210 protein-coding genes, 4 tRNA genes, 1 other RNA gene and 26 pseudogenes (2 of these 241 cut by a window edge) are annotated in these 226,995 nt (G+C 72.7%); 109 read left to right on the top strand and 132 right to left on the bottom strand.

Going from position 1 to position 226,995, the window contains the following annotated elements:
• The 3 genes and pseudogenes from QUE40_RS19655 to QUE40_RS09680 form a co-directional block, all read right to left on the bottom strand.
• A pseudogene (locus QUE40_RS19655) lies at positions 1-17 on the bottom strand (mannitol dehydrogenase family protein) (it extends 1,476 nt beyond the left edge of the window).
• Positions 14-877 carry a carbohydrate ABC transporter permease gene (locus QUE40_RS09675; RefSeq protein WP_289233058.1) on the bottom strand — a complete coding sequence of 288 codons (864 nt, stop codon included), beginning with the start codon at positions 875-877 and terminating at the stop codon, positions 14-16. Before QUE40_RS09675 ends, QUE40_RS19655 begins: the two are co-directional and overlap by 4 nt.
• Positions 877-1,812 (bottom strand): carbohydrate ABC transporter permease, encoded by a 936-nt coding sequence (locus QUE40_RS09680; RefSeq protein ID WP_142005461.1) that lies wholly within the window; start codon positions 1,810-1,812, stop codon positions 877-879. The genes QUE40_RS09675 and QUE40_RS09680 overlap by 1 nt, the downstream gene beginning before the upstream one ends.
• Before the next feature lie 287 nt (positions 1,813-2,099).
• On the opposite strand from QUE40_RS09680, the gene QUE40_RS19660 reads away from it, so the two are divergent.
• Positions 2,100-2,237: a hypothetical protein gene (locus tag QUE40_RS19660; protein ID WP_433997095.1), complete on the top strand. Its 138-nt coding sequence runs from the start codon at positions 2,100-2,102 to the stop codon at positions 2,235-2,237.
• Here the strand turns inward: QUE40_RS19660 and QUE40_RS09685 are convergent.
• Positions 2,204-3,133, bottom strand: a pseudogene (locus QUE40_RS09685) (ABC transporter substrate-binding protein); the annotation flags it as partial. The gene QUE40_RS19660 and the pseudogene QUE40_RS09685 sit on opposite strands and share 34 nt — an antisense overlap.
• A 206-nt stretch (positions 3,134-3,339) precedes the next feature.
• On the opposite strand from QUE40_RS09685, the gene QUE40_RS09690 reads away from it, so the two are divergent.
• From QUE40_RS09690 to QUE40_RS09710, 5 genes are read left to right on the top strand one after another with little or no spacing between them, the layout of a single operon-like run.
• Positions 3,340-3,744 (top strand): sugar-binding transcriptional regulator, encoded by a 405-nt coding sequence (locus QUE40_RS09690; RefSeq protein WP_289230822.1) that lies wholly within the window; start codon positions 3,340-3,342, stop codon positions 3,742-3,744.
• Positions 3,663-4,325: a sugar-binding domain-containing protein gene (locus QUE40_RS09695; protein ID WP_289230823.1), complete on the top strand. Its 663-nt coding sequence runs from the start codon at positions 3,663-3,665 to the stop codon at positions 4,323-4,325. The genes QUE40_RS09690 and QUE40_RS09695 overlap by 82 nt, the downstream gene beginning before the upstream one ends.
• Before the next feature lie 10 nt (positions 4,326-4,335).
• Positions 4,336-5,739 (top strand): dihydrolipoyl dehydrogenase, encoded by a 1,404-nt coding sequence (lpdA, locus tag QUE40_RS09700; protein WP_142005464.1) that lies wholly within the window; start codon positions 4,336-4,338, stop codon positions 5,737-5,739.
• A 21-nt stretch (positions 5,740-5,760) separates the two neighbouring features.
• Entirely contained in the window at positions 5,761-6,675 is a 915-nt protein-coding gene (locus tag QUE40_RS09705; RefSeq protein WP_289230824.1) for a patatin-like phospholipase family protein, read from the top strand.
• A complete protein-coding gene (locus tag QUE40_RS09710) occupies positions 6,672-7,712 on the top strand; it encodes a 1-acyl-sn-glycerol-3-phosphate acyltransferase (protein ID WP_289230825.1) in 1,041 nt (346 codons plus the stop codon). The genes QUE40_RS09705 and QUE40_RS09710 overlap by 4 nt, the downstream gene beginning before the upstream one ends.
• A 280-nt stretch (positions 7,713-7,992) precedes the next feature.
• On the opposite strand, the pseudogene QUE40_RS09715 reads toward QUE40_RS09710, so the two are convergent.
• From QUE40_RS09715 to QUE40_RS09790, 16 genes and pseudogenes are all read right to left on the bottom strand, one after another.
• Positions 7,993-10,291: pseudogene (locus QUE40_RS09715) on the bottom strand (heavy metal translocating P-type ATPase).
• The gene (locus tag QUE40_RS09720) at positions 10,288-10,584 is read right to left on the bottom strand and encodes a metal-sensitive transcriptional regulator (protein ID WP_142007506.1); all 297 of its coding nucleotides are present in this window, start codon (positions 10,582-10,584) and stop codon (positions 10,288-10,290) included. Before QUE40_RS09720 ends, QUE40_RS09715 begins: the two are co-directional and overlap by 4 nt.
• A 171-nt stretch (positions 10,585-10,755) precedes the next feature.
• Positions 10,756-11,457, bottom strand: coding sequence for an SseB family protein (locus tag QUE40_RS09725; RefSeq protein ID WP_289230826.1), 702 nt, complete (start codon positions 11,455-11,457; stop codon positions 10,756-10,758).
• Positions 11,454-12,186, bottom strand: a pseudogene (gene priA, locus QUE40_RS09730) (bifunctional 1-(5-phosphoribosyl)-5-((5-phosphoribosylamino)methylideneamino)imidazole-4-carboxamide isomerase/phosphoribosylanthranilate isomerase PriA). The gene QUE40_RS09725 and the pseudogene priA overlap by 4 nt, the downstream one beginning before the upstream one ends.
• A 26-nt stretch (positions 12,187-12,212) precedes the next feature.
• Positions 12,213-12,839, bottom strand: a complete 627-nt coding sequence (gene hisH / locus QUE40_RS09735; RefSeq protein WP_289230827.1) for an imidazole glycerol phosphate synthase subunit HisH — start codon at positions 12,837-12,839, stop codon at positions 12,213-12,215.
• On the bottom strand, positions 12,836-13,459 hold the full coding sequence (locus tag QUE40_RS09740; protein WP_289230828.1) for a hypothetical protein: 624 nt from the start codon (positions 13,457-13,459) through the stop codon (positions 12,836-12,838). The genes hisH and QUE40_RS09740 overlap by 4 nt, the downstream gene beginning before the upstream one ends.
• Before the next feature lie 2 nt (positions 13,460-13,461).
• Positions 13,462-14,060 (bottom strand): annotated as a pseudogene (gene hisB, locus QUE40_RS09745) (imidazoleglycerol-phosphate dehydratase HisB).
• The gene (locus tag QUE40_RS09750; RefSeq protein WP_142005472.1) at positions 14,057-15,178 is read right to left on the bottom strand and encodes a histidinol-phosphate transaminase; all 1,122 of its coding nucleotides are present in this window, start codon (positions 15,176-15,178) and stop codon (positions 14,057-14,059) included. Before QUE40_RS09750 ends, hisB begins: the two are co-directional and overlap by 4 nt.
• A complete protein-coding gene (gene hisD, locus QUE40_RS09755; RefSeq protein WP_142005473.1) occupies positions 15,171-16,514 on the bottom strand; it encodes a histidinol dehydrogenase in 1,344 nt (447 codons plus the stop codon). The genes QUE40_RS09750 and hisD overlap by 8 nt, the downstream gene beginning before the upstream one ends.
• A 72-nt stretch (positions 16,515-16,586) precedes the next feature.
• Positions 16,587-19,595 carry a bifunctional [glutamine synthetase] adenylyltransferase/[glutamine synthetase]-adenylyl-L-tyrosine phosphorylase gene (locus QUE40_RS09760; protein WP_289230829.1) on the bottom strand — a complete coding sequence of 1,003 codons (3,009 nt, stop codon included), beginning with the start codon at positions 19,593-19,595 and terminating at the stop codon, positions 16,587-16,589.
• Positions 19,592-20,932, bottom strand: a complete 1,341-nt coding sequence (locus QUE40_RS09765; protein ID WP_142005475.1) for a glutamine synthetase family protein — start codon at positions 20,930-20,932, stop codon at positions 19,592-19,594. The genes QUE40_RS09760 and QUE40_RS09765 overlap by 4 nt, the downstream gene beginning before the upstream one ends.
• 1 nt (position 20,933) lies before the next feature.
• On the bottom strand, positions 20,934-22,157 hold the full coding sequence (locus tag QUE40_RS09770; protein WP_433996988.1) for an MFS transporter: 1,224 nt from the start codon (positions 22,155-22,157) through the stop codon (positions 20,934-20,936).
• Between the two features lie 36 nt (positions 22,158-22,193).
• Entirely contained in the window at positions 22,194-23,066 is an 873-nt protein-coding gene (locus QUE40_RS09775) for a M48 family metallopeptidase (protein WP_211344554.1), read from the bottom strand.
• A 283-nt stretch (positions 23,067-23,349) separates the two neighbouring features.
• Positions 23,350-23,865 (bottom strand): annotated as a pseudogene (locus QUE40_RS09780) (glycosyltransferase family 2 protein); the annotation flags it as partial.
• A 110-nt stretch (positions 23,866-23,975) separates the two neighbouring features.
• On the bottom strand, positions 23,976-24,968 hold the full coding sequence (locus tag QUE40_RS09785) for a glycosyltransferase (protein WP_289230831.1): 993 nt from the start codon (positions 24,966-24,968) through the stop codon (positions 23,976-23,978).
• Positions 24,969-26,026: 1,058 nt separating this feature from the next.
• Positions 26,027-27,118, bottom strand: a complete 1,092-nt coding sequence (locus QUE40_RS09790; RefSeq protein WP_289230832.1) for a glycosyltransferase family 4 protein — start codon at positions 27,116-27,118, stop codon at positions 26,027-26,029.
• A 172-nt stretch (positions 27,119-27,290) separates the two neighbouring features.
• Here QUE40_RS09790 and QUE40_RS09795 point away from each other — a divergent pair, with 172 nt between their 5' ends.
• The 8 genes and pseudogenes from QUE40_RS09795 to ppgK all read left to right on the top strand — a co-directional run bounded on the left by QUE40_RS09795 (position 27,291) and on the right by ppgK (position 34,674).
• A complete protein-coding gene (locus QUE40_RS09795) occupies positions 27,291-27,992 on the top strand; it encodes a glycosyltransferase (protein WP_289230833.1) in 702 nt (233 codons plus the stop codon).
• Positions 27,944-28,291: a hypothetical protein gene (locus tag QUE40_RS09800; protein ID WP_289230834.1), complete on the top strand. Its 348-nt coding sequence runs from the start codon at positions 27,944-27,946 to the stop codon at positions 28,289-28,291. The genes QUE40_RS09795 and QUE40_RS09800 overlap by 49 nt, the downstream gene beginning before the upstream one ends.
• Positions 28,288-29,517, top strand: a complete 1,230-nt coding sequence (locus tag QUE40_RS09805; RefSeq protein WP_289230835.1) for a glycosyltransferase — start codon at positions 28,288-28,290, stop codon at positions 29,515-29,517. The genes QUE40_RS09800 and QUE40_RS09805 overlap by 4 nt, the downstream gene beginning before the upstream one ends.
• On the top strand, positions 29,511-30,581 hold the full coding sequence (locus QUE40_RS09810; protein WP_289230836.1) for an acyl-CoA dehydrogenase family protein: 1,071 nt from the start codon (positions 29,511-29,513) through the stop codon (positions 30,579-30,581). The genes QUE40_RS09805 and QUE40_RS09810 overlap by 7 nt, the downstream gene beginning before the upstream one ends.
• Positions 30,578-31,897: a bifunctional PIG-L family deacetylase/class I SAM-dependent methyltransferase gene (locus tag QUE40_RS09815; protein ID WP_289230837.1), complete on the top strand. Its 1,320-nt coding sequence runs from the start codon at positions 30,578-30,580 to the stop codon at positions 31,895-31,897. The genes QUE40_RS09810 and QUE40_RS09815 overlap by 4 nt, the downstream gene beginning before the upstream one ends.
• Positions 31,894-32,775: a glycosyltransferase family 2 protein gene (locus QUE40_RS19170; RefSeq protein WP_350226940.1), complete on the top strand. Its 882-nt coding sequence runs from the start codon at positions 31,894-31,896 to the stop codon at positions 32,773-32,775. Before QUE40_RS09815 ends, QUE40_RS19170 begins: the two co-directional genes overlap by 4 nt.
• A 183-nt stretch (positions 32,776-32,958) precedes the next feature.
• Positions 32,959-33,818: pseudogene (gene map / locus QUE40_RS09830) on the top strand (type I methionyl aminopeptidase).
• A 40-nt stretch (positions 33,819-33,858) separates the two neighbouring features.
• Positions 33,859-34,674, top strand: coding sequence for a polyphosphate--glucose phosphotransferase (ppgK, locus tag QUE40_RS09835; RefSeq protein ID WP_142005485.1), 816 nt, complete (start codon positions 33,859-33,861; stop codon positions 34,672-34,674).
• A 7-nt stretch (positions 34,675-34,681) separates the two neighbouring features.
• Here the strand turns inward: ppgK and QUE40_RS09840 are convergent, their stop codons facing one another.
• Complete coding sequence (locus tag QUE40_RS09840; RefSeq protein WP_289230839.1) at positions 34,682-35,785, bottom strand: lipid II:glycine glycyltransferase FemX; 1,104 nt, start codon at positions 35,783-35,785, stop codon at positions 34,682-34,684.
• A 58-nt stretch (positions 35,786-35,843) separates the two neighbouring features.
• A complete protein-coding gene (locus QUE40_RS09845; RefSeq protein WP_289230840.1) occupies positions 35,844-36,500 on the bottom strand; it encodes an MBL fold metallo-hydrolase in 657 nt (218 codons plus the stop codon).
• A gap of 134 nt (positions 36,501-36,634) precedes the next feature.
• Between QUE40_RS09845 and QUE40_RS09850 the strand changes: the two genes are divergently transcribed.
• The gene (locus tag QUE40_RS09850; protein WP_289230841.1) at positions 36,635-38,098 is read left to right on the top strand and encodes a GuaB1 family IMP dehydrogenase-related protein; all 1,464 of its coding nucleotides are present in this window, start codon (positions 36,635-36,637) and stop codon (positions 38,096-38,098) included.
• 18 nt (positions 38,099-38,116) lie between these two features.
• On the opposite strand, the gene QUE40_RS09855 is transcribed toward QUE40_RS09850, so the two are convergent.
• From QUE40_RS09855 to rnpB, 4 genes are all read right to left on the bottom strand, one after another.
• Positions 38,117-39,298 carry a class I SAM-dependent methyltransferase gene (locus QUE40_RS09855; RefSeq protein ID WP_289230842.1) on the bottom strand — a complete coding sequence of 394 codons (1,182 nt, stop codon included), beginning with the start codon at positions 39,296-39,298 and terminating at the stop codon, positions 38,117-38,119.
• A gap of 85 nt (positions 39,299-39,383) precedes the next feature.
• Positions 39,384-39,896: an RAD23 family protein gene (locus QUE40_RS09860; protein ID WP_289230843.1), complete on the bottom strand. Its 513-nt coding sequence runs from the start codon at positions 39,894-39,896 to the stop codon at positions 39,384-39,386.
• A gap of 171 nt (positions 39,897-40,067) precedes the next feature.
• The gene (locus QUE40_RS09865) at positions 40,068-40,568 is read right to left on the bottom strand and encodes a hypothetical protein (RefSeq protein ID WP_289230844.1); all 501 of its coding nucleotides are present in this window, start codon (positions 40,566-40,568) and stop codon (positions 40,068-40,070) included.
• A gap of 196 nt (positions 40,569-40,764) precedes the next feature.
• Positions 40,765-41,137: RNase P RNA component class A (rnpB, locus tag QUE40_RS09870), an RNA gene on the bottom strand.
• 26 nt (positions 41,138-41,163) lie between these two features.
• Here rnpB and QUE40_RS09875 point away from each other — a divergent pair.
• On the top strand, positions 41,164-42,255 hold the full coding sequence (locus QUE40_RS09875) for a PLP-dependent cysteine synthase family protein (protein ID WP_289230845.1): 1,092 nt from the start codon (positions 41,164-41,166) through the stop codon (positions 42,253-42,255).
• A gap of 10 nt (positions 42,256-42,265) precedes the next feature.
• On the opposite strand, the pseudogene QUE40_RS19665 reads toward QUE40_RS09875, so the two are convergent.
• Positions 42,266-43,710, bottom strand: a pseudogene (locus tag QUE40_RS19665) (RNB domain-containing ribonuclease).
• 95 nt (positions 43,711-43,805) lie between these two features.
• On the opposite strand from QUE40_RS19665, the gene QUE40_RS09885 reads away from it, so the two are divergent.
• Positions 43,806-44,561, top strand: coding sequence for a YaaA family protein (locus QUE40_RS09885; protein WP_289230846.1), 756 nt, complete (start codon positions 43,806-43,808; stop codon positions 44,559-44,561).
• A complete protein-coding gene (locus QUE40_RS09890) occupies positions 44,558-45,640 on the top strand; it encodes an SLC13 family permease (protein WP_289230847.1) in 1,083 nt (360 codons plus the stop codon). The genes QUE40_RS09885 and QUE40_RS09890 overlap by 4 nt, the downstream gene beginning before the upstream one ends.
• Positions 45,641-45,665: 25 nt before the next feature.
• Here the strand turns inward: QUE40_RS09890 and QUE40_RS09895 are convergent, their stop codons facing one another.
• The 9 genes and pseudogenes from QUE40_RS09895 to QUE40_RS09935 all read right to left on the bottom strand — a co-directional run bounded on the left by QUE40_RS09895 (position 45,666) and on the right by QUE40_RS09935 (position 51,460).
• Complete coding sequence (locus tag QUE40_RS09895) at positions 45,666-46,637, bottom strand: cation diffusion facilitator family transporter (protein WP_142005495.1); 972 nt, start codon at positions 46,635-46,637, stop codon at positions 45,666-45,668.
• On the bottom strand, positions 46,630-47,577 hold the full coding sequence (locus QUE40_RS09900) for a histidine phosphatase family protein (RefSeq protein ID WP_289230848.1): 948 nt from the start codon (positions 47,575-47,577) through the stop codon (positions 46,630-46,632). The genes QUE40_RS09895 and QUE40_RS09900 overlap by 8 nt, the downstream gene beginning before the upstream one ends.
• Positions 47,493-47,783 (bottom strand): annotated as a pseudogene (locus tag QUE40_RS09905) (reverse transcriptase-like protein); the annotation flags it as partial. The gene QUE40_RS09900 and the pseudogene QUE40_RS09905, both read right to left, overlap by 85 nt.
• Before the next feature lie 49 nt (positions 47,784-47,832).
• Positions 47,833-48,639, bottom strand: a complete 807-nt coding sequence (locus QUE40_RS09910) for a zinc ribbon domain-containing protein (RefSeq protein ID WP_350226943.1) — start codon at positions 48,637-48,639, stop codon at positions 47,833-47,835.
• The gene (locus tag QUE40_RS09915) at positions 48,570-49,412 is read right to left on the bottom strand and encodes a Nif3-like dinuclear metal center hexameric protein (protein WP_350226944.1); all 843 of its coding nucleotides are present in this window, start codon (positions 49,410-49,412) and stop codon (positions 48,570-48,572) included. Before QUE40_RS09915 ends, QUE40_RS09910 begins: the two co-directional genes overlap by 70 nt.
• A 40-nt stretch (positions 49,413-49,452) precedes the next feature.
• Positions 49,453-49,525, bottom strand: a tRNA-Val gene (locus QUE40_RS09920).
• A gap of 244 nt (positions 49,526-49,769) precedes the next feature.
• Entirely contained in the window at positions 49,770-50,471 is a 702-nt protein-coding gene (locus tag QUE40_RS09925; RefSeq protein ID WP_289230850.1) for a 4a-hydroxytetrahydrobiopterin dehydratase, read from the bottom strand.
• A 90-nt stretch (positions 50,472-50,561) separates the two neighbouring features.
• Positions 50,562-51,020, bottom strand: a complete 459-nt coding sequence (locus tag QUE40_RS09930; RefSeq protein WP_289230851.1) for a peroxiredoxin — start codon at positions 51,018-51,020, stop codon at positions 50,562-50,564.
• The gene (locus QUE40_RS09935; protein WP_142005501.1) at positions 51,017-51,460 is read right to left on the bottom strand and encodes a DUF3052 domain-containing protein; all 444 of its coding nucleotides are present in this window, start codon (positions 51,458-51,460) and stop codon (positions 51,017-51,019) included. The genes QUE40_RS09930 and QUE40_RS09935 overlap by 4 nt, the downstream gene beginning before the upstream one ends.
• Before the next feature lie 189 nt (positions 51,461-51,649).
• Here QUE40_RS09935 and aceE point away from each other — a divergent pair.
• Positions 51,650-54,402: pseudogene (gene aceE / locus QUE40_RS09940) on the top strand (pyruvate dehydrogenase (acetyl-transferring), homodimeric type).
• Complete coding sequence (locus QUE40_RS09945; protein WP_289230852.1) at positions 54,402-55,433, top strand: methyltransferase domain-containing protein; 1,032 nt, start codon at positions 54,402-54,404, stop codon at positions 55,431-55,433. The pseudogene aceE and the gene QUE40_RS09945 overlap by 1 nt, the downstream one beginning before the upstream one ends.
• Before the next feature lie 62 nt (positions 55,434-55,495).
• Here the strand turns inward: QUE40_RS09945 and QUE40_RS09950 are convergent, their stop codons facing one another.
• Both QUE40_RS09950 and QUE40_RS09955 read right to left on the bottom strand, forming a co-directional pair.
• On the bottom strand, positions 55,496-56,230 hold the full coding sequence (locus tag QUE40_RS09950) for a DUF1345 domain-containing protein (protein WP_211344558.1): 735 nt from the start codon (positions 56,228-56,230) through the stop codon (positions 55,496-55,498).
• Between the two features lie 6 nt (positions 56,231-56,236).
• Entirely contained in the window at positions 56,237-57,355 is a 1,119-nt protein-coding gene (locus QUE40_RS09955; protein WP_289230853.1) for a glycerophosphodiester phosphodiesterase, read from the bottom strand.
• Between the two features lie 138 nt (positions 57,356-57,493).
• Between QUE40_RS09955 and QUE40_RS09960 the strand changes: the two genes are divergently transcribed.
• Both QUE40_RS09960 and QUE40_RS09965 read left to right on the top strand, forming a co-directional pair.
• Complete coding sequence (locus tag QUE40_RS09960) at positions 57,494-58,678, top strand: PucR family transcriptional regulator (protein WP_289230854.1); 1,185 nt, start codon at positions 57,494-57,496, stop codon at positions 58,676-58,678.
• Positions 58,679-59,220: 542 nt separating this feature from the next.
• Complete coding sequence (locus tag QUE40_RS09965; RefSeq protein ID WP_289230855.1) at positions 59,221-60,150, top strand: ACP S-malonyltransferase; 930 nt, start codon at positions 59,221-59,223, stop codon at positions 60,148-60,150.
• A gap of 66 nt (positions 60,151-60,216) precedes the next feature.
• On the opposite strand, the gene QUE40_RS19670 is transcribed toward QUE40_RS09965, so the two are convergent.
• A complete protein-coding gene (locus tag QUE40_RS19670) occupies positions 60,217-60,462 on the bottom strand; it encodes a hypothetical protein (protein WP_433997096.1) in 246 nt (81 codons plus the stop codon).
• Between QUE40_RS19670 and QUE40_RS09970 the strand changes: the two genes are divergently transcribed.
• The 3 genes from QUE40_RS09970 (at position 60,442) to fabF (ending at position 62,899) form a co-directional block, all read left to right on the top strand.
• Positions 60,442-61,239: a beta-ketoacyl-ACP synthase 3 gene (locus tag QUE40_RS09970; RefSeq protein WP_433997079.1), complete on the top strand. Its 798-nt coding sequence runs from the start codon at positions 60,442-60,444 to the stop codon at positions 61,237-61,239. The genes QUE40_RS19670 and QUE40_RS09970 overlap by 21 nt on opposite strands.
• A 70-nt stretch (positions 61,240-61,309) precedes the next feature.
• Positions 61,310-61,558, top strand: a complete 249-nt coding sequence (locus QUE40_RS09975; RefSeq protein WP_142005508.1) for an acyl carrier protein — start codon at positions 61,310-61,312, stop codon at positions 61,556-61,558.
• Between the two features lie 96 nt (positions 61,559-61,654).
• Positions 61,655-62,899: a beta-ketoacyl-ACP synthase II gene (gene fabF, locus QUE40_RS09980; protein WP_142005509.1), complete on the top strand. Its 1,245-nt coding sequence runs from the start codon at positions 61,655-61,657 to the stop codon at positions 62,897-62,899.
• A 203-nt stretch (positions 62,900-63,102) separates the two neighbouring features.
• Here the strand turns inward: fabF and QUE40_RS09985 are convergent.
• The 3 genes and pseudogenes from QUE40_RS09985 to QUE40_RS09995 form a co-directional block, all read right to left on the bottom strand.
• Positions 63,103-63,617 (bottom strand): annotated as a pseudogene (locus QUE40_RS09985) (DUF3145 domain-containing protein).
• A gap of 199 nt (positions 63,618-63,816) precedes the next feature.
• Positions 63,817-65,304 carry a protein kinase domain-containing protein gene (locus tag QUE40_RS09990; RefSeq protein WP_289230856.1) on the bottom strand — a complete coding sequence of 496 codons (1,488 nt, stop codon included), beginning with the start codon at positions 65,302-65,304 and terminating at the stop codon, positions 63,817-63,819.
• A gap of 75 nt (positions 65,305-65,379) precedes the next feature.
• The gene (locus QUE40_RS09995; RefSeq protein WP_289230857.1) at positions 65,380-65,943 is read right to left on the bottom strand and encodes a protein-L-isoaspartate O-methyltransferase family protein; all 564 of its coding nucleotides are present in this window, start codon (positions 65,941-65,943) and stop codon (positions 65,380-65,382) included.
• A 57-nt stretch (positions 65,944-66,000) separates the two neighbouring features.
• On the opposite strand from QUE40_RS09995, the gene QUE40_RS10000 reads away from it, so the two are divergent.
• Together QUE40_RS10000 and QUE40_RS10005 are read left to right on the top strand one after the other, a co-directional pair.
• Complete coding sequence (locus tag QUE40_RS10000) at positions 66,001-67,032, top strand: GNAT family N-acetyltransferase (protein ID WP_289230858.1); 1,032 nt, start codon at positions 66,001-66,003, stop codon at positions 67,030-67,032.
• A 105-nt stretch (positions 67,033-67,137) separates the two neighbouring features.
• Positions 67,138-67,214, top strand: a tRNA-Ile gene (locus tag QUE40_RS10005).
• Positions 67,215-67,327: 113 nt separating this feature from the next.
• On the opposite strand, the gene QUE40_RS10010 is transcribed toward QUE40_RS10005, so the two are convergent.
• Positions 67,328-67,936, bottom strand: a complete 609-nt coding sequence (locus tag QUE40_RS10010; RefSeq protein WP_338070559.1) for a cation diffusion facilitator family transporter — start codon at positions 67,934-67,936, stop codon at positions 67,328-67,330.
• Positions 67,937-68,244: 308 nt separating this feature from the next.
• Here QUE40_RS10010 and QUE40_RS19185 point away from each other — a divergent pair.
• From QUE40_RS19185 to QUE40_RS10040, 6 genes and pseudogenes are all read left to right on the top strand, one after another.
• A pseudogene (locus QUE40_RS19185) lies at positions 68,245-68,721 on the top strand (glycosyltransferase); the annotation flags it as partial.
• A gap of 194 nt (positions 68,722-68,915) precedes the next feature.
• Entirely contained in the window at positions 68,916-69,371 is a 456-nt protein-coding gene (locus QUE40_RS10020; protein ID WP_433996989.1) for a glycosyltransferase family 4 protein, read from the top strand.
• Positions 69,372-69,397: 26 nt separating this feature from the next.
• Positions 69,398-70,195, top strand: coding sequence for an amino acid ABC transporter ATP-binding protein (locus QUE40_RS10025; protein WP_433996990.1), 798 nt, complete (start codon positions 69,398-69,400; stop codon positions 70,193-70,195).
• Positions 70,196-70,222: 27 nt separating this feature from the next.
• Entirely contained in the window at positions 70,223-71,056 is an 834-nt protein-coding gene (locus QUE40_RS10030; RefSeq protein ID WP_142005517.1) for a glutamate ABC transporter substrate-binding protein, read from the top strand.
• Between the two features lie 81 nt (positions 71,057-71,137).
• A complete protein-coding gene (locus QUE40_RS10035; RefSeq protein ID WP_142005518.1) occupies positions 71,138-71,803 on the top strand; it encodes an amino acid ABC transporter permease in 666 nt (221 codons plus the stop codon).
• A complete protein-coding gene (locus QUE40_RS10040) occupies positions 71,800-72,708 on the top strand; it encodes an amino acid ABC transporter permease (RefSeq protein ID WP_142005519.1) in 909 nt (302 codons plus the stop codon). Before QUE40_RS10035 ends, QUE40_RS10040 begins: the two co-directional genes overlap by 4 nt.
• A 13-nt stretch (positions 72,709-72,721) precedes the next feature.
• On the opposite strand, the gene phaZ is transcribed toward QUE40_RS10040, so the two are convergent.
• The 19 genes and pseudogenes from phaZ to QUE40_RS10140 all read right to left on the bottom strand — a co-directional run bounded on the left by phaZ (position 72,722) and on the right by QUE40_RS10140 (position 92,627).
• Positions 72,722-73,438, bottom strand: a complete 717-nt coding sequence (phaZ, locus tag QUE40_RS10045) for a poly(3-hydroxyalkanoate) depolymerase (RefSeq protein WP_289230860.1) — start codon at positions 73,436-73,438, stop codon at positions 72,722-72,724.
• Between the two features lie 91 nt (positions 73,439-73,529).
• On the bottom strand, positions 73,530-74,408 hold the full coding sequence (locus tag QUE40_RS10050; protein ID WP_289230861.1) for an acyl-CoA dehydrogenase family protein: 879 nt from the start codon (positions 74,406-74,408) through the stop codon (positions 73,530-73,532).
• A gap of 70 nt (positions 74,409-74,478) precedes the next feature.
• A complete protein-coding gene (locus tag QUE40_RS10055; RefSeq protein WP_289230862.1) occupies positions 74,479-74,712 on the bottom strand; it encodes a hypothetical protein in 234 nt (77 codons plus the stop codon).
• Positions 74,713-74,722: 10 nt separating this feature from the next.
• On the bottom strand, positions 74,723-76,441 hold the full coding sequence (locus QUE40_RS10060; protein ID WP_289230863.1) for a PHA/PHB synthase family protein: 1,719 nt from the start codon (positions 76,439-76,441) through the stop codon (positions 74,723-74,725).
• Positions 76,438-77,946, bottom strand: coding sequence for a long-chain-fatty-acid--CoA ligase (locus QUE40_RS10065; RefSeq protein ID WP_289230864.1), 1,509 nt, complete (start codon positions 77,944-77,946; stop codon positions 76,438-76,440). The genes QUE40_RS10060 and QUE40_RS10065 overlap by 4 nt, the downstream gene beginning before the upstream one ends.
• Before the next feature lie 177 nt (positions 77,947-78,123).
• Complete coding sequence (locus QUE40_RS10070) at positions 78,124-79,011, bottom strand: hypothetical protein (protein ID WP_289230865.1); 888 nt, start codon at positions 79,009-79,011, stop codon at positions 78,124-78,126.
• A gap of 216 nt (positions 79,012-79,227) precedes the next feature.
• Positions 79,228-79,300, bottom strand: a tRNA-Asn gene (locus QUE40_RS10075).
• A 105-nt stretch (positions 79,301-79,405) separates the two neighbouring features.
• On the bottom strand, positions 79,406-79,921 hold the full coding sequence (locus QUE40_RS10080; protein WP_142005524.1) for a hypothetical protein: 516 nt from the start codon (positions 79,919-79,921) through the stop codon (positions 79,406-79,408).
• A gap of 3 nt (positions 79,922-79,924) precedes the next feature.
• Complete coding sequence (locus QUE40_RS10085; RefSeq protein WP_289230866.1) at positions 79,925-80,209, bottom strand: hypothetical protein; 285 nt, start codon at positions 80,207-80,209, stop codon at positions 79,925-79,927.
• The gene (locus tag QUE40_RS10090) at positions 80,161-80,715 is read right to left on the bottom strand and encodes a class I SAM-dependent methyltransferase (RefSeq protein ID WP_289230867.1); all 555 of its coding nucleotides are present in this window, start codon (positions 80,713-80,715) and stop codon (positions 80,161-80,163) included. The genes QUE40_RS10085 and QUE40_RS10090 overlap by 49 nt, the downstream gene beginning before the upstream one ends.
• A gap of 18 nt (positions 80,716-80,733) precedes the next feature.
• Positions 80,734-82,317, bottom strand: coding sequence for a GMC family oxidoreductase (locus QUE40_RS10095; RefSeq protein WP_289230868.1), 1,584 nt, complete (start codon positions 82,315-82,317; stop codon positions 80,734-80,736).
• Between the two features lie 12 nt (positions 82,318-82,329).
• Positions 82,330-83,838 (bottom strand): aldehyde dehydrogenase family protein, encoded by a 1,509-nt coding sequence (locus tag QUE40_RS10100; protein ID WP_289230869.1) that lies wholly within the window; start codon positions 83,836-83,838, stop codon positions 82,330-82,332.
• Positions 83,835-85,897: pseudogene (gene betT, locus QUE40_RS10105) on the bottom strand (choline BCCT transporter BetT). The gene QUE40_RS10100 and the pseudogene betT overlap by 4 nt, the downstream one beginning before the upstream one ends.
• Before the next feature lie 22 nt (positions 85,898-85,919).
• Positions 85,920-87,818 carry a DNA primase gene (gene dnaG, locus QUE40_RS10115; RefSeq protein ID WP_289230871.1) on the bottom strand — a complete coding sequence of 633 codons (1,899 nt, stop codon included), beginning with the start codon at positions 87,816-87,818 and terminating at the stop codon, positions 85,920-85,922.
• Between the two features lie 47 nt (positions 87,819-87,865).
• Positions 87,866-88,903, bottom strand: a complete 1,038-nt coding sequence (locus tag QUE40_RS10120; protein WP_289230872.1) for an NAD(P)H-dependent flavin oxidoreductase — start codon at positions 88,901-88,903, stop codon at positions 87,866-87,868.
• Between the two features lie 1,312 nt (positions 88,904-90,215).
• On the bottom strand, positions 90,216-91,457 hold the full coding sequence (locus tag QUE40_RS10125) for a deoxyguanosinetriphosphate triphosphohydrolase (RefSeq protein WP_142005531.1): 1,242 nt from the start codon (positions 91,455-91,457) through the stop codon (positions 90,216-90,218).
• The gene (locus QUE40_RS10130; protein ID WP_142005532.1) at positions 91,454-91,918 is read right to left on the bottom strand and encodes a hypothetical protein; all 465 of its coding nucleotides are present in this window, start codon (positions 91,916-91,918) and stop codon (positions 91,454-91,456) included. Before QUE40_RS10130 ends, QUE40_RS10125 begins: the two co-directional genes overlap by 4 nt.
• Positions 91,919-91,932: 14 nt before the next feature.
• Entirely contained in the window at positions 91,933-92,349 is a 417-nt protein-coding gene (locus tag QUE40_RS10135; RefSeq protein WP_289230873.1) for a DUF3806 domain-containing protein, read from the bottom strand.
• 2 nt (positions 92,350-92,351) lie between these two features.
• Complete coding sequence (locus QUE40_RS10140; RefSeq protein WP_289230874.1) at positions 92,352-92,627, bottom strand: DUF2277 domain-containing protein; 276 nt, start codon at positions 92,625-92,627, stop codon at positions 92,352-92,354.
• A gap of 82 nt (positions 92,628-92,709) precedes the next feature.
• On the opposite strand from QUE40_RS10140, the gene QUE40_RS10145 reads away from it, so the two are divergent.
• Complete coding sequence (locus QUE40_RS10145) at positions 92,710-93,558, top strand: sulfurtransferase (RefSeq protein ID WP_289230875.1); 849 nt, start codon at positions 92,710-92,712, stop codon at positions 93,556-93,558.
• Positions 93,559-93,565: 7 nt separating this feature from the next.
• On the opposite strand, the gene dusB is transcribed toward QUE40_RS10145, so the two are convergent.
• Positions 93,566-94,771: a tRNA dihydrouridine synthase DusB gene (gene dusB / locus QUE40_RS10150; protein ID WP_142005536.1), complete on the bottom strand. Its 1,206-nt coding sequence runs from the start codon at positions 94,769-94,771 to the stop codon at positions 93,566-93,568.
• A 120-nt stretch (positions 94,772-94,891) separates the two neighbouring features.
• Between dusB and QUE40_RS10155 the strand changes: the two genes are divergently transcribed.
• The 9 genes and pseudogenes from QUE40_RS10155 to QUE40_RS10190 all read left to right on the top strand — a co-directional run bounded on the left by QUE40_RS10155 (position 94,892) and on the right by QUE40_RS10190 (position 99,893).
• On the top strand, positions 94,892-95,518 hold the full coding sequence (locus QUE40_RS10155) for a MerR family transcriptional regulator (protein ID WP_289230876.1): 627 nt from the start codon (positions 94,892-94,894) through the stop codon (positions 95,516-95,518).
• Entirely contained in the window at positions 95,515-95,991 is a 477-nt protein-coding gene (locus QUE40_RS10160; RefSeq protein WP_289230877.1) for an RES domain-containing protein, read from the top strand. Before QUE40_RS10155 ends, QUE40_RS10160 begins: the two co-directional genes overlap by 4 nt.
• A complete protein-coding gene (locus QUE40_RS10165) occupies positions 95,988-96,134 on the top strand; it encodes a hypothetical protein (RefSeq protein ID WP_289230878.1) in 147 nt (48 codons plus the stop codon). Before QUE40_RS10160 ends, QUE40_RS10165 begins: the two co-directional genes overlap by 4 nt.
• Before the next feature lie 239 nt (positions 96,135-96,373).
• Complete coding sequence (locus tag QUE40_RS10170; RefSeq protein ID WP_289230879.1) at positions 96,374-96,691, top strand: DUF6703 family protein; 318 nt, start codon at positions 96,374-96,376, stop codon at positions 96,689-96,691.
• A gap of 54 nt (positions 96,692-96,745) precedes the next feature.
• Positions 96,746-96,919: a hypothetical protein gene (locus QUE40_RS10175; RefSeq protein WP_289230880.1), complete on the top strand. Its 174-nt coding sequence runs from the start codon at positions 96,746-96,748 to the stop codon at positions 96,917-96,919.
• Positions 96,916-97,712: pseudogene (locus QUE40_RS19190) on the top strand (metal ABC transporter solute-binding protein, Zn/Mn family). The gene QUE40_RS10175 and the pseudogene QUE40_RS19190 overlap by 4 nt, the downstream one beginning before the upstream one ends.
• Before the next feature lie 85 nt (positions 97,713-97,797).
• The gene (locus QUE40_RS19195; protein ID WP_350227145.1) at positions 97,798-98,490 is read left to right on the top strand and encodes a metal ABC transporter ATP-binding protein; all 693 of its coding nucleotides are present in this window, start codon (positions 97,798-97,800) and stop codon (positions 98,488-98,490) included.
• A 15-nt stretch (positions 98,491-98,505) separates the two neighbouring features.
• Positions 98,506-99,498 carry a metal ABC transporter permease gene (locus tag QUE40_RS10185; RefSeq protein ID WP_289230882.1) on the top strand — a complete coding sequence of 331 codons (993 nt, stop codon included), beginning with the start codon at positions 98,506-98,508 and terminating at the stop codon, positions 99,496-99,498.
• A complete protein-coding gene (locus tag QUE40_RS10190) occupies positions 99,495-99,893 on the top strand; it encodes a Fur family transcriptional regulator (protein ID WP_289230883.1) in 399 nt (132 codons plus the stop codon). Before QUE40_RS10185 ends, QUE40_RS10190 begins: the two co-directional genes overlap by 4 nt.
• Positions 99,894-100,347: 454 nt before the next feature.
• Here the strand turns inward: QUE40_RS10190 and QUE40_RS10195 are convergent, their stop codons facing one another.
• Genes QUE40_RS10195 through recO form a run of 3 tightly spaced genes read right to left on the bottom strand, consistent with a single transcriptional unit; the run spans position 100,348 to position 102,450 of the window.
• On the bottom strand, positions 100,348-100,890 hold the full coding sequence (locus QUE40_RS10195; RefSeq protein WP_289230884.1) for an AAA family ATPase: 543 nt from the start codon (positions 100,888-100,890) through the stop codon (positions 100,348-100,350).
• Between the two features lie 7 nt (positions 100,891-100,897).
• Entirely contained in the window at positions 100,898-101,680 is a 783-nt protein-coding gene (locus QUE40_RS10200) for an isoprenyl transferase (protein WP_289230885.1), read from the bottom strand.
• On the bottom strand, positions 101,677-102,450 hold the full coding sequence (gene recO / locus QUE40_RS10205; RefSeq protein ID WP_142005545.1) for a DNA repair protein RecO: 774 nt from the start codon (positions 102,448-102,450) through the stop codon (positions 101,677-101,679). Before recO ends, QUE40_RS10200 begins: the two co-directional genes overlap by 4 nt.
• 123 nt (positions 102,451-102,573) lie before the next feature.
• Here recO and QUE40_RS10210 point away from each other — a divergent pair, with 123 nt between their 5' ends.
• The 8 genes and pseudogenes from QUE40_RS10210 to QUE40_RS10230 all read left to right on the top strand — a co-directional run bounded on the left by QUE40_RS10210 (position 102,574) and on the right by QUE40_RS10230 (position 108,131).
• Complete coding sequence (locus QUE40_RS10210; RefSeq protein WP_142005546.1) at positions 102,574-103,602, top strand: putative sugar O-methyltransferase; 1,029 nt, start codon at positions 102,574-102,576, stop codon at positions 103,600-103,602.
• Positions 103,603-103,614: 12 nt separating this feature from the next.
• Positions 103,615-104,769 (top strand): phytoene desaturase family protein, encoded by a 1,155-nt coding sequence (locus tag QUE40_RS10215; protein WP_433996991.1) that lies wholly within the window; start codon positions 103,615-103,617, stop codon positions 104,767-104,769.
• Positions 104,685-105,182 carry a phytoene desaturase family protein gene (locus QUE40_RS19675; RefSeq protein ID WP_433996992.1) on the top strand — a complete coding sequence of 166 codons (498 nt, stop codon included), beginning with the start codon at positions 104,685-104,687 and terminating at the stop codon, positions 105,180-105,182. Before QUE40_RS10215 ends, QUE40_RS19675 begins: the two co-directional genes overlap by 85 nt.
• A 48-nt stretch (positions 105,183-105,230) precedes the next feature.
• Complete coding sequence (locus tag QUE40_RS10220; protein ID WP_142005548.1) at positions 105,231-105,875, top strand: alpha-ketoglutarate-dependent dioxygenase AlkB; 645 nt, start codon at positions 105,231-105,233, stop codon at positions 105,873-105,875.
• 114 nt (positions 105,876-105,989) lie between these two features.
• Positions 105,990-106,298 (top strand): annotated as a pseudogene (locus QUE40_RS19200) (undecaprenyl diphosphate synthase family protein); the annotation flags it as partial.
• Positions 106,299-106,530: 232 nt separating this feature from the next.
• Positions 106,531-106,704: an undecaprenyl diphosphate synthase family protein gene (locus QUE40_RS19205; protein ID WP_350227146.1), complete on the top strand. Its 174-nt coding sequence runs from the start codon at positions 106,531-106,533 to the stop codon at positions 106,702-106,704.
• Positions 106,705-106,754: 50 nt separating this feature from the next.
• Positions 106,755-107,261 (top strand): DUF1697 domain-containing protein, encoded by a 507-nt coding sequence (locus QUE40_RS19210; protein WP_433997080.1) that lies wholly within the window; start codon positions 106,755-106,757, stop codon positions 107,259-107,261.
• A 63-nt stretch (positions 107,262-107,324) separates the two neighbouring features.
• Positions 107,325-108,131: a maleylpyruvate isomerase family mycothiol-dependent enzyme gene (locus QUE40_RS10230; RefSeq protein WP_289230887.1), complete on the top strand. Its 807-nt coding sequence runs from the start codon at positions 107,325-107,327 to the stop codon at positions 108,129-108,131.
• A gap of 49 nt (positions 108,132-108,180) precedes the next feature.
• On the opposite strand, the gene leuA is transcribed toward QUE40_RS10230, so the two are convergent.
• Positions 108,181-109,971 carry a 2-isopropylmalate synthase gene (gene leuA, locus QUE40_RS10235; RefSeq protein ID WP_142005551.1) on the bottom strand — a complete coding sequence of 597 codons (1,791 nt, stop codon included), beginning with the start codon at positions 109,969-109,971 and terminating at the stop codon, positions 108,181-108,183.
• A 285-nt stretch (positions 109,972-110,256) separates the two neighbouring features.
• On the bottom strand, positions 110,257-111,060 hold the full coding sequence (locus QUE40_RS10240) for an LLM class flavin-dependent oxidoreductase (RefSeq protein WP_289230888.1): 804 nt from the start codon (positions 111,058-111,060) through the stop codon (positions 110,257-110,259).
• A 67-nt stretch (positions 111,061-111,127) separates the two neighbouring features.
• Between QUE40_RS10240 and QUE40_RS10245 the strand changes: the two genes are divergently transcribed.
• The 6 genes from QUE40_RS10245 (at position 111,128) to QUE40_RS10270 (ending at position 115,719) form a co-directional block, all read left to right on the top strand.
• The gene (locus QUE40_RS10245; RefSeq protein ID WP_289230889.1) at positions 111,128-111,634 is read left to right on the top strand and encodes a hypothetical protein; all 507 of its coding nucleotides are present in this window, start codon (positions 111,128-111,130) and stop codon (positions 111,632-111,634) included.
• A gap of 274 nt (positions 111,635-111,908) precedes the next feature.
• Positions 111,909-112,547, top strand: a complete 639-nt coding sequence (locus QUE40_RS10250) for a hypothetical protein (protein WP_289230890.1) — start codon at positions 111,909-111,911, stop codon at positions 112,545-112,547.
• Positions 112,544-112,687 (top strand): hypothetical protein, encoded by a 144-nt coding sequence (locus tag QUE40_RS10255; protein ID WP_289230891.1) that lies wholly within the window; start codon positions 112,544-112,546, stop codon positions 112,685-112,687. The genes QUE40_RS10250 and QUE40_RS10255 overlap by 4 nt, the downstream gene beginning before the upstream one ends.
• 122 nt (positions 112,688-112,809) lie before the next feature.
• Positions 112,810-114,021, top strand: a complete 1,212-nt coding sequence (locus QUE40_RS10260) for an MFS transporter (RefSeq protein WP_289230892.1) — start codon at positions 112,810-112,812, stop codon at positions 114,019-114,021.
• A gap of 14 nt (positions 114,022-114,035) precedes the next feature.
• Complete coding sequence (locus tag QUE40_RS10265; RefSeq protein ID WP_289230893.1) at positions 114,036-114,497, top strand: MarR family winged helix-turn-helix transcriptional regulator; 462 nt, start codon at positions 114,036-114,038, stop codon at positions 114,495-114,497.
• Between the two features lie 52 nt (positions 114,498-114,549).
• Entirely contained in the window at positions 114,550-115,719 is a 1,170-nt protein-coding gene (locus tag QUE40_RS10270) for a M4 family metallopeptidase (protein ID WP_289230894.1), read from the top strand.
• A gap of 1 nt (position 115,720) precedes the next feature.
• On the opposite strand, the gene QUE40_RS10275 is transcribed toward QUE40_RS10270, so the two are convergent.
• The 9 genes and pseudogenes from QUE40_RS10275 to hrcA all read right to left on the bottom strand — a co-directional run bounded on the left by QUE40_RS10275 (position 115,721) and on the right by hrcA (position 124,353).
• A complete protein-coding gene (locus tag QUE40_RS10275) occupies positions 115,721-116,458 on the bottom strand; it encodes a class I SAM-dependent methyltransferase (protein ID WP_289230895.1) in 738 nt (245 codons plus the stop codon).
• 10 nt (positions 116,459-116,468) lie between these two features.
• A complete protein-coding gene (era, locus tag QUE40_RS10280; protein ID WP_142005559.1) occupies positions 116,469-117,416 on the bottom strand; it encodes a GTPase Era in 948 nt (315 codons plus the stop codon).
• A 170-nt stretch (positions 117,417-117,586) separates the two neighbouring features.
• Positions 117,587-118,906, bottom strand: coding sequence for a hemolysin family protein (locus QUE40_RS10285; protein ID WP_289230896.1), 1,320 nt, complete (start codon positions 118,904-118,906; stop codon positions 117,587-117,589).
• Positions 118,907-118,913: 7 nt separating this feature from the next.
• The gene (gene ybeY, locus QUE40_RS10290) at positions 118,914-119,405 is read right to left on the bottom strand and encodes an rRNA maturation RNase YbeY (RefSeq protein WP_142005561.1); all 492 of its coding nucleotides are present in this window, start codon (positions 119,403-119,405) and stop codon (positions 118,914-118,916) included.
• A 75-nt stretch (positions 119,406-119,480) separates the two neighbouring features.
• Positions 119,481-119,762: pseudogene (locus QUE40_RS10295) on the bottom strand (PhoH family protein); the annotation flags it as partial.
• 900 nt (positions 119,763-120,662) lie between these two features.
• Positions 120,663-121,412 (bottom strand): annotated as a pseudogene (locus QUE40_RS10300) (PhoH family protein); the annotation flags it as partial.
• 10 nt (positions 121,413-121,422) lie between these two features.
• Positions 121,423-122,202 carry a 16S rRNA (uracil(1498)-N(3))-methyltransferase gene (locus tag QUE40_RS10305; RefSeq protein ID WP_289230897.1) on the bottom strand — a complete coding sequence of 260 codons (780 nt, stop codon included), beginning with the start codon at positions 122,200-122,202 and terminating at the stop codon, positions 121,423-121,425.
• Positions 122,199-123,331 (bottom strand): annotated as a pseudogene (gene dnaJ / locus QUE40_RS10310) (molecular chaperone DnaJ). Before dnaJ ends, QUE40_RS10305 begins: the two are co-directional and overlap by 4 nt.
• Positions 123,328-124,353, bottom strand: a complete 1,026-nt coding sequence (gene hrcA / locus QUE40_RS10315; protein ID WP_289230898.1) for a heat-inducible transcriptional repressor HrcA — start codon at positions 124,351-124,353, stop codon at positions 123,328-123,330. The pseudogene dnaJ and the gene hrcA overlap by 4 nt, the downstream one beginning before the upstream one ends.
• Positions 124,354-124,537: 184 nt before the next feature.
• On the opposite strand from hrcA, the gene QUE40_RS10320 reads away from it, so the two are divergent.
• The 6 genes from QUE40_RS10320 to QUE40_RS10345 all read left to right on the top strand — a co-directional run bounded on the left by QUE40_RS10320 (position 124,538) and on the right by QUE40_RS10345 (position 131,577).
• Positions 124,538-125,407 carry a DUF3097 domain-containing protein gene (locus QUE40_RS10320; protein WP_289230899.1) on the top strand — a complete coding sequence of 290 codons (870 nt, stop codon included), beginning with the start codon at positions 124,538-124,540 and terminating at the stop codon, positions 125,405-125,407.
• On the top strand, positions 125,404-127,431 hold the full coding sequence (locus QUE40_RS10325; protein WP_289230900.1) for an NrtR DNA-binding winged helix domain-containing protein: 2,028 nt from the start codon (positions 125,404-125,406) through the stop codon (positions 127,429-127,431). Before QUE40_RS10320 ends, QUE40_RS10325 begins: the two co-directional genes overlap by 4 nt.
• A 212-nt stretch (positions 127,432-127,643) precedes the next feature.
• The gene (gene nadA / locus QUE40_RS10330) at positions 127,644-128,621 is read left to right on the top strand and encodes a quinolinate synthase NadA (protein ID WP_289230901.1); all 978 of its coding nucleotides are present in this window, start codon (positions 127,644-127,646) and stop codon (positions 128,619-128,621) included.
• Positions 128,621-130,039: an L-aspartate oxidase gene (locus QUE40_RS10335; RefSeq protein WP_289230902.1), complete on the top strand. Its 1,419-nt coding sequence runs from the start codon at positions 128,621-128,623 to the stop codon at positions 130,037-130,039. Before nadA ends, QUE40_RS10335 begins: the two co-directional genes overlap by 1 nt.
• Positions 130,036-130,929 (top strand): carboxylating nicotinate-nucleotide diphosphorylase, encoded by an 894-nt coding sequence (gene nadC, locus QUE40_RS10340; protein ID WP_289230903.1) that lies wholly within the window; start codon positions 130,036-130,038, stop codon positions 130,927-130,929. Before QUE40_RS10335 ends, nadC begins: the two co-directional genes overlap by 4 nt.
• Positions 130,930-131,073: 144 nt before the next feature.
• Entirely contained in the window at positions 131,074-131,577 is a 504-nt protein-coding gene (locus tag QUE40_RS10345) for a DUF4870 domain-containing protein (RefSeq protein WP_142005569.1), read from the top strand.
• On the opposite strand, the gene hemW is transcribed toward QUE40_RS10345, so the two are convergent.
• Positions 131,578-132,801, bottom strand: coding sequence for a radical SAM family heme chaperone HemW (hemW, locus tag QUE40_RS10350; protein WP_289230904.1), 1,224 nt, complete (start codon positions 132,799-132,801; stop codon positions 131,578-131,580). It abuts the gene before it with no gap.
• Positions 132,802-132,991: 190 nt separating this feature from the next.
• Between hemW and QUE40_RS10355 the strand changes: the two genes are divergently transcribed.
• Entirely contained in the window at positions 132,992-133,591 is a 600-nt protein-coding gene (locus tag QUE40_RS10355) for a ribonuclease FAU-1 family protein (RefSeq protein WP_170206821.1), read from the top strand.
• 402 nt (positions 133,592-133,993) lie between these two features.
• Positions 133,994-135,178 carry a GNAT family N-acetyltransferase gene (locus QUE40_RS10360; protein WP_289230905.1) on the top strand — a complete coding sequence of 395 codons (1,185 nt, stop codon included), beginning with the start codon at positions 133,994-133,996 and terminating at the stop codon, positions 135,176-135,178.
• Here QUE40_RS10360 and QUE40_RS10365 read toward each other — a convergent pair.
• Positions 135,141-136,250, bottom strand: a complete 1,110-nt coding sequence (locus QUE40_RS10365; protein WP_433996993.1) for a TDT family transporter — start codon at positions 136,248-136,250, stop codon at positions 135,141-135,143. The genes QUE40_RS10360 and QUE40_RS10365 overlap by 38 nt on opposite strands.
• Positions 136,244-137,353, bottom strand: a complete 1,110-nt coding sequence (locus QUE40_RS10370; RefSeq protein ID WP_289230907.1) for an SLAC1 family transporter — start codon at positions 137,351-137,353, stop codon at positions 136,244-136,246. Before QUE40_RS10370 ends, QUE40_RS10365 begins: the two co-directional genes overlap by 7 nt.
• A gap of 84 nt (positions 137,354-137,437) precedes the next feature.
• Here QUE40_RS10370 and QUE40_RS10375 point away from each other — a divergent pair, with 84 nt between their 5' ends.
• Complete coding sequence (locus QUE40_RS10375) at positions 137,438-137,560, top strand: hypothetical protein (protein WP_289230908.1); 123 nt, start codon at positions 137,438-137,440, stop codon at positions 137,558-137,560.
• A gap of 19 nt (positions 137,561-137,579) precedes the next feature.
• A complete protein-coding gene (locus QUE40_RS10380; protein WP_289230909.1) occupies positions 137,580-138,467 on the top strand; it encodes a LysR family transcriptional regulator in 888 nt (295 codons plus the stop codon).
• A 126-nt stretch (positions 138,468-138,593) separates the two neighbouring features.
• Here the strand turns inward: QUE40_RS10380 and QUE40_RS10385 are convergent.
• Both QUE40_RS10385 and QUE40_RS10390 read right to left on the bottom strand, forming a co-directional pair.
• Positions 138,594-139,117, bottom strand: a pseudogene (locus QUE40_RS10385) (hotdog fold domain-containing protein).
• A 52-nt stretch (positions 139,118-139,169) separates the two neighbouring features.
• A complete protein-coding gene (locus QUE40_RS10390) occupies positions 139,170-139,811 on the bottom strand; it encodes a LysE family translocator (protein WP_289230910.1) in 642 nt (213 codons plus the stop codon).
• Between the two features lie 102 nt (positions 139,812-139,913).
• On the opposite strand from QUE40_RS10390, the gene QUE40_RS10395 reads away from it, so the two are divergent.
• Positions 139,914-140,564: a HEAT repeat domain-containing protein gene (locus QUE40_RS10395; protein WP_433996994.1), complete on the top strand. Its 651-nt coding sequence runs from the start codon at positions 139,914-139,916 to the stop codon at positions 140,562-140,564.
• Here the strand turns inward: QUE40_RS10395 and QUE40_RS10400 are convergent.
• From QUE40_RS10400 to lepA, 3 genes are read right to left on the bottom strand one after another with little or no spacing between them, the layout of a single operon-like run.
• Positions 140,561-141,439 (bottom strand): alpha/beta fold hydrolase, encoded by an 879-nt coding sequence (locus QUE40_RS10400; protein ID WP_289230912.1) that lies wholly within the window; start codon positions 141,437-141,439, stop codon positions 140,561-140,563. The genes QUE40_RS10395 and QUE40_RS10400 overlap by 4 nt on opposite strands.
• Positions 141,440-141,478: 39 nt before the next feature.
• Positions 141,479-142,312 carry a tRNA (guanosine(46)-N7)-methyltransferase TrmB gene (gene trmB, locus QUE40_RS10405; protein WP_289230913.1) on the bottom strand — a complete coding sequence of 278 codons (834 nt, stop codon included), beginning with the start codon at positions 142,310-142,312 and terminating at the stop codon, positions 141,479-141,481.
• Positions 142,309-144,126 carry a translation elongation factor 4 gene (gene lepA / locus QUE40_RS10410; RefSeq protein ID WP_289233062.1) on the bottom strand — a complete coding sequence of 606 codons (1,818 nt, stop codon included), beginning with the start codon at positions 144,124-144,126 and terminating at the stop codon, positions 142,309-142,311. The genes trmB and lepA overlap by 4 nt, the downstream gene beginning before the upstream one ends.
• Positions 144,127-144,241: 115 nt before the next feature.
• Between lepA and QUE40_RS10415 the strand changes: the two genes are divergently transcribed.
• Positions 144,242-144,712, top strand: a complete 471-nt coding sequence (locus QUE40_RS10415) for an OsmC family protein (RefSeq protein ID WP_289230914.1) — start codon at positions 144,242-144,244, stop codon at positions 144,710-144,712.
• On the opposite strand, the gene QUE40_RS10420 is transcribed toward QUE40_RS10415, so the two are convergent.
• Positions 144,651-145,937 carry an MFS transporter gene (locus QUE40_RS10420; RefSeq protein ID WP_289230915.1) on the bottom strand — a complete coding sequence of 429 codons (1,287 nt, stop codon included), beginning with the start codon at positions 145,935-145,937 and terminating at the stop codon, positions 144,651-144,653. The two genes, QUE40_RS10415 and QUE40_RS10420, sit on opposite strands and share 62 nt — an antisense overlap.
• 238 nt (positions 145,938-146,175) lie before the next feature.
• Here QUE40_RS10420 and QUE40_RS10425 point away from each other — a divergent pair, with 238 nt between their 5' ends.
• The 18 genes and pseudogenes from QUE40_RS10425 (at position 146,176) to QUE40_RS10505 (ending at position 165,274) form a co-directional block, all read left to right on the top strand.
• The gene (locus QUE40_RS10425) at positions 146,176-147,075 is read left to right on the top strand and encodes a PDDEXK family nuclease (RefSeq protein WP_289230916.1); all 900 of its coding nucleotides are present in this window, start codon (positions 146,176-146,178) and stop codon (positions 147,073-147,075) included.
• Positions 147,076-147,299: 224 nt separating this feature from the next.
• Positions 147,300-148,892, top strand: a complete 1,593-nt coding sequence (aceB, locus tag QUE40_RS10430; RefSeq protein WP_142005585.1) for a malate synthase A — start codon at positions 147,300-147,302, stop codon at positions 148,890-148,892.
• A gap of 84 nt (positions 148,893-148,976) precedes the next feature.
• On the top strand, positions 148,977-150,533 hold the full coding sequence (locus QUE40_RS10435) for an FAD-linked oxidase C-terminal domain-containing protein (protein WP_289230917.1): 1,557 nt from the start codon (positions 148,977-148,979) through the stop codon (positions 150,531-150,533).
• Entirely contained in the window at positions 150,534-151,745 is a 1,212-nt protein-coding gene (locus QUE40_RS10440) for an FAD-binding oxidoreductase (RefSeq protein ID WP_289230918.1), read from the top strand.
• Positions 151,745-152,128, top strand: a complete 384-nt coding sequence (locus QUE40_RS10445; protein ID WP_289230919.1) for a 4Fe-4S dicluster domain-containing protein — start codon at positions 151,745-151,747, stop codon at positions 152,126-152,128. The genes QUE40_RS10440 and QUE40_RS10445 overlap by 1 nt, the downstream gene beginning before the upstream one ends.
• A gap of 29 nt (positions 152,129-152,157) precedes the next feature.
• A pseudogene (locus QUE40_RS19850) lies at positions 152,158-152,214 on the top strand (hypothetical protein); the annotation flags it as partial.
• Between the two features lie 48 nt (positions 152,215-152,262).
• Positions 152,263-153,114 carry a (Fe-S)-binding protein gene (locus tag QUE40_RS10450; protein ID WP_289230920.1) on the top strand — a complete coding sequence of 284 codons (852 nt, stop codon included), beginning with the start codon at positions 152,263-152,265 and terminating at the stop codon, positions 153,112-153,114.
• Positions 153,114-153,884, top strand: a complete 771-nt coding sequence (locus QUE40_RS10455) for an IclR family transcriptional regulator (protein ID WP_289230921.1) — start codon at positions 153,114-153,116, stop codon at positions 153,882-153,884. Before QUE40_RS10450 ends, QUE40_RS10455 begins: the two co-directional genes overlap by 1 nt.
• Before the next feature lie 14 nt (positions 153,885-153,898).
• Entirely contained in the window at positions 153,899-154,447 is a 549-nt protein-coding gene (locus tag QUE40_RS10460) for a type II toxin-antitoxin system PemK/MazF family toxin (RefSeq protein WP_289230922.1), read from the top strand.
• 515 nt (positions 154,448-154,962) lie between these two features.
• Positions 154,963-155,937, top strand: a pseudogene (locus tag QUE40_RS10465) (acyl-CoA dehydrogenase family protein); the annotation flags it as partial.
• A gap of 76 nt (positions 155,938-156,013) precedes the next feature.
• A complete protein-coding gene (locus QUE40_RS10470; protein ID WP_142005590.1) occupies positions 156,014-157,264 on the top strand; it encodes an acyl-CoA dehydrogenase family protein in 1,251 nt (416 codons plus the stop codon).
• Positions 157,265-157,492: 228 nt separating this feature from the next.
• Entirely contained in the window at positions 157,493-158,770 is a 1,278-nt protein-coding gene (locus tag QUE40_RS10475; protein ID WP_289230923.1) for a sugar ABC transporter substrate-binding protein, read from the top strand.
• A gap of 6 nt (positions 158,771-158,776) precedes the next feature.
• Complete coding sequence (locus tag QUE40_RS10480) at positions 158,777-159,673, top strand: carbohydrate ABC transporter permease (RefSeq protein WP_142005592.1); 897 nt, start codon at positions 158,777-158,779, stop codon at positions 159,671-159,673.
• The gene (locus QUE40_RS10485) at positions 159,670-160,491 is read left to right on the top strand and encodes a carbohydrate ABC transporter permease (RefSeq protein WP_142005593.1); all 822 of its coding nucleotides are present in this window, start codon (positions 159,670-159,672) and stop codon (positions 160,489-160,491) included. The genes QUE40_RS10480 and QUE40_RS10485 overlap by 4 nt, the downstream gene beginning before the upstream one ends.
• Positions 160,488-161,582 (top strand): glycoside hydrolase family 3 N-terminal domain-containing protein, encoded by a 1,095-nt coding sequence (locus tag QUE40_RS10490; protein ID WP_289230924.1) that lies wholly within the window; start codon positions 160,488-160,490, stop codon positions 161,580-161,582. Before QUE40_RS10485 ends, QUE40_RS10490 begins: the two co-directional genes overlap by 4 nt.
• Positions 161,579-162,220 (top strand): hypothetical protein, encoded by a 642-nt coding sequence (locus tag QUE40_RS10495; protein ID WP_289230925.1) that lies wholly within the window; start codon positions 161,579-161,581, stop codon positions 162,218-162,220. Before QUE40_RS10490 ends, QUE40_RS10495 begins: the two co-directional genes overlap by 4 nt.
• The gene (locus QUE40_RS10500; RefSeq protein WP_289230926.1) at positions 162,217-162,852 is read left to right on the top strand and encodes a TetR/AcrR family transcriptional regulator; all 636 of its coding nucleotides are present in this window, start codon (positions 162,217-162,219) and stop codon (positions 162,850-162,852) included. Before QUE40_RS10495 ends, QUE40_RS10500 begins: the two co-directional genes overlap by 4 nt.
• Before the next feature lie 106 nt (positions 162,853-162,958).
• Entirely contained in the window at positions 162,959-165,274 is a 2,316-nt protein-coding gene (locus tag QUE40_RS10505; protein ID WP_289233063.1) for an MMPL family transporter, read from the top strand.
• Positions 165,275-165,439: 165 nt separating this feature from the next.
• Here the strand turns inward: QUE40_RS10505 and QUE40_RS10510 are convergent, their stop codons facing one another.
• The 4 genes from QUE40_RS10510 to QUE40_RS10525 form a co-directional block, all read right to left on the bottom strand.
• Positions 165,440-166,012, bottom strand: a complete 573-nt coding sequence (locus QUE40_RS10510) for a methyltransferase domain-containing protein (protein WP_289230927.1) — start codon at positions 166,010-166,012, stop codon at positions 165,440-165,442.
• Complete coding sequence (locus QUE40_RS10515; protein WP_142005596.1) at positions 166,009-166,227, bottom strand: CDGSH iron-sulfur domain-containing protein; 219 nt, start codon at positions 166,225-166,227, stop codon at positions 166,009-166,011. Before QUE40_RS10515 ends, QUE40_RS10510 begins: the two co-directional genes overlap by 4 nt.
• Positions 166,224-167,210, bottom strand: coding sequence for an iron-containing redox enzyme family protein (locus QUE40_RS10520; RefSeq protein ID WP_289230928.1), 987 nt, complete (start codon positions 167,208-167,210; stop codon positions 166,224-166,226). The genes QUE40_RS10515 and QUE40_RS10520 overlap by 4 nt, the downstream gene beginning before the upstream one ends.
• A gap of 198 nt (positions 167,211-167,408) precedes the next feature.
• Positions 167,409-167,978 (bottom strand): isochorismatase family protein, encoded by a 570-nt coding sequence (locus tag QUE40_RS10525; RefSeq protein ID WP_350227147.1) that lies wholly within the window; start codon positions 167,976-167,978, stop codon positions 167,409-167,411.
• A gap of 164 nt (positions 167,979-168,142) precedes the next feature.
• Here QUE40_RS10525 and QUE40_RS10530 point away from each other — a divergent pair, with 164 nt between their 5' ends.
• Entirely contained in the window at positions 168,143-168,478 is a 336-nt protein-coding gene (locus QUE40_RS10530; RefSeq protein ID WP_142005599.1) for a YnfA family protein, read from the top strand.
• A 91-nt stretch (positions 168,479-168,569) separates the two neighbouring features.
• Positions 168,570-169,784 carry a formaldehyde dehydrogenase, glutathione-independent gene (gene fdhA / locus QUE40_RS10535; RefSeq protein WP_142005600.1) on the top strand — a complete coding sequence of 405 codons (1,215 nt, stop codon included), beginning with the start codon at positions 168,570-168,572 and terminating at the stop codon, positions 169,782-169,784.
• Positions 169,785-169,790: 6 nt separating this feature from the next.
• On the opposite strand, the gene QUE40_RS10540 is transcribed toward fdhA, so the two are convergent.
• Positions 169,791-171,056 carry a DUF2254 domain-containing protein gene (locus QUE40_RS10540; RefSeq protein ID WP_289230929.1) on the bottom strand — a complete coding sequence of 422 codons (1,266 nt, stop codon included), beginning with the start codon at positions 171,054-171,056 and terminating at the stop codon, positions 169,791-169,793.
• Between the two features lie 228 nt (positions 171,057-171,284).
• On the opposite strand from QUE40_RS10540, the gene QUE40_RS10545 reads away from it, so the two are divergent.
• Both QUE40_RS10545 and QUE40_RS10550 read left to right on the top strand, forming a co-directional pair.
• Positions 171,285-171,809: a mycothiol transferase gene (locus QUE40_RS10545; protein ID WP_289230930.1), complete on the top strand. Its 525-nt coding sequence runs from the start codon at positions 171,285-171,287 to the stop codon at positions 171,807-171,809.
• A 126-nt stretch (positions 171,810-171,935) separates the two neighbouring features.
• Positions 171,936-172,175 carry a TfoX/Sxy family protein gene (locus tag QUE40_RS10550; protein ID WP_289230931.1) on the top strand — a complete coding sequence of 80 codons (240 nt, stop codon included), beginning with the start codon at positions 171,936-171,938 and terminating at the stop codon, positions 172,173-172,175.
• A gap of 122 nt (positions 172,176-172,297) precedes the next feature.
• Here QUE40_RS10550 and QUE40_RS10555 read toward each other — a convergent pair whose 3' ends face one another.
• On the bottom strand, positions 172,298-172,858 hold the full coding sequence (locus QUE40_RS10555) for a TetR/AcrR family transcriptional regulator (protein ID WP_289230932.1): 561 nt from the start codon (positions 172,856-172,858) through the stop codon (positions 172,298-172,300).
• A gap of 103 nt (positions 172,859-172,961) precedes the next feature.
• Between QUE40_RS10555 and QUE40_RS10560 the strand changes: the two genes are divergently transcribed.
• The 4 genes from QUE40_RS10560 to QUE40_RS10575 all read left to right on the top strand — a co-directional run bounded on the left by QUE40_RS10560 (position 172,962) and on the right by QUE40_RS10575 (position 175,462).
• Positions 172,962-173,717, top strand: a complete 756-nt coding sequence (locus QUE40_RS10560; protein ID WP_142005605.1) for an SDR family oxidoreductase — start codon at positions 172,962-172,964, stop codon at positions 173,715-173,717.
• 52 nt (positions 173,718-173,769) lie between these two features.
• Positions 173,770-174,099 carry a nuclear transport factor 2 family protein gene (locus QUE40_RS10565; RefSeq protein WP_289230933.1) on the top strand — a complete coding sequence of 110 codons (330 nt, stop codon included), beginning with the start codon at positions 173,770-173,772 and terminating at the stop codon, positions 174,097-174,099.
• A gap of 275 nt (positions 174,100-174,374) precedes the next feature.
• Entirely contained in the window at positions 174,375-175,166 is a 792-nt protein-coding gene (locus QUE40_RS10570) for a hypothetical protein (protein ID WP_289230934.1), read from the top strand.
• Positions 175,166-175,462, top strand: a complete 297-nt coding sequence (locus QUE40_RS10575) for a hypothetical protein (RefSeq protein ID WP_289230935.1) — start codon at positions 175,166-175,168, stop codon at positions 175,460-175,462. The genes QUE40_RS10570 and QUE40_RS10575 overlap by 1 nt, the downstream gene beginning before the upstream one ends.
• Before the next feature lie 14 nt (positions 175,463-175,476).
• Here the strand turns inward: QUE40_RS10575 and QUE40_RS10580 are convergent, their stop codons facing one another.
• The 7 genes from QUE40_RS10580 to QUE40_RS10620 all read right to left on the bottom strand — a co-directional run bounded on the left by QUE40_RS10580 (position 175,477) and on the right by QUE40_RS10620 (position 180,428).
• Positions 175,477-175,971, bottom strand: a complete 495-nt coding sequence (locus QUE40_RS10580) for a hypothetical protein (RefSeq protein ID WP_289230936.1) — start codon at positions 175,969-175,971, stop codon at positions 175,477-175,479.
• A gap of 372 nt (positions 175,972-176,343) precedes the next feature.
• Positions 176,344-177,258 (bottom strand): DUF4062 domain-containing protein, encoded by a 915-nt coding sequence (locus tag QUE40_RS10585; RefSeq protein WP_289230937.1) that lies wholly within the window; start codon positions 177,256-177,258, stop codon positions 176,344-176,346.
• A gap of 546 nt (positions 177,259-177,804) precedes the next feature.
• A tRNA-Ala gene (locus tag QUE40_RS10590) sits at positions 177,805-177,877 on the bottom strand.
• Positions 177,878-177,931: 54 nt separating this feature from the next.
• Entirely contained in the window at positions 177,932-179,158 is a 1,227-nt protein-coding gene (locus QUE40_RS19680) for a histidine phosphatase family protein (protein ID WP_433996995.1), read from the bottom strand.
• Complete coding sequence (rsfS, locus tag QUE40_RS10610; RefSeq protein ID WP_142005609.1) at positions 179,155-179,517, bottom strand: ribosome silencing factor; 363 nt, start codon at positions 179,515-179,517, stop codon at positions 179,155-179,157. The genes QUE40_RS19680 and rsfS overlap by 4 nt, the downstream gene beginning before the upstream one ends.
• Positions 179,518-179,520: 3 nt before the next feature.
• A complete protein-coding gene (gene nadD, locus QUE40_RS10615; RefSeq protein WP_268885504.1) occupies positions 179,521-180,129 on the bottom strand; it encodes a nicotinate-nucleotide adenylyltransferase in 609 nt (202 codons plus the stop codon).
• On the bottom strand, positions 180,126-180,428 hold the full coding sequence (locus QUE40_RS10620; RefSeq protein ID WP_289230938.1) for a hypothetical protein: 303 nt from the start codon (positions 180,426-180,428) through the stop codon (positions 180,126-180,128). Before QUE40_RS10620 ends, nadD begins: the two co-directional genes overlap by 4 nt.
• 39 nt (positions 180,429-180,467) lie before the next feature.
• Between QUE40_RS10620 and QUE40_RS10625 the strand changes: the two genes are divergently transcribed.
• Positions 180,468-181,421 carry a glycosyltransferase family 2 protein gene (locus QUE40_RS10625; protein ID WP_289230939.1) on the top strand — a complete coding sequence of 318 codons (954 nt, stop codon included), beginning with the start codon at positions 180,468-180,470 and terminating at the stop codon, positions 181,419-181,421.
• Positions 181,422-181,470: 49 nt separating this feature from the next.
• Here QUE40_RS10625 and QUE40_RS10630 read toward each other — a convergent pair whose 3' ends face one another.
• The 3 genes and pseudogenes from QUE40_RS10630 to proB all read right to left on the bottom strand — a co-directional run bounded on the left by QUE40_RS10630 (position 181,471) and on the right by proB (position 184,805).
• Positions 181,471-182,742: a glutamate-5-semialdehyde dehydrogenase gene (locus tag QUE40_RS10630; protein WP_433996996.1), complete on the bottom strand. Its 1,272-nt coding sequence runs from the start codon at positions 182,740-182,742 to the stop codon at positions 181,471-181,473.
• Between the two features lie 79 nt (positions 182,743-182,821).
• Positions 182,822-183,664, bottom strand: a complete 843-nt coding sequence (locus QUE40_RS10635) for a DedA family protein (RefSeq protein ID WP_142005614.1) — start codon at positions 183,662-183,664, stop codon at positions 182,822-182,824.
• Positions 183,661-184,805, bottom strand: a pseudogene (gene proB, locus QUE40_RS10640) (glutamate 5-kinase). The gene QUE40_RS10635 and the pseudogene proB overlap by 4 nt, the downstream one beginning before the upstream one ends.
• A gap of 165 nt (positions 184,806-184,970) precedes the next feature.
• Between proB and QUE40_RS10645 the strand changes: the two are divergent.
• The gene (locus QUE40_RS10645) at positions 184,971-185,495 is read left to right on the top strand and encodes a C40 family peptidase (protein WP_289230941.1); all 525 of its coding nucleotides are present in this window, start codon (positions 184,971-184,973) and stop codon (positions 185,493-185,495) included.
• A 155-nt stretch (positions 185,496-185,650) separates the two neighbouring features.
• Here QUE40_RS10645 and obgE read toward each other — a convergent pair.
• From obgE to QUE40_RS10680, 7 genes and pseudogenes are all read right to left on the bottom strand, one after another.
• A pseudogene (obgE, locus tag QUE40_RS10650) lies at positions 185,651-187,179 on the bottom strand (GTPase ObgE).
• Positions 187,180-187,333: 154 nt separating this feature from the next.
• The gene (gene rpmA / locus QUE40_RS10655) at positions 187,334-187,615 is read right to left on the bottom strand and encodes a 50S ribosomal protein L27 (protein WP_142005617.1); all 282 of its coding nucleotides are present in this window, start codon (positions 187,613-187,615) and stop codon (positions 187,334-187,336) included.
• 12 nt (positions 187,616-187,627) lie between these two features.
• Positions 187,628-187,939, bottom strand: coding sequence for a 50S ribosomal protein L21 (gene rplU, locus QUE40_RS10660; protein ID WP_142007523.1), 312 nt, complete (start codon positions 187,937-187,939; stop codon positions 187,628-187,630).
• A 186-nt stretch (positions 187,940-188,125) separates the two neighbouring features.
• A complete protein-coding gene (locus QUE40_RS10665) occupies positions 188,126-190,072 on the bottom strand; it encodes an Rne/Rng family ribonuclease (RefSeq protein WP_289230942.1) in 1,947 nt (648 codons plus the stop codon).
• A 995-nt stretch (positions 190,073-191,067) separates the two neighbouring features.
• On the bottom strand, positions 191,068-191,784 hold the full coding sequence (locus QUE40_RS10670) for a TIGR03936 family radical SAM-associated protein (protein ID WP_289230943.1): 717 nt from the start codon (positions 191,782-191,784) through the stop codon (positions 191,068-191,070).
• A gap of 68 nt (positions 191,785-191,852) precedes the next feature.
• A complete protein-coding gene (locus QUE40_RS10675; protein ID WP_350227151.1) occupies positions 191,853-192,242 on the bottom strand; it encodes an alpha/beta hydrolase in 390 nt (129 codons plus the stop codon).
• Positions 192,239-192,550: an esterase/lipase family protein gene (locus QUE40_RS10680; protein WP_289230945.1), complete on the bottom strand. Its 312-nt coding sequence runs from the start codon at positions 192,548-192,550 to the stop codon at positions 192,239-192,241. Before QUE40_RS10680 ends, QUE40_RS10675 begins: the two co-directional genes overlap by 4 nt.
• A gap of 248 nt (positions 192,551-192,798) precedes the next feature.
• On the opposite strand from QUE40_RS10680, the gene QUE40_RS10685 reads away from it, so the two are divergent.
• Both QUE40_RS10685 and QUE40_RS10690 read left to right on the top strand, forming a co-directional pair.
• Complete coding sequence (locus QUE40_RS10685) at positions 192,799-193,287, top strand: nitroreductase family deazaflavin-dependent oxidoreductase (protein WP_289230946.1); 489 nt, start codon at positions 192,799-192,801, stop codon at positions 193,285-193,287.
• Between the two features lie 4 nt (positions 193,288-193,291).
• Positions 193,292-193,891: a TetR/AcrR family transcriptional regulator gene (locus QUE40_RS10690; RefSeq protein WP_289230947.1), complete on the top strand. Its 600-nt coding sequence runs from the start codon at positions 193,292-193,294 to the stop codon at positions 193,889-193,891.
• Between the two features lie 38 nt (positions 193,892-193,929).
• Here QUE40_RS10690 and QUE40_RS10695 read toward each other — a convergent pair whose 3' ends face one another.
• From QUE40_RS10695 to QUE40_RS10735, 10 genes and pseudogenes are all read right to left on the bottom strand, one after another.
• Positions 193,930-194,943, bottom strand: a complete 1,014-nt coding sequence (locus tag QUE40_RS10695) for a DUF418 domain-containing protein (RefSeq protein ID WP_289230948.1) — start codon at positions 194,941-194,943, stop codon at positions 193,930-193,932.
• Positions 194,944-194,964: 21 nt separating this feature from the next.
• Positions 194,965-196,926: a TIGR03960 family B12-binding radical SAM protein gene (locus tag QUE40_RS10700; RefSeq protein WP_289230949.1), complete on the bottom strand. Its 1,962-nt coding sequence runs from the start codon at positions 196,924-196,926 to the stop codon at positions 194,965-194,967.
• A gap of 58 nt (positions 196,927-196,984) precedes the next feature.
• Positions 196,985-197,602, bottom strand: a complete 618-nt coding sequence (locus QUE40_RS10705; RefSeq protein WP_142005625.1) for a LysE family translocator — start codon at positions 197,600-197,602, stop codon at positions 196,985-196,987.
• 23 nt (positions 197,603-197,625) lie between these two features.
• A complete protein-coding gene (locus QUE40_RS10710; RefSeq protein ID WP_289230950.1) occupies positions 197,626-199,467 on the bottom strand; it encodes an AMP-dependent synthetase/ligase in 1,842 nt (613 codons plus the stop codon).
• A gap of 87 nt (positions 199,468-199,554) precedes the next feature.
• On the bottom strand, positions 199,555-200,094 hold the full coding sequence (locus QUE40_RS19220) for an FtsW/RodA/SpoVE family cell cycle protein (RefSeq protein ID WP_350226945.1): 540 nt from the start codon (positions 200,092-200,094) through the stop codon (positions 199,555-199,557).
• Positions 200,095-200,216: 122 nt separating this feature from the next.
• A pseudogene (locus QUE40_RS19225) lies at positions 200,217-200,585 on the bottom strand (FtsW/RodA/SpoVE family cell cycle protein); the annotation flags it as partial.
• A gap of 109 nt (positions 200,586-200,694) precedes the next feature.
• Positions 200,695-201,648 (bottom strand): bifunctional riboflavin kinase/FAD synthetase, encoded by a 954-nt coding sequence (locus tag QUE40_RS10720; RefSeq protein ID WP_142005628.1) that lies wholly within the window; start codon positions 201,646-201,648, stop codon positions 200,695-200,697.
• A gap of 30 nt (positions 201,649-201,678) precedes the next feature.
• Entirely contained in the window at positions 201,679-202,626 is a 948-nt protein-coding gene (gene truB, locus QUE40_RS10725) for a tRNA pseudouridine(55) synthase TruB (protein WP_289230951.1), read from the bottom strand.
• Positions 202,623-203,066 (bottom strand): 30S ribosome-binding factor RbfA, encoded by a 444-nt coding sequence (rbfA, locus tag QUE40_RS10730; RefSeq protein ID WP_142005630.1) that lies wholly within the window; start codon positions 203,064-203,066, stop codon positions 202,623-202,625. Before rbfA ends, truB begins: the two co-directional genes overlap by 4 nt.
• Positions 203,067-203,156: 90 nt before the next feature.
• Positions 203,157-204,041 carry an ArgP/LysG family DNA-binding transcriptional regulator gene (locus QUE40_RS10735; RefSeq protein WP_289230952.1) on the bottom strand — a complete coding sequence of 295 codons (885 nt, stop codon included), beginning with the start codon at positions 204,039-204,041 and terminating at the stop codon, positions 203,157-203,159.
• A gap of 78 nt (positions 204,042-204,119) precedes the next feature.
• Here QUE40_RS10735 and QUE40_RS10740 point away from each other — a divergent pair, with 78 nt between their 5' ends.
• The gene (locus QUE40_RS10740) at positions 204,120-204,722 is read left to right on the top strand and encodes a LysE/ArgO family amino acid transporter (protein WP_142005632.1); all 603 of its coding nucleotides are present in this window, start codon (positions 204,120-204,122) and stop codon (positions 204,720-204,722) included.
• 13 nt (positions 204,723-204,735) lie between these two features.
• Here QUE40_RS10740 and QUE40_RS10745 read toward each other — a convergent pair whose 3' ends face one another.
• Together QUE40_RS10745 and QUE40_RS10750 are read right to left on the bottom strand one after the other, a co-directional pair.
• A complete protein-coding gene (locus QUE40_RS10745; RefSeq protein WP_289230953.1) occupies positions 204,736-205,764 on the bottom strand; it encodes a TRM11 family SAM-dependent methyltransferase in 1,029 nt (342 codons plus the stop codon).
• 47 nt (positions 205,765-205,811) lie between these two features.
• The gene (locus QUE40_RS10750) at positions 205,812-206,576 is read right to left on the bottom strand and encodes a TetR/AcrR family transcriptional regulator (protein WP_289230954.1); all 765 of its coding nucleotides are present in this window, start codon (positions 206,574-206,576) and stop codon (positions 205,812-205,814) included.
• Positions 206,577-206,671: 95 nt separating this feature from the next.
• On the opposite strand from QUE40_RS10750, the gene QUE40_RS10755 reads away from it, so the two are divergent.
• Entirely contained in the window at positions 206,672-207,109 is a 438-nt protein-coding gene (locus QUE40_RS10755) for a hypothetical protein (protein ID WP_289230955.1), read from the top strand.
• Between the two features lie 192 nt (positions 207,110-207,301).
• On the opposite strand, the gene infB is transcribed toward QUE40_RS10755, so the two are convergent.
• The 4 genes and pseudogenes from infB to rimP all read right to left on the bottom strand — a co-directional run bounded on the left by infB (position 207,302) and on the right by rimP (position 212,268).
• A complete protein-coding gene (gene infB, locus QUE40_RS10760) occupies positions 207,302-210,199 on the bottom strand; it encodes a translation initiation factor IF-2 (RefSeq protein ID WP_289230956.1) in 2,898 nt (965 codons plus the stop codon).
• Between the two features lie 103 nt (positions 210,200-210,302).
• On the bottom strand, positions 210,303-210,686 hold the full coding sequence (locus QUE40_RS10765; RefSeq protein ID WP_142005637.1) for a YlxR family protein: 384 nt from the start codon (positions 210,684-210,686) through the stop codon (positions 210,303-210,305).
• A 12-nt stretch (positions 210,687-210,698) separates the two neighbouring features.
• Positions 210,699-211,738, bottom strand: a pseudogene (gene nusA / locus QUE40_RS10770) (transcription termination factor NusA).
• On the bottom strand, positions 211,738-212,268 hold the full coding sequence (gene rimP / locus QUE40_RS10775) for a ribosome maturation factor RimP (RefSeq protein ID WP_142005639.1): 531 nt from the start codon (positions 212,266-212,268) through the stop codon (positions 211,738-211,740). The pseudogene nusA and the gene rimP overlap by 1 nt, the downstream one beginning before the upstream one ends.
• Positions 212,269-213,180: 912 nt before the next feature.
• Between rimP and QUE40_RS19685 the strand changes: the two genes are divergently transcribed.
• Both QUE40_RS19685 and QUE40_RS10785 read left to right on the top strand, forming a co-directional pair.
• Positions 213,181-213,426 (top strand): DUF4439 domain-containing protein, encoded by a 246-nt coding sequence (locus QUE40_RS19685; protein ID WP_433996997.1) that lies wholly within the window; start codon positions 213,181-213,183, stop codon positions 213,424-213,426.
• Positions 213,427-213,667: 241 nt separating this feature from the next.
• Positions 213,668-214,425, top strand: a pseudogene (locus QUE40_RS10785) (aminoglycoside phosphotransferase family protein).
• Positions 214,426-214,597: 172 nt separating this feature from the next.
• Here the strand turns inward: QUE40_RS10785 and QUE40_RS10790 are convergent.
• The 3 genes from QUE40_RS10790 to QUE40_RS10800 all read right to left on the bottom strand — a co-directional run bounded on the left by QUE40_RS10790 (position 214,598) and on the right by QUE40_RS10800 (position 216,017).
• A complete protein-coding gene (locus QUE40_RS10790) occupies positions 214,598-215,245 on the bottom strand; it encodes a dihydrofolate reductase family protein (protein WP_142005642.1) in 648 nt (215 codons plus the stop codon).
• Positions 215,246-215,529: 284 nt separating this feature from the next.
• A complete protein-coding gene (locus QUE40_RS10795; protein WP_289230958.1) occupies positions 215,530-215,784 on the bottom strand; it encodes a PIN domain-containing protein in 255 nt (84 codons plus the stop codon).
• Positions 215,785-215,786: 2 nt separating this feature from the next.
• Entirely contained in the window at positions 215,787-216,017 is a 231-nt protein-coding gene (locus QUE40_RS10800) for a condensation domain-containing protein (RefSeq protein ID WP_289230959.1), read from the bottom strand.
• Positions 216,018-216,120: 103 nt separating this feature from the next.
• Here QUE40_RS10800 and QUE40_RS10805 point away from each other — a divergent pair, with 103 nt between their 5' ends.
• From QUE40_RS10805 to QUE40_RS10815, 4 genes are all read left to right on the top strand, one after another.
• Positions 216,121-217,932 carry a thioredoxin domain-containing protein gene (locus tag QUE40_RS10805; protein WP_350226946.1) on the top strand — a complete coding sequence of 604 codons (1,812 nt, stop codon included), beginning with the start codon at positions 216,121-216,123 and terminating at the stop codon, positions 217,930-217,932.
• Positions 217,929-218,123 carry a hypothetical protein gene (locus tag QUE40_RS19230; RefSeq protein ID WP_350226947.1) on the top strand — a complete coding sequence of 65 codons (195 nt, stop codon included), beginning with the start codon at positions 217,929-217,931 and terminating at the stop codon, positions 218,121-218,123. The genes QUE40_RS10805 and QUE40_RS19230 overlap by 4 nt, the downstream gene beginning before the upstream one ends.
• Before the next feature lie 52 nt (positions 218,124-218,175).
• Positions 218,176-219,336 (top strand): CapA family protein, encoded by a 1,161-nt coding sequence (locus tag QUE40_RS10810; RefSeq protein ID WP_289230960.1) that lies wholly within the window; start codon positions 218,176-218,178, stop codon positions 219,334-219,336.
• Positions 219,337-219,574: 238 nt separating this feature from the next.
• Complete coding sequence (locus QUE40_RS10815; protein ID WP_289230961.1) at positions 219,575-220,597, top strand: CapA family protein; 1,023 nt, start codon at positions 219,575-219,577, stop codon at positions 220,595-220,597.
• Here the strand turns inward: QUE40_RS10815 and QUE40_RS10820 are convergent.
• Entirely contained in the window at positions 220,582-221,367 is a 786-nt protein-coding gene (locus QUE40_RS10820) for a TSUP family transporter (RefSeq protein ID WP_289230962.1), read from the bottom strand. The two genes, QUE40_RS10815 and QUE40_RS10820, sit on opposite strands and share 16 nt — an antisense overlap.
• A gap of 55 nt (positions 221,368-221,422) precedes the next feature.
• On the opposite strand from QUE40_RS10820, the gene QUE40_RS10825 reads away from it, so the two are divergent.
• On the top strand, positions 221,423-221,938 hold the full coding sequence (locus tag QUE40_RS10825) for a CGNR zinc finger domain-containing protein (protein WP_142005648.1): 516 nt from the start codon (positions 221,423-221,425) through the stop codon (positions 221,936-221,938).
• A 57-nt stretch (positions 221,939-221,995) separates the two neighbouring features.
• Here QUE40_RS10825 and QUE40_RS10830 read toward each other — a convergent pair whose 3' ends face one another.
• From QUE40_RS10830 to QUE40_RS10840, 3 genes are all read right to left on the bottom strand, one after another.
• Positions 221,996-223,753, bottom strand: coding sequence for a proline--tRNA ligase (locus tag QUE40_RS10830; RefSeq protein ID WP_289233067.1), 1,758 nt, complete (start codon positions 223,751-223,753; stop codon positions 221,996-221,998).
• A 109-nt stretch (positions 223,754-223,862) separates the two neighbouring features.
• Complete coding sequence (locus QUE40_RS10835; RefSeq protein ID WP_289230963.1) at positions 223,863-224,843, bottom strand: acyl-CoA dehydrogenase family protein; 981 nt, start codon at positions 224,841-224,843, stop codon at positions 223,863-223,865.
• Positions 224,840-225,508, bottom strand: coding sequence for a hypothetical protein (locus QUE40_RS10840; protein WP_289230964.1), 669 nt, complete (start codon positions 225,506-225,508; stop codon positions 224,840-224,842). Before QUE40_RS10840 ends, QUE40_RS10835 begins: the two co-directional genes overlap by 4 nt.
• Before the next feature lie 70 nt (positions 225,509-225,578).
• Here QUE40_RS10840 and QUE40_RS10845 point away from each other — a divergent pair, with 70 nt between their 5' ends.
• Positions 225,579-226,995, top strand: partial view of a glycosyltransferase family 61 protein gene (locus QUE40_RS10845; protein WP_289230965.1) — the 5' portion only. The gene runs 371 nt beyond the window's last position; 1,417 of the gene's 1,788 nt are visible here — the first part of the coding sequence; its start codon is at positions 225,579-225,581; its stop codon lies beyond the right edge, outside the window.

Here is a 226,995-nt window from a genome sequence, read left to right on the forward strand (position 1 = left end):
ATCGGGGCGTTGCTCATCGCACGGCTCCCATCGACAGACCCTGCACCAGCTTGTCCTGGGCGGCGAAGCCCGCGGCGAGCACCGGCAGCGACACCACGAGCGAGGCGGCGCAGACCTTGGCCAGGAACAGCCCCTGGCTGGTGACGAACCCGGTGAGGAAGACCGGCGCGGTCTGCGCCTGGGTGCCGGTGAGCACCCGGGCGAACAGCAGCTCGTTCCAGGAGAAGATGAAGCAGATCAGGGCCGCGGCCGCGACGCCCGGCATGATCACCGGCGCGATGATCTCGCGCAGCGTGCGCACCAGCCCGGCGCCGTCGACCTGGGCGGCCTCCAGCATCTCGTCGGGCACCTCGGCGAGGAACGAGCGCAGCATCCACACCGCGATCGGCAGGTTCATCGAGGTGTAGAGCACGACCAGCAGCCAGATGTTGTCGAGCAGGTTGACCTGCTGGGCGAACAGGTAGACCGGGAGCAGGCCCGCGACCACCGGCAGGAACTTGGTCGACAGGAAGAAGAAGAGCACGTCGCTCCACCGCTTCACCGGCTTGATCGACAGGGCGTACGCCGCCGGCAGCGCGAGCACGAGCACCAGGATCGTCGAGACGACGCTCGCGGTGAGCGAGTTCAGCAGCGGCGGCCACGGGCCGGCGTCGAAGAACGCGCGGTAGCCCTCGAGGCTGAGCGGTGCTGCGATCCGGGGCGGGTTGGACGCGGCGTCGGTCTCGCTGTGGAAGGAGGTGAGCACCATCCACGCCACGGGGAGCACGAACAGGATGCCGACCATCCAGGCGAGGCCGGTGAGCAGCAGGCCCGAGCGTGGCCTGCGGCCGGCGGCCCGGGAGTCGGGGCCCTTCTGGGCCTCGGCGACGGTGGTCATCACGACTCCTCTCGGAACAGGCTGAGCACCGTGCGCAGCGCGAAGGTCGCGATGACGATGGTGCCCAGGACGACCACGACGCCGGCGGCCGAGGCCCGGCCGTAGTCGTGGGCGGTGTAGAAGGTCTGGTAGATGAAGTACGGCAGGTTCGCGGTCCCGAGCCCGCCCGAGGTGATCGTGAAGACCGCGTCGAAGTTCTGCACCACGTAGATCGCGCCGAGCAGTCCGGACAGCTCGATGTAGGGCCGCAGGTGCGGCAGCGTCATGTGGGTGAAGATCTGCCACGGCGAGGCGCCGTCGATGCGGGCCGCCTCGACGACGTCCATCGGGCGGCTCTGCAGCCCCGCCAGCAGGATGAGCATCATGAACGGGGTCCACTGCCACACCAGCGAGGCGACGATCGCGATCAGCGGGTTGTTCGTGATCCAGTCCGGCTGCGGCGCGTCGTCGCCGAGGACCGTCCGCAGCAACCCGTTGAACAGGCCGTACTCGGGGTTGTAGAGCGCGTGCTTCCACAGCAGCGCGGCCGCGACGGGCACCACGAGGAACGGCGTGATCATCATGGTGCGCACCACTCCCCGACCGCGGAACCTGCGGTCCAGCAGCAGCGCGATGCCGAGGCCGAGCAGCAGCGAGAACAGCACGACCGACGCGGTGAGCACGATCGTCACGAGGATCGCCCGGCGTGCGCTCACGTCGGTCAGCACGGCCGCGAAGTTGCTGAAGCCGGCGAACCCGCGCTCGTCGGGGTAGTAGGCGTTCCAGTTCATGAACGACACGAACAGGGTGACCAGGAACGGCAGCTGGGTCACGACGATCAGGAACACCAGCGCCGGCAGCAGCGGGGCGCGCCTGGCCCAGCCGCCCGCCCGGGCCAGCGCGGGACTGGTCTGCGGACGCTCGGTGGTCGGACGCTCGTCGACGGCGGCGCTCATCCTCGCTCCCCTCTCGGTAGGGACGGGCCACGTCATCGGCCAGCTGCTGGCCGAGGTCGAGGGCGTCGCCCACGCTGGTCTTGCCGGCGATCGCCGAGCTGACCTCCTGGCTGACCTGGGTGCCGAGGTCGGGGAACTCGGGGATGCCGACGAACTGGATGCCCGGTGCGGGTCGTGGCTGCAGACCCGGGTTCGTGGGCATCGCCGTCTCGATGGCCTTCTTGGTGGCCGGGGCGAAGGCGCCGGCCGCCTGCAGGTAGCGCGGGTCGGCGTACGTCGAGGCGCGCTTGCCGGCCGGGACGCTGGACCAGCCGATGCGCTCGCCGACGAGCTGCTCGTACCGCTTGGAGCTGGCCCAGGAGACGAACTTCCAGGCCTGGTCCTTCTTGGTGCTGGCCTGCTCGATGGCCCACGCCCAGGTGTAGAGCCAGCCCGAGCTCTTGGTGCGCATGACCGGGGCGGGGGCATAGCCGATCTTGCCCTTGACCGGCGAACCCGCGGCCTCGAGCGAGCCGGCGCCGGAGGTGGCGTCGTACCACATCGCGACGTTGCCCTGGGTGAGGTTGTTGAGGCACTCGGTGAAGCCGGCCTGCGGCGCCCCGGACTGGCCGTGCTTGCGGACCAGGTCGACGTAGAAGGAGGTGGCCCGGGTGAACGCCGGCGCGTCGACCTGCGGTCGCCAGTCCTGGTCGAACCAGGTGCCGCCGAAGGTGTTGACGACGGTGGTGAGCGGGGCGAACAGCTGCCCCCAGCCGGGCTGCCCGCGCAGGCAGATGCCGCGCATGCCGGGCTGGGCACCGTCGACCTTGGCCGCGATGTCGGCGACCTGGGTCCAGGTCGGGTTGGCCGGCATCGTGATGCCCTTCGCCGCGAGCACGTCCTTGCGGTACATCAGGAAGGAGGACTCGCCGTAGAACGGCTGCCCGTAGACCTTCCCGTCGACGCTGAGCGCGGTGCGCATCGGCCCGAGGACATCCTGCTGGTCGAAGCCGGGGTCCTTCGCGAGGAAGGAGTCCATCGGGGCGACCCAGCCGCTCTTGGCGTAGATCGGGATCTCGAAGTTGCTCAGGGTCGCGACGTCGTACTGCCCCGACTGGCTGGAGAACTCCTGGCTGGCCTTGTCGCGCAGGTCGTTCTCGGGCAGCACGGTGAAGCGCACCCGGATGCCGGTCTCGCGGGTGAACTGCGGCGCCAGGCGCTGCAGGTCGACCATCTGCGGGTTGTTGACCATCAGCACGTTGATCGTGTCGGCGCCACCACCGCCGACCGACCCGCCCCAGCCGGCACACCCGGCCAGCGTCAGGACTGTCGCGCCGGTCATGGCCACCGCCCTGGTGGTGCGGCCCGCTGCGCTGCGTCCGCCCACTGCTCTGCGTCGCACGGAAAACCCTCGCTCTCCGACGTGCGGCTCATGTGCTCATTTGAGCACCTGGCTGCACATCTGAGGTAGTGTGGCAGACATCACTCGCGACCGGAAGGATTCGCGGGCAGGAGTTCTCGACCACCCGAGCGAAGACGAGGTGCCGCATGCCGCGGTCGGACCGCAGCCCCAGCGACCAGCGGCTGATCACGACCGTGGCGCGGCGCTACTACCTCGACGACGAGTCGAAGGTGCAGATCGCGAGCGACCTCGGCATCAGCCGGTTCAAGGTGGCGCGGCTGCTCGACGAGGCGCGGGCCACCGGGGTGGTGCGCATCGAGATCGCCCCCGAGGCCGGGTCCGACGAGGCGCGGGGCGACCGGCTGGCGAGCGCGCTGGGGCTGACCCGCGCCGTGGTCGTCGACCTGTCGCTCGTCGGGAGCAGGGCGAGACGCCCGACCCGCGCGCCCGGCGACGCGAGCTCGGCCGGGTGGCCGCGCACGTGCTGCACCAGGCCATCGGTCCGCAGGACGTGCTGGGGCTGCCGTCCTCACGCACCGTCGCGGCGATGACGCCCGAGCTGCGCGACCTGCCGCGCGTGCCGGTCGTGCAGCTCAGCGGCGCGCTGGCCCTGGACAGCGACGAGGTCACCTCGGTCGACGTGGTGCGCGACGCCGCCCGGGTCAGCGGCGGGCCCGCGCACCAGTTCTACGCGCCGCTGGTCGCGACCGACCGGGCCAGCGCCCGCATGCTGCGGCGCCAGCCGAGCATCGCCGACACCTTCGCGAAGATCCCCGAGGTGACGGTCGCGGTCGTCGGGGTGGGCGCCTGGGCGCCCGGCGAGTCCACGCTGTACGCCCTCGCCACCGACGCCGAGCACCGCGCCCTGAGCCGGGCCGGCGCGGTGGGCGAGATCAGCGGCGCGTTCTTCGACGCCGACGGCGCCGCGGTGCACGCCGGCATCGCCGACCGGGTCATCTCGGTCGGCACCGACCAGCTGCGCGCGATCCCCGACGTCATCGGCATCGCGCTCGGCCCGGCCCGCACCGAGGTGGTGCGCGCGGCCGCCGGCGCCGGCCTCGTCGACTCGCTGGTGTGCGACGTGGAGCTCGCCGACGCACTCCTTGACGGGGCGGGCGAACCCACGGGATAGGCTCGGCCTCGTGGCTGATCACTTTGACGTCGTCGTGCTCGGTGCCGGTCCTGGGGGTTACGTCGCGGCGATCCGCGCGTCCCAGCTGGGTCTGAAGACCGCGGTCATCGAGAAGAAGTACTGGGGCGGGGTGTGCCTCAACGTCGGTTGCATCCCCAGCAAGGCGCTGATCAAGAACGCCGAGATCGCGCACACGCTGCTGCACGAGAAGGACAAGTACGGCATCGAGGGCGACGCGACGATGTCGTACGCCCCGGCGCACAAGCGCAGCCGTCAGGTCAGCGAGGGCATCGTCAAGGGTGTCCACTTCCTCATGCGCAAGAACAAGATCACCGAGATCGACGGCTGGGGCACCTTCACCGACCCCAGGACGATCCAGGTCGAGCTCAACGACGGCGGCCAGCAGACGGTCACCGCCGACAACGTGATCATCGCGACCGGCGCGGTCACCCGGATGCTCCCCGGCGTCGAGGTGTCCGACAACGTCGTGACCTACGAGGAGCAGATCCTCGACCCCGAGCTGCCGAAGTCGATCATCATCGCCGGCTCCGGCGCGATCGGCGTCGAGTTCGCGTACGTCATGAGCAACTACGGCGTCGACGTCACCATCGTGGAGTTCCTCGACCGGATGGTGCCCACCGAGGACGCCGACGTGTCCAAGGAGCTGCTCAAGCAGTACAAGAAGCTCGGCATCAAGGTCATGCTCGGCACCAAGGTCGAGTCGGTCGAGGACACCGGCTCCGGGGTCAAGGTCAGCGTCTCCCCCGCCGACGGCAAGGGCGAGGGCCAGGTGCTCGAGGCCGACAAGCTGCTCTCAGCGATCGGCTTCGCGCCCCGCCTCGAGGGCTACGGCCTCGACAAGATCGGCGTCGCCACCACCGACCGCGGCGCCATCGAGATCGACGACTACCTGCGCACCAACGTCGACGGCGTCTACGCCATCGGCGACTGCACCGGCAAGCTGATGCTCGCGCACGTGGCCGAGGCCCAGGGCGTCGTCGCGGCCGAGACGATCGGCGGCGCCGAGACCATGCCGGTCGACTACGACATGGTGCCGCGGGCGACCTACTGCCACCCGCAGATCGCCTCGTTCGGCTACACCGAGCAGCAGGCCAAGGACAAGGGCTACGACGTCAAGACGGCTTCGTTCCCGTTCAGCGCCAACGGCAAGGCGATGGGGCTCGGCGACACCGTCGGGTTCGCCAAGGTCGTCGCCGACGCGACGCACAACGAGATCCTCGGCGCCCACCTCATCGGGCCCGACGTCACCGAGCTGCTGCCGGTGCTGACGACCGCGCAGAAGTGGGACCTCACGGCCGACGAGGTCGCGCGCAACGTCTTCGCGCACCCGACGCTGTCCGAGGCGGTCAAGGAGGCCGTCGAGGGCATCGCCGGCCACATGATCAACCTCTGATCCCCCGCCTCCGCACGCGTCGTGACCGCCCCGCGCACCGCCTTCGTGCTGGGTGGCGGCGGCATCCTCGGCGCCACCCAGATCGGGATGCTGCGCGCGCTCCTGGAGCGTGACCTGCGCCCCGACCTCGTGCTCGGCACGAGCATCGGCGCGGTCAACGGGGCGTTCCTCGCGGCCGACCCGACGCTCGCGGGGCTCACCCGGCTGAGCGGCGTCTGGGCCGACCTGGCCGGCGGCGCGCCGGCGCTCGCCGGACGCGAGCCCTCCGCCGCGCGGGGTCGCCGGCTCACCCGGCCGAGGACGTCGGCGAGCGACGGGGAGACTGCGGCGGACGTACGGCGGGAGCGGCGGGGTCGGTCGCGTCGCCCGGGACGGCGGGTGCCGATGCACCTGTATCCGCCGGGCCGGTTCCTGCGGATGCTGCGCCACCACCTGCCCGTCGAGGAGTTCGGTGAGCTCGCAGTGCCCTTCCAGTGCGTCGCGGCCAGCGTGGAGCGGTCGGTGGCCCACTGGTTCTCCGCCGGGCCGATCGCGCCCGCGGTGCTGGCCTCCTGCGCGGTGCCCGGCATCTTCCCGCCGATCCAGGTCGGCGACGAGCACTTCCTCGACGGCGGGCTCGTGCACTCGATCCCCGTGGGCCGCGCGGTGGCCCTGGGCGCCGAGCGCATCTTCGTGCTGCACGTCGGACGGGTCGAGCAGCCGCTGGAGGTGCCGCGCTGGCCGTGGGAGGTCGCGCAGGTGACGTTCGAGATCGCGCGGCGGCACCGCTACGTCGAGGAGATGGCCTCGCTGCCCGACGACGTCGAGGTGCATGCGCTGCCCAGCGGCGCCGACGACGCCCCGACCGTCTCGTTCCTGCACGCCAACGAGCGCTACGTCTCGCGCCGGGTCGAGGCGGCCTACGACGCGGCAGGTCGATACCTGGACCGGCGATGAGCGTGCCGGTCCCGCCCCTGGTCGTGCGCCGGGTGCTGCGGGACCCGCTGTGGCCGGTGCTCCTCGGGGCACTCGCGCTGCTGCTCGGGCTGCTGGCCCTGCCCCTGCTGGTGCTCGAGCCGTGGCGCCGGCGCAACCGGGCGCTGCGGCTGGTCCGGCTGGCGGTCGCCGGCATCGCGGCCGACCTCGGCATCCTGCTCGGCTGCTGGTGGCTGTGGCTGCGTCACCCGCCGTGGCGCCGCGACCCGGTCGCCTGGCGCGAGCAGCACACGGCGCTGCTGGACCGCCGGCTCACGACGGTGCTGCAGGTGGCCGAACGCACCGTCGGGCTGCAGCTGCGCACGGACATCCCGCCGGTGGTCGCGCGCACGCCGCACCCGCTGCTGGTGCTGTCGCGGCACATCGGCTCCGGCGACTCGCTGCTGGTCGCCTACCTGGTCGCGCACACCTTCGGCCGCACGCCCCGGGTGATGCTCAAGCGGTTCCTGCTGTGGGACGCCGCCGCCGACCTGCTGCTCAACCGGCTCGGGTCCTACTTCCTGCCGCCGCGCCGGGTCAACGTCGCCGAGCGCGACCGCCGGCTCGAGGCGTTCGCCCGCTCGCTGGACGCCCACGACGCGCTGATCCTGTTCCCCGAGGGCGGCAACTGGTCGCCCCGGCGGCACGCCGCGTCGATCGAGTGGGCCGAGCAGAACGGCAACCCGGCGCTGCAGGAGTGGATCCGCGACCACCCGCGGGTGCTGGTGCCGCGGGCCAAGGGCACCCAGCAGATGCTCGAGGACAGCCCCGACCTGGTGCCGGTGATCATCGCCCACCATGGCCTGGACCGCACCGGCAGCCTCGGCCAGATCTGGCGGGCGGTGCCGCTGGCGCACCCGGTCGACGTGGTCGTACGCGTCGTCGACCGGCCGCGCAGCAGCGACCTGGAGGTGGTCGACCTGTGGCTGCGCGAGCACTGGTCGCAGATCGACCGGTGGGCCGGCGAGCTCGCGGCCGCCGTGGGTGAGCAGCCGCCACCGCCGTCGCGCCTGGACTGACGTCTCGCCCGGGCTGACGTTTCCCTCGATATCGGCGCTTGACGACGGCCCCGCCCTGACCCACCGTCACAACCCCCGGTATCGGCGCTTGACGACGGCCCCAAGCCCCGACCCACCGTCACAACCCCCGGTATCGGCGCGTGATGACGACCTGCGCCCCGACCCACCGTCACAACCCCCGGTATCGGCGCTTGACGAGGGCCCCGCGCCCTGACCCACCGTCACAACCCCCGATATCGGGGTTTGTCGGCCCGGGGTACGCGCGTCCCGCGTGGCCGGGTCAGGCGCGGCGCAGGGCGCGGAAGCTGCGCAGCCGCAGGCTGTTCAGCACCACGAACACCGACGAGAACGCCATGGCGGCGCCGGCGAGCATCGGGTTGAGCAGACCCAGCGCGGCGACCGGGAGGGCGGCCACGTTGTAGGCGAACGCCCAGAACATGTTGCCCTTGATCGTCGACAGGGTGCGCCGCGACAGCCGGATGGCGTCGACCGCGGTCGCGAGGTCGCCGCTGACCAGGGTGAGGTCGCTGGCCTCGATCGCGACGTCGGTTCCGGTGCCCATCGCGAGGCCGAGGTCGGCCTGGGCGAGGGCGGCCGCGTCGTTGACGCCGTCCCCGACCATCGCGACGACGCGCCCCTGGTCCTGCAGCCGGCGCACGACGTCGACCTTGTCCTGCGGGAGCACCTCGGCGATCACCTCGTCGATGCCGACCTCGTCGGCGACCGACCGGGCGACGACCTCCTGGTCGCCGGTGAGCAGGATGGGCCGCAGCCCCAGCTGCTTGAGGTCGGCGACCGCCTGAGCCGAGGTCGGCTTGACCGCGTCGGCGACCGCGACCGCGCCCCGCGCCCGGCCGTCCCAGCCGACGAGCACGACGGTCTCGCCGCGCCGCTGGGCCTCGTCGACGTCGGCCGCCAGCGCCTCGGGGACCGTCATGCCCTGCTGCTCCAGCAGGCTGGGTCGGCCGACGAGAACCGTTGTGGCAGAGCCGGATTCGCTGTCGGAGCTGACGGCTCCGGCGACACCGAGCCCGGCGTGGTTGGTGAAGTCGTCGACCGGGGCAGCGCACCGTGGCGTGCGGCCGCCTTGGCGACGGCCTGCGCCACGGGGTGCTCCGAGGCGGACTCCACTGCCCCCGCGAGACGCAGCACCTGGTCGGGCGACTCGTCGGGAGCAGCCAGCACCTGGCGTACGGCCATCGCACCGGTGGTCACGGTGCCCGTCTTGTCGAGCACGACCGTGTCGACGGTGCGGGTGGCCTCGAGGGCCTCGGGGCCCTTGATGAGGATGCCCAGCTGCGCGCCGCGGCCGGTGCCGACCATGAGCGCGGTGGGCGTCGCGAGCCCGAGGGCGCACGGGCAGGCGATGATCAGCACCGCGACCGCCGCCGTGAACGCCGCGGACGCGCCGGCACCGATCAGCAGCCAGACGACCAGGGTGCCGAGCGCGAGCAGCAGCACCAGCGGCACGAAGACGGAGGAGATGCGGTCGGCGAGGCGCTGCACCGGGGCCTTGCCGGTCTGGGCGTCCTCGACGAGCTTGGCCATCTGGGCCAGCTGGGTGTCGGAGCCGACGCGGGTGGCGCGGACCACGAGTCGGCCGGAGGCGTTGACGGTCGCGCCGACGACGGTGTCGCCCGCGGCCACCTCGACCGGCACCGACTCGCCGGTGAGCATCGACAGGTCGACCGCGGAGCGGCCGCTGACCACCTCGCCGTCGGTGGCGATCTTCTCGCCCGGGCGCACGACGAAACGGTCGCCGACCGCGAGGTCGGCCACCGGGATGCGCTCCTCGCGCTCGGCGCCGGCCGGCCCGCGCAGCACCGCGACGTCCTTGGCGCCGAGGTCGAGCAGCGCCCGCAGCGCCGCCCCGGCCGCCCGCTTGGAGCGCGCCTCGATGTAGCGGCCGAGCAGGATGAACGTGGTGACGCCCGCGGCCGCCTCGAGGTAGATGTTGGACAGCCCCTCGCCGCGCTGCACGGTCAGCTCGAACGGGTGCTTCATGCCGGGCATTCCGGCGTGACCGAAGAACAGGGCGACGACCGACCAGGACAGGGCCGCGAGCGTACCGATCGACACCAGGGTGTCCATGGTGAAGGCGCCGTGCCGCAGGTTGGTCCACGCGGCCCGGTGGAACGGCCAGGCCCCCAGACCACGACGGGGGCGGCCAGGGTCAGCGACAGCCACTGCCAGTTGTCGAACTGCAGGGCCGGGACCATCGCCATGAGGATCACCGGGACGCTGAGCGCGGCGCTGACGAGCACCCGCTGGCGCAGCGTCTGCAGCTCGTGGTCGCGGGCGTCGGGCGCGGCGTCGTCACCCGCGTCGGCGCGCTCGGTGCGGGGCACGGCGGCCTGGTATCCCGCGGCCTCGACCGTGCGCAGCAGGTCGTCGGTGGAGACGTCGGCGGTGTGCTGGACGGAGGCCTTCTCGGTGGCGTAGTTGACCGTGGCGGTGACGCCGTCGAGCTTGTTGAGCTTGCGCTCGATGCGGTTCGCGCACGAGGCGCAGGTCATGCCGGTGATGTCGAGCTCGACGACGCCGTCGACGCGCGGCTGCTGACCGAGGTCGGTGCTCATGAGCGCACCAGCCGACCGATCGCGTCGCTCGCCTCGCGCAGCTTGCGCTGGGCCTCCTCGTCGTCACCGGCCTTCGCGGCGTCGACGACGCAGTGGCTCAGGTGCTCCTCGAGCAGCCCCAGCGAGACGGCCTGCAGCGCCTTGGTCATGGCGGACACCTGGGTGAGGATGTCGATGCAGTACTTCTCCTCCTCGACCATCCGCTGCAGACCACGCGCCTGCCCCTCGATGCGCCGCAGCCGCTTGAGGTAGTCGTCCTTGTTGCCGATGTAGCCGTGCGTGTGCTCGTCCATGCCCATGCCAACCAGCATACCCCCTTGGGGTATTTCACCCCGCATGAAACCCGGTCACGTGCATCTGACCTCAACGCATCAGGGTCAAACCCACGTAACCCGGTTTCATGCGGAGGTGCGGGGTGGGGCGTGGGTCGTACGGCCGGGGGCGGGGTGGGCGTACGACTCGGGTCAGGCGGGCTGGATGGAGAAGGTGATGCCGTCGATGCGGGCGCGCACCTCGCCGTCCGTGGCGAGGCGTTCGCCGATGCGGGTCGCGAGCTGCTGCAGCTGCTCGGCGGAGCGGCCGGGCGGCACCGACAGCACGATGCGCAGCAGACCCGGCTCGAGGTCGTCGCCGGACTCGCACACGGCGGCGCGCACGTCGTCGTCGTCACGCGCGGCCAGCGAGACCGCTTGCTGCACAACAGGATCGGTGTACGCCGGCAGCCACTGCCGATCCTGCGCCAGCGCCCACACCATGCTGGGCCGCAGGACGAACGGGTGCTCGTCGGCGACGTCGACGACCATCACGTCGCAGCGCTCGGACACGGCGGCCTGGGCGGCCCGGGCGGCGGTGACGGGCGTGGGCCGGGCGGCGGCGTCCCAGGCCGCGAGGGCCGCGACGCCGGTGAAGACCGGGAGGGCCTGCTGACCGTCGGGGGCGCGCAGGGTCACCGCGGCCATGTCGGTGCCGGTGCCGTCGCCCTCCCCCGGCGCAGCCACGATCGGCACCAGCAGCCGGGCGGCGGCGATGGCGCGCACGGCGGCCTGCTCGTCGCCGGAGCGCAGCGCCGCCAGCAGCCGCGGGTCGGTCTCGCCGCTGTCGCCGTCGAAGCCGGTGCCGGACAGGCTGCGCCCGTGCCAGCCCTGGCCGCCGGAGTCGACGGTCACGGCCGGCCGGCGACGTCGAGCGCGTCGGGCAGGGTGAACGCGTCGCGGTAGAGCGCCGACCCGATGATCGCGCCCTCGACCCCCTCGGGCGTCAGCTCGCGCAGCGCGCGCACGTCGTCGAGGGTGGACACGCCGCCGGAGGCGACGACCGGGCGGTCGGTGCGGGCGCAGACGTCGCGCAGCAGCTGCACGTTGGGGCCCTGCAGCATGCCGTCCTTCGCGACGTCGGTGACGACGTAGCGCGCGCACCCTCGCGGTCGAGGCGCTCCAGCGTCTCCCACAGGTCGCCGCCCTCGCGGGTCCAGCCGCGGGCGGCCAGGCGCGTGCCGCGCACGTCCAGACCCACCGCGACGCGGTCGCCGTGGTCGGCGATGATCGCGGCCGTCCACTCGGGGTTCTCCAGGGCCGCGGTGCCGAGGTTGACCCGGCGACAGCCGGTGGCCAGCGCGGCCCCGAGCGTGGCGCTGTCGCGGATGCCGCCGCTCAGCTCGACGTCGATGTCGAGCCGGCGCACGATGCCGGTCAGCAGCTCGGTGTTGTTGCCGCGGCCGAACGCCGCGTCCAGGTCGACGAGGTGGATCCACTCCGCCCCCTGGTCCTGCCAGGCCTTCGCGGCCTCCCAGGGGTCGCCGTACTGACCCCCGTGCCGGCCACGCCCTGCACCAGCTGGACGGCCTGACCGCCGGACACGTCGACGGCGGGCAACAGCTCGAGTCGCGGTGAGCTCATCGGATCTCCTTGTCGGACAACGGTTCTCACAACCGGTCGAGCCAGGAGCTCAGCAGCTGAGCACCGGCGTCGCCGGACTTCTCGGGGTGGAACTGGGTGGCGCTGACCGGCCCGTCCTCGACGGCGGCGACGAACCGGCCGCCGTGCTCGGCCCAGGTGACCGCCGGCGCACGACCGGCGCGGGTCGGCGTCTCGTCGGCGGCGTAGGAGTGCACGAAGTAGAACCGCTCCTGCTCCAGCCCGGCGAACAGGTCGGACCCCTCGGGCGGCGCGACCTGCGACCAGCCCATGTGCGGGACGACCGGGGCCTGCAGCCGGTGGACGGTGCCCGACCAGTGGCCGATGCCCTGCTCCTGCGGTCCGCTGCTCGGCTCGACCGAGCCCTGGAAGAGCACCTGCATGCCGACGCACACGCCCAGCACCGGCGCGCCCGCCGCGACCCGCTCGCGCACCAGGCGCAGCCCGTCGACGGCACGCAGGCCCTGCACGCAGGCGTGGAAGTTGCCGACACCGGGGACGTAGAGCCCGTCGGCGCGCAGCACCGCGTCGGGCTGCGACGTCAGGCTGACCTCGGCGCCCACGCGCTCGAGCATGCGCACGACCGAGCGCACGTTGCCGCTGCCGTAGTCGAGCACCGTCACCCGGCGCCTCACGACTCCTCCCCCAGCTCGACCCGCAGCTCCTGGTCCTCGCGGATGTCGCGGTCGAACCGCTGCACCGCGCGGGCGTGGGGCGTGACCAGCACGGCCTCCTCCTTGGTGGGTACGCCCGTGCCGGCCAGCAGGTCGCCGCCGGGCAGGGCGAGGGCGGACACGAGCGCGGCCAGCATCGACGGACAGCTGCCGCCGCGGCGGCGCAGCACGCCGAGCACGCCCTCGCGCTCGGAGTCGGCGAGGCCGGCGACGCCCATCAGGTCGCGCACGGTGGCGGGCTCGTGACCGGGCAGCACGAGCGACCCGTGCTCGGACTCCCAAGCGAGCCAACGGGATCCGGACCGCCCGCCCCGCGGGTGGACGACCAGCACGGCGCGCTCGCCCACGACGAAGAAGCCCATCGCAGACCGCAGCTGGCCCGGGACCGGGCGAGCCGCGAGGACCGAGGTGGCGCCGTCGTACGGCGGGGCGGCGGCGGACGGACCCGCAGGCACGACGGCGGTCCAGCCGCCGAGCGGGACGACGTATGCGGGCACGGTGCCGCGCCGCAGCCAGCTCCGCGCCTTCGCCGGCGCGGCCTGCAGCAGCAGGAGCCCGGGAAGCGTCGAGGAGGCGGACACCGTCAGAGGGACCCCTTGGCGCTGGGCACGCCCTGCACCCGGGGGTCGATCGCGACCGCCGCGCGCAGCGCGCGGGCGAGCGCCTTGAACTGGCACTCGACGATGTGGTGCGGGTCGCGGCCCGCCAGCAGGCGCACGTGCAGCGCCAGCCCCGCGTTGTGCGCGAGGGACTGGAAGACGTGCTGGGTCATCGAGCCGAAGTAGGTGCCGCCGATGACGGCGTACGCCTGCGCGTCGGGCTCGCCGCTGTGCGCGACGAACGGCCGCCCGGCGACGTCGACGACCGCCTGGGCGAGCGCCTCGTCGAGCGGCACCATCGCGTCGCCGAAGCGAGAGATGCCGGCCTTGTCGCCGAGCGCCTCGCGCAGCGCCTGCCCGAGCACGATCGCGGTGTCCTCGACCGTGTGGTGCCCGTCGACGTCGACGTCGCCGACGGCCTTGACCTGCAGGTCGATCAGGCTGTGCTTGCTGAAGCTCTCGAGCATGTGGTCGTAGAAGCGCACGCCCGTGGAGACGGAGTACTCCCCGACCCGTCGAGGTCGAGCGACAGCTCCACGGTGCTCTCCGACGTGCGTCGGGTGAGCGAGGCCGTCCGGTTCATGCGGTCTCCTGCTGTCGGTGGTCGGCGACCAGGTCGCCCAGCGCGGTGAGCACGGCGTCGGTCTCGGCGGGGGTGCCCGCCGTGATCCGCAGGTGGTGCGGGATGCCGACGTCGCGCACGAGCACGCCCCGGTCCAGCAGAGCCTGCCAGGTTCGCGCCGCGTCGGCGAACCCGCCGACCAGCACGAAGTTGGCGTCGCTCGGCACCGGGTCGAGCCCGAGGTCGCGGGTGCCGGTGACGAGACGGTCGCGCTCGGCCTTGATCGCCTCGACCATGCCGAGCAGCGCGCCGGTGTGCTCCAGCGCCGCGCGCGCGGTGGCCTGGGTGACGCTGCTGAGGTGGTACGGCAGCCGCACCAGGCGCAGCAGCTCGGTGAGCGCGGGGTCGGCGGCGAGGTATCCCAGCCGCACCCCGGCGAACGCGAACGCCTTGCTCATCGTGCGGGTGACGACCAGCCGCTCGCGCCCGGGCAGCAGGGTGAGCGCGCTCGGCGTGCCGGGCCGGGCGAACTCGGCATAGGCCTCGTCGACGATCACCACGGCGCCCTGCGCCGCGTCGTGCACGGCCTCGACCACGTCGAGCCCGAGCGCGGTGCCGGTCGGGTTGTTGGGCGAGGTCAGGAAGACCAGCGCCGGGTCGGCCGCGCGGACCTGCTCGACCGCGGTGGTGACGTCGAGGTCGTAGGCGCCCGAGGGCGTACCGCGCAGGCCGTCGACCCAGGTCGTGCCGACCGAGCGGGCGATGATCGGGTGCATGGAGTAGGACGGGGTGAAGCCGAGCGCGACCCGGCCGGGCCCGCCGAACGCCTGGACCAGGTGCGAGAGCACCTCGTTGCTGCCGTTGGCCGCCCACAGCTGCTCGGTGGCGAGCGGCTGACCGGTCGTGGCGGTCAGGTAGCCCGCGAGCGCCGCGCGCAGCGCGGTGAACTCACGGTCGGGGTAGCGGTTCAGGGTCGGGGCGACCTCGCCCACCGCCGCGACGATGGCCTCGACCACCTCGGCCGGCACGGGGTAGGAGCTCTCGTTGGTGTTGAGCGCGACGGGCACGTCGAGCTGCGGGGCGCCGTAGGGCTCCTGGCCCCGCAGGTCTTCGCGCAGCAGCGCGCGCAGGTCACTCATCGGCGAAACGCACGGTGACCGCCTGCCCGTGGGCCGGCAGGTCCTCGGCCTCGGCGAGCGTCACCACCGCGCGGGAGACCTCGCGCAGCGCGTCGCGGGAGTAGTCGACGACGTGGATGCCGCGCAGGAACGACTGCACCGACAGGCCCGAGCTGTGGCACGCGCAGCCACCGGTGGGCAGCACGTGGTTGGACCCGGCGCAGTAGTCGCCGAGGCTCACCGGGGCGTACGGCCCGACGAAGATCGCGCCGGCGTTGCGCACCCGCGCGGCGACCGCGGAGGCGTCGCGGGTCTGGATCTCGAGGTGCTCGGCGGCGTAGGCGTCGACCACCCGCAGCCCCGCCTCGACGTCGTCGACCAGCACGATCGCCGACTGCTCGCCCGCGAGGGAGACGCGGATGCGCTCGCTGTGCTTGGTGGCGGCGACCTGGGCGGTCAGCGCCTCCTCGACGGCGCCGGCGAGCGCGTCGCTGTCGGTGACCAGCACCGCGGCGGCGAGCTCGTCGTGCTCGGCCTGGCTGATCAGGTCGGCGGCGACGTGGCCGGGGTCGGCGCTGTCGTCGGCGAGGATCGCGATCTCGGTCGGGCCGGCCTCGGAGTCGATGCCGATCAGGCCCTTGAGCAGCCGCTTGGCCGCGACGACGTAGATGTTGCCGGGGCCGGTGACGAGGCTGACCGGCTCGCACACGGTGGTGCCGTCGGCCTCGCGGGCGCCGTAGGCGAACATCGCGATCGCCTGGGCGCCGCCGACGGCGTAGACCTCCTCGACGCCGAGCAGCGCGCAGGCCGCGAGCACGCCCGGGTCGGGGTAGCCCGCGAAGGCCCCGGTGTTGGTGCGCTGCGGCGGGCTGGCCACGGCGATCGAGGGGACCTGCGCCTCCTGGGCCGGCACGACGTTCATGACGACGCTGGACAGCAGCGGCGCCTTGCCGCCGGGGACGTAGAGCCCGACCCGGTCGACCGGCACCCAGCGCTCGGTCACCGTGCCGCCGTCGGCGAGCGTCGTGGTGACGTCGGTGCGGCGCTGGTCGGCGTGGACCGCCCGGGCGCGCTCGATGGAGGTCTCCAGCGCGGTGCGTACGTCGGGGTCGAGCTGCTCGAGCGCGCTCGCCAGGAGCTCGGCCGGCACCCGGAGCCGGGTGGGGCGCACGCCGTCGAACCGCTCGGACAGCTCGCGCAGCGCGTCGGCGCCGCGGTGATGCACCTCGTCGCAGATCGGTCGCACGGCGTCGAGGGCGGCCTCGACGTCGAAAGCGGCACGGGGCAACGCGTCGCGCAGGCCGCGGGCGTCGAGCGACGCCAGCGCGGGGCCGCGCAGGTCGGTACGGCTGATCACCCCTCCAGTCTAGGGAGGGGTGGGAAGTGGCCCGGGCCACGTCTGGTGCCTGGGACGGCGGACGGGGTGGGGTCAGTGGCGGGCGGTGCGCGCCCCGGGACCGGGCGGGGTGCCGTAGAACACGTCGTCGACGACCGAGCGGGCGTGGCGCGCGCGGCGGCGGTACTCGTCGTGCAGCTGCGGGCCGGAGGCGGGCGGGTAGCCGAGGATGCGGCCGATGCCGTCGCCGTCGCGCAGGTCGGACGGCAGCGCGTCGACCGCGCGGCCGCGCCAGAGCACCGAGGCGTTGCGCAGCCGGGTCGCGAACGTCCACGCCTCGCGCAGCGCCTCGGCCTGCTCGGCGTCGAGCAGCCCCGCTTCGGCCGCGGCGGCCAGCGGGGTCATGGTGCCGGGGTGACGAAGACCGGCCACCTCGCTCGCGTGCTGCAGCTGCAGCAGCTGCACGGTCCACTCGACGTCGGAGAGCCCGCCGTGCCCCAGCTTGAAGTGGGTCTTGCGGTCGCCGCCGCGCGGGATGCGCTCGGCCTCCATGCGCGCCTTGAGCGTGCGGATCTGGCGCACGGCCGAGGAGGAGATGCCGCCCTCGGGCCAGCGCAGCGGGTCGATGAGCTCGACCATCCGCGCACCCAGGTCGCGGTCGCCGGCCACCGGGGTCGCGCGCAGCAGCGCCTGGGCCTCCCACCCCTCGCTCCAGCGGGAGTAGTACGAGCGGTAGGACTCCAGGCTGCGCACCAGCGGGCCGGACTTGCCCTCGGGCCGCAGCGACGCGTCGATCTCGAACGCCGGGTCGGGGCCGTTCAGCTTGCCCAGCCGGCTCAGCTCGGTGACGACGGCGAGGGCGTGCTCCTGCGCGTCCTGGTCGTCGGCGCCGTCGTGCGGCTCGTGCACGAACATCACGTCGGCGTCGCTGCTGTAGCCCAGCTCGCGACCGCCGAACCGGCCCATGCCGATGACCGCGATCGCGCACGGGGCCGCGCCGTCGCGCTCGGCGGCGACCTGACGCTCCGCCAGGTCGAGCAGCACCTGCAGGGTGGCCGCGGTGATCTCGGTGAGCCCCTCCTCGACGGTGTCGAGGTCGATCTCGCCGAGCAGGTCGGCGACCGACACCCGCAGCAGCTCGGTGCGGCGCACCGCCCGGACGGCGTGCGCCGCGGCCTCGACGTCGTCGTGGCGGGCGGCAGCGCGCTGCATCTGCTCGGTGATCGCGGACCGGTCGCGCGGGCGCAGCGGCTCGGAGCTGCTGAGCAGGCTGACGGCCGACGGCGAGCGCTCGAGCATCGCCGCGGCGTAACGGCTGCGCGCCAGCACCCGGGCGAGCTGCTCGGCACCGCTGCCCTCGCGCAGCTGCTTGAGGAACCACGGGCTCGAGCCGAGCTCCTCGCTGATCTTGCGGAAGGCCAGCAGACCCGCGTCGGGGTCGGCCTCCTCGGCGAACCACTGCAGCATCACCGGCAGCAGCGTGCGCTGCATGACCGCGCGCCGGCTCACGCCGCTGGTGAGCGCCTCGACGTGCCGGATGGCACCGCCCGGGTCGCGAAAACCCAACGCTGCCAAGCGATCTCGTGCGTCGTCAAGGCTCAGGCGCGCGTCGTCGTCGTCGAGCCGCGCCACGGCGGACAGCAGCGGGCGGTAGAACAGCCGCTCGTGCATGCGGCGCACCTCACGGGCCTGCTCGCGCCACAGCCGGGTCACCGCCTCGGCGGAGTCGCTGCGCAGCCCGACCGACCGGCCCAGCCGCCGCAGGTCGGCCTCGGCCGTGGGCATCAGGTGGGTGCGGCGCATGCGATAGAGCTGGATCCGGTGCTCCAGCACCCGCAGCCGGCGGTAGGCGTCGTCGAGGTCGTGCGCGTCGGTGCGACCGACGTACCCCCGCTCGGAGAGGGCCTCCAGCGCGGCGAGGGTGCCCCGCATGCGGATGTGCTCGTCGGTGCGGCCGTGCACCAGCTGCAGCAGCTGCACGCTGAACTCGATGTCGCGCAGCCCGCCCGGGCCGAGCTTGAGCTGGCGCGCGGCCTCGGCGGGCGGCACGTGCTGCTCGACGCGCCGCCGCATCGCCTGCACGTCCTCGACGAAGTTGTCGCGCCGGGACGCCTGCCAGACCAGCGGACCCACGGCCTCGAGGTACGCCTGCCCCAGCTCGGCGTCGCCGGCCACCGGGCGGGCCTTGAGCAGCGCCTGGAACTCCCACGTCTTGGCCCAGCGGTCGTAGTAGGCGCGGTGGCTCGCGACGGTGCGCACCAGCGGCCCCTGGGCGCCCTCGGGCCGCAGGTTGGCGTCGACGGTCCACAGGCTCCCCTCCGTGGCCGCGGAGCAGGCGCGCATCGTGGCGGTCGCGAGCGCGGTGGCGACGGCGAGGGCGTCGTCCTCGTCAGCGCCCTCGGCGGGCTCGGCCACGAAGATGACGTCGACGTCGGAGATGTAGTTGAGCTCCCGGCCGCCGCACTTGCCCATCCCGATGATCGCGAGCCGGCAGCGGTCGGCGCCCTCGACCTCCTCGCGCGCGATGTGCAGCGCCGCCTCGAGCGCGGCGGCGGCCAGGTCGGCGAGCGCGGCCGCGACCTGGGGGAACTGCGCCTCGGGGTCGCCGGTGAGGTCGACCGCGGCGATGCGCACCAGCTGGCGGCGGTAGGCGATGCGCAGCGCGTCGTAGCGCGTGCGGTCGTCGGGCCGGGCGTCGATGTCGGCCTGCAGGGCGGCGGTGAGGGTCTCGGCGTCGTCGATGCGCGCGTCGAGCAGGTCGTGCCAGTGCTCGGGGTGGCGCACCAGGTGGTCGGTGAGCGCGGTCGACCCGCCGAGCACCTGGACCAGCCGTTCGCGGCCCGCCCCGTCGTGCAGCAGCAGCCGGCGCAGCTCCTCGACCTCGGACCGCGGCAGCACCTCGGCGAGCCGGACCAGGCCCAGCAGCGCCTGGTCGGGGTCGGCGACCCGGCCGAGCGCCTCGACCAGCTCGCGCGCGCTGGCGTCGGTGACGTCGCGCACGCCGAGCTCGTCCAGCAGGCCGACGGCCCGGGAGGTGTCGGTCAGCCCGGCCCGGGCGAGCGTGCTGGCCTGCCCGTCGTGCCGCTTGGCGCGATCGCTCACAGCCGCTTGAGGTACTGGTCGAGCTCGAACTGGGTGACCTGCTCGCGGTAGGCGCTCCACTCGGCCCGCTTGTTGCGCAGGAAGAAGTCGAAGACGTGCTCGCCGAGCGTCTCGGCGACCAGGTCGGAGTCCTCCATGATGCGGATCGCCTCGTCGAGCGAGGACGGCAGCGGGTCGATGCCCATGGCGCGCCGCTCGCGGTCGGTGAGCTGCCAGACGTCGTCCTCGGCCTCGGGCGGCAGCTCGTAGCTCTCCTCGATGCCCTTGAGCCCGGCCGCGAGCAGCACGGCGTAGGCGAGGTAGGGGTTGCACGCGGAGTCGATGGAGCGCACCTCGACGCGCACGCTCTGCTCCTTGCCGGGCTTGTGCATCGGCACGCGCACCATGGCGCTGCGGTTGTTGTGGCCCCAGCACACGTGCGCCGGCGCCTCGCCGCCGCTCCAGATGCGCTTGTAGGAGTTGACCCACTGGTTGGTCACGGCGCTGATCTCGTTGGCGTGGACCAGCAGGCCGGCGATGAACTGCCGGCCGGTCTTGGACAGCTGGTAGGGCGCGCCGGCCTCGTAGAACGCGTTGGAGTCGCCGTCGAACAGCGACAGGTGCGTGTGCATCGCCGAACCCGGTTGTCCCACCAGGGGTTTGGGCATGAACGAGGCGAAGACGCCGCGCTCCAGCGCGGTCTCCTTGACGATCGCGCGGAAGGTCATGACGTTGTCGGCGGTGGACAGGGCGTCGGCGTAGCGCAGGTCGATCTCGTTCTGTCCGGGGCCGCCCTCGTGGTGGCTGAACTCGACCGAGATGCCCATCTGCTCGAGCCGGGTGATCGCGGCGCGGCGGAAGTCGTGGGCGGTGCCGTAGGGCACGTGGTCGAAGAAGCCGGCCTCGTCGACGGGCTGCGGCGGGCGTCCGGGCTCGAGGTCGGGCTTGAACAGGTAGAACTCGATCTCGGGGTGGGTGTAGAAGGTGAACCCCTGCTCCCCCGCCTTGCTCATCGCCCGGCGCAGCACGGTGCGCGGGTCGGCCTGGCTCGGGGTGCCGTCGGGCAGCCGGATGTCGGCGAACATGCGCGCGGTCGTCGGCCCGCCCTCGCCGCGCCACGGCAGCACCTGGAAGGTCGCCGCGTCGGGGCGCAGCAGCATGTCCGCCTCGAACACGCGGGCCAGGCCCTCGATCACGCTGCCGTCGAACCCGATGCCCTCGGCGAAGGCCCCCTCGAGCTCGGCGGGCGCGATGGCCACCGACTTCAGGGTGCCGAGCACGTCGGTGAACCACACGCGCACGAACCGGATGTCGCGCTCCTCGATGGTGCGCAGGACGAACTCTTGCTGGCGGTCCATGTCACGATCCTGCCGCACGCGTCGGCCGCGGCGCAGGCGGGCGTCCGGTGACGGACGGCACGGACCGCCACAGCACCACCGCGGCCAGCAGCCCGATCACCCCCGACGCCGCGATCGCGGCCCCGAGCGAGAGCAGCGCGGTGAAGCCCGACAGCAGCGCCGGGCCGCCGGTGGCGCCGATGTCGGACAGCTCGCGCCAGATGCCGAGGAACTGCGCCCGGCCCACCGGGGGCGAGAAGTCGGCGCCGAGGGTCATGACCATCCCCGAGCCGATGCCGTTGCCGAAGCCGAGCACGCAGGAGACGACGGTGAACGCGACGAGGCCGCTGGTGAGCGGCATCGCGAGCAGCGCCAGGCCCATGACGAGCATCGAGGGCACGGTGACCCAGCGCCGGCCGCGCACGTCCATGACCTTGCCGGCGGGGTAGAACACGAGCATGTCGATGCCGCCCGCGACGCCGTAGACGATCGACGCGGTCTGCGGGGACAGGCCCAGGTTCTCGGCCCACAGCGGGATGACGACCTGGCGCGAGGCGCGCACCGCGGCGACGAGCATGATGCCGACGCCGACCGTGAGGAAGGTCCGCCGGTGCTCGCTCAGCACGCCGCGCACCGTGACGGGGGTCGCCGCGGATCCCGTGCTGCGCGAGGGCAGCTCGGGCAGCAGCGCACCCACGAGCCCGGCGACGACGAGCGCGAGGCCGCAGACGGCGTACGCACCCCGCAGGTCGGTGAGCTGGATCGCCGCCGCGCCGAGGAACGGCCCGACGAACACGCCCACGCGCATGACCCCGCCGAGGGTGGACAGCGCCCGCGCGCGGTAGTGCGCGGGGATCGCCTCGGTGAGGTAGCTCTGCCGGGCGAGCATGAAGACCGAGGCGCTGACCCCGAACAGCAGCACGCCGGAGGCGAAGACGGCCAGGCTCGGCGCGAGCGCGCACAGCACCGAGGCGACCACGCCGAGCGCCGCCGCGCCGACGATGGCCCACCGCTCGCCGAACCGGTGGGTGATGACCGACGCCGGCACGTTGAACAGCAGCGACCCGACGTTGATGAGCATGACCACGGCCGCCGCCATCGGCACGCTGGCACCGAGGTCGCGCGCGGACAGGGCGACCACCGGGAGGATCGCGCCCTCGCCGAGGCCGAACAGCAGGCTCGGGCCGTACGCCGGGATCGCCAGCCGGCGCAGGTCGACAGGGCGGTCGGTGGTCACCGTCGCCAACCTAGCCAGCGGCGACGGGTGCCGATCAGCGGGGCGTCACAGCATCCGGCCGTGCACGTCCCAGCCCTCGGTGGGCACCCGGCTGAGCGCCTTCATCCGGCGGAAGCCGACCGCGTGCCCGGACATCAGGTTGGCGAAGCTCAGCCAGAAGCCGTCCTTGTGCCGGTCGACGGAGCGCAGGTAGGCGGGGACGTCGACCTGCCGGGCGACGTTCTTGCCGGCGAACAGGGCGACCATGTCCATCGCGTGCTGCGGGGCGTAGTAGGCCCCGACCCGGTCGGCGGTGTACTCCTGCGCGCGGCTCAGGCTCGGGGCGAGCCGCAGCAGGGTGAGGACCGGCGTGATGCCCTGGCGCCACAGGTTCACGTGGCCGCACTTGATGTGCCCGAGCTCGTGGGCGAGCACGAAGCGCAGCGCGCCGGCGTTGCCGTGCACGTAGGCCAGGTCGGCGAGGTCGCTGTAGACCACGACGTAGCCGCGCTGCAGCTGGCACTTGGCGGCGAAGGCGTTCATCGTGCCGTTGCCGTTGACCATGTACAGCCGCGGGACCTGCGCCATCCGGCCCGGGCCCGCGCCGAAGCCCATCTGCCGGGCCAGGTCGGCGTAGATGGCCCACAGGTCGGGGAACTGCTCGTCGGTGACCTCGACCCCGTTGGCGATCTGCGTCCAGTACATCCACCGGATGTAGACGAGGCTGAGCACGGGCAGCGCGAGCCCGCCCAGCACGACGATCGACCACTGCGCGAGCTGCACGCCCGAGAGCAGCGCCCCGACCGCGCCGATCGCCACGACGGCGGTGAGCCCCACGCCGAGGGCGAGCATCGGCACCTCGGCCCGGTGCCGCAGCTGCGGCACGGTCGGGCCGGTCTCGACCGCCCGCGTCCGGTCGTCCTCGATGCGCACGGTCATGGCGCCCCCTCTCGTCGACGGCCGGCCCGGTCTGCGGCCGCACCTGTCGGCCGGCCGGCCGTGGGCCAACGCTAGCGAGGGTCTCGGCCAGCACCCACCGATTGCGCCCGGCATCGAGCCGGACGGCTCCGAGGCGCTGCATCTCCAGCAGCCAGCCGAGCATCGGGAACTCGCCCCAGCGCTCGTGGAAGAGGTTGGCGTTGCGCACGATCGACGCGGCGTGCTGCACCGGCGGGCGCCTCGTCGGGTGGTGCTGGTGGTAGGCGACCGCGCCCCCGACCCAGGTCATGCCGCCACCGAGCGCTCGCACCCGCCAGGCCAGGTCGGTGTCCTCGCCGCCGTAGCCGGTGTAGGCCTCGTCGAAGCCGCCGACCTGCTGCCAGGACCCGCGGTCGATCGCGAACGACAGCGACCAGAACAGCCGCAGGTCGGCGCCGTGCACGACCTGGCCGGGTGCCGGGGCCGGCCGGGCCGGGTGCGGCCGGGAGCGGGCCAGGTCGGAGTCGTCGTACGCCGTCTGCCCCTCGGCGAGCGGGTCCAGGTAGTGCACGACGCCCGACCACAGGTGCGCGCGCCGGGTGGGCCGGGCGACCTCGGCATAGCGCGCGAGCAGCTGCGGCGCGGGGAGGCAGTCGACGTCGAGCAGCACCACCACGTCGGCCCCGCGCTCGAGAACCGTTGCGGCGCCGAGGTTTCGGGCCGCCGCCAGCGGGAGCTCGCGGTCGGCGAGCGGCAGGTGCAAGGTGGTCGCCGAAGGGGCGCCCTCGGCGACCACCTGCTCGACCTCGGGATCGCCCATGGCGACGACGACGTGCGCGTCGGGCGGCTGCGCCTGCCGCCGCAGGTGCGCCAGCTGCGCGCGCAGGTGGCGGTGCCGGCCGTGCACCGTCGTCACGAGCCCGATGCGCGTCACGGCGCCGCCTCTCCGTGCGCGACCCGCTCGAGCACCTCGGCGGCCCGGGCCGCGCCGCGGCCGTCGTTCCACAGCAGCCACTTCTCGGCCGGGAGAGCCGTCGCGCGCGCCAGCAGGCCGGGCCAGTCGTGCGGCTGCGGCCAGTCGTCGAGGGCGACGGCGAGGTCGAGCGTGCGCAGCGCCGCCACCGTCGCCTGCTGCTCGTCGAACGGGCGGGGCTGGGCGATCACCACCGCGGGGCGCTGGGCGGCGGCCACCTCGGCCACGGCGTTCTGGCCCGCGTGGCAGACCACCACCGCGGCCTCCTGCAGCAGCCGCCACACCTCGTCGCCCGACCGCTCGTCGCGCGACCCGTCGGCGAACACCCACCGCCAGCCCGGCGTCGCCTCGCGCGCCGCGCTCAGCTGTGCCGACGGCACCGGCCCGCCGCCGCCCCACAGGCACAGCACCGTCCGGCTGCCCGGGTCGGCCGGCGCGACGGGCCGACCGTCGAAGCGGGACAGCGCCCCGACGTGCGCGGTGCGGGAGAGCACCTCGCGCGGCCACGGCTCGGGCGCGGCCGCGGGCCACGGGGCGACGAGCGCCTCGGCCACGTCGTAGGCCAGCCGGTGCGGCCGGTCGGACCGGTCGCCCCGCATGGCCACGACCACCACCGGCACACCCAGCAGGCGGCCGAGCGCTGCGACCTCTGCGGAGACGTCGACGACCAGGGCGCGCGGGCGTACGTCGGTGACCCAGGTGGCGATGCGCTGCATCCGGTCGCGAAAACCGTTGTGTCCCAACGGCGCCCAGTGAAGCGCGCCGTGCGCCGTCACGTCGCCGTCGGGGCGCGGCTGGTCGTCGCGCGGCAGCTGGAGCCAGGGCCCGGAGTGCTCCAGCGGGCGGGCCAGGCTGCTGATGCCGGTGACCGGCAGGTCGAGCGCGGCGGCGATGCTCAGCATCCGGTGCAGGTGCCCCGAGCCCTGGTGGTGCACGTAGTAGCCGATCACCACGCCACCCCTGGACCACCCTGCGGTAGCACCGCGCGTGCGACGCGGCGATGTCGCGCTGCTGGCTGCGGCGCTCACCCTCCGTGGCCTGCCGCCGCTCCTGCGAGCGCGCGAGCCCGACCGCCGTGACCAGCTCGTCGACGGCCCGGTCGTCGGTGCCCTCCGGCCAGTGCAGCAGCCGGTGCTGCTGGTGCCAGTAGCCCCGGTCGGAGGCCAGGACCGCGGTGCCGGTGTCGTACGCCGCCTCGACCCAGCCGGAGTGGCTGCCCCACGCGTAGGGCAGGGCCAGGGCGTCGGCGTCGTCGAGCCAGGCGCGCACCTGCTCCTCGGGCACCCGCCGCTGCAGCGCCTCCACCCGCCAGCCCGGCTGCTGCGACAGCCGGCAGACCTCCCGGGCGATCTGCCGGTCACGCTCGTCGCGGGGCGCCTGCACGACCGCGAGGTCGAGCACGACGGTGCGCACGAGCGGCCGGTCGGCCGGCCAGCGCTCGAGCAGCTCCAGCGCCTGCAGCACGTGCAGGTTGGCGCGAGCGGCCCGCACGGGCAGCAGGATCCGCGGGTCGGCGTCGTCGTCGCGGACGGGGTCGCGGGACGGGCCGACGAGGTGCAGCGGGAGCTGGTGCGGGTGCGGCACGACCGTGGCGTGCCGGCCCCACCGGCGCCGGATCTCGGTGGCGGCCCCGGGGGTCAGGGTCAGCACCTCCCCCGCCGCGTCGGTCACGTCGGCGAGCAGCGCGTGGTGCCGGCCCTGGGTGCGCAGGTGCGGGTTGTCGATGTCGTGGACGGTCACGACCAACGCGATGCCCGAGTCGGCCAACGCCCTGATCCAGCAACGCATCTCGGCGTCCGACAGATGCTCGTAACCGAAGTGCAGATGGATCACGTCGACGTCGTCGGCGTGCGCCCTGACCCACTCCGGCGACAGTGCCGGCGAGGGCGACCATCCCTGCGCCGGCCTCGGCTCGCGATCCGCGACGTGCTGCACCCCCACTCGCCGATGCCGGTCATCACGTGCCGGACGTACGGGTGGTCACCGGGGACGTGGCAGACCCGCAGGCTCACGCGACGCTCGGGGTGCGCTGACGCACGAGGTGGGCGTAGAGCTCGAGGTAGCGCGCGACCATCAGGTCCAGCGACAGGTGCTCCTCGGCGAACGCCCGCACCCGCGCCCGGGACAGTCGGGTGGCCTCGCGCAGCGCGCCGGAGAGCGCGTCGACGTCGCCGGGCCGCACGAGGCGCCCGACCGCGGGGTCGGTGAGGGTCTCGGCGATGCCGCCGCAGGCGTACGCCACGACCGGGGTGCCGCACGCCAGCGCCTCGGCGACGACCAGCCCGAACGGCTCCGGCCAGTGCGGCGTCACGAGGGCCACCGCGGACCGGCCGACGAGCTCGGCGAGCGCCGGCGCAGCCAGGTGCCCGACGTACGTCGTGCGCGGGCCGAGCAGCGGACGGATCCGCTCGGCGAAGTAGACCGGGTCGTCGACCGGGCCGGCGAGCCGGATGGCCAGGCCCGCGCGGGCGGCCGCGTGGATCGCGTCGTGCGGCGCCTTCTCGGGCGTGATGCGACCGGACCAGACGACGTCGTCACCGCCCGGGCCGGGGCGCCACAGCCGCAGGTCGACGCCGTTGGGCACCACGCTCGGCGCGCGGTCCAGGCACCAGCTGTCGGCGGTCGCCCGGCTGACCGCGGTGACCTCGCCGGCGCGCGCGCCGGCGACCTCGAACGCCGACTCCATCCACGCGATGGGCGGGGTGTGCAGCGTCGTGACCAGCGGGCAGGGCAGCGTCTCGGCGAGGCTGATCGGGAGGTGGTGCAGGGAGTGGTTGTGCACCACGTCGACGTCGGCGCGGGCCAGCGCGGTCATCGCCCGCAGGTAGGCGTGGTGCTCGCGCAGGAACCCGGCGGGCGGGGCGTAGCGGTCGGCCAGCGCCAGGTCGGACGGGCTCCACCCGCCCCCGTCCAGCTCCAGGCCCGGCGTGAGGAAGTCCGAGCCCTCGGGCGCGACCACGAGGGTCTGCACCCCTTCGGCCCGCAGTCCCCGGGCGAGGTTCCAGACCATCGCCTCCATGCCGCCGAGGAACGGCCGTCGCAGCGGGTGCCTCGACGGAGCTACCAGGGCTACCCGCAACGGACGACGCGTGATCGCCATCTGATCTTCGACTCCTTCGTCTCCTCCGCCGGCGCACACCCACGCACCGGCCCACCTCGGTCAACGTACGGTCGCGGGGGCCCCCTCCCCACACCCCCCGGAGGTTTCTGGGGGCCCGAAAGCACCCGTGCGGGGGTAGTGACGTCGCCCCGTCTCTCCTAGCGTCGGAGGCATGGCGCAGACACCGACGTATGTCGTCGTGGGCCCGCAGGAGCACGGCGTCACGCGCCACGCGCTGGCCCTGGCCGGCGCGGGCGACGCGGTCGTGCGCCGCCTGCCCGCCCACCCGAGGGTGGACGCGCTGCTCGCTGCCGCCGACGGGGCCGGCGCGGTGCACCTGCACCTGACCGACCACCTGCTCGCGGGCTCGCCCGCCGCCGCGGCCGACCTCGTCGAGGCCCTCGCCGACCGGTGCCGCACCACGCTGACCCTGCACGACGTCCCCCAGCCCGCGGAGGGCGCCGAGCGGTACGCCCGCCGGGCGCGGGCATACGGGCGGATGCGGCGGGCCGCCGCCGTCTGCGTCGTCGCCAGCGAGCACGAGAGCGAGGCGCTGGAGCGCTGCGGGGCCAGCGACACCCCGATCGAGGTCGTGCCGCTGCCGGTCGAGCGCAGCGTGCACCGGCCCGTCGGAGCGAGCGCCGAAACTCCTTCTGCCGTGGCGGTTCTCGGGTTCGTCTATCCCGGCAAGGGCCACCTCGACGTGCTCGCGGCGATGCGTGACCTGCCGGCCGAGGTCGGACTCGACGTGCTGGGCGCGCCCTCCCCGGCCACGACGGGCTGCTGGACGAGCTGGCCGCCGGGGCCGCCGAGCAGGGGCGCCGGTTGCGGGTCACCGGTTATGTCGACGACGCCGACCTCGCGGGCGAGCTGACCCGCCCCGTGGTGCCCGTCCTGGCCCACCGGCACGCGTCGGCGTCGGGCAGCGCCGCCACCTGGATCGGGCACGGCCGGCGGCCGGTGGCGCTCGACGGCGGCTACGCCCGCGAGCTCGCCGCGCGGTACCCCTGGGCGGTGACCGTCGTCGACGACCTCGCCGCGGGGATGGCCGCCGCGCTGAGCGGCGAGGTGAGCACCTGGATCGACCCGGGCGAGGGGCGTACGGCCGTCGTCGACACCGCCGAGGCGGCGCGCCTGGAGGCGCTGGCCGTCGGCGAACGGGCGCTGGCATGACCGGCCCCCGCGTGAGCGTCGTCGTCCCGCACTACGACGACCCCCAGCGCCTGCGGTGGGTGCTGCAGGCCCTGCAGCAGCAGCGCGGCGCACCTCCGATCGACGTCGTGGTCGCCGACGACGGCTCGCCCGAGCCGCCCGCGCTGCCCGACGTGCGCCTGCCGGTGCGCCTGGTGCGCCAGGACCGCCAGGGGTTCCGCGCCGCCGCCGCCCGCAACCTCGGGGCGGCGAACGCCTGCGGCGACCCGCTGATCTTCCTCGACGGCGACACGCTGCCCGCGCCCGGATTCGTGCGGGCGATGGTCGAGGCGATCGCCCGGCACGAGCGCGGGCACGGCGTGCTGGCCGTGGGGCGGCGTCGGCACGTGCGCCTCGAGGGGCTGGGCGACGCGCAGATCCTGCACCACCTGGTGCGCGAGCAGGTCCCGGCCGACCGTGACCTCGGCAGCCCCGCCTGGCTCACCGGGGGCTACGCCCGCACCCGCAACCTGACCGCGGCCGGTCCCGAGGACTTCCGGCTGGTGATCAGCGCGGTGCTGGCCACCACCCGGGGACTGTTCGAGCGGATCGGCGGGTTCGACGCGTCGATGGTGGGGTACGGCGGCGAGGACTGGGACCTGGCGTTCCGCGCGTGGGTGGCCGGCGCCGACCTGGTGCACGCCCCCGACGCGGTCGCCTGGCACGACGGGCCCGACCTGGCCGGTCGCGGCTTCGACATCCGCGACCGCAAGAACCTGGAGTCTCTCGCGCTCGCCGACCGGATCCCGCTGCGCTCGGCCCGCCCGCCGGGCGTGCACCACCCGGTGCCGCGGGTGCTGGTGACGCTGCGGCTCGGGCGCAGCGGAGCCGCCGCCGCGCTGACCTGCGTCGGGGAGCTGCTGCGCGGCGACGACGTCGGCGTCTGGCTCCTCGACCGCGACGAGGTGCCCGGCCCGCTCCGCCACGACCCGCGCGTGCACGCCGGCTCCCCGCCACCGGCGGCGCTGGCCCGATCGCCCCGACGGGTCGACCTGCGGCAGCCGCTGCTGCTCGGGCGCACCGTGGACCAGCTGACCGACCTGGAGGTGCCGAACCTGTTGTCCGCCAGGGACGCTCGCGATCTTGCCCGAGGAGTCACCCTGCCTCCCACTCCCCTGCCCGACGGCATGAGCGTGCTGCACGACGAGCCGTTCCTGGAGCGTCGCTGGGCCGTGGCGGAGGCCGAACGAGGAGCCGTGCCGTGCTGACCGACACCACCACCGACGGGGCCCTGCTCGACCCGTCCGACGATCTCGTCGGCAGGGTCACCCGCTGGGCCGGGGAGGTCACCGAGCTCGACGACCCGGTGGGCGCGACCCTCGGCCAGCTGCCGGGGCTCGGCCGGGAGGCCCCACGACCGGGCTCGGGCGACACCCTGCGGCTGTTCGACCTGCTCTCGCGGGTGGCGGCGGTCGACCTGGTCGTCGCGCGCACGGTCGAGCCGCACCTGGACGCGCTGTCGATCCTCGACCAGGCCCCCGAACCCCCGAACCTCGACGCCATCGGTGTCGGGCCGAGCGCGACCTGGGGCGTCTTCGCGGCCGAGGGCCCGGGCGTGCGCGTCACCGCGACCCGGCGCGGCGACGGCTGGACCGTCAGCGGGCACAAGCCGTGGAGCTCCCTCGGTCGCCGGCTCACCCACGCGCTGGTCACCGCCTGGACCGGCGAGCGCACCCGCCGGTTGTTCGCCGTGCCGCTGCGCCACGAGGGCGTCGCGGTCGAGTCGAGCGACCGGTGGATCGCGCGTGGCATGGCCCTGATCCCCTCGGTCGGCATCGACCTGACCGACGTTCCGGCCGTCCCCGTCGGCGAGGACGGGTGGTATCTCACGCGGCCCGGCTTCTGGTGGGGCGCGGTCGGGGTGGCGGCGTGCTGGTACGGCGGGGCCACCGCGGTCGCCGAGCTGCTGCACCCGCGCCCCGGCCGGGAGCCCGACCAGGTGGCGCTGATGCACCTCGGAGAGGCCGATACCGCGCTGTTCGCGGCGCGCACCGCCCTGCAGCACGCCGCGGCGCAGATCGACGCGAGCGGCCAGGACGCCGCCGGCCGGTCCACCGAGCTGCTCGCCCGGCGGGTGCGCGGCCTGGTCCGCCAGGTCGGCGACGACGTGCTCGCCCGCACCTCCCGCGCGACCGGGCCCGGGCCGCTGGTCTCCCAGGAGCGGCACGCCCGCCGGGTCGCCGACCTGCACCTCTACCTGCGCCAGGAGCACGCCGAGCGGGACGCGGCCGCACTCGGTCAGGCGCTGCAGCAGCAGGACGGTGCGACATGAGCTTCCACCACGCGATGCGCGGCACGCCGGAGGCCGACTGGCTGACGGCGCTCGAGGACCGTCCGCCACCCGCGTTCGAGCTGCAGCCGGGCACCCGGCTGCTCGTGGTCGTCGCGGCCCACCCCGACGACGAGACGCTCGGCGCGGGCGGGCTGATCGCGCACGCCCACGGCCGCGGCATCCCGGTCGAGGTGCTGGTGCTGTCCGACGGCGAGGCCTCGCACCCCGACTCCCCCACCCGCACCCCTGAGGAGCTCGCCGAGATCCGCCGGCGCGAGGTGGCGCACGCCGTGCACGCCCTCGCCCCCGACGTACGTCCTCGGCAGCCGGGCCTGCCCGACGGGCGCCTCGCCGAGCACGTCGACAGCGCGACCTCGCTGCTGCGCGAGATCGTCGGCGACGTCGGCGTGGGTGCCGTGCTGGCGGCCCCCTGGGAGGGCGACCGCCACCCCGACCACGAGGCGGCGGCGCAGGCGGCCGAACGGGTCGCGCGCGAGACCGGGGCGCTGCTGCTGGAGTACCCCGTCTGGGCGTGGCACTGGGGCCGGCCGCAGGACCTGCCGTGGGACCGGCTGGTCGCCCTGCCGCTGACGGAGGCCGACCACGCGGCCAAGCGCACCGCGCTCGCCCGGCACCGCAGCCAGGTCGAGCCGCTGTCGGACGAACCCGGCGACGAGCTGCTGCTGAGCGCCGACATGCTGGGCCACTTCGACCGCGGCACAGAGGTTTTCGTCGACCCGGCGGGAGACGCCACCCGGCCCGTGCTGGAGCGGCTGCACCGCCGCTCGGCCGACCCGTGGGCGGTCGGCGCGAGCGCCTACGAGCACGACAAGCGCGCGGCGACGCTGGACGCGCTGCCCGCCGGGCGCACCTTCGAGCACGTGCTCGACGCCGGGTGCTCGATCGGCGCGCTGACCGCCGAGCTGGCCGCCCGCGCGCACCGGGTCACCGCCCTGGACCTGAGCGAGACCGCCGTGGCTGCCGCGCAGCGGCGCCTGGCGGGGCTGGCCCACGTGGACGTACGCACCGCGCGGCTCCCGCAGGACTGGCCCGACGGGCGGTTCGACCTGGTGGTCGTCTCGGAGATCGCCTACTTCCTGTCGCCGGAGGAACTCGACGGGCTCGCCGACCGGGCCCGCGCGGCGCTGGCGCCCGGCGGACTCGTGCTGGTGTGCAGCTGGCGGCACGAGGTCGACGGCTGGCCCTGGCCCGACGGTCAGGCGGCGCACGCGCACCTGGTGGCGGCGCTCGGGCTGGAGCCGACCCTGGAGCGCGCCGAGCGCGACTACCGACTCACGGTCCTGGAGGAACGATGATCGAGCGACCCGTCATGGGTGTGGTCGTGCCGGCGCGCGACGAGGAGGCGCTGCTGCCCGAGTGCCTGGAGCATCTGCAGGTCGCCGTCGACGAGCTGCACCGGCGCACGCGCTGGCGCGCCCGCGCGGTGGTCGTGCTCGACTCGTGCACCGACGGCAGCGCCGGCGCCGTGGCCGCGGCGGCCGGCGTGGAGGCGCTGACGATCAGCGCCGGGAACGTCGGGCTCGCGCGGGCGGCCGGCGCCGACCACCTGCTGCGCACGGGCGTCGCGGTGTCGTGGCTCGCGTGCACCGACGCCGACTCGCGGGTGCCGCGCAGCTGGCTGTGCGACCAGGTCGAGGCGCACTCGCTCGGCATCGAGCTCGTGATGGGCAGCGTGCTGCCCGACGCGCGCTCGCTCACGCCGGCGCAGCTGGCCGCGTGGCTCGCGCGGCACGACCTGGGTGACGGCCACGAGCACGTGTTCGGGGCCAACCTCGGGATCAGCGCCCGCGCCTACGCCCACGTCGGCGGTTTCGCCCCGCTGCCGCTGCACGAGGACGTCGACCTGGTGCGGCGGGTGCGCGCGGCCGGCTTCGTCTGGCACGCGCGCGGCGGCGACCCGGTGATCACCAGCGCCCGCCGGGTCGGCCGGGCCGCCGGCGGCTTCGCGACCGACCTGCGGCTGCGCCTCGCCGAGCCGGTGCCGACGGACCGACCGGCGGCGCTGGGGGCCGATGCGCCGCCGGCGCCTGCTCCGGCGGGTGGGCCTCAGCCGTTGTCGGTGGTGCCCTCGGCGGAGCCGCCCTCCTCCCAGGCGCGGTCCTCCTCGTCCCAGGCCTCGGTGCGCCTGCGCGCGAGCTCCAGGGCCGACTCGGCCTCCTCGCGGGTCTCGTAGGGACCCATCAGCTCGCCCTTGGGCTCGGTCTGACCGTCCTGCTCGACCTGACCGGTCGAGACGTTGTACCAGTACGCCATCGTCGGCTCCTCCTGTGCGCGTCGTGCTGCGTGCGCTCACGCACGCCCTCTTTCGTCCACTCTATGGGTGGCCGGTGACAGCGCCCCTCATACACTCGGGCGCATGTCCCAGACCACGGCCGTGCGTCCCGGCCGCGTCGCACCGCGACGCCCTGTGCCCTCGGTCATCGCCCGCCCGGAGTACGTCGACCGCACCTCTCCCGCCCCGTGGACCGGGCCGGAGGTCAAGGACGCCGGCACCATCGAGCGGATGCGCGTCGCGGGGCGCATCGCCGCCCAGGCGCTGCAGGCCGCGGGCGCGGCCGTCGCGCCGGGCGTCACCACCGACGAGCTGGACCGGGTCGGCCACGAGTTCCTGCTCGACCACGGCGCCTACCCCTCGACCCTGGGCTACCGCGGGTTCCCCAAGTCGCTGTGCACCTCGGTCAACGAGGTCATCTGCCACGGCATCCCCGACGACCGCCCGCTGCAGGACGGCGACATCGTCAAGATCGACATCACCGCCTTCGTCGACGGCGTGCACGGCGACAACTGCGCCACCTTCCTCGTCGGTGACGTCGCCCCCGAGGTGCGCGACCTGGTCACCCGCACCGAGGAGGCGATGCACCGCGGCATCAAGGCCGCCCTCCCCGGCCGCGAGGTCAACGTCATCGGGCGGGTCATCGAGCGCTACGCCCGCCGGTTCGGCTACGGCGTGGTGCGCGACTACACCGGCCACGGCATCGGCGAGACGTTCCACTCCGGCCTGGTCATCCCGCACTACGACGCCGCCCCGGCGCACGCCGACGTCATCGAGCCGGGCATGACCTTCACCGTCGAGCCGATGCTCGACCTCGGCACCCCGACTGGATCATGTGGGACGACGAGTGGACCGTCGTCACCGCCGACGGCAGCTGGTCGGCACAGTTCGAGAACACCATCCTGATCACCGAGTCGGGCCCTGAGATCCTCACCCGGCCGTAGACGTACATCACCCGCAAGACCTGGAGCACGAGGAGAATCCATGGCCAAGGCCAAGCAGTACCCGCTCGGGATCGACATCGGCGGCTCGGGCATCAAGGGTGCGCCGGTCGACCTCGACAAGGGCGAGTTCGCGAAGGACCGGCTGCGCGTGCCGACGCCGGAGAAGTCCACGCCGGAGGCCGTCGCCGACTGCGTGGTGCAGATCGTCGAGCACTTCTCCGCCGAGATCGGTGACGAGGCCGTGGGGATCACGATCCCCGGCGTGGTCACCCACGGCGTCGTGCGCACCGCCGCCAACATCGACAAGTCGTGGACCGACTTCCCGATCGAGGAGGAGCTGGAGAAGCGCCTCGGCCGCAACATCACCGTGCTCAACGACGCCGACGCGGCGGGGCTCGGCGAGTGGCACTACGGCGCGGCGAAGAAGTGGACCGAGGGGCTCGTCGTCATGACGACGCTCGGCACCGGGATCGGCAGCGCGCTGCTGAACAACGGTGTGCTCGTGCCGAACTCGGAGTTCGGCCACCTCGAGATCGACGGGTTCGACGCCGAGAGCAAGGCCTCCTCGCGAGCGCGCACCGAGGAGGGGCTGACGTATCCGCAGTGGGCCGAGCGGCTGCAGCGCTACTACACCGTCGTCGAGAACCTCGTGTGGCCCGACCTGTTCGTCGTGGGCGGCGGGGTGTCCAAGGACGCCGACGAGTACCTCCCGCTGCTCGACCTGCGCACGCCGATCGTGCCGGCGAAGCTGAAGAACGCCGCGGGCATCGTCGGCGCGGCCCGCACCGCGCACGACCGGGCGGGCATGGCCAGCCGCACCGACAAGGGCGCCAAGAAGGGCGGCAAGAAGAAGTAGCCCCTGGCTACTGCTTCGCGCGCACCGCCCGGTCCCGCTCGCGCAGCTCGCGCACCGCGCCCCGGGGGTCGCGCGCGGCCTTCTTGACCGCGGGGAGCCCGCGCTTGAGCCCGGAGCGCACCAGCGGCAGGGCCGTGGCGAACGCGGGGTACAGCGGCGACAACGGCTTCTCCCAGGTGCCGACGAGCAGGTCCTCGTGCTTGGCGAACTGGCGCTTGAAGTCGGAGATGCCGTCGTTGAGCAGCCCGTTGAAGTCGTACCGCTCGACGCCCTGGGCCTTGACGTGCTTCATGGCGTGGAACTTCAGGCCGTAGTTGAGCCGCAGCTTCATGCCGCGCGGGTTGACCCCGCCGTAGAGCTCGAAGGCGGTCTCGGCCGACACGACCAGCCACACGAACGCGACGACCTCGTCGCCCTCCCAGGCCGCGAGCAGCTGCGACCGCTCGCCCATCAGGTCGCGGATGCCGCGGTGGTAGTCGTCGCTGTGCACCGCGAAGTCGGCGCGGCGGGCGGTCTCCCGGTTGATCGCGAGCACCTGCTCCAGGTCGGCGTCGGTGGTGACCTCGCCGAACCGGACGTTCTCCGCGCGGAACGACTTGCGCACGTTCTGCCGGGTCGAGGACGACAGCTCCTTGAGGATCGTGTCCTCGTCGCGGGTCAGGTCGACCACGAGCGTGCGCGGGATGAGGCCGGTGCTGGCGGAGCGGCGGAAGCCGGCCGCCTCGACCTGGGCGAGCCAGCCGGTCACCGGCTTGGCGAGCTCGGCCTCGGCGATGTCGTCGGCCTCGCCCTTGGGCATCGGCGAGAACGGCTCGGGCCAGTCGGGCTCGACGGTCAGCGCCACCGGCCTGTGCTCGCGGCGCACGTGGTCGGCGAGGGCGGACAGCACGGCGGCGCGGTCACCCTCGGCGGCCTGCGGCCCGCGCGGGACGTACGCCAGCGACCGGAACGGCGGCGGCAGTCGCCGCAGCAGGACCTGGGCCGAGCCGACCACCCGGTCGCCGTCGCGCACGACGTAGCGGTGGGCGGTCCACTCGTAGCGAGCCTTCAGCTCGCCCCAGCCCCACAGCTGCAGGGGTGGCCGCCGGCGTCGTCGACGATGGCGTCCCACTCGGTGCGGTCGAGGACGGGTTCGACGGCAAGGCTCATGGCCGAAAGGCTATCGACCCTCAGCCGAACAGCTCGCGGGGCTGGCGGTCGGCGCCGTCCAGCACCTCGACGCCGCCCTCGAGGCCGAAGTCGCCGAGGTGCTGGAGGTACATCGCGCGGCCCTGCTCGGCCAGCAGCGCGTCGTGGATCGGGACGATCGCGCGGGTGGGCTCGATCCGCCGGACGAAGTCGAGCGTCTCGCGGATCGCGCACCAGGGCGCGTTGACCGGCACGCCGAGGTAGTCGACCCGGCCCGGGTCGGCGTCGAGCGCGTCGCCGGGGTGGAACAGGCGTACGCCGTCGGCCTCGAGCAGCAGACCGACGTTGGGCACGCGGGGCACCCACTGGTGGTTGACGGCGTGCAGCTCGCCGACCGGGGTGACCTCGAGGTCGCCGACCGTGAACGGCTCCCCGGGCACGGTCACGGTCGCCTCGATGCCGTCGGCCTGCAGCTGCTCGGCCGAGCCGGGATCGGTGCGCAGCCGGGCGTCGGGGTTGGCATCGAGCAGCGCCCGGATGCGCTCGCGGTCGAGGTGGTCGGCGTGCTGGTGGGTGACGAGCACGGCGTCCAGGCCGGTGACGTCGTCGAAGTCGGAGAAGCTGCCCGGGTCGATCAGCACCGACGTGCCGCCGGTCTCGACGAGCAGGCAGGCGTGTCCCAGATGCGTGAACCTCATGCCTGCAACGTAGGCCAGCCAAGCACGCCGACCAATCCAACCCAGGCCACTCAAGGCTGTGTCGACGATGCCGGGTGGCCGGAGCGTGCGACGGTCACCCGGAGGAGGAGACGCAGCAGAACTAGAATTCGCCCGTGAGATTTCTGAAGGACGAGCTGCCGCCGTACGACCTGACCTACAACGACGTGTTCATGGTCCCGTCGCGCTCGTCGGTGACGAGCCGGATGGACGTCGACCTGTCCACGCCCGACGGCATCGGCACCACGATCCCGCTCGTCGTCGCCAACATGACCGCGATCTCGGGTCGCCGGATGGCCGAGACGGTCGCCCGGCGCGGCGGCATGGCGATCCTGCCGCAGGACATCCCGGTGCACGCGGTGCAGGAGACGATCGACTACGTCAAGGGCCGCCACCCGGTGTTCGAGACGCCCGTGACGATCGGCCCCGACGCCCCGGTCTCGCAGGTGCTGGCGCTGATCGGCAAGCGCGCCCACCGGCTCGTGGTGGTCGTGGACGACCAGCGCCGCCCGCTCGGCGTGGTCACCGAGAAGGCCTGCCAGGACGTCGACCGGTTCGCGACCGTCGCCGACGTGATGAGCACCGACCTCGTCATGGTCGACGCGTCGGCCGACCCGAGCGAGACCTTCGACCGGCTCGCCCACCAGCACATCGCGCTCGCGCCGGTCACCCAGGACGGGCGCCTCGTCGGCGTGCTGACCCGCAAGGGGATCCTGCGCTCGGCGATCTACTCCCCCGCGCTCGACGCCCGGGGCCGGCTGCGGCTCGGCGTCGCGATCGGCATCAACGGCGACGTGCAGGCCAAGGCCGAGACGATGCTGTCGGCCGGCGCCGACGTGCTCGTGGTGGACACCGCGCACGGCCACCAGGACAAGATGCTCGACGCGCTGAAGCTGGTGCGTCAGGCGCGCGACATCCACGCCGACGAGCACGGCGTGCGCGTGCCGATCGCCGCCGGCAACGTCGTCTCGGCCGACGGCGTGCGCGACCTGCTGTCCGGCGGCGCCGACATCGTCAAGGTCGGTGTGGGTCCGGGGGCCATGTGCACCACGCGGATGATGACCGGCGTCGGCCGGCCGCAGTTCTCCGCTGTGCTGGAGTGCGCGGCCGCCGCGGTCGACGAGGGCGCCCAGGTGTGGGCCGACGGTGGCGTGAAGTACCCGCGCGACGTCGCCCTGGCGCTCGCCGCGGGTGCGGGCAACGTGATGATCGGCTCGTGGTTCGCCGGCACCTGGGAGAGCCCGGGCGACCTGGCCCGCGACCCCGAGGGCCGGATGTTCAAGGAGTCCTTCGGCATGGCCTCCGCGCGGGCGGTGCGCCAGCGCACCCAGGCGCAGAGTGCGTACGACCGGGCCCGCTCGGCGCTGTTCGAGGAGGGCATCTCCTCGTCGCGGATGTATCTGGACCCGGAGCGGCCGGGCGTGGAGGACCTGATCGACTCGATCGTCGCGGGCGTGCGCTCCAGCTTCACCTATGCCGGCGTGCGCAGCATCGCGGAGTTCCGCGAGCGCGCCCTCGTCGGCGTGCAGAGTGCCAGTGGCTACGACGAGGGGCGCCCGCGGGAGACGTCCTGGAGCTGAGCGCTCGGGGCTAGCCGCTCAGGCGGAGGCCGCGGCACCGTCCGTGGCGTTCCCGGCGCCTGCCCGGTCCGCCCGCACGAAGCGGTAGGCCTGGTAGTCCTCCATCGCCGCCTCGTAGTGGTCGGTGATCGCCTCGACCATCGGGGTCGTCGACACGTGGACCATGCCGCGGTCGGTGAACTCCTTGACGATGTCGTGGGGGTACTGCCGGTGGCTGAGCCGGTTCTCCGGCTCGATCGCGAGGATGTTCGGGGCGACCCGGACCATCGCGTCGAACACCGGGGCGGCCTCGACCGGGTGCAGGTGCTCGATGACGGCCATCGTGTAGATCAGGTCGAACGAGTCGTCCTCGAACCCGGGCAGGATGTCGCCGGCCGGGCCGATGTGCACCTCGCGCCCCTCCAGCTGGGGGTACTTCTCGCGCAGCATCTTCACGGCGTGCGGGCTGATCTCGATGCCGGCAACCTCGGGGTAGCCGTTGTCGTGCAGGTAGGCGATGTTGCGGCCCACGTTGCAGCCGACCTCGAGGATCTTGCTGTCGCCGTCGAGGTCCTTGATCAGGCGGTGCAGCGCGCGGCTGCGGTGGACCGGGCCGAGGTAGGCCTGCGGGGTGTTGCCGTGCGGCAGCGGCTGGCGCCAGAAGTCGTGCAGCGTCGACTGCGCCTCCATGCGGCGCAGCACCGAGATCGTCTCCTTCTCGGCGCCCTCGACGGGGTGCTCGGAGCGACCGGTGAAGCCGGCCTGCTCGAGCAGGCTGGTGCTGACGGTGACCTGCTCCTGCGGCTGGACGAGGACGACGGTGCTCGCGACCCGGGCGACGTGCCCGAGCAGCTCGCGGTCGAAGTCGGCGTCGGGCCCGCGGGTGGCCACGACCACGCGGAACTGGTCGTCGCCGAACGTGGCCAGCGCGGACGCGTCGGTGGTGGTCGTGATGGTGGAGAACCCGCGGGTGCGCAGCTCGGAGGCCACCCGCTCGACCTCGTCACCGAGCACGAGGATGCTGCTGGTCTTGGGCAGCGTGAAGTCGAACTCGGCGGTGATCGCCTTGGCGATCGGGTCTGCGGGCGGGGGCGGGGGCGGGCTCGACGTGGCGGGGGCGGCTCCGACGCCGACCTTGCGGGCGCGCAGGGTGTCGCGCAAGGCCCGCGCCCCGGGGACCCGTCGAGCGACCTTCTTGAGGGTGTTCTTGGGTTCGGCCATCGCGCCAGTCAAGCATGCGGCCCTGTCCCGCGCTGAGGGCGCACTGGACTCGGGCTGAGTCCGCGCTCCTTCGGGGCCGCTGGTCTCAGGTGGTGGGCCGCGCGGGGATGCTCGCGCTGGGCGCTCCGATGCGCTGGAACGTCACCGAGACCCGGTCGCCGTCGACCGAGACGACGCGCGCCTCGTAGCTCACCCGCTCCCCGTCGACCGTCGCCGAGCAGCCGGAGTCGGCACCGACGTACCGCGGGATCGGGGTGCACCGCAGCGTGTCGGCCCGGCTGCCCGGGGCCGTCTTGCGCAGGTGCGCCTCCAGCTGCCGTGCGACCTGCGAGCCCGGCGCAGTCCCGGCCCGGCGAGGCGGCGTGGACGCGGACCCGGTGGCGTCGCTGGGGTCGCCCGTCTCGCTCGTCTCGCTGGGGTCGCCCGTCTCGCTCGTCTCGCTGGGGTCGCTGGTCTCGGACGGCTTGGTCGCCGAGGGCGACGTGCTGGACGGGGCCGGCGCGGACGTACTCCCGCCCGGCTCGCCTCCCCCGCCCCCGTTGCCGCACCCGGTCACGGTGAGCGCGACCAGCGCGCCCAGTGCTGCCGCCCTGCGCATGGCTCTCGCCCCTTCCGTCGCTGGTCCGACCGTACGCCGCCCGCCCGGGAGAAACCCTGCGCGGCGACTCTTCGTTGGGGCGCCTGGTGCACCAGTCCCAGGTGGTGCACGACCTGCCCCAACGAAGAGGGCGCGACGCGGAGTCCCCGGCATCGCATCCCGCGTCAGGCGTCAGCTCACCTGCCAGGTGATGGGGGTTGCTCCGATGGCGGTGTACGTCAGCTTGTCCGCAGCCGCGCCCTTGTCGATTCCCAAGTAGACCCAGCCTTGCCGGCACTGACCCGGCGGCACTGTGTTGAGTCCATCCGGGAAGAGCGGGCGCGGAAAGGGGTCGGTGAAGCTGGAGTCAGGCGTCTGGAAGGCGACCCCGTCGGCCGTCGACGCCTCCCAGCCGACCCACGACGCCTCCACGGGAACGCTCAGTGCACAGATCTTGGCCTGGATGCGAGCCCACTGCTGCCCTGCCTTAAGACCGAGGAACTCCTGGTCCTCGTACGTCACGGTCACGGACGGTTCGAACTTCAGCGCGGTGATACTGAACTCGTCCTCGACGGTCGCCTCGGTCCCTAACGGCAGCGCCTGTCCGTCGTACGAGGTCGTCGCTGCGTCCGGTGCCGGGGGCGTGTCGGCTGCGTCCGCGCCTGCGTTGGGCGGGGAGGCAGTGACGGTCACCGTGACGGTTGACGGACTGGAACTTCCTCCAGCGCACGACGCCAACATCATGACTGCGAGAACACTTGCGACTGCTACCGAACTCTTCATGGCCGCGCCCCTTATCGCCGTGGGGCTGACGGTATGACCGACAGCATGACCAGAACGGGTTCGCGACCCGAATTTCCTGACGAGGGCGTGCGCGCGTCGCCGGCAGTGGATGAGCCGGTCGATACGCCGGGTTCTGTCGCCGCGCACGGTTGCCCACGCGCGGCCGGCGACCATCCATCTAGGACGACTGTTGCCAGTCGCCTCCAGCGGTCTACCCGCATGCTCGGGCGGGCCGCCCTCGAACGCATGCTGTCCGACCTTGCTCCGGGTGGGGTTTACCTAGCCGCCCCAGTCGCCTGGGACGCTGGTGGTCTCTTACACCACCGTTTCACCCTTACCGGGCCGAAGCCCGGCGGTCTGCTCTCTGTGGCACTGTCCCGCGGGTCACCCCGGGTGGCCGTTAGCCACCACCCTGCCCTTCGGAGCCCGGACGTTCCTCGGCACGGACGGATCCGTGACGCGGCCGCCTGACCGGCTCATCCACCGGTGGGCCATCCTAGGTGCCGTGCAGCCCGTCCGCGATGTGACCGCCTCCGCCCCTGTCGACCGCAGCTGGACCCAGGAGGCCGTGCGCCGGCTGCTCGCCGACGCGAACCGCTCGGCGGACACGCACCTGCACAAGGTCAACCTGCCCGGCGGGTGGGACGTCGACCTCTACCTCAAGGACGAGTCCACCCACCCGACCGGCAGCCTGAAGCACCGGCTGGCGCGCTCGCTGTTCCTCTACGGCATCTGCAACGGCTGGATCGGCCCGGGCACCACGGTCACCGAGGCCTCCAGCGGCTCCACCGCCATCAGCGAGGCGCACATCGCGCGGCTGCTCGACCTGCCGTTCATCGCCGTCATGGCCCGCTCCACCAGCCCCGAGAAGGTCGCGCTGATCGAGGCCGAGGGCGGGCGCTGCCACCTGGTCGACGACCCCTCGGCGGTCTACGACGAGGCGCGGCGGCTCGCCGAGGAGACCGACGGGCACTACATGGACCAGTTCACCTACGCCGAGCGCGCCACCGACTGGCGGGGCAACAACAACATCGCCGAGTCGATCTTCGACCAGCTCGCCCTGGAGCAGCACCCGGTGCCGGAGTGGATCGTGGTCGGAGCCGGCACCGGCGGCACCAGCGCGACGATCGGGCGGTTCACCCGATACCGCGGCCTGGACACCCGGCTCGCCGTGGTCGACCCCGAGGGGTCGGCGTTCCTGAAGTCGTTCGCCGGCGAGGGCGGCACCGGTGCGGGCTCGCGCATCGAGGGCATCGGGCGGCCCCGCGTGGAGCCGTCGTTCGTCCCGCAGGTCGTCGACCGGATGCTCGGCGTGCCCGACGCCGCATCGGTCGCGGCGATGCGATTCCTGCAGAGCCGCACCGGGATCCGCGGCGGCGCCTCCACCGGCACGAACCTGTACGGCGCGCTGCTGCTCGCCTGCGAGATGCGGTCTGCGGGGCGCGCCGGCAGCATCGTGACGCTGGTCAACGACCACACCGAGCGGTACTGCCAGACGGCCGACGCCGACGCGTGGGTCGAGCAGCAGGGCCTGGACCTCGAGCCGTACGACCGGGTCCTGGCGCGCGCCTGGGACGACGGCGTCTGGGGCGGCTGAGCCGCGTCGCTCAGCCCTTCGCGAGCTCGAAGGTCACCGTGCGTGCCGCGATGTCCGCGGCGACGACCGTGACCTGCACGGTCGAGCCCAGCTCGGCCTGACCCTGGCAGGTCGCGACGACGGGGAGGTCGACCAGCTGCACCTGCAGCTTGCCCTTGTCGCGCTGCTCGACCACGACCGCGGCGAAGGTCTGCCCGACCTTGTCGCTGAGGATCGCGGCCTCGACGGCGTCGGCGCTGCCGCGCTCGACCTTGCCCGCGATCGTGTCGCTCGCCTTCATCAGCTCCGGCAGCGTCGGGAGCGCCTCGCGCACCCACCCCGGCACCTCACGACCGTTCGCCACCGACTCGCAGATCACCAGCCCGAACCGGTCGACCAGCCGCCGCAGCGGCGCGGTGACATGGGCGTACGCCGCGGCCACCGCCGCCTGCTCGACCTGCTCCGGCGTGCTGCCGTCGAACGGGGTGTATCCGGCGCCGCGGAACAGCGACGTCGCCGCATAGATCAGCGCCAGGTGCTGGCCGTCGGTGCGCTCGAGCGTGCGCAGGAACTCGCCGTACGGCACGCCCTCCTCCCACGGCACCCCCAGCGCCTTCGCCTGGCGCCGGAACCGGGCGATCGCCTGCTCGTCGGCGGGCGGCATGGTGCGCAGGATGCCGACCTTGGCCCGCAGCATCAGGTCGGCCGCGGCCATGCCGGTCATCAGCGAGATCTGGGCGTTCCAGTCCTCGCTCGCGACCGGGGGCGCAGGTGCATCCGGTAGGAGCCGTCGACGAGGGTGACCTCCTGCTCGGGCATCGGCAGCGACGCACCGCCACGGGCCCGCTCCAGCGCGATCCGCTTCTCGCCGATCTCCTTCAGCAGCGCGAAGCTCTCGCGTGGCGAGCCACCGTCGACCTCGGCCTGCACCTGCTCGTAGTCGAACCGCTCGGTGCTGCGCACCTGCGCGCGGTAGACCGTGGCGGAGGCGACCTCGCCCTGCGCGTCGAGCTCGAAGTCCCAGACGTACGCCGGGCGCACCTGGCCCGGCAGCAGGCTCCCCGCCTCCTCGCTGAGCACCGCCGGGTGCAGCGGGATGCGCATGTCGGGGAAGTACATCGTCTGGCCGCGGCGCCGCGTCTCGGCATCCAGCGGACCGCCCGGGGTGACGAACGCGGGGACGTCGGCGATGGCGTACCGCACCCGGTATCCCTGGCCCGCCCGCTCCAGGAACATCGCCTGGTCGAGGTCCCGCGCGCTCGGCGGGTCGATGGTGAAGAACGGCACCGCGGTCTCGTCGCGCTCGGGCAGCGCCAGCTCGGCGATCGCGCGCTCGGCGTCGGCCACCGCCTCGGGCGGATAGGTCTCGCTGAGCCCCAGCTCCTCGCGCAGCGCCTGGAACGACTGCTCCAGCGGTCCGCGCTGCTCCGGCGATCCGGGAGTGGCCTGCGGGGCGACGATCGGTCGTTTCGGCATGTCCCACACCCTAGGCACCGCGCCGCCCGCGTCGGCGCAAGCCCATGACCCGGCCCAGCCTGCGCCACCCATGACGTCCCCTCTAACCTCGCGACGTGCTCATCCTGCTCCCGCCCTCGGAGACCAAGCAGACCCGCCCGCGCGGCCGCCCGGTCGACCTGGAGCGGTTGTCCTTCCCCGAGCTCACCGACACCCGTCGCCGAGTCGCCGACGCGCTGGCTGCGACCAGCGAGAAGCCTGACGCCGCAACGAGACTCGGCGTCAGCGCAAACCTCGTGGAGGAGATCGCGCGCAACACGCGCCTGACCTCGGCTCCGGCGCTGCCCGCACAGGACCTCTACACCGGGGTGCTCTACGACGCGCTCGACGTCGGCTCGCTCGACGCCGCGGCACTGCGCCGCGCGCGGCGCTGGGTGGTCGTGGTCTCCGCGCTCTACGGCGCCGTCCGGCTGCGCGACCGGGTCGCGCCCTACCGCGCGTCGATGGCGGTCAACCTCGAGGGTGTCGGGCCGCTCGCGAGCGCCTGGCGCCCCGAGCTGGCGCGCGTCCTGCCCGAGGCCGCCGGCCGCGGGGTGGTCGTGGACTGCCGCTCCTCGACGTACGTCGCCGCCTGGGCTCCCGAGGAGGAGCTGGCTCGTCGCTGGGTCCAGATCCGCGTGCCGGGGGCGACCCACATGGCCAAGCACACCCGGGGGCTGGTCACCCGGGCGCTGTGCGAGGCCGGGGTCGACGCCCGCACCCCCGCGCGGCTGGCCGAGGTGCTCGAACCGGGCTTCGAGGTCGCACTGCACGCACCGGCTCGCGCCGGTCGCCCCTGGATCCTCGACACCACCGCGCGCACGACGCCGTGACCGCCCTGGCGACGGAGGCGGCCGGGCGGGTGCTCCCCGTCCTGCTCTTCCTGCTCGCCATCACCGTCGTGGCCGAGATCGCAACGCTCGCAGGCGTGTTCGATGTCGCCGCACACCGGGCAGCACGGGCCGGTCGCGGCCGGACCTGGCTGCTGTGGCTGCTCGTCGTCGTGCTGTCCACGGTCAGCACCGTCCTGCTCAGTCTCGACACGACCGCGGTGCTCCTCACCCCCGTCGTGATCGCCGTCGCCCGCCAGCTGCGCCTGCCGGCGCTGCCGTTCGCCATGACGACGGTGTGGCTGGCCAACACCGCCTCGCTGCTCCTCCCGGTCTCCAACCTCACGAACCTGCTGGCGCTGCACCGCTTCCAGGAGCTCGGGCTCGGCACCCACGAGTACCTCGCCCTGGCCCGGGCGCCGGCGCTGGCGGCGGTGGTCGCGACCGTGGTGGTGCTCGCGGTGCTCTTCCGCCACGAGCTGTCCGGGCGCTACGCCCTCGCCCCGCCCGCCGGGGAGCACGACCGGTGGCTCCTGGCCGGCAGCACCGGCGTGCTGGTCGCGCTCGCCGCCGCGGTGGTGGCCGGGGTGCCCCCGGCGGGGGCCGCCACGGCCGCCGCGGTCGCACTCGTGGTGCTGACGGCGTGGCGAGACGCTGCCCTGCTCCTCCAGGTGCAGCTGCCCTGGCGGATGATCGGGCTCACCGGCGTCCTGCTGCTCCTCGTCCTGGTCGTGGCGCAGACCGCTCCGGTGGAGACGCTCACCCGGCACCTGTCCGACGCGCCCCTGTGGCAGGTGCCTGCGGTCGCCGCGCTCCTCGCCAACGGGGTCAACAACCTTCCCGCCTACCTCGCGCTCGAGCCCGCGCTCGACCACGACCCGACCCGGCTGATGGCGCTGCTGATCGGCACCAACGTCGGCCCGCTGCTCACCCTGCACGCCTCGCTGGCGACGCTGCTGTGGCGCGACCGCTGCCGCCGCGCCGGCGTGGTGGTCGAGGCTCGCGCCTTCGCCGCCCGCTCGGCCCTGGTCGTGGTTCTCGCCGTCGCGAGCGCGACCGCCGCTCTGCTGTGGCGGACCTGAGGCGCCGCGGCCTGCGCGGGCAGCCTCAGGGTCGCGGCGGGCGCGGCAGCGCGGGCATCCCCGGCGTCGACAGCGTGAGCACCGCCTGATCGACGAACTGCACCGCGGTGAGCTCCTGCTCCACCCGGTTGACCACGGCCGCGACCTCGTCCTCCGACCGGTTGCCCGTGAGGTCGACCGCCGCGATGAGCAGCACCCGCGCCGGCCCGACGAACTCGGGGTGGACGAACGTGACCTTCTCGATCTCGGGGTTGTCGTACAGCGCGCGCAGCATGTTCTCGCGCACCGCCGGCAGCACCGGCTGGCCCACGAGGAAGTCGAGGTTGCGGCGGATCAGGAAGACCGCCATCACCCCGAGCAGCAGGCCGACCGCGATCGAGCCGAGCGCGTCGTAGACCGGGTCGCCGGTGATCTGGTGCAGCGCCAGTCCGGCACCGGCGAGCAGCAGACCGATCAGCGCCGAGGCGTCCTCGACGAACACCGCGCGCAGCGTGGGGTTGGAGGTGCGCTCGATGAACCGCAGCGGGCGCAGCCCCATCTTCGCCCCGTCGGTGCGCGCCTGCCGCACCGCCTGCCGGAACGAGGTGCCCTCGAGCACGAACGCGATGGCGAGCACGACGTACGCGACGAGGTAGTCGGTGTCGCCCGTCTCCGGTGCGTCCAGCGACGTGATGCCGTGCCACACCGACACGCCGGCACCGGCGACGAACAGGCCGAACGCCGCGAACATCGACCAGACGTACGCCGCCCGCCCGTAGCCGTACGGGTGCAGCTTGTCGCTCGGCCGCTGGGAGGTCCGCTCGGCGATGAGCAGGAAGACCTCGTTGCCGGTGTCGGCCCAGGAGTGCGCGGCCTCGGCGACCATCGAGGCCGACCCGGTGATCAGGGCGGCGACCGACTTGGCGACCGCGATCAGCGCGTTGGCGGCGAGCGCCACGAGCACCGTCAGCAGGCTGGCCGGCTTCGGTGCGGCGGCCGCCGCGGCCTGGTCAGGCATCCCCGTGGTGGTGCGTGTCGTTGGTGAACGCGACCGACATGACGCCGTCGGCCCAGACCTCGACGCCGGTCAGCGACGCCGGCGCCGCCGCCAGGCGCCAGGAGCGCTCGGTCGTGAGGCCGAGCACGTGCTGCAGCACGACCATGATGGGTTTGCGGTGCGTGGCGACCACGACGGTGCCGCCGGGCCCGGCGAGCTCGACCGCCCGCTCGAACGCCGCGACCACCCGCTCGGCCAGCTGCCCGTGCGACTCGCCGCCCTCGACCGAGAAGTCGTCCTCGACGCGCATCTGCTGCAGCTGCTCGGGGAAGGCCGTGACCAGGTCGCGCATGCTCATGCCGTCCCAGTGGCCGAACGCCTGCTCGTCCCAGTCGGCGTCGACGGTGGTGCGCACGCCGAGCGCGTCGGCGACGGCACCACCGGTCTCCTTGGCCCGCGCGAGCGAGGACGTCACGACGTGCACCCCGTCGACGCCCGCGACCCGCTCGGCCACGCCCTGCGCCGCCCGCTTCGCCTGCGCGACCCCGCGCTCGCTGAGGCTCGGGTCGGCGCCGCCGCGGCCGTCGAGGCGCCCTGCTCGGTGAACGCCGTGACGCCGTGCCGCACGAGCAGGATGCGCGCCGGCTTCCCGGCGTCCGGCGGGCTCGCCGGGCTCTCGTCGGTCGAGAGCACCACCTGCTCGGCGACCTCGACCACGGCCGGCTCGGCGGGCGGGGAGTCGCTCGAGTCCGCTTGCGCCCCCACCGATCCCGACGTACGCCAGTGGTCGCGTCGGACGGTCTCGCCGTCCATCCCGTCGTTGGACAGCGCGTCGGCCACCGCGTTGTCGGCGCGCGGGATCCAGGCGTAGTCCACGCTCCCGCCGGCCTGCTCGATCCGGGTCGCGAGCTCGCGCGCCTCGATCGCGAGCCGGCGCATGTCGGCGTGCTTGATCTTCCACCGGCCGGCCATCTGCTCCACGACCAGCTTGGAGTCCATCCGCACCTCGACGTCGGCGCCGGGCTCGATCTCCAGCACCGCCTCGAGGCCGGCGATCAGGCCGGAGTACTCCGCGACGTTGTTGCTCGCCTTCCCCAGCGGCGCCGCCCGCTCGGCGAGCAGGTCACCGGTCTGCAGGTCGCGCACAACCGCGCCGTAGCCGGCCACCCCCGGTTGCCCCGCGAGCCGCCGTCGGCCTCGACGCCCAGCCGGCGGCTCACAGCCCCGACTCGGCCGTGCGCACCAGGATGCGACCGCACTCCTCGTGCCGCAGCACCTCGTCCTCGGGCGCGTTGCGGATCGCCGTGAGGTCGGCCGGCGTGAGCTCCAGGTGGCAGCCGTCGCAGCGGCGCTGCAGCAGCGCGGCCGCCCCGACCCCGCCGTGCTGGGCCCGCACCCGCTCGTAGAGCCCCAGCAGGTCCTCGCCCAGACCCGGCGCCAGCTGCTCGCGGTCGCGCTGCACCTGCGAGCGCTCGCGCTCGATCTGCTGCAGCGCCTCGTCACGCTCGGCGCCGAGGTCGCGCACGTCGCCCTCGGCGTCGGACAGCGACGTCTCCTTCACGCCCAGGTCCGCGCGCAGCGACTCGGCGCGCTCCATGACCTCCAGCTCGACGTCCTCCAGCTCGGACTGCCGCCGGGCCAGCGCCTGCTGCTCGTGCTGCATCGCCTGCAGCTCCTTGGCGCTGCCCTGGCCGCTGTCGAGGCGCTGGGTGTTGCGCGCGGCGCGGTCACGCACCAGCTGCACGTCCTGGTCGGCCTTGCTGATCTCGCGGTCGACGTCGCCGACGGCGGTGCGCGCGAGCACGACCTCCTCCTCCAGCGACGAGCGACGCTTCTCGGCGTCGGCGAGCCGGGTCAGCACCGGCATGGTGCGCTCGCGGTGGGCGAGCTGGTCGAGCCGCGTGTCGAGCTTCTGCAGGTCGAGCAGACGCCACTGGCGGGTCAGGTCGGCTTTCAGCGGGGGCCTCCGGTCTGGTCGTCTCGGGTCGTCCGGGGATCGCCGCTCGGCACGAGGAAGTCCCACGGGTCGGTGCGGCGGTGCGACACCTCGATCTCCACGCTATCCGCCGCGGCGCCGAGCGCACCGGCGATCCGCTCACGGGCGCCCTCCAGCCACAGCCACTCGGTGGCCCAGTGGCCGGCGTCGATCAGGAACGGCGTCCCGCCCCGGGCCTCCTCCCGCGCCTCGAGCGCGGGGTGGTGGCGCAGGTCTGCGGTGACGTAGACGTCCGCCCCGCTCGCGCGTACGGCGTCGAAGGCACCGTCGCCCGCGCCCCCGTGCACCGCCACCCGCCGCACGGTCGCGTCGGGGTCGCCGGCAACGCGCAGACCCACCGGCGCGGCCGGGAGCCGTCCGGCGAGCTGCTCGGCAAAAGCCTTGAGGCTCAACGGTTCTCGCAAGTCACCCACGATGCCCAGCGGCTGGTCGTCCTCGTGCGTCAGCGGCTCGCCGGCCACGACGCCCGCGGCGTCGGCGAGGGCGTGGTTCACCCCCGGGTCGGCCACGTCGGCGTTGGTGTGCGCGACGTACAGCGCCAGGTCGGCCACCACGAGCGCCGTCACCGCCGCACCCTTGGCCGACGTCGTCGCCACCGAGTGCACGCCGCGCAGCAGCAGCGGGTGGTGGGTGATCAGCAGGTCGACGCCGGCCGCGCGGGCGTCCTCGATGACCGCCAGGGTCGGGTCGACCGCGAGCATGATGCGCTGCACCGGCTGCTCCGGGTCGCCGCTCACCAGACCCACCTGGTCCCACGACTGGGCGGTCTGCTGCGGGTAGAGCTGGTCCAGGACGGCCACGACGTCCGCGAGCCGAGGGTCAACGGGCGGGGTGTTCACGTGGGCCCGGCCGGGATCGAACCGACGACCTACGCGGTGTAAACGCGGCGCTCTACCAGCTGAGCTACAGGCCCGTGACGTTCTTGGTCGCATCTCCTCCTCCGCCCGGGCTCGCAGGCTCACCCGGTCGGCATCGTCGATGCGACGTTCGACCTTCGGTCGCGTCTGCCACCCAGGCTCACCCGGTCGGCATCGTCGATGCGACGTTCAGTCTCTGTCGCAGCTCCTCCTCCGCCCGGGCTCGCAGGCTCACCCGGTCGGCATCGTCGTTGCGACGCCGTGGATCCTACGCACTCGCCGGACCCAGGACGAACTTGCTCAGTCCGTCGGCACGGCGGACTGATCGACGCAGAGGACTCCCCGGTTGCCGTCCTGGTCGGCGATCACGGTGAGACCGTCGCTGTCGTCGACGACCGTGCCGCCCGCGGCGACGGCGGCGTCGATGCGCGACCGCGCGGTCTCGGGCGCGACGTAGACCTCGACGTGGAACCGCGCGTCCGCCGACCCGCCCTCCTCGAGGTCGCCGAACCACAGGTTGGGCACCCGCCCGGTGGCGTCGCGCACCTCCTCGCCCGGCGTCCCCCTCCCCTGGGCGTCGGCGTCGCCGGTCAGCAGCGCCGCCCAGACCGGGGCCACGGTCGCGGCGGCGGCCGTGTCGAGTCCGAGCTCGGCCTCGCTCACCGCGCCCGGATCGGGCACCAGCCCCTGGTCGGCGGCGAGCTGAGTGATGCGCCGGGCGAGGTCGACGTCCTGCTGGGTCACCCACTCGACGACGTGCTCGGTGCCGTCGTCCGCGCGGTAGACCGCGTCGTCGCTGACCAGCTCCAGGTCGACGTGCCCCGGACCCATCGCGACCTTCGGGTGGTGACCGACCGTGTCGCCGACCTTGCCCACCGCCGCGAGGAACCGGACACCGGTCCCGAAGTCGGCGACGAGATACCGCGCGTGCAGCCCCTGCGCCAGCTTGCGCCAGTCGGCGAGGCCGGCGGCCGCGATCTGTTCACCCCGAAGCAGGTCCATGGCCTCGACGCTAGCGGCGCCGACCGCCCCGGCGCGCCGGATTGGCGAGGCTCCCGGCGAGGCGCAAGAACGGCGCGGAGCCGCCGGGGCCTACTGCAGCGCCTGCTCGAACGAGGCGAGGTCGCGAGCCTCGCCCGGTCCGTTGACCAGCGACCACCGGACCGTGCCGTCGGTGCCGATCAGGAACGTGCCGCGGATGGCCATCCCGGCCGCCTCGTCGAACACGCCGTACGCCTGCGCCACCTGGCCGTGCGGCCAGAAGTCGGACAGCAGCGGGAAGTCGTACCCCTCCTGGTCGCCCCAGGCCTTGAGCGAGAACATCGGGTCGCAGGAGATCGCGACCGTCTGCACCCGGTCGTTGCTGAACCGGGTGAGGTCGTCGCGCACCGAGCACAGCTCGCCGGTGCAGATGCCGGAGAAGGCGAACGGGTAGAAGACCAGCAGCACGGCGCGCTCGGCGCGCAGGTCGCGCAGCGAGGTCTCCTGGCCGAACTGGTCCTTGAGCGTGAAGTCGGGCGCGCTCGCGCCCACGGTGACCGGCTCGCTCATCGCTGCTTCGCCGCCCCGCCCTGGACCAGCTTGGTGCCGATCCACTCCTCGCCCGCCTTGCTGGAGGAGGAGGCGTTGAGCCCGGCGGTCTGCGCGGCTTCCTGGATGTCGCTGGCGTCGACGTGGTCGGGGTGCCCCGCCCGCGGCACCAGCAGGGCGATGAACCCCTTGTCGGCCAGCCCGGCGAGCGCGTCGACGCAGTCGTCGATCAGGTCGCCGTCGCCGTCGCGCCACCACAGCAGCACGGCGTCGACGACGCCGTCGTAGTCCTCGTCCTCCAGCGGCGAGCCGACGGCGTCCTCGATCTCCTCGCGCAGCGCCTCGTCGACGTCCTCGTCCCAGCCGAGCTCCTGCACCACCTGGCCCTCGGCGAACCCCAGCCGTGCGGCCGTGGCTGTGCGGTTGCCGTCGCCGGCGGATCCGTTCCCTTCCTCGGTCATGGGTCAGTAGTCCACTAGGAACTCCGCGCCATTGCAACTAGCGGGCAGGGCGCGAGCGCGCGTCGGATGGTCGGACCATCGTGCGGACCGTCGTTCCGAGTACTGGTTAGTAACGGGACCCGATTTCACCAGCACCACGCCGGGGAGCAGACTGATCTTTCGTAGGAGCGTCAGAGAGGACGTACGACTGTGTCGAACAACCCCACCGGTGCAGGACCGATCCTGAACGGCATCCCGAGCCAGCTGCCCGACATCGATCCGGACGAGACGCAGGAGTGGGTCGACTCGCTCGACGCGGTCATCGAGCACGGCGGTCAGGCACGCGCGCGCTACGTCATGCTCAAGCTGCTCGAGCGCGCGCGCCAGCGGCAGATCGGCGTGCCGTCGCTCACCGCGACCGACTACATCAACACCATCGCGCCCGAGGCCGAGCCGTGGTTCCCCGGCGACGAGGAGATCGAGCGGCGATACCGCGCCTGGATCCGCTGGAACGCCGCGGTCATGGTGCACCGCGCGCAGCGCCCCGACGTGGGCGTCGGCGGCCACATCTCGACGTACGCCTCCGCGGCCACCCTCTACGAGGTCGGCTTCAACCACTTCTTCCGCGGCAAGGACCACCCCGGCGGCGGCGACCAGATCTACTTCCAGGGCCACGCCTCCCCGGCATGTACGCCCGCGCCTACCTCGAGGGGCGCCTCACCGAGACCCAGCTCGACGGGTTCCGCCAGGAGAAGTCGCACATCGTCGACGGCGAGCTGCAGGGGCTGCCCTCCTACCCGCACCCGCGGTCGATGCCCAGCTTCTGGGAGTTCCCGACGGTGTCGATGGGCCTCGGCCCGATGAACGCGATCTACCAGGCGCAGTTCAACAAGTACCTGCACAACCGCGGCCTGAAGGACACCAGCGACCAGCACGTCTGGGCCTTCCTCGGCGACGGCGAGATGGACGAGCCGGAGTCGCGCGGCCTGCTGCAGCTGGCGGCCAACGAGGAGCTGGACAACCTCACGTTCGTCATCAACTGCAACCTGCAGCGCCTCGACGGCCCGGTGCGCGGCAACGGCAAGATCATCCAGGAGCTGGAGAGCTTCTTCCGCGGCGCGGGCTGGAACGTCATCAAGGTCGTCTGGGGCCGCGGCTGGGACCCGCTGCTGGCCGCCGACCGCGACGGCGCGCTCGTGCACCTGATGAACTCCACCTCCGACGGTGACTACCAGACCTTCCGCGCCAACGACGGGGCGTACGTCCGCGAGCACTTCTTCGGCCGCGACCCGCGCACCGCGAAGATGGTCCAGGACTGGTCCGACGAGGACGTCTGGTGGAAGCTCAAGCGCGGCGGGCACGACTACCGCAAGGTCTACGCGGCGTACAAGGCAGCGACCGAGCACCACGGCCAGCCGACGGTGATCCTGGTCAAGACGATCAAGGGCTACAGCCTCGGCACGCACTTCGCCGGCCGCAACGCGACGCACCAGATGAAGAAGCTGGCGCTGGACGACCTCAAGCAGTTCCGCGACTCGCTGCAGATCCCGATCAGCGACGAGCAGCTCGAGGCCGACCCCTACCTGCCGCCGTACTACCACCCCGGCGACGACGACCCGGCGATCAAGTACATGCTCGACCGGCGCAAGCAGCTGGGCGGCGGGCTCCCCGACCGCCGGGTCTCCTCGGGCCCGCTGAAGCTGCCCGACGACAACGCCTACGCCGTGGCCAAGAAGGGCTCGGGCAAGCAGGAGGTCGCCACCACGATGGCCCTCGTGCGGGTCTTCAAGGAGCTCATGCGCGACAAGGACCTCGGTCCGCACATCGTGCCGGTCATCCCGGACGAGGCCCGCACGTTCGGCATGGACTCCTTCTTCCCGACGGCCAAGATCTACAACCCGCACGGGCAGAACTACACCTCCGTCGACGCCGAGCTGATGCTGGCGTACAAGGAGTCGACGCAGGGGCAGATCCTGCACCTGGGCATCAACGAGGCCGGCTCGATCGGCGCGTTCACCGCGGCGGGCACGTCCTACGCCACGCACGGGGTGCCGATGGTGCCGTTCTACATCTTCTACTCGATGTTCGGCTTCCAGCGCACCGGCGACTCGATCTGGGCCGCGGCCGACCAGATGGCCCGCGGCTTCCTGATCGGCGCCACCGCCGGGCGCACCACGCTGACCGGTGAGGGGCTGCAGCACGCCGACGGTCACGGGCTGCTGCTCGCGTCGTCGAATCCCGCTGTGGTTGCTTACGATCCGGCGTACGGCTACGAGATCGCGCACATCATGAAGGACGGCCTGCGCCGGATGTTCGGCGACAAGCCGGAGAACGTCATCTTCTACCTCACCGTCTACAACGAGCCGTACGTCCAGCCCCCGGAGCCGGAGAACGTCGACGTCGAGGGGATCCTGCGCGGGATCTACCGCCTGTCGGTCGGCGAGGGTGACGGGCCGAAGGCGCAGCTGCTCGCGTCGGGCGTCGGGGTGCCGTGGGCGCTGGAGGCCCAGCAGCTGCTCAAGGACGACTGGGGCGTCGTCGCCGACGTGTGGTCGGTGACCTCCTGGAACGAGCTGCGCCGCGACGGCCTGGCCGCCGACGAGCACAACTTCCTGCACCCCGACGAGGAGCCCCAGGTCCCCTACGTCACCGAGGTGCTGCGCGACGCGCAGGGTCCGGTCATCGCGACCTCCGACTCGATGCGCGCCGTGCAGGACCAGATCCGGCAGTGGGTGCCGCAGGACTTCGTCTCGCTCGGCGCCGACGGGTTCGGCTTCTCCGACACCCGCGCCGCGGCCCGCCGCTACTTCCACATCGACGGGCCGTCGATGGTCGTGCGCACCCTGCAGCTGCTCGCCGAGCGCGGCGAGATCGACGACGACATCCCGGCCAAGGCGGCCGAGAAGTACCAGCTGCTCGACGTCACCGCCGGCACGTCCGGCAACGTCGGCGGCGACGCGTGATGCGGGGCCGGCGTGAGGCCGGGGAGGACCTCACGCCGGAGGACCTGATCACGGTCGAGCTCGGCCGTGCCCGCAGAAGCGACCCCGGGTACGACGAGGGCGCGGTCGACGACCTGCTCGACGACGTCGTGGCCGCGATGCGCGAGGGCAGCCTCACCCCCGGGCAGCTCGCCCGGTGGCGGCAACGGCTGGAGCCGGTGACCCGGCGGCTTCGTCCCGGCTACGACCGGGGTCAGGTCGACGCGCTGCTCGACCGGCTGCACTCGCAGCTCGCCGCGCCGACCCCGCCCGCCGGCGCGCCGACGGCCCCGGGGCCGAGCGGTGCCGGCATCGGCAACGATCAGGAGGCGGTGGCGCAGCAGTACGCCCGCGAGGACCGCCTCGAGACGCGCCGCAGCGTCTGGCGCGGCACGGCCGACGGCACCGACCCGGTGGCGGTGGCGGTCGAGGCGCTCGCCGCGGCGGCGCCGCGCGACCTGCTCGAGATCGGTTGCGGCACCGGCGAGTTCGCTTCGCGCGTGGCCGCGCGCCTGCCTGGCGCACGGCTCGTCGCGACCGACCAGTCACCCCGCATGGTCGAGCTCGCCGCCCAGCGCGGGCTCGACGCGCGCCCGGTCGACGCGAGCGAGCTGCCGTTCGGCGACGACGCCTTCGACGCGGTCGCCGCGATGTGGATGCTCTACCACGTGCCCGACCTGGACCGGACGCTCGCGCAGGTGCGGCGGGTGCTGCGCCCGGACGGGGTGCTGATCGCCATGACGAACGGCGACGGGCACCTCGCCGACCTGCTGACCGCCGCCGGTGGTGAGCCGATCCGCACCCAGTTCAGCCGCGAGAACGGCGCCACCACGCTGCGGCGCCACTTCGCGCACGTCGAGCAGATCGACTTCGACACCCGCGCGGTCTTCCCCGACCACGGCGCCGCCCAGGCCTACCTCGCGACGTTCGACCCCGCCCTCGCCGAGCAGCTCCCGCCGTTCGCCGGCGAGGCCGAGTTCGCCGGCGCCGCAACGCTGTTCATCGCCACCTGACCCACGCTGGTCGAGTGCCGGCGAGGCGCTGGCCGAGCCGGTGTATCGAGACCCTCGGCGCCCTACGGCAGCAGCGCGCTGACCACCGCGGCGAGGATCACCGTGTTGAACACGAACGCGATGAGCCCGTGCACGGTGATGGTGCGGCGCATCTGCGTCGAGGTGACGTCGACGTCGGTGGTGCCGAACGTCGTACTCACCGCCACCGAGAAATAGATGTAGTCGCTCCAGTCGGTCGCCTGCGCGCTCGGCTTGTCGCCGGGGAAGTTCAGACCCTGGCCGTCGGTGAGCGCGTCGTCGGCGTGGTAGGCGACGGCGAACGCGATGAGGATCGCGACCCACGACACGACGATCATGCCGACGCCGATGGCGACCCGCGCCCAGGTGGGCAGCTCGGAGTGCCCGGCGCCCCGCGGCAGCCACAGCACCGCGACGAACAGCGCCGCCGCGCTGATGAAGATGGAGAATCCCGGGCCCGGCGCCGTGCCGAGCAGGTATCGCTGCACCCGGGTGCCGCGCCCGCTGCGCGTCGCCCAGTGGCGGACGGCAGCGGGCGTGGCCCGGGAGAACACGACCACGGAGACCGCGACGTAGACGAGCAGGTAGGCCAGCAGGATCAGGACCACCCGGTCCAGCACGGCCGCGAGGCGGGTGTCACCGGAGTCGATGAGGGCGACCGCGAGCACACCCACGACGAGCGCGACCGCGCCGGCCACCCCCGCCCGCCACGTCTCCTGGAGCCACTTCTCCCCGCCGAGGGTCTCCCGGTCGTCGGTCTTCCGGTCGTCGTCTGCCAACGCGGGTCAGCCGCGCCAGGTGTCGCGCGCGACGACGGCCACGTCGGGGTTGTCGCTGAAGATGCCGTCGATGCCGGCGTCGTAGAGGCGGTGCAGCAGGTCCATGACACGACCGTAGTCGTTCGGGTCGGCGCCGATGCGGTAGTCGGTCGGCAGGAACTGGTTCTCGGCGCGGACGGTGTAGGGGCACACCTCCAGACCGACGGCGTGGGCGTTCTTCACCAGGGTGGTCTCGGCGCCCAGCGTGCCGTCGCTGTTGCGGGCGATGACCTGCGACCAGTCGGGTCCGAGCCCGTCGATCTGGTCGGCGTACGTCCGCAGCCCGGCCGGCGACAGCAGCTCGGCGTAGGTGCGGTCGTCGGCGTACGGCGTGCCGCTGGCCGAGGTGAGGAACACCAGCGGCGCCTTCACCTTCATCTTCGAGCGCATCATCAGCAGGTTCGTCAGCTCGAACGACTGGATGCGGATGGCGGCGTTCTTGTTGTTCAGGCCGTAGCGCTGCACCAGCGGGACCAGGCGCTCCTCGAGCGGCAGCCCGATCTCGCGGAAGTACGTCGGGTGCTTGGTCTCGGGGTAGACACCGATCTCGCGGCCGAGGTCGAGGCTGAGCTGCTTGCGCAGCTTCAGCACCTCCTCGAACGTCGGCACCTGCCAGAGGCCGTCGTAGATGGTGTTCTCCTGGCGCACCTGCGGCAACCGCTCGACCGCGCGCAGGGTGCGCAGCTCGGCGAGGGTGAAGTCCTCGACGAACCAGCCGGTGGTCGCGACCCCGTCGAGGGTCTTGGTCGTGCGGCGCGCGGCGAAGTCGGGACGCTCGGACACGTCGGTCGTGCCGCTGATCTCCGGCTCGTGCCGGCACACGAGCACCCCGTCCTTGGTGATGACCAGGTCGGGCTCGATGAAGTCGGCACCCATGTGCGCGGCGAGGGTGTAGGAGGCGAGCGTGTGCTCCGGGCGATAGCCGGAGGCACCGCGGTGACCCACGACGTACGGCGTGGGGAGGCTGCGGCGACCGCGCCCGCGCGACCGCGAGGCGGCGGGGGCGGCGCTGCTGGCGCTGACGGGGAGGACGGTGGCGGCGGCTGCGGTGGCACCCACCAGTGCGGTGAAGGAACGACGATCCATGACGGTCATCACACCGCACCCGCGACCTCGCGCGGTGGACAGCGGGTGGACTTCCCGGGACGAGCGGATGGCCGCTCGGCGGCGCCCGCACTCCCGGGACTGTGCAGGTCCTACAAACGACGGACGTACGCTGGCGGCATGCCCGGCACCCGCCGCCCGCGCGGCACGACCGCGACCCGTCGTCGCCTCGAGCGCAACGCGGGGCAGCTGGCCACCTCGGCGGTGCAACGGATGGACGCGCAGCACGAGTGGTACCGCGAGCTCAGCGCCGAGGACCGCAGCTGGGTCGGGCTGGTCGCCCAGGCGGGCATCGCGTCGTTCATCGCGTGGTACCGCGACCCGACGTCGACCCCGGCCGACATCGTCGACGTGTTCGGCACCGCGCCGCGCGAGCTGACCCGCTCGATCAGCCTGCGCCGCACGCTGGACCTGGTGCGCACGGTGATCGAGGAGATGGAGTCACAGGTCGAGCGCATCGCCGCGCCCGGCGAGGGCGAGGAGCTGCGCACGGCGGTGCTGCACTACTCCCGCGAGATCGCGTTCGGGGCCGCCCAGGTCTATGCCCAGGCAGCCGAGACGCGCGGCGCCTGGGACGCGCGGCTGGAGTCGCTCGTGGTCGACGCGGTGCTGCGCGGCGAGGCCGACGACTCGCTGCAGTCACGGGTCGCGGCGCTCGGCTGGGACCGGGTGACCGCGGTGTCGGTGGCGGCCGGCGAGGCGCCGCAGGGCGGCAGCGCGGCGGTCGTCGACGCGCTGCGCTCGGCCGCCGCCGACCGGGGCATCGAGTGCCTCGTGGCCGTGCAGGGCCACCGCCTCGTCGCCGTGCTCGGGCAGGTCGAGGACCCGGTGCGCACCGTCACCGACCTCGCCGACCACTGGGGGCAGGGGCCGATCGTCGTCGGCCCACGCGTCCCGCACGTCTTCGCGGCCGGACGCTCGGCCCGTTCGGCGCTGTCCGGTCTCGACGCGGCCCGCGCCTGGCCCGAGGCGCCGCGGCCGTGCAGCGGGGCCGAGCTGCTCGGCGAACGGGCGCTGGCCGGTGACGAGCGCGCCCGGCGCGCCCTCGCCGAGCGCGTCCACCGTCCGCTCGCGAGCAGCGCGCAGCTGCTCGAGACGGCCAGGGCCTACCTCGCCTCCGGCAGCCTCGAGGCCACCGCCCGCACGCTGTACGTCCACCCCAACACCGTCCGCTACCGGCTCGGCCGGATCACCGACGAGACCGGGTACGACCTCACCGACGGCCACGACGCCTTCACCGTGCGCATCGCCCTGGCCGTGGCGCTGCTGGACGCCCCGCGGCAGTGGCGCCGCCGTACGACCTGACGCGGCACGCTCGGGCCGCACGCCCCGGCGGTCCTCCGCCGAAACGTGCGCCCCACCGCACCCGCCAGCGGTCCTCCGCCACCCCGTGCGCAACGCCACCGCACGCCTCAGCGGTCCTCCGCCACCCCGTGCGGCCCCGCCCCTCACGCCCTCGCGGTCCTCCGCCACCGCACCCTCAGCGGTCCTCCGCCGAAACGTGCGCTCCACCGCACCCACCAGCGGTCCTCCGCCACCTCGTGCGGCCCCGTCCCTCACGCCCTCGCGGTCCTCCGCTGCAGCGTGCGCTCCACCGCACCCCTCAGCGGTCCTCCGCCACCCCGTGCGCCCCCGTCCCTCACGCCCTCGCGGTCCTCCGCCACCCCGTGCGGCCCCGTCCCTCACGCCCTCGCGGTCCTCCGCCACCCCGTGCACGCCGCGGGGGGCGACCTACGCCGGCGTACGCTCTCGCCGGGTTCGCATTTGGAGGAAACCTCCAAATCTGGCGGGCGAGCGTCGTGGGAGAAGACCGCGCGCGGCGGGGCCCGCTGGGGCAGGGTGGAGGTGTGCTCGCGATCGTCAGCCCTGGACAGGGCTCCCAGTCCCCCGGCTTCCTCTCCCCCTGGCTCGAGCTGCCCGGGGTGGCCGACCGCCTGGCCGCGCTGAGCGACGCGGCGGGACTGGACCTGCAGGCGCACGGCACCACCTCCAACGCCGAGACCATCAAGGACACCGCGGTCGCCCAGCCGCTCATCGTCGCGGCCGGCCTGCTGGCGCTCCCCGAGCTCGACGCGATCGGCTCGTCCGGGGCCCTCGCCGGGCACTCGGTCGGCGAGATCACCGCCGCCGCCGCGGCGGGCGTGCTCGACGACGCGCAGGCGATGCGGTTCGTGAGCGTGCGCGGGCGCGCCATGGCCGAGGCGGCTGCGGCCACCCCCACGGGGATGGCGGCCGTCCTCGGCGGCGACCCCGACGACGTCGCGGCCACGCTCGAACGGCACGGCCTCACCCCGGCCAACATGAACGGCGCCGGCCAGGTCGTCGCCGCCGGCACGCTCGACCAGCTGCAGGCCCTGCAGGGCGACCCTCCGGCGAAGGCTCGGGTCATCCCGCTGCAGGTGGCGGGCGCGTTCCACACCGAGCACATGGCGCCGGCCGTGCAGACCCTGCGCGCCGAGGCCGACGCCATCCAGCCCGGCAGCCCCACGGTGACCCTGATCAGCAACGCCGACGGCGCGGTCGTGGCCGACGGGGCCGAGGTGCTGCGCCGCCTGGTCTCCCAGGTCAGCAACCCGGTGCGCTGGGACCTTTGTATGGAGCAGCTGCAGCAGCTCGGCGTCACGGGCCTCATCGAGCTGCCGCCGGCGGGCACCCTCGTCGGCCTGGCCAAGCGCGGCCTGCGCGGCGTCGAGACGCTCGCGCTCAAGACTCCCGACGACCTCGAGACCGCGCGGCGGATGGTCGCTGAGCACGGCTCGACCACCGAAGACCACTGAGGAACGGACCCCGAATGAGCCTCTCTCCCAAGGGAACCGGCACGATCACCTCCCCGCCGGCGCGCGTCACGCGCGCATCAGCGGCGTCGGCGGATACCGCCCCGAACGGGTGATCACCAACGAGGAGGTCTGCACCTGGATCGACTCCTCCGACCAGTGGATCCGCGAGCGCTCGGGCATCGTGACCCGCCGCTGGGCGCGCGAGGACGAGTCGGTCGTCGACATGGCCGAGGCGGCCGCCGGGCCGGCCCTGCAGATGGCCGGGATCTCCCCGAGCAGATCGGCGCGGTCATCTGCGCGACGGTCACCCACCCGTTCGCCACGCCGGCCGCCGCCCCGCTGCTGGCGACGCGCCTGGGTGCCAACGGCGTACCCGCCTTCGACATCTCGGCCGCGTGCGCGGGCTACTGCTACGCGATCTCGCTCGCGAGCGACATGGTGCGCGGCGGGTCGGCCGAGCACGTCCTGGTCGTCGGCGTCGAGAAGCTGTCCAGCGTCACCGACACCTCCGACCGCGGCACCGCGTTCATCTTCGGCGATGGCGCCGGTGCCACCGTGGTGAGCCCCTCCGACGAGCCGGGCATCGGCCCGACCGTGTGGGGCTCCGACGGCGAGAAGTGGTCGACGATCCAGCAGCGGCTCGGCTGGGACGAGATCCTGCGCCGCTGGGAGGCCGAGGACGCCGGTCAGACCGTCGACTGGTCCGACGCCCAGGCCCACGACGCCCGCTCCGCGAGCACCCTGGCGATGGCCGGCCAGTCGGTCTTCCGCTGGGCCGTGTGGGGCATGGCGCCGGTCGCCCAGCAGGCCATCGACAAGGCCGGCATCACCGCCGCCGACCTCGACGCGTTCATCCCGCACCAGGCGAACATGCGTATCGTCGACGCGATGGTGAAGCAGCTCGGCCTCCCCGAGGACATCCCGGTCGCGCGCGACATCGCCGAGACCGGCAACACCTCGGCCGCGTCTGTGCCGCTCGCGACCGAGCGGATGCTGCGCGAGGGCGAGGCGCCGCGCGGCGGGCTCGCCCTGCAGATCGGCTTCGGTGCCGGGCTGGTCTACGCAGCCCAGGTCGTACGCCTGCCCTAGCTCTCCCGTCGGCCCGGCGGGTTGAAAACCGGGTCAGCCCAAGGAAGTTCGAATCCAGGAGGTAACCCCCATGGCCATGAGCGACCAGGAGATCCAGGCCGGTCTCGCCGAGATCATCAACGAGGAGACCGGGCTCGACGCCGAGGCCGTCCAGCCGGACAAGTCGTTCACCGAGGACCTCGACATCGACTCGCTGTCGATGATGACGATCGTCGTGAACGCCGAGGAGAAGTTCGACGTGCGCATCCCCGACGACGAGGTCAAGAACCTCAGCACCGTCGGTGACGCCGTCGCCTTCATCAAGAACGCCCAGGGCTGACCGACGTCGGGCGGGCACCCAGGAGCCTCGGGTGCCCGCCCGCGCACGGCCCTCCCCAGCACGCCTGCCCGCACCACCTCACAGGAGCCCGCACCCATGACCGCTGAGAAGCGCATCGTCGTCACCGGCCTCGGCGCGACCACCCCGATCGGGGGCACCGCCACGGAGACCTGGGACGCGCTGCTCGCCGGCACCTCCGGCGCCCGCACGCTCGAACAGGACTGGGTGCAGCAGTACGACCTGCCCGTGCACTTCGCCGCGAGCATCAAGCAGGACCCGGCCGAGGTGCTCAAGCGCGTCGAAACCCGTCGGATGGACCCGTCGGCGCAGTACGCCATGATCGCCTCGCGCGAGGCGTGGGCCGACGCGGGCGCGCCCGAGGTCGAGCCGGAGCGCCTCGGCGTCGCCATCGGCACCGGCATCGGCGGGGTGCACACCCTGCTCGACCAGTACGACGTGCTCAAGGAGAAGGGCCCGCGCCGGGTCTATCCGCTGACCGTGCCGATGCTGATGCCCAACACCGCCTCCGGCAACGTCTCGCTGGAGCTCGGCGCCCGCGCGGGCGCGCACACCACCGTGTCGGCGTGCTCGTCCGGCGCCGAGGCCATGGGCTACGCCGCCGAGATGATCCGCCAGGGCCGCGCCGACGTCATGGTCACCGGCGGCACCGAGGCCGCGATCCACCCGCTGACCGTCGCGGGCTTCGCCGCCATGCAGGCGCTGTCGACCCGCAACGACGACCCGGCCGGGGCCTCGCGCCCCTACGCCGCCGACCGTGACGGGTTCGTCATGGGCGAGGGCGCGGGCGTGATCGTGCTGGAGAGCTACGAGCACGCCACGGCCCGCGGCGCCACGATCTATGCCGAGCTGGCGAGCATCGGGATGTCCTCGGACGCGTACCACATCACCGCGGGCGAGCCCGAGGGCGCGGGTGCCTCGCGCGCCATGCTCGAGGCGATCGAGCGCGCCGGTCTGCAGCCCGCCGACATCGCGCACATCAACGCCCACGCGACCTCCACCCCGGTCGGCGACATCGCGGAGACCAACGCGATCCGGCGCGCGTTCGGCGGCACCGCCGACGACATCGCGGTGACCGCGACCAAGTCGATGACCGGCCACCTGCTCGGTGCGGCCGGCGCGCTCGAGACGGTGCTGACGATCCAGACGGTGCAGCAGCGGCTCATCCCGGCGACGATCAATCTCGAGCAGCAGGACCCCGAGATCCCGCTCGACGTCGTCACCGGCGAGCACCGCCCGCTCCCCGACGGCGACGTGGCGGCGCTGAACAACTCCTTCGGCTTCGGCGGCCACAACGTCGCCCTGGTGATCAAGAGCGTCTGAGCTTCTCGGTCCAGGCCCCTTCTCCAGTCGCCGGGCATCGTCGCCGAGACGCGGGGCTGCTCTTCCGCATTTCGTTCACCGGGGAACGATCTGTACGGCCCGCGCCCCGGAATCCCGCGGGTCACCTCCGCATTTCGTTCACTCGAGAACGAAGTGCGGAGTCCTGGGGCCGCCTGGCCCGAGCCCGCGGCCCGGACGGGCGGTCAGCTCACGCGGTGCAACCAGCGGACGGTGGCGCCGTCGCCGGCGCACCGGAACGGCTCGAGCTCCTGGTCCCACGCGGTGCCCAGCAGGTCGGCCATCTCGACGCGGAACGCCTCGGGGTCGCCGGCGCTCGCCGCCAGCGCCGACCGCAGGCGGTCCTCGTTCACGACGGCGTCGCCGCTCGCCGAGGTCCAGGTGTGGTGGATGCCGAGGTCAGGGTGTGCGCCCACCGGCTGCCGTCACAGCCCGGGCTCGGTTCCTCGGTCACCTCGTAGCGCAGGTGCTCCCAGCCGCGCAGCGCACTCGCCAGCCGCGCGCCGGTGCCCGGCTCGGCGGTCCACGCCAGCTCCCCGCGCACCATCCCCGGTGCGATGGGTTGCTTGGTCCACTCCAGACGTACGGGCGTCTCGAGGATCGACTCCAGCGCCCACGTCAGGTGTGGGCACAGCGCGGTGGGGGTGGAGTGGATGTAGACCACCCCGCGCGTGACGGCACGCGGCATCGCGACAGACATCCTGACCTCCTTGGCTGCGAGGGACGTCTTCCCCAACGACCTCGCGTGGAGCCGGGATGCTGCTCGTGGCTGCTCATGCCTGTTGTGCCGCCCATTGTGCCCCATCCGTCACAGGCGTACCACCCCACGGTGTGCCCAGAGCCGCCCGCCGGGGAAGCGGCGCGCGAGCGTACGCCCGCGGCAGCTGCCGCCGCAGCGCCTAGCGACGCTTGATCGCGGCCGCGATCACCAGGCCGAGCGTGAGCGTGCCGAACAGCGGCACGAGGTAGAGGCCGATCGACCCGACGGCCGGGTTGGACACCTCGGAGTCGCCGGTGACCGTGCCGACCCCGGCGAGGTAGATCAGTGCCGACCACAGGCAGCCGGGGATCGCCACTAGTGGCCATGCCACGTGCGGGCGGCGCAGCGCGGCAGGCAGCCCCATCGCCGCCACGATCAGCATCGGGACGGCGAGGAGCCACCCCACGAAGTCGCCCGAGGCGTCGGCACCCTCGGTCAGCTCGTCGACCGAGGACAGCTGGAACAGGTTCCAGCTGTCGCCCTGGTAGCTCGCGAACGGCAGCAGGCACGCGAGCGCGGTGAGCACCGCCGCGACCACCCAGCCCTGGGCGATGTTCCGCGCGGTCGAGCCCTGCGGGGGCCTCGGCTGCGGGAATCCCGGGTAGCCGTGGAAGCCGCCGGGGGCGTACGGATTCGGTTGCGGCGCAGGCGAGCTCGGCCCGGGCATGCTCCACGGCTGCGGCTGCGGCTGCGGCTGCGGCCGGGGCGTCGGTGCCGGCGTCGTCGGAGCCGGAGCGGCCGGGCGGGGCGTCTGGTGCGCCGAGGGGCCGGGCGGCGGGGTGCCGGCCCCCTGGGGTCCCGAGGTCGCGGGCTGTCCGTCGGCAGCGGCGTGCAGCTCGCGGGCGAAGGCGACCGTGCCGCGGGGGCGGCGGTCGGGGTCCTTGGCGAGGCCGTGCAGCACCGCGGCCGCGACGCGGGGCGGGACCGAGGGCGGCAGCGGCGGTGGGGGTTCGTTGACGTGCAGGAGCGCGAGCGACACGGCGGAGTCGGCGTGGAACGGGCGACGCCCGGCGAGCAGCTCGTAGGCCACCACCGCCAGCGAGTAGACGTCGCTCTGCGGGTCGGCCTCCAGCCCCACGGCCGCCTCCGGCGACAGGTAGTGCACGGTGCCGAGCACCTCGCCGGTGCGCGTGACCTTGGCCTCGCCGAGCGCCCGCGCGATGCCGAAGTCAGTGAGCTTCACGACGCCCTTGCGGGTCAGCAGCATGTTGGCGGGCTTCACGTCGCGGTGGACCATGCCCTCGTCGTGGGCGGCCTCGAGCCCGGCCGCCGCCTGCGCCACGAGGTCGGCGACCTGCCGCGGCGGCAGCGCGCCCCGGGAGGTGAGATCGGCGACCGAGCTGCCCTGCACCAGCTCCATGACGATGTACGCCGTCTCGTCGCTCTCCCCGAAGTCGTAGACCTGCGCGATGTTCCCGTGGGTCAACCGCGCCGCGAGCCTGGCCTCGTTGCGGAACCGCGCGATGAAGCTCGCGTCGTCGGCCAGCGAGGGGCGGATGACCTTGACCGCGACCGCCCGGCCGAGCACCCCGTCCTGGGCGCGCCACACCTCCCCCATGCCACCACCGGCGATGCGCTCGGTCAGCTCGTAGCGTCCGCCGAGCACGGTCCCCACCGATGTGGCCATGAAGCCCCCACTCCCTCGTCCGTCGAGCCAGGCTCACCGTAGTGGTTCGGCCGAGCCCGCGCCCTGGCGTCGGTGCTAGCGCAGCGGCACGAACAGATAGGGGCCGTGCCCCTCGACACTCGCGTCGGTGACCCGCAGCAGCTCACCGCCGACCGGGATCACCAGCACCCCGTCGGGAGCGAGCTGGGCCACCAGGCTCGCAGGCAGCTCGCCCGCCATCGCGCTGACCAGGATCCGGTCCCACGGCGCTTCGTCAGGGGCGCCCAGCACGCCGGGCTCGGCCTGGCGGATGCTCGCCTGCAGCTGCTCGGTGGCCGCCAGGTTGCGCGACCCGAACGCGACCAGGTCCGGCTCCAGCTCCAGCCCCAGCACCTGACCCTCGTCACCGACCAGACTCGCGAGAAGCGCTGTGGTCCAACCGGATCCGCTGCCGACGTCGAGGACTCGCTGCCCCGGACGTACGTCCAGCAGGCGGAGCAGGTTGCGCACCGTCGTCGGCTGGGAGCAGGTCTGCCCGCGCATCAGCGGCAGGGCGCGGTCGAGGTCGGCGTTGGCCTGCTGGTCCGGCGTGAGGAACCGTGCTCGCGGGCTGCGCTGCATGGCCGCCTCGATGGCGGCGTCGGGTGTGCGCTGTGCCATCCCCTCAGTATGCGAGGCCGCCCCTCCCGCGTCGGTGCACCGTGCCACGATCGCCGGGTGACTGCCGTACGCACGACGCACCTGCTCCTGCGCCCGCTCACCGACGCCGACGTCACCGACCCGCGAATCCTGTTGTGGCACACCGACCCTGAGGGTTACGCACTCATGGCGGAGGAGCCGAGCAGTGACGCCGAGGCGGCGGACCGGTTGAGCGCGTGGCGGCGGCAGTGGGCCGAGGAGGGCCTGGGCTACTGGATCGCCGAGCGCGACGGGCAGCCGGTCGGGATCGGCGGGGTGCGGCCCATGGAGCACCAGGGGACGCGATATCTCAACCTCTACTACCGTCTCGCACCCGAGGGGCGCGGCCGAGGCCTGGCGGCCGAGATCGCCCAGGCCGCAGTCGCATTCGCGCTCGAGCACTATCCGCAGCTGCCGGTGGTCGCGAGGATCGCGGCCGGCAACGAGCCGTCGCTGCGCACTGTCCGCCGCTCGGGCATGGTCGGCCTCGGCCCGTTCCGGATGCCGCACGACCCGCCCGGGATGCCCGACAACTTGCTCTTCCAGAGCCCCGCGGTGCGCCTCGGCCTCGACGACACCTACGAGGAGGTGCTCGACCTGTGGCAGCGGGTCAACGCCGCGGGTGGCGCCGTGGGGTTCGAGGGCGACGCCCCGCGCGCCGACGTCGCCCGCGCGCTCGACCGGCACCTGGGCGCCGAGGGCTGCACGCTCTTGCGGCTGCACGCCCCGACCCTCGACACGTTCGACGACCCGGCCCGCGTCGGACCGCTGCTCGGCTTCGGGTTCGTGCAGCAGGGCACCTCCCCCGTCGTCGCGCACCGCGGCACCCTCTATCGCGTGATGACCGACCCCGACCGGCGCGGACAGCGTCTCGGCACGCTGCTCGTCGCGGCGCTGCACGGCACCGCCCGCCGGCAGGGCGTCGAGATCTGCGAGATCTCCTATCGCGGCGGCACCGGGCTCGACCGGTTCTACGCACCGCTCGGCTACGCCGAGACCGGTCGCGTCGCCGGCGGGCTGCGGTTCAGCTGGGGCGACGTCGACGACGTGACGATGGCGCGGCGGCTGTGATCCGAGGTCGTCGACGCCGTGCAGCGGCTCGGGCAGGGCGGGTAGCCGGTCTGCGACGACCACTCGATGTCCGAGTGGCGCACGCCGACTACCGTGCTCGCGCACGGGGCGGTAGCTCAGCCGGTCAGAGCAGCGGACTCATAATCCGTCGGTCCTGGGTTCAAGCCCCAGTCGCCCCACCAGCCCCGGCACGGCCTGGCGCCCGCACGTGACTGTGCAGGACACGCGGTACGTCCTCGCGCGCCAACCGCGTGTCCTGCACAGTCACGGCGCGTTGGCGGGAGTGGCCCGGCGCTCACCCGACCTCCTCGCCGGCCAGCGCCTTGGCGGCCAGCCGCTCCTCGCCCGCGACCTCCCACACCTCACCGGCGGCGTGCACGGCGAGCGCGATGATCACCAGCCCGAGCACGAGGTCGGGCCAGCCGGAACCGGTCCAGGCGGTCACCGCCGCCATCGCGATGATCGCGAGGTTGACCAGCACGTCGTTGCGCGCGGACAGGAACGCCGCGCGCCCGAGGCTCGACCCCGCCGTACGCACTCGCACCAGCAACCAGGCGCACAGCCCGTTGACGATCGCGGCCCCGGCCGCGGTCACCCACAGCGCGGTCGTCGCCGGCGCCACGGGGTCGCCCCACTTCGACCACGCCTGCCAGCCGGCGGCCGCGGCCGGCACCAGCAGGATGCCCGCCATGACGCGGCCGACCAGCGCCTGCCGGGCGACCGACCAGCCGAGCGCGATCGCGATCAGCAGGTTGATGGCGGTGTCCTCGAGGAAGTCGGCGCTGTCGGCGAACAGCGAGACCGACCCGATGGCCAGCGCCACGCTCGCCTCGACGAAGAAGTAGCCGAGGTTCAGCGCGGCGACGAGCAGGACGGTCCGCCGCAGCACCACCGATGAGGTCACGGCGACATTCTTTCGGATCGGGGGCGCATTCATACGCTCTGGGGAAAGCGGGCAGACGCTCGTTCACCGGCATGTACGGTGTTCTCGTGTCTTGCGGCGGGGCGCCGCGGGGCACGACCCGGCTCTGAGGGGGCCGGACCGACAGCGCCTCCGCCGGCGACCCTGGCCTCACCACCTGTGGTCGCGGCGGAGGCGCTGTTCTGGCTCTCCCGCCCTCCCTGCCGCCCCTCCCCCGCTCCCCTGTTGTTCGCCGCGCCCGACGGGTGTCGTTGGGGCGTCGTTCACCTGCCCCTGGGACATTCGCGCTCGTGCGCATCGTTCGGCTGGCCAACTTCGTCGGGCCGCGCACCGGCGGCATCCGCACCGCGCTGGAGCGCTGGGGACTGGCGTACGCCCGGCTCGGCCACGACCCCGTGCTCATCCATCCCGGTGACGAGTTCGCGCACCGGCGGGCCGAGTTCGGCGACGTCATCACCCTCGGCGGCACCGACCTGCCCGGCCGCACCGGATACCAGCTCGTGCTCAACCGGCGCCGCGTGACCAGCCTGCTCGAGCGGCTGCACCCCGACGCCGTCGAGGTGTCCGACCGCTCCAGCCTGCGCTGGGTCGCGAGCTGGGCGCGGCGGGCCGGCGTCCCGAGCGTGATGGTGTCGCACGAGTGCCTGACCGGGGTGCTGCAGGAGTTCGGCGCGCCGCCCGCGGTCGCCACCCGCGTCGCCGACCGGCTCAACACCGGCACCGCGCGGTCGTACGACGCCATCGCCTGCCCGAGCAGCTATGCAGCACAAGAGTTCTCGCGCATCGGCGCCGAGGCCCACGTGGTGCCGCTCGGCGTCGACCACGACGTCTTCACCCCTGCGCCCACCACAAGCAGCCCCGCACCCGCCGCACCTCTGCGGCTGCTGCACTGCGGCCGCCTCTCCCCGAGAAGGACCCGACCCTCCCCATCCGCACCCTCGCCGAGCTGCACCGCCGCGGGGTGCCGGCCCGGCTGGACGTGCTCGGCCACGGACCGATGGCGAGCCACCTGCGCGAGCTGGCCCGGCCGTACGACGTCGCGTTCCTGCCCTACACCCGCTCGCGGGCGCAGGTGGCCGGCCGGCTGCGCGCCGCCGACGTGGTCATCGCGCCCGGGCCGATCGAGACGTTCGGGCTCGCCGCGCTGGAGGCGCTGGCCTGCGGCACCCCCGTGGTGTGCCCGACCACCGGCGCCCTGCCGGAGGTGGTCGGCGCGGGCGGGCTCGCGGCGCCCTCGCACGCGGCGGACTTCGCCGACGCGGTGCTGCGCCTCGCGGCCGACCCGCTGGCGCCGGCCCGCGCGCGGCGCCGCGCCCGCGAGCTGACCTGGGACACCTCGGCGCGCGGCATGCTCCAGGTGCACCACGCGGCGGCGGCATCGATTGGGTCACGTACCCGCGATTCCGCGGGTGGCTGATCCGCCGGATCGCTACTGTCCCCCGCATGACAGAGCCGTCCGATGCTGCCTCCGCGCCGCGCGAGCAGTCGATCAACGTCGCCCGCGGTGAGCCCCTGGTCGTCCTGCAGGACGTGCAGAAGCACTTCGGGCCGCTGCACGTGCTCAAGGACATCGACCTGACCGTGCACCACGGTGAGGTCGTGGTCGTGATCGGCCCGTCCGGCTCCGGCAAGTCGACCCTGTGCCGCGCGATCAACCGGCTCGAGACCATCGAGTCCGGCAGCATCACCATCGACGGCAAGCCGCTGCCCGAGGAGGGCCAGGAGCTGGCCCGGCTGCGGGCCGACGTCGGCATGGTCTTCCAGTCGTTCAACCTGTTCGCGCACAAGACGATCCTCGAGAACGTCACCCTCGGCCCGATCAAGGTGCGCAAGCAGGGCAAGGCCACCGCAGAGAAGCGGGCGATGGAGCTGCTCGAGCGCGTCGGTGTCGCCCACCAGGCGAGCAAGTACCCCGCCCAGCTGTCCGGCGGCCAGCAGCAGCGCGTCGCGATCGCCCGCTCGCTCGCGATGGAGCCCAAGGTGATGCTCTTCGACGAGCCGACCTCGGCGCTCGACCCCGAGATGATCAACGAGGTCCTCGACGTGATGACCGCCCTCGCCAAGGAGGGCATGACGATGATCGTCGTCACCCACGAGATGGGCTTCGCGCGCCGCGCGGCCGACCGCGTGGTGTTCATGTCCGACGGTCAGATCCTCGAGGAGAACGTCCCCGAGGAGTTCTTCACCAACCCGCAGACCGATCGCGCCAAGGATTTCCTCGGCAAGATCCTCACCCACTGAGCAGGACACACCACAGAGGAGATCCACATGCAGCACACCCGACGCATGGCTGGGGTGGCGGTCGCCGCGGCGGCCGCCCTGACGCTCGCCGCGTGCGGCGACAGCGAGACCCCGGCGGCCGGCAGCGGATCCGGGAGCGGCGACGGCGTCACCGTCGGCATCAAGTTCGACCAGCCCGGTCTCGGCCTCAAGAGCGGCAACAGCTACAGCGGCCTCGACGTCGACGTGGCCAACTACGTCGCGAAGGACCTCGGGCTCGGCACGGTGACCTTCCGCGAGGCCCCGTCCAAGCAGCGCGAGCAGCTGATCAAGTCCGGCCAGGTCAACATGGTCATCGCGACCTACTCGATCACCGACGCCCGCAAGAACGAGGTCTCCTTCGCCGGGCCGTACTTCATCGCCCAGCAGGCGCTGCTGGTGCGCAAGGGCTCGGGCATCACCGGCACCGAGGGCCTCTCGGGCAAGAAGCTGTGCTCGGTCTCCGGCTCCACGTCGGCGACCAAGATCAAGGAGAAGGTGCCCGGGGTGAACCTCCAGGAGTTCGACACCTACTCCAAGTGCGCCGAGGCACTCGGCGCCGGTCGCATCGACGCGATGACCACCGACGACACGATCCTGTCCGGCTACGCCAACCAGAACCAGTACAAGGGCAAGTTCGAGGTCGTCCAGGGCGTCGGCGGCGACGAGATCTACGGCATCGGCATCAAGAAGGGCGACACCGGTCTGTGCAACCGGATCAACGGGGCCCTGAAGAAGATGGTCGACTCCGGCGAGTGGAAGAAGGCCGTCACCAAGAACCTCGGTGACGACTACAAGCTCGACTCCGCGAAGAACCCGCCCCAGGCAGCAGCCTGCTCCTGATCTGAGCACCGCAGCCCCGGTGGCTCGCCGCGCGCGAGCCGCCGGGGCCGCGTTCCGCCTCCCCACCCCGCAAGGACTCGCATGGCCTCGCTGTTCGACCAGTTCGACGTGCTCGGCGCGATGTGGATGACGATCAAGCTCACCGCGATCTCCGCGGTGCTGGCCCTGGTCCTCGGCACGATCGTCGCGATCATGCGCCTGTCGCCCGTCCCGGCGCTGCGCCTGCTCGGCACGTCGTACGTCAACCTCCTGCGCAACACGCCGCTCACCCTGATCGTGTTCTTCTGCCTGCTCGGCATGTGGCAGACGATGGGCATCGAGCTGTCGCCCGAGCTGAGCGTCAACGCGTTCCGCTACGCCATCATCGGGCTGACCGTCTATCACGCGGCGTTCGTGTGCGAGGCGCTGCGCTCCGGCGTCAACACCATCCCGCTGGGCCAGGCCGAGGCGGCCCGCTCGATCGGCCTCACCTTCGGGCAGAGCCTGCGCGAGGTCGTGCTCCCGCAGGCGTTCCGCGGCGCGATCACCCCGCTCGGCAACACCCTGATCGCGCTCGCCAAGAACACCACCGTGGTGGTCACCATCGGCGTCGCCGAGCTCGCCTACTTCATGGCCGACGTCAACGAGCAGGCCTCCGACCAGCTGACCAACGCGTTCATCATCGCGGCGGCCTTCTTCGTCCTGTTCACCATCCCGATGGGCCTCGGCACCGGCTGGCTCTCCAAGCGACTGGCGGTCAAGCGATGAGTCAGAACGCCTCCGTCCTCTTCGACGCGGCCGGCCCCAAGGCCCGCACGCGCTACCGCCTGTTCGGCGTGCTCGGGGCGCTGCTGATCGCCGCGATCCTGGCCGCGGTCGTCTGGAAGTTCAACGAGCAGGGGCAGTTCGAGGCCGCGAAGTGGAAGCCGATCGTCGGCGGCGAGCTGTGGACGGCGTACCTGCTTCCGGGGTTGTGGGGCACGCTCAGGGCGGCCGCCATCAGCATCGTGCTGGCCGGCGCCTTCGGCGGCATCTTCGCGCTGCTGCGCATGTCCTCGATCGGCCCGGTCCGCTGGGTCGCGGGCGCGATCGTGGAGTTCTTCCGCGCCGTCCCCGTGCTGCTGATGATGATCTTCAGCTGGGGCATGTACGTGAAGTACAACCTCGTGCCGAGCGAGTACTTCGCGCTGGCCGGCGTCGTCACCGCCCTGACGCTCTACAACGGGTCGGTGATCTGCGAGGTCATCCGCTCCGGGGTCGACCAGCTGCCCAAGGGACAACGCGAGGCGGGCCTGTCGGTCGGCCTGACCCAGCAGCAGACGCTGCGCACGATCCTGCTCCCCCAGGCCATCACCGCCATGCTGCCCAGCCTGGTCAGCCAGCTCGTGGTGATCCTCAAGGACACCGCGCTGGGTTACAACATCACCTACCTGGAGCTGCTCTACTCGGGCAACACCGCCGCCAGCAACTACGGCAACCTCGTGCCGCTGCTGCTGGTGATCGCCGCGATCTTCATCGTCATCAACTACTCGCTCACCAAGCTGGCCGAGTGGATCGAGCGACGGCTCGCCCAGCGCGGACGCTCGGTGGCCGACCCCGACGCGATGGCCGGCGGCGGCATCGCCGGCAGCACCGCCGGGCCCAGCCTGCAGCACAACCGCGACCTGGCCTGAGGCCGAACGGCGTTCAGCGACAGAGGAACTCGGCCACCACCGGCGCCAGCTCGTCGGCGCTGGTGATCAGGCCCAGGTGCCCGTCGTCGAAGACGTGCAGCGTCGAGTCGGGCAGCAGCCGGTGCATGATCCGGGCGTTGGCGAGCGGGATCAGCGGGTCGTCGTCACCGGCGAGGATGAGCGTCGGCTGGCGGATCAGCGGCAGCGCCGGGAGGCTGCTCCAGCCGGCCCCCGCCAACAGCTGGAAGGCATAGCCGCGCCCGGACCCCACGCGCGACCCGTCGTGCAGCAGGTGCGGCACGGCGCCCGGCCGGCGACGCATCGACCCGCCGTAGAGCTCGGCCCCCACCTGCGCGGCGTAGGCGGGGTCGCGGTAGCGCCGCGGCGTCAGCATCCTGCCCAGCACCGCGGGCCGCGCCGGCACCATGAGCGACCCGGTCGCGGTGCTGACCAGCACCAGGCGCCGCACCCGACGCCGGTGCTGGAAGGCCAGCTGCTGCGCGAGCCCGCCGCCCCAGGAGATGCCGAGCACGTCGAACCGCTCGTGCCCGAGCCGCTCCATCAACCGGGTGACGAACCAGGCCAGCCCGGCGAAGGTGTACGGCACCGGCGGGTCGGGAGTGCCGCCCACCCCGGGCACGTCGAACCGGACCACCGTGATGGCCGGGTCGAGCGCGTCGACGAACGGCTGCAGCAGCTCGAGGCTGGCCCCGATCCCATTGCACAGCAACAGGATCGGGCCCCCGGGCTGCCGTCTCGCACGGCCACCCGCACCGACTGCCCGAGCACCTCGACCGTGCGCAGCTCGTCGCTCAGGTCGCTCACGCGAACGCCCCGATGCCGGTGATGTCTCGGCCCACGATGAGCGTCTGGATCGTCTCGGTGCCCTCGTAGGTGTGCAGCGCCTCGATGTCGGCCATGTGCCGCATGACGTGGAAGTCGAGCAGGATCCCGTTGCCGCCCAACAGGTCTCGCGCCTCGGCCAGCACCTCGCGCGCACGCCTGGTGTTGTTCATCTTGGCGATCGCGGCGATGGTGTCGGTGAGCCGCTCCTGCTCGATCAGCCGCGCCAGCCGCAGGCAGTACAGCTGCATCGAGCACACCTCGGCGAGCATCCGCACCAGGCGCTCCTGCACGATCTGGAAGCTCGCGAGCGGCCGACCGAACTGGGTGCGCTCCCCGGCGTAGGTGATGGCGATGTCGTACGCCGCCGTCGCGTGCCCCAGCGCTCCCCACGCGACCGCGTTGCGCGTGCCGGCGAGCACCCGTGCGGTGTCCTTGAACGAGCCTGCCCCGGGCAGCCGGTTCGCCTCCGGCACGCGCACGCCGTCGAGCGTGATCTCGGCCTGCCAGACCGCCCGCAGCGAGCCCTTGCCGGTCATCTTCTCCGCGGTCCAGCCGGGGGTCGGCGGCTCCACGAGGAAGCCCTTGACCTGACCGTCGCCGGTGTCGCGCGCCCAGACCACCACCACGTCGGCGATGCTGCCGTTGCCGATCCACTTCTTGCGCCCGTCGAGCACCCACTCCTCGCCGTCGCGCCGCGCCGTGGTCTCCAGCGACACCGAGTCGGAGCCGTGCTCGGGCTCGGTGAGCGCGAACGCACCCAGCGCCTCGACCCGCGCCATCCGGGGCAGCCACTGCTCCTTCTGCTCCTGCGACCCGAGCATCGCGATCGACTGCATCGCGAGCCCGGCCTGCACCCCGAGGAAGGTGCCGAGGCTGCCGTCTCCCGGTTCAGCTCCATGTGCACCAGGCCGACCGCCATCGGACTCATCGGCGGGCAGCCGTAGCCCACGATCCCGTCGCCGACCAGGCCGAGCTCGCCCATCCGCTCGGCCAGCGCGCGGGGAACTCCGCCTGCTCCCACGCCTCGTTGATGACCGGCAGCACCTCGTCGTCGACGAAGTGGCGTGCGCGGTTCCAGTAGTCGCGCTCCTCGGCGGTGAGCTCCTCGCCGATGCCGAAGTAGTCGGTCCCTCGCGACCGGCCGATGTCGTCTGGCATGTCACTCACCTCACTTGTCGAAGACGTACGTGCCGGGCGCCTCGCCGAGCGGCGGGTGGAGGGCGGAGCCGGGCTCGGCCGGCGCCGCGACCTTCTTGCCGTTGTGCGCCGCGAGCCAGGTGTCGGCGTCGCGCCACCAGCTCCCCTGCTCCTTGGTGGCCGCGCGCAGCCAGTCCTGGGCGTCGGGCACGTTGTCGCCGCCGGCGAAGAAGCTCGCCTTCGGGTTGTCCGGCGGGTTCACCAGGGCCGCGATGTGGCCGCTCGTCGACAGCACGAACCGGGTGTCGCCGCCGAGCAGCTGGGTCGTGCGGTAGCAGTTCTCCCACGGAGTGATGTGGTCGGCGATGCCGGCGACGACGTACGCATCGACCGTCACCTGCCCGAGGTCGATGGGCTGGCCGAGCACCATGAGCGACCCCGGCCGGGTGAGCAGGTTGTCCATCGCCATGTCGACGAAGTCCGCGTGCAGCGCGGCGGACATGCGGGTGGTGTCGGCGTTCCAGAACAGGATGTCGAAGGCCGGCGGCGTCTTGCCGAGGAGGTAGTTGTTGACCCAGTAGTTCCAGATGAGGTCGCCCGGCCGCAGCCAGGCGAAGACCTCCGCGAGCGCCGTGCCCTCCAGGTATCCCTTGCGCGCCGACATCTGCTTGGCGCGTTCGGCGAGCGCCGGGTTGGTGAGCGCCGAGACGGTCCCCGCGTCGGCGTTGTCGAGCACGGTGACCGCGAGCAGCAGCCCGGCGAGGCGGTCGGGCTGTCCGGTGCCCGCAAGGTAGGCCGCGGTGATCGAGGCGAGGATGCCGCCGGAGCAGATGCCCCCGAGCATCACCTGGTCGCTGCCGGCGATCTCCTCGACCGCCTCCAGCGCCTCGAGGATGGATCGCACGTAGGTGTCGAACCCCCACGCGGCGTGCCGGGCGTCGGGGTTGCGCCAGGAGATGAGGAACATCTGCTGCCCCTGCTGCACCAGGTGCTCCACCAGGGAACGGCCGGGCGCGAGGTCGAGCGCGTAGTACTTGTTGATCGTCGGCGGCACGACCAGCACCGGGGTCTCGCGGACCTTCGCGGTCTGCGGGGTGTAGTGGATCAGCTCCAGCACCTCGGTGCGCAGCACCACCGTGCCCGGGGTCGCCGCGATGTTGCGGCCCACCTCGAAGCCGGACCGGTCGACCATCTCGGGGATGCGCGGCGCGGAGGCCACGTCGGTGAGCAGCCGCCGGCTGCCACGCACCAGGCTCATCCCGGCGGTGTCGATCGCGGTCTTCGCGGACGTCGGGTTGACCAGGGGCACGTTGCTCGGCGACGCGGCCTCGACCACGTTGTCGACGAGGAACTGCACGCGGGCGGCGTCGCGCGTGCCCAGGTCGGCGGCGGCCACCAGCTCCTCCAGCGTGCGCCCGGAGGCGAGATACAGCTGCACCACCCGGCGCAGCAGCGGGTTCTCGCTCCAGGCCGGGTCGGTGAACCGGCGGTCGCGCTGGTCCGGAGCCACCTCGGACGACCCGGTCGCGATGCGCCCGGCCTCGGCGGCCCACCCGAGCAGCCGCGAGCTCGTACGTCGGGGGTGCCTGACCATCGACGCCGCCCAGGCGGCGGTCGAGGAGTCCGGCGTGAAGCGGCGCATCGGACCGAGCGCGGCGTCGACCAGGAGCGAGTCGAGCGGGGCCGCGGCGTCGGCGACCGATGCGTCGGCCGTGTCGTCGTCGCGGGCCCTGGTGGTGTCGGGGCTCATCGCAGATCCTCCGTCAGCTGGGCGGGGACCTCGATGTCCCGCTTCTGGATCTTGCCCGTCGGGCCCTTCGGCAGGTCGTCCTCGACCCAGACCAGGCGGGGGTACTTGTAGGCGGCGACGCGCTGCTTGACGAAGTCGCGCAGCTCGTCGGCGGTGGTGCTCGCGCCAGTCTTCAGCACGACGGCCGCCCCGACCTCCTCCCCGAGGCTGGGATGCGGCACGCCCACGACGGCGGCCGCGGCCACGTCGGGGTGCTCGTACAGCACCTCCTCGATCTCTCGGGGATAGACGTTGTAGCCGCCCCGGATCACCAGGTCCTTCTTGCGGTCGACGATGTAGAAGTAGCCGTCCTCGTCACGCTTGCCGAGGTCGCCGGTGCGGAACCACCCGTCGTCGGAGAGCACCTCGGCGGTCTGCTCGGGGCGGTTCCAGTAGCCCTTCATGACGTTGGCGCCGCGCACCGCAATCTCCCCCACCTCCCCCGTCGCGACCTCCTGGCCCTGCGGGTCGAGCACCCGCATCTCGACGCCGCTCACCGGCACGCCGATGGAGCCGACGCGACGCTCCCGGTCGGGCAGGTTGAACGAGGCCACGGGCGAGGTCTCGGACAGGCCGTAGCCCTCGAGCACCGGGGCGTCGAACCGCTCCTCGAAGCGGCGCAGCACCTCCACGGGCATCGACGCGCCGCCGGAGACGCACACCCGCAGGTCCGGCAGTGCCGGCGCGTCGTCCAGACCCAGCAGCGCGGCATACATCGTCGGTACGCCCGCGAAGACCGTGGCGCGGTGGGTCGCCAGCAGCTCGGCGGCGACGCCCGCGTCGAAGCGGGGCAGCAGGAGCAGCGTCGCCCCGGCGGCCATCGCGGTGTTGAGGGCGCAGGTCTGACCGAAGACGTGGAACATCGGCAGCCCGCCGAACACCACGTCGTCCGCGGTGAGCTGCAGCAGGTCGTCCTGGGTGACGCGCACGTTGCTGGCCAGGTTGGCGTGGGTCAGCTCGGCGCCCTTCGGCTGCCCGGTGGTGCCGGAGGTGTAGAGCAGCACCGCGGTGTCGTCGTCCTCGCGGTCGGCCACCTCCGGGCGCGGCTCCTGGTCGCGCAGCGAGGACACGAAGCCAGCGGGCTCCCCGACGATCACCACCTCGGCGCCGGACTGCTCGGCCCCCGCCTGCGCCTCCGGCCCGAAGGCCTCGGCCGCGAACAGCATCCGGGCGCCGGAGTCACCGAGGTAGTAGGCGACCTCGCGCGACTTCAGCAGCGGGTTCATCGGCACGACGACGCCGCCCGCGCGCAGCACGCCGTAGTAGGCGATCACGAACTGGGGCGTGTTGGGCAGCATCACGCCGACCGCGTCGCCCGGGGCGATCCCCCGGTCGGTGAGCAGCGTGGCGACGCGGGCGCTGGCCTCGTCGATCTCGCCGTAGGTGAAGACCGTGTCGTCCAGCAGCAGCGCCCGGCGGTCGGGGTCGGAGGCGACGGTGTTGGTGAACAGGCGGGCGAGGTTCATCGGGTGCTCCCAGGTCGATGCCGGTGGTGTCCTCCACTCTCCGCCTGTGCGAGCCCCCGCGCCTGGGGTTCGCGTCACGAAGTCCCCCGTCGGCGGCATCGGCACGCCGCTGAGAGTGCACGACACGCCCACCCGCAGCGACGAGGAGGGGCCACTCGTGCACTCTCAGCGGGGCGATCAGTCGAGCAGGAGGCGAGTCAGCCGCCGGCGCAGGTCGTCGGCGCCCGGGCCGAGGTCGTACGACGTCATCACCACGAGCGTGCATCCCACGTCGGTGATCATCGCCTGCCGTCGGTAGTCCTCGCGCCACTGCCGCCCGTGATGCTCCCCGTGGTACTCACCGGCCACCCCGCGCGAGCGCCAGAGGAAGTCCAGGCAGGCGATCCAGCCGACAGGCCCGAACAGGTCGGCGTTGAGCTCCGGCTCCGGCAGCCCCCAGTCGTGGAACCGCAACCTGGCCAGACTCTCGCGCGGCGACGCGCTCCCGGGACGCACCAGCTCGACCGCCTCGTGCACCCTCGCCGCACCGCGCCTCGCCGCGAGCCGGTCCCACGCGGTGCGCAGGTCGTGCGCCGTGTAGCTCCCGGCATCGCCGTCGGGCGCGCGGTTGAGCACGGCGTCACCCGCCGCGACCAGGTCGTCACGCATGAGCAGCGCCGCCAGGTCGCACCAGGTGTCGAGCAGCGTGGTCACCGCCAGACCGCGCAGGGCGTCCGGCTCTCGATCGGCGCAATGACCCGTGACGGCGGCGCCGCGGGGTTGGGGCGCCCCGCTCGGGACGGTCACGTGGATCGGTGCGTCGTCGCGCGCGAGGCGCTGCGGCAGCGGCAGGCGCCACAGTCGTGCGGCGGTCGTGTGGCTGAACACGGCGTCGGCCCGCAGTCCGCGGCTCAGCGCGAGCAGCCGTTCCTCCCACGATTCGTGCCCGGGCAGCAGCCGGGCGCCTCGGAACGGGACGACCAGCGCCGGGCGGCGCAGCTGCTTGCGCGTGACTCCGACCGCCCGGGCCTCGGCCGTGCTGAACGCAGGACCCAGCTCGTCGGGGAGCTCGAGGCGGCGCGGCATGCCAGCACCCTGCCAAATCCGCGACGGCCGACCGGCGCGCTGTCCACAGGCCCCGCTGAGAGTGCGCGACACGCCCACCCGCAGCGACGAGAAGGGGCCACTCGTGCACTCTCAGCGCGGCCGGGCGCCCCGCGCCGGCGCCGAGCACCGGACGCGCGCCCGCGGCAGGAGAAAGGCCCCTGACCGAGGCGTGATGCCTGGTCAGGGGCCTTGTTGCTCCCCCGGTTGGACTCGAACCAACAACCCTCCGGTTAACAGCCGAATGCTCTGCCAGTTGAGCTACAGGGGATCGGCGCCAGCTCCCTGGCGCGACCGAAACCATAGCAAACGGGTCGCCTCGCACTCCAATCGGCCGAGGTCGCCATTCGGCTCGCCGGTCGCCCCGCCGCCCGGCTCACAACCCCGCCTGCTCCTGCAGGAACTCGCGCAGCTGGGCCACCCGCGCCCGCACCTCCGGGTCGTCGGCGGGGGTGCCCCGGCCGAGCACCTCCTGGACGAAGACCTCCTGCGCGGCCAGGTCCTTGCGCAGCACCACCCGGCCGGCGCGGCGCGGGCCGGGCAGCGCCAGCGGCTCGACGGCGACGACCGTGGCCTGCACCCGCTCGCGGAACGTCTCGGGCATCCGGTTCTCGCCCTCCTTGAACGTCCACTGTGCCGCGCGCGCACCGTCGACCCACGAGGCGGTCAGGGTCCAGGTGTCGGCGTCCCAGTGGCCGGCGTCGACCAGGTGCCACGGCCGGTCGGTCGTCACCGTGCCGTCCCCGCGGACGGCGACGATCCGGAAGGTGGTGGCGACGACGTACGCCTCGGTCGTGTCGTCGCGCGCCCAGGCGATGGCCTGCTCGCGGCGGCCGAGCCCGAGCGCGTCGCGCACGTCCTTGGGCAGGGTGTCCTTGCGGCGTCCGAGCACCGCTCAGCCCTCGACCTGGCCGCGGAAGCAGTCGGTGACGTGCGGCAGGGTCAGCGGCCCGCCGTCGGCCCGGCGCTCGCCCAGCACCCGCACGTCGGCGAGGATCTGCTCGCGCTCGGGGTGGATCGCGATGTGCGACCACGACGCCACCTGGGTCACCAGGTCGTCGGGGCTCAGCACCATGTCGTACGTCGTCTGCCGGTGCTCGAACCCGCCGAACCCGGGCACGCCGGTCAGGATCAGGCTGCCGCTGCTCTCCCCGTCGACGCGGCCTCGGGTCGCCGGCACGCGGCGTACAGCTCCCGCGTCCAGTCCTGGCTCGTGTCGAGCTGGTGCCAGGCGAGCCCGAACCAGCCGCCCGGCCGCAGCACCCGCGCGACCTGCGGGCCGCCGCGCTCGGCGTCGACCCAGTGCCAGGCCTGCAGGCACACGGCGCCGTCGATCGAGTCGTCGTCGAGCGGCAGGTTCTCGGCGTCGCCCAGCACCGGACGTACGTCACGCTCGCCCAGTCCGTCGCGCAGCACCGCGAGCATCCCCTCGGACGGCTCGACGGCGGTGACCCGGTGGCCGAGGTCGGCGAGCGTGCGGGTGCCCTTGCCGGTGCCCGCCCCGAGGTCGAGCACGTCGAGCGCGCGGGTCGGGTCGCCGAGCAGCCAGGTGAGCGTCGCGGCCGGCCACTCCGGGCGCACCCGGTCGTAGTCGGCGGCCCCGGCGCCGAACGACGTGCGCCGCGCCTCGTGGGTCTCCTGCGAGATCAGCGGCCCGGTGACCGGTTCCTCGGCGGTGCTGCTCATGCGCCCGACCCTATGCGCTCACTCCCGCCCGGTCGCCGCGGCTTCGCGCACCAGGTCGGCGCACTTCTCGCCGACCATCATCACCGTGATGTTGGGGTTGACCGTCGTGTGCTCGGGGAAGACCGACGCGTCGGCGACGCGCAGCCCCTCGACCCCCTTGACCCGCAGCTGCGGGTCGAGCGGCGACGCCGCGTCGCCGGCCGGGCCCATCCGCACGGTCCCGGCCGGGTGGTAGACGGTGTTGTGCGTCCGGCGTACGTAGTCGGCCAGCTGCTCGTCGGTCGTCGCCTCGACACCGGGGTAGAGCTCGCGGCCGGTCCACTCCGCGAGGGCCGGCTGACCGGCGATCTCGCGCGCGCGGCGCAGCCCCGCCACCATGACGCGCATGTCGTGGCCGTCCGCGTCGGTGAAGTAGCGCGGGTCGACCTTGGGCTTGTCGCGGAAGTCCCGCGAGCGCAGCCGCACCGTGCCGCGCGAGCGCGCGTGCGTGACGTTGGGCGTCAGGCAGAAGGCGTTCTCGCTGGTGGGGTATCCCTGCCGCACCGTGTGCATGTCGAACGGCACGGAGCCGTAGTGCATCATCAGGTCCGGCCGGTCCAGCCCGTCCTCGGTCATGTCGAAGACGCCGATCTCCCACCACTGGGTGGAGGTCTCGGTCATCGGCTGCCTGGCCTCCCACTGGATCACGCCCTCGGGGTGGTCCTGCAGGTTCTCCCCCACGCCCGCGCTGTCGACGCGCACGTCGACGCCCACCTCGCGCAGGTGCTCGGCCGGCCCGATGCCGGACAGCATCAACAGCTTGGGGCTGTCGATCGCACCGCAGGACACGATGACCTCACGGGTCGCGCTGATCGTGCGCGCGTGGCCGAAAGCGTTGTCCACCACCGAGACTCCGGTGCAGCGCGGGGTCTGGCCGCTGTCGTCGAAGACCAGCTCGCGCGCCCACGCGCCGGTGACCAGCGTGAGGTTGGGACGGTCGAGGATCGGGTGCAGATAGCTCACCGACGACGACGAGCGGGTGCCGTCGGCGCGGCGGTTGATCTGGAAGAAGCCGGCGCCGCGGCGCACCGTCTCGCCGGTGTTGAACCGCACCGTCGGGATGCCGGCCTGCTCGGCGGCCTCGAGCAGCGCGACGCCGCACGGGTCGTTCGGCGGGATGGTCATCAGGTGCACCGGGCCGTCGTGGCCGTGGTGCTCGCCGTCGTCGCCGTTGCTCTCGAGGCGCTGCACCAGCGGCAGCGTCTGCTCCGCGCCCCAGCCGGTGCAGCCGTGGTCGCGCTCCCAGGAGTCGAGGTCCTCGCGCGGCGGCCAGAAGGCGATGCACGAGTTGTGCGACGAGCAGCCGCCGAGCACCTTGGCCCGGGCGTGGCGCATGAAGCTGTTGCCGTTCTCCTGCGGCTCGATCGGGTAGTCCCAGTCGAACCCCGACTCCAGCAGCTCCATCCAGCGGTCGAGCCGCAGCACGACCTCCTGGTCGACGTCGGACGGTCCGGCCTCAAGCAGCGCGACACGCACCTGCGGGTCCTCGGACAGTCGCGCGGCGACGACGGCACCGGCCGAGCCACCGCCGACGATCACATAGTCAAAAGTGTTGTCGGACAACGGATCTCCTCCTCAGCGCTGCGCGAACCAGCCGGTCACGCCGGGTCGCAGGTTGGTGTAGACGTGCTTGGCCTCCTGATACTCCGCGAGGCCGGTGGGACCGAGCTCCCGGCCGAAGCCGGAGCGGCCGTAGCCACCCCACTCCGCCTGCGGGAGGTAGGCGCCGAAGTCGTTGACCCACACGGTGCCGTGCCGCAGCCGCGCGGCCACCCGCTGGGCCCGGCCGCCGTCCGCGCTCCAGACGGCGCCGGCGAGGCCGTACGTCGTGTCGTTGGCGATCTCGACGGCCTCGTCCTCGGTGGTGAAGGTCTCGACGGTCACCGTGGGCCCGAAGGCCTCGTCGTGCGCGCAGTCCATGTCGCGGGTCACCCCGTCGAGGACGGTCGGGAGGTAGAAGAAGCCGTCGTCGAGGTCGCCGCCGCCGAGGTCGCCCGTCGCGAACGCGCCGCCGGTGCGCAGCGTGGCGCCCTGCTCGACCGCGTGCTTGACGTAGGCGTCGACCTTGTCGCGGTGCTCGGCGGAGATGAGCGGCCCGGTCTCGGTCGCGGGGTCGAACGGCAGCCCGGGCACGATCGCCTCGGCCCGGCGCACCAGCTCGTCGACGAACCGCTCCTTGACCGACTCCTCGACGACGAGGCGTGCCCCGGCCGAGCAGACCTGGCCGGAGTGCAGGAACGCGGCGTTGAGCGCGTTGTCGACCGCTGCCGCGAGCCCCTCGTCGGTGTCGCAGGCGTCGGCGAAGATGACGTTGGGGTTCTTGCCGCCCAGCTCCAGGGCGACCTTCTTGACCGTGCCCATCGCCGTGGCGCCGAGGCGCCGGCCGGTCTCGAGCCCGCCGGTGAACGACACCAGGTCGACGTCGGGGTGCTCGGCCAGCGGGGCGCCGGCGCGGGCCCCGGCGCCCAGCACGAGGTTGGCGACGCCGTCGGGCAGCCCGACCTCCTGCAGCACCTGCATCAGCAGGATCGCGGTGTGCGGGGTCAGCTCGGCCGGCTTCAGCACGAACGTGTTGCCCGCGGCCAGCGCCGGCGCGACCTTCCACGCCGCCTGCAGCAGCGGGTAGTTCCACGGCGTGATGAGCCCGCACACGCCGACCGGTTCGTAGACGATCCGCGAGGACACGTCGGGGCTGCCGGCGTCGACCACGCGCCCGGCGTCCTGACCGGCGAGGCGGCCGAAGTAGTCGAAGCAGGCGGCGATGTCGTCCATGTCGATCTCGGACTCGTAGGGCCGCTTGCCGGTGTCGAGGGTCTCGGCCCGGACGAACTCGTCCTTGCGCCCGCGCAAGCGGTCGGCGACGGCGAGCAGCAGCGCGCCCCGCTCGCTCGCGGGCGTGCTGGACCACTCCCCGGCGTCGAAGGCGCGACGCGCAGCGGCGATCGCGCGCTCGGTGTCCTCGGACGTCGCCTCCGACACCACCCCGACCACGGATCCGTCTGCGGGGCAACGGATCTCGCGGGTCGCACCGTCCGACGACGGCACCCATGCACCGTCGACGAACAGCGTCTCGACGCTGGTCATGACTCCTCCTCCAGGTTGGGTTCACCGGCCGGGTGGGCCGCGTGGACGAACGACAGGTGGTGCTCGTAGTGATCGAGCACGTCACCGATGAGCTGCTCGGCGGTGTAGCCGTTGACGTGGTAACCCTGGCTGCCCTCGGCGAGGTAGACCTCGCTGCGGTAGTGGTGCTCCCCGCTCTCCCCGGCCCGCGACGCGGCGAACGAGGGCGTGCGGGCCGGCACCGCGCAGATGCGGTAGACGAAGTCGGGCACACCGAGCAGGCTCACCCGCAGCCGCGGCGAGCCGGGCTGCCCCGCCTCGCCGGGCAGCACGTCGACCTCGGCGTCGGTGCCGGCGGAGCGCAGCTCGGCAGCGACCGACTCCAGGGCCGGCCGGGCCCGCGTGGTCAGGAACCGTTCGGTCGCCTCCAGCCCGGGGAAGGTCGCGGTGCGTGCGAGGCGCTGCTTCCAGCTGACCGGGCGGGTCTCGCCGCGGCCCGACGCGAGGACCGTGTGCAGCGACGCCCGGGTCGTCGCGAGCTTCATCGACTCCTCGCGCAACGAGCGGTAGAGCCCGACCATGAGCAGGGCCAGCACGAACGAGAACGGCAGACCCATGATGATCGTGGCGTTCTGCAGGGTGACGATCGAGCCGCCCTCGCCGCCGGCGAACAGCATGCCGAGCGTCAGCACGCCGATGGCGACCGACCAGAAGATGCGCACCGGGCGGCCGCAGTCCTGCATCGGGTGCGACAGGCGCGAGGTGAAGTTGCCCATCACCAGCGCGCCGGAGTCGGCGCTGGTGACGTAGTAGAGCAGCCCGGTCAGGGTCGCGACGCCGACGACGAACGTCGCCCACGGGTAGGTCTGCAGCAGCGAGTAGAACCCGGCCTCGGGGGTGTCGTACGTCCGCTGGGCGAAGCCCTCGTCGCGGCGGGCCGCCGCGAGCGCGCTGTTCCCGAAGATCGACACCCACAGCAGGATGAACACGAACGGGATGGTCAGCACGCCGAGCACGAACTCGCGCACCGTGCGGCCGCGCGAGATGCGCGCGAGGAACAGGCCGACGAACGGCGCCCAGGCGATCCACCAGGCCCAGAAGAACAGGGTCCAGGCGTTGAGCCACTCCGCCGGGGCGCTCCAGGCCATGGTGTCCATCGTCTTGCCGAGGAAGCCGGAGAGGTAGTCGCCGGTGTTCATCACCAGGCCGTTGAGCAGGAAGCCGGAGCTGCCACCCACGAGCACCCACAGCAGGAGCAGCAGGGAGAGCACGACGTTGAGCTCGGACAGCCGGCGGATGCCGCGGTCGACGCCGGTGACCGCGGAAATGGTGCCGAGCACGACCGACAGCAGGATCAGGCCGATCTGGGCGGCCTTGCCCTGCGGGATCCCGAACAGCACGTCGAGGCCGTAGTTGAGCTGCACGATGCCGATGCCGAGCGAGGTCGCGATGCCGAAGATCGTGCCGAGAACCGCGGCCACGTCGACCACGTCGCCGAGCCGCCCCTCGGCCCGCCTGCCGAGCACCGGCACCAGCGCCGAGCGGATGGCCAGCGGCAACCGCCTGCGGAAGGCGAAGTAGCCGAGCGAGAGCCCCATGAGGGCGTACATCGACCAGCCGGTGATGCCGTAGTGGAACAGGGTCCACTCCACGGCCTCGCGCGCCGCGCCGTCGGTGCGGCCGCCGCCCTCCGGGGAGAGAGGTACTGCGCCACGGGCTCGGCGACGGAGAAGAACATCAGGTCGATGCCGATGCCCGCGGCGAACAGCATCGAGGTCCAGGTGAACAGGCTGTACTCCGGCCGTGACTCCTCCGGCCCGAGCCGGTAGGCGCCGAACTTCGACAGCGCGACGTAGAGCACGAACACGACGATCACCGTCGCGAGCAGGAAGTACCACCAGCCGAACCACGAGGAGATCCAGGTGACCGCGCCGCCGATCAGGTCCTCGGCCGTGCCGGGCGCGGCGAGGGTGAAGATCGCGAAGACGGCGACCAGCGACGCTGACGTCCCGAAGACGACCTTGCGGACCCGAGGCGGGTCGAGAGCAGGCTCTGGGGTGGTCTCTGCAGGAGCTGGCACGTAGATGCAGGCTAGCCCGTGCCTAGCCCCGAGCGGCCCGCACCCCGTGGATCTCTCGCTGCAGGCGCTGCAGCTCGACCGACAGCGCCCGCACCCGCTCGAGGTCGTCGCCCGCGCGCTGCAGGGCGCTCATGGCGTCGTTGATGCGCCGGGTGAGACCGGCCTCCTGCACCCGCAGCACGAGCGACTCGACGTAGCGCTGGGCCGGTCGTCCGGCGTCGTCGCGCTCGGCCGGGATGGTCGCCAGGGACAGCTCGCGCACCAGGCGCTCGAGCGGCTCGGGCGTCGCCTCGACGACCTCGCCGAGCCAGGTGGCGAGCGACCGCTCGCCGGGGCGGCCGACGTCGACCAGGGCCGCCATCACCGCGGCGTGGGCCGGCGCGGAGAACGCCTGCGGGTCGAGCAGGCCCCACTGCTCCTCGCCGATCTGCGCCGGGTGCTGGACGAGCACCATGAGCAGCTGGTGCTCGGCGTTGACGACCGGGTCGCGCAGGTCCAGCGGCGGGTACGCCGGCGCGGACCGAGCGAGATCGTCGCCCTCGTCCTGGGGCGGGGTCGGCCGGCTCGCCTCGGGCGGCTGCGGCACCCTCCCGGCGCGAGCGACCTCGGTGGACAGCTGTCCCACGTCGACGCCCAGCCAGCCCGCCACGGTCCGGGTGTACTCCGGGCGCAGCGAGCGGTCGCGGATGCTCTGGATGATCGGGGCGGCGGCGCGCATGGCCTGCACCCGGCCCTCGGCGTGGTCGAGGTCGAAGCGGGAGATGGTGGTGCGCACCGCGAACTCGAACATCGGCACCGCCGAGTCGACGAGGTCGCGCACGGCGGCGTCGCCGGAGCTGTGCCGCAGGTCGCACGGGTCCTGCCCGCCGGGGGCGACCGCGACGAACGACTGCGAGGCCCACCGCTGGTCGTCGCCGAACGCCTTCATGGCCGCCTTCTGGCCCGCGGCGTCGCCGTCGAAGGTGAAGATCACCCGGGCGGGGGCCTGCCCGGCCTCGTCGCGCAGGATGCGCCGCAGTGTCTTGATGTGCTCGGCGCCGAACGCGGTGCCGCACGTCGCGACGGCGTGGGTGACGCCCGCGAGGTGGGCGGCCATGACGTCGGTGTAGCCCTCGACGATCACGGCCCGGCGGTCGCCGGCGATGGACTTCTTGGCCAGGTCGAGGCCGTAGAGCACCTGGGTCTTCTTGTAGATCGGCGTCTCGGAGGTGTTGAGGTACTTCGCCTGGATGCGGTCGTCGTCGAACAGGATGCGCGCGCCGAACCCGATGGGGTCGCCGGTGATGTCGCGGATCGGCCAGATCAGTCGCCCGCGGAACCGGTCGTAGAGCCCGCCGCGCTGCCCGCGGCCGGCCAGCCCGCCGAGGACGATCTCCTCCTCGCTGAACCCCTTGTCGCGCAGGTGCCGGGCCAGGGTGTCCATGCCGCGCGGGGCGAACCCGACGCCGAAGTGGTCGGCCGCGGCGCCGTCGAACCCGCGCGAGCGCAGGAAGTCACGGGCGGTGCGCGCCTCGCCGGGTGCGCGCAGCTGGGCGGCGTAGAACTCGGCGGCGACACGGTGGGCCTCGACGAGCCGCGAGCGCCGCCCGATCGACTCCTCGCGGGGGCGCTGGCCGTCCTCGTAGCGCAGCTCGATGCCGGCCTTGGCCGCGAGCCGCTCGACCGCCTCGGTGAAGGACAGGTGGTCGACCTTCATCACGAACTCGAGCACGTCGCCGCCCTCGCCGCAGCCGAAGCAGTGGTAGGCGCCCACGGCGGGCCGCACGGTGAACGACGGTGTCTTCTCGTCGTGGAAGGGACACAGCCCCTTGAAGGAACCCGGGCCGGCCGGGCGCAGCGTGACGTGCTCGCGGACGACGTCGTCGATGGCGGTGCGCTCCTTGACGAGCGTGATGTCGTCGGCCCTGATCCGTCCGGCCATGGGGTCGCGTCCTCCTCTCGCTGCGACGAGTCTAGGTCCCGCCCCCGTCAGCGCCGGCGGTCGTCCACAGGGGCGAGCGCGGCCACCACCTCGGCGGCCGCGGCCGGTCGCAGCCCCTGCCAGCGGGTCCCCGCCCACAGGCTCACGAGCTGGTGGTCCTCGACCTTGGCGGCCGCGGCCCGGATCGGTTTGGTGAGCTGGTCGACGACCGGGAAGACCGGCACCGACCGGGCGTCGTGGTCGCGCACGAACTGGTTGCGCAGCCCCCGCGCCGGGCGGCCGGAGAAGGCCCGGGTGACGACCGTACGGTCCAGGGCCGGGTCCTGCAGGCCCGCCCGGTGGGCGGCGCTGGTGCCGGCCTCGTCGGCGAGCAGGAAGGCGGTGCCCGCCTGCACCGCGACCGCCCCGAGCGAGAGCGCGCGGGCGGCCTCGCGCCCGTCGGCGATACCGCCGGCGGCGACGAGCGGCAGCGCCGAGACGCTGCGCACCTCGCGCAGCAGGTCGACGTAGGACAGGTCGTTGGGGATGGCGTCGACCCGGTGGGTGCTGCGGTGGCCTCCGGCCTGGCTACCCTGCACGCACAGCGCGTCGGCGCCCTCGCGGGCGGCGGCGAGCGCCTCGTCGGCGTCGGTGACCGTCACCACGACGTCGCTGCCAGCGGACTGCAACCGGCGTACGACCTCGGCACCCGGGCAGCCGAACGTGAACGAGACGGTGTCGACCGGGTCGTCCACCAGCAGGTCGATCTTGTCGGCGAAGTGGTCGGTGTCGTCCCAGCGCGGCTGCGGCAGCTCGACCCCGAGCGCGTCGGCCAAGGCGAGCAGCTCGCCGCGGTAGGCCTCGACGTCGGCGCCCTGCCGCTGCTCGTCGAGCCGGGCCGGCACGAACACGTTGACCCCGAAGGGGCTGTCGGTGAGCGCGCGGGTGGCGGCGATCTTCTCGCGCAGCGCGTCGGGCGTGAGATAGCCGGCCGCGAGGTAGCCGAACCCGCCGGCCGCGCTCACCGCCGCCACCAGCTCGGGCGTCGACGGCCCGCCGGCCATCGGCGCGGCGATCACGGGGACGCGCAGCGCGGACAGGTCCATGCCTCGCAGCCTAGGTGCTGGCGAACGCGCGGCGGACGCGCGGCGGCGCCGTCGCCCGACTATGATTGTGCCGCGCGCTCAGCGTCCGCGGAGCTCACCGATGCAGGAGCGCCTGGAGAGAAGCTACTGACACGGCGAAAATCGCCATCGCTCAGCGAGCGGTACTGCCCCCAGAAGCAGATCGCGTATAGCCCAGATGCCTGCCTCGGGGAATAGTTGTGCTCAATCAGGTACAACAAGTACTTCGCCCCTTTGACGAACGGCGCAGTGGAGACCGCCCCGGCTATCAACTGCCCGCTGGGCTCCGTCGCTCGATCAGGCTGCACCACACGGATCACGGCGTTCATCGGCACAGACCCTTTGACGACCTTGGTGACCCGGATGCGCGCGACGGGCATCGTTGCCGGGTCAGATCTGCCCAACGGGTCCTTCGCGTAGGAAGTCGACCGAATCTCTAGGACCAAGCCTTCAACGACCAGTCGACTTTCCCTTGAGATCTCAGCCAGGCTCGTTGGTCCCACCGGCGCACCGTCGGGGACCCTTCCGGGATTAACTATGTCAACCGATACGCCAGGCGTGGTCGCAGACGGCTTGGCCGCAGCTGGGCCGGCGTCAGACCCGGTGCAGGAGGTAAGGGCGGTTGCGATAACAGCCCCAACCGCAACAACCCGCGCGATAGAGAGTGTGCTCATCATGGCCTCCACTACTTCCAGCCATAGATGCGCGCCACAGCCGCGATAAGAACGTTAGAACCGGAGAACGTCGTAACACGCCTGGCCCCCTGGGCACGATCAGTATCTCTCTCGTTGAGACGAGCATCCTCCCTGCGCGGATCGTTGTCATACGAATCAAGAGTTTTTTCTGAAACACAGGTTTCCCTGAAACACCTTCGCCGCCCCCCGTCCGCCTCTACCTGGCCCGACTTCGCGCCGACCACGCTGCTAGAACAGCCGAAGAGCCACGCTCCGGTGAACAGCGGTCGGACCCCATCGTCGGGGGTCTCGCAGAGTCAGCCGAGAGATGGTCGCGGAGGCTCAAGTAGGCGGGTCAGCCTTCCCCGGTCCACGGGACCCTTCTCCACCCCTGGGCGGCACGCCCGTGGGCACGCCCCTTCCCAAGGAAGGTCTCCAGGTGCTTCTGATCCCCATGAACCAGGCCCGCGTACCCCCGTTCATTGCCTTGGGCCGGACGGGGGAGTTGGTCGGTACCCGCCGGCTGTGGCGGAACGGTCACGACGGTCTGGGCGCCCGCCGGTAGTGGTGACGCGCCTTGCATGCCCGTCGTGGCTGAGTCCCAGCGTGCGGGCCGCAGCCTAGGTCCAGCGCTGGGCCAGGGCGATAGCTCGGGCGTCGGTGAGCGAGGCCAGCTGGTCGATGACCACTCGGGCGCGGTCGGCGTCGCCGTCGCCCGCCTCGAAGTCCTTGTGGTGCAACGGATCCAGCCGGTCGGGGTGCGCGCGATAGACCTCGTGCAGCGCGGCGAGCAGCTCGCGCTGCTCCTGCAGGGCGATCTTGCGCTCCTCGGACATCAGGATGTAGTGCGCGCTCACCGCCTTGAGCATGAGCACCTCGGCCAGCACCTCGTCGGGCACCACGACGTCGGCGGCGAACCGGGTGAGCCGGCCGGTGCCGTACCGCTCGCGGGTGGCCAGCTCGACGCTGTGCACGAAGTGCCCGATGAGCCGGCTGGTGGTGTCCTTCAGCGCCGCGAACCCGGCCCGGGTGGAGTCGTGACCGGTCGGCATCGCCCCCGCGGTGAGCGCCCGGTCGAGCGCCGCGGCGAGGGCGGCGTCGTCGAAGTCGGTGCCGTACCAGCTGCGCGCGGCGGCGGCCACGGCCGCGACGGTCTGCGGGTCGCGCAGCGCGCGCGGGTCGATGATGCCGGACGCGACGGCGTCCTCGACGTCGTGCACGGAGTAGGCCACGTCGTCGGACCAGTCCATGACCTGGGCCTCGAGGCAGCGCCGGTTCGGCTCGCCCGCGGGCGCCGGCAGCCGGATCCAGTCGAAGGCCTCGAGGTCGTCCGCGTAGGTCCCGAACTTCGTTGTGGGATAAGGGGATTCGTCACGTCGCCAGGGATACTTGATCGACGCGTCGAGCGTGGCGCGGGTCAGGTTGAGGCCTGCCGACCGGCCGTCGGGGTGCTCGCGCTTGGCCTCCAGACGGGTCAGCAGGCGCAGCGTCTGCGCGTTGCCCTCGAACCCGCCGATGTCGGCGGCGAGCACGTCGAGCGCGGCCTCGCCGTTGTGCCCGAACGGCGGGTGACCGAGGTCGTGCGCGAGGCACGCGGTGTCGACCACGTCGGCGTCGCAGCCGAGCGCCGCCCCGAACTCGCGCCCGATCTGCGCGACCTCCAGCGAGTGGGTCAGCCGGTTGCGCACGAAGTCGTCCATCGTGGGCCGGTGCATCTGGGTCTTCTGCGAGAGCCGGCGCAGCGCCGCCGAGTGCAGCAGGCGCGCCCGGTCGCGAGCGAAGTCGTCACGGTCCGCGCGCTTGAGCGCGGGGTCCTCGCGCACCCACCGCTCACGGGCGGCCGCGTCGTACCCGGCGGTCATGCGCCGACCGGTCGCCGGAGGCGAGCCCGCAGCGGCACCACCGGCGCGTCGAGGTAGCCCCCTGCCGCGAGCCCGGCGTCACGCTCGAAGACGTTGCGCGCGCCCTTGGTGCCGGTGCGCAGCACCGACCAGGCCATGGCGAGGACGTACAGCGGGACGAAGGGCAGACCGCCGCACACGGCGTACTGCCAGGCGTGCCGCTCCTCGTGCGCGAGCAGGCCGGGATAGACCTGCACCCGGGCCGGCCACTCGTCGGCGGTGAGCAGCACGTCGCCCACGGTGAACGCGCCGGCGCGGGGGAAGTCGAAGCGGTAGCGGTCGGCGAGCCAGAGCCCGCGCGGGCCGCGGCGCACCCGGCAGCGACCGAGCGCCGCCACCCCGAGCCCGAGCACGGTGGAGCCGTTGACCAGGTTGGCGAGGCGGCGCACCCGCTGGCCGCGGCTGAGGCGCTCGCTCGGCACGAGCGCCACCGGGGTCACTGCGCCTCGCCCTGCATCCCGGCCAGCAGGTTGGCGACCCACTCGTCCATCCAGCCCACCTCGGCGACCTCCCAGGCCGAGGCCACCGGGTCGACCGGGAAGAGGATGGCGTCCTCCTCCGGCGTCGCGACGGCCAGGTCGGTGCCCTCCTGGTCGGTCACCACCCGCCACTGCAGGCGGGTGCGCCGCACCAGGTGCTCACCCATCGCCATGCCGACCATCGTGCAGAACGGCGTGGGGTCCTCGCGGTCCTCCGGGTCGGTGTCGACCATGCGCTCGACGTAGGCGTCGTAGGCGCCGCCGATCGAGCTCACGTCGTCGACGTCGATGCCCTGCTGGGCGGCCTGCTCGAGCCAGCCGTCGAGGGCTCGTCGCTCCTGCGCGCCCACGGGCGCGATCTGGATGTCCTGCACGGTCAGCCCGCCGTGGCGTAGCGCTTGGCGGCGCGCGCCCGGGCCTTGGCCGCCTCGACCTCGCGGTCCTTCGGCGGCGCCGAGGTCACCAGGGCCTCGAGCAGGTCGCGGCTGGCCCGGGCGACGGCCTCGACCGCCGCGTCGAACGCCTCGGCGTTGGCCTGGGAGGGCTTGGTCGACCCGCTGATCTTGCGGACGTACTGCAGGGCCGCCGCGTGGACCTCGTCGTCGGTCGCCGGCGGGGCGAAGTTGTGAAGCTGTCGGATGTTGCGGCACATGGCCGAAGCGTTGCACATCCGCCTGTCCGGGGTGCCGCGCTCACCCTCCCGGGCCGGTCGCCGGCGCCCTACGCTCGGGGTCATGACGCGCCCGGACGGCCCCCTCGTGAGCGCCGAGCACCTACTGCGTGACCTCGACAGCGACCCGACGCTGGTGGTGCTCGACGTGAGCTGGCGGCTGGGCGAGGACTCCCTGCGCGGGGAGTACGACCGCGAGCACGTCCCCGGCGCCGCGTGGGTCGAGTTCGAGGAGGCGCTGTCCGGCGAGCCCGGCGAGGGCGGCCGGCACCCGATGCCCGACACCGAGACCTTCGCCGAGGCGATGCGGGTGGCCGGCGTCGACAACGACGAGCGCGTCGTCGTCTACGACCGCGACTCGGGGCTGTCCGCCGCGCGCCTGTGGTGGCTGCTGACGTACGCCGGGCACGAGGCGGTGCAGGTGCTCGACGGCGGCCTGCGCCGGTGGCGCGCCCTGGGTTACCCCGTGGACGACGAGCCGGTGACCCCCGAGCGCGGTGACTTCGTGGCCACCCCGCCGCACCGTGAGGTGCTCGACGCCGAGGGCGCCGCGGAGTACGCCGACCAGCACCTGCTCCTGGACGCGCGGCCGGGCGACCGGTTCCGCGGGCAGAACGAGACGATCGACCCGGTCGCCGGGCACATCCCCGGCGCGGTCAGCGCCCCGGCCCTGGCCAACCTCGACGACGACGGGCGCTTCCTCACCGCCGACGACCTGGCGATGCACCTGACCCGGCTCGGGGTGCGGCCCGGCACCAAGGTCGGGGTCTACTGCGGGTCGGGCGTGCAGGCGATGCACGCGGCGCTGGCGCTCGAGGCCTCGCAGATCGGCGTGCAGCCCGCGGTCTACGTCGGGTCGTGGTCGGAGTGGATCACCGACCCGGACCGGCCGGTCGAGAACCCTTCTGGCTGAACGGAACTCAGCCGCCGGAGACCGACAGCTCGGCGTCGCGCACCGCGTCGGCCGAGGCGCCGTCGAGGCAGCGCGACCCCAGCCAGCCCTCGGGGAGCACGACCCGCCGCTCGGACCCGGCGCGGCCGCGCGGACCGTCGGCGCCCTCGCTCGGCCACTCCTGGTCCAGGTCGAGGGTGGCCACCAGGTCGTCCAGCGTCGCGAGCGAGGTGACGGTGGCGAGGCTGGAGCGCACGTGCGAGCCGACCCGGAAGCCCTTGAGGTACCACGCGACGTGCTTGCGGATGTCGCGGCAGGCCTTGTCCTGCGAGCCGTGGAACTCCGCGAGGTACTCGGTGTGGCGACGCATCGTGGCGCACACCTCGCGCAGCGTCGGGCGCACCCGCTCGGCGGACCCGGCGAACGCCGCGGCCAGGTCGGTGAACAGCCACGGCCGACCGAGGCAGCCGCGCCCCACGACGACGCCATCGCACCCGGTCTCGCGCACCATGCGTACGGCGTCCTCGGCCGACCAGATGTCGCCGTTGCCGAGCACCGGCACCGAGGTGACCGCCTGCTTCAGGTCGGCGATGGCCGACCAGTCGGCCTGGCCCGAGTAGGCCTGGGCGACGGTGCGTCCGTGCAGCGCGACCGCGGCCGCCCCCTCGCCCTCGGCGATCCGGCCTGCCTCGAGGAAGGTCAGGTGGTCCTCGTCGATGCCCTTGCGCATCTTCACGGTGACCGGGATGTCGTACGGGCTCGCCTCGCGCACGGCCGCCGCGACGATCCCGCGGAACAGGTCGGTCTTCCACGGCAGCGCTCCCCCGCCGCCCTTGCGGGTGACCTTCGGCACGGGGCAGCCGAAGTTGAGATCGATGTGGTCACAACGGTTTTCGCTCGCCAGCAGGTGCACGGCACGGCCGACCGTGGTCGGGTCGACGCCGTAGAGCTGGATCGAGCGCGGGTCCTCGTCGGGGTCCTGCTCGATGAGCTGCATGGTGACCGGCGTGCGCTCGACGAGGGCGCGCGAGGTGATCATCTCGCTGACGTAGAGCGAGGTCGCGCCCGAGGCGCCGCCGGCCGCGGAGCCTTCGGCGCCGTACTGCCGGCACAGCCGCCGGAACGCCCGGTTGGTGATCCCGGCCATCGGGGCGAGCACCACGGGAGAGGAGATGACGTGCCGCCCGATCTGCAGCGGCGGCAGCACGGGAGCGGGGGCGAGCACCTCGGTCATAGCCCGGACATTCTCGCCCAGCCGGCCCCTGCGGACCGAATCGAGCGGAGGACAGCCCGGCCCACACGCATCCGTTCGCAGCGCGATGCGCTCCGGTGCACACGGGCGTACGATAGGGGCATGAGCACCGTGGACCGCGCGGCCGACCCGGCCGCCCTGCTTCGCCGGCTCGTCACCAACGCCTCGGTCGAGGAGCTGGAGGACCTGCATGCCATGACCGCGCCGGACGTCTCCCGCGCGCGGCCGCTCGGCGACCCGGCCGCGGCGCCGCTGCCTGCGGACGAGGCCGCCGCCCTCGTGGAGCACAGCGGCCTGCCGCAGGAGCGCTCCCAGCAGCTCGCCACGACGCTCGCCAGCCCCGCGCAGGTGCGCGCCACGGCGGCCGCCGCCCGCCTGGCCACGCTCGCGACGTTGCTGCGCCAGACCCTCGACGTGGGCGCCGCCGCGCGGCTGGTTGGCCGCCACCGCAGCACGATCACGCGCGCGATCCAGCAGCAACGCCTGCACGCGGTCCACACCGGGCACGGACTGCGCATCCCGTCGTGGCAGTTCGTCGACGGCGGCTTTCTTCCCGGGCTCGACCAGGTCGTGCGGGCCATCCCCTCGGAGGTGCACCCCTCGACCGTCGAGGCGCTGATGCGCACGAGCCTGGACGAGCTGGACGGGCTGACCCCGATCGCCTGGCTGGCGTCCGGGGGCGCACCCGACCCGGTTGCTGACCAGGTCGCTGCGCTCAGCGCCTGGTGAGCGCGAAGTACCCCGCGGCACCGACCCGGCCGCTGCAGCACTCGCCCGGCGATCTGGTCGAGCACACCGGGCCGGTCTTTCGCATCGCCCGCACCAGCGGGGATCACGTGCTCCCCTGGAACGCGCTGCGCGGTTTCGGGTGGCTGCCGTCGCTGCGCTGGGACCCGCACCCGGACAGGATGCGCGAGCAGCCCCAGCACGCGGTGATGTACGCCGCGACCACCGTCGGCACAGCCGCGGCGGAGGTCTGGCAGGACCTGCGGGTCATCGACACGATCAGCGGAGCGCCGGTGCTGATCGGTTGGACGCCGGCGCGCCCGCTCCGGCTGCTCGACCTGAGCGGCGACTGGCTCGTCCGGCAGGGGCTGCGCGCTCGCTGGCGCACGGACCCAAGGAGGTCTGCCGAGCCTGGGCGCGCACGATCCACGACACCTGGCCGGACCTGCACGGACTGCGCGTCGACTCGACGATGACGGGCACCAACCTCGTCCTGTTCGAGCCCGCCGCACGCTGCGTCCCGGCAGCGCCCGACCTGGTCCGCCCGCTGGCCGACCCGACCGTGATCGCGCTGCTCGCGGCGATCGCCACCGAGATCGGCTACGACCTGCTGGTCTGAGGGACGAACGGTCCGGGACGAGGTCACGGCGCACCTGGGGCGTCCCGTCGCACCCGGGGGAAGGAGACTCCGAGCGCGCCGCCTCAGCTGCGCCGTGACCGATGTCGCAAGGGATCGGAGGGGAGGGTGTCCTCGCGACAAGGCCACGGTAGGTCGGCGGGGGTGGGCGAGAGAACCACGGCACTTCCCGGTTTCCGTCAAGAGTTGGTCAAGTCCCGGGCGGTGGCTACCCTCGCCCCGTGCCGCCCGCAGACTCCCGCCCTTCCGTGCGTACGAACGCCTTCCGCAGCAAGGTCGAGCACGCGAGCAACGGCGTGCTGCAGAAGCTGGCGAAGCTCCCGCCCGCCGCGCTGCTCGTCGCGGCGCTGGCCATCGCGCTCGTCGGGGCGCTGGTGCGCGGCGTCGTCGGCGCGATCTGCTTCGGACTGCTGACGCTGTTCCTCGCCTGGCTGCTCTATCTCACCTGGCCCCGGCTCGCACCGCTCGACCGGCTGATGCGGCTGGCGGTGCTGCTGCTCACCGCCGTCGTCATGGTGGTGCTGGCCGTCCCGCGCTGACGCCGCGCGACTCGCAGTTGACAATCATTCTCACTTCTCCTGAGAATGATTCTCGTGAAGCTCACTGCTGCCCTCCCCGCCCTCGCCCTCGCGGCGACCGCCGCGCTCGCCGGTTGCGGCACCTCGGGCGCCGGTGGGCCCGGCGCCGGCGACGGTGACCGTCCCACGGTGGTGACGGCGGCGTACCCCTGGACCTGCTCGTCCGCTCCGTCGGCGGTGAGCACGTGACCACGCTCAACCTGGCCAAGCCCGGCGTGGAGCCGCACGACCTGGAGCTGACCGCCAAGAACGTCGCGGCGATCGACGACGCGTCGCTGGTGGTCTACAGCAAGGGGTTCTCCACCGCCGTCGACACCGCGGCGAAGGAGCAGGCCGGCGAGCGCGCGTTCGACGTGTCGGGCCCCGCGCGGCTGACCGCCACCCCGTCGGTGGAGCCGGTCGGCGAGGGCGACGCCGAGCAGCACCACGCCGACGACGGCCACGACCACGGGTCCGAGCCGGGCGCCGTCGACCAGCACTTCTGGCTCGACCCGCAGCGCTACGCCGCCGTCGCCACCGCCGTCGCCACGCGCCTCGGCCAGGTCGACCCGACCAACCGGGCCGACTACGAGCGCAACGCCCGCGCCTTCGGCGGCCGGCTCACCACGCTCGACCGCGAGCTCGTCACCGGCCTGCGCTCGTGCACGCGCACAGAGCTGGTCACGAGCCACGCCGCGTTCGGCTACCTCGCCCAGCGCACCGGCCTGTCGCAGGTGCCGATCGCGGTCTCCCCGGCCAGGAGCCCGACCCGGCCGCGCTGGGCCGGATCTCCACCTATGCCAAGGCGCACGGCGTCACCACGATCTACACCGAGCCGCTGGTCAGCCCCGACTTCGCCGACGCGATCGCCCGCAGCACCGGCGCGCGTACGGCCACGCTGGACCCGGTCGAGAGCATCACCGACCGTTCGTCCGGCGGCGACTACTTCGCGGTCATGCGCTCCAACCTCTCGACGCTGCGCACCGGACAGGGATGCTCATGACCGACACCCCCGCCCCGTGATCGAGCTGCGGCACGTCTCGTTCGGTTATGCCGACCGCGCCGTCGTGCGCTCGATCGACCTCGACGTGCGGCCCGGCGAGGTCGTCGCGCTGCTCGGGCCGAACGGCTCCGGCAAGTCCACGCTGGTGCGCGGGCTGCTCGGCCTCACCGACCAGCTGGGCGGCGAGGCGACCGTCCTCGGGCAGCCGCTGCGCGACCTGTCCGAGCGCTACCGCATCGGATACGTCCCCCAGCGGCACACCCTCTCGGGCTCGGTGCGCGCCACGGTCGAGGAGGTGGTCGCCGTCGGACGGCTGCCGCACCAGGGGTGGTTCGTCCGGCGTACTCCGCAGGACCGGCGCGCGATCACCGAGTCGCTGGAGCTGGTCGGCCTGGCCGAGCGGGCCGGCGACGACGTATCGACCCTGTCCGGCGGCCAGCAGCGCCGGGTGCTGATCGCCCGCGCGCTCGCCGCCGAGCCCGACCTGCTGATCATGGACGAGCCGACGGCCGGCGTCGACGAGGCGAGCCAGCGGGTGCTCGCCGAGGTGCTGCGCCGGCTGACGGCGAGCGGCCGCACGCTGCTGATCGTGACCCACGAGGTGGCCGCGCTGCGCGACGTCGTCACCCGCATCGTCGAGCTGACCGCCGGTCGGGTCAGCTTCGACGGCACGCCCGAGCGCTACGCCGAGCACCGGCGCGAGCAGATCGTCGGCAGCCACCCGTGCCCGCCGACCGACCCCCGCACGAGAGCCACCTGCCGAGCGCAGGCCCGCTGAGCACCGGAGCCGACCATGCTTGAGCTGCTGCAGTACGACTTCATGCAGCGGGCGCTGATCGCCGCGCTGCTCGTGGGCGTGGCCGCACCGATGGTCGGCATCTTCTTGGTGCAGCGCCGGCTGGCGCTGATCGGCGACGGCATGGGCCACGTCGCGCTCGCGGGCGTCGCCGTGGGTGTGGTCACCGGCCGGCAACCGGTCTTCACCGCGCTGGCGCTCGCGGTGGTGGCGGCCGTGCTCATCGAGCTGGTCCGGGCGCGCGGGCGCACCAGCGGCGACGTCGCGCTGGCGGTGATGTTCTACGGCGGGATCGCCGTCGGCATCGTGCTGCTGAGCCGCGCCGGCAGCGAGACCCCGGCCAACCTCGATTCCTTCCTCTTCGGCGCCATCACCACGACGAGCCCGACGGACGTGCGCGTCTTCGCGGTGCTGGCCGCGGTCATCCTGCTGGTCACTTGGATCATGCGACCGCGGCTGTTCGCCGTCGCCGGCGACGAGGAGTACGCCCGCGCCACCGGCATGAACGTGCTCGCCGTCAACCTGACGCTGGCGATCCTCACCGCGGTCACCGTCGTGGTGTCGATGCGCGTCGTCGGGCTGCTGCTGATCAGCGCGCTGATGATCGTGCCGAACGCCGCCTCGCAGCTGCTCACCCGCAGCTTCGCGAGCGCGCTGCGGCTGGCCGTGCTCATCGGGGTCCTGTGCAGCGTGGGCGGGGTCGTGGTCTCCTACCACGCCGAGACCCCGTCGGGCGGCACCATCGTGGTGCTCACCGTGCTGGTGTTCGTGCTGGCGTCGTTCGCCACCTGGGCCGTGGCTCGGGGGCGGGCGGCGCGCCACGCGGAGTCGTCGCACCACGCGCACGAGCACCGGCCCGGCTGCGGCCACCGTGCGGTGCCGCACGGCGACCACGTGGACTACCTGCACGATGGCGAGCGGCACGCGGCGCACGCCGACCACTGGGACCGGCACGACGAGCCGGCCCCCACCGCGAGGAGCGAATCGTGAGCGAGAGCACCGGACGGCGACCCACCCGGCAGCGGGCAGCGGTCACCGAGACGTTGTCGGAGATCGACGACTTCACCTCGGCGCAGAGCCTGCACGAGCGGCTGCGCACCAAGGGCGCCTCCGTCGGTCTCGCCACCGTCTATCGCACGCTGCAGGCGATGGCCTCCGACGGCGAGGTCGACGTGCTGCGCACCGACGAGGGCGAGGCGGTCTATCGCCGCTGCAGCACCGGGCACCACCACCACCTGGTGTGCCGCGACTGCGGACGTACGGTCGAGGTCGAGGGCCCCGCGGTGGAGCGCTGGGCCGCCCGGGTCGGCCAGGACCACGGCTTCACCGACGTGGAGCACACCGTCGAGCTGTTCGGTCGCTGCGCGGACTGCTCGCGGGGTTGAGCGCGGCTGAGGCGTGCGGGCACGGGCGCGCGTATCCCCCGATATCGGCCCTTGTGACCGGTCCCCCGCCCCGCCGCACGTCACAACCCCCGGAATCGGCGCGTACGACGGTCCGCGCGCCCCACGTGACGTCGACAACCCCCGAAATCGGCGCGTACGACGGTCCGCGCGCCCCACGTGACCTCAACAACCCCCGATATCGGCCCTTCTGACCGCGCCCCCGCCCCACGTCACGTCACAACCCCCGGAATCGGCCCGTACGCCTGGCGCCGCTGGGTCGATACCGACCCCATCTGCCCGCCCAGGCACCCTCAGGCGTGACGTTTCGGGTCGATATCGACCCCATCCGCCCGCCCAGACCCCTCCGACGTGACGTTTCGGGTCGATACCGACCCCGTCCGCCCGCCCGGGCATTTCGCGCGTGACGCGTCGTACGTCCGCGCCGGGCAGACGGTCAAAGGAACTTCCCCTGCGACGAACTCGTACGCTCGCGCACCGGGCCGACTGCCTGGATGACCCGGTCCACCACGCCGCCCACGTCGTACTCGCCGCCGAGGACAACCTCGCCGGGCACCCCGAGGACATCCGACTCCATGAACCACTCGCGCAGCTTGGTGGAGTCGACCTCTGACGCCAAGGGGCGCCCTGCGTGCCGACGCAGGGTCTCCTCCAGCGGGACGTCGAGGTAGAAGACGTGGGTCGGACCGTCGTGCCGGCCCATGAGCCTGCGCAGCATGCTCCCGTAGTGGCCGGAGTACAAGATCCCCTCGAGGATCACGTGATAGCCGATCTGCAGACAGTGCTGTGCCGTCTGCTCGATCAGGCCGATGTTGTCGCCGTCGGGGACGTCGTGCTCCCGAAGCACGACCCGTCTCAAGTGGTCCTGGCCGACGTTCGCGGTCCCGCGCCCCATGCGCCGCTGCAGCTCGGCCGCCACCGTCGACTTGCCGCATGCCGAGTTGCCCCTGATCACGATCAGGTGCTGGTCCACGAACATGCCGGGGCTACGGGGTGGGGGTGCGGTCGACGGCGCCGCCGTAGCGGCGGTCGCGGGCGGCGTACGTCTCGATCGCCTGCCACAGGTGGGTGCGGTCGAAGTCGGGCCAGAGGGTGTCGAGGAAGACCATCTCGGCGTAGGCGGACTGCCACAGCAGGAAGTTGCTGGTGCGCTGCTCGCCCGAGCTGCGCACGAACAGGTCGACGTCGGGGGTGTCGGGCCAGTCGAGGTTGCGGGCGATCGTGGCCTCGGTGATCTTGTCCGGCTTGAGCCGGCCGGCGGCGACCTGCTCGGCGATGCGGCGGGTGGCGGCGGCGATCTCGGCGCGGCCGCCGTAGTTGACGCACATCTGCAGCGTCATGACCGTGTTGTGCTTGGTGCGCTCCTGCGCGCTCTCCAGCTCCTTGACGACCGAGCGCCACAGCCGCGGCCGCTGCCCGGTCCAGCGGCAGCGCACGCCCCAGGAGTCGAGCAGGTCGACGCGGCGGCGGATCACGTCACGGTTGAAGCCCATCAGGAAGCGGACCTCGTCAGGTGAGCGCTTCCAGTTCTCGGTGGAGAACATGTAGGCCGACAGCGTCCCCACGCCCGCCTCGATCGCGCCCGCGACGACGTCGATCAGCTGCGCCTCACCGGCCTCGTGGCCCTTCGTGCGCGGCAGCCCGCGCGCGTTGGCCCACCGCCCGTTGCCGTCCATCACCAGCGCGACGTGCCGGGGCACGATCTCGGGCGGCAGCTGGGGCGCTCGGGCGCCGCTTCGGTGGGGCGGCGGCGGGACGGGCGTGCTCATCGGGCTCCTGCACGGTCGGCGGGCGGTGCCGGCAGAGCGGGGGTGCCCCGGTCGACCAGGCGCAGCGAGCGTACGCCCCGCTCCAGGTGCCAGTGCAGGTATGCCGTCACGAGTCCGCTGGCCTCGTTGCGCGTGCGCGGGTCCGCGGCCACGGCCGTCGCCCAGTCGCCCGCGACCAGCGCGCCGAGCAGCACGAACGTCTCGGGGCGCGGCGCCGCCGAGCCCGGCGGCCGGCACGACGGGCAGACCGCGCCGCCCGCCGCGAGGTTGACCGCCCGGTGCGGGCCGGGCGCGCCGCAGCCGGCGCAGTCGCGGAACGACGGGGCCCACCCGGCGGTCGCCATCGCGCGCAGCAGGTAGGAGTCGAGCACGAGCCCCGAGTCGTGGCGCCCGGCGGCCAGCGCCGCCAGACCGCCCGCCAGCAGCGTGAACTGCCGCTGCACCGGCTCGCGCTCCTCGGTGAGCCGGTCGGCCGTCTCGAGCATCGCCGCGGCCGCGGTCCACGCGGAGTAGTCGGCCGCGACCTGCTCGCCGTACGGCGCGAGCATCGCCGCCTGGGTGATCGTGTCGAGCGAACGCCCTTGGTAGCACTGCAGATCCACGACCATGCCCGGCTCGAGGCGCGCCCCGAACTTGGACTTCGTACGTCGCACGCCCTTGGCCACGGCGCGCACCTTGCCGGTGCCGCGGCACAGCATCGTGACGATGCGGTCTGCCTCACCCAGCTTGTGGGTGCGCAGCACGATCGCGGCGTCACGGTAGAGGGCCATCGGTCCATTCTCTCCCGAGGGCGCACCGCCTCCGACCACCCCGCCCGGCGGGTCGCCCGTCACGTGCGACCCGCCGGGCGGGCGTGTGAGGATGTCTGCGCCACCCCCGACCCTGGAGGATCGATGACCGACTGGGCCCAGCTGACCACCCGCTCGCTCGACGAGCTGCGCGGGGTCGACGAGACCTACCGCCCCACCAACTTCTGGGGCCCGGGTGTCGACAAGCTGCTGGACGACATGCGCACCCTCGGCCTCGACAGGTTCAAGTCCTGGCCGGCCGCCTCGATCTGGTTCTACCCGCTGTACGGCAACGGCTGGACCAACGCGACCCTCGGCGCGCTCCTGCCGAAGGCGCGCGAGGTCAAGGGCACGGCCGACGAGTCCTTCCTGCGCTCGGCGCTGACCGGGTGGCACGAGGCCCGTCGCGACTACGACGTCGCGGCCGTCGGCTGGGACCAGGAGCGGTGGCCGTTCGACCTGCGCACCCACGGCGAGAGCCGCGTCGGCACGCCGTGGCAGGCGTTCGGGCTCGACGTGGGCACCCACGCCACGTTCGGCCGGGCCTACGCCAACTACCTGCTGTGCCTGTCGGCGCTGTCCCACCACGTCGCCGGCCCGCCGCGCAGCTTCCTGGAGATCGGCGGCGGCTTCGGCGTGCTCGGCGAGATCGTCATGCAGCGCGACCCCAACGCCCGCTACGTCGACCTCGACATCCCGCCGCTGCTCACGGTCGCGTCCTACTACCTCACCGAGCTGTTCGGCTCGCGGGTCACGCTCTACGAGGGCGAGACCGCCGCGCCGGGGCCGATCACGGTGCCGGGCAGCGGGGTGCTCCCGAACTACCGGATCCAGGACCTCGACAGCGAGTTCGAGGTGTTCGTGAACTCCTTCTCCTTCCAGGAGATGGAGCCGCCGGTCGTCGACCACTACATCGACCAGGTCTGCTCCAAGGGCATCCGCTACGCCGTCTCGCTCAACTCGCGCAACGGCAAGCCCAAGGCGCAGAAGGCCGGCGACTGGGGCGCGCTCGACCCGGTCACGTCGGCCCAGATCATCGAGATGTTCGACCGTCGCGGGCTCGAGCTCGTCGGGCAGTACGACGCGCCGTACGTCCGCAGCGCCGGCCAGCTCAACGTGTTCCGCCGGCGCTGAGCGAGGGTCGTCGTGCCTGCCGGGACCGAGCGACGTGACGTCGTCGTCGTGGGCGGCGGGCACAACGCGCTGACGGCTGCCGCATACCTGGCCCAGGCCGGATCGTCGGTGCTGCTGCTCGAGCGGGACGACCACCTCGGTGGCGCCACCGTCTCGGCCGAGGCGTTCCCGGGCACGGGTGCGCGGCTGTCGCGCTACAGCTATCTCGTGAGCCTGCTCCCGCAGCGCATCATCGACGACCTCGGTCTGTCGATCACGTTGCGCCGCAGGCGTTTTGCGTCCTACACCCCACGGCCCGGCAGCGACGTGGGCCTGCTCGTCGACAACCACGACGCGGGCGCCACGCGGCGTTCGTTCGAGGCGATCGGGGCTGGCGGCGACCACGCCGGGTTCACCGACCTGTACGACCGCACCACCCGCCTCGCGCAGGCGGTCTGGCCGTCGGTCACCGCGCCGCTCCCCCGGCGCAGCGAGCTGCGGCGCGCGCTGGGCGACGACGCGACCTGGGACGCCTTCGTCGAACGCCCGCTGGGCGAGGTGATCGAACGCAGCGTGCGCGACGACCTGGTGCGCGGCGTCGTGCTCACCGACGGCCTGATCAGCACCTTCGCCCGCGCCCACCAGGCCGACCTGCAGCAGAACGTCTGCTTCCTCTACCACGTGATCGGTGGGGGCACGGGCGCCTGGGACGTGCCGGTCGGCGGCATGGGTCAGGTGTCGGGAGCGCTAGAGCAGGCCGCCCGCGCGGCCGGCGCGACCCTGGTCACCGGCGCCGAGGTGACCGGCGTCGACGGCGACGGCGTGGTGACCTATGTCGAGGGCGGGGAGCAGCGGCAGGTGCGGGGGCGTACGTGCTGTGGGGCGGCGCTCCCGGTCACCTCGCGCGGGTGCGCGGCACCGAGCCGCCGCCCGCCGAGGGCGCACAGATCAAGGTCAACCTGCTGCTGTCGCGCCTGCCGCGGCTGCGCGAGACCGGCGTCGCCCCCGAGGCCGCGTTCGGCGGCACCTTCCACGTGCACGAGTCGTACGCCCAGCTCGAGTCGGCGTACGCCCGCGCCACGTCGGGCGAGCTCCCCGAGCCGGTGCCCGCCGAGATCTACTGCCACTCCCTCACCGACCCGAGCATCCTGTCGCCGGGGCTGCGCGAGCAGGGCGCGCACACGCTGACGGTCTTCACCCTGCAGACGCCGCACCGGCTGATCGATCACGCCCGGCCCGACCAGCAGCGGGCGCGGTGGGAGCGCGCGGTGCTCGACTCGATCTCCTCGGTGCTCGCCGAGCCGCTCGACGACGTGGTGCTGCGCGACCCGAGCGGCCGTCCGTGCGTGGAGACCCGCACCACCCTGGACCTGGAGCGCTCCCCCGGCATGCCGGGCGGCAGCATCTTCCACGGTCCGCTCGACTGGCCGTTCGCCGACGACGACGAGCCGCTCGACACGCCTGCCGCACGGTGGGGCGTCGCGACGGATGACCCGCGAATCCTGTTGTGCGGTGCGGGATCTCGACGAGGTGGCGGCGTGAGCGGTCTCGGCGGGCTGCACGCGGCGCAGGCGGTGCTCGAGACGACACGCCGCGGCTGACCGCCCGCGACCGTTGCGCGCGTCGAACGCCTGTTCTAACCTGGCGCCATGTCCGAGCTCGCGCTGCAGGGGTCTCTGCTCGACCAGGTCGAGGAGGTCGGACTGCGCCCGCTCGGCGGGTCCGTGCGGCGCACGCCGCTCACCCGCGGCGCGTGGGTCGACCTTCGGCCGGGCTGGCTCACCGGAGCCGACGAGCTGTTCGCGCGGCTCATGCCCGGCGGCGCCGGCGGGGTCGACTGGCACGGCGAGCGCCGACAGATGTACGACCGCGAAGTCGACACCCCACGCCTGCTCCGGTTCTACTCCGAGACCGAGGCCTGGCCCGACCCGGTGCTGACCGAGGCCCGCGACCAGCTCTCCCGGCACTACGCGGCGGAGCTCGGCGAGCCGTTCCGCACCGCGGGCATGTGCCTCTATCGCGGCGGCCGCGACTCGGTCGCCTGGCACGGCGACCGCATCGGCCGCGGCAACACCCACGACACGATGGTCGCGATCGTCTCGGTCGGCGCGCCGCGCACCCTCGCCCTGCGCCCGCGCGGCGGCGGCGAGTCGCTGCGGTTCGTCCTCGGCCACGGCGACCTGATCGTCATGGGCGGCTCCTGCCAGCGCACGTGGGAGCACGCCGTGCCCAAGACCGCCAAGCCCGTCGGGCCGCGCATCAGCATCCAGTTCCGCCCGCGCGGCGTGCGGTAGCGGCCTGGCGCCTTCCGCCCAGTCCGTTCCGGCCTCCGCGCGCCTCCCCGGCGCCCGGCCGCACCGGTCGTACCGTTCTTGGCCATGAGTGTCGCGACCATGCTGCAGCGCCGGATGGGGCGTCGGCGCCTGCACGCGCTGCCGGTCCGCCCTCGGCACGTCGGCGTGGTCGTCGACGGCAACCGCCGCTGGTCCAAGGCCGCCGGATACACCGACTCCTCCGTCGGCCACAAGGTCGGCGCCGAGCGGGTCGGCGACCTGCTCGGCTGGGCCGAGACCGCCGGCATCGAGCACGTGACGGTCTATCTGCTCTCGGCCGACAACCTGCGCGAACGCCCGCCGCACGAGCTGGCCGGCCTGCACACGGTCCTGCGGCAGGTGCTTCCCCGGGCGATCGAGCGCGCGGGCAGCTGGCGGATCCACCTGTCCGGCGACCCGCGGCTGCTGCCCGAGGAGGTGGCGCACGACCTGCGCGCGGCGAGGAGCGTACGTCCTCGCGGCCGCGCCACGTCACGCTCGCCGTGGGCTACGACGGGCGGCAGGACATCGTCGACGGGGTGCGGGCCGCGCTGCTGCGCGCCCCGGCTCGGCCGACATCGCCGCGCTGGACGCCGACCAGATCACGGCCGCGCTGCCCGGCGGCCCGGTCAAGGACATCGACCTGGTCATCCGCTCCAGCGGCGAGCAGCGCCTGTCGGGCTTCTGCCCGTGGCAGACCCAGGGCGCCGAGATCTACCTCAGCCCCAAGCTGTGGCCGGCGTTCGCCCGCCGCGACTTCGCAGCCGCGCTGGCGCACTTCGCGGCGGCGCGCGGGCGTCAGGCCGGGTGAGCAGCCTCGCCGCGCTCCTGCTGCGCGGCGTCAACGTGGGCGGGGTGACGGTGCGGTCGGCCCCGCTGCGCGCGTGCCTGGAGTCGATCGAGGGCGTCGAGCAGGCCGCGACCGTGCTCGCCTCCGGCAACGCCGTGGTGCGCACCGGTCTCGACCCGGAGCCGCTGCGGGTCGCTGCCGAGGCCGCGGTGGAGCGCGACCTCGGAGCCCACGTCCCGCTCGTCGTCCAGACGTTGGCGCAGGTGGACGACCTGGTGGCCACGCTGCCGTACGCCCTCGACGACGAACGCACCCATGCCTACGTCACGTTCGCGCAGACCGAGGGCGGGCTCGACCCGTGGGTGCGGCTGGCCGTCGAGCTCGACCAGGAGCACACGCGCCTGAGCCCCACCGCACTCGCCTGGACCTGCCCGGTCGGTCGGTCGCTCGACACCCCGTTCGCCAGGGCGCAGGGCCGTGGACGGTTGCCCGGCTCGACCGGAGAGACGGCGCCGATCACGACGCGCAACGCCCGCACCCTCGCCCGGCTCCAGGCCGCCGCCGACAAGCTCGGCTGACCGCAGCTCGGCTGCCCGAAACCCGCGCGACACGCAGCACGGCGCGGCCCTACGTTCGGCCGCATGAGCACACTCGACTTCCTCGGTCACCTGCAGACCGAGTCCGCCATGTTCTTGGACGCCGCGCAGGCGGCGGACCCGGCCGCCCGCGTGCCGAGCTGCCCCGACTGGGACGCCGACGACCTGCTGTGGCACCTGGGCGAGGTCCAGTGGTTCTGGGCCACGATCGTCGCCGACGACCTGCGCACCGGTCAGCAGATCGAGGACCTGGTCGAGCCCGAGCGTCCGGCCGACCGTGCGGGCCTGCTCGCGTTCTACCGCGAGCAGAGCCCCCGGTTGCACAGCGTCGCCGCCGAGGCCGACCCGGCAGAACCCCGCTGGATGTGGGTCTCCGACGAGGCGTTGCACGACGTGGCGTACGTCCGGCGCCGGCAGGCCCACGAGGCGCTCGTCCACCGGGTCGACGCGGAGCTGACCGCCGGCCGGCCGATCAGTCCGATCGACGTCGGGCTCGCCGCCGACGGGGTCGACGAGGCGGTCGTCGTGATGTTCGGCAACCACCCGTCGTGGGGCACGTTCACCCCCGGCGACCAGCGCGTCCGCGTGCGGGCGACGGACGCCCAGCGCAGCTGGCTGGTGCGGCTCGGACGATTCGCGGGTACGTCCTCGCAGGGCGAGGCCGTCGACGTCCCCTCCTGGCAGGCGGTCGACGACGACGGCCGGGACGCCGACGCAACCGTCACCGGGTCCGCAGCCGACCTCGACCTGTGGCTGTGGGGCCGGCCGGTCGTCGGCAGCGAGCCGGTGCTCACGGGCGACCAGCAGGCGCTGGCGACCTTCCGCGCGGTGCGCGACGACGGCGTCGGCTGACCGCCCGCCGAGCAGACCGGCCGGCCCGGAGCATCCCGCCGGCCGCGGCTCAGACCGCGTTGCTCGGGTGCACCTGGGCGGGCTCCTCGACCGGCACCGGGGCGTCACGCAGCGCCCGGTTCACCGCCGAGAGCACCGCGGTGAGCGAGGCCTTCACGATCGAGCTGTGCAGGCCGACGCCCCACAGCACGCGCTCGCCGATGGCCGCCTCGACGTACGCCGCCGCCCGGGCGCCCTCACCGGCCGACATGGCGTGCTCGGCGTAGTCGAGCACCCGCACGTCGATGCCGAGCGTCGACAGGGCGTCGGTGAACGCGGCGATCGGGCCGTTGCCCTGCCCCTGGATGGTGATCTCGCGGCCGCCGTTGTCGCGGTCGGTCATCGTGGCGGTGATCCGGTCGCCGTCGGACGTGCTCTCGATGGAGTGCGTGATCGGGGCGAACCGGCCCCAGGCCGCCTCGCCCTCGCCCGCGCCGGGGACGTACTCGTCGGTGAAGACGTCCCACAGCTGCGCCGGGGTGACCTCGCCGCCCTGGGTGTCGGTGCGCTGCTGCACGACCCCGCTGAACTCCACCTGCAGCCGGCGCGGCAGGTCCAGCTGGTGCTCGCTCTTGAGGATGTAGGCCACGCCGCCCTTGCCGGACTGGCTGTTGACGCGCACGACCGCCTCGTAGGAACGGCCGATGTCGTGCGGGTCGATCGGCAGGTAGGGCACGCCCCAGACCAGCTCGTCGAGCTCGCGGCCGGACTCGCGCACCTGGCGGTCCATGTCCTCGAAGCCCTTCTTGATGGCGTCCTGGTGCGACCCGGAGAAGGCGGTGTAGACCAGGTCGCCGCCCCATGGGTGCCGCTCGTGCACCGGCAGCTGGTTGCAGTGCTCGACGGTGCGCCGGATCTCGTCCATGTCGGAGAAGTCGATCTGCGGGTCGACGCCCTGGCTGAACAGGTTCATGCCGAGCGTGACCAGGTCGACGTTGCCGGTGCGCTCGCCGTTGCCGAACAGGCAGCCCTCGATGCGGTCGGCGCCGGCGAGGTAGCCCAGCTCGGCCGCCGCCACGCCCTCCCCGCGGTCGTTGTGCGGGTGCAGCGACACGACGATCGACTCGCGGCGGTCGAGGTGGCGCACCATCCACTCGATGGAGTCGGCGTAGACGTTGGGCGTGGCCATCTCGACGGTCGCCGGCAGGTTGACGATCATCTTGTGGTCCGGCGTGGGGTCGATGACGTCGATGACCTCGTTGCAGATGCGCACCGCGAACTCCAGCTCGGTGCCGGTGTAGGACTCCGGGGAGTACTCGTAGTAGACGTCGGTCTCGGGGACGGTCTCCTCGAGCTTCTTGCACAGCCGGGCCGCCTGCAGCGCGATGTCGACGATGCCGTCCTGGTCGAGCCCGAAGACCACCCGCCGCTGCAGCGCCGAGGTCGAGTTGTAGAAGTGCACGATCGCCGACTTCGCGCCGCGGATCGCGTCGAAGGTGCGCTCGACCAGGTGGTCGCGGCTCTGCGTCAGGACCTGGATGGTCACGTCGTCGGGGATGTGGCCGCCGTCGATGAGCTGGCGGCAGAAGTCGTAGTCGGTCTGGCTGGCGCTGGGGAAGCCGACCTCGATCTCCTTGTAGCCCATGCGCACCAGGAGCTGGAACATGCGCATCTTGCGCTCGGCGTTCATCGGGTCGATGAGGGCCTGGTTGCCGTCGCGCAGGTCGACCGCGCACCAGCGCGGCGCCTTGGTGATCTGCTTGTCCGGCCAGGTGCGGTCGGGCAGGTCGACGGTGATCTGCTTGCTGAACGGTTCGTACTTGCCGATCGGCATCGACGTGGGCTGCTGGGGGTGGATCATCTCTCGCCTCGGGTTCGGGGCGGTGCGCTCGCCGGTGCCGCAGTGATGGCGCGGGGCTGACGGGTCCGCCAGTTCAGGTGTTGCTGAAGGGGATTCGGCCGCAGGAGGCGACTCCGCGGCGAGGAAGGCCGAAGATCAGGCCTCGCCGCGGCGACGAAGGAGAAGCAGCGAGTACGTCGTCCGCACGTCGTCACCATAGCCGCGCCCAGGTGCGTGGTGTCCACGGGTCGGTCTCGATTGCCCGGGATGCGGGACGCCCCCAACGCTGATCGAGTAGCCGAGCCGCTAGGCGAGGCGTATCGAGATCGCCCCCAGCCGGGCGGCGAAGTCGAGGATCGCCGGGCCGGACTCGGGGCCGCGGTCGCCGAGCGCGAGCACCGGCACGCGGGTGGCACCGGCGTCGGCGAGCTCGGACACCCGGTCGGTCAGCTGCTGCACCGACGCGTCGACGGGCAGGTCGGTGAAGACCACCACGTCGGGCTCGGCCACTCCCGCCGGACGGGCCTCGCGCAGCCGTGCGACGGCCTCGCGCACGGCCGCGGCGGACGTCCCGCCGGTGAGGATCAGCCCGTCGCCGAGCTCGCCGGCGAGCGCGATCGTCTTCGGCCCGACCGCCCCGACGAGCACCGGTGGCACCTGCTCGGGCGGCCAGCGCAGCTGCACGCCGTCGAGCCGGACGTAGCGCCCCTCGACCGTGACCGACTCCCCCGCGAGCAGCGCGCGCAGGGCCGTGGCGTGCTCGCGCAGCAGCGTCATGGGCGACTCGGCGCGCACCCCGGCCTGGCCCATCCACTCCAGCACCCCGTGGCCGATGCCGGGCAGCAGCCGGCCGGGAAACAGCCGCGCCAGGGTGGCCAGCTCCATCGCGGTCAGCGCGACGTTGCGCAGCGGCACCGGGAGCAGCCCGACGCCGACCCGGATGCGCTCGGTCCACGCCAGCGCGGCGGCGGCCGGGGCCAGCCCGCTCTCGGCGAAGCAGTCTTCCCAGAACCACACCTCGGGCAGACCGGCCCGCTCGGCGGCCAGCACCGCCTCGCGGTAGCGCTCGGGCGGTTGGTCGGGCGGCACGATGAGTCCGGTCTCAGCCATGCCCGGCACGCTAGAGGTGCCCGACGACATCCCCCGCCGATCGGCGCCGGCTCGCTAGCCTCCCGCCATGCGACGAGGACTCCCGGTGACCGCTGCGGCGGCAAGCGGTGCGCTCCTGCTCACCGGCTGCGGCGGCAGCGACGCCGCGGACGACGCACCGGCCAGCCCCGCCACCTGCGCGAGCCAGGCGCCGCGGGTGAGCCAGGCGTACGGCTGGGGGTCGAAGGTCGACGTCGACGACAGCGGCCGGCTGTACGCCCTCGCCACCGCCGTCGACGGGCCCACCGTGCGCGACGCGCGCGTCGAGGTCGGGGTGGTCGCCACCCGCCGCACCGGCGACGTGCTGGCCGAGACCAGCACCCTCACCCTCGGCGTCGTCACCAGCGACGGGAAGCTGTGCCGCGACCCGGTCGGGCTGCCGATGCTCGGTCTGAACCGGCAGACCTCGGTCGACGTCTCGGTGCGCACCGAGACCTCCGGCGAGAGCAAGGACGCGATCACGCTCGTGGTGCTCGACGAGGGCGGTGCGGTGCTCGCGGCGTGGCGCACCGGAGGCGCCACCGCCCCGAGCTGACGCGCACGACGACCCGCCGGCAGCCGCTCGAACCGCCACGCCCGGCGCGTGCGCTAGATAGCCTGCCGGCCATGCGAGCTCTCAGGGGACAGCCGCCGCCGGTGCGGCCATCGGTGCTTTGGTGCTGGCCGGGTGCGGCAGCGACAGCGGACCGGCAGCAGCGAGCTCCGCTGCGGGACAAGGCGATTCGCACGCGAGCGCATCAAGTGGTGACTCCCCCGACCGTAGCTCCGGACCGCGCAAGCCGTTCGGGTGCGAGGACTCCGCGCCCGAGGTGACGAAGACGTACGCCTGGGGTTCGCAGGCCGAGGTCTCCAGCGGCGGCGAGCGATACTCGCTCAACACCGCCAAGCAGGGCCCGGTCGTCAAGGGGTCGCGGATCACCGTGGCGCTCAACGCCGTGCGCACCAGCGGCGACCAGTTCCCCAGCCCCACCAAGCTGCGGTATGCCGTGGTCACCGGCGACGGGATGCTGTGCCAGGACCGCACGCCGTTCCAGATGCTTACCCGCGGCCGGGTAGAGCCGGTGAACGTGTCCGTGCAGGCCGACTCCCCCGGCGAGGACAAGAACCGGGTGACCCTCGTGGCGCTCGACACCGGCGGCCGGGTGCTCGCCGCGTGGCGGACCGGTGGCGAGGTGCGCACGATCGCGCCGCCGACCGGGTGCACCGCGAAGCTGAAGGAGCCGTTCGACCCCGACCGCACGACCTCGTTCGGCAAGGCGGCACCGTTGCGCAAGAAGCAGGTCGAGGGCACGACGCTGCGGGTCGCGAAGCCGAAGGTCACGAACGAACCGGGTGCGCTGTCCAGCACGGTCACCGTCGAGGTCACGCTCACCAGTCCGTTCTCCGCCATCGTGGGACCGCAGCAATTCGCCCTGGTCGACGGCAAGGAAACCTGTGCCCGCGCGTGAAGGACGTCGTCGACCTGCCGCTGGTCTCCTCGGGCGACCCCGAGACCCGTGAGCTGACGTTCGAGCTCCCACGCGGTGTGAAGCCGGAGGGCCTGAAGGTCTTCTGGTCCAGCTCCGAGGAGACCGTCGAGTTCCGCTGACCGTCCCCGGGCACAGCCGCGCCCGACCCGGCCGAGACCCCGGTCACAGTATTTGACAGAGTCAAGCATTCCGACATACTTGACGTTGTCAAACAACCCCGTGACCGAGGAGGCCGCCCCCGATGACCGATCTGGCGCACCGCAGGGCAGGCCTGCCACCCCTGCGACGGGTCCACCGCGAGCACCCGTGGCGGATGCCGATCCTGGTCGTCGCGGTCATCCTGTCCGGTCTCGCGGTGCGCTCGCCGATCACGGTGATGGGTCCGCTCGGCCAGCAGATCGGCGACGCGTACGGCTTGTCGGCCGCGGGCATCGGCGCCCTGACGACCGTGACGCTCGTGGTGTTCGTCGTCGCGTCACCGTTCGCGACCACCGTCGGACGCCGGCTCGGTATCGAGCTCGCGGTGGTGCTCGGCTTCCTGATCGTCGTGGCCGGGGCGGTGGTGCGCACGCTGCCCTCCACCGCCGCGCTCTACGCCGGCACCGTGCTCGTCGCGCTCGGGCTCTGCCTCCCGAACGTGCTGCTGCCCATGGTGATCCGCCGCGACTTCCCCCGCTCGATCGGGACGATGACCGCCCTGTTCACCTCGACGATGACCGTCAGCGGCGCCCTCGGCTCCTTCCTCGCCCTGCCGCTCACCTCGCAGTGGGGCTGGCACGTGGCGATCACCGTGATCCCGGCCGGCGCGCTGCTCGCCGCCGTGCTCTGGCTCCCCTTCGAGCGGGAGCACCACCAGCCCGACCGCACCGCCGGCGTGCCCGCCGGGTCGCTGTGGCGCTCACCCCTCGCGTGGCAGGTGACCGCCTTCTTCGGCATGCAGTCGCTGATGTTCTACACCGCGGTCGCGTGGCTGGTGCCGATGCTCACCGACCGGGGCATGTCCGCCGCGGCCGCCTCCGGCCTGCTGGGCATGCTGGCGCTGATCGGCATGGTGCCGAGCCTGCTGGTGCCGCCGATCGCGGCCCGCGGGCGCGACCAGGTCGTCGTGGCCGCCCTGATCGGGCTCGTGCAGCTGGTCGGCGGCGTGCTCGTCGCGACCACGACGGGCGCGGCGCTCGCGGTCGGCGTGCTGGTCGTCGGCGTCGGCAGCGGGGCCGGCATGTCGCTCGCGTACTCCTTCCTCGGGCTGCGCACCGGCACGAGCATGGCCGCCGGCCGGCTCGCCGGCATGTCGCAGTCCGGTGGCTACGCCATCGCCGCCCTCGGCCCGGTCCTGGTCGGGCTCGCGCACGAGTGGTCCGGCTCGTGGAGCGGCCCGCGGTGGACGTACGCCATCGTCGGGCTGGCTACCCTGACGCTCGGCATGCTGGCCGGTCGGGCCCGCCGCGTCTGATCAGGAGACCCCGCATGACGACTTCGAGCAAGCTGCCGCCCGAGCTGGCCGGTGGCCTCACGGGCCGGGAGCGAGAGACCTGGCGCGAGTTCGCGCGGGTCTCGCGGGCGATGGAGGCGCGTCTGGCCGCCGTGCTCGCCGACACCCCGGTGAGCACGGGCGAGTTCGGCGTCCTGATCGCCGTGGCCGAGCTCGGCGGGTCGCCCCAGATGTCCGTCGTGGCCGGTCACCTGTCCCTGTCCCCCAGCGACCTGTCCCACCGCGCCGCCCGGCTCGAGCGCAAGCAGCTGCTGCGACGCAGCAAGTCCCCCGACGACGCCCGCGCGACCACCGCTGAGCTGACCGACGAGGGACGGGCGCTGCTCGCGGAGGTGCTGCCGACGTACGCCGAGACGGTGCGCGGCGGGCTGCTGGCCCGGCTGAGCGCCACCCAGCAGCGCTCGCTCGTGGACTGGCTGCGCGACATCCGCCCCTGATCGGAGCACGCACAACGCCCCCGCTGTCGGACCCGCGTTGCACAGTAGGGGCATGACCACGACTCGCTGCCACATCGTCCCGCCCCACCTGCTGCGTCGGCTGGCTCGCGACGCCGACCCCCGGGTCGCGCAGATCGCCGAGCGCACGCTGCTGATGGGCAACGACATGGTGGCGCGCCGCGAGGTGCGCGCCGCGCGCAGCGGCCCGCGGCGCGACAACCTCGGCGGCACCGGTCTGCTGCCGCCCGACGTGCGCGACCGCGGGCGCGCGGCACGGCCGGCTCCCACCGACCCCACCGTCGTGCGCCCCGAGCCGACCGACGAGCTGCAGCCCGACTCCGGCGCCGTCTCGCCCAAGCGCAGCATCTACGACGCGCAGCGCAAGCAGGAGCTGCCCGGGGTCCTGGTGCGCTCCGAGGGCGAGCCGCCGGTCGCCGACGAGTCGGTGAACGAGGCCTACGACGGGCTCGGCCAGACGTTCGCGCTGTTCGCCGAGGCGTACGACCGCAACTCCCTCGACGACCAGGGCTTGCCGCTGACCGCGAGCGTCCACTACGGCGTCGAGTTCGACAACGCCTTCTGGGACGGCGAGCAGATGGTGTTCGGCGACGGCGACGGCGAGTTCTTCAACTCCTTCACCGACAGCGTCGACGTCATCGCGCACGAGCTGGTGCACGGCTTCATCCAGTTCACCGCTGCGTTCACCTACGTCGGCCAGTCCGGGGCGCTCAACGAGTCGGTGTCCGACGTGTTCGGGTCGCTGGTCAAGCAGCGGGTGCGCGGCGAGACCGCCGACCAGGCCGACTGGCTCATCGGCGAGTCGCTGTTCACCGACAAGGTGCAGGGCGTTGCGCTGCGCTCGCTGAAGGCGCCCGGCACGGCGTACGACGACCCCACCCTCGGCAAGGACCCGCAGCCGGCGACGATGGACGACTACGCCGAGATGCCGCACGACGAGCAGAACGACAACGGCGGCGTGCACATCAACTCCGGCATCCCCAACCACGCCTTCTACCTCGCGGCGACCGCGATCGGCGGCAACGCCTGGGAGCGGGCGGGGCAGGTCTGGTACGACGCGATGACCCGGGGCGGGCTGCCCAAGGACGCCGACTTCGCCGTGTTCGCGCAGGCGACCGTCACCCAGGCCGGCGAGCGGTTCGGTTCCGGCAGCCCCGAGCAGCAGGCGGTTGAGCGGGCTTGGCAGCAGGTGAAGGTGCTGTGACTCAGCGGCGGCGGCGCAGGTCGGGGTGGCGCCGCACCGCGAGGTAGCGGTCGTCGATCTCCTCGATGCCGAACGAGCCGACGGGGATCTCGTCGACGATGGTGTCCTCGCTCAGGCCGTAGGGCCGCACCCGCGTCGACACCTCGCGCACCACCTCGCCGTCGCGCAGGGTGAGGTAGTCGTTGGTGATCTCGACCCGGCCGTCGTCGAGCGGGGTCGCGGCGAACCAGCGCTGATACTCCTGGCGGCCCATGCTGGCCGAGGCCGACAGCTTGCGCTCGACGGGGCCGTCACCGGCGCCGTACGACCTGCTCATCAGCACCGGCGCCCCGGGCACGAGCACCCGCGCCATCCGCTGCCAGAAGGCTTCGCGCTGCCGCTCGCCGAGGAAGTAGATCACGTTGAACAGCAGCGCACCGCCGCACTGGTCGGGCAGCCAGGAGTCGAGGATCGACTCGGGCAGCACGGTGGTGCGCGGGCGCAGGTCGTCGCGCTCGGCGATGCGCAGCATCAGCAGCGAACGCATCACCCAGTCGGGCTCGACCGCGACGATCTCGGCCTCGGGGTAGCGCTCGGCGAGGGTGACCGTGGTCAGCCCGGACCCCGACCCGATGTCGATCAGCGGCAGCTCGGGCTTGAAATCCGCTGCCTCCCAAGGGATGTCGGTGACGAAGTCGGTGTCCTTCACCGGCAGTCGCAGGGCGTCGCCGAACTCGGCCCAGGCTTCGTACTCGCTCATCGTCTCCCGCTCAGAAGCCGAGCTTGCTCAGCTGGTTGGGGTCGCGCTGCCAGTCCTTGGCGACCTTGACGTGCAGATCGAGGAACACCCGCTGCCCGAGCATCGCCTCGATCTGGGTGCGCGCCTGGGTGCCGACCTCGCGCAGCCGCGAGCCACCGCGCCCGATGATGATGGCCTTCTGCGACGGCCGCTCGACGAACACGTTGACCCGCACGTCGAGCAGCGGGTTGTCCTCGGGGCGGTCCTCACGCGGCACCATCTCCTCGACGACGACCGCCAGGCTGTGCGGCAGCTCGTCGCGCACGCCCTCGAGCGCGGCCTCGCGCACCAGCTCGGCGATCATCACCGACTCCGGCTCGTCGGTGAGCATCCCGTCGGGATACAGCTGCGGCGACTCCGGCAGGTACGACATCAGCACCTCGGCGACCGTGTCGACCTGGTCCATGCGCGTCGCCGAGCACGGGACGATCGCGTCGTAGTCGCCGAGCTCGCTGATCGCCACGAGGTGCTCGGCCAACCGATCCTTGCTGACCGTGTCCGACTTGGTCGCGATGGCCACCACGGGCCGTCGGCGCCCCCGCCGCAGCTCGGCCAGCTCGGCGGCGATGAACGCATCCCCCGGACCGATGCGCTGATCGGCGGGCAGGCAGAAGCCGACCACGTCGACCTCGAGCAGGGTCTCGCGCACCAGGTCGTTCAGCCGCTGCCCCAGCAGGGTGCGCGGCTTGTGCAGCCCAGGGGTGTCGACCAGCACCAGCTGGGCCTGGTCGGTCGTGAGCACCCCGCGAATCGTGTGCCGCGTCGTCTGCGGCTTGCTGGAGGTGATCGCGACCTTCTGGCCGACCAGCGCGTTGGTCAGCGTCGACTTGCCGGCGTTGGGCCGCCCCACCAGGCAGGCGAACCCCGCGCGATAACCCTCGCCGCCCGCACCCTGCGCTGCGCGCTCCTCGCCGCTCACACCCTCTGTCGCGCTCGGTCGCACTCCGCTCCGGGCGCGTGCTCGTCCCTCGCCCGCACCCTGCGCTGCGCGCTCCTCGCCGCTCACACCCTCTGTCGCGCTCGGTCGCACTCCGCTCCGGGCGCGTGCTCGTCCCTCGCCCGCACCCTGCGCTACGCGCTCCTCGCCGCTCACAGCACTACCTCCTCGCCCGAGGACCGGGCATGCTCGCGGGGCTGCTCGTCGTCGGACGGCTCCCCCGGGTCGACGGGCTCCACCACCACGGTCGCCAGCTGGTGCCGACGACCCGACATCCGCTCGGCGACCAGCCGCAGCCCGGCGATGTCGCCGGTGGCGCCCGGGATCGGCACCCGGCCGACCAGCTTGGTGAGCAGGCCGCCGACCGTCTCGACGTCCTCCTCGTCGATCGTGACGTCGAACAGCTCGGCGAGGTCGTCGATGTCCATCCGCGCCGGCACCCGGGTGCGCCCGTCGGCGAGCTGCTCGACGCCGGGGGTGGCGCGGTCGTACTCGTCGTCGATCTCGCCCACGATCTCCTCGACGATGTCCTCCATCGTGACCAGGCCGGCGGTCCCGCCGTACTCGTCGATGACGACCGCGAAGTGACGCCGCTCGAGCTGCATCTCCTTGAGCAGGTCGTCGGCGGGCTTGCTGTCGGGCACGAACGCCACCGGCCGCATCACCTCGTGGACCGGCAGCTGCTCGGAGTCGTGGTCGGAGAACACGCGACGCGACACGTCCTTGAAGAACAGCAGGCCCTCGATGTCGTCGGGGCTGCCGTCGACCACGGGCAGGCGGGAGAAGCCGGAGCGGGAGAACAGGTACATCGCCTGCCGCAGCGTCTTCTCGCGGTCGATCGTGATCATGTCGGTGCGCGGCACCATGACCTCGCGCGCGAGGGTGTCGCCGAGGTCGAAGACCGAGTGCAGCATCTTGCGCTCGTCGTCCTCGATCAGCTGCGACGCCTGCGCGATGTCCACGAACTCGCGCAGCTCGGCCTCGGTCTCGAAGGGGCCGTCGCGGTAGCCGCGACCGGGGGTGACGGCGTTGCCGAGCAGGACCAGCAGGCGTACGACCGGGGCCAGCACGCGACGCAGCTGCACCACGAGCGGGGCGCTGACCAGCGCGACCGCCTCGGCGTGCTGGCGACCGAGCGTGCGCGGGGAGACGCCGACGAGCAGGAAGCTGACCAGCAGCATGACGCCGATCGCGGTGAGCAGCGCGGGCCAGAAGTCGTCGAAGAGCTCTTGCACGGCCAGCGTGACGAGCACGGCGGCGGTGGCCTCGGCGAGCACGCGCAGGAATGCCAGCACCATCGCCACGGCGCTGCGGTCGGCGACGACGGCCTGCAGCGCGGGCGCGCCGCGCTTGCCCTCCTCGGCGAGCTCGGCAGCCCGGCCTGCCCCCACCCGGCGGATGGCCGACTCCATGGCGGCGAAGGCGAACCCGAGCACGACGCTCGCGAGGGCGACGATCCACAGGGCGGTCATGGTGTGCTCACTCCTTGCCCGACGGCGGGGTGATGCGCGCGTCGGAGCCTCGGCGGGCGAGGAAGGTCAGCAGCAGGGTGCGCTGCAGGTCGAACATCTCTTGCCGCTCCCGCGGCTCGGCGTGGTCGAAGCCCAGCAGGTGCAGCACGCCGTGCACGGTGAGCAGCAGCAGCTCCTCCTGCGTCGTGTGGCCCGCCTCGGCCGCCTGCCGCGCCGCGACGGTCGGGCACAGCACGATGTCGCCGAGCACGCCCTCCTCGGACGGCTCGCCGGCTCGTCCGGGACGCAGCTCGTCCATCGGGAAGCTCATGACGTCGGTCGGGCCGGGCAGGTCCATCCACTGCACGTGGAGCACCTCCATGGCCGCCTCGTCGATGACCCGGATCGCGAGGTCGGCCTGCGGGTGCACGTGCATCTCGTCCATCGCGTAGCGAGCCACCTCGTGCAGCTCGTCGAGGTCGACCTCGACCTCGGTCTCGTTGAGCACGTCGATGCTCATCGATCCCCTGCGGGCGCCGACCGGACTGCCCCTGCGGGCCGCGCTGGCCGTGCTGGCCAGGGGCACCCTCTCCTGCTTGGCGTCCCACCGGCCGTAGGCCTCGACGATCTCGCTGACCAGGCGATGGCGTACGACGTCCTGGGCCTTGAGGTGGGCGAAGTGCACGTCCTCGACGTCGCCCAGGATCTGCTGCACCACCCGCAGCCCCGACGTGGTGCCGCTCGGCAGGTCGACCTGGGTGGTGTCACCGGTCACGACCATCCTGGAGCCGAAACCCAGCCGGGTGAGGAACATCTTCATCTGCTCGGCCGAGGTGTTCTGCGCCTCGTCGAGGATGATGAAGGAGTCGTTGAGGGTGTTGTGGGTGACCAGGAAGTCGTCGGTGACGTAGAGGGAGTCGGCCGCGGCCACCTGGATGCACACCGTCTCGGCCTCCCCGGCCGGCTCGATCGCGTGCACGAACCGCATCGGCCGCCCCGGCTCGCCCTGGGCGTACTTCACCCGCTTGCGCTCCAGCCGGAACGGTTCGAGCCCCGCCGGCAGCCGCAGGTCGACGACGTAGGCGTCGTGGTCACTCCCGGTGTCGGCGACGCCGCCCAACGACCGCACCAGCTCGACCACGTCGTCACGCAGCCCAGCCGAGCCGGACCGCACCTCGATCGAGGTCGTGCCTGCCTCGCCACGCACGTGGCCCGCCTCGCTGTCGAGCAGGCCCTGCAGCAACGCGTGCCGGACCGAGAGGCTGTTGAGCAGGTACGCCTGAGGAACCCGGTCCGGCGCGTCGCCTGGGGCCGGACTTGGATCGAGTGAGCCGCCGGCCGAAGCGTTGACCACCGCGGCCGCCGCGACCGGATTCGCCAGGGTCGCCCTCGACCCGTCACCGAGCAGCAGCCCCAGCACGTAGGGGTCCAGCGGGACGTCGGACTCGGGCAGGTTGACCGGTGCCACCACCGGCAGCTCGAACCGGTGGGCGTGGGCGGCGCGCTCGTGGCCGATCATGTCCTGGGTCTGGAGCGTGCGCTGGGTGCCGCGGCGCTTGTCGCTCGCGGTGCGCACGGTCCACAGGTGCTCCCCGCAGCACAGCGTGGAGCTGCCGTCCTGGGCGCTGACCCGGAAAATCGGCTTGCGACCCTGCGGGAAGACGCCGAGCACCGGAGTGGGCGACCCGTCGGAGCCGATCACCAGGTCACCGACGGCCAGCGAGCCGATCTCGCGGAAGCCCTCGGGGGTGAGCACCTTGGCGTCGAGCGGCTGCGCGCGGCCGCGCATGTAGGCCAGCGGCGCCACCTCGATCGTGCCGGCGGCCATCAGCCGCGGGATCGAGTCGGGGTCGATCATGTCGTGCAGCGCGTCGTAGAGCGGCCGCAGGTAGGGGTCGATCTTGTCGTTCAGCGTGCCGGGCAGGAAGCCCAGCCGCTCGCCCGCCTCGACCGCCGGCCGGGTCAGGATGATCCGGTTGACCTCCTTGGCCTGCAGCGCCGCGACGGCCTTGGCCATCGCGAGGTAGGTCTTGCCGGTGCCGGCCGGGCCGATGCCGAAGACGACGGTGTTGGAGTCGATGGCGTCGACGTACTGCTTCTGGCCGAGCGTCTTCGGCCGGATCGTGCGGCCGCGGCTGCTCACGATGTTCATCGTCAGCACGTCCGCCGGCCGCTCGCGGGTCTTGGCCTGCAGCATGCCGATGGAGCGCTCGACCGCGTCGCGGTTGAGCGGGTGGCCGGCGTCGATGATGGTCAGCAGCTCGCCGAGCAGCTCCTCGACGATCGCGACGTCGGCGCTCGGGCCCTGCGCGCGGAACTCGTTGCCGCGCACGTGCAGCTCGACGCGCGGGAAGGCGCGCTCCATCGTGCGCAGCAGCTCGTCGCGCGGACCGAGCAGCGTGACCATCTGGATGTCGGGCGGGATGGTGACGGTGCGGCTGATCGAGTCGCCGCCCTCGGGGCTGGGGGTGTCGTCTGCGGGGACCTCGGCCGTGCCGGGATGCTCGCTCGGATGGTCGTCTGTCATCGCGGCCAGTCTACGGAGCCCCGCCGACAGCGGCCTCATCCTTTGTGCCCGACCAGCGGCTGCGCGCGAGCAGCACCGCGAGCGCCGCCGGCCCGGCCGTCGACGAGCGCAGGACCGTCGACCCCAGCCGTACGTCCGTCGCACCTGCCGCACGCAGCGCGGCCAGCTCGGCCGGCGAGATCCCGCCCTCGGGCCCGACCACCACCAGCACCTCGCCCGCTGCGGGCAGCTCCACCGCGCCGATCGGCTGCTCGGCCTCCTCGTGCAGCACCAGCGTGGCCGCGGCGTCGCCCGCCACGGCGACCAGGCCGTCGAGCCCGACGACGTCACCGACCTCGGGCACGGTCGCCCGCCGCGACTGCTTGGCCGCCGCCACGGTCGCGCTGACCCACTTCGCGTGCGCCTTGGCCGCCCGGTCGCCGCGCCAGCGCACGATGCTGCGCTCGGCCTGCCAGGGCAGCACCCGGTCGACGCCGAGCTCGGTGGCGGCCTCGACCGCCTGCAGGTCGCGGCCGTCCTTGGCCAGGGCCTGCACGAGCACGAAAGTCGTTGCAGGAGAGGGCGATCGGTCGACCGACTCGACGAGCAGCACCAGCTCGTCGCGGCCGGTCTCGGCCACCGTCGTGGTCGCGACCGCACCGGTCCCGTCGGCCAGCAGCACCTGCTCCCCCACCCCGATGCGCCGTACGGTCGCGGCGTGCCGCCCCTCCGCCCCGTCGAGCACCACCCGGGTGCCGGGCTGCGCGTCGGCGAGCCGGGCGTACGGCAGGTGGAACAGCGGCGCGGTCACGCGCTACTTCCCCCGAAGGCGTCGCGGATGCGGCCGAACAGCCCCTGGCTGACCGGCTGGAAGGCGGCCTGCGGCCGCTCCTCGTCGCGCTCCTTGGCCAGCTGACGCAGCAGCTCCTGCTGCTGGTGGTCGAGCTTGGTGGGCGTGCGCACGTTGGCGTGCACCATCAGGTCGCCGCGCACGCTCGAGCGCAGGTGGGTGACGCCCAGCCCGCGCAGCGTGACGACGTCGCCGGGCTGCGTGCCGGGGCGCACCTCGACGTCGCGCGGCCCGTCGAAGGTGTCGAGCGCGACGGTGGTGCCGAGCGCGGCCGCGGTCATCGGCAGCTCGAGCGAGCAGTGCAGGTCGTCGCCCTGCCGCTGGAAGACGGGGTGCTTGCGCACCCGGACCTCGACGTACAGGTCGCCGTTCGGACCGCCGCCCGGACCGGCCTCGCTCTCACCGGCGAGCTGGATGCGAGTGCCGCTGTCGACGCCGGCGGGGACCTTGATGGTGATGGTGCGGCGGTCGCGCACGCGCCCTCGCCGGAGCAGTCGAAGCACGGGTCGGTGATGATCTCGCCGAAGCCGCGGCAGGCGCCGCACGGACGGGTGGTGCGCACCTGGCCGAGGAAGGAGTTCTGGATCTCCTGCACCTGGCCGGCGCCGTGGCACACGTCGCAGGTGCGGCGGCCGGTGCCCGGCCGCGCCCCGTCGCCGTGGCAGGTCGGGCAGACGACGGCGGTGTCGAACGTCAGGTCGGCCTCGCCGCCGAACACGGCCTCGCGCAGGTCGATCTCGAGCGGCACGAGGGCGTCCTGGCCGCGCTGCTGGCGGCTGCGCGGCCCGCGGGCGCCGCCCGCCGCACCGGCGCCGAAGAAGGCGTCCATGATGTCGGTGAAGGAGAAGCCCTGGCCGAACCCGGCGGCTCCGCCGGCCGCCATGGGGTCGACGCCGGCGTCGTACTGCCCCTTCTTCTGCGGGTCGGACAGCACCTCGTAGGCCACCGACAGCCGCTTGAACTCCTCGGCCGCCTCGGGGCTGGGGTTGACGTCGGGGTGCAGCCGGCGGGCCTGCTTGCGGTAGGCGCGCTTGATCTCCTCCGGGCTCGCGTCGCGCGAGACGCCGAGGGTGCCGTAGTAGTCATTCACTGGTCGAGGATCTCCGAGACGTAGCGGGCGACGGCGCGGACGGCCGCCATGGTCGAGGGGTAGTCCATCCGGGTCGGTCCGAGCACGCCGAGGCCGGCGACGCCGCCACTGCCGTACGTCGTCGTCACCACCGACGTGGACTGCAGCCCGGCGTGCGGGTTCTCGGCGCCGATGCGCACCGCGACGGCGTCGCGCTCGACGGGGTCGAGCGACTCCAGCAGGCGCAGCAGCACCACGTGCTGCTCGAGCGCCTCGAGCACGACACCGAGGTCTCCGGCGTCGACGCCCGTGCGCGCGAGGTTGGAGGTGCCGGCCAGCACCACCCGCTCCTCCCGCTGCTCGCGCAGCAGGTCGGTGAGCGAGGTGATGATCGCCTGCACGCTCGGCCGGTCGACGGCGGGGAACTCCTCCGGCAGGCTCGACAGCTGCGCGGTCGCCTCGCCGAGCACCTGGCCGTCGGTGACGGCGTTGATGCGGGCGCGCAGCTCGCCGAGCAGCTGCTGGCCGGCCGCGTCGGCCGGGTCCTGCGCCAGCTCGACGACGCGCTGCTCGACCCGGCCGCTGGACAGGATCAGCACCACCATCGCGCGGTCGATCCCGAGCGGCACCAGCTCGACATGGCGCACCGTCGAGCGGCTGAGCGAGGGGTACTGCATGACCGCGACCTGCTGGGTGAGCGAGGCGAGCAGCCGCGCGGTGCGGTCGACGACGTCGTCGAGGTCGACCGACTGGTCCAGGAAGGTCCGGATCGCGCTCTTCTCGGCGCGGCTCATCGGCTTGATCCCGCTGAGCCGGTCGACGAACAGCCGGTAGCCCGCATCGGTCGGGATGCGCCCGGCCGACGTGTGCGGCGCGGCGATCAGCCCGTCCTCCTCGAGCGCGGCCATGTCGTTGCGCACCGTCGCGGCCGAGACGCCCAGGCGGTGCCGCTCCAGCAGCGCCTTGGACCCCACCGGCTCGGAGGTCGCCACGTAGTCCTGCACGATCGCGCGCAGCACCTGCAGTCGCCTGTCGTCGGACATGGTCACCACCTTCGTCGGCATCGGGAGCGGCGGGCGCGCTCGCACCGGCCCGGGACCGCCCGAGCTGGCACTCTGCACACCCGAGTGCCAAGTCTACGTCCGGTGCGGCGCAGCGAGAAAACCACGCGCCGGCGTACGAGCGTGTCGCCCGGGCGGGTCTGCCACCCTTCCCTACCCTCACGGGGTGACTCCCGACCGCTACGGATCCGACGTGCTCGCTGGTGACTGGAAGGCGCCCCGGCGGGGCCGCTCGGCGCAGGTCGAGGCCGCGCGCGACCTGGTCGTCGAGGACGCCGACTCCGGCTGGGTCGGCGCCGTCGTGCGGGTCGAGAAGGCCGGCGGCATGCACGTGGTGCACCTGGAGGACCGGCGCGGCCGGGTCAAGGCGTTCCCACTCGGGCCCGGCTTCCTCATCGACGGCAAGCCGGTCGAGCTCACCGCGCCGCGCACCGACACGGCCGCGCTCGCCGCGCAGCGGGCCACGAAGAGCCGCACCGCCTCCGGGTCGGTGGCCGTGCCCGACGCCCCGGCCCGGGTCGCGTCGGCCTCGCGCATCCTGGTCGAGGGCCGGCACGACGCCGAGCTGGTCGAGAAGGTCTGGGGCGACGACCTGCGCGTCGAGGGCGTCGTGGTCGAGATGCTCGACGGCGTCGACGACCTGCAGGCGGTGATCCGCGACTTCCGGCCCGGTCCGCAGCGCCGCCTCGGGATCCTCGTCGACCACCTGGTGCCGGGCAGCAAGGAGACCCGCATCGTCGAGCAGGCCCGCGCCGCGGCCCCGTCGGAGCACGTGCTGATCGTGGGCCACCCCTACGTCGACGTCTGGCAGTCCGTGCGACCCGAGCGGCTCGGCTGGTCGCAGTGGCCGACCATCCCGCGCGGCACGTCGTGGAAGCACGGCATCCTCGCCGAGCTGGGCTGGCCGCACGCCTCGCAGGCCGACGTCGCGCACGGCTGGAAACGCATACTGGGCACCGTGCGCACCTACGCCGACCTCCAGCCCGAGCTGCTCGGCCGGGTGGAGGAGCTCATCGACTTCGTCACGGTGCCGTGAGCCGCAGGCCCGGCGCGGGTGCCGTCGCGCAGGACACCACCGAGCTGGTGGCGCTGGTCGTCACGGTCGACGACGGCATGCCCGCCGCGCTGGCCTCCGGCGACCCGCGCCGGCTGCCCGCCGGCCCGCTGCACCCGCAGCAGCGCTCGCTGCAGGCCGGGGTGCGCGCGTTCGTCGAGGAGCAGACCGGCCACTCGCTGGGCTTCGTCGAGCAGCTCTACACCTTCGCCGACCTCGGCCGCGGCGACAGCGAGGGCCGCGTGGTGTCGATCTCCTACCTCGGGCTCACCCGCGCCGCCACCGACGAGCAGGGCTGGCTGGGGCTGTACGACGCGCTCCCCTGGGAGGACCGGCGCGGCGCGGCCGCGGAGCCGGGGTCGGCCGACGGGTCGGCCGGGTCGCCCGGGTCGCCCGGGTCGGCCGAGCCGGTGGCGCGGCTGGACCGCTGGGTCGGGCGCGGGTCGGGCGCGCAGGTGCGGGCGCGGCGCGAGCGACGCGACCAGCTGTTCGGGCTGGGTGAGCATGCCTGGCGCCCGGAGCTGGCGCTGCAGCGCTACGAGCTGCTGTGGGAGGCCGGGCTCGTGGCGGAGTCGCCGCAGTTCGGTCCGCGGTCGGTGCAGGAGCCGCTCGGCGTGCCGATGCTGCACGACCACCGGCGCATCCTCGCCACCGGCCTGTCGCGGCTGCGCACCAAGCTGCAGTACCGCCCCGTCGTCTTCGAGCTGCTGCCCGAGGCGTTCACCCTCGGCCGGCTGCAGGAGGTCGTCGAGGCGCTGGCCGGGCAGACGCTGCACAAGCAGAACTTCCGCCGCGTCGTCGAGCAGCAGCATCAGCTGGTGGAGCCCACCGGCGAGACCACGCACGCGACGGGCGGCCGCCCGGCCCGGCTCTACCGCTTCCGCCGCGAGGTGTTCGCCGAGCGCGAGCAGGTCGGCACCAAGCTGCCCATCCCCGCTCCCGCTGAGGCGGGGCGAGCGCGGCGGCGCGAGGGCGTCGGGCGTACATCTGGACAGGAAGAACGCGTCCTCGGCACCGGAATGGCGCACCACTGCGGGAGGGGCGCGGGCTTTGTCCCGTCCATCTGCACGGCGCCGCGCAGATTGGCCCTGTGGACAACGGCACAGCCACCCGGCGCGCGCCAGGCTGGTGCGCATGTCCCGAGCCGTCGTCGACGCCCTGCGCGAGCGGGGCGGAGCCACGCGGCTGGGCGACCTCCTCGGACCCGTCACCCGGCGCGAGATCGCCGAGTCGGTGGGGTCGGCGGACATCTGCCGCCTCGCCCACGGCGTCTACTGCCTGCCCGAGCTGGAGCCCCAGCTGCGCCGGGCCGTGGAGCTGAGCGGCACCCTGTCGCACGTCTCGGCCGCGGTCCGTCACGGGTGGTCGGTGAAGGCCGAGCCCCGGCAGGCCTGGGTCACGATCCCCCGAACCGGCACCTGCGCGTGCCCCCGCCCCGCGACGTGCGGCTGGTCTGGCGGCCGGTCCCGCCCGAGGACGTCGTCGACGGGGTCACCGAGCCGCTGCGCACCACGCTCGACTGCGCGCGCGACCTCCCGTTCGACGAGGCACTGGCCGTGGCCGACTCCGCCCTGCGCAGCGGCACGGTCACCGCGCGCGAGCTGCGCTGGGCGGCCGACCGTCTGCGCGGGCCACGCTCTGCTGCGGCGCGCCGCGTCGCCACTCACGGCACCGGCGAGAGCGCAGGCCCCATGGAGTCGGTGCTGCGCGCCATCTGCCTGGACGTCCCGGGGCTGGCCGTGACCCCGCAGCTGATCATCAGCGACGACGGGTTCTGGGCGCGGGTCGACCTGGGCGACGAGGACCTGCGCATCGTGATCGAGGCGGAGGGGTTCGAGCACCACGGCACGCGCCAGGGGTTCGACAAGGACACCGAGCGCTACACCGAGCTGGTGAGCCGCGGCTGGCTCGTGCTCCGGTTCACCTGGACCCAGATCATGTTCCACCCCGAGTGGGTGCGCGAGCGGATCGTGGAGACGGTGCGCCTGCGCCGGGCCGCCGCCTGACCGGCCGCACGGACCCGGGAAAGCCGGGGAGCCGGCGCTGGCGTACATCTGGACAGGAAGAACCGATCGCGGCACCCCGATCGGCGCGGGTTTCGACACGGCCCGGGGACTTCGTCCCGTCGAGATGTCCGCACCCCAGCCTCGTGGGATATGCTCACTCCTAGCATTTGCTCAACATGAGCAGATCAAACACCCGAACGAGGGAGCAGACCATGAGCGTGACCGCCCGCCCCAGCGACCTGGCGTACGACCGTGTCCGCCACGTGGTGCCCGAGGTCGAGTGGGCGACGTTCGCCGACGACATCGACGCGATCCACGCGCTGAAGCGGGAGCACGACGCGGTGATCCTGGCGCACAACTACATGACGCCCGAGGTCTTCCACGGCGTCGCCGACATCGTGGGCGACTCCCTCGCACTGGCCCGGGAGGCGCAGACGGTCGAGGCCGGCACGATCGTCCTGGCCGGGGTGCACTTCATGGCCGAGACCGCCAAGCTGCTCAACCCCGGCAAGCGGGTGCTGCTGCCTGACCTGCGCTCGGGCTGCTCGCTCGCCGAGTCGATCACGCCCGAGCAGGTGCGCGAGCTGCGCGCGCAGCACCCGGGTGTGCCGGTCGTGACGTACGTCAACACCAGCGCGGCCATCAAGGCCGAGAGCGACATCTGCTGCACCAGCGGCAACGCGCTGGCCGTGCTGGAGTCGCTCGGCGTGCCCGAGGTGATCATGATCCCCGACCAGTACCTCGCCCGAAACATCGCTGCGCAGACCGGGATTCGCGTGATCACCCACCCCGGCGCGTGCGAGGTGCACGAGCGGTTCACGCCGCTCGACATCATCGGCATCCGGCAGGGCCACCCGGGCGTGCAGGTGCTCGCGCACCCCGAGTGCCCGCCCGACGTGGTCGCCGAGGCGGACTTCGCGGGTTCGACCGCGCAGATGCAGGCGTACGTCGAGCGCGAGCGACCCGAGCGTGTCGCCCTGATCACGGAGTGCTCGATGAGCGACAACGTGGCGGCCGCGAACCCTGACGTCGACTTCGTGCGCCCGTGCAACCTGTGCCCGCACATGAAGCGCAACACGCTGTCGGCGATCCGCGCCGCGCTGGAGCAGGGGCGCCACGAGATCACCCTCGACCCGGCCACGGCCCGCGACGCGCGCCGCGCCATCCAGCGGATGCTGGAGGTGGCCTGATGCGGGCCCGCCCGATCGTGGTCGGGTCCGGCCTCGCCGGGCTGGTGGCGGCGCTGGAGCTCGCGGCGCGCGGCGGTTGCGTGCTGGTGACCGCCGGCCGGCTCACCGAGGGCGCGGCCAGCGCGTGGGCGCAGGGCGGCATCGCTGCCGCGCTCGCTCCCGACGACTCCCCCGCCCAGCACGCCCACGACACCTGGCTCGCGGGGGCGCGGGCGGGTGACCGCGAGGTCATCGCCCGCATCACCGACCTGGCGCCCGGCGTCGTCGCCCGGCTCGCCCGCGACGGGGTGCCGTTCGACAGGGACGCGAGCGGGGCGTACGACCTCGCGCTGGAGGGCGGTCACTCGCGCCACCGCGTCGCGCACGCCGGCGACCGAAGCGGGGCGGTGATCACCGCGACCCTGGCGGCGCTGGTCGAGGGGCACCCCGACATCGAGCTGCTCGAGGGCCGCAGGGTCGACGACCTGCTGCTCGACGAATCGGGAGTGGTGCGCGGGATCCGTTGCGGCGCAACGACTCTCGAGAGCGATCGGGTCATCCTGGCGACCGGCGGGCTGGGCGGCTTGTTCCCGCACACCACCAACCCGGTCACCGCGACCGGCGCGGGGGTCGCGCTGGCCGCTCGGGCGGGGGCTCGCACCGACGACCTGCACCTGGTCCAGTTCCACCCCACCGCGCTCGACGTGGGCTCGCGTCCGGCGCCGCTGCTGACCGAGGCGCTGCGCGGCGCCGGCGCGGTGCTGCGGTCGGACGGCGAGCGGTTCGTCGACGAGCTGCAGCCGCGCGACGTGGTCGCCGCAGCGGTCTGGGCCCAGCTCCAGCAGGGGCGAACCGTGCATCTCGACGCACGACGCGTCGACGACGCTGAGCGCCGATTCCCAGCGGTGACAACGCTTCTCGCGGGCCACGGCCTGACGCTGCACGACCTGCTCCCCGTCCGGCCCGCCGCGCACTACTCCATGGGCGGCGTCACCGTCGACGCGCAGGCGCGCACCGGGGTGCCGGGCCTGTGGGCGGTCGGCGAGGTGAGTCGCACCGGGCTGCACGGGGCCAACCGGCTGGCGTCGAACTCGTTGCTCGAGGCGGTCGTGACCGGCCGCTCCGCCGCGGCGTCGGTCGGGGCGCACAGTGCCACCGACGCGTGGCGGGCCGACGTCCCGCCCGCGGACCCCGGCCTGGTCCGTCCGCGCGAGCAGGCTCCCGCCATCGCCACCGAGCAGGTGCGTGCGGAGCTGGGTCGCTCGTGCGGCGTGCTGCGCGAGGCGGGCGCGCTGCGCGACACGATCCGACAGCTCGAGCCGGCCACCGGGCAGGACGACGCCTACCTCGCCTGGCTGCTGGCGCGCTCCGCCCTGGCGCACCCGAGAAGCGTTGGGGCACACCGACGTACGGACACGACCGAGGCGGTGCCGGCATGACTTTCGACCCCCAGCTGGAGCAGGTGGTGCGCACGGCGCTCGCCGAGGACCTCGGCGCCGCCGGTGACCTCACGGCGGCGGCCGTCGTCCCCGAGGACGCGCACGCGCAGGCCCATATCGTGGCGCGCGAGGACGGGGTGCTGTCCGGCGTCGACGCGGTGACGACGACGTACGCCCTCGTCGACCCGCGCATCGAGGTCACCTGGCACGGCCAGGACGGCAGATCGGTGACGCCGGGGTCGGTGCTGGCGACGGTGCGCGGCCCCGCGCGCGGGGTGCTGACCGGTGAGCGGGTCGCGCTGAACCTGCTGGGCCGCCTGTCCGGCGTGGCGACCGCCACCGCCGAGCTCGTGCACCTGGTGGACGGCACCGGCGTCGGCATCGCCGACACGCGCAAGACCACCCCGGGCCTGCGTGCGCTGGAGAAGCGGGCGGTGCTGCACGGCGGCGGTGTGAACCACCGCTTCGGCCTGCACGACGCGATCATGGTGAAGGACAACCACATCGGGTTCGGCGGCGGGCTGGCCGCGGTGCTGCGGCGGCTCGCCGACCAGCCCCGGCACCTGGTCACCGTGGAGGTCGAGGTCGACACGCTGCAGCAGCAGCTGCAGGTGCTGCAGTTCGACGCCGACCGGATCGCCCGCGGGCTGCGGCCGGTGTGCCACGCGATCCTGCTCGACAACATGACTCCCGGCCAGGTCGCCGATGGTGTCCGGCGGGCGCGCGCGCATCCCGCGCCGCTGGTGGTCGAGGTGTCGGGTGCGGTGAACCGGAAGACCGTGCGCCCGCTCGCCGAGGCCGGGCCCGACCTGATCTCGGTGGGCGCCCTGACCCACAGCGCGCGCTGCCTCGACGTGGGGCTGGATCTGGCGGGGCCGGACCTGGCCTGATCGACCTCGCCCGCCCGACCGCGCGTGCGCCCAGGGTGATCCCTGAGACGTCCCGGATCCGACCCTGATCCGGCCTGTCTGCGGAACGCCGCGGCGGGTTCGCGTGTTGTCATGGATGAAGCACCCGCACAGGAGGAGTGACTCATGAGCCAGCCCGGCCCGCAGCAGGGTCCCGGACCGTTCCCGCCCGGCGGCCAGCCCCAGCAGGGCTATCCGCAGCAGGGCTATCCCCAGCAGGGCTATCCGCAGCAGCAGTACGGCCACCCGCAGCAGGGCTACGCCCCGCAGGTCCCCACGGCCGACCAGCGCACGGCGGCCGTGCTCGCGCACCTGTCGGCGCCGATCGCCGGTCTGCTCAGCCTCGGCACGCTGAGCATGCTCGGGCCGCTGATCGTGTGGCTGGTCTACAAGGACAAGTCACCGGCGGTCCGGCAGGCGGCCGCCGGAGCGTTCAACTTCAACCTGTCGTTCTGGCTGCTCTACCTGCTGAGCTGGCTGCTGATCGTCACCGTCATCGGTGCGATCGTCGGCATCCCGCTGATGATCGTGATCTTCCTGGTGGCGCTCTGGTGCCACGTCAAGGGCGCGATCCGCAGCGCGAACGGCGAGCCCTACCGCTACCCCTTCCAGATCCCGGTGCTGTCCTGATCACCAACCCAGCAACCGGCGTACGACGGTGTCGGCGAGCAGCCGGCCTCGCCGGGTGAGCACGAGTCGCCCGCGCAGGGCCGCCGGCCCGTCGAGCAGCCCGTCCGCGATCAGCCCCGCCACCGCACTGCGGCCGGCGGGGCTGATCGCGTCACGCGGCAGACCCTCGACGAGCCGGATCCCGAGCAGCACCTCCTCGTCGTGGCGCTGCTCGGCGGTCAGCTCCTCGCGCGCGTGCGCCGGAGAGTCACCGGCCGACATGCGCTGGGCAAAAGCGTTGGGGTGCTTGACGTTCCACCACCGCACGCCGCCGACGTGGCTGTGCGCTCCGGGGCCGACGCCCCACCAGTCACCGCCTCGCCAGTAGCCCTCGTTGTGGCGGCACCGCGTGGCCTCGTCGCGCGACCAGTTGCTGATCTCGTACCACCCGAGCCCGGTGCCGGTGAGCAGCTCGTCGGCGAGCTCGTACTTGTCGGCCTCGTCATCGTCATCGGGCATCGTGACCTCGCCGCGCCGCACCTGCGCCGCCAGCCGGGTGCCCTGCTCGACGACCAGGGCGTAGGCGCTCACGTGGTCGGGCTCGAGGGCGACGGCCGCCTCGAGGCTGGTGCGCCAGTCGTCGAGCGACTCCCCCGGCGTGCCGTAGATCAGGTCGACGCTCACTTGCATGCCCGCGGCGCGGACGCCGTCAACAGCGCGCGCGACGTTGGCCGGGTCGTGCGTGCGGTCGAGCGTGCGCAGCACGTGCGGGACGGCCGACTGCATGCCGAGGCTGACCCGGGTGAAGCCGCCGTCGGCCAGCTCGCGCAGCGACGCGGGCGTGACCGAGTCGGGGTTGGCCTCGGTCGTCACCTCGGCGTCGTCGGCGAGCCCGAACCGCTCGCGCAGCCGGTCGAGCATGCGCACCAGGTCGCCCGAGCGAAGCATCGTGGGCGTGCCGCCGCCGACGAACACGGTGTCGACGCGTGGACGGTCGTCGCCGAGAACCGTTGCGGCCAGGTCGATCTCGGCCATCGCGGCGTCGGCATAAGTGTCGAGGCTGGCGCCCTGCTGGCCCAGCTCGGGCAGCGTGTAGGTGTTGAAGTCGCAGTAGCCGCAGCGCACCGAGCAGAACGGCACGTGCAGGTAGACGCCGAACGGTCGCTCGCCCAGCCCGGCGAGGGCGTACGTCGGGAGGGCGCCGTCGCGCGGCGCGGGGTCTCCGTCGGGCAGGGCACTCGGCATGCGTGTCATTCTCGCCCGCCCGGCGCACAGGTGTGAGTCTGGGGCGGTGAGCTCATCCCTGCCCGGCACACCGACCCCGACCGACGTTCGGCCAGTGGGAGCACCGCCCTTCGCCGCTCCGGGGTCCGTCGTGCACTGGACCTATCGCGGGGCAGGGTGGGTCCACGGCGCTCCGCAGCACGTGAACCCGATGCGCGTCGTCCGCGACGACGAGCGCGGGCTGGTCGCGTGGCTGGCCGAGGGCACGGTACTGCTGCAACCCCGCTATCCCGACGGCGGAACTTTCCGGGAGCGCCCGCTCTCCGAGCGCTTCCTCCCGTCCACGCAGCGTGACCGCATCAGCGCTCGTGCTCGTTGGCGCGGACCAGGCATCCTGCGGATAGCCCCGACGGACCGGCCTTTCAGCGTGTGGCTCTTCTGGTCGACGCAGGGCCAGTTCGCGGGGTGGTACGCCAACCTCGAGAACCCGCTGCTGCGCGCCGGCGACCGCTGCTTCACGTCGGACCATGTGCTCGATGTCTGGATCACGGCCGACGGCCAGGTGCGCTGGAAGGACGAGGACGAGCTGGCTGAGGCCGTCGCTCAAGGCCGATACACCGAGGCGCAGGCGCAGGCGCTTCGCACCCACGGGGAACAGGCGATCGATGAGTTCCGTTCCGGCGCCTGGATGTTCGACGCGAGGTGGACCAGCTGGCGCGCACCGGCCGACTGGACCGTCCCCCACCTCCCCGACGACGCCCACTGGCAGCTGGATCTGCTCGACCGCGGTGGCCGGGGCAGTCCCGGGTGACCCTGGCGGCCCCACTGATAGTCGGGCGTACGTTCTCGCGGTGCTCCGCAGCATGGTGCGCCAGAGCGCACGGGTCGGCGGTGGACCGCCGGTGCGTGCGGTGCCGTACGCCCTCGCGGACCTCCGCCGAAGGGTGCGCCAGAGCGCACGGGTCGACGGTGGACCGCCGGTGGGTGCGGTGCCGTACGCCCTCGCGGTGCTCCGCCGAAGGGTGCGCCAGAGCGCACGGTTCGACGGTGGACCGCCGGTGGGTGCGGACCCGTACGCCCTCGCAGTCCTCCGCCGAAGGGTGCGCCAGAGCGCACGGGCCGGCGGTGGACCGCCGGTGGGTGAGCGGGCACGGCGCACCCCCGCACACCGGTCCTCCGCCGCAAGGTGCGCTCCCCGCGTTAGCGTCCGGGCGTGACCTACGACATCCGCCTCGCCACCACCGACGACGTCGACGCGCTCGCACGGCTGAGCAGCGAGTCGTTCGGCTACCCCGTCTCCGACCACCCGCACCCGGACCCGCAGGCGACCGGGCGCACGACGTACGTCGCCGCTCACCAAGGCCGGATCGTCGCCTGCGTGGTGCACCGGCGCTACGACTCCTGGTTCTGGGGGACGCGGGTGCCGACGGCCGGCATCGCCGGGGTGAAGGTCGCGACCGAGCATCGCGGGAAGGGCCTGCTCACACCGCTGTTCGAGCGCTGCCTGAGCGACGCCTCGTCCGAGGGGCGACCGGTCAGCACGCTGTACCCGACCGCGCCGGGCATCTACCGCCGGTTCGGCTACGAACTGTTCGCGAGCTACGACCACGAGACGGCGCTGCCCACCGCAGCCCTCGCCCAGGTGCGCCCGGGAGCCGGCTCGTTGCGCCGGGCCGAGCTCGCCGACGTCCCCCAGATCCGGCGGGTCTACGACGGGTGGGCGAGGGCGTACAACGGTCCGTTGACGCGTGACGGCGCGAGCTTCCCGGCCACGGACTCCGAGCTGCTCGAGGCGTTCTCGGGCGCGACCCTGGCGCTCGACGAGGCCGGCGGCGTCGTCGGGTACGCCCTGTGGGAGCGCACCGGCGGCTACGGCGCCGACGGGGTGCTCGACGTCCGCGACCTCGTCACCCTGACCGCCGACGCGACGCGCCTGCTGGCTCGCGCCCTCGGCTCGTCGGCCGGCGTGGCCCCCACCACGGTGCTCAGCACCAGCCCCTCCGACCTGCTCGACCTCGTGCTGCCGAGCAGCCCGCGCACGGTGCGGCGGGCATACCCCTACATGCTCGCGGTGCTCGACGTCGCCGGCGCCCTCACCTCTCGCGGTTTCGCCGAGATCCTCGACGGCACAACGACGTTCGCGGTCGAGGGTCTACCGCTCAGCGGCCAGGACGGCACCTACGCCCTGACCGTCGACGGCGGCCGGACGAGCGTCGAACGCACCGACGCCGCCCCGGCTGCGACCTTCACCGCCCGCGGCCTCGCCCTGCGCTTCGCCGGCACGCACTCCAACCTCGAGCTGCGCCGTGCAGGTCTGCTCACCGGCCCGACCGGCGACGACGCCCGCTGGGACGCCCTCTTCAGCGGGCGGACCCCGCAGGTGCGCGACTACTTCTGAGCAGCGCACGAGCGGTCGCGCCGGCGCACAGCGACCAGGTGCCGACCAGACCGACGCAGACCACGACGCCCAGCAGGCTCAGCGCACCCGACCCGGTGCCCGCCGCCAGCTGGTAGGCGCCGAGCGACAGCGTCCCCACGGGGAAGGTCATGGCCCACCAGCCGGGGGTGAACGGCATCCGCGCCGCGAACCCGCGCAGCGTCTGCCACACCGCCCAGGCCACCAGCCCGGCTCCCACGACGAGCAGCACCAGGCCGTACGCGTTCACGATCCCGCGCAGTGCCGTCGCCGCTCCCCGGGTCAGCTCGGGCGTGGCGGCGGTGACGAGCACCTGCGCGGCGGCCGTCGACTGGCCCACGATCCCGAGCGGGATCCACGCGCTCGGCGCCATGACCGGCGTGAGCGGCCGCACCCGCCAGTGGTGGTGGTAGGCCACCGCGAAGATCACCACGCCGAGCAGCAGCGCCACGACGAAGCACAGCGACGACGCCAGCACGAGCCCCGTGCGCCACGGGTCGCCCAGCCGGTGCGCGATGCCGGCGCCGACGGTCGCCGAGACCATCGGCGACACCACGGCCAGCCCCCACGTCATCGCCGGCTCGCCGATGTCGCGCCGCAGCAGCACGAGCAGGAAGCCGATCGCCGTCCCGACGCCGAGCAGCGTGCCGAGCACCCAGGTGACCTCGTCGACCCGCCAGGACAGGTCGGTGAGCCGGGGCACCCACGCGGGAAGCACTGTCGCTGTTGCGGATCCGGCCGACAGCACCCCCATCGACACCATGCCCCAGGTGACCAGGACCTTCGGGTCGCGCAGCGTGCTCGCCAGGGTTCCGGGCGTCGTCAGGCACCGTCGCGCGAAGCCGATCGACAGTCCGAGGCACACGACCCAGCCGACGAGCAGCAGGGTGCGCGCGGCGTACGTCGCCCCCGGCAGCCGGTCGTGGTGCAGCTGCAGCAGCGTCGCGAGGATGGACGTCCCCATGACCGAGCCGAACCACTGCGGCCCCGGCTTCGGGAGAGCAGGAGCCGGTGCAGCACCGGTCTGCGGACGCGCCGTGGTCACCGTCAGCATGCTTCCACGGCCGCTCCCCGAGCGATGCCACGGCCACCGCGCAGCAGCGCGTGCCCGGTCGCGAGCGCGCACAGCGTCCAGGTCCCGACGAGCGCCACGCAGACGACGACGGCGAGCCCGCGCAGCACCTCCAGCCCGGTGCCACCGGCCAGCGTGTAGGCGCCCAGCGACAGCGTCCCGAACGGGAAGACCAGCCCCCACCAGCTCGGCGAGAAAGCCATGCCCGCGCGGAAGCCGCGCACCGTGTGCAGCGCGGCCCACCCGACGAGCAGGGCGCCGAACGCCACCAGCGCCAGCCCGTACGCATTCGCCACCATCCGCAGCGTCTCGCCCGTCCACGGGCCGAGTCCGCCGCCCGCGGCCGTGACGAGTCCCTGGGCCGCGGCCGTCGACTGGCCCACGACGCCGAGCGGGATCCACGCCGTGGTGGCGGCAGCCGGCAGCAGCGGCGCCACCCGCCAGTGGTGGTGGTAGCCGACGGCGAAGATCACCCCGGCCAGCAGCAGGCCGATCGTGAAGCACAGGGCGGCCGCGACGAGGAGCCCGGCCCGCCAGGCGCCGTCCGTCCGCAGCGCGAGCGCGGCCCCGCTGGTGGCCGAGACCACCGGCGGCACGACCGCGAGACCCCAGGTCAGGGTCGGGGCGCCGATGTCGTGGCGCACGAGCACCGACAGGAACCCCACGGCCGTCACGAGCCCGAGCGTGGTGCCCACGACCCACAGCACCAGGTCGACGCCCCACGCGAACCCGGTCAGCCCCGGCACCCACGCCGGCAGCACGACCGCCGTGGCCGACCCGACGCCGAGCACCCCCATGGCGACCAGGCCCCAGGTGACCGCGACGCCCACGTCGCGCACGGTGGCGCCGAACGCGCCGGGGACGGTGCGGCAGCGGCGCGCGAACGCCGCGCTCAGTCCGATCAGCAGCGCCGCGGCGACGACGAGCAGCACCCGCGAGGCGATCTCGGCGCCGGGCAGCATCTCCCGGTGCAGGTGCAGCAGCGTCGCGAGGATGCCGGTGCCCATGACCGAGCCGAACCACTGCGGACCCGCCTGGGGCAGGTCGGGCGCGGTGGCGGCGCGGGCGAGGGTCGTGGGCTGCATGCTCCAAGGCTGCCGGGCCGCGGGTCGGCGCAGTAGCCCCCGGAACGGCATCACGACATATCCCCTGGATATGTCACGGTGGCCATGTCGAACTCCACGAGCCGGCTCCGACGTACGGTGACGGCCTATCGCGAGGCGGCTCGGCTCACCGCGAGCGCCCCCGAGCAGCGATACCTCAACCGGCGCCTCGCCGCGCTCACCGGGTGAGGAGCCATACGCTTCGGGCATGACCGACTGGCCCGACCTCAGCGCCCTCGAGCTGTTGGTCGCCGTCGCCGACCACGGCAGCCTCAGCGCGGGTGCGCGAGCGGTCGGCACGGCGCAGCCCAACGCCAGCCGCTCCCTCGCCCGCCTGGAGCGCCGGCTCGGTCTCGGGCTGCTGCAGCGGTCCACGCGCGGCTCCACCCTCACCCCGGCCGGGCTCATGGTCGTCGAGTGGGCGCGTCAGGTGCTCACCGCGGCCACCGAGCTGCGCGAGGGCGCGAGCACGCTGCGCGACGAGGGCACCGCGCGGCTCACCGTCGCCGCGAGCCAGACCATCGCCGAGCACCTGCTGCCCGGTTGGCTGTCGCACCTGCGCGAGACCGAGCCGTCGGTCTCGGTGGTCGCGCGCGTCGAGAACACCCAGCAGGTCGTCGACGACGTGCGCCGCGGCCGCGCCGACGTGGGGTTCGTCGAGGGGCCGCAGGCACCGTCGGGCCTGCACCACGCCACCGTCGCGACCGACGAGCTGGTGCTCGTCGTCGCGCCCGACCACCCGTGGGCGCGGCGCCGCAAGCCGGTCGGGCCCGACGAGCTGGCGGCCACTCCCCTGGTCTCCCGCGAGGCGGGGTCGGGCACCCGCATCGCCCTGGCCGCGGCCCTGGCACCGCGCGAGCTCGCGCCGCCCGAGCTGGAGTTCGCGAGCAACGCGGCCGTGCGGGTCAGCTGCGAGGGCGGCTACGCCCCCGCAGTGCTGAGCCGCCTCGCGGTCGCCGACGCCCTCGCCTCCGGCGCGCTGCGCGAGGTCCCGCTCGCCGGGGTCTCGCTGCACCGCCGGCTGCGCGCGGTCTGGGGCGGGCCGCGGCGGCTGCGCGGCCCGGCGGCGAGCCTGGTCGCGATCGCCCGCGCCTGAGCCGCGCCCGCGCGGGCAGAACGGGTCGATACCAGCCCCGAAACACACGCAAAGGGCCGTCCAGCCGGGCAGAACGGGTCGATACCGACCCCACAACACACGCCCCCGACGTACGCCCTCCGCGGCTCAGGCGGTCGCCGGCACCTTCTCCTGGGCGGACGAGGCGGTCGGCGACGCACCCTTCGACGACGACTTCGCCGTCACCCAGATCGGGATCGTGCCGCGCACGACCTCGCTGCCGTCGTCGATGATCCCGGTGCACCGCACCTGCACCTCGAACGGCGGCTCCTGGTCCCAGTCGGCCGGGTCGGTCTCGGCGACGCAGCGCACGTCAGTGGTCACTTTCGCGAGGTAGTCGAGCCGAATTCCTTGGGGATCCAGCGCATCCCGCGCGGCGTGGTGGCCTCGGCCAGCAGCCCCATCGCCGCCTCCATGCCGTTGGCGACCGCGATCGCGTGCACGGTGCCGATGTGGTTCTGCACGCCACGGCGCTTGCGGATCTTCACCTCGCCGCGGTGCGGGCGCATGTCGAGCACCCACGGCCGGACGGTGGCGAAGTAGGGCGCCTTGAGCATGAAGCCGACGCTGAACGCCTGCTTGCCGAGCGGGCGACGGTCGAGCTTGCGAAAGAGGTCGTACGACGAGGTCATGCCCCGATGTTACCCGTCGGTAGTCCTCGATTCGCGTGCTTGCGACGACGCGTCAGCGCTGCACGGCGAGCTTGCCGGCCAGGCCGACCATGGCGATCCCGCCACCGGCCTTCAGCCGTTGCATCCGGCGGGGCCTGCGCTGGAACCAGCCGCGCAGCGTCCCGGCCGCGCAGATCCACAGGGTCTCGATGAGGACCTGGGCGACGCCGCCGGTGATGCCGATGATGAGCATCTGCAGGGTCGGGCTCCCGAGGCTGTGGTCGACGAACTGCGGCAGGATCGCCATGAGCGAGACGATGCTCTTGGGGTTGGCGACGCCGACGGTGAACCCCTGGCGGATCTCTGCTGTCCTGGTCGCCGGAGCTCCGATCATCGGTTCGGTGTGGTGGTCGGGCTCGGCGTGGCGCGCCGCGAGCAAGGACTGCACACCGAGGAACAGCAGGTAGCACGCGCCGGCGATCTTCACCACCAGGAAGAGCTTCGCCGACGTGGCGACGATGGCCCCCAGGCCCGCGAGCACCAGCGCGAGCAGGACCATTCCGCCCATGGCGTTGCCGAACATGATCCACATCGCCGACCGTCGTCCTCGGGTGATGGCGCGGCTGGTCTCCAGCAGCACCGACGGGCCGGGGATCGCCGACAGCAGTGCTGACAGGACGAGGAATCCGACGACCAGGCTGGGGTTCACGGGCACGGCTGCGACGCTACCGGGTCGCGCGGGGTCCGCTGGTCATGACGAGACGAGCGCCGGAGTCCGAGGCAAATCAGTTGCCTCCGACGACGCATCCGTCGTGCGATGGTGCGCGTGAACCAGCACCCGACCGACGCGACCCTGATCGCCGCGCTGAGCGCCGGCGACTCCTCGACGCGCCTGCGTGCCGCCCTCGCGGCCGGCACCGACGCGCGCGCGACCCTGCTCGAGGTGCTGGTCGAGCGCTGCGCGGACGAGCCGGACTTCTTCGTGCGCGACATGCTCACCTGGGCGCTCACCCGTCTGCCGGTCGCCGAGACCGTGCCCCGACTGGTTGCCGAGCTCGACGCCGCGCAGGCGCAGGCGCGCAGCCAGGCGCTGCACACGCTGTCCAAGATCGGCGATCCGCAGCCCTACCCCGAGATCTTGCGGTTCCTGCGCGACCCCGACGACGAGACGGCACGGACCGCCTGGCGAGCAGCGCAGGCGCTCTCCCCGGAGAGCGAGAAGCCCGCTCTGGCAACGCAGCTGGCGACCCAGCTCGGTCGGGGTGAGCACGACCTGCAGCGCTCGCTCAGCCGGGCGCTCGTCGCGCTCGGGGACGCGGCAGAGCCGGCACTGCGCGACGCTGCTGCGAGCGGTGAGGAGGGCGTACGTCTGCACGCGGAGGCGACTCGGCGCCTCGCAGACGACCCCGACCTGGGGTTCGCGGCGGCGCTCGACGAGGCGACGAAAGCCTCGATCCTCGGGAGCTAGCGCGGGGTGTCCGCCGTCGAGGTGCCGAGCAGCGAGCGCACGAGCAGGTCGGGGGTCTCGAACGGCGTCATGTGGCCGACGCCCTCGAGCACCTCGGGCTCGGCGCCCGGGATCGCGGCAGCGAGGCGTTCGCCGAGCTTGCGGGGCGTGAGCCCGTCGCGGCGCCCGACGACGACGGTGACCGGCACCTGGGCGAGCGTGCTCATCGCGGCGGACTCGTCGTGGCGCATCAGCGCGCCGTAGTAGGAGCCCCAGGTGCTCACCCGGGTGCCGCCGAGCATGGCGCGGGTGGCGGCGACGTCGGCCCGGTCGGCGACGGTGCCGAACTGCTGACGCGCGATCTTGTTGCTCACCAGGCGACCCGGCCGCCCCGGCGCCTTGGCCGCGAACGCCATGACCTGCTGCTCCAGCGGCAGGCCGGTCCCGCGCAGCTCGCCCATCGCGGTCGAGGCGAGCAGCACGCGCTGCACCCGCTCGGCGAAGACGTCGGGGTGGGCGCCGGCGAAGGCCATCACCGTCATGCCGCCCATCGAGTGGCCGCCTAGGTGCACCGGCGATCCCTCCGGCACCAGCGCGTCGATGACCGCCGCGAGGTCGGAGCCGAGCCGGCGCACCGACTCCTGCTGCGGCCGGCGCGACCCGGCGGCGAAGGTCGAGTCGCCGTGGCCGCGCTGGTCCCAGGCCACGACGCGCACGTCGCCACGCTCGGCCAGCCGCTCGGCCACCGGCAGCCAGGCGCGGTGCGACAGCAGCCAGCCGTGCGCGAGCACGACCGTGGGGGCGTCTGCCGGGAGGTCGGCGGGTTCGTGGCGGTAGGCGGCGAGCCGGGCGCCGTCGGGCGTCGCCACGGTGTGCCGCTGGAGGGAGAGGGTCATGCTCCCACCCTCCCACGAGGGGTTACTGGCTCGTAACCGCTATCGCCGCACGACCGCCAGGTCGCGCACGACCCGCCCGGCCCGCGCGCCCTTCAGCTCGAACCGGGTGAGCACCCGGCCGGCGAACCGCGGCGCGAAGCCGCCCCGGTCGCCCTGCGGGTCGACCGCGGGGTCGCCGGCGTCGGCCAGCCGCCCGGCGTGCGGGTTGTCGAACGCCTCGCAGCCCTCGACCACGTCGCGCATCTGCCAGGCGTAGTCGGCCCAGTCGGTCGCGAGCCGCCACGTGCCGCCCGGCCGCAGCACCGTCGCGACGGTCTCGGCGAAGTCCGGCGTGACCAGCCGGCGCTTGTGGTGCTTCTTCTTCGGCCACGGGTCGGGGAAGAAGATCCACAGCTCCTCGAGCGACCCGGGCGCGAACAGCTCGGCCAGCGCCTGCCCGGCGTCGACCTGCGCGACCCGCAGGTTGCGCACGTCGGCGTGCGCCGCCTTGGCGAGCGTCTGGGCGACGCCCGGCCGCCACACCTCGAGGGCGACATAGTCACGATCGGTGTCCGAACCCGCAGCAGCGACAACGCAATCGCCCGACCCGGACCCGATCTCGGCGACGACCGAGGACGTACGTCCGAAGACCGTGGGCAGGTCGAGACGGCTCCTGCCGGGCTGCACCATGCTGCCGGCCTCCTGCCGCGGTAGGTCGAGCAGGTATGCCGGTCCGTGCTCGGCGAGGGCGCGGTGGTGCCGCTGCGGCATGCGCCCGCCGCGGCGGGTGAACGAGCGGATGCGCGCGGGGTGGGTGACGCCTTCGCGCCCGGCGCCCTCGCGCCCGACCACCTCGTGCTCGACGGCCTGCTCCTGGCTCGTCGGGACGGTCACTTCTTCGCCTTCTCGGCCGCGCCGGAGGAGTCCTGCGACAGCGCGGCGATGAAGGCCTCCTGCGGCACCTCGACGGACCCGACCATCTTCATCCGCTTCTTGCCTTCCTTCTGCTTCTCGAGCAGCTTGCGCTTGCGGCTGATGTCACCGCCGTAGCACTTGGCCAGCACGTCCTTGCGGATGGCGCGGATGTTCTCGCGGGCGATGACGCGAGCGCCGATCGCGGCCTGGATGGGCACCTCGAACTGCTGCCGCGGGATGAGCTCCTTGAGCTTCGCGGCCATCATCGTGCCGTAGGGGTAGGCCTTGTCGCGGTGCACGATCGCGCTGAACGCGTCGACCTTGTCGCCCTGCAGCAGGATGTCGACCTTGACCAGGTCGGCGGTCTGCTCGCCGTCGGGTTCGTAGTCGAGAGAGGCGTATCCGCGGGTGCGCGACTTCAGCGCGTCGAAGAAGTCGAAGACGATCTCGGCCAGCGGCAGGGTGTAGCGCATCTCGACGCGGTCCTCGGACAGGTAGTCCATCCCGCGCAGCGTGCCGCGCCGCGACTGGCACAGCTCCATGATCGCCCCGACGTACTCGCTCGGCGCCAGCAGCGTCGCGCGCACCACCGGCTCGGTGATCGAGGCGATCTTGCCCTCGGGGAACTCGCTGGGGTTGGTCACCTCGACCTCGGTGCCGTCATCGAGCTCGACGTCGTAGACCACGTTGGGCAGCGTCGAGATCAGGTCGAGGTCGAACTCGCGCTCCAGCCGCTCGCGCACGATCTCCAGGTGCAGCATCCCGAGGAAGCCGACGCGGAACCCGAACCCGAGCGCGGCCGAGGTCTCCGGCTCGTAGACCAGCGCGGCGTCGTTGAGCTTCAGCTTGTCGAGCGCGTCACGCAGGATCGGGTAGTCCGACCCGTCGATCGGGTAGAGCCCGGAGAAGACCATCGGCTTGGGGTCGCGATAGCCGCCCAGCGGCTGCTCGGCCGGCTTCGCGGCCGAGGTGACGGTGTCACCGACCCGGCTCTGGCGTACGTCCTTCACACCGGTGATGAGATAGCCGACCTCGCCCACGCCGAGCCCCTTGCTGGGCGCGGGTTCCGGTGAGATCACACCGATCTCGAGCAGCTCGTGGGTCGCCTTGGTCGACATCATCGCGATCTTCTCGCGCGGCGAGAGGGCCCCGTCGACGACGCGGACGTAGGTCACGACGCCGCGGTAGGTGTCGTAGACCGAGTCGAAGATCATCGCCCGCGCGGGAGCGTCGGCGTCGCCCTCGGGCGGCGGGAGCTGCGCGACGATCTCGTCGAGCAGCGCCTCCACGCCCTCGCCGGTCTTGCCCGACACCTTCAGCACGTCGGTCGGCTCGCAACCGATGAGGCCGGCGAGCTCCTCGGCGTACTTCTCCGGCTGCGCCGCCGGCAGGTCGATCTTGTTGAGCACCGGGATGATCGCCAGGTCGTTCTCCATCGCGAGATAGAGGTTGGCCAGGGTCTGCGCCTCGATGCCCTGCGCGGCGTCGACCAGCAGGATCGCTCCCTCGCACGCGGCCAGCGAGCGCGACACCTCGTAGGTGAAGTCGACGTGACCGGGGGTGTCGATCATGTTGAGGCAGAACGTCTCCTGCCCGTCGCCGAGGTCGGCCGCCCACGGCATGCGCACGGCCTGGCTCTTGATCGTGATGCCGCGCTCGCGCTCGATATCCATCCGGTCGAGGTACTGCGCGCGCATCGCCCGCTCCTCGACGACGCCGGTGATCTGCAGCATCCGGTCGGCGAGCGTCGACTTGCCGTGGTCGATATGGGCGATGATGCAGAAGTTGCGGATCTGCTCCGGTGGCGTGGCTGCGGGGGCAGCCCCTCAGGGGCCATCGGTGACACAGGGTTTCCTCGATGGGTCGACGAACGGGATCGACCCAGTGTCCCACGCGCAAGGAGCACTCATGACCGAGCACGACTACGCCGTCAGCGTGGCCTGGACGGGCAACCGCGGCACCGGCACCAGCGACTACCGGGGGTACGGCCGCGACCACCTGGTCTCGGCGTCCGGCCTGCCCGACATCGCCGGCAGCGCCGACCGCACCTTCCACGGCGATCGCGACCGGTGGAACCCCGAGCAGCTGCTGCTCGCCGCGCTCGCGCAGTGCCACATGCTGTCCTACCTGCACATGGCGGTGCGGGCGGGCGTGGTCGTCACGGCGTACGCCGACGCGGCCGAGGGCACGCTCGAGCTGAACCCCGACGGGTCGGGTCAGTTCACCGTGGCGACCCTGCGCCCGCGCGTGACGATCGACGCCGGGTCAGACCGCGACGCCGCTCTCGAGGCGCACCACCCCGCGCACGAGGCCTGCTTCATCGCCCGGTCGGTGAGCTTTCCGGTGCGGGTCGAGCCGACGGTCGAGGTCGAGAGCTGAGGTCCCTGCGCTGGAGCCAGGCCGACAGGCCCGCCACCAGCAGCCCCGCGACGGCCAGCACCGCGCCCACCCGGCTCGGCCACTCGTAGCCGTAGCCGGCGTCGAGCACCACGCTGCCCAGCCAGGCGCCGAGCGCGTTGGCGATGTTGAGCGTGGAGTGGTTGAGCGCGGCCGCGAGCGACTGGCCCTCGTGCGCGACGTCCATCAGCCGCGTCTGCAGCATCGGGACGAGGATGGTCGGGACGAGGCCGAGCAGGAACACGGCCGGCACCGCGCTCCACTTCTGCTGCGCCGCGAACCCGAAGCCGGCGAGCAGCACGGCGATCGCCATGAGGCAGAAGAAGATTCCGCGCATGAGGCCCCGGCTGGCGACACGGCCGGCGAGGAAGGCGCCGCACGTCATGCCGACGCCGTAGACCACGAGGATGAACGGCACCGCGCGCTCGCCGAAGCCGGTGAGCTCGGTCATGGTCGGCGCGATGTAGCTGAACGTCGCGAACATGCCGCCGAACCCGACGGTGCCGATCGCGAGCGCCAGCCACACCTGCAGGCGGGTGAGGCTGCGCAGCTCGGAGCCGATCGAGGCGGTGTCGTCGCTGCGCTGCCAGGGCACCCAGCGCCAGATCGCGAGCACGGTGACGGCGGAGATGGCGGCGACGAGGGCGTACGGCCACTGCCAGCCGAGGTGCTGCCCCAGCAGCGTCGCGGCGGGCACCCCGACGATGTTGGCGACGGTGAGGCCGGCCAGCATCATCGCGACGGCCCAGGTGCGTCGCTCCTTCGGCACGAGCGAGGCCGCGACGACCGACCCGATGCCGAAGTAGGCGCCGTGCGGCAGGCCGGAGACGAAACGCGCGAGCAGCAGCGGCAGGTACGCCGTCGCGAGCGCGGACGCGAGGTTGCCGATCCCGAAGGCCACCATCAGCCACAGCAGCACCCGCTTGCGCGGCGCCCGGGCCGCGAGCGCCGCGATGGTGGGGGCACCGACGACGACGCCGAGGGCGTACGCCGAGACGACGTAGCCCGCCGCCGGGATGCTGATCCGCACGCCCTCGGCGATCTGCGGCAGCAGCCCCATCGTCACGAACTCGGTGGTGCCGATCCCGAAGCCGCCGAGCGCCAGGGCCAGCAGCGCGAGGTTGACGTGGGCAGCGCGCGGAGCGGGGCCGGCACGGCCTCCTCGTCGCAGATGTCGCGCAGCGCGGCAGGTTCGGTCACTCGTCAACGGTGGGGCACCCGCTCCCCACCCGGCAAACCGGGGCGCCGAGACGCTGGTCACAGGAGCGGCACCGGTGAGTCGCATCGGTGAGCAAGCGTGCGGCTGAGCGCACGGTTGCTCACCGATCCCCCTCACCGATGCCCACGGCCGGAGGCTTTCCACAGCGCGGCCCGCGCCGGGTCGTACGTCCACAGCGCCTCGTCCGCCCCTCGCCCCCAGACCTGGGTCGCCGCAGGCTGCCCGGGTGGAGATCGACGAGGAGACCGTAGCGGCGCAGGGCGACGTGGCATCCCGCGCCCAGCTGCGGGGCTGGGGCGTCACCAGATGGCAGCTGCGCAACCAGGTGGCGGCGCGGCGGTGGCGCCTGCACGGCCTGCACACAGTGGCGCTGCACACCGGGGAGCTGTCCGCGACGGCCCGGTGGTGGCGCGCGTGCTGGGAGTCCGGGAGCCGCGCGGCGCTCGACGGCGTCAGCGCGCTGCTGTGCGCCGGGCTGACCGGTTTCTGCGCACCCGCGGTGACGGTGTCCCTGCCCTCCGGCCGCAGCCGCCCGGCCGTTCCCGGCGTGCGGGTGCACTACGTCGAGCGCCGGATCCCCGGCGAGCTGATCACCGCGGGGGCGCCGCGGACCCGCCCGGAGGTCGCTGCCCTGCGCGCGGCCTGCTGGGCCGACAGCGACCGCCAGGCTGCACTGCTGCTCGTCATGCCGGCGCAGCAGCGGCTGGTGTCGCCGGCCCGGCTGGCCGAGGCGTGCGACCAGGTGGCGCTGCACTGGCGACCGCGGCTGGTGCGGGCGGTCGTCGCCGACGTGGCGTCGGGCGCGCAGGCGCTGGGCGAGCTGGACTTCGGGCTGCTGTGCCAGCGGTACGACCTGCCCCGGCCGGACCGCCAGGTCGTGCGGCAGGGGCCGAACGGACGCCTCTACCTCGACGCAGGTTGGGAGGCGCTGCGGCTGTTCGTCGAGATCGACGGCATCCACCACCATCTCGGGCTGGGGCCGGTCGACGACGCCCTGCGGCAGAACGAGCTGCACCTCGGCGGAGACACGATCCTGCGCATCCCGCTGCTGGGGCTGCGCACGCACGAGGCGGAGCTGATGGGCCAGGTGGTGCGGGCGTACCGCCTGCGCGTGGCTGCAGCCTGACCGCGCAGGCCGACCGGCCGCATCGGTGAGTCGCATCGGTGAGCAAGCGTGCGGCTGAGCGCACGGTTGCTCACCGGGGCGCCGAGACGCTGGTCACAGGAGCCGCATCGCCGGCAACCTCACCCCTGGGGGCGCTGTCGGTCGGACCAATGCCTGCTACGGTTTCCGCGTAGTGATCAGTCCTTTCCGCATCTCGGAAACGAACCGCAATCATGGAGGTCTGCATGCCCGCGCTCACGACGCCCGACGGGGTCGAGGTCACCGGTCCGCTCGAGGAGCGATACGAGGAGATCCTCACGCCCCAGGCGCTGGAGCTCATCGCCAAGCTGCACCGCGAGCTGAACCCGCGGCGCCTGGAGCTGCTCGAGGCGCGCACGCAGCGGGTGGCCGACGTCTCCGCCGGCAAGGACCTGCACTTCCTCGACGAGACCAAGAGCGTCCGCGAGGACGACAGCTGGCAGGTCGCGCCGCTGGCCCCGGGCCTGGAGGACCGCCGCGTCGAGATGACCGGCCCGACCGACCGCAAGATGACGATCAACGCCCTCAACTCCGGCGCCAAGGCGTGGCTCGCCGACCAGGAGGACGCCAACACCCCGCTGTGGGGCAACGTCGTCGCCGGTCCGCTGAACCTGATGGACTCCCTCGACGGGAAGCTGGAGTTCACCAGCCCCGAGGGCAAGGAGTACAAGCCGGTCCCGTTCGAGGAGCGGCCGACGATCATCGTGCGCCCCCGCGGCTGGCACCTGCCCGAGAAGCACATCACCGTCGACGGCGAGGAGACCTCCGGCTCGCTGGTCGACTTCGCGCTCTACCTCACCGCCTGCGGCCAGAAGCAGATCGACGCCGGCAAGGGCCCCTACTTCTACCTGCCCAAGATGGAGTCGCACCTGGAGGCGCGGCTGTGGAACGAGGCCTTCGTGATCGGCCAGGACCACCTGGGCATCCCGCAGGGCACCATCCGGGCCACCTGCCTCATCGAGACCTTCCCCGCGGCGTTCGAGATGGAGGAGATCCTCTACGAGCTGCGTGACCACTCCTCGGGTCTGAACGCCGGCCGCTGGGACTACATCTTCAGCGCGATCAAGACCTACCGCACCCGCGGTGAGGACTACGTGCTGCCCGACCGCGCCGCGGTGACCATGACGGTGCCGTTCATGCGCGCGTACACCGAGCTGCTGGTGCGCACCTGCCACAAGCGCGGCGCCTCGGCCATCGGCGGCATGGCCGCGTTCATCCCCAGCAAGGACGAGCAGGTCAACAAGAACGCCTTCGAGAAGCTCGACGCCGACAAGACCCGCGAGGCCGGCGACGGCTTCGACGGCTCGTGGGTGGCCCACCCGGGCATGGTCGAGGCGTGCGCCGAGGCGTTCACCAAGGTGCTCGGCGACAACCCCAACCAGATCGACAAGAAGCGTGAGGACGTCGACGTCACCGCCGAGCAGCTGCTCGACATCAAGAGCACGCCCGGCGAGGTCACCGAGGCGGGTCTGCGCAACAACATCGACGTCGCGCTGCAGTACCTCAAGGCGTGGCTCGAGGGTCGCGGCGCGGTCGGCATCCACAACCTCATGGAGGACGCCGCGACCGCCGAGATCTCCCGCTCGCAGATCTGGCAGTGGATCAAGCTCGGCATCAAGACCGACTCCGGCGAGCCGGTCACCCGCGAGCGCGTGCTGCAGCTGGTCGACGAGGTCATCGCCGACCTCCCGGGCGAGCCGTCCGACTACGACGACGCCAAGGCCACCTTCCTGGAGGTCGCCGTCGCCGACGACTACGCCGACTTCCTCACCCTGCCGGCCTACCGCCGGATGCCCTGATCCGTCGCTGCTGCCGCGCGTCCCTCCACGCGCGGCAGCAGCGCCGCGGGGCCCCTCGCCAGAAGGTATTTCAGGAGCCAGACCATGACGACGATCACGCCCCAAGACCCCGAGCTCGGCCCCACGACCGACAACTCCCCCGCGCCGCAGGAGAACTCCCAGGTCACTCCTGAGGTCGGTCTCGGCTCGGTCGAGCGGGTACGCCAGCGGCTGGCCCGCGAGCTCCCGCCCGAGGCGCTCATCACCGACCGCACCCGGCTGCGCACGTACGAGTGCGACGGGCTCCTGCACTACCGCGTCACCCCCGCGCTGGTCGTCCTGGCGCACGACACCGCGATGATCCAGGCCGCGGTGCGCGCGTGCGCCGACGAGCGGGTGCCGTTCGTCGCTCGCGGCTCCGGCACCGGCCTGTCCGGCGGCGCGCTCCCGCACGCCGACGGCGTGCTGATCGTGACGTCGCAGCTGCGCACCATCCACGAGGTCTCCCCCGACGACCAGCGCGCCGTGGTCGACCCCGGCGTCATCAACCTCAAGGTCTCCGAGGCCAGCCGGCCGCACGGCTACTACTTCGCGCCCGACCCCTCCAGCCAGCAGATCTGCTCGGTCGGCGGCAACGTCGCCGAGAACTCCGGCGGCGCGCACTGCCTGAAGTACGGCTTCACGACCACCCACGTGCTGTCGGTCGACCTCGTGGCCCCCGACGGCGAGACGGTGACCCTCGGCACCCGCGCGCCCGACGCCCCCGGCTACGACCTGCTCGGCACGGTCGTCGGCTCCGAGGGCACCCTCGGCGTCGCGACGAGCGTGACGGTGCGCCTGGTGCGCACGCCCGAGACGGTCAAGACGCTGCTCGCCGGCTTCCGCAGCACCGACGATGCGGGTGCGGCGACCTCGGCGATCATCGGCGCCGGCATCGTGCCCGCCGCGATCGAGATGATGGACGCCCTGGCCATCGAGGCCGCCGAGGCGGCCGTCTCCTGCGGCTATCCCGCGGGCGCCGGCGCGGTGCTGGTGGTCGAGCTCGACGGCCCCGTCGCCGAGGTCGACCACGAGTTCGCCCAGGTCGAGCGGATGTGCGAGGAGAACGGCTCGTTCGAGCGCCGGGTCGCCGTCGACGACGCCGACCGCGCGGCGATCTGGCGGGGTCGCAAGTCGGCGTTCGCGGCCGTGGGGCGGATCAGCCCCGACTACATCGTCCAGGACGGCGTCATCCCGCGCACCGCCCTCGCCGAGGTCCTGCACGAGATGGGCGAGCTCGCCCGCGAGCGCGGCGTCCGGGTCGCCAACGTCTTCCACGCCGGCGACGGAAACCTGCACCCGCTGGTGCTTTTCGACGAGTCGGTGCCCGGCCAGGGCGAGCAGGCCGAGGAGGTCAGCGGCGCCATCCTCGACCTGTGCCTCCAGCACGGCGGGTCGATCACCGGCGAGCACGGCGTGGGCTCCGACAAGGCCAAGCACATGCCCAAGATGTTCACCGAGGACGACCTCGACACGATGCAGCTCGTGCGCTGCGCGTTCGACCCGGCGGGCATCGCCAACCCCGGCAAGATCTATCCGACGCCGCGGCTGTGCGGCGAGCGGCCCGGCCGGCGCACCGAGGCCCACCCGGCGCAGCAGGCCGGACTGGCGGAGGTGTTCTGAGTGAGCACGCTCGCCCGCGTCCCCGACGTCGACGTCCAGGACGCCACCGAGACCGACTCCGTCGGCGGTGTACGCCCGCGCCTGGTCGCGCGACCCACCTCCACCGAGCAGGTGTCGCAGCTGCTGAGCGCCGCGGCCGAGGACGACCTCGTCGTCGTCCCCCGCGGCCGCGGGACGAAGCTGCGCTGGGGCGTCCCGCCACGGTCGGTCGACGTCCTGCTCGACCTGTCGGGCATGGACCGGGTGCTGGAGCACCAGGCCGGTGACCTCATCGTCGCGGCCGAGGCCGGCACCCCGCTCGCGGCGATGCAGGACACCTGCGCCCGCGCCGACCAGCGCCTCGCGATCGACGAGCTGGTGCCCGGCACGACCATCGGCGGCCTGATCGCCACCAACCTCAGCGGCCCGCGCCGCATGGCCTACGGCACGATGCGCGACCTGCTCATCGGCGTCACCGTGGTGCGGCCCGACGGGGTCGTGGCCAAGGCCGGCGGCAAGGTGGTCAAGAACGTCGCGGGCTACGACCTCGGCAAGCTGATGACCGGCTCCTTCGGCACCCTCGCCGTCGTCACCTCCGCCTTCTTCCGCCTGCACCCCGTTCCCGAGACCTCCACCTGGGTCTCGGTCGAGGCCGAATCCCCTTCTGCCGCAACCGAAACCGTCCGCCAGGCGGTCCACTCGCAGATGGTCCCGGCCGCCGTCGAGATCGACGCGCAGCCGGGCCGGCCGACGCTCGTCTCGGCCCTGCTCGAGGGCACCGAGGTCGGTGTCGCGGGCCGGGGCGACCAGCTGCTTCGGCTGTGGGGCGACACGGCTGCCGTCGACACCCAGGAGCGGCCGCGCGGGTTCCCCCGCGAGAGCGAGTCGCAGGCTCTGCTGAAGCTCACCTGCGCGATCTCCGCCGTGCCCGAGATCGCCCAGGCCGCAGTCGATCTCGGGCTGCACGTGCGAGGCAGCGCCGGCACCGGCGTGCTGTTCGCGGCGCTGCCCGACGGCACCCCGCCCGAGACCGTGGCGAGCGCGCTCGAGCGGTTGCGCGAGCGTACGACCGCGGCGGGTGGGGCGGCCGTGCTGCTCGACGCACCCCCGGAGATCTCCACCGCCGTCGACGCCTGGGGCCCGGTCCCCGGCATCGAGCTCATGCGGCGCGTGAAGGAGCGCTTCGACCCCGAGAACCTTTTGTCCCCAGGCCGATTCGTGGGAGGAATCTGATGACCACGCACGCCGACCGCCCCCAGACCGACCTCGGCATGCCCAGCGTGCGCGGAGCCTTCGACGACCACCGGCCGCCGAGCAAGGAGCTCATCAGCGACTGCGTGCACTGCGGCTTCTGCCTCACCACCTGCCCCACGTACACGCTGTGGGGCGAGGAGATGGACTCCCCGCGCGGCCGCATCCACCTGATGAAGACCGGGCTCGAGGGCGAGCCGCTGTCCGACGAGATGGTCAGCCACTTCGACGCCTGCCTCGGCTGCATGGCCTGCGTGACCTCCTGCCCCTCGGGCGTGCAGTACGACCGGCTCCTGGAGCAGACCCGCGCGCAGGTCGAGCGCAACCACCGCCGCTCCCCGCCGACCGCGCGCTGCGCACGCTGATCTTCAGCCTGTTCCCCTACCCCGCCCGGCTGCGCGCCGCGCGCGGACCGCTGCGCCTGGCCCAGCGGCTCGGCGTCGAGGACCGGCTGCGTCACTCGGCGCTGCTGCAGCGCCTCGCGCCGCGCCTGTCGGCGATGCAGAGCCTGACCCCCGCGCTGGCCGACCGCGAGGAGCTGCCCGAGCGCATCCCCGCCGAGGGCACCCGGCGCGCGACCGTCGCGATGCTCACTGGCTGCGTGCAGCGGGAGTTCTTCCCCGGCGTCAACGCCGCCACCGCGCGGGTGCTCGCCGCCGAGGGGTGCGAGGTGCTGGTCCCGCGCAGCCAGGGGTGCTGCGGCGCGCTGTCCGGCCACAGCGGACGCGAGGAGGAGGCCCAGCGGTTCGCCCGGGCCACCATCGAGGCGTTCGAGGAGGCCGAGGTCGACTACATCGTCGTCAACGCGGCGGGCTGCGGGTCGGCCATGAAGGAGTACGACTTCCTCCTCGAGGACGATGCCGAGACGCCGGACGGCCTTGCGCCCGAACGGGTTCGGGCGTTCACCAGCAAGGTCCGCGACCTGTCCGAGGTGCTGGTCGAGCTCGGGCCGCAGGCGACGTACCACCCGCTCCCGACCACCGCCGCCTACCACGACGCGTGCCACCTCGGGCACGCCCAAGGGGTGCGCGACCAGCCGCGCGCGCTGCTCGCCGGCGTGCCGGAGCTGACCGTCAAGGAGATCCCCGAGGCAGCGATCTGCTGCGGCTCCGCGGGCGTCTACAACATCCTCAACCCCGAGCCCGCGCGCGAGCTCGGCGACAGCAAGGCGCGCAACGTCATGTCCACCGGCGCCGAGCTGCTCGTCACCGCCAACCCGGGCTGCCTCATGCAGATCGCCGCCTCGGTCGAGCGGCTCGGCGGCCGCATCGCGCTGGCGCACACCGCGGTCGTGCTCGACGCGTCGCAGCGGGGCCTGCCGGTCAGCGCGCTGCTCGACGAGGGCAGCTGATGAGCGCACCGGGGTCCACCCAGCGCCGCGGCAGCGTGCAGTCGGTCGAGCGCGCGCTCGACCTGCTCGAGGCCCTCGGCCAGGGCACGCCGATGGGCGTCAGCGAGCTGGTGCGCGCCACCGGGCTCCCGCTCGGCACCGTGCACCGGCTGCTCGCGACGCTCGGCGAGCGGTCCTACGTGCGCCAGGACGGCGAGCGCAAGTACGCCGTCGGCCCCGCCGCGCTCCACCTCGCCGACGCCGGGGAGCAGTCGCTCGCGTCGGCGGGTCGGCCGTTCACCGCGCGGCTCACCGCCCTCACCGGCGAGACCTGCAACCTCGCGGTGCAGCAGGGCAGCGAGATGGTCTACATCTCCCAGAGCCCGTCGCCGCACTCGCTGCGCATCTTCGCCGAGGTCGGGCGCCGGGTGCCGATGCACAGCACCGCGGTGGGCAAGGCCGTGCTCGCCTCGCTGCCGTGGACCGAGGCCGAGAGCCTGCTGCGCGCGGCCGGACTGACCCAGGCGACCCCGCACACGATCACCTCGCTGGGCCGCCTGCGCGAGGAGCTGGAGCGGGTCCGCCGCATGGGGTACGCCATCGACGAGCAGGAGCGCGAGCTCGGCGTGCGCTGCGTCGCCGCGGCCGTCCCCGGCGCGGGCACTCTGCACGCCGCGCTGTCGGTGTCCGGCCCGGCCGAGCGTTTCCCGCTGCCGGCCGTGCGCCAGGCGGCCCCGGCGCTGCGCGAGGCCGCGGCCGAGCTCGCCGCCGAGCTGCGCCGCAGCGGCTGAGCAACACTGGACCCGTGCCCGACACCACGTCCTCGCCGTCCTCGCCCCGCCCCGTCCTGCGCCGGCTGGTGGCGCGCGTGCGCCGGGCGGTCGCGCCCTCCACCGCGGCGGACCGCACCCGGCCGAGGCCGCCGGCCGGCGGCTACCCGGGAGACTTCACCGGCGTACCGCCCTTCGACTACGCCCCCGAGCCCGACGGGCAGCCCGACGCCGGCGAGATCGTGTGGGCCTGGGTGCCGTTCGAGGAGGACCACACGCGCGGGAAGGACCGGCCCGTCCTGCTGGTCGGGTCTGACCCCACTGCGTCTCTGGCCCGCGGCTGGCTGCTCGCGCTCCAGCTGACCAGCAAGGACCACGACCGCGACGCCGAGCAGGAGCGGCGCGCCGGCCGGCTCTGGATGGACATCGGCAGCGGCGCCTGGGACGTGCGTGGCCGGCCGAGCGAGGTGCGGCTGAACCGGGTCATCCGGGTCGACCCGGAGGCCGTACGCCGGGAGGGCGCGGCCCTGGACCGGCAGGTCTTCGAGGCGGTCGCCGCAGCCGCCCGAGCCGCCCTGGCCTGAGGCGCTCGCCAGCCCTCGCCCTCGCCCCGCCCGCCACCCCGACGCTGAAACGCAGTTTCAGCGCTCTGACTCCGCTGCAGCGCGGTCAGAGAGCTGGAACGCGGTTTCAGCGGCCCGAATCCCCGGAACGGCGCGGGTTCGCCAGGCTCCCGCTAAGTATCCGGTACCGAAAGTACCGTTTTCCTGTACGCTCTCCGAAACGACATCCGGCGACCACCGGCTGACTCAGGAAGGGCCAGATGAGCGACCTCACCGGCAAGCCCTCCCTCCTTGACCGAGGGCAGGCCCTGGGCCTGCGCTTCATCACCAAGGCGGGCGGGCTCGAAGCGATGAAGAACCCCAAGCTGCGAGGCCGGGTCGAGAAGGCCCTCTACCGCGGGGCCAAGGAAGGCTTCCGGGTGCAGACCGCCGCTGGGCGGCAGTTCGCCAAGAAGCCCAGCTCCGACTCCCCCACCCGCACGTCTCCCACCAAGCCGCGGCGCGAGTTCGACCTCACGCCGACCGAGGACCAGGAGATGATCCGCGGGGTCGCGCGCGAGCTCGCCGAGGAGCTGCTGCGCCCCGCTGGCGCGCAGGCCGACACCGACCGCCAGATCCCCGACGAGATCCGCGCCCAGGCCGGCGAGCTCGGGCTCGCGACCCTCGGGGTGCCGAGCGACCTGGGCGGCATCGCCGACGAGCGCAGCGCCGTGACCGGCGTGCTCGTGCTGGAGGAGCTGGCCCGGGGCGACATGGGCATCGCGGTCGGGCTGCTCGCCAGCGGCGCGGTGGCCACCGCCATCGCGAGCTACGGCGACGCCACCCAGCAGCAGACGTACCTGCCGGGCTTCACCGACGAGAACGCGCCGGCCACCGGCGTGCTGGCGCTCATGGAGCCGCAGCCGCTGTTCGACCCGTTCCGGCTGCAGACGACCGCGCGCAGCGAGGGCGAGGACCTGGTGCTCAACGGCATCAAGGCGCTGGCCCCGGGTGCCGACTCGGCCGACCTGTTCGTGGTGTCGGCGATGGTCGACGACGAGCCGCGCCTGGTCATCGTCGAGGCCGGCGCGCAGGGCCTGGAGGTCGAGCCCGACCCGGCCATGGGCGTGCGCGCCGCGCGCACCGGCCGCATCCACCTCATCGACGTGCGGGTGCCCCGGGCCAACCTGCTCGGCACCGCCGAGGACCACCGTGACGCCGTGCGCCGCGGGCGCCTCGCCTGGGCCGCGGCGGCCGTCGGCACCGCGCAGGCGGTGCTCGACCACGTCACGCAGTACACCGTCGAGCGCAAGGCGTTCGGCGAGCCCATCGGCTACCGCCAGGCGGTCGCCTTCACCGTGGCCGACATCGGCATCGAGCTGGCCGCGCTGCGGCTGGTCGTGTGGCGGGCCGCGTCGCTGCTCGACGCCGACCGCGACGCCTCCGCCCAGATCGCGCACGCCCGCCAGCTGGCGGCCAAGCACGGTGCGGTCATCGGCTCCAACGCCGTGCAGCTGCTCGGCGGCCACGGCTTCGTCAAGGAATTCGACAACGAACGCTGGTACCGCGACCTCCGCGCGACCGGCATGCTCGAGGAGGGCTGTTGGTGTGATCGATCTCGAGGTCCCCAAGAAGTTCGTTCCGCTGGTCCGTCAGGCCGGCTCGCTCGCCGACGAGGTCTTCCGGCCGATCAGCCGCAAGTACGACCTCGCCGAGCACGAGTACCCGCGCGAGCTCGACCTGACGTCGGCGCTGATCGACGGGCTCAGCGACTCCGGCGCCAGCCAGGGCGCGGGCGCGCGCGGCTCGACCAACGCCGGGGCGTCCGAGAAGCCCGCCGGGGTGGGCGCCGGTCGCCGCGAGAAGAAGGAGCAGGGCAACAAGAACGGCGCCAACCTCTCCTCGGTGCTGTCGGTCATGCAGACCTGTCGCGGCGACGTCGGCCTCACGCTGAGCATCCCGCGCCAGGGCCTCGGCAACGCCGCGATCGCCGCCGTCGCCAACGACGAGCAGAAGGAGCGCTACGGCAACCGGTGGGCCGCCATGGCCATCACCGAGCCCGACATGGGCTCCGACTCCGGCGCCATCCGCACCACGGCGGTCAAGGACGGCGACGAGTACGTCCTCAACGGCGAGAAGATCTTCGTCACCGCCGGTGAGCGGGCCGAGCTCGTCGTGGTCTGGGCGACGCTCGACCGCGACCTCGGCAAGAAGGCGATCAAGTCGTTCGTCGTCGAGCGCAGCAACCCGGGCCTGAAGCTCGCCCGGCTCGAGCACAAGCTCGGCATCCGCGCCAGCGACACCGCGGCGTTCAGCCTGCAGGACTGCCGGGTGCCCGCGCAGGACCTGCTCGGCGACCCGGAGATCCGCACCGAGGGCGGCTTCGGCGGCGCGATGCAGACGTTCGACAACACCCGGCCGCTGGTGGCCGCGATGGCGTGCGGTCTGGCCCGCGGCTGCCTGGACCTGATCACCGAGAAGCTCGCCGAGGTGGGCGTCGAGCCCGACCACGACGCCCCGCTGCACCGCCAGCCCGCGGCCGCGGCCCGGCTGGTCGAGCTGGAGGCGGAGTTCGAGGCGGCCTACCTGCTCACCCTGCGGGCGGCGTGGATGGCCGACAACGGCCACCCGAACTCGATGGAGGCCTCCATGGCCAAGGCCAAGGCGGGGCGCACCTGCGTCGAGATCTCGCTGGCCTGCGTCGAGCTCGCCGGCGCCTCGGGATACGCCGAGACCGAGCTGTTCGAGAAGTGGGCACGTGACTCCAAGATCCTGGACATCTTCGAGGGCACCCAGCAGATCCAGCTGCTGGTAGTCGCCCGCCGCCTGCTCGGCCTCACCTCCGCCCAGCTGAAGTGACGCCGTCGAGCTAGCCGCGCTTCCCCTCAGAGCAGCGCCGACCCGGCCGGACCTCCACCCTCCTGGTGGGTCCGGCCGGGTTTTCTCGTGCCAATCCGCCCCGCCGGCGCCCCGAACCGTGGAAACTATTTTCCTGAACCTCCTCACCTATGTGAGGAACCGATCATCCCGAGGGGTCCCCGCGGGCGGCGAAGGAGAGAGCGGATGCGTTGGTCACGGTCGTCAGGGGTGGCTGCGGTCGCAGCGTTCGGTCTCCTGCTCGCCGGGTGCGGCGACGACGGCAGCAGCGGCACGGGCGCGACGGGTGAGGGCAGCGGGTCCGGTGGCGCGCGCACCATCACCTGGTGGGTCATGAAGGGCACCAACCCCGACTCCACCGCCTTCTACAACGAGGTCAAGGCCGCCTTCAAGAAGGCCACCGGCGCCACGCTGGTCGTGCAGGAGGTGGAGTGGGCCGACGCGCACGACCGGCTGGTGCGCGCGTTCGCCGGCGGCGGCGGACCCGACGTCGCCGAGATCGGCTCGACCTGGACCCCGGAGTTCGCGGCCGCGGGCGGCCTGGTCGACCTGACCGGTCGGATCACCTCCAGCGGGCTCAACAAGGACCTGCTCCCGGCGCTGAAGGACTCGGCCACCTACGACGGCAAGCAGTGGGGCGTCGGCTGGTACGCCGGCACCCGCGGCATCGTCTATCGCAAGGACATCTTCGCCAAGCACAACCTCAAGGTGCCGACGACCTGGGCCGAGCTGCAGCAGGTCGTGAAGACCCTCAAGACCAAGGAGCCGGGGCTGCTGCCGATCGCCGGCGGCAGCTCCTACGCCGCCGCCCCGTTCGTCTGGGGCGCGGGCGGCGACTTCGCCAAGCAGGAGAACGGCAAGTGGGTCGGCACGCTCGACAGCCCGCAGGCGCGCGAGGGCCTGTCGTTCTACACCGGCCTCGCGACCAAGGACGGCTCCTCCAGCCCGGGCGCGGCGACCTGGAAGGAGACCCAGCTGCTGGACTCCTTCTCGCAGGGCAAGTCGGCGATGGTCATCCAGGGCAACTGGACGCCCAAGACCGCGGTGGAGAAGAACCCCGACCTGAAGAACAAGATGGGCGCGTTCGCGATCCCCGGCAAGAACGGCGGGATGGCCCCGACCTTCCTCGGCGGCTCCAACCTCGCGGTGCTGAAGACCACGAAGAACGCCGACCTGTCGTGGCGCCTCGTGCAGCTGCTGACCACCGGTGACCTCGCGACCAAGTGGGCGACCCAGACCGGCTTCTTCCCCAGCACGACCACGGGCATGAAGACGTTCACCCAGAGCAACGACCCGCTGGTGCAGCCGTTCGCCAAGGCGATGACCGAGGCGGGCAAGAACGTCCCGAACGCGCCCCAGTGGGGCACCGTCGAGGGCGACAAGACGCTCACCCAGATGCTGCAGTCGATCCTCACCGGCACGCCGGTCGACGCCGCCACCAAGAAGGCGTCCGACGCGATCGGCAAGACGCTGAACAGCGGAGGCTGATCCGCGTTGCCGGTCTCCCGCTGGCGGCCGTGGCTCCTGCTGGCCGCGCCGCTCACGGTCATCGGTGTCCTGCTGCTGTGGCCGATCGTGCGCGTCACGATCCTGTCCTTCCAGCAGTACGGCCTGCGCGAGGTCATCGCGGGCCGGCCCACCTTCGTCGGGCTGGACAACTTCCGCGAGGTGCTGACCGGCGACTATCTGTGGTCGACGGTCCTGCCCAACACGCTGATCTTCGCCTTCGTCGCCGTCGTCGGCACGATCGTGCTCGGCACCCTGGTGGCGCTGCTGCTCCAGCAGCTCGGCACCTGGGGCCGGGTCGTCGTCATCGGCTCCGCGCTCGTGGCGTGGGCCCTGCCCGCGGTGACGGGGACGTACATCTGGGTCTGGATCTTCGAGCCCGACACCGGGATCGCCCGGAAGGTGTTCGAGGGCCTCGGCCTGATCGGCCCGGAGGGGTTCAACTGGTTCACCGAACGCTGGTCGTTCTACTCCATCGCCGCGATCAACGTGATCCACCACAGCTACCCGTTCGTCGCGATCACGATCTTCGCGGGCCTGTCGACCGTGCCCGAGGAGCTGCACGAGGCGGCCAAGCTCGACGGCGCCTCGGCCTGGCGCCGGTTCTGGTCGATCACCGTGCCGATCATGCGGCCGGTCTTCGCCGTCGTCACGATCCTGTCGACCATCTGGGACTTCAAGGTGTTCGCGCAGATCTACCTGATGCCCGGCGGTGACGGCGGCAACGAGGAGATCTTCAACCTCGGCGTCTGGTCCTACATCACCGCCATGACCAAGACCGACTACGGCCTCGGCTCGGCCATCGCCGTGCTGCTCACCGCGGTGCTGCTGGTGATCACCGTGCTCTACATCCGTGCGCTCTTCCGGGAGGACGACCTGCAATGAACCGCTCTCCGGCCGCCCGGCTGGGTCTGGGGGTCGCGGCCACCGTGCTGGTCGCGTTCACCCTGTTCCCCGTCTACTTCATGCTCACCACGGCGTTCAACGCGCGCGCCACCTCGGGCACCGACTCGTTGCTGCCGTCGAACCTCACGCTGGACAACTTCGGCCGCGCGCTCGGCGAGGGCAAGTTCACCGACTTCATGGTCAACTCGGCCATCGTCACGGTCGCCACGGTGCTGTTCGCCTGCTCCATCGCGCTGCTCGGCGCGGTGGCGATGGCCCGCTTCCACTTCCGCTTCCGCACCACGATGCTCGTGCTGATCCTCGTGGTGCAGATGCTGCCCGCCGAGGCGCTGGTCATCCCGCTGTTCCTGCAGATGAAGGACCTGCGGATGCTCAACTCGCTCGCCGGGCTGGTGCTGGTCTACGTCGCGTTCTCGCTGCCGTTCGCGATCTGGAACCTGCGCGGCTTCGTGGCCGCCGTGCCGCGCGAGCTGGAGGAGGCGGCCTATCTCGACGGCTGCGGCTGGTGGCAGATGTTCCGCTACGTGCTGCTGCCGCTCGTGGTGCCCGGGCTGGTCGCCACCAGCGCCTTCTCGTTCGTGATGGCCTGGGAGGAGTTCACCTTCGCGCGCACCTTCCTCACCAACGAGGACCGGATGACCGTCGGCATCGGCCTGCAGCGCTTCTTCGGCCAGAACACCGACGACTGGGGCGGGCTGATGGCCGCCTCGACGCTCGTCACGCTGCCGGTGATGATCGTGTTCGTCCTGGCCCAGCGCCGGCTCGGCTCCGGCCTGGTGCAGGGGGCGGTCAAGTGAGTGACGCGGCCGAGCTGCGCCGGCTCGCCCACCGGGTGGTCATGCCCGGCTTCGACGGTACGTCCGCGCCGGCCTGGGTGCGCACGGCGGCGGCCGAGGGGCTGGGCGGGGTGTGCCTGTTCGGCCACAACGTGCAGACGCCCGAGCAGCTGCGGGCACTGACCGACGAGCTGCACGCCGCCGGGCCGCTGCTCGTGGCCGTCGACGAGGAGGGCGGCATCGTGTCGCGGCTCGGCGCCATCGGCGGCTCGCAGCACGTCGGGGCCGCGGCCCTCGGCATGGCCGGCGACCCCGACCTGACCCGCCAGGTCGCGGCCGCGATCGGGGCAGACCTGGCCGCCGCCGGGATCGACCTCGACCTCGCCCCGGTCGTCGACGTCAGCAGCGACCCCGACAACCCGGTGATCGGGGTGCGGGCCTTCGGCACCGAGCCGAGCGTCGTCGCGGAGCACGCGAGGGCGTACGTCGAGGGGTTGCGCGAAGCGCGAATCCTCAGCTGTGCCAAGCACTTTCCCGGTCACGGCGACACTCGGGTCGACTCGCACGTCGGGCTCCCCCGCATCGACGTCGACCTCGAGACGCTGCGGGCGCGCGACCTCGTGCCGTTCGTGGCGGCGGTCGAGGCGGGGGTCGACGTGGTGATGACCGCGCACATCGTCTTCCCCGCGCTCGACGAGCGCCCCGCCACGCTCAGCCGCACCGTGCTGCGGTTGCTGCGCGAGGACCTCGGCTTCACCGGGCTGATCACGTCCGACGCGATGGACATGCGCGCGATCGTCGACTCGGTCGGGCTCGCCCCGGGCTGCATCGCGGCGCTCGATGCCGGGGTCGACCTGGTGGGTCTCGGCAACCCGGTGCTCGGCACGCCCGAGGGCGACGACGAGACGACGTTCCGGTCGGTGGTCGACGCGATCGTCGCGGCGGTCGGGTCCGGAGAGCTGGCGCCGGAGCGGCTGCGGGAGGCGGCCGGGCGGGTCGACGCCCTGGCCGCTCGCAGGGCGGCTCGCGGCACGGCCGAGGACGGGGCAGCGGTGCGCGCCCCCGGTCCAGCCCCGCCGACGAGGAGGCCGCGGCCCGTTCGCTCCGGGTGACGCCCGGCGTCGAGGCGGTGCGCGGCTCGCTGCGCGGGTCCCCGTCGATCGTCGACGTGCGGCGGCACCGCAACGTCGCCGGCGGACGCAACGCCGGGCTCGTCGGCGACGAGCTGCTACGCCGCCTGCCCGGCGCCACCCTCACCCGCGCGTTCGAGGCCACCGGCGTCGTCGGCGGTCAGGCCACGGGCGAGGTCTCCGAGGGCGAGCTGCCCGACCGTGCCGACGCGATCCTCACCGGCTCACCCTGGCTCGACGAGCGCGAATCTGCAGCGCTCGCAACGCTTCTCGCGCACAACCCCGACGCGGTGGTCATCTGCACCGGCTGGGCGCCCGAGGTGACGGCGCTCTCCCCGCCCGCAAGGTCGTACGCACCTTCGGCGACAGTGCGCCGACGGCCCGGGCCGTGGCCGACCTGCTGGTGCGCTAGCCAGCGCCAACCCCGCCCGCCCCGAACACGGCTGCTGAAACGCAGTTCGAGCGCTCTGACCGTGCTGCAGCGGAGTCAGAGCGCTGCAACCGCGTTTCAGCGCGGCGATGCGCGGCGGCAGCCTCCCACCCACCCGCCTGTGGTCGACGCCACATCCGCCCCGTTTGCACTCATCGCGCCTGGAGTGCAAAACTGCACTTTGTGTTGAAGAGTGCAAACCCGAACCTGACGGCCGCGGACCAGCGACGACTGGCCCGCCGCCTGCAGATCCAGGACGCCGCGCTGGAGCTGGTCATGCAGCACGGCTACGACGGCTTCACCATGGACGACCTCGCCGAGGCCGCCGGCGTCAGCCGGCGCACGCTGTTCAACCACGTCGCCGACAAGGAGTCCTCCGTCCTCGGGCCGATGGAGGAGGACGAGGACATCCCCGTCGTCGCGGAGTTCCGCGCGGGCGGCCCGACCGGCGACCTGATGCAGGACCTGGTCATCACCGCGCAGCGGATCATGGACGAGGCGCAGGAGGAAGACACCTGCGCCGTCGAGCGGCACCTGCGCGTCGAGGACGCCATGCGTCGCGACCCGAAGCTGACGGCGCTGGTGGACGCCCGGTTCGCCCGGTTCACCGCGCTCGCCGCCGAGGCCATCTGTGCGCGGCAGCAGTGGCCGGACGACGATCTGCGCGCCCGCGCCATCGCCACCGCCCTGCTCGCGCTGATCCGGCTCAGCCTGGAGGAGCTGCGCGACCGCCCCGACAACCCCGGGCTCGGCGACGCCTTCCGCGAGGTGATCGCCGCCTTCAACGACTGCGCCGACATCGCTCACCCGCCGCCCGCCTGACCCGGCGCGCCGATCCGGCCGCGCCGATCCGGCCGCGCCGACCCGAACGCTCGAACCCGAAACCCCTTAGCCCACAGACCTTTTCGAGGAGATCCCCGTGGCCACCATGCTCTACCGACTCGGGCGGACGGCCTACCGCCGTTGGCCGCTCGTGCTCGTCGGATGGCTCGTCGCGCTGCTCGCCGTCGGCGGTTTCGCCGCGACGCAGTCGAAGCCGATGACCAACGAGTTCACCATCCCCGGCATCCCGTCGCTGCAGGCGGCCGAGACCCAGCAGGAGCTGTTCCCCGGCAGCAAGAGCGCCGACGAGCAGGTCGACGGCCAGGTCGTCGTGCAGGCGCCGGCCGGGAGCACCCTGGCCGAGCAGCCGTACAAGGGCCAGGTGGACCGGCTGGTCGCCGAGCTGCGCGGCACGCCCCAGCTGGCGCCGGGCGCGCAGGAGCAGATCGTCAGCCCGGTCGTCGCCGGGCCGGCACAGCGGCAGCAGATGGTGAGCGCCGCGACGAAGCAGGGTGTGCCGCAGGCCGTCGCCGAGCAGAACGCCCAGACGGTGTCGCCGCTGTCCCAGGACCGGCGTACGGGCGTCATCACCTTCTCGTTCGACACCGACGACCCGATGTCGGTCGAGCCGGCGACCCAGGCGTACGTCGAGCGCGCGGTGGAGCGCGCCGACGCGGGCGGCCTGACCGTCGCGGCCGGCGGTCGCGGCATGGAGAAGCCCATCAAGCCCGGGGCGACCTCGGAGATGATCGGCGTCGGCATCGCCCTGATCGTGCTCGTGCTGACCTTCGGGTCGCTCGTCGCCGCTGGGCTGCCGATCCTGACGGCCATCACCGGCGTCGGTCTCGGCCTGCTCGGGATCACCGCTGCCACGGCGTTCTTCGAGCTCGCCGACACGACGATCACCCTCGCCTCGATGATCGGACTCGCGGTCGGGATCGACTACGCGCTGTTCATCCTGTCGCGATACCGCACCGAGCTGCGGCACACCGACGACCGGGCGCACGCGATGGGCCGCGCCCTCGGCACCGCCGGGTCGGCCGTGGTCTTCGCCGGGCTCACCGTCGTCATCGCCCTGTCCGGGCTGTCGCTGCTCGGCATCTCCATGCTGACCTCGATGGGGCTCGCGGCCGCGGCCACCGTCGTCATCGCGGTGCTCGTCGCGCTGACCCTGCTCCCGGCGATCATGGGGCTGCTGAAGCACCGGGCGTTCGCCGGCCGCATCCGCCGCGACCCGGCCGCGTCCGACAGCGACCACCACTCGGTGAACGGGTCGGTGCGCCTCGGCCGCACCATCCGCCGCGCGCCGTGGCTCGCGGCCCTGCTGGTCATCGTCGGTCTGGGCGCCCTGGCGCTGCCGGCGCAGAACATGTACCTCGGGCTGCCCTCCGACGCGACCGCCGAGGTCGGCACCAGCGCCCGCACCTCGGCCGACCTCGTCGCCGACGGGTTCGGCGCCGGCCGCAACGCCCCGATGGTCGCCGTGGTCGACGCGCGCGAGCGCAGCGACGACCCGCAGTCGCGCGCGATGTCGTTCAACGCCGTCGCCCAGTGGGCGGCGAACGACCCGGGCGTCGCCAACGCCCAGGTGGTCCAGGTCAACGAGTCCAGCGACGGCGGGATCGTGCTGATCACCCCGAAGACCGGCCCCGCCGACCAGGCCACCGACGACCTGCTGCAGCGGCTGCGCGACGGGCAGGGCACCATCGAGCGCTCCAGCGGCACCGACATCGGCATCACCGGCATGACCGCCATCCAGGCGGACATCTCCGAGAAGCTCAACGACGCCCTGCCGGCCTACCTCGCCATCGTCGTCGGCCTCGCGCTGCTGCTGCTGGTCGTGGTCTTCCGCTCGATCCTGGTGCCGCTGCTGGCCACCGGCGGGTTCCTGCTGTCGGTGCTGGCCACGCTCGGCGTGACCGTGAAGATCGTGCAGGACGGCCTGTTCGGCATCTTCGACCCGCAGCCGATCATGAGCTTCATGCCGACGATCCTCATCGGCATCGTGTTCGGGCTGGCGATGGACTACCAGGTCTTCCTGACCACCCGGATGCGCGAGGCGTACGTGCACGGCATGGACGCGCGCGACGCGGTGATCGACGGCTTCCGGCACAGCGGCCGGGTCGTGACCGCGGCGGCGCTGATCATGATCTCGGTGTTCGCGGCGTTCGCCTTCCAGGACAACGCGCTGATCTCCTCGATCGGCGTGGCCCTCGCGACCGCGGTCTTCCTCGACGCGTTCCTGGTGCGCATGGTGCTGCTGCCCTCGCTGCTGCTGATGCTGGGCGACAAGGCCTGGTGGATGCCGCGCTGGCTGGACCGGATCCTGCCGTCGGTCGACGTGGAGGGTGAGGCACTGACGAAGTCGCCGCCGCGCCACCTCGCCGCCGAGGATCGGGACGGCGAGCCGAGCCTGGTCTGAGTCGGGCCCAGGTCTGAGTCGGGCCCGGTCCGGCTCGGGCCCCGTCCGGCTCGGGCCCGGTCCGCGTCAGCCGGCCGAGGACGCCCCGGCGCGGTCCGGGTCAGTCCGGCAGGCGTACCAGGTCGACCAGCACACCGCGCGGGAACTCGCGCGTGGCCACCACGCTCAGCAGCGGAGGGGTCGCGAGCTGGTCGACCTGGTCGCGCGTCCCGAGCTGGAGCACCCCGTGCCCGCCGGGGAGCAGGTGGTCGGCCATGGCGCGCAGGCAGGTGCGGGCGACGTCCAGGCCCTGCGCTCCCCGTCGATCGCGACGGGTGGGTCCTGCGGGAAGCGGGTGATCTGCGCGTGCGGGACCCACGGCGGATCGGCGAGGACGATCGCGAACCGGTCGTCGGGGTCGAGCACCTCGTCGATCCGGCCGCGGCGGGTCTGGACCTGGCCGTCGAGCCCGGCCGCGCGGGCGTTGGCCTCCGTCTGGCGCACCGCGATCGGGTCCTGGTCGACCGCGAGAAGCGGCCGACCGGTGAGCCGGGCCGCGAGCAGGCCGATCTGGCCGGCGCCGCAGCACAGCTCCAGCAGGGCCCCGTCGGGTGCGTCGGCCGCGAGCTCGGCGGCCCACTCGGCCTGAGCGACGGTCCACTCCCGGGGCTGCAGCAACCGGTCGTCGGCGACGATGCGCAGCCCGCCGAACGCCGTGACCGAGGCGCCGGCCGCGGCGTCGACCTCGCGGTCGCTCACCGCGGCTTGCGGATCGGTGCGGAGCTGCCGGTCGACCGCAGCAGCTTGTGGGTGCCGTCGCACCAGGGCGCGCTGCCCGAACGGCCGCAGACGCACAGCGCGACGACCGGGCGCGACACCTGGTGCTCGTTGCCCTCGGCGTCGGTGACCGTCGACGCCCCGCGCACGAGCAGCGGGCCGTCCGGGCACGGCTGCACCGAGATGTCGCCGCTCATGCGCTGGCCGCCTGCGGTGCGGCGCCCCACTGCTCGAGCTGCTCGGCGCCGGCGCGCGCGTCGAGCTCGAGGCAGGCGGCCGCTCCGAGGAGCACGTCCGCGCGCAGCGCGGGGTCCTCGGCGACGAGCGATCCGCAGATGTTGCGCAGGGCGAGCTGCTCGTGCACCGCGTCGGCCTCGACGTGCTCGTCGTAGTAGCCGGCGAGCTCCTCGGGCAGCCCCAGCCGGCGTACGCCCGCCGCGATCTTGCGCGACGGCAGCGAGCTGGTGGCCTCGAACACCGCGAGGTGGCCCACCGCGGCACCCCGCAACCGCCGGTTGAGGCCGAAGAGCGACATCAGGTTGTTCACCGCCAACGTGGTCGCGTCGGCGTCGTCGAGATAGGCGCCGTACGTCCGGTCCAGCCCGCATGCCTCCAGGGCGTCGCCGAACAGCGTGGCGTGCAGGGCGGGCACGCGGCCGCCGCCGAACTCGTCGTACTGCAGCTCGGCCAGCGCCACCTTCGCGGCACCGTCGATCCGCGGCACGACGAAGGCGTGCGGGTCGGACTCCTTGAGGTGGTAGATGCTGCGCTGGCGCAGGAACGCCAGCACCTGGTCGGCGGTGGCGTAGCGGCGCACGAACGCGGCCAGCGACGGGCTGTCGTCGGCGTCGATGAGCGCCGTGACCTGATCGGCCACGTCGGCCTCGTCGTCGTCCGCGACCGCGTCCAGCCGGTCCTGCACGGCGCGGCGGACGTCGCGCTCGAACGCGGCCTCGAGCCGGTTGCGGGTCGCGATGACGCGCGGGTCCCACTCCAGCTCGGGAGCCACGTCGTCGAACGCGCGGTAGTGCAGCTCGTAGAGGCACCACAGGGCCAGCTGGACGTCGGCGTCGGCGAGGACGTCGGGCTCGCCGGGGCGTCGCGGGTCCACCTCGACCGTGATGTCGTCGACCTGGTCACTGCCCTGCCCGCGCAGCAGGGCGAGCACCTGTTCGCTCACCGGCCCCCGGGACCGCGGTAGACGCACCTGCTCCACTCCTTCGCATGCCGGTCGCTGCCGCAGCAGCGACGAGGGTCGACCACGAGACTCGTGCGAACGACATTGCAGCACGGCGACCCGGGTGGCCGGTTCACCCCCAGGCGGGGTCGCGGGCGCGGGCGGAACGCGCCGGGGGCCGCCGCAGCCCTCGGCCTCGCCTCAGCCCTCGGCCTCGTCCAGCTTCTGCTTCTCGGGGAAGTAGGCGTTCATGACCTCGCGCAGGTTGTCGGCGTCGTCGCGCGCCCAGTTGCGCATGAGCTCCGAGCCGAACGAGATCGCGGTGATCGGGTGGGCGCCGGCCTGGATCACCCGCTCGAGGGCGTAGCGGTGCGACTCGGGGCTGATGCCGCCGACGGCGTCGACGACCGGGTAGACCTCGAACCCCTCGGCGAGCATGTCCAGGGTCGGGAAGGTCATGCAGACCTCGGTCCACAGCCCCGCGATGACGACCTTGCGACGCCCCGTGGAGGTGATCGCCTCGCGGAAGTCGGCGTCCTCCCAGGCGTTCACGCCGGAGCGGTCGATCTCCTCGACGCCCGGCAGCTCGTCCTTGATGACCTGGGCGGTCCCCTCGTTCTTGCCGAGGTCGACGCCGACGGTCGAGAGCACGACGGGGACGTCGTACTTCATCGCGAGACGGCACAGCGCGACGACGTTGAGGTCGATGCGCTCGCGGGTGCTGGAGGTGACCGTGCCGTACTGCTCGGGCTGGTAGTCGATGAGCGTCAGGACGCAGTTCTGGGGGTGAGCAGGTGGTCGGAGCGGGGGTCGCGGACCGGCTCGGGCTGGGTCTTGGCCATGGGCTCAGGCTACGGCGCCACGCCGCCGCCGGGGCCCGGACCTGCGGACCCGGCGACGGCGGCGGGCCGCTCCCGCTGCGGCAGCATGGCGGCATGGATGTCGCCCGCTCGCTGGTCCTGTTCGTCGCCGCCGCGCTCGCCGAGATCGGCGGCGCCTGGCTGGTGTGGCAGGGCGTGCGCGAGCATCGCGGCTGGGCGTGGATCGGCGCCGGCGTGATCGCGCTCGGCCTCTACGGCTTCGTCGCCACCCTGCAGCCGGACGCCCACTTCGGGCGGATCCTCGCGGCGTACGGCGGGGTGTTCGTGGCCGGTTCGCTCGCCTGGGGCATGGTCGTCGACGGGTTCCGGCCGGACCGGTACGACGTCGCCGGCGCCCTCATCTGCCTCGCCGGGGTGGCGGTGATCATGTACGCCCCGCGCCCCGCCTGATCCTGTCCGTCCGGACAGGAAATCGCCCGTCCGGTTGCCCGGGCGTCCCCGGCGGGGGACGGTGGAAGCCCGAGGACAAGGAGGTCCCGAGATGAGCGACTCCAACCGTGTCGTGGTGTACAAGGGCCCGGGCGAGGTGGCCGTCGAGTCGATCGACTACCCCAAGCTGGAGATCCCCCAGGAGGTCGCCTCGCACTTCGGCATCGCGCAGAAGGCACCGCACGCGGCGATCCTGAAGCTGGTGACCACGAACATCTGCGGCTCCGACCAGCACATGGTGCGCGGACGCACGACCGCCCCCGTCGGGCAGACGCTCGGCCACGAGATCACCGGTGAGGTGGTGGAGGCCGGCGAGGACGTGCTGTTCGTGAAGGAGGGCGACATCTGCTCGACCCCGTTCAACATCGCGTGCGGTCGCTGCCGGATGTGCAACGAGGGCAAGACCGGAATCTGCCTGAACGTCAACCCCGCTCGGCCGGGCGCGGCGTACGGCTATGTCGACATGGGCGGCTGGATCGGCGGGCAGGCCGACTACGTCATGGTCCCCTACGCCGACTTCAACCTGCTGCGGTTCCCCGACCGCGACCAGGCGCTGGAGAAGATCCTCGACCTGACGATGCTGTCGGACATCTTCCCCACCGGTTATCACGGCGCCTACACCGCCGGCACGACGACCGGATCGACGGTGTACGTCGCCGGCGCCGGCCCGGTCGGGCTCGCCGCCGCGCACTCGGCCCAGCTGCTGGGCGCCTCCGTCGTGCTCGTCGGCGACATGAACCCCGAGCGGCTGCGCCAGGCCGAGTCGTTCGGCTGCGTCGGCATCGACCTCACGACCGAGGGTGACCTCGCCGACAAGATCGCCGAGGTGACCGGCGACCCGGTGGTCGACGCCGCGGTCGACGCGGTCGGGTTCGAGGCGCGCGGGCACGGCAAGGACGCCGACGAGGCGCCGGCGACCGTGCTGAACGACGCCATGACCGTCGCGCGGGCGGGGGCCGGCATCGGCATCCCGGGGCTCTACGTCACCGGCGACCCCGGCGCGGCCGACGACGCCGCGAAGGAAGGGACCCTGGGGGTGCGCCTCGGCCTCGGGTGGTCCAAGTCGAACTACTTCATCACCGGTCAGTGCCCGGTCAAGCAGTACAACCGGCAGCTGATGAACATGATCCTGGCCGACCGGACGCAGATCGCGAAGGCCGTCAACGCCACCACGATCTCGCTGGACGACGCCCCGCGCGGCTACGCCGACTTCGACCAGGGTGCCGCGCGCAAGTACGTCATCGACCCGCACGGCATGGTCGCCTGAGTCGGTCTAGGGGTCGGTGCGGGTGAGCTCGTCGGCCGACCCGATGCCCGAGCGGTCGGGCACCTTGACCGCCTCGGCGTCGAAGCCGGTCTGCGCGTCGCGCTGACTCAGCTGGTCCAGCAGCTCCAGCTGCTGGACCAGCGGAGGCCGACGGTCCTCGGGCGCGATCGCGAGCAGGTCGTCCAGGGCAGCCCGGAGCCGGCGTACGACCTGGGGCGAGGCGGCGCCGGCCTGGCGCAGCTCGTCGAAGGCGATGCGGACGTACCCCGGCCACTGGATGGTCGGGACGACGAGGCGCACCTCGCCGTCGTCGTCGAGGTATCGCCCGTCGTGCAGCGGCCGCTGCACGATGCGCCGCAGCACCTCGTGGATGCGGTCGATCGCCTGCACGGCGGTGGTCGGGTCCTCGAACGGACCCGCCGACAGCGTGCGGGCGCCGATGTCGACGAGCATGCGCAGGCCGTACGCCACGTCCTGGTTGAGCGTGCGCTCGGGCCCGACGTTGATGCACCGGGCGACGGCCGAGCGCGCGACGCCCGCCGGGTCGCCGTGGATCCGCACGAGGTCCCCGCCCTCGGGCACGTAGTCACCGGTGGACCAGAGCAGCTCGAGGCGAACGCCGGCCCGCCGGGCCAGCTGCACCAGGCGATCGTGGTCGATGGCGAAGATGACCCCGCCTCGCGGGGCGGGGATCACCTGCGGGTCGTCGGTCTCGGCATCGGGGTCCGGCGGGTAGTTGCGGTCGAGCGAGCGGATGGTGTCCTTCGCCACCCAGCCGACGAGCGCGGCGGCACGCAACGACTGCCCGATGTAGTTGATGTACCAGACCAGCGTGATCATGCACGCCATCCCCAGGCCGATCGTGACCAGCACCGCCAGCCCGGGCACGACGGGGCCGCGGTCGCTCCGCACGACGCGCATGGTCAGGATCGCGTGGATGAACGTGCCGGCGAACAGGCCGACGGCGCACTGGCTCGGGCGGTCCTGCAGGATCTGGCGCACGATGCGCGGGGAGAAGCTGCCCATCGCCAGCTGCACGACGACGACCACCAGCGACAGCACCAGACCGGTGAGCGTGAGCATCGAGAACGCGATGAGGTAGAGCATCTGGCTCGCCGCCGACGCGTCGCCGCTGATCGACTGCGGCACCAGCTCGCCGCGCGGGTCGAGCTGGACGGTCAGCAGGTTCAGGCCCGCCGCCGCCACCATGAACAGGAGCGGCACGACCCACAGACTCGTCTTCAGGTCGTGCTTGAGGTGGAACCAGCTCATCGACTCTCCCGCCCGTCCGATCGCTCCGGCGCGCTCCCGCCGGCTGGGGCAGGCGCCGACCGACCACCTTAGGTATCAGGTCTGCGCTTCCAGCTCACCCGAAAGCGCTCAAAGGTGGTCGAGCAACGCTCCCACGCTGGTCGAGCAGCGCGACGAAGGAGCGCGGGTACAGCGAGCACCGGTCCGCATCCCTGACGGTGCGCCCCGACGATCGGTCATCCTGGAGCCATGAGCGACGACATCGACCTCACCCGCGACCTCCTGCGCGACGGTTTCGGCCGCGTGGCCGAAGGCGTACCCGCCGTCGTCGACGGCCTCTCCCCCGACCAGCTGCTCTGGCGCCCCGACGCCGACGCCAACCACATCGCCTGGCTGGTGTGGCACCTCGGGCGACAGCAGGACGGGCAGGTCAGCCACCTCGCCGGACGACGGTCGCTGTGGACCGGCGACGACTGGGTGGGCCGGTTCGCGCTGCCGTACGACCGCTCCGCCTCGGGATACGGGATGCCCAGCGACGACGTCGGCCGGTTCACGCTCGACGAGCCGCAGCTGCTCGTCGACTACTACGCCGCGGTGCACGCCATGACGACCGACGTGCTCGAGCAGCTGACGCCCGACGACCTCCGGGAGGTCATCGACACCAGCTGGGACCCGCCGGTCACCGCCATGGCGCGCCTGGTCTCGATCCTCGAGGACGCGACGAAGCACCTCGGGCAGGCGGAGTACGTCCGCGGCCTGGCCGATCGCCGCTGACCCGACCGAACGCACCAGGGGGACCCCGATGGACCCGGACCAGGAAGCACTCGTCGAGGAGCTGCGCGCGCGACTGGCGGGCGAGTCACCGCTGCGCGAGGTGGCGATGTTCGGGGGCGGTCGTTCATGGTGCGCGAGAAGCTCGCGGTCTGCGCCCTGAAGCACGGCGACCTGCTGGTGCGGGTCAGCCCCGACCGCGACGCCGACCTGGCCGCCCAGCCCGACGCCTCCCGCGCCGAGATGGGTGCCGGCCGCTCGATGGGCACCGGGTGGATCCAGGTCTCCGCGAGCGCCCTCGCCGATGAGCAGCGCCTGGACTTCTGGCTCGACGCGGCCCTGGAGCACAACCGCGCCGTGACGACGTAGCCCGCCGCGGGCGACGCCGGCTCAGGCGTCGCCCGCGCCGTCGTCCAGCCGCCGCGCCCACTCGATGAACAGCCTGGTCTCGCTGGCCCCCAGGACCTCCGGGTGCGAGGCCGCGCGCTCAATCAGCGAACGCGTCGCCTCCGAGGCCGACTCCTCCCCGACGACGCGCCCGTGATCGCGGCGATCGTCCCGTCGCGCACGCTGGCGGACAGCTCGGGGTCGGCCTGGTCGAGAACGATCTGCCGCAGCGTCACGCCGATGTTGGCGACCAGCACGTGCGCTGCCGCCTGGTCTGGGTCCACCACGAGCCGGCCCTGCTCGGCGGCCTGGCGGGTGATGGAGCGCAGGATCTCGCTAGGCCGCCCCTGCGCCGGCGGGGAGTAGCCGGGCTGCACCTTGCCGTACATCAGCGTGTAGAAGCCCGGGTTCTCCAGCCCGAAGGCGACGTGCGCGTCCCACCCCGCCCGCAGGTCCTGGATCGGGTCGCCGGAAGAGCCGACCGAGCCCTTGGCCTCGAGGTACATGTCGAACCCGCGCTCCACGACGGCCTCGATCAGCCCCTGCTTGCTGCCGAAGAAGTGGTACAGCGTCGGCATCTTCACCCCGGCCGCGTCGCACACCGCGCGCAGCGAGACCTCTTCGCCCGGAGCGGACGCGATCAGGTCCGCGGCGGCGTTGAGCAACCGCGTCCGTGTATCACTGTTCCGCTCCTCCGGCATGGTGCTACATTACCAGTGTGTAGCGCTGCTATAGCGATACATCACACCGATACAAGAGGAGCTGGACATGACGGAGCACACCCTCAACGGCAAGAACGTCCTCATCGCCGGGGGTGCCAAGAACCTCGGCGGCCTCATCGCCCGCCAGGTCGCCGATCAGGGCGCGAACGTCGCCATCCACTACAACTCGGAGTCCAGCCGCTCGGACGCCGAGCAGACGCTCGCCGCCGTCGAGGCGGCCGGTGGCCGGGGCGTGGTCCTCTCCGGCGACCTGACCAAGCCGCAGAACGTGACGAAGCTGTTCGACGACGCCACCGAGGCGCTGGGGCAGCTCGACGTCGCGGTCAACACCGTCGGCAAGGTGCTGCGCAAGCCGATCACCGAGACGTCCGAGGAGGAGTACGACGAGATGTTCGACGTCAACTCCAAGGCGGCGTACTTCTTCATCAAGGAGGCCGGCACCCACCTCGCGGACGGCGGCAAGGTCATCACCATCGTCACCTCGCTGCTGGCGGCGTTCACCGACGGCTACTCGACGTACGCCGGTGGCAAGAGCCCCGTCGAGCACTTCACCCGGGCGGCGGCCAAGGAGTTCGCCGAGCGCGGCATCTCCGTCACCGCGATCGCGCCCGGCCCGATGGACACCCCGTTCTTCTACGGTCAGGAGACGCCCGAGCGGGTCGAGTTCCACAAGTCGCAGGCGATGGGCAACCAGCTCACCAAGATCGAGGACATCGCGCCGATCGTGCGGTTCCTGTCGACCGAGGGCTGGTGGATCACCGGGCAGACCATCCTGGCCAACGGCGGCTACACCACCCGCTGAGCCGCACCGCCGCTCGCCAGCCCGAGCCACCACCAGCCACCAGGAGGCAGACATGAGCAGCACCGACATCCCCGAGCCCGTCGGCTCGTTCGTGGAGACCGTCAACCGGCACGACGGCGCCGGGTTCCTCCAGGCGTTCACCGCCGACGGCGCCGTCGACGACTGGGGCCGCACCTTCACCGGGCGCGAGGAGATCAAGGCCTGGAGCGACAAGGAGTTCATCGGCTCCGAGGGCACCCTGACGCCCGAGGAGGTCTTCACCGACGGCGACGAGCTCGTGGTCGTCGGCGACTGGCGCAGCAACCACGCCAACGGCCGCAGCCGGTTCGCCTTCCGCACCGAGGGCGACAAGATCGCGGAGATGACCATCCGCGAGGGCTGACCGACCCAAGGACCGGCACCGAGCCGGCGGGCCGGCGTTCCATCACCCGGCTCGGTGCCCACCGTCGTACGGCGCGCCTGCCGCACGACGCGAGAAGGCCCGGATCCGCGACGGATCCGGGCCTTCTCGTGCGTCGTCCTTGCGGACGAACCGGGTGGACCTGGCGGGAGGTTTGTCGAAACTTCCCCGCCGCCGACGCGGACGGTCGTGGAGCCACAGAGTTATTTCGGAGACGCGTGTGTCCACTAGGCGCACCGAGGCGGGAGACTAGGAGCATGCATCTTCCAATCCGGGCACAGGGCACCACGCTGACCAATGAGCAGGCGAAAACCATCGACGACGAGTTCTTCCTCTCCAACCCGCTCAGCCACTTCTCGTCGCGAATCTCGATGCTCCTCGAGACCGCTCGATCAAAATATGAGGCGAACCCCGAGAACGAACGGGAGTTCTTCGAGGCACTTGGTCTCCACAACGCAGGTACGGCGCTCAAGTTCGATACTCAACACCGCAGCGTCCAAGTTGCGATCGACGCGCTGTCTCTTCGCCACCAAGCCGCCGAAGCACTGACCCGGTTCATCTATGCACGAGTCGCCGCGACGCCGCGCGATAGAGACGCGAAGTCTAACTGGCTGGCTATCGCCGACAGCCCAACTCGCATGATCGAAGTAATCGAAGCCAACAAGACAGCGCTCGATGCCGACCCGCACCGATTCCTCCAGTTACTCTTCCCGCCTGACGCTGTCGTTGAGGGGCCAATCGAGGGCGCCGCTGGGACGGCGGCAGCATGGGCAGATCACGCCGCCTGGTTACTGACAACCGATGAACTCTCCATCAATGCAGCACACAACAAGCTCAAGCACGGCCTCGCGACATCGGCGCGGGGAGACGTTCGCATTGAGTTGATCACGACGCCACCGAACGAGGACGGCACTATCCCCACCAGCGCGTTCGGAGAAGGCAAGTCAATACCGCTCTTTGACCGCCCGATGCTCACGTATCTCAGCCGACCGCCCAGAGAGTTGCGACAAGGCCTGGAAGCAGTCTCCTCCGCATCGACCTTCCCGTAGTGCTGGCCGAGACCTGGATGATGGCGAATGTCTACGCCGCGATGTTCCACATCGCTGCCCGCGAACACTATGGCGAGAATCTCCCAGAGGCCGTCGCCCCGTACCCCACGCTCGTCGTTGGACGTTTGCCTGAGAACGTCATCGGCGACCGCCTCCTTGGGTACCGGTCCGCGGTCACGTTACCACCCGATGGGACAACCTCGCCACGTCCGTCCGGGATCTTCTTCTTCAAGAAATTCTGGCCGATGACGGTTGACTTTGAAAGCAAGACCGAAGGCGTCGTCGTTGACGGGTAGCGGAGCGGCTCGGATCAGTTGAAATGGAACGTCCTGTACGAGCTCCGCACGTTGAAACGCCGGCCTTCCTTGCGCCGTTGCAATATACCGGCGATGGTGTCGACGTCATCCGACCGCATCCCAAGCGCCCGGCACTTCGTTCGAACCTGCTCAACAGTGATCGGCACCCAGCGGTCCGCCCGGTTCATCATGTCCGCCTTGAGCTTGTCTTCCTCGTTCCACTTCAGCCCCGACGAGTAGCCAGCCGCCATCGCCGCGATGTGCTCGAGAATTCCGTCTACCCCGTTCGGCAAGGGCTCCTGCCGATCTGCAGGCTCCGCGACAGGCTGAGGCTCGACGGTGCGCCCATGAAACAGTTGGATAGGTTTGGCGTCCGCAATCCACTCCGCCGTCTCGCCCTCATTCCACTCAATGACCGCGAGCGCTTCCGCATCGACGCCCCACAGTCTGTTCAGGTGGTTGCGGTCCGGCCAGGCGTAGAGCACTCGTCGCCCAGAGAGCGATCCCACTGATAGTCCTCGCCAACTGAGATGCAGCACTCGGGGCTGAGCCACCAGGCGCTTCAGACACTCGCCGTGGAACTGCTTCCGCGGAGTCACCACTACGACTGACCGGCCGGGCTGGTCGAGCAACCACCTGATCGCGCGCATGGCCTGGGGTTCGCGCGAAGTCTCGCCTTCGGTGAGCCGAGAGATCGCGACAGGGAACGTATACGCCTCGGATGTAATATCTTCCTCCAAGCTTCGGCACCTGAGCCGACAATACGGCTGACCTCCGAATGAAGCACCCCAGGTTCTCTGCCGTTCTCATACGGGTTGCGGCTCTTAGTTGAGGGTCGCGCAGTGGGCGGCCCCGAGTTCGGTCGGGGTGATTTATCGAGGTTACTGTGCAGCGGCCCCTGGTTGTACTAGTCGACCCACCCGTCGGTGGCGAACTGGGTCAGCCGACATGGAATTTGCGTTCCCTGGTATCGCTGTTCTCGGTCCAGCGGATGCGCAGGATGTCTGGATCACCGCCCCCATCGCATTTTCGACGTTCACCCGGCGGGTCTGCCCGGCGTGGATGGTCGTGGGCGTGGCACCGCGGAGGATGAACATGCTGGGGTTCTCGCCGACGGCGTCGAAGGTGACATCATGCGCATCCTGGTCGCCGGTGTTCGTCACTTCGATCCAGTGGCGGGTTTTATAACGAGGCTTGCCCTTCTTGTCATAGTCCCAGATCTCGCGCTCTTGCTGCGGCTGTACATGGAAGCGGACTCCGCTGGCGGGCCGATTCAGCGCCGGTACCCCCAAGTCGAAGTTCGCGATGTCGAACTCGATGGCCTTCCAGACCTCATGTTCGAGCTGGGACGCGTTGCTGAACTCGCCGAGCAGGCCCCGGTCCTGAATCTGCTGCTTGAACGCCCGCAGCCCCTCCAACTGCTTCGTGTCGACGTCGGTGGGCAACGGCGCCGTCGAGAAGTAGAGGTGAACGGGCTTGCCCCGTTCGACGGCGCGCCCGATCTCCTCGACCGTCCCGGAGACCGCGCCCGGCGTGGGAGAGCCGAGCCGACTGCCGAACAGCGCGAAGACGACATCAGAGTCGTCCACGCTCTGAGCGTTGATGAGCGACTGCGGATGGTCACCCAACTGAGGCACCGCTGACGTCTCCCACCGCCAAGGCTGCAGGATGACCTGCTTGTTGCGGGCGTTCGCGTCGTTCCACCCGTAGATCGCAGCCTCGACCGCGTCCCGAGCTTCAGCGGTATCAGACGGAGACGCGATCATCACGTGCAGAACATTCGCAACATAGGCCATAGCAAGAACGGTACGGCCAAGCACTGACACTGCTGCCGAGACGCCGCTGCCGGGCAGCCCTAGACACACCCCGTCTGAGGAGGCCCCTGGCCGATCAATACCGATCCTTCCGCGACGCCACCGAGGCATCCGAAGCGCTACGCGGCGGCCTCGCAGACGGCAGCCGCGCCGTGGAGCACTCCGCCGGCACGTACCCGATCCCGGGAGAGCTGTTGGCCGGTGTGCGGTCGGTGTGGCACTCAACTCTCATCACGCGACAAGCCAGGCTTGTGCCCCGGCATCGACCTCGAACTGATCCATCCACCGCCGCAGACAAGACTCGCCGATTCCCAAGATCCTTCGCGATCTGTCCGATCGGCTTCTCCCGTTGCCGCGCCGCCGGGGGCCTGGGGCGCGCAGTACGCGACGATGCGCCAGATCGTCACCCACGGACGCATGGCGCCCAGAACGCGAAGAGGCGCGCCGTGGCGCGCCTCTCGACAGAACGAACGTCCCTCCTTCTCGCCCGGTCACGCCGTGACGCGGGTGTGAAAGAGGGACGTCCGGTGGAGCTGAGGGGATTCGAACCCCTGACCCCTTCCATGCCATGGAAGTGCGCTACCAACTGCGCCACAGCCCCGGGTGTCTCCGCTCTCGCGGTGACTGCCTCCGCTCTCGCGGCGACCGCCTTACTCTAGCGGGCGGATTCGGCCCCCTCCAAATCGGGTCGCGAAGCCCCTCGCTTGAGCCGGACGTAGACCTGCCGGCGCGCGTGCGCGACCACCGTCCCGTCCTTCAGCGTGAGGTCGGTGTCGAACCAGCGCAGCACCTTCTCGCCCGACGCCGCCTCCCGGCGCACGTCCTCGGCCTCCTCGGGCGTGACCCGGAACGTGGCGTAGACGGTGCCCGCCCCGGGGCTGACGTAGCGGACCTGCGCCTCGGTGTCCCAGACGAGGTAGTCAGGCCCGAGCTGACCGATGAGCAGCAGCGCGTTGAACGCGTCGCTCATCGCGCCGATCGACCCGCCGAACGCGGTGCCGTGGTTGTTGCGGTTGAACGGCGTCAGCAGCAGCTTGACCCGCACCTCGGTCCAGTCGTCGGTCCAGCCGTAGATCCGCAGCCCGATGCCGAGGAACGGCGGGTAGAGGTTCATCACGCGCCACTGCTGCTTGGGCGTCATGCTCAGCGAGCGCTCCCGCCCGACGTGCGCGCGCGAGCGCACCACCCGGTTCAGCATCGAGGCCACACTCATCGCGCCACTCCCTGGTTCCACCGGTCGATCCGCCAGCCGAACCGGTGCTCGACGAGCTCGGCCCAGCAGCAGTTGTGCAGTCCGCCGAGCGCCATCCAGGCCGTACGCTGGTCGATCCCGACCAGGTCGGCCGCCAGCGCCCGCCCGGTCACCCCGTGCGTGGTCACCACCGCGGTCTCCCCCGGCGAGCTGCTCGGCCACCTCGCGCAGCGCGGGGCGACCCCGCTCGACCACCTGGCCGACGGTCTCACCGGTCACGCCGCGCGCCGGGTCCTCGCCGCGCATGACCTGGTCCTGCAGGTCGGGGTATCGCTCGGCGACGTCACCGGCGGTGAGCCCCTGCCACTCCCCCACGTGGATCTCGCGCAGCCTCGGGTCGACACGCGCCTGCAGCCCCGTCACCTGCGCCAGCGCGTCGGCCGTGGCGGCCGCGCGCAGCAGGTCGGAGGTGACCAGCAGCGTCGGGCGGTACGTCGCCAGCACCTCGGCCGCGGCCCTCGCCTGCTCGCGCCCCACCTCGGACAGCTCGGTGTCGAGCTGCCCCTGCCAGACGCCGGAGGCGTTCTGGTTGGTCTGCCCGTGCCGCCACACGACGATGCGGCGCTGGCCGGAGCCGGCGCGCATGAGCCGTTCGGACGGGCCCGGGACCGGCTGCGTCTCGCCGCTCATCCCGCCAGGTCGAGGTCGAGGACCGGGCAGTCGCGCCAGAGCCGCTCGAGGGCGTAGAACTCACGGTCCTCGTCGTGCTGCACGTGCACGACCAGCTCGCCGAAGTCGAGCAGCACCCAGCGCCCGTCGCGCCGGCCCTCGCGCCGGATCGGCTTGGCGCCCAGCTCCAGGAGACGCTCCTCGACACCGTCGACGATCGCGTTGACCTGGGTCTCGCTGCTGCCGGAGGCGATGACGAACACGTCGGTGAGGGCCAGCTGGTCGCTGACGTCGATCGCGGTGATCGACGTCGCCTTCTTCTCGTCGGCGGCGGCCGCGGCGGCCTGCGCCAGCTCGGTCGCGCGCTCGGTGGCGGCCACGATCTAGACCTCCTGCAGTTCTCCGGCACCGGGCCGGTAGAGGTTGTACTTCCCGATGTACTGCACGACGCCGTCGGGCACGAGGTACCAGACCGGTTCGCCGTTGGCGACCCGCTCGCGGCAGTCGGTGGAGCTGATCGCCATGGCGGGCACCTCCTGCAGCTCGACCTCGTCCTCGGGCAGCCCCTCGTCGGTGAGCTCGTGCCCCGGGCGCGTCACGCCGATGAACTTGGCGAGGTCCCAGAGCTGGTCGACGCCCTTCCAGGACAGGATCTGCGCCAGCGCGTCGGCGCCGGTGATGAAGAACAGCTCGGCGTCGGGCCGCTGCCGCTTCAGGTCACGCAGGGTGTCCAGGGTGTACGTCGGTCCCGGCCGGTCGATGTCGACCCGGCTGACCGTGAAGCGCGGGTTGGACGCGGTCGCGATGACCGTCATCAGATAGCGGTGCTCGGCCTCGGTGACCCGCTTGCCCGCCTTCTGCCACGGCTGACCGGTGGGCACGAAGACGACCTCGTCGAGGTCGAACAGGGACTGCACCTCGCTCGCGGCGACGAGGTGGCCGTGGTGGATCGGGTCGAACGTCCCGCCCATCACGCCGACGCGCGAGCTCAGTGTGAACCCGCGCTGCTCTGCCGGTCGGCGCCCTGCCGGTCGGCACGGTGCCCGTCACCGGTCCGCCGGTCGCCCGCCTGCTCGTCGGCGGTGCGGTGCGCGTGCGAGTCCCGGGTGTGCTGGGCGTTGAGCTGCTGCTCCAGGCGGGGCGCACTGTTGCGGAAGGCCCACAGCAGCGCGAGCAGGGCGAGGAACATGCCGAGGGTGACCAAGCCGTAGGCGATGGGCGGCCAGGGCAGCGACTCCTCGCCGCCGGCCGCCTCGGTCTGTCCCGCGAGCGAGAGGAGCGAAGCCGTCATGCGGCCCAGCGTAACGGGTGGCCATACGATGCTCGCATCATGAGTCTGGAGCTGTCCGTCGTCGTACCGATGTACAACGAGCAAGAGGTGCTCCCCCTGTTCGTCGAGCGGCTCCGACCGGTGCTCGACGCCACCGGCGCCGACTACGAGGTGCTCGCCGTCGACGACGGCTCCCGCGACCAGACCCCCGTGCTGCTGCAGCGCTTCCTGCGCGACTGGCCGCAGCTGCGGGTGGTGCGGCTGCGCGCCAACGCCGGCCACCAGGCGGCGATCTCGGCCGGCCTCGCCGCCGCCCGGGGCGACTGGGTCGCGACGATCGACGCCGACCTGCAGGACCCGCCCGAGGTCATCGCCGAGATGCTCGAGGTCGGCCGCCGCGACGAGGTCGACGTCGTCTACGGCGTGCGCGGCGACCGCACCAGCGACTCGCCGTTCAAGCGGCGCACGGCCCGCGGCTTCTACCGGGTGATGCGCACCCTCGGCGACGTCGACGCCCCGGTCGACGCCGGCGACTTCCGGCTCATGTCGCGCGCGACCGTCGACGCCGTGAACGCCCTGCCCGAGCAGGGCCGCGTGCTGCGGCTGATCGTGCCGACGCTGGGCTTCCCCTCGACCTCGGTCAGCTATCGCCGCGACGAGCGCGCGGCCGGCGAGTCGAAGTACCCGCTGTCCAAGATGCTCAAGCTCACCCTCGACAGCGTCACCGGCTTCTCGCACGCCCCGCTGCGGCTGGCCACCTGGTTCGGGCTCGCGGGCTTCGTCGTCGCCACCGGGCTGCTCGTCTACGCCCTCGCCGCGAAGCTGCTCGACGTCACGGTGGCGGGCTGGACCTCGACCGTGGTCATCGTCGCGGGCTTCGCGGCGGTGCAGCTGCTGTGCCTGGGCATCCTGGGTGAGTACGTCGGGCGCATGTACACCGCGCAGCAGGCGCGCCCGACCTACTACGTCGCCTACGACTCGCTGGAGCCCCGGCAGGGCGAGCAGGGCGGGTAGCCCCGCGACGGCGGCGTGCGCCGGTGAAGGCGTGCGCCGGGCGCACGTCCTACGCGCGCACCTGCCCGTCGCCCTGCACGACCCACTTGGTGCTGGTCAGCTCCTGCAGCGCCATCGGGCCGCGCGCGTGCAGCTTCTGCGTGGAGATCCCGATCTCGGCCCCGAAGCCGAACTCGCCGCCGTCGGTGAACCGGGTGGAGGCGTTGACCATCACCACCGCGGCGTCGATCTCGGCGACGAATCGCCTTGCCGCAGAACGGTCTTCGGTGACGATCGACTCGGTGTGCTGACTGCCGTACGTCGTGATGTGCTCGATCGCCGCGTCCAGGCTCGGGACCACGCCCACGCTCATCTCGAGCGCGAGGTGCTCGGCCGCCCAGTCCTCGTCGGTGACGGCGTCGTACGCCGCCCCCGCCTGCTCCGCGAACGTCGCCGTGCGCTCGTCGCCGTGCACCAGCACCCCGGCGCCGCCGAGCTCGGCGAGCACCTTGGGCAGGAACTCCTCGGCGACCGCCTCGTGCACCAGCAGCGACTCGGCCGCGTTGCACACGCTCGGCCGGTGGGTCTTGGAGTTGACCGCGATGGCGCGCGCCATGTCGAGGTCGGCGGCGGCGTCGACGTAGACGTGCACGTTGCCGATCCCGGTCTCGATCACGGGCACCGTGGCCGTCGTGACGACCGTCTGGATCAGGTCCGCCCCGCCGCGCGGGATGACCAGGTCGACCAGGCCGCGGGCGGTGACCAGCGCCCGCACGTCGTCGCGGCCGCCCTCGAGCAGCTGCACCGCGTCGGCGGGCAGCCCGCGCTCGGCGAGCGTCCCGCGCAGCACGTCGACCAGCGCCGCGTTGGTGCTCGCGGCCGCGCTGCCGCCGCGCAGGATCATCGCGTTGCCCGACTTCAGGCCGAGCCCCGCCGCGTCGACGGTGACGTTGGGCCGGGCCTCGTAGATCATGCCGACGACACCCATCGGCACCCGCACCTGCGTGATCTGCAGGCCGTTCGCCAGGGTCGAGCCGCGCACCACCTCACCGATCGGGTCGGGCAGCGCCGCGAGGTCACGCAGGGCCTGCGCCACCGCGCTCACCCGCTCCGGCGTGAGCCGCAGCCGGTCCAGCAGGTTGGCCCGGGTGCCGGCCTCCTCGCCGCGGCGGACGTCGTCGGCGTTGGCCGCGACGACGCGCTCGCTCGCCGCCTCGACCGCGTCGGCCATCGCGAGCAGCGCGGCGTCCTTCTCGGCGCGCGGCAGCAGCGCCAGGCGACGGGAGGCGACCCGCGCCGCCTCGGCGGCGACCCGCACCCGCTCGACGGACTCTTCGCTCATGCCTCCAGCGTACGAGCCGCCCGACTCCCGCGCCCGAGGCAGCCGAGTCCTGGGCACACCGCGTCGGGGGCAGCCCGGCCTACGCCTGCGCCGGGGTCTCCTTGCGGCTGTTGCGCATGCTCTTGATCATGATCACCACGACGATCGCGATGGTGATGTAGGTGCTGTAGCGCGCGATCAGCGAGACGGCGTCCTTGGCCGGCTCACCGATGCGGTAGCCGAGGTAGAAGTAGAACAGCCGGTTGGTGAGCGCCCCGAGGAAGTCGATGAGCAGGAAGGTGCGCAGCCGCATCCGGGCCGCGCCGACGAACGCGAAGACGACCGCGCTCGGCAGGAACGGCACCAGCCAGACCAGGTAGGTGGCGATGCCGCCGAACCGCTCGGCCAGGCGCTCGGCGTGGTGCGCGGTGCGCGCCGCCCAGCGCGAGCGGCCGGCGATGATCTCGATCATGCCGCGGCCCCACAGCCGGCCGGCCCACCAGAAGATCCAGTCGAACTTCATCACCGACAGCGCGGCGATGGTCACCCACATCCACCACTGCGGCTCGCCGCCGAGGCGCAGCCCGGCCCCGATGTCGACCATCGCGATCGTCGATCCGGTGATGATGGCGAGGGCATAGGTGCTCATGCCGAGGATCAGCGGCCGCAGCGGCAGCATGACCAGGCCGTAGACCCCGAGCAGGGCGAAGGCGATCCAGCAGCGCTTGTCGGCCGCGGTGGGCTCGCCCTTCCACGGCAGGCGGGGGTCGTCCCACCACTCCTTGCGCTCCGCGGCGACGCTCTGCTCGACCTGCTCCTGGTCGCTGAGCGCGTCCTCGGAGCGGGTCGCGCCCGTACGTCGGGGAGCCTGGCCCGGCTCGCCGCCCGCGGGCGTCTCGCTCGCCGGCTCCTCGCTCACGGGCTTGTCGGCCTCGTCGGTCACGGAGCTCCCCCTCGTCGCAGCACTACCAGATCATCGCGGTGCACCAGCTCGCGCTCGTAGGCGGGTCCCAGCTCGCGGGCCAGCTCCTTGGTGCTGCGGCCGAGCAGCGCGGGCACCTCGGCGCTGGCGTAGTTGACCAGGCCGCGGGCCACCGGCCGCCGCTGCTGGTCGACCAGGTCGACCGCGTCGCCCTCGCCGAACCGGCCGGTCACCTCGACCACCCCGGCCGGCAGCAGCGACTTGCCCCGCCGCGTCACGGCCTCGACCGCACCGTCGTCGAGCACCAGCGAACCGCGCGCGGTGGTCGCGTGCGCCAGCCACAGCCGGCGCGCCCGGCCGCGGCGCCCGGTCGGCACGAAGATCGTCCCCACGTCGTCCCCGTCGAGCGCCGCGCCGGCCAGCGGGGTCGCGGTGAGCACCGTCGGCACCCCCGCCGAGGTCGCGATGGTCGCGGCCTCGACCTTGGTCTGCATGCCGCCGGTCCCCACCCCGCTGCCGGACCCGGCGATCTCCAGCTCGGCGAGCTCCTCGCTGCCGGCGACCCGCGGGATGCGGTGCGTGCCCTCGCGGGCGGGCGGGCCGTCGTACAGCGCGTCGACGTCGGACAGCAGCACCAGGGCGTCGGCGTCGATCAGGTGCGCGACCAGCGCGGCCAACCGGTCGTTGTCGCCGAACCGGATCTCGTGCGTCGCGACGGTGTCGTTCTCGTTGACCACCGGCACGATGCCGAGGTCGAGCAGCCGCTCCATGGTGCGCCGGGCGTTGGTGTAGTGCGTGCGCCGCGTGACGTCGTCGGCGGTCAGCAGCACCTGGCCGACGGTCAGCCCGTGCCGCCCGAACGCGAGGTTGTACGCCGCGAGCAGCGCCCCTGCCCCACGCTGGCGGCGGCCTGCTGGGTCGCGAGGTCGCGCGGCCGACGCTCGATCCCGAGCGGCTGCATGCCCGCCGCGATGGCACCGCTGGAGACCAGCACCACCTGCGAACCGGCCAGCCGGCGCCGGGCCAGCACGTCGACCAGCGACCCCAGCCGGTCGGTCGAGAGCCCGCCCTCCTCGGCGGTCAGCGAGCTCGACCCGACCTTGACCACGACGCGCCGCGCGGCCCGGATCTGCGGCCGCTGCGGGGCCTCGGATTCGCTCACGGGACGAGGGTACGCACCGCTCCCGCCGGTGCGCCCGCTCGTCCGGGGGCTGTAACAGGGCCTTCGCCGCGACCGATGTCCTCGAAGGTTGCCTTTTTCGTGGCCGCCTCTCGGCTGCGCCGCGACATCGGCGACCTGGACCTGTCCCCGAGCCGAAAGCTCCACATGACACGCCCCCTCGACCAGACCCTCCCCACCGACGACGCGAGCCCGGCGCCCAGCCGGCGACGCTTCCTCGGTGCGGCCCTGGCCGGAACGGCCGCCGTCGCCCTGCCCGTCGTCACCGCCGGGCCCGCCCGGGCGGCGACGCACATCACCGCCGAGGACGCCTACAGCGCGTACTGGACCGCCCGCTACCGCTACGCCGGCAAGGTGCCGTACGTCTACGGCGGCATGGACCCCGACACCGGGTTCGACTGCTCGGGCATGACCAAGTGGCTCTACTCCCGCTTCGGCGTCTACCTCCCGCGCAGCGCCGACGAGCAGTACCGCTACGTGCGGACCATCGACAAGGGCTCCGCCCGCCCCGGCGACCTGGTGTTCTACGTCAACAGCTCCGGCCGCGCCTTCCACAACGGCCTGTACGCCGGTGGCGACATGCTGGTCGACGCCGGCAACCCCGAGGTCGACATCTCCTACCGCCGCATCTATTACGGCAGCAAGGTCGTCTTCGGAACCCAGCGGTACTGACGCCTTTGGCCTCGGCTCCTCCTCCGGCCGTCCGTCGCACGCTCCGGCCGGCCGGCATCGTCACCGAGGCGCTGGGTCCGCTCCGGCTGGCCGGCATCGTCGCCGAGGCGCTGGGTCCGCCTCGGTGACGGTGCGAATCTGCTTGCGGCGCAGCCCTACTCGTCGTCCTCGTCGAGGTCGCGGTCGGTCCAGATGCCGGAGCGGCGCTCGGTGTCCAGCTCCTCGCGGGCCTCGCGCTGGGCGTCCTTGCGCGCGTGGAACTCCTCGCGCTTCTCGGCGCGCGTGGGGCGGTGGTGGTCCTCCAGGCGCAGGTCGGTGCCGCGGCGGCCGAGCAGCTCGGGGCCGGTGCTGAGGGTGGGCTCCCAGTCGAAGACCACCGCGTCGTCGGCGGGGCCGATGAGCACGGTCGACCCGGCGACCGCGCCGGCCTTGAACAGTTCCTCCTCGACGCCGAGGCGGTTGAGCCGGTCGGCGAGGTAGCCGACGGCCTCGTCGTTGCCGAAGTCGGTCTGGCGCACCCAGCGGGTGGGGCGCTCGCCCACGACCCGGAAGACCTCGCCGTCGGAGGTGTTCTCGCGGCGCACCTCGAACCCGGAGTCGTCGACCGCCTTCGGGCGCAGCACGGTGCGCTGCGGGACGACCTCGGCCTCGATCTCGGCGCGGGCCTGCGCGACGTGCCGGGCGAGCGAGAAGCTGAGCTCCTTCAGCCCCAGGTGGGCCACGGCCGAGACGATGTGCACCTCGAGCCCGCGCGCCTCCAGGTCGGGCCTGACCATCTCGGCGAGCTCGCGGGCGTCGGGCACGTCGGCCTTGTTGAGCACCACGACACGGGTGCGCTCGGAGAGGGCACCCCGCCGAGCGAGGCGTCGGGGACGTACGCCGCGAGCTCCTCCTCGATGACCTCCAGGTCGGTCATCGGGTCGCGACCGGGCTCGAGGGTGGCGCAGTCGATGACGTGGACCAGCACCTCGCAGCGCTCGACGTGGCGCAGGAACTCCAGGCCCAGCCCCTTGCCCTGGCTCGCGCCCGGGATCAGGCCCGGGACGTCGGCGACGGTGAACCGCTCCTCGCCGGCGGTGACGACGCCGAGGTTGGGCACCAGGGTGGTGAACGGGTAGTCGGCGATCTTGGGCCGCGCCGACGACAGCACCGACACCAGGCTGGACTTGCCGGCCGACGGGAAGCCGATCAGCGCGACGTCGGCGAGCGTCTTCAGCTCGAGCACGATGTCGCGCGTCTCCCCCGGCTCGCCGAGCAGCGCGAACCCGGGCGCCTTGCGCCGGGGCGAGGCCAGCGCCTTGTTGCCGAGGCCGCCGCGGCCGCCGCGCGCGACGACGAACCGCGTGCCGAACCCGACCAGGTCGGCGAGCACCTCGCCGCCGCGGGTCTTCACGACGGTGCCCTGCGGCACGGGCAGCACGAGGTCGTCGCCGTCGGCGCCGTTCTTCTCGTCGCCGGCGCCGGGACGGCCGTTGGTGGCCTTGCGGTAGGGGTTGCGGTGGTAGTCCAGCAGCGTGGTGCTCTGCGGGTCGACCTCGAGCACGACGTCACCGCCGTGCCCGCCGTTGCCCCCGTCGGGGCCGCCGAGCGGCTTGAACTTCTCGCGGTGCACCGAGGCGACGCCGTGGCCGCCGTTGCCGGCCGCCACCTGCAGGACCACGCGGTCGACGAACTGCGTCGCCATGACGCTCCTTCTGCTCGGGCCTTCTCCGGCCTCTTCGCGGGCGCCGTCCCCCGAGGGGCGGGGCCGGGCCAGGCCGCTGCTGTCGTACGGACGACGCGAGGGGGCGGGCCGTTCGGCCTGCCCCCTCGCGAGAGTGTCTAGCTGGTGCGCAGTCTCAGACGGCGCTGGCCTCGACGTCGGCGGTGCGGGTCGAGACGATGTTGACGACCTTGCGGCCGCGCTTGGTGCCGAACTGCACCTGGCCGGCCTCGAGGGCGAACAGCGTGTCGTCGCCGCCACGGCCGACGTTCTCGCCGGGGTGGAAGTGCGTGCCGCGCTGGCGGACGATGATCTCGCCCGCGTTGACGAGCTGACCGCCGAAGCGCTTCACGCCGAGTCGCTGTGCGTTGGAGTCACGACCGTTGCGGGTCGAGGACGCACCCTTCTTGTGTGCCATGAGCTGATCTCCTCAGATGCCGTCGATCGACGTGACCTTGACCCGGGTCAGCGGCTGGCGGTGACCCTGGCGCTTGCGGTAGCCGGTCTTGTTCTTGTACTTCATGATCGTGATCTTCGGGCCCTTGGCGGCCTCGACGACCTCGGCCTTGACGGTCACCTTGGCGAGCTTGTCGGCATCGCTGGTGACGGTCTCACCGTCGACGAGCAGGAGCGGCGTGAGGTCGATGCTGTCGCCGGCCTCACCCTTGACCTTGTCAATGACGAGCACGTCGCCGACGGAGACCTTCTCCTGGCGGCCGCCAGCGCGAACGATCGCGTACACGTTGCGTCTCACTTCTCTTAGTCGTTCAGGGTGGTCGTTCGCTAGGGAACGTCAGGTGCGTCTCGCGTCGAGGTCATCGCCGTGCGGGAGGACACCCCCGCTGCAGAACCCGGACGAACCCAGGCCGACCGCCGCGACGGCGCACCGAGGATCAAAGATACCGGTCGGCCACCGGCATCTCCAAACTCAGCCGCCGGCGGGGTCCTGGTCGGCGTCGGTCGAACCGCCCTCGGCGGTCTTCGCGGCACCGGGCGGACCGGCCGGGGCGACGACCCGGCCACGCCGACGGCGCGGACGGCGTACGGGCTCGGCCGGCTCCCCGGCGTCGGCCTGGCTCTGCCCCGCGGCCGGCGCCTCGGACCGGTCCTGCTGCTCGGACCGACCCTGCGCGGCCGGCGCCTCGGACCGGTCCTGCTGCTCGGACCGACCCTGCGCGGCCGGCGTCTCCGGCTGGGCGGGGGCGTCGTCGCGCGCCTGCTCGTCCTTGGCCTGCTCCAGCTTGCCGACCGCCGCGGCGTGGGCGGCGGCGGCAATCTGGGCGGGCGTGCGCCCGTTGGAGTCGACCCGCTCGTGCTGGCCGTTCTGGCCGTTCTGCCCGGACTGGCCGTCCTTGCCCTCGCGGCCGGAGTCCTGCTGGCCGGACTTGCCGCCACGGCCCCGCCGGCTCTTGCCGCCGCCCCCGCCGCCGTTGCCGCCACCGCCGTTGCCGTTGCCGCCGCCCTGCTTCTCGACCGGGTGGTCGTGCACGACGACGCCACGGCCCTGGCAGGTCTCGCACGGCTCGGAGAAGATCTCCAGCAGCCCGCTGCCGACCCGCTTGCGGGTCATCTGCACCAGGCCCAGCGAGGTGACCTCGGCGACCTGGTGCTTGGTGCGGTCGCGGCCGAGGCACTCCAGCAGCCGGCGCACGACCAGGTCGCGGTTGGCCTCCAGGACCATGTCGATGAAGTCGACGACGATGATCCCGCCGATGTCGCGCAGCCGCATCTGGCGCACGATCTCCTCGGCGGCCTCGATGTTGTTCTTGGTGACGGTCTCCTCGAGGTTGCCCCCGGAGCCGACGAACTTGCCGGTGTTGACGTCGATGACGGTCATCGCCTCGGTGCGGTCGATGATCAGCGACCCGCCGGAGGGCAGCCAGACCTTGCGGTCGAGAGCCTTGGCGAGCTGCTCGTCGACGCGGTGGACGGTGAACACGTCCTTCTCGCCGGTCCACTTCTCCAGCCGCGGCGCCAGGTCGGGCGCGACCGACTCGACGTAGTCGCTGATCTGCGACCAGGCGCCGTCGCCGGAGACGACCAGCGAGGAGAAGTCCTCGTTGAACACGTCCCGGATGACCCGCACCGTCAGCTCGGACTCCCCGTGCAGCAGCGACGGTGCGCTCGTGCCGGAGGAGGAGGCCTTCTTCTGGATCTTCTCCCAGGCCTTGGTGAGCCGCTCGACGTCGGCGCGCAGCTCCTCCTCGCTCGCGCCCTCGGCGGCGGTGCGCACGATGACGCCGGCGTCCTCGGGCACGACCTCCTTGAGGATCTTCTTCAGCCGGGCCCGCTCGGTGTCGGGCAGCTTGCGGGAGATGCCGGTCATCGAGTTGCCGGGGACGTAGACCAGGTAGCGGCCCGGCAGCGAGATCTGCGAGGTGAGCCGGGCGCCCTTGTGGCCGATCGGGTCCTTGGTGACCTGCACCAGCACCGTCTCGCCCGACTTCAGCGCGTTCTCGATGCGCTTGGGCTGGCCCTCCATGCCGGCGGCGTCCCAGTTGACCTCACCGGCGTACAGCACCGCGTTGCGGCCCCGGCCGATGTCGACGAACGCCGCCTCCATGCTCGGCAGCACGTTCTGCACGCGCCCCAGGTAGACGTTGCCGGCCATGCTGCCCGAGCGGGTGTCGCTGCTGACGTAGTGCTCGACGAGGACGCCGTCCTCCAGCACCCCGATCTGGGTGCGCCCCTCGCGCTCGCGCACGACCATCGAGCGCTCGACGCTCTCGCGGCGGGCGAGGAACTCTGCCTCGGTGATGACCGTACGGCGGCGGCCGGCCTCGCGCCCCTCTCGGCGGCGCTGCTTCTTGGCCTCCAGCCGGGTCGAGCCCTTGATGGCGGTGACCTCGTCGCGGCCCTTGCGCGGCTCGCGCACCTTGGTCACGGTGCCGGGCGGGTCGTCGCCCTCGGCCGAGCCGGACCCGGAGCGGCGACGGCGGCGCCGGCGGCGGCTGCCGGTCCCGCCGGTCTCGTCCTCGCCCTGCTCGTCGGCCCCGTCGGTCTGCTGGTCCTCGTCGGAGTCCGTCGCTTCGGCGTCGGACTGCTCGCCGTCGCCCTGCTCCTTCTTGCCCTTGCCGCCGCGACCCTTGGCCTGGCCCTTGCCCTTGCCCCGGGCGGGCTTGTCGTCGCCGGCCGCGTCGGAGCGGTCGTCCTCGGAGCCGGACTCCTGACCCCCGTCGGCCTCGCCCTCGCCGTCCTTGGCGCGCCGGCCGCGGCCACCGCGCCGGCGGCGGCCCTTGCCCTCGCCGGAGTCCTGCTCGTCCTGGTCGCCCTGCGCGTCCTCGCGCCCCCGCGGCTGCCGCCGCGCTGGTCGGCGTCCTCGCCCGATCGGTCGTTGCGGTCGTCGCGCTCGTTGCGGTCGTCGCGTTCCGGCGTGCGGGCCGGGGCCCGGGTCTCGGGGTCGGGCGCCTGGAAGATCAGCCCGAACGCAGCGGCCGGGGGCTGCTGCTGCGGGGCCCCTGCTCGGCGCCCTGCGCGGTCTTCGCCGATTCGTCGTCGGCGGTCTTGCCCTGGTCTGAAAAGTCGAGGCTCATCTGCTCGATCCCTCCGTCGCGCGCGAGCGGCCACAGCCCGGACCGGGTGGTCCGCCACGCCCGCGCGTTGCGGTGGTGCGCCGCCGGTCGCGGGGTTCGCGACGGCGGAAGTCGTCTGCTACGCCAGGGCGAGCTTCGCGGCAGTGCGCGGCAGCTCCGGTGCCGTTGGCGCCGATCGTCCCGGTCGGCGGCTTCGCAGGTCAGCGTCGGCCACCCGCGCTCGGCCTGGGCGCGCGATCAGGCGGCTGCAACAGGCTGGCGGTCGGGGCTCGGTCGGGGCGTATCGGTGCTGTGGTGCTCCGGTACGACCGCTGAGCAGTATCGCACAGAGTGCGGCTCAGTCCGGGACGAGCGGGTCGGCCACCGAGCCGTCGGCGGCCAGCGGGCCCTGGGCCAGCCGGGTGATCAGCGGCGGCCGGCCCGGCGCGAGCCCCGCCACGACGCCCAACCCGGTGAGCACGTCGTCGGGGCGCACGGCCGGTGTCGTGTGCTCCAGCACCAGCAGCAGCTGCTGCCCGTCCTCGGCGAGTCGCGCCGAGTGGACCGCGGCGCGCACGTCGAACGTGCGCGGCCCGCGCTTCATCATCCGGGTCACCTCGACCGACTCGGCGGCGAGGAGGGCCGCGAGCGCCGGCCCCAGCGCGGGCGCGTCGTCGGGGGCGAACCGCACCGACCAGCTCGAGGCCTGCAGCCGGTCGGCGAGCGCCCCGGGCTCGGCCTCGACCACCTCGAGCACGTCGAGACCGGGCGGGAGCGCCTCGTCCAGCCGCCGGCGTACGTCGTCGGGCTCGAGCCGCGCGCGCAGCTGCAGCTCGAAGTACTCCGCCTCGCTCGCGGTGCCGGTGGCCGCCGCGTTGGCGTAGCTGATCTTGGGGTGGGGGTGGAAGCCGGCCGAGAACGCCATCGGCACCTGCGCCCGGCGCAGCGCCCGCTCCAGCGCGCGCTGGAAGTCGCGGGTGGAGGTGAACCGCAGCCGGCCGCGCTTGGCGTAGCGCACCCGCAGCTTCTGCACGGGCGGGTCGGGTGCCGGACCCTCGGGGACGCGCTTGGCCATGCGCGCACGATAGGACAGCGCGACGGGCGGGGTCGCCTCGGCCGCGACCCCGCCCCTGGACCCACCGGTCAGGCGTCGGCGACCTCCTGGGCGGCCTTGTCGATGAGGTCGCAGATCGCGGCCGGCTGCGAGGCGAGCGAGGCGTGGCTGGCGTCCAGCTCGACGATCTCGCGCGGCTGCATGCGCTGGGCCATCTGCCGCTCGTTGTCCGGGTCGATCATCCGGTCCTGGGTCGACACCTGGTACCAGGACGGCTTGCTCTTCCACGCCGGGTCGGTGATCTCGTCGCCGAACGTGGAGGCCTTGGGCGCTTTCTGGGTGACGGCCATGACCAGCGCCTCGTCCTCGGGCAGGTCCTGGCAGAAGCTCTCGCGGAAGTCCTCCTGCTTGACCCACAGGTAGCCGTTGTCGTCCTCGGCGATGGTGGAGAACGCGGCCGGCGGACGGGCCTGGCTCAGGCCGCCGGGGCTCTCCCCGCGTCGGGCGCGAACGCCGCGACGTAGACCAGCGCCTGCACCTTGTCGTGGCCGCCGGCCTCGGTGATGACCGCGCCGCCGTAGGAGTGACCGACCAGCACGATCGGGCCCTCGACCGAGTCGAGCATCTCTCGGGTGCGACCCGCGTCGTCGGCCAGCGAGGTGAGCGGCACCTCGACCGCGTTGAGCTTGTCGTAGCCGCGCTTGCGCAGCTCGACGATCACCTTGCCCCAGTGGGCGGCGCCGCCCCAGAAACCGTGGACGAGTACGACGGTGGGCTTGTCTGCCATCGGGATTCACTCCTCATGGGTGGATGAGCGTTCAACCATGTCGATCCTGCCTCCTGGCAGCCGGCCACGGGAGGTTCCGGACCCAAGATTCAGCGCGGCGAGAACCCCAGCAGGTCGAGCAGCGGTGAGGCGCTGGCCGAGCCGCGCATCGAGGCCCTCCTCGGGCTCGGCCACCCGGTGAGCGAGGTAGCCGGCTAAAGGCATTAGCCATATGCTGGCTAACACCATTAGCCAACCGAGGAGGAGTCATGGCCGACGGACCGCAGACGCAGGACGTCCACTACCGCCGCCCGGGGTGGTTCACCCGCAACGTGCTCAACCGAGCGATCAGCGCGCTGGCCCGTCGCGGCTGGTCGTTCTGGGGGTCCCGGGTGCTCGAGACGCGCGGCCGGCGCACCGGCGAGCCCCGGCGTACGCCGGTGAACGTGCTCGAGCTGGACGGCCGCTCCTACCTCGTGGCAGCGCGCGGGACCACCGAGTGGGTGCGCAACGTGCGCGCCGACGACGGGCGGTTGGCGCTGCTGCTCGGCCGGCGCCGGCAGACCTACCGCGCGCACGAGCTGGGCCCGAGCGAGCAGGTGCCGGTGCTGCGGGCGTACCTGAAGCGGTGGAAGGCCGAGGTCGGCGCGTTCTTCGACGGGGTCGGCCCCGACTCCACCGACGCCGAGCTCGCCGCCGTCGCGCACCGGCACCCGGCGTTCCGGCTGGAGCCGGCGTCAGGGGTTGGACGAGACTGACCGGGTGACCCAGCCCACGGCGCTCCCCCACCCGCCGGCCCTGCCCCGCGTCGCTGCGCGGCCCGACCCGCAGGAGCGCACCCCGCGCGTGCGCGAGGTCGTGGCGGCCGCCGCCCGGGTGCTCGAGGCCGAGGGCCAGGAGGCGCTGACCATGCAGCGGCTGGGGTCCGAGCTCGGCATCCGGGCGCCGTCGCTCTACAAGCACGTGGCGGGCAAGGCCGCTGTCGAGGGTCTGCTGGTCACCGACACGTTCTTCGCGCTCGGCGACCTCGGGCACCGTGCGGTGGAGCGGCCCGGCCGCTCCGGTCCGGTCGCGGCGCTGCTGCGGGCATACCGCCGGTTCGCGCTGGAGCGGCCGCACACGTATCGGCTCGCGAGCCGGCCCGGGGTGCGCGAGCACGTGCAGCCCGGCGTCGAGGTGTGGACCGGTGAGGTGTTCTGGCGGGCCATGGGCGAGCCCTACCTCGCGCAGGCGCTGTGGGCGTTCGCGCACGGCACGGCGACCCTCGAGATCGACGGGCGGTTCCTGCCGGGGTCGGACCTGGACCGCACCTGGCGGGCGGGCGCGCAGGCCTTCGCCGGGCAGCGCAGCCGGACCGGCTGACCGCGGCGACCGGACGGGCCGGTGGCCGGTCAGACGGGTCAGGCCGGGGGCCGGATCTTGCGCGCGGCCAGGTCGATGAACCCCTCGAACGGTCCGCGCGCGAACGGCCCGCTGCGCACGATCCGCGGCCAGACCGCCGCGACGAGGAACGACACCAGGGTGAGCAGCGCCAGGGTGAGCCAGGAGTCGTCCGGCTCGCCGGGCTTGGTGCGGGCGACCAGGGCCAGCCAGCCGACCTGCAGCACGTAGAGCGACAGGGTCATCCGCCCCAGCTGGGCCGTGGTCTCCTGCCCCGGCCACACCCGGCGCCCGACGAGCAGCGCGAGCGCGATCACGGCGGTGGCGAGGGCGGCGTCCAGCAGCACCTCGGGCACCTCGCCGCTGTACGGGCGCACGCTGCTGCGCGCCACGACCAGCACGACCCCGGCGACGCCGAGTCCGACCGCCGCCGTGCCGGCCAGCTCGGCCGTCGAGGGCTCGCGGTCCTCACGCACCCAGCGCCGCACGAGCAGCGCCCCGAGGCAGCCCCACACCAGCAGCGTGACGAGGCGGTAGGCGTCGCCGGCACCGAAGATCTCCAGCGCACGCGAGACCGGCGTGCCGATCTCGTCCTGGCCGCTCACGAGCCGCTGGACCCAGACCTCACGGGTCAGGTCTCGCACGGTGGGGCCGGCGAGGAGCAGGACGACCGCGAGCGCCCCCAGCGCCCAGCTCGGCAGGCGCGTGAGCACGCTCATGACCAGGGTGAGCACGCCCAGGTAGATCAGGATGATGACCACCTGGGCGTCCCACTGCTCCAGCATGATCCCGACCAGGACCAGCGCCAGGCCGCGCGCGACGGCCACGGCGTGCACCTGCCACCACGGCGCGTCCCCGCGCCGGTCGGCCGACAGCTGCGCCCCGACCCCGACGAGCGTCGCGAACAGGGCTGCGGTGAGGTACTCCGAGACCTCGAGCAGGCCGAGCGGGCCGGTCGAGGGTGCGACGTGGGCGACGTACATCGAGACGACGGCGCCCGCCCTGGCCAGGTCGATGCCGACCGCACGGCCCACGCGTTGGTCCACGGGCGGCCGTCAGGAGCGCACGACGGTCAGCGGCAGCAGCGTCTTGCCGGTGGGGCCGATCTGGATGTCGGTGCCCATCTGCGGGCACACGCCGCAGTCGAAGCACGGGGTCCAGCGGCAGTCGTCGACCTCGGTCTCGTCGAGGGCGTCCTGCCAGTCGTCCCACAGCCAGTCCTTGTCGAGACCGCTGTCGAGGTGGTCCCAGGGCAGCACCTCGGACTCGTCGCGCTCGCGCGTGGTGAACCAGTCGACGTCGACCGGCTGGCCCTCGAAAACCTCTGCGGCGCAACGCATCCAGGTGTCGTAGGAGAAGTGCTCGCTCCAGCCGTCGAAGCGGGCGCCGGCGCGCCACACCGCCTCGATGACCTCGCCCACCCGGCGGTCGCCGCGGGACAGGAGCCCTTCGACCAGCCCGGGCTCGCCGTCGTGGTAGCGCAGGCCGATGGCCGAGCCGTAGCGCTTGTCGCTGCGCAGCGCCTCGCGCAGCTTGCGCAGCCGTTCGTCGGTCTCTTCGACCCCGAGCTGGCCGCACCACTGGAACGGGGTGTGCGGCTTCGGCACGAACCCGCCGATGGAGACCGTGCAGCGGATGTCCCTGCGGCCGCTGACCTGCCGGCCGGTGTCGATGACCCGTTTGGCGAGGTCGGCGATCTGCAGCACGTCCTCGTCGGTCTCGGTGGGCAGGCCGCACATGAAGTAGAGCTTGACCTGCCGCCAGCCCGCGCCGTAGGCCGCGGCGACCGTGCTGATCAGGTCGTCCTCGGAGACCATCTTGTTGATCACCTTGCGGATCCGCTCGCTGCCGCCCTCGGGGGCGAAGGTCAGACCCGACCGGCGGCCGTTGCGGGTGAGCTCGTTGGCCAGGTCGATGTTGAACGCGTCGACCCGGGTCGACGGCAGCGACAGGCCGGTCTGGGTGCCTTCGTAGCGGTCGGCGAGGCCCTTGGTGACCTCGGCGATCTCGCTGTGGTCGGCGGAGCTCAGCGACAGCAGGCCGACCTCCTCGAAACCCGTTGCGGCCAGGCCCTTCTCGACCATCTCGCCGATGCCGGTGATGGAGCGCTCGCGCACCGGCCGGGTGATCATGCCGGCCTGGCAGAAGCGGCAGCCTCGGGTGCAGCCGCGGAAGATCTCGACCGACATCCGCTCGTGCACGGACTCGGCGAGCGGCACCAGCGGCTGCTTCGGATAGGGCCACTCGTCGAGGTCCATGACGGTGTGCTTGGAGACCCGCCACGGGACGCCCGCGAGGCCGGGGCGAGGAGCGACCCGCTGGATGCGTCCGTCGGGGAGGTAGGACACGTCGTACAGGCTCGGGACGTAGACCCCGCCGGTGCGCGCCAGGCGCAGCAGCAGCTCGGCGCGCCCGCCGGGCCGGCCCTCGGCCTTCCAGGCCTGCACGATGTCGGTGATCGCGAGCACGGCCTGCTCGCCGTCGCCGACGACCGCGGCGTCGACGAACCCGGCGATGGGCTCGGGATTGAACGCGGCGTGCCCGCCGGCGACCACCAGCGGGTCGTCGTCGGAGCGCTGCTCCGCGCGCAGCGGGATGCCGGCGAGGTCGAGGGCGGTGAGCAGGTTGGTGTAGCCCAGCTCGGTGGAGAAGGAGACCCCGAGCACGTCGAAGTCGCGCACCGGGCGGTGCCCGTCGACGGTGAACTGGGCCACCCCGGCCTCGCGCATGGCCTGCTCCATGTCGGGCCAGACGGCGTACGTCCGCTCGCACAGGGCGTCGGGCCGCTCGTTGAGCACCTCGTAGAGGATCATCACGCCCTGGTTGGGGAGGCCGACCTCGTAGGCGTCGGGGTACATCAGCGCCCAGCGGGTGGTGAGCTCCTCGCCCTGCGGCGAGTGGCCCCCGCAGTTCCAGTCCTTGACCTGGGAGTTCAGCTCGCCCCCGACGTACTGGATGGGCTTGCTGACCCGCTCCAGCAGCGGCTCCAGGGCAGCGAAGATCGACTCACCGGACATGGGTTCCAGGGTACGTGCGCGGCGGCGATCGACCGAACGCCGCGACCGCTCGATCGGCTCAGGCCTCGGCGGCCAGCGCCCCGGCGAAGCCGAGCATCACCACGCCGGTCGAGCCCTCGACGGCGCGCCGGACGCGCTGCCGGCGCAGCACCGACGAGGCGGCGTCGGCGGCCCAGACGATGGCCAGCAGGACGACGCAGCCGAGCACGGCCAGGGTCAGGGCGTACGCCAGCAGCACCGGGACGCCGGCGCCGGGGCCGACGAACTGGGGCAGCAGCGCCAGGTTGAACGCCAGCACCTTGGGGTTGGTGATGTTGCACAGGAAGCCCTGCCAGACCGGCAGCCAGCCGCGCCGCGCGGGCGTCGGCCCGGCGTCCCACCCGGCGGCGTCACGACGCAGCGCGGCGCGCAGCGTGGTGATGCCGAGGTAGAGCAGGTAGGCCACGCCGGCCCAGCGGATCACCGTGAACACGGTCTCCGACCGGGCCAGCACCGCGCCCAGGCCGCAGGCGACCAGGGTGCCCTGCACGACGTTGGCGGCGAAGATGCCGCCGGAGGTCAGCAGGCCGCGCCGGCGGCCGCCCGCCACCGTGCTGCGCAGGGTGAGGAAGGTGTCGGGTCCGGGTGCGATCGCGAGCATCGCGGCGAACGCGACGAAGGCGAGGTACTGGCTCATGGAGCCAGGTTAGGACCGCCGGCCTAGTCGACGTACAGCTCGTCCAGCTCGTCCTTGTACTTGGTCGCGACGACCTTGCGCTTGAGCTTCAGGCTCGGGGTGATCTCGCCCTCCTCGACGGTCAGGTCGCGCGGCAGGATGATGAACCGCTTGATCTGCTCCCACCGGTTGAGCTTGCCGTTGAGCTGGTCGACGTAGCCCTGCACCATGTCGCGGCACTCCTGGGAGGTCACGATCGTGCGGTAGTCGGCGTCGGCCATGCCGTTCTGCTCGGCCCAGCCCTTGATGCCCTCCTCGTCGAGGGTGATCAGCGCGGAGACGAACTTGCGCCCGTCGCCCTCGATGACCAGCTGCGAGGCGTAGGGGCAGATGCCCTTGAACATCGACTCGATGGTGCTCGGCGCGACGTACTTGCCGTTGGAGGTCTTGAACAGGTCCTTCTTGCGGTCGGTGATGCGGATGTGCCCGGTGGGCAGCTGCTCGCCGATGTCGCCGGTGCGGAACCAGCCGTCGACGAGCGAGTCGGCGGTGGCCTCGTCGAGGTTGCGGTAGCCCTGCATGACGCCGGGGCCCTTGACGAGGATCTCGCCGTCCTCGGCGACCTTCATCTCGGTGCCGGGAAGCGGCCAGCCGACGGTGCCGGTGACGTTGGCCCCGGGGTAGGGGCGGTTGACGCAGGTGGCGCCGCTGGTCTCGGTGAGGCCGTAGCCCTCGAGGATCGGCAGCCCCATCGCGTCGAACCAGCGGGCCACGTCGGGGTTGAGCGCGGCGGACCCGGAGATGAAGAACCGGACGTTTCCCCCGAACCGCTCGCGGATCTTGTGCAGCACGAGCTTGTCAGCGACGCCGCGCTTGACGCCGAGCAGGCCGCCCGCGCTGCCGCCCTCGGCGCGCTTGTCGGCCGCCTGCCCGCCGACCCCGCTCGCCCAGCCGAACAGCTTGGCCTTCACGCCGCCCTCGTCGGCCATCATCGTGGTGATCCGGCCGTAGACCTTCTCGAAGATGCGCGGCGCGGCACCCATCCAGGTCGGCTTCACGATCGGCAGGTTCTCGACGATCTTGTCGACCCGGCCGTCGATGGCCGTCGGGAAGCCGATCTGCAGCGGCAGGGTGAGCAGCACCTTGCCGAACACGTGCGCGAGCGGCAGCCACAGGAACTGCAGGTCGTCCTTGCCGAGCAGACCGACCGAGTCGACGGCAGCGGCCTCGTACGTCCAGGCCGAGTGCGGCAGGCGCACGCCCTTGGGCCGGCCGGTGGTCCCCGAGGTGTAGATGAGGGTGGCGAGGTGCTCGGGCCGGATGCCGGCGATGCGCTGCTCCAGCACGTCGGGCTGCTCGGCGAGCAGCGCCGCGCCCGCCTCCTCGAGCTGCTCGAGGGTGATGACCTGGTCGCCGTCGGCGGCGCCGTCGATGGTGACGACCTTGACGACCTCGCCCGCGTCGGGCGCCACCTCGCGGAACTTCGCCAGCTGGGAGTCGTCCTCGGCGATCAGCACCTTGCTGCCGGAGTCGCTGAGGATGTGCAGCACGTCGTCGGTCGTGGTCGTGGGATAGATCGTGGTGGTCGCCGCGCCGGCGAGCATGATCCCGAGGTCGACCAGGGCCCACTCCAGGCGGGTGCTGGACTCGATGGCGACCCGGTCCTCCGGCTCGACGCCGAGCGAGACCAGCCCGGCCGCGATCGCGCGCACCCGCTGGTCGACCTGCTTCCAGGTGAGCCACTCGACCTGCTCGCCCACCGGCCGCCCGAACGCCCGGTCACCGCCGCTCTGCTCCACCCGCGAGACGAACAGGTGCGCGACCGAGGCCGGGCGGTTCTCGATGATCGACAGGTCGGGCTGCTCGTCGGTGAGCGACATGGCCATGAGTGATCTCCTGGTCTCGCGGCGAGGTGTCCGCAAAGCATGCCAGCCGGGAGTGACCCCCACCACAGGAACGCGGGGAGCCCACGCTCAGAAGAGTTTTCGCAGGTTCACCAGGTGCACGTTGCCGAGCAGCCCGACGGCGACCCAGCAGGCGAACATGCTTGACCCGCCGTACGACACGAAGGGCAGCGGCAGGCCCGTCACCGGCAGCATCCCCAGGTTCATCCCGACGTTCTGCACGGTCTGGAACAGCAACCAGCAGCCCACGCCGGTCGCGACCAGCCGGCCGAAGGAGTCCTGGGCGTCGCGGGCGATGAGGAACGCCCGCAGCACCACGAAGCCGCTGACCAGCAGCAGCCCCGCGGCGCCGGCGAACCCCAGCTCCTCCCCCGCGACCGAGAAGACGAAGTCGGTCTGCTGGAAGGGGATGAAGCCGCCCTGGGTCTGGGTGCCCTCGCCGACACCCTGCCCCCACCAGCCGCCGGAGCCGATGGCCAGGCGCACCTGGCTGACCTGGTAGCCGATGCCCTGGGGGTCGATGGTGGGGTCGGCGAAGGCGAGCAGCCGGTCGCGCTGGTAGTCCGAGAGCAGCGGCGTGGTCCAGGCCGCCACCACCGCGGCCACCATGCCGACGGCGGCGCCGACCAGCCACCAGCGCGAGGCCCCGGAGACCGCGACGACGCCGAGGAGATCATCACGAGCACGACCGCCGAGCCCAGGTCGGGCTGGGCGAGCACGAGCAGGATCGGCACCGCCGCGAGGCCGACGGCGAGGGCCACGTCGCGCTGCGGCGGCGGGTGGTCGCGCTCGCCGCGCTCGGCGAGGATCATCGCGAGGCCGATGCACAGCGCGACCTTGGCCAGCTCGGCCGGCTGGATGGAGAAGCCGGGCAGCTGCACCCACGAGCGGGACCCGTTGATCGTGGAGCCGAGCGGGCTGAGCACCGCGACCAGGCCGAGGAGCGAGGCGAGGTAGACCCACGGCGCCCAGGCCCGGATGGTGCGGAAGTCGATGCGCATCACCGCGAGCCCGAGCCCCACCCCGACCGCGGTGTTGAGCAGGTGGCGCACCAGGTAGCTGTTGCCGCTGGTGCCGCGGGTGGCCGACCAGACCAGCATGGCCCCGACCAGCGACAGGCCGAGCGCGGCGACGACCAGGCCCCAGTCGGTGCGGGTCCAGGACAGCTGCCGGCGCGCCTCGGTGCCGGTGCGCGCGAGCGTCACCGTGCTAGCCCTCCTGCGCCAGGATCTCCCGCGTCTGGTCGACGTCGCGGCCGATCTGCTCGATCAGCGCCTCGATCGAGTCGAAGCGGTCGTTGCCGCGCAGCCGGCGCACGAACTCCACGCTCACGTGCTCGTCGTACAGGTCGAGGTCGGTGCGGTCCAGGACGTACGCCTCGACGGTGCGCTCGACGTTGTCGAACGTCGGGTTGGTGCCGACCGAGACGGCCGCCGGCATCCGGTGCTCGGGGTCGTCGTGGGCGAGGTCGTGGCGGACCAGCCAGCCGGCGTACACGCCGTCGGCGGGCACCAGCCCGCGCGCGTCCTGGGCGAGGTTGGCGGTCGGGAAGCCCAGCTCGCGGCCGCGCTGCAGCCCCTGCACGACGACGCCGCGCACGCGGTGGCGGCGGCCGAGGATCTCGGTGACCTCCTCGACCCGGCCCTCGGCGAGCAGCCGGCGCACCTGGGTGGAGGACCAGCGCACGCCCGGGCCGACGTCGTCGAGGGTGAGCACCTCGAAGGCGTACTTGTCGCCGAGCTCGCGCAGGGTGTCGATGTCGCCGGAGTTGTTGACGCCGAAGCGGGTGTCCTTGCCGACGATGACCGCGCGGGCGCGCAGCCCGTCGACGAAGCACTCCTTGACGAACTGCTCGGGGGTCTGGGCCGCGAGCTCGCGGTCGAAGCGCAGCACCAGGACGACGTCGACGCCGGTCTGCTCCAGCAGCGCGACGCGGTCGTCGAGCGCGGTGATCTGCGCCGGCGCGCGGTCGGGGTGCAGCACCTCGAGCGGGTGCGGGTCGAAGGTGACCGCCACGGCCTTGGCGTCGCGCGCGCGGGCCTGCTCGACGACGCTGCGCAGCACGCTGGCATGGCCGCGGTGCACCCCGTCGAAGTTGCCGAGGGTGACCACGGTCGGCCCGAGGTCGGCGGGGACCTGCGAGAGGTCGGTCAGGCGGAGCACGGCGGCAACCTTACTGAGCGAAGGTTCGGGTCAGGACGCCGGCAGGGCGGCCGGCAGGACCACGTGGGTGCGCACGGTCGGCCCGCTCTCGTCGATCACGGCCACCAGGTCGCCGCCCGGGCCGACGGCCGCGACGCGGGCGGCTCCGTCGGTCCGCGAGCGCAACCGCCGGCCGTGCCGCAGGTGGTCGGCCTCGTCGGCGTCGACCTCGCGCACCGGCAGGTGCGCCGCCGCGGCCTCCGCGAGCGGCACGAGCGGCAGCGGCTCGTCGCCCTCGACCAGAGCCTCCAGCTCGGTGAGCGGGACCGCGCGGTCGAGACCGAAACCGCCCACCCGGGTGCGACGCAGGGCGGTGAGGTGGCCGCCGACGCCGAGGGCGGCGCCGAGGTCGCGGGCGAGCGCGCGCACGTAGGTGCCCGAGCTGACCTCGACCTCCACGTCGAGGTCGACGACGGCCTGCCCGGCCACGGACGTACGCCGCCGGTCGCCGACGTCGAACCGGTGCACCGTGACCGGGCGGGCCGGCAGCTCGACCTGCTCGCCGGACCGGACGCGGGCGTAGGAGCGCACGCCCTTGATCTTGATCGCGCTGACCGCGCTCGGCACCTGCTGGATGTCGCCGGTGAGGTCGCGCACGGCGGCGTCGATCGCCTCGTCGGTCACGCCGGAGGCGTCGTGGGTCGCGGTGACCTCGCCCTCGGCGTCGTCGGTGATCGTGGTCTGCCCGAGCCGCACGGTGGCGGTGTAGGTCTTGTCGCTGCCGACGAGGAAGGTCAGCAGCTTGGTGCCCTGGTTGACGCCGAGCACGAGCACGCCCGTCGCCATCGGGTCGAGCGTGCCCGCGTGCCCGACGCGGCGGGTGCGGGCCAGGCGCCGACCGCGCGCGACGACGTCGTGGCTGGTCCAGCCGGCGGGCTTGTCGACCACGAGCAGACCGGCCGTGGGCTGACCGGTCGCGGGCTGACCGGCCTGGGTCATGCGTCCTCGCGGTCGTCCTCGTCGCCGGGCTTGCGATAGGGGTCGGCCTCGCCGGCGTACGTCGCGGCCGAGGCCGAGCGCGCCAGCTCGGCGTCGCGCTCGCGCGCCTTGCGCAGGGCGTCCTCGAGGTGGGCCGCACCCTCGGGCAGCGCGTCGGGGATGAACTCCAGCGAGGGCGTGAGCCGGATGCCGAGGCCCTTGCCGACGGCGGAGCGGATGCGGCCGCGGTTCTCCTCGAGCACCTCGGCCGTGGCCTCGCGCGAGGCGTCGTCGCCGAAGACGGTGTAGAAGACCGAGGCCTGCTGCAGGTCGCCGGTGACCCGGACGTCGGTCACGGTGACGAAGCCGAGCCGCTCGTCCTTGAGCCGGAACTCCAGATACTCGGCGACCAGCGACTTGATGCGGTCGGCCACCTTGCGGGCGCGTGCGGGGTCAGCCATAGGCCCCAACGTACCCGCCCGCACCGGGTGGTCCCGACGGTGCCGGGCGGCTCGCGGACGCGGTCAGGGCGAGCGGCACGACGGGCGCGGTCAGCGCGGGCGGCGCAGCACGCGCGCCGCGTCGGTCACCAGGTCGGTCAGCCGGTCCAGCGGCGTCGACCGGATCCGCCAGCGCTGCCAGAAGAGGGGTACGTCCACGGGGCCGGCGCCGGGCAGACGCACCAGCGACCCGTCGTCGAGCGCGGTGCCGAGCTGGGCCTCGGGCAGCACGCCCCACCCGAGTCCGGCGCGGACCGCGTGCGCGAACGCCTCGGACGAGGGGACGTGGTGGGTGGGCACCGCGTGGTGGCCGGGGACGCCGTGGGCGCGCAGCACCTGCGCCTGCAGGTCGTCGACGTCGTCGAAGCGCAGCACCGGCATCTGCGACCAGCGGGCGCTGCGGCCGGCCCGGTGATCGGCGAGCAGATCGGGGGTGGCGACGGGGACGTACCGCATGGTGCCGAGCGGGGTGACCGAGCAGCCTTGCACCGCAACGAGATCCGCGGTCACTGCCGCCATCACCGACCCCGCGCGGAGCATGTCGGCCGACGTCGCCTGGTCGGCGACCTCGAGACGCAGGGTCGGGCCGCGCCACGCGGCGACCGCGGCCAGCACGTCCGCGAACCAGGTCGCGAGCGAGTCGGCGTTGACCTCGACCGTGAGCACGGCCGCCGAGGCTGCTCCCGTCACGGCCGCGGCGGCCTCCTCGTCGAGCAGCAGCAGCTGCCTGCCGATCCGCACCAGCTCGGCGCCCGCGGGCGTCGGCTGGGCGGGGGCGCTGCGCACGAGCAGCACCTGGCCGGCCCGCGACTCCAGCGCCTTGATGCGCTGACTGACGGCCGACTGGGTGACGCCCAGCGCCGTCGCCGCCGCCGCGAAGGTCCCCTCGTCGACGACGGCGACGAGGGCTTCGAGATGGTCGGGCGGGAAGCGCACGCCCCACCATAAGCAGATCTGATCTCTGAGCAGAAAAATTCGCTTCTCGGATGGGAGCCGGGTGCCTAGCGTTGTCCCGTGCTCCCCTTCTTCCCCGGGCTCCTCACCGGCCTGTCGCTCATCGTCGCCATCGGCGCGCAGAACGCGTTCGTGCTGCGTCAGGGGCTGACCGGACGACACGTGCCGCCCGTCATCCTGACCTGCATCGCCGTCGACGTGACGCTGATCCTGGTCGGCGTCGCCGGCATCGGGACCATCGCCGAGCGTGCGCCGCTCGTGCTCGACCTGCTGCGCTGGGGTGGCGTCGCCTATCTCACCTGGTTCGCGGTCCGGTCGTTCCGGGCGGCCGCGTCGCCCACCGGGCTCGACGCCGGCCGGGCCTCGTCGGCGGGGCGCCGGTCGGTGATCTCGGCCACCCTGGCGGTGTCGCTGCTCAACCCGCACGTCTATCTCGACACGATGGTGATGCTCGGCACGATCGCGAACCAGCACGGCCCCGTAGGCCGTTGGGCGTTCGCCGCCGGCGCCTGCGTAGCGAGCGTCAGCTGGTTCACCGCGCTCGGGCTCGGCGCCCGCAAGCTCTCCGGCCGGTTGTCGCGGCCGTCGACCTGGCGCTGGATCGACGCGAGCATCGGCGTGGTGATGCTCGGCCTGGCAGCGATGCTGGCGCTGGGCGGCTGAGCCGCGGCGTCGGTCAGGCGCGCCGCGCCACGATCAGGTCGCGGTCGATCGAGGCGTCCACCCGGTGACGGTACGTGTCGTCCGTCGGGTCCCCCACCGGCTCCAGGCCGTGCCGCCCGAACAGCTCCACCAGCTCCTCCGGCGGCGCCACGTGCCGGTTGTACGTCAGCCCCAGCGCTCCCCCGCGGCGCAGCACCCGCAACCAGCCCGGCAGCGCGACGTCCAGCAGCTGCAACGGGTTTCGCGCGATGCGGTCGCCGTGCGAGCCGTGCTCGACGCCGTACGGCGTGTCGGTGACGACGACGTCGAACTGGCCGCCCTTGAGCAGCCCGTCGAGGTCGGTGGTGTCGGTCCCGAGGTAGGTCAGCCGCTGCACCTGCCCCGCCTTGAACTCCTCCTTGGTGGGGGCGACGGTGACGTCGAGCCGGCGTCCGCGGACGCGCCCGTGCGTGCGCAGCTGGCCGACGTCGGCGGTGTGCTTGTAGCGGTGCTGGCGCAGCCAGGTCTTGATGAACCGCTCGTACTCCTCGAAGTCGCGCTTGTCGACGTCGACGCCCGTCACGTCCAGCCCGTACGTCAGCGCCACGTTGAGCGTCGTCCCACGCCCGCACATGGGGTCCAGCACCTGCAGGGTGCCGTCGAGAAGCCGCTCCGGGTGATCGGTCGCCGCGGCGGTGACGTCGAGCAGCAGGCGGGTGAGCTGCTCGTTGGTCTTGCCCGGGTACTTCTGGATCGTGACGAGGTCGGACGGGTATCGCTCTGGCCGGCGCAGCGGAACGGGTCGCAGCAGCTCGCCCTCCCGGGCGAAGATCGCGTGCGCGGCAGAGACCACCGACAGCACGCGTACGGCCTCGTCATCGACCGCTCCTGCGAGCCGCACGGCGAGGTAGTCGACACCGGCCACCTGGACCGGCTCGACCGAATCGAGCGGAAGCCCGAACCCCGTTGCCAACGCTTGGATCTCGGCCGCGACGAGCCGGGGCGCCTCCGAGGCGTACACCCGGTTCGCCGACGGGGACAACAGGATCAACAGCTCCACCACGCCGGACAGGCTAGTGCGACGCTTCCCCCGGGCGGCATTCCGGCGGATCACTGCGCGAGCGACCCAACCTTGGTGCGCAGGCTCGCGGCCCAGTCGGCCGGGAGGTCACGGTCGGGGTCGGGCGCCAGGTGGATCGACACCAGCGCGGGCATCGCGGCTCGGACGTCCGCAGCCGCCCGGGCGGCACCCTCGCGCGGGGCCACCCGCCACGCCTGCGTCACGGAGCCGCGGATCAGGCTGGTGGCGGTGCGCACCAACGTGTCGAGGCCGACGGACCCCACCACCTGCAGCGCCAGCTCCTCGGCGAGGAGGCGATAAGCAGCGATCAGCCGCTCGCGGCGCCGAGCCTCCGAGTCGACCAGGACCTCGGCGATGACCTCCCGCGTCCCGGCGTCCGGCAGCGCGTCGACCGCGGCGACGAGCAGCAGGTAGGTGCGCCACTCCGGCGAGGAGAACAGCAGCTCGACCTCTACCGCCGCAGCCTCGCCGAGCATCGACCCGGCGAGCGCAACCCGGTCGCCACGGTCGCTGCGGCGACGGGCTGCTCGAGTCACCACGTCGGCCAGCACCTCGGGTCCGACCGTCGGCGGCTCGACCACGGTCGCGACGTGGCGCAGCACGTCGACCGCGAGGGCATCCCGGCTGGGCCAACGTCGATAGACAGCGGCGCGGGCGACCCCCGCGTGCTCGATGACCTCCTCCATCCGGAGTCGCAGGTCCAGGACGAGGCCGTCTCGCTGCACGAGTCTGGTCGCGGCGTCCAGGACGCGCTGGGTGGTCTCGGCCTCGCTCAGGCGCTTCTTCGGGGGCACCAGGGCATCGTGCCACGACACCAACCCCTCTTGCGACATCATGTCTCTTGCTTGATACTCGATGTATCAATATGAAACGCGACCCCAGGAGTGACATGAGCACCACCCCGTCCGCACCGAGAAGCGCCACCGTCCTGTGGGCCGGAGCGCTCGCCTGCGCGCTGTCCGTCGTCGTCACGATCGCCACCCAAGGGGCCCTGCGAGACGGCCTCGCAGCGGCGTACACCTACACCGCGGACCGCACTCTGGAGGCGGCCCAGTCGGCAACGCTGACCTACCTGTTCACGATCGCCGGGCTCGGCCTGGTCTTCTACACCGCCTACGCCCTGGCCGGCCGGCGGGCGGGCCGCAGCGGGATCGCAGCCTGGCTCTCGGTCGGGCTGCTGGTCCTCGCCTCGGCGCTCGCGATCTACAACCTCACCCAGCCCTTCCCGCTCGCGGTCCGGCTGGTCGGGCTGCTGCCGCCGGCCGTCGGGGTGCTGGCGGTCGGCACGCTCCGCGCCGAGCGCCGCGCCACCGCCGCCGCAGCCTGACGCCCGCCCGGCATCGTCGACGGCGGCACAGGCCACGTTCTCGGCCGCAGCTCCTCCTCCGGCCGCGCTCGCAGGCTCGCCCGCCCGGCATCGTCGACGGCGGCACAGATACGACGACGGCGGCACAGAAGTTATCTGTGCCGCCGTCGTACTTCGTGGGCCGCCGTCGTCGGGCGGCCGTTCGCCGTGGGACTACGCCCGCGGCTTCTCGCGCATCTCGTACGTCGCGATCAGGTCGCCCTCCTGGAGGTCGTTGTAGGACCCCAGGTTGATGCCGCACTCGAAGCCCTCGCGGACCTCGGTGACGTCGTCCTTGAAGCGACGCAGACCGGCGATCTCGACGTCCTCGGCCACGACCACCCCGTCGCGGGTGATGCGGGCCTTGGCGCCGCGCCGGATCTCGCCCGAGCGCACGATCGAACCGGCGATGTTGCCGAACTTGGAGCTGCGGAAGATCTCGCGGATCTCCGCCGTCCCGAGCTCGTGCTCCTCGTACTCCGGCTTGAGCATGCCCTTGAGCGCCTGCTCGATCTCCTCGATGGCCTGGTAGATCACCGAGTAGTAGCGGATCTCCACGCCTTCCTTCTCGGCGTACTCGGCGTTCTGGCCCTCGGCACGGACGTTGAAGCCGATGATCACCGCGTTGGAGGCCACCGCGAGGTTGATGTTGTTCATCGTGATCGCGCCGACGCCACGGTCGATGATCCGCAGGTCCACGTCGTCGCCGACGTCGATCTGCAGCAGCGCGTCCTCGAGCGCCTCGACCGAACCGGACACGTCGCCCTTGAGGATGAGGTTGAGCGTCTCGACCTTGCCGGCCGCGAGCTGCTCGTTGAGGTCCTCGAGGCTGATCCGCTTGCGGGCCTTGGCCAGCGACGCCTGCCGGTCGGCGGCCTCACGCTTCTCGGCGATCTGCCGAGCCGTGCGGTCGTCGGGCGCGACGATGAACGTGTCACCGGCGCGCGGCACCGACGCCAGACCGGTCACCTGCACCGGACGCGACGGACCCGCCTCCTCGACGTTCTGGCCGTGCTCGTCGAGCATCGCCCGGACGCGGCCGTGGGCCGTGCCGGCGACGATGCCGTCACCGACACGCAGCGTGCCGGACTGCACCAGCACCGTCGCGACCGCGCCGCGACCACGGTCGAGGTTGGCCTCGATCGCGACACCACGGGCGTCCTTGTCGGGGTTGGCGCGCAGGTCCAGCGCCGCGTCTGCGGTGAGCAGCACGGCCTCCAGCAGCGAGTCGATGTTCTGACCCTGCTTGGCGGAGACGTCGACGAACATCGTGTCGCCGCCGTACTCCTCGGCGATGAGGTTGTACTCGGTCAGCTGACCGCGGATCTTCGCCGGGTCGGCGCCCTCGACGTCGATCTTGTTGACCGCGACCACGATCGGCACGTCGGCCGCCTGGGCGTGGTTCAGCGCCTCGATCGTCTGCGGCATCACCCCGTCGTCGGCCGCCACCACGAGGATCGCGATGTCGGTGACCTTGGCACCACGGGCACGCATGGCGGTGAACGCCTCGTGACCCGGGGTGTCGATGAAGGTGATCGGCCGGTCCTCGCCCTCGTGCTCCTTGTGCACCTGGTAGGCACCGATGTGCTGGGTGATGCCACCAGCCTCGGAGGCCTGGACGTCGGCGTTGCGGATTGCGTCGAGCAGTCGGGTCTTTCCGTGGTCGACGTGACCCATCACGGTGACGACCGGCGGCCGCGGCAGCAGGTCCTCGTCGTCCTCGGCCTCCTCCTCGGCCTCGAGGTCGATGTTGAACGAGCTGAACAGCTCCTTCTCCTCGTCCTCGGGCGAGACGATCTGCACGTCGTAGCCCAGCTCGGTGCCGAGCAGCGCGAACGTGTCCTCGTCCAGCGACTGGGTCGCGGTGGCCATCTCACCGAGGTGGAACAGCACCGTCACCAGGCTGGCGGGGTTGGCGTCGATCTTGTCGGCGAAGTCGGTGAGCGAGGCACCGCGACGCAGCCGTACCACCGTGCTGCCGTCACCGCGGGGAACGGTGACGCCACCGACGGACGGCGCCTGCATCTCCTCGAACTCGCGACGCTTGGCCCGCTTCGACTTGCGGCCGCGGACCTTGCCGCCGCCACGACCGAACGCACCCTGGGTGCCGCCGCGGCCACCGGGGCCACGACCGCCACCGGGACGCCCGCCGAAGCCGCCGCGGTAGCCACCGCCACCGGGGCCGCCGCCGGGACCGCCACCGCGGCCGCCGGGGCCACCGCCGCGCGCCGGGCGCTCACCCGGACGGGGGACAGCGGTCTTGCCCGGCATCATGTTCGGGCTCGGGCGCGGGCCCCCGGGACGGGGAGCGCCGCCACCCGGGCGCGGACCGGCCTGGCCGGGCGCGCCCTGACGGTTCGCGGGGCCACCGGCGCCGGCACCCTGACGGTTGCCCGGGCGCGGCATGCCCTGCTTGTCGGCGAACGGGTTGTTGCCCGGACGCGGCCCCGGCGAGGGGCGCATGCCCTGCGAGGACGAGAACGGGTTGTTGCCCGGACGCGGTCCCGGCGTGCCCGGACGGGGCCCGGGACGCGAGGTGCCGCTCGGGCGCTGGCCCGGGGTCGGAGCCCCCGACGGCTTCGGCGCCGCCGGACCCGGCTTGCTCTCGGTCGCCGGCTTGCTCTCGGTCGCCGGCTTGCTCTCGGCCGCCGGGGCGCTGGGCGCGCTCGGCGTCGGCTTCTCGGCGGGCGCGGCCTGCTCGACCGGCTCGCTCGTGGTGGGGGCTGCCGGGGTCGGCTCGGCCGCAGCCGGAGCCTCGGCCGGAGTCGGCTCGGCCGCAGGCTTCGCGGGGCCCGGCTTCGGACCGGGCTTGGCAGCAGCGCCCGGCTTGGGGGCAGCCTTCTTGGCGGGCGCCGTCTTGGCGGCGTCCTTGGTGGTGCTCTTGGCGGTGTCGTCGCCGTCGGCCTTCTTGGCCGCCGCGGGAGGGTTCTCCCGGATCTTGCGCACGACGGGAGCCTCGATGGTCGAGCTCGCAGACTTCACGAACTCGCCCTGCTCCTTCAGGTGGGCCAGGAGCTCCTTGCTCTCGACCCCGAGCTCCTTGGCGAGCTCGTGGACCCGGACCTTTGCCACGTTTCTCCTTGCTGGTCGTGACGGCCCGGGTCGTGCCGGCGCTGGCCGGCAGCACGGACCGTCAGGGGTGGGTGCTCATCGGTGAGTACTCATCGGGTGCTCATCAGCGTTGAACCCGCTTCCTACGGTCAGCCGCGACGACGGTCGCCTCGGCATCCTTGCTGTTCTCGCCCTGCAGCGCCTCGACCGTGGCCACGACCTCGTCGAGGTCGAGCTGGTCGGCGGTGCGCAACGCCCGGCCGAAGGCCCGCCGCGCGACCGCCTTGTCGAGGCAGTCGGCATCGGGATGAAGCCAGGCACCGCGGCCCGGCAGCCGCTTCCGCAGGTCGGGGACCACCCGGGATGTCCCGGGCCGGGCCTCGTCCGCGACGGCGACGACACGCAGCAGTGCGGACCGCTCGCCGCGCCGACGGCACCCCACACACGTGCGCCTTCCGGCGTGCGAACGAGGGCTGCGACCGTCGGACGGGAGATCGGTCACCACCATTCTAGCGCCAGCTCAGTCAGAACCCGATTCGGGTGGCGCCGCCGACGCGGCCGCGCCCTGCCCCGCGCCCGTGGGCGTGTCGGGTCGGATGTCGATGCGCCAGCCGGTGAGCTTCGCGGCGAGCCGGGCGTTCTGCCCCTCCTTGCCGATCGCGAGGCTGAGCTGGAAGTCGGGTACGACCACGCGGGCCGAGCGCGCGCGCTCGTCGACGATCTCGACGGACTGCACCCGGGCCGGCGACAGCGCCGCGGCGACGAACTCGGCCGGGTCCTCGGAGTAGTCGACGATGTCGATCTTCTCGCCCTGCAGCTCGGTCATGACCGCGCGCACCCGGCTGCCCATCGGGCCGATGCAGGCGCCCTTGGCGTTGACTCCGGGCACCGTCGCCTTGACCGCGATCTTGGTGCGGTGACCCGACTCGCGGGCGAGCGCGGCGATCTGCACGGTGCCGTCCGCGATCTCGGGCACCTCGAGGGCGAACAGCTTGCGCACCAGGTTGGGGTGCGTGCGCGACAGCGTGATCTGCGGGCCCTTCAGCCCGCGCTTGACGCTCACGACGAAGCAGCGCAGCCGGTCGCCGTGGGCGTAGGACTCCCCGGCACCTGCTCGGCCGAGGGCAGGATGCCCTCGACGGTGCCGAAGTCGACGCGCACGACCCGCGGGTCGCTCGACTGCTGGATCACGCCGGCGACGACGTCACCCTCGCGGCCCCGGAAGTCGCCGAGGATGGCCTCGTCCTCCAGGTCGCGCATGCGCTGGACGATGACCTGACGCGCGGTGGCCGCCGCGACCCGGCCGAACCCGCTCGGGGTGTCGTCGAACTCGGGCCCGGGCTCGCCGCGGTTGCCCTCCTCGTCGACGGGGGCCTCCTCGCGGGCCCACACCACGACGTGGCCGGTCTTGCGGTCGAGCTCGACGCGCGCGTCGCGCAGCGAGCCGTCCTCGCGGTGGTACGCCGTGAGCAGCGCCTGCTCGATCGCCGGGACGATGACGTCCATCGGGATGTCGCGCTCGCGCTCCAGCAGGCGCAGGGCCGCCATGTCGATGTCCATCAGCTCTCCTCGTCGTCGGCGTCGGAACGGTTGAACTCCAGCTGCACCTTGGCCCGGTCGACGTCGGGCAGCGCGAACCGCTGCTCCTCGCCCTGCTCGGGCTGCACGGTGAACCCGTCAGCGTCGGCGGCCACCAGCCGGCCGGTGACCTCCTGCTCGCCGGCGCGCACCTCGACCAGCCGTCCGACGTTGCGCCGGAAGTGGCGCGGCTCGGTGAGCGGCCGGTCGGTGCCGGGCGAGGAGACCTCGAGGACGTAGGGCTGCTCGCCCATCACGTCGGAGGCGTCGAGCGCGTCGCTCACCGCGCGCGTCGCGTCGGCGACGGCGTCGAGGCTGAGCGGCGGGACCGCCGACGTGGTGTCGGCGTCGTCGAGGTCGGCCAGGTCGTGGTCGAGCAGCACGCGCACCAGGCGGCGCTTGCCGGCGGGGGTGACGGCGACGTCCTCGACCACGAGACCGAGCGGGCGGACGGCCGCGGTGACCTCGTCGAGCACCGCCTGCGCGCGTGCGGACCGGTCGCCTGTGCTCATCACGTGCTCCTGCCTCTGTTCTCGAGTGGGCGCCGGACGGTGTCCGGCGCCAGGGGTCGTCAACCCGCAAAGGGTAACGGAGACCTGGGGTCCCTCCGGGCGCGTGACATGATCGCCCGGTGAGTCAGCAGGGGTCAGGTGGGGTGTCCCGGCGCGCCCTCGTGGCCTCGCTGTCCGCCGGAGCGACGCTCTCGCTGGTCGGTTGCGGCGTCCGTCTCGAGCGCGAAGCGCCGCAGGTCCCGGGTCTGCGCACGCAGGACCCGCCCGCCGACCAGGACACGCTGCTCGCGACGCTCGGCGCCCTCCAGCGGCTGGTGCGCACCGCCGAGTCCACCGACCCGGCCCTGTCCCCGTGGGTCGGACCGCTGCTCACCATGCACCGCTCGCAGGTCTCGCGGCTGGTCGACGTCATGGCCGGTCTGGGCATCGACGTGCCGTCGGTCGCCGGGAGCAGCTCGCGCCCGCCGGCGCCCGCCCCGTCCACGACACCGTCCGGGTCCGGCACCTCTCCGGCGCCACCCTCCGGCGCGCAGGAGACACCTCCGCCGACCACCACCACGCGCTCCCCGGGTCCACCAGCCTGGCCCCCGACGTGGCCGCGCTCGCCCGGGCCGAGCAGGACGTGCCCGCCTCCGCCGGGCTCGGCGCCGCCTGGTCGGCCGAGCCGACCAACCGCGCGATGCTGCTGGCGCTCGGCGTCACCCGCCACGCCGCGGTCCGGGTGCTGGGCGCCTCGCCGGCGATGGCGTACGGCTCGGTGCCGGCCGCGGCCAGCGCCACGCCGCTCGCCCAGGCGGTCCGGCCGGCGGTCTACGGCTTCGAGGTCATCGCAGCGCGCACGCCCACCGACCAGCGCGCGCTCGTCACCTCCACGCTCGGCTGGCTCTACGGCGCGCGCAGCGCCTCGACGCGGTGCTGGAGGAGCCGGCACGCCCGAGTTATCGGCTGCCGGGGCAGGTCACCGACCAGGCGTCGGCGCGGCGGCTGGCCCAGGCGCTGCTCGGCTCGGTCGCCCGCGCCGCCGCGAGCCAGGTCACGCCGACGGCCGCCCAGGGGCAGGCTCGGCGCGACTGGCTGGTGCGCGTGTGGTCGCTCGCGGCGGCCGACGGCTGGCAGTGGGGCACCCCGCCCGAGCCGTTCCCCGGACTCACGCTCTGACCGCTGCCCCAGGAGGAGACGCATGGGAACCCTCGCCGACCGCATCGGCACGCCGGACGGGAGCGTGCCCGACCTGGGCGCCTTCGGGCCGTCGGTGCCGCCGTCGTTCGTCAGCCTCGTCAGCGGGCACGAGCCCGAGGGCGGGGTCGAGGGGAGCGACTGGTTGCGCACCCTGCCGCGGCTGGTGCGCGAGTGCGCCGAGCGGTGGCAGCTGCGGGCCACTGGGCCGGTGCGGCACGGGATGGCCGCGGTGGTGGTCCCGTGCACGTCCGCCGAGCACGGCCCCGCCATGCTCAAGGTCACCTGGCCGCACCCCGAGGCCGAGCACGAGCATCTCGCGCTGCGGGCGTGGGCCGGCGAAGGAGCCGTACGTCTGCTCGCGGCCGACCCGAGCCGCTGGGCCATGCTCCTGGAGCCGGCGCACGACGACCGACCGCTCACCACCGTCGACGTCGACACCTCCTGCGAGGTCGTCGGCGGGCTGCTGCGTCGACTCGACCGCCCGGCGCTGCCGGGCACGACACCGCTGTCGCAGGAGTGCGAGCGCTGGGCCGAGCGGATCCGGCACGAGGGCCCGCGGTGCTGCCGCGACGGCTCGTCGACCGGGCCGCCGCGATCTTCACCGAGCTCGGCGGTGAGGCCGGCGTCGACGACCGGCTGGTGCACACCGACCTGCACGACGGCAACGTGCTGGCCGCCGACCGCGAGCCGTGGCTCGCGATCGACCCGAAGCCGATGGCTGCGGTGCCGGAGTTCGCGGTGGCCTGCCTGGTGTGGAACCGCGAGGAGGAGGCGACGTCCGCGCCCTCGCTGCGCGAGCACGTACGGCGAAAGGTCGAGATCACTTGCGCCGCAGGCGATCTCGACGTCGATCAGGCGATGATGTGGACCCTCGCCCGGTGCGCTCTCAACGCCGTCTGGGAGGCCGAGCGCCCGGACGCCGCCGACGCCGACTTCGTCACCTGGCAGGTGTCGGTCGCCAAGGCGATGGACGGCTGAGCCAGGCCCCGGAGCCGCCTCCCACCCGCGAACCGTCGTGACTGTGCAAGACACGCGGGCCCGGTGCGAGTGCGTACCCGCGTGTCCTGCACAGTCACGGACTGCCGATTCCTCACCGGGAACCGGACCGGCGCTCCGCACGGTCGGACAGACCCCGAACCACCGGCCGGTCCTAGGAGACGACGGTGTCCTTGCCGTCGACCACCTCGTGGTTGGCGGACTGGAACGCGGTGGGGCGCAGCGACATCGCGATCGCGCCGGGGCCCGTCTGGCGCACGTCGGCCACCTCGAACGAGGCGGGCGGGGTGCCCTCGCCGAACAGCCGCTTGCCGCTGCCCACCACCGTCGGGAACTGGATCACCCGGTACTCGTCGACCAGTCCGTTGGCCGTCAGCCCCTGGATCAGCTCCCAGCTGCCGTGCACCTGCAGCTCGCCGTCGCCGCCGGACGCCTTCAGCTCGCGCACCCGTTCGACCAGGTCGTCGCCGAAGACGCCTTGGGTGTTGTTCCAGGTGGCGTCCGCCGGCGCGAGCGTCCGGGAGGCGACGAACTTCGGCACGGCGTTCAGCCGCTGCGCCACCGGGTTGTCCGGGTCGGTCACCTGCGGCCAGTACGCCGCCATGATCTGGTAGGTGTTCCGGCCGAACAGCAGGGCGTCGGTGCGCGCGAACCAGCCGTCGACGACCTCGCCGAAGACCTCGTCGGCGAACGGCGCCATCCAACCGCCCTGCGCGAATCCGCCCGAGGTGTCCTCCTCAGGGCCGCCCGGGCCCTGCATGACCCCGTCGGCGGTGACGAAGGTGTGGGTCGTCAGACGCATCTTCCAGCTCCTGCCCGTACGCCGACGGCGGCTCGTGCTCCCGAGCGGGGCGCCTCGACGGACGGGAACAACCTGACACACCCCGGACGCCCGCGCAGCCGGGCCCGTAGAACTCGTCGGAGAGTGCCGGGTGGAGGGGTATGGCCAACCGACTCGCCGCCAGCCTGTCGTTACCTCGCAACAGGTGGGCGGCACGTGTTGGGTCAGCTGACACCTTCCGCTGCCGTGTTAGACCTTTCGAGATTTCTTAACACGTACCGCGGATGCGGGTCTTGGCGGATCTGCTACACACTCTGGCCGACCAGGACGATCCTGTCGGGCACCTCTTGGGCCAGGCCGCGATCGAAGGTTGCCAGCACTCCGTCATGAGCGGCCGCCAGGCCCGCCAGATAGGCGTCCGCGACCTGCCGGTGGCCGCGCATGCGCACGAGGTCTGCATCGGCGTACGACAGCGAGTCCGGCCAGAACTCGCAGCGGGGCATCGCGCGGACCGCTCGCAGCGTCAACGCGATCAGCACGTTGGCGTCGAGCAGGTGCACCGTCACTCGTCGTCCAGCACGTCAGCCACGTCCGCCGACGTGACGCGCTTGCCGAGGCTGACCACCGGGAAGCCGGAGCGCTCGTCGGTGCGGATGTGCAGCGGCTCGTGCAGCTGTCCCAGCCCCCGCACGGTGAGCTCGGACACGACGGACGACAAGGAGACCCCGCGCTCACGGGCCAGCTCGACGGCCCGCCGGTGCACGGCGGGTGGCAGGTCGACGGTGGTGCGCATGGCTGCATCATCATCACATCACCTTTGATGCATTCGGGGTCTGCGACGTCGCGGCTGGGGGTGGGGACGGGGGACACCAAGCCGTCGGGTGGAGACTCGGGGTATGGCCAACCGACTCGCCGCCAGCCTGTCGCCCTACCTGCGCCAGCACGCCGACAACCCGGTCGACTGGCACGAGTGGGGCGAGGAAGCCTTCGCCGAGGCGCGCCGCCGCGACGTGCCGATCTTCCTGTCCGTGGGCTACGCCGCGTGCCACTGGTGCCACGTCATGGCCCACGAGTCGTTCGAGGACGAGCAGGTCGCCCAGGCGCTCAACGCCGGCTTCGTGCCGGTGAAGGTCGACCGCGAGGAGCGGCCCGACATCGACGCGGTCTACATGCAGGCCACCCAGGCGCTCACCGGGCACGGCGGGTGGCCGATGACCTGCCTGCTCACGACCGACGGCCGCCCGTTCTTCGCCGGCACGTACTACCCCAAGCCCCAGCTGCTCGCGCTGCTCGAGGGCGCCGGGCAGGCGTGGACCACGCGCCGGGCCGAGGTGGAGGACACCAGCGGCAAGGTCGTCGAGGCCCTCGACCACCTGAGCAGCCCGCCATCCAGCGGCCCGATCAGCGACACCGACCTCGAGGCCGCCGTCAGTCGACTCGTCCGCGAGTTCGACTCTGCCCGTGGGGGATTCGGCGGTGCGCCGAAGTTTCCGCCGAGCATGGTGCTGGAGTTCCTGCTGCGCCACCACGCGCGCACCGGCTCCGAACCCGCCCTCGAGATGGCCGCACGCACCAGCGAGGCGATGGCCCGCGGCGGCATCTACGACCAGCTCGACGGGGGCTTCGCGCGCTACAGCGTCGACGCCGACTGGGTGGTGCCGCACTTCGAGAAGATGCTGTACGACAACGCCCAGCTGCTGCGTGACTACCTGCACCTGTGGCGGATCACGGGTGAGCCGCTCCCCCGCCGGGTCGCGGACGAGACGGCCGACTTCCTGGTGCGCCGGCTCGGCACCCCCGAGGGCGGGTTCGCCTCCGCGCTCGACGCCGACACCGACGGGGTGGAGGGACTGACCTACGCCTGGACGCCCGACCAGCTCGTCGAGGTGCTCGGCCCCGACGACGGGGCGTGGGCCGCCGATCTGCTGTCGGTCACCGAGCGCGGCACCTTCGAGCACGGCACCTCGACCCTGCAGCTGCGCTCCGACCCCGACGACCCGCAGCGCTGGGCGCAGGTCCGCGAGCGGCTTGCCGCCGCCCGCGACCAGCGTCCCCAGCCGGCTCGCGACGACAAGGTCGTCACGTCCTGGAACGGCCTGGCGATCGCCGCCCTCGCCGAGGCCGGGGTGCTGCTGCAGCGGCCCGACCTGCTCGAGGCCGCGCGCCGCTGCGCGCAGTTCGTCGTCGACCAGCACCTCGTCGACGGGCGGCTGCGGCGCGTCTCGCTCGACGGCGCCGTGGGCGCGGCGCAGGGGGTGGCCGACGACTACGGCAACCTCGCCGAGGGCCTGCTCGTGCTGCACCAGGCCACCGGCGAGCGACGCTGGCTCGACGTCGCGCTCGACCTGCTCGCCACCGCCCGCGCGCTGTTCACCGCCGACGACGGCGGCTTCTACGACACCCCGAGCGACGGCGAGGCGCTGGTCAGCCGGCCGAGGGCGTACGGCGACAACGCGGAGCCCTCGGGGCAGAGCGCCCTCGCCCACGCGCTCGTCACCGCCTCCGCCCTCACCGCCGACGACGACCTGCGCTCGGCCGCCGAGCAGGCCGTGGCGGCGAGCAGCGCTGTGGCACAACGTGATCCGCGGTTCGGTGGGTGGTTGTTGGCGACCGCCGAGGCGCTGACCGCGGGTCCGCTCGAGGTCGTCGTGGTCACTCCCCGGCGGCCGCCGACGAGCGCGAGCCGCTCGCCCGGCTCGCCTGGTTGAGCCCGCTCCCAGGCCTCGTCCGGGTCTCCGGCACCCTCGGCAGCGACCAGTCGCCGCTCATGGTCGAGCGGCCGCTGCTCGAGGGCCGGCCGACGGCGTACGTCTGCGAGCACCACGTCTGCCAGGCCCCGACCACCGACGCCGACACGCTGGCCGTGTCGCTGGGAGTGCAGGTCGCCCGGCTAGATTGAGCGGCATGACACGGGGAAACCGCTGCTCGTCGCTGCCGCCACGACGCTGCTCGTGGCCGGTTGCTCGCTGCCGTTCAGCGATCACGAGGGCCAGGGCGCCGCGAGCACCACGGGTGCCGACGGTCGCGTCACGGCCGTGCCGAGCACCGGCGACGAGGGCGACGACAAGAAGCCGGTGAGCGTCACCGTGACCGGGACGGGCGACATCCTCGTGCACGTGCCCGTCACCCGCAGCGCCAAGTCGTTCGCGCAGGAGTCGGGCAGCCAGGACGAGTTCGACTTCGACCCGATGTTCGCGGGCGTGAAGCCGGCCCTGTCGGACGCCGACGTGTCGATCTGCCACCAGGAGACGCCGATCTCGGCTACCAACGACGACCTCAGCAAGCCCGGCTCGCTGGTCTACAACGTGCCGCGCGAGATCGCCCCCGCCCTCAAGACCGCCGGCTTCGACGGGTGCGACACCGCCTCCAACCACGTGTGGGACCGCGGCGCCAAGGGCATCGACACCACCCGCGAGCAGCTGACCAAGGCCGGCCTCAAGGTCGCCGGCCCCACGACCGACCCGGCCGACCCGGGCATGCCCGCGGTCTACGAGGCCAAGGGCGTCAAGGTCGCCAACCTGTCCTACACGTACACGATCCTCAACCAGTCGGGCCCCAACACGAACACGCCGCCGGGCGCGGACCACCTCGGCCGCTACCTCTACCCCAAGATCGGCGCGGCCGGGATCATCGCCGACGCGAAGAAGGCCAAGGAGGCCGGCGCCGACCTGGTCGTCGTGTCGGTGCACTGGGGCAGCGAGTACGTCAAGGAGCCGACCAAGGAGCAGCAGAGCATCGCCAAGCAGCTGCTGGCCTCGCCGTACGTCGACGGCATCTTCGGCGCGCACGCCCACCTGATCCAGCCGTGCCAGACCTTCGGCGGCAAGACGGTGTTCTACGGCCTCGGCAACTTCCTCTCCAACCAGGGGCCGGGCACGGTCGGCACCCTCGACGAGAACAACGCCGACGGCGCGATCGCGAAGTACACCTTCACCCGCGGCGAGGACGGCACCTGGAGCCAGAAGGCCAGCTATCAGCCGACCATGGTCGACGTGAAGGGCAAGCACAAGATCACCCTGTCGACACCCGAGAGCAACCCCGGCTCGTTCAACCGCACCAAGTCCGCGATGAACGAGCTCGGCAGCTGCAGTGCCACCGCCGATGGCGGCTGAGCGCAGGGCAGCCGCGGCCGCGCTGCTCGCGGTCGTACTGGCCGCATGCTCGACCGGCGGCGGTGGCACCGCCGAATCATCAGGCGCCGCAACGGGATCCGCGCCCTTGCGTACGCCATCGCCACCCACGACGGGTTCCTCACCGCCGGCGTCGGTCGGCACCCGGACCTCCGCCGGCGCCTCCACCACGGGCGCCTCACCCGGCCCCGGCTCCTCCTCCCCCGCAGCCCCCGCACCGGTGCGCGGCAAGCCCGCCACGATCACCCTCTCGGCCATCGGCGACGTGCTGCCGCACAGCGTCGTCAACCGCGACGCCAGCACCGGCTCCGGATACGACTACACCCGCCAGCTGGAGTCGATCAGGCCGATCGTCAGCGGCTCCACCATCGGCATCTGCCAGCTGGAGACCGCGCTGTCGGCCGACAACACCCGCCTGACGCAGAAGAACACGTTCAACTCCCCGCGCGAGCTCGCCCGCGACCTGCGCAAGATCGGCTTCGACGGCTGCTCCACGGCCAACAACCACACCTGGGACGCCGGAGCACGCGGCCTGCGCGAGACACGAAAGGTGCTGTCCGACAACGGGATCGCCGCCGCAGGACCCGCAGACTCGGCGGCCGCGTCGGGCCGGCCGGCGACGTACGACGCGCCGATCAAGGTCGCCCAGCTCTCCTACAGCTACTCGCTGATGAACTCCATCGAGCAGGACACGACGGTCACGCCGAGCGGCTTCCCGTGGCTGCGCGACAACCTCTATGCCGCCAAGGGCGCGGCGGGCATCATCGCCGACGCACGCCGGGCCAAGGCCGCCGGCGCCGAGGTGGTCGTCGTCTCGATGCACTGGGGCGGGCAGTTCCAGCCCACGATCTCCGCCGACCAGAAGCGGCTGGGCGACGAGCTGCTGCGCTCGGGCGCGGTCGACGTCATCCTCGGCGCGCACCCGCACCTGGTGCAGCCGTGCGCGAAGATCAACGGCCGCTACGTGCTCTACAGCCTCGGCAACCTCATCTCCACGCAGGGGACCGCCGTCGGGTCGCCGGTCGGCGCGCAGGACGGGGTGGTCGCCACGGTGCGGCTCAGCCGCGACGGCGAGGGCCGGATCAGCCAGTCGCTCACCTATCAGCCCACCTGGGTCGACCGCGGCGACCGGCACAAGGTCGTGCTGGCCACCCCCGACCGGCAGCCGGAGTCCTACCGCCGCACGGTGGCCGCGATGTCGGCTGGCGGCTGCGACGCGAAGCCGGCTCAGCCGACCAGCTGATTCACCACGTCGTAGCCGATGCGCAGGATGAACGCGCTCACCACGACGACGAACACCACGCGGATGAAGCCCGCGCCCTTGGCGACCGCCGTGCGGGCCCCGACGTAGCCGCCGACCAGGTTGGCCGCCCCCATCGCCAGGCCGATCCCCCACAGGACCGCGCCCTGCGGCACGAAGATCACCAGCGAGGCCAGGTTGGTCGCGAAGTTGGCGAGCTTGGCCTTGGCGCTGGCCTCGAGGAAGCCGTAGCCGAGCAGCCCCACCAGCGCGAAGACGAAGAACGACCCGGTGCCCGGCCCCAGGGCGCCGTCGTAGAGGCCGATGCTGAAGCCGGTGAGCCCGGCGATCGCGTAGTGCCGGCGGCCGTCCCACTTCAGCTGCGTCACCTCGCCGAGGCCGGGGCGGGCGAGCGTGTAGGCGCCGACGGCGACCAGCACGAACAGGATGATCGGGTTGAACGCCGACCGCGGGATCTGCGAGGCGATCAGCGCGCCGAGCAGCGACCCGGCAAAAGCCAGTAGCGCCAACGGGATCGCCGTGCGCATGTCGGGGCGCACCCGTCTGATCAGCGTCACCGAGCTCGTCGAGGTGCCGCAGATCGACGCCAGCTTGTTCGTGGCGAGCAGCTGCACCGGGGCGGCCCCGGGGAAGGCGACCATCAGCGAGGGCAGCTGCACCAGCCCGCCACCCCCGACGACGGCGTCGATCCACCCGGCCGCGAAGCCGGCGACGACGAGGAGTGCGACGGTGACCAGCGAGACGTCGTCCACGAGGGCCCTTCGGATGTCGGTAACGGTGCGGCTGTCAGCCTGCTGTAATGGCCTTATGCATATCAACCCTTACGGCGAGGAGCCGGTGCGGCTCGCCTGCGAGCTGGCCAACGACCCGCCGAACTCGTTGGCACAGCTGCGATCTCGCTGCGCCGAGGCCGACCTCGTGGTCGAGGGTCGGCCGTCCCGAGCGGACCTCGAGACGACTCTTCGCTTCCTGGACGCATGGCTCGAGGTCGTCGATGCGCCGAGCGACGCAGCCCGGGCCGGGCGGCTCAACGCGTTGCTGGCCGAGCACAGCGAGCACCCCCGGCTGACCAATCACGCCGGCGACGGCTGGCACGTCCACTACCGCGGGCGACGTTCGCTCGGCAGCATGCTCGCGGTCGTCGTCAGTGTCGGCACTGCCATGCACCTGACCGCGCGCGGCATGCACCGGCTCGGGAGGTGCGGTGCCGCCGACTGCGACCGGGTGTATGCCGACACGTCACGCAACGGGCAGCAGGCGTACTGCTCACCTCGTTGTGGCAGCCGGTCGGCCGTGCGTCGCCACCGCGCCCGCGCGAGCTGACGGCGGGCGCTGTGCAGCTGCGCTCGGTTGCTCATCGACTGGCGGGAGGCGCGCCGGTCAGCCGCGCACCTCGCGCAGCACCTCGGCCACCGCGTCCTCGACCGGCACCTCGCGCCGGTCGCCGCTGCGGCGGTCCTTGATCTCGATCTTGCCGTCGGCCAGGCCCTTGCCGACCACGACGATCGTCGGGACCCCGATGAGCTCGGCGTCCTTGAACTTCACCCCCGGCGACACCTTGCGCCGGTCGTCGTAGAGCACGGTGAGGTCCTGCGCCTCGAGGCCGCTCACGATCTCCTCGGCCGCGACGAACACCGCCTCGTCCTTGCCGGTGGCGACCAGGTGCACGTCGGCGGGGGCGAACGCGCGCGGCCACACCAGACCGGCCTCGTCGCGGTTGCCCTCGGCGACCGCCGCGACCGAGCGCGAGACGCCGACGCCGTACGACCCCATCGTCACCGTGACGAGCTTGCCGTTCTCGTCGAGCACCTTCAGCCCGAGCGCCTCGGCGTACTTCGTCCCGAGCTGGAAGATGTGGCCCATCTCCATGCCGCGGGCCAGGGTCAGCGAGCCGTGCCCGTCGGGGCTGGGGTCGCCCTCGCGGATCTGCGCGGCCTGGATGGTGCCGTCGGCGGTGAAGTCGCGACCGTGCACCAGGTGCAGCACGTGCTTGCCGCGCTCGTCGGCGCCGGTCACCCACTCCGACCCGACCGCGATCGAGGGGTCGAGCAGGTAGCGGATGCCGGCCGGCTTGTCCTCGCCGAGCGCGCCGGGCCCGATGTAGCCCTTGGCGAGCGCCGGGAACGCCGCGAAGTCCTCGTCGGTGAACGGCTCCGGCTCGGCCGGAGCCACCTGGGCCTCGAGCCGCTTCGGGTCGACCTCGCGGTCACCGGGCACGCCGACGGCCAGCGGCTCGCGGGTGCCGTCGGGCTGGTGCAGCATGACCAGGACGTTCTTCAGCGTGTCGGCCGCGGTCCAGGCCCGGCCGTCCTCGCGCGGGTGGGCCTCGTTGAGCCGGGCCACCAGGGTGTCGATGGTGGGGGTGCCGGGGGTGTCGTGCACCTGCGCGGCCGGCACCGCGGACGCGTCGACCTCGGCGGCCTGGGGCACCTGCACGGCCTCGACGTTGGCGGCGTAGCCGTGCTCGTCGCGCACGAAGGTGTCCTCGCCGAACTCGCTGACCGCGAGGAACTCCTCCGACGCCGAGCCGCCCATGGCGCCGGAGTCGGCGTGGACGATGACGTACTCGAACCCGAGCCGGTCGAAGATGCGCACGTAGGCCTCGCGGTGCGCGTCGTAGGACTTCTGCAGGCCCGCCTGGTCGACGTCGAAGGAGTAGGAGTCCTTCATGATGAACTCGCGCCCGCGCAGCAGGCCCGCGCGTGGCCGCGCCTCGTCGCGGTACTTCGTCTGGATCTGGTAGAGCGAGAGCGGCAGGTCCTTGTAGGAGGAGTACATGTCCTTGACCGTGAGGCAGAAGATCTCCTCGTGGGTCGGGCCGAGCAGCATGTCCGAGCCCTTGCGGTCCTGCAGCCGGAACAGCGCCTCGCCGTACTCCGTCCAGCGGCCCGTCGCCTCGTAGGGCTCGCGCGGCAGCAGCGCCGGCAGCCGCACCTCCTGGGCGCCGATGCGGTTCATCTCCTCGCGCACGACGCCCTCGACCTTCTGCAGCACGCGCAGCCCGAGCGGCAGCCAGGTGTAGACGCCCGGCGCGACGCGGCGGATGTAGCCGGCGCGCACCAGCAGCTTGTGGCCCGGCAGCTCGGCATCGGCCGGGTCCTCGCGAAGCGTTCGCAGGAACAGGGTCGACATGCGCATGGCCACGGGACAGCACTCCTCGGTGTGGGGTGCGGACGCGATGCGCGCCCGCGCCGTGAGGATATCCGTCGCCGCCCGGGCGGCTCATCCGCGTTTGCGCCGGCCCCGGTCAGCAGGTGACCGACGCGCGCTCCACCACGGCCCGTACGTCGGTGGTCGCCGGCAGCATGCCCAGCACCCCGGTCGGTTCACCGGTCACCCGGGTGGCGACGAACGCGTCGGCCACCGCCGGGTCGCTGTGCCGCACCAGCAGCGACGCCTGCAGCAGCACCGCGACCCGCGAGGCGAGCCAGCGCGCCTGCGCGGCCGCGGCGTCGGGGTCGCCCAGCCCGGCGATCGCCTTGAGCACCTCGTCGGTCGGGGCGAGCAGCCGCTCGTCGCCGGCCGCGTCGACCTCGTCGCGCCAGGCGTCGAGGCTCTCGGGCGTGCGCATCAGCGCGCGCAGCAGGTCGAGGGCGTTGACGTTGCCGCTGCCCTCCCAGATCGAGTTCAGCGGCGACTCGCGGAACAGCAGCGGCATGCCGGACTCCTCGACGTAACCGTTGCCGCCGAGCACCTCCAGCGCCTCGGCGACGTGCGTGGGCGTGCGCTTGCACACCCAGAACTTCGCGGCGGGCAGCGCGATGCGGCGCAGCGCCGCCTCGGCCGGGTCGTCGGCGTGCTCGACCGCGGCGGCCAGCCGCAGCGCGAGCATCGTCGCGGCCTCGGACTCCACGGCCAGGTCGGCGAGCACGGCCGTCATCGCGGGCTGGTCGACCAGGGTTCGGCCGAAGGCCGACCGGTGCGCGGCGTGCCAGGTGGCCTCGGCGACACCGCGGCGCATGAGCGAGGCGGAGCCGAGCACGCAGTCGAGCCGGGTCGCGGCGACCATCTCGATGATGGTGCGCACGCCCGCACCCTCGTCGCCGAGCCGCCAGCCCACCGCGTCGTGCAGCTCCAGCTCGCTGGAGGCGTTGGAGCGGTTGCCGAGCTTGTCCTTCAGCCGCACCAGGGTGACCCGGTTGCGCTCTCCGCCGGGCAGCACCCGCGGCAGCAGGAAGCAGGTGAGCCCGCCCGGTGCCTGCGCCAGCACGAGGAACACGTCGTTCATCGGCGCGCTGGTGAACCACTTGTGCCCGCGCAGCAGGTAGTGCTCCCCGACGGCGTCGCCCGGGTCACGTTGGAGCGCACGTCGGAGCCGCCCTGCTTCTCGGTCATGCCCATGCCGGCGAGCGCCGACCCCTTGACCTCCGGGTCGCCGAGCGCCGGCTCGTACGTCCCCGCCGTCAGCCGCGGGGTCCAGGTCGCCGCGAGCGCGGGGTCGGCCCGCAGCGCGGGCACGGCGGCGTACGTCATCGTCATCGGGCACCCGTGGCCCGGCTCCACGTGCGCCCAGGCGACGTAGCCGGCGGCGCGGCGCAAGTGCGGCAGCGGCTCGTCGGAGACCCAGGGCGCGGCGTGCAGACCGGCGCGCACGGACCGGTCCATCAGCCAGTGGTAGCTGGGGTGGAAGTCGACCTCGTCGACCCGGTTGCCGAACCGGTCCACCGGCCGCAGCCGCGGCGGGTTGGCGTTGGCCGCCATGCCGTGCTCGCGCGCCTCGGCCGACCCCGCGAGCTCACCCAGGTCGGACAGCGAGGCGAGCACGCCCGCGGCCCGGTCACCGGCGTACGCCTGCACCGCGTCGCGCAGCGCCCGGTCGGACTCCACGGTCGAGACGCCCTCCAGCGGCGGCGACTGGTTGGTGGGCCGGTGGGCGAACTCGTCGGTAGCCATGCGGCGACGGTACCCAGCAGCGGGCCCGGGGCTGCTAGAACGACGTGGCTCGGTGAGGCAGGATGCCTGCATGGGGGACACGACGCCCGCACCCGACGAGGAGCCGCGCCCTGCCCAGGAGGGGCCGGAGCTGCCGGCCACCAGCCTGGCCGCGCTCGACCTGGCCCGGGCCGAGCTCGACCTCGCCGAGCGGTTCGTGGTGATCGTCGGGGACACCGAGGACGCCGTCGACCTGGCGCCCGCCCTCGCGGAGGTGTGGCCGACCGCGCACCTGCGGCTGATGACCAAGAACCAGCCGCCCCGCGAGCGCCGCCCCGACGACCTGCGCCTCACGCCGGTGGCGAGCGTGCCCGACATCTTCAACGCCCTGGCCGCCGGACCGGCGCCCGACGTGATCATCGAGCTGGGCGGCGACCGCGGGTATGCCGGCCACGGCGCGTTCGGCGCGACGTTCCTGTCGCTGCGCGACGGCGGCGCCTATCTCAAGGTCGACCTCGCCGGCGAGGTCGCGGCCGCGAGCGCCGACGACGCGGACGACTCGCTGTGGCAGTGGCTCGGGCGCAGCCTCGGCGACCAGCACCAGCCGCCCCGCCTCACCGGGGAGCTCGACAAGCAGGGCCTCGTGCGCACCCTCGGCGAGGCGATCAGCGGCGTCACGATCCGCGACGGCAGCGCGGTCGTGCACAAGCGCGGCGAGCACCTGATGAAGGTCAACAACCTGCTGCACCGCCCCGACGGCGAGCACCGCGTCGAGCAGACCGTGGTGCGGCGCTGCGGCGAGGGCAGCGCGAGCACCATCGCCGGCGAGCCGGCCCACGAGTTCGAGGTGACCTCACCGGTGTGGGTCAACGACGCCGAGGCCGGTGTCCGGCTGCGCGACCGCTACCTCGTGCGCGAGCTGGCGGCCCGGGAGTACCTCGGCGCGGTGTGCGCCCCGCGGGGCGTGGTGACCATGGGCGGGCTGTTCCTGCCGGAGTCGTCGATGCAGCCGCTGGTGCGTCCGTGGTTCAACCGCGGCACCCAGGACGCCGGCCCCGACTACGCCGTCTTCCCCCGGGTCAGCGGCCCGGTCCCGACGCTGCCGGGCAGCTACTACCACCTCGACAACGAGTTCCCGGGGCACTACGGCCACGTGACCACCCAGGACCTCAGCCGGCTGTGGGCCTGGGACGCGGCCGTCGAGCGCGACCCCGACATCCGCGTGCTGCTCAGCCCGCCGACCGGCCACCAGGAGCCGCACGACTACCAGCTGCGGCTGCTCGAGGCGTTCGGCATCGAGCGTGACCGGGTCACCGTGCTGCGCGAGCCGGCCCGGGTCGAGCGGCTGGTGAGCGCCACCCTCGGCCTGCAGAACCACTACTTCGCCAGCCCCGTCTGCACGCCGGTCTGGGAGCGCATCCGCGACGCCCTGGTGCCCGAGGCCGAGGGCTCGACCCCCGAGCGGGTCTTCGTCGGGCGCAACGAGACCCGGCGCCGCTGCCTCAACG

The organism is Barrientosiimonas endolithica (assembly GCF_030296655.1).
In the GTDB taxonomy this organism is placed as follows: domain Bacteria; phylum Actinomycetota; class Actinomycetes; order Actinomycetales; family Dermatophilaceae; genus Barrientosiimonas; species Barrientosiimonas humi.

Coding starts and splice junctions, on each gene's coding strand:
- QUE40_RS10365 (WP_433996993.1), bottom strand. CDS start 136,250: ATGCTGACGGTGACCACGGCGCGTCCGCAGACCGGTGCTGCACCGGCT.
- QUE40_RS09895 (WP_142005495.1), bottom strand. CDS start 46,637: ATGCCTGACCAGGCCGCGGCGGCCGCCGCACCGAAGCCGGCCAGCCTG.
- QUE40_RS09960 (WP_289230854.1), top strand. CDS start 57,494: ATGCCCGGCACCCGCCGCCCGCGCGGCACGACCGCGACCCGTCGTCGC.
- QUE40_RS10625 (WP_289230939.1), top strand. CDS start 180,468: ATGAGTCTGGAGCTGTCCGTCGTCGTACCGATGTACAACGAGCAAGAG.
- QUE40_RS09750 (WP_142005472.1), bottom strand. CDS start 15,178: ATGAGTGACCTGCGCGCGCTGCTGCGCGAAGACCTGCGGGGCCAGGAG.
- QUE40_RS10335 (WP_289230902.1), top strand. CDS start 128,621: ATGCGGGCCCGCCCGATCGTGGTCGGGTCCGGCCTCGCCGGGCTGGTG.
- QUE40_RS10380 (WP_289230909.1), top strand. CDS start 137,580: ATGACCGACTGGCCCGACCTCAGCGCCCTCGAGCTGTTGGTCGCCGTC.
- QUE40_RS10755 (WP_289230955.1), top strand. CDS start 206,672: ATGAGCACCACCCCGTCCGCACCGAGAAGCGCCACCGTCCTGTGGGCC.
- QUE40_RS10570 (WP_289230934.1), top strand. CDS start 174,375: ATGCATCTTCCAATCCGGGCACAGGGCACCACGCTGACCAATGAGCAG.
- QUE40_RS19220 (WP_350226945.1), bottom strand. CDS start 200,094: ATGGTGGCCGCGGTGGTGGCGGCCTGGACCACGCCGCTGCTCTCGGAC.
- dnaG (WP_289230871.1), bottom strand. CDS start 87,818: ATGGCCGGACGGATCAGGGCCGACGACATCACGCTCGTCAAGGAGCGC.
- QUE40_RS09855 (WP_289230842.1), bottom strand. CDS start 39,298: ATGGCCGAACCCAAGAACACCCTCAAGAAGGTCGCTCGACGGGTCCCC.
- aceB (WP_142005585.1), top strand. CDS start 147,300: ATGCCCGCGCTCACGACGCCCGACGGGGTCGAGGTCACCGGTCCGCTC.
- QUE40_RS10700 (WP_289230949.1), bottom strand. CDS start 196,926: ATGTCCGGTGAGTCGATCTTCGCTGCCCTGGAGCCGCTGCTGGAGCGG.
- QUE40_RS10230 (WP_289230887.1), top strand. CDS start 107,325: ATGAGCACACTCGACTTCCTCGGTCACCTGCAGACCGAGTCCGCCATG.
- QUE40_RS09860 (WP_289230843.1), bottom strand. CDS start 39,896: ATGCGCAGGGCGGCAGCACTGGGCGCGCTGGTCGCGCTCACCGTGACC.
- truB (WP_289230951.1), bottom strand. CDS start 202,626: ATGACCCAGGCCGGTCAGCCCGCGACCGGTCAGCCCACGGCCGGTCTG.
- QUE40_RS10100 (WP_289230869.1), bottom strand. CDS start 83,838: ATGACCAGCGTCGAGACGCTGTTCGTCGACGGTGCATGGGTGCCGTCG.
- QUE40_RS10030 (WP_142005517.1), top strand. CDS start 70,223: ATGCAGCACACCCGACGCATGGCTGGGGTGGCGGTCGCCGCGGCGGCC.
- QUE40_RS10025 (WP_433996990.1), top strand. CDS start 69,398: ATGACAGAGCCGTCCGATGCTGCCTCCGCGCCGCGCGAGCAGTCGATC.
- QUE40_RS10435 (WP_289230917.1), top strand. CDS start 148,977: ATGACGACGATCACGCCCCAAGACCCCGAGCTCGGCCCCACGACCGAC.
- QUE40_RS10545 (WP_289230930.1), top strand. CDS start 171,285: ATGAGCGACGACATCGACCTCACCCGCGACCTCCTGCGCGACGGTTTC.
- QUE40_RS10645 (WP_289230941.1), top strand. CDS start 184,971: ATGACACGCCCCCTCGACCAGACCCTCCCCACCGACGACGCGAGCCCG.
- QUE40_RS10630 (WP_433996996.1), bottom strand. CDS start 182,742: ATGAGCGAAGAGTCCGTCGAGCGGGTGCGGGTCGCCGCCGAGGCGGCG.
- QUE40_RS09930 (WP_289230851.1), bottom strand. CDS start 51,020: ATGAGCGAGCCGGTCACCGTGGGCGCGAGCGCGCCCGACTTCACGCTC.
- dusB (WP_142005536.1), bottom strand. CDS start 94,771: ATGACCGAGGTGCTCGCCCCCGCTCCCGTGCTGCCGCCGCTGCAGATC.
- QUE40_RS09805 (WP_289230835.1), top strand. CDS start 28,288: ATGACCGGCCCCCGCGTGAGCGTCGTCGTCCCGCACTACGACGACCCC.
- QUE40_RS09680 (WP_142005461.1), bottom strand. CDS start 1,812: ATGAGCGCCGCCGTCGACGAGCGTCCGACCACCGAGCGTCCGCAGACC.
- rbfA (WP_142005630.1), bottom strand. CDS start 203,066: ATGGCTGACCCCGCACGCGCCCGCAAGGTGGCCGACCGCATCAAGTCG.
- QUE40_RS10540 (WP_289230929.1), bottom strand. CDS start 171,056: ATGAGCTGGTTCCACCTCAAGCACGACCTGAAGACGAGTCTGTGGGTC.
- nadC (WP_289230903.1), top strand. CDS start 130,036: ATGACTTTCGACCCCCAGCTGGAGCAGGTGGTGCGCACGGCGCTCGCC.
- QUE40_RS10060 (WP_289230863.1), bottom strand. CDS start 76,441: ATGAGCCCCGACACCACCAGGGCCCGCGACGACGACACGGCCGACGCA.
- QUE40_RS09790 (WP_289230832.1), bottom strand. CDS start 27,118: ATGGCGATCACGCGTCGTCCGTTGCGGGTAGCCCTGGTAGCTCCGTCG.
- QUE40_RS10765 (WP_142005637.1), bottom strand. CDS start 210,686: ATGGTGGTGACCGATCTCCCGTCCGACGGTCGCAGCCCTCGTTCGCAC.
- QUE40_RS09795 (WP_289230833.1), top strand. CDS start 27,291: ATGGCGCAGACACCGACGTATGTCGTCGTGGGCCCGCAGGAGCACGGC.
- QUE40_RS09765 (WP_142005475.1), bottom strand. CDS start 20,932: ATGGACCGCCAGCAAGAGTTCGTCCTGCGCACCATCGAGGAGCGCGAC.
- QUE40_RS09710 (WP_289230825.1), top strand. CDS start 6,672: ATGAGCGTGCCGGTCCCGCCCCTGGTCGTGCGCCGGGTGCTGCGGGAC.
- QUE40_RS10220 (WP_142005548.1), top strand. CDS start 105,231: ATGTCCGAGCTCGCGCTGCAGGGGTCTCTGCTCGACCAGGTCGAGGAG.
- QUE40_RS10035 (WP_142005518.1), top strand. CDS start 71,138: ATGGCCTCGCTGTTCGACCAGTTCGACGTGCTCGGCGCGATGTGGATG.
- ybeY (WP_142005561.1), bottom strand. CDS start 119,405: ATGAGCATCGACGTGCTCAACGAGACCGAGGTCGAGGTCGACCTCGAC.
- hemW (WP_289230904.1), bottom strand. CDS start 132,801: ATGCCGAGTGCCCTGCCCGACGGAGACCCCGCGCCGCGCGACGGCGCC.
- QUE40_RS09955 (WP_289230853.1), bottom strand. CDS start 57,355: ATGGATCGTCGTTCCTTCACCGCACTGGTGGGTGCCACCGCAGCCGCC.
- QUE40_RS10710 (WP_289230950.1), bottom strand. CDS start 199,467: ATGGCCATGTCGCTCACCGACGAGCAGCCCGACCTGTCGATCATCGAG.
- QUE40_RS10705 (WP_142005625.1), bottom strand. CDS start 197,602: ATGAGCCAGTACCTCGCCTTCGTCGCGTTCGCCGCGATGCTCGCGATC.
- QUE40_RS10830 (WP_289233067.1), bottom strand. CDS start 223,753: ATGCGCATGTCGACCCTGTTCCTGCGAACGCTTCGCGAGGACCCGGCC.
- QUE40_RS10210 (WP_142005546.1), top strand. CDS start 102,574: ATGACCGACTGGGCCCAGCTGACCACCCGCTCGCTCGACGAGCTGCGC.
- QUE40_RS10090 (WP_289230867.1), bottom strand. CDS start 80,715: ATGAGCAGCACCGCCGAGGAACCGGTCACCGGGCCGCTGATCTCGCAG.
- QUE40_RS09975 (WP_142005508.1), top strand. CDS start 61,310: ATGGCCATGAGCGACCAGGAGATCCAGGCCGGTCTCGCCGAGATCATC.
- QUE40_RS09935 (WP_142005501.1), bottom strand. CDS start 51,460: ATGACCGAGGAAGGGAACGGATCCGCCGGCGACGGCAACCGCACAGCC.
- QUE40_RS10825 (WP_142005648.1), top strand. CDS start 221,423: ATGCATATCAACCCTTACGGCGAGGAGCCGGTGCGGCTCGCCTGCGAG.
- QUE40_RS10445 (WP_289230919.1), top strand. CDS start 151,745: ATGACCACGCACGCCGACCGCCCCCAGACCGACCTCGGCATGCCCAGC.
- QUE40_RS10040 (WP_142005519.1), top strand. CDS start 71,800: ATGAGTCAGAACGCCTCCGTCCTCTTCGACGCGGCCGGCCCCAAGGCC.
- QUE40_RS09690 (WP_289230822.1), top strand. CDS start 3,340: ATGCCGCGGTCGGACCGCAGCCCCAGCGACCAGCGGCTGATCACGACC.
- QUE40_RS10285 (WP_289230896.1), bottom strand. CDS start 118,906: ATGACCGCCCTGTGGATCGTCGCCCTCGCGAGCGTCGTGCTCGGGTTC.
- QUE40_RS09675 (WP_289233058.1), bottom strand. CDS start 877: ATGACCACCGTCGCCGAGGCCCAGAAGGGCCCCGACTCCCGGGCCGCC.
- ppgK (WP_142005485.1), top strand. CDS start 33,859: ATGGCCAAGGCCAAGCAGTACCCGCTCGGGATCGACATCGGCGGCTCG.
- QUE40_RS10155 (WP_289230876.1), top strand. CDS start 94,892: ATGAGCACCGTGGACCGCGCGGCCGACCCGGCCGCCCTGCTTCGCCGG.
- QUE40_RS10055 (WP_289230862.1), bottom strand. CDS start 74,712: ATGCCAGACGACATCGGCCGGTCGCGAGGGACCGACTACTTCGGCATC.
- QUE40_RS10165 (WP_289230878.1), top strand. CDS start 95,988: ATGACGGGCACCAACCTCGTCCTGTTCGAGCCCGCCGCACGCTGCGTC.
- QUE40_RS10245 (WP_289230889.1), top strand. CDS start 111,128: ATGCGACGAGGACTCCCGGTGACCGCTGCGGCGGCAAGCGGTGCGCTC.
- QUE40_RS10140 (WP_289230874.1), bottom strand. CDS start 92,627: ATGTGCCGCAACATCCGACAGCTTCACAACTTCGCCCCGCCGGCGACC.
- QUE40_RS10240 (WP_289230888.1), bottom strand. CDS start 111,060: ATGGCTGAGACCGGACTCATCGTGCCGCCCGACCAACCGCCCGAGCGC.
- QUE40_RS10485 (WP_142005593.1), top strand. CDS start 159,670: ATGAACCGCTCTCCGGCCGCCCGGCTGGGTCTGGGGGTCGCGGCCACC.
- QUE40_RS10565 (WP_289230933.1), top strand. CDS start 173,770: ATGAGCAGCACCGACATCCCCGAGCCCGTCGGCTCGTTCGTGGAGACC.
- QUE40_RS10805 (WP_350226946.1), top strand. CDS start 216,121: ATGGCCAACCGACTCGCCGCCAGCCTGTCGCCCTACCTGCGCCAGCAC.
- QUE40_RS10275 (WP_289230895.1), bottom strand. CDS start 116,458: ATGAGCGAGTACGAAGCCTGGGCCGAGTTCGGCGACGCCCTGCGACTG.
- QUE40_RS10560 (WP_142005605.1), top strand. CDS start 172,962: ATGACGGAGCACACCCTCAACGGCAAGAACGTCCTCATCGCCGGGGGT.
- QUE40_RS10070 (WP_289230865.1), bottom strand. CDS start 79,011: ATGCCGCGCCGCCTCGAGCTCCCCGACGAGCTGGGTCCTGCGTTCAGC.
- QUE40_RS09720 (WP_142007506.1), bottom strand. CDS start 10,584: ATGGACGAGCACACGCACGGCTACATCGGCAACAAGGACGACTACCTC.
- rpmA (WP_142005617.1), bottom strand. CDS start 187,615: ATGGCACACAAGAAGGGTGCGTCCTCGACCCGCAACGGTCGTGACTCC.
- QUE40_RS10530 (WP_142005599.1), top strand. CDS start 168,143: ATGGATGTCGCCCGCTCGCTGGTCCTGTTCGTCGCCGCCGCGCTCGCC.
- QUE40_RS10685 (WP_289230946.1), top strand. CDS start 192,799: ATGGCCGACGGACCGCAGACGCAGGACGTCCACTACCGCCGCCCGGGG.
- leuA (WP_142005551.1), bottom strand. CDS start 109,971: ATGATCCACCCCCAGCAGCCCACGTCGATGCCGATCGGCAAGTACGAA.
- QUE40_RS09990 (WP_289230856.1), bottom strand. CDS start 65,304: ATGGCCACATCGGTGGGGACCGTGCTCGGCGGACGCTACGAGCTGACC.
- QUE40_RS19680 (WP_433996995.1), bottom strand. CDS start 179,158: ATGAGCGGCGAGACGCAGCCGGTCCCGGGCCCGTCCGAACGGCTCATG.
- QUE40_RS10840 (WP_289230964.1), bottom strand. CDS start 225,508: ATGGCTACCGACGAGTTCGCCCACCGGCCCACCAACCAGTCGCCGCCG.
- QUE40_RS10265 (WP_289230893.1), top strand. CDS start 114,036: ATGACGACTTCGAGCAAGCTGCCGCCCGAGCTGGCCGGTGGCCTCACG.
- hrcA (WP_289230898.1), bottom strand. CDS start 124,353: ATGTCCGACGACAGGCGACTGCAGGTGCTGCGCGCGATCGTGCAGGAC.
- QUE40_RS09945 (WP_289230852.1), top strand. CDS start 54,402: ATGCGGGGCCGGCGTGAGGCCGGGGAGGACCTCACGCCGGAGGACCTG.
- QUE40_RS10505 (WP_289233063.1), top strand. CDS start 162,959: ATGCTCTACCGACTCGGGCGGACGGCCTACCGCCGTTGGCCGCTCGTG.
- QUE40_RS10355 (WP_170206821.1), top strand. CDS start 132,992: ATGCGCGTCGTCCGCGACGACGAGCGCGGGCTGGTCGCGTGGCTGGCC.
- QUE40_RS10415 (WP_289230914.1), top strand. CDS start 144,242: ATGACCGAGCACGACTACGCCGTCAGCGTGGCCTGGACGGGCAACCGC.
- recO (WP_142005545.1), bottom strand. CDS start 102,450: ATGGCCCTCTACCGTGACGCCGCGATCGTGCTGCGCACCCACAAGCTG.
- QUE40_RS10345 (WP_142005569.1), top strand. CDS start 131,074: ATGAGCCAGCCCGGCCCGCAGCAGGGTCCCGGACCGTTCCCGCCCGGC.
- QUE40_RS10670 (WP_289230943.1), bottom strand. CDS start 191,784: ATGGCCAAGCGCGTCCCCGAGGGTCCGGCACCCGACCCGCCCGTGCAG.
- QUE40_RS10185 (WP_289230882.1), top strand. CDS start 98,506: ATGCTTGAGCTGCTGCAGTACGACTTCATGCAGCGGGCGCTGATCGCC.
- fabF (WP_142005509.1), top strand. CDS start 61,655: ATGACCGCTGAGAAGCGCATCGTCGTCACCGGCCTCGGCGCGACCACC.
- fdhA (WP_142005600.1), top strand. CDS start 168,570: ATGAGCGACTCCAACCGTGTCGTGGTGTACAAGGGCCCGGGCGAGGTG.
- QUE40_RS10200 (WP_289230885.1), bottom strand. CDS start 101,680: ATGAGCACGCCCGTCCCGCCGCCGCCCCACCGAAGCGGCGCCCGAGCG.
- rimP (WP_142005639.1), bottom strand. CDS start 212,268: ATGAGCACAGGCGACCGGTCCGCACGCGCGCAGGCGGTGCTCGACGAG.
- QUE40_RS19170 (WP_350226940.1), top strand. CDS start 31,894: ATGATCGAGCGACCCGTCATGGGTGTGGTCGTGCCGGCGCGCGACGAG.
- QUE40_RS10395 (WP_433996994.1), top strand. CDS start 139,914: ATGGTGCGCGTGAACCAGCACCCGACCGACGCGACCCTGATCGCCGCG.
- QUE40_RS10620 (WP_289230938.1), bottom strand. CDS start 180,428: ATGACGGCTTCGCTCCTCTCGCTCGCGGGACAGACCGAGGCGGCCGGC.
- QUE40_RS10515 (WP_142005596.1), bottom strand. CDS start 166,227: ATGAGCGGCGACATCTCGGTGCAGCCGTGCCCGGACGGCCCGCTGCTC.
- QUE40_RS10450 (WP_289230920.1), top strand. CDS start 152,263: ATGCAGAGCCTGACCCCCGCGCTGGCCGACCGCGAGGAGCTGCCCGAG.
- QUE40_RS10065 (WP_289230864.1), bottom strand. CDS start 77,946: ATGAACCTCGCCCGCCTGTTCACCAACACCGTCGCCTCCGACCCCGAC.
- QUE40_RS10260 (WP_289230892.1), top strand. CDS start 112,810: ATGACCGATCTGGCGCACCGCAGGGCAGGCCTGCCACCCCTGCGACGG.
- QUE40_RS10680 (WP_289230945.1), bottom strand. CDS start 192,550: ATGGCAGACAAGCCCACCGTCGTACTCGTCCACGGTTTCTGGGGCGGC.
- QUE40_RS09845 (WP_289230840.1), bottom strand. CDS start 36,500: ATGAGGTTCACGCATCTGGGACACGCCTGCCTGCTCGTCGAGACCGGC.
- QUE40_RS10800 (WP_289230959.1), bottom strand. CDS start 216,017: ATGCGCACCACCGTCGACCTGCCACCCGCCGTGCACCGGCGGGCCGTC.
- QUE40_RS10455 (WP_289230921.1), top strand. CDS start 153,114: ATGAGCGCACCGGGGTCCACCCAGCGCCGCGGCAGCGTGCAGTCGGTC.
- QUE40_RS10195 (WP_289230884.1), bottom strand. CDS start 100,890: ATGTTCGTGGACCAGCACCTGATCGTGATCAGGGGCAACTCGGCATGC.
- nadA (WP_289230901.1), top strand. CDS start 127,644: ATGAGCGTGACCGCCCGCCCCAGCGACCTGGCGTACGACCGTGTCCGC.
- QUE40_RS10585 (WP_289230937.1), bottom strand. CDS start 177,258: ATGGCCTATGTTGCGAATGTTCTGCACGTGATGATCGCGTCTCCGTCT.
- QUE40_RS10550 (WP_289230931.1), top strand. CDS start 171,936: ATGGTGCGCGAGAAGCTCGCGGTCTGCGCCCTGAAGCACGGCGACCTG.
- QUE40_RS09815 (WP_289230837.1), top strand. CDS start 30,578: ATGAGCTTCCACCACGCGATGCGCGGCACGCCGGAGGCCGACTGGCTG.
- QUE40_RS10370 (WP_289230907.1), bottom strand. CDS start 137,353: ATGCAGCCCACGACCCTCGCCCGCGCCGCCACCGCGCCCGACCTGCCC.
- QUE40_RS09925 (WP_289230850.1), bottom strand. CDS start 50,471: ATGGACCTGCTTCGGGGTGAACAGATCGCGGCCGCCGGCCTCGCCGAC.
- QUE40_RS09995 (WP_289230857.1), bottom strand. CDS start 65,943: ATGGCACAGCGCACACCCGACGCCGCCATCGAGGCGGCCATGCAGCGC.
- QUE40_RS10120 (WP_289230872.1), bottom strand. CDS start 88,903: ATGGACCTGTCCGCGCTGCGCGTCCCCGTGATCGCCGCGCCGATGGCC.
- QUE40_RS10835 (WP_289230963.1), bottom strand. CDS start 224,843: ATGAACGACGTGTTCCTCGTGCTGGCGCAGGCACCGGGCGGGCTCACC.
- QUE40_RS09775 (WP_211344554.1), bottom strand. CDS start 23,066: ATGACCGTGCGCATCGAGGACGACCGGACGCGGGCGGTCGAGACCGGC.
- QUE40_RS10125 (WP_142005531.1), bottom strand. CDS start 91,457: ATGACCGCCGGGTACGACGCGGCCGCCCGTGAGCGGTGGGTGCGCGAG.
- QUE40_RS10145 (WP_289230875.1), top strand. CDS start 92,710: ATGACGCGCCCGGACGGCCCCCTCGTGAGCGCCGAGCACCTACTGCGT.
- QUE40_RS10790 (WP_142005642.1), bottom strand. CDS start 215,245: ATGCGTCTGACGACCCACACCTTCGTCACCGCCGACGGGGTCATGCAG.
- QUE40_RS10270 (WP_289230894.1), top strand. CDS start 114,550: ATGACCACGACTCGCTGCCACATCGTCCCGCCCCACCTGCTGCGTCGG.
- QUE40_RS10400 (WP_289230912.1), bottom strand. CDS start 141,439: ATGACCCTCTCCCTCCAGCGGCACACCGTGGCGACGCCCGACGGCGCC.
- QUE40_RS10375 (WP_289230908.1), top strand. CDS start 137,438: ATGTCGAACTCCACGAGCCGGCTCCGACGTACGGTGACGGCCTATCGC.